The sequence below is a fragment of the Cypionkella sp. TWP1-2-1b2 genome (genome assembly GCF_049896245.1).
Taxonomy (GTDB): domain Bacteria; phylum Pseudomonadota; class Alphaproteobacteria; order Rhodobacterales; family Rhodobacteraceae; genus Cypionkella.
Genome location: NZ_JAFCTX010000004.1, coordinates 1 through 193,239, shown reverse-complemented (window position 1 = coordinate 193,239; position 193,239 = coordinate 1). Strand labels below are relative to the sequence as shown.

General features: G+C 60.3%; 190 protein-coding genes, 2 tRNA genes and 4 pseudogenes. 100 read left to right on the top strand and 96 right to left on the bottom strand.

Annotated elements, in window-relative coordinates:
- Positions 1–383: pseudogene (locus ACP7AP_RS04080) on the top strand (IS3 family transposase); the annotation flags it as partial.
- On the opposite strand, the gene ACP7AP_RS04075 reads toward ACP7AP_RS04080, so the two are convergent.
- Positions 314–865 carry a PIN domain-containing protein gene (locus tag ACP7AP_RS04075; RefSeq protein ID WP_426032486.1) on the bottom strand — a complete coding sequence of 184 codons (552 nt, stop codon included), beginning with the start codon at positions 863–865 and terminating at the stop codon, positions 314–316. The pseudogene ACP7AP_RS04080 and the gene ACP7AP_RS04075 sit on opposite strands and share 70 nt — an antisense overlap.
- A gap of 357 nt (positions 866–1,222) precedes the next feature.
- Between ACP7AP_RS04075 and ACP7AP_RS04070 the strand changes: the two are divergent.
- The 4 genes and pseudogenes from ACP7AP_RS04070 (at position 1,223) to ACP7AP_RS04055 (ending at position 5,772) form a co-directional block, all read left to right on the top strand.
- A pseudogene (locus ACP7AP_RS04070) lies at positions 1,223–2,383 on the top strand (IS30 family transposase).
- A gap of 113 nt (positions 2,384–2,496) precedes the next feature.
- Positions 2,497–3,939 carry a DHA2 family efflux MFS transporter permease subunit gene (locus ACP7AP_RS04065; RefSeq protein ID WP_426032484.1) on the top strand — a complete coding sequence of 481 codons (1,443 nt, stop codon included), beginning with the start codon at positions 2,497–2,499 and terminating at the stop codon, positions 3,937–3,939.
- Between the two features lie 47 nt (positions 3,940–3,986).
- A complete protein-coding gene (locus tag ACP7AP_RS04060) occupies positions 3,987–4,760 on the top strand; it encodes a hypothetical protein (RefSeq protein WP_426032482.1) in 774 nt (257 codons plus the stop codon).
- A 187-nt stretch (positions 4,761–4,947) separates the two neighbouring features.
- Positions 4,948–5,772, top strand: a complete 825-nt coding sequence (locus tag ACP7AP_RS04055; protein ID WP_426032480.1) for a TolB family protein — start codon at positions 4,948–4,950, stop codon at positions 5,770–5,772.
- Here the strand turns inward: ACP7AP_RS04055 and ACP7AP_RS04050 are convergent.
- Positions 5,760–6,176 carry a hypothetical protein gene (locus tag ACP7AP_RS04050; protein WP_426032478.1) on the bottom strand — a complete coding sequence of 139 codons (417 nt, stop codon included), beginning with the start codon at positions 6,174–6,176 and terminating at the stop codon, positions 5,760–5,762. The two genes, ACP7AP_RS04055 and ACP7AP_RS04050, sit on opposite strands and share 13 nt — an antisense overlap.
- Before the next feature lie 299 nt (positions 6,177–6,475).
- On the opposite strand from ACP7AP_RS04050, the gene clpB reads away from it, so the two are divergent.
- On the top strand, positions 6,476–9,088 hold the full coding sequence (gene clpB, locus ACP7AP_RS04045) for an ATP-dependent chaperone ClpB (protein WP_426032476.1): 2,613 nt from the start codon (positions 6,476–6,478) through the stop codon (positions 9,086–9,088).
- A 248-nt stretch (positions 9,089–9,336) separates the two neighbouring features.
- A complete protein-coding gene (locus tag ACP7AP_RS04040) occupies positions 9,337–10,587 on the top strand; it encodes a glycerate kinase type-2 family protein (protein WP_426032474.1) in 1,251 nt (416 codons plus the stop codon).
- Positions 10,588–10,900: 313 nt separating this feature from the next.
- Here the strand turns inward: ACP7AP_RS04040 and ACP7AP_RS04035 are convergent, their stop codons facing one another.
- On the bottom strand, positions 10,901–11,626 hold the full coding sequence (locus ACP7AP_RS04035; RefSeq protein WP_426032472.1) for a copper homeostasis protein CutC: 726 nt from the start codon (positions 11,624–11,626) through the stop codon (positions 10,901–10,903).
- Positions 11,619–12,476 (bottom strand): ROK family protein, encoded by an 858-nt coding sequence (locus ACP7AP_RS04030; protein ID WP_426032470.1) that lies wholly within the window; start codon positions 12,474–12,476, stop codon positions 11,619–11,621. The genes ACP7AP_RS04035 and ACP7AP_RS04030 overlap by 8 nt, the downstream gene beginning before the upstream one ends.
- 64 nt (positions 12,477–12,540) lie before the next feature.
- Between ACP7AP_RS04030 and pyrF the strand changes: the two genes are divergently transcribed.
- Positions 12,541–13,272, top strand: coding sequence for an orotidine-5'-phosphate decarboxylase (gene pyrF, locus ACP7AP_RS04025; RefSeq protein WP_426032468.1), 732 nt, complete (start codon positions 12,541–12,543; stop codon positions 13,270–13,272).
- A 114-nt stretch (positions 13,273–13,386) separates the two neighbouring features.
- On the opposite strand, the gene msrA is transcribed toward pyrF, so the two are convergent.
- Complete coding sequence (msrA, locus tag ACP7AP_RS04020; RefSeq protein WP_426032466.1) at positions 13,387–13,995, bottom strand: peptide-methionine (S)-S-oxide reductase MsrA; 609 nt, start codon at positions 13,993–13,995, stop codon at positions 13,387–13,389.
- A gap of 142 nt (positions 13,996–14,137) precedes the next feature.
- Here msrA and ACP7AP_RS04015 point away from each other — a divergent pair, with 142 nt between their 5' ends.
- The 3 genes from ACP7AP_RS04015 (at position 14,138) to ACP7AP_RS04005 (ending at position 15,987) form a co-directional block, all read left to right on the top strand.
- Positions 14,138–15,037, top strand: a complete 900-nt coding sequence (locus ACP7AP_RS04015; protein WP_426032464.1) for a D-amino acid aminotransferase — start codon at positions 14,138–14,140, stop codon at positions 15,035–15,037.
- Positions 15,038–15,060: 23 nt separating this feature from the next.
- Positions 15,061–15,765 carry an HAD family hydrolase gene (locus ACP7AP_RS04010; protein WP_426032502.1) on the top strand — a complete coding sequence of 235 codons (705 nt, stop codon included), beginning with the start codon at positions 15,061–15,063 and terminating at the stop codon, positions 15,763–15,765.
- Between the two features lie 120 nt (positions 15,766–15,885).
- Positions 15,886–15,987, top strand: a tRNA-Asn gene (locus ACP7AP_RS04005).
- Positions 15,988–16,164: 177 nt separating this feature from the next.
- Here the strand turns inward: ACP7AP_RS04005 and ACP7AP_RS04000 are convergent.
- On the bottom strand, positions 16,165–17,406 hold the full coding sequence (locus ACP7AP_RS04000; protein ID WP_426032462.1) for an argininosuccinate synthase: 1,242 nt from the start codon (positions 17,404–17,406) through the stop codon (positions 16,165–16,167).
- 125 nt (positions 17,407–17,531) lie between these two features.
- Between ACP7AP_RS04000 and ACP7AP_RS03995 the strand changes: the two genes are divergently transcribed.
- Both ACP7AP_RS03995 and ilvA read left to right on the top strand, forming a co-directional pair.
- Positions 17,532–18,281, top strand: coding sequence for a hypothetical protein (locus ACP7AP_RS03995; RefSeq protein WP_426032460.1), 750 nt, complete (start codon positions 17,532–17,534; stop codon positions 18,279–18,281).
- Between the two features lie 36 nt (positions 18,282–18,317).
- Positions 18,318–19,565, top strand: a complete 1,248-nt coding sequence (gene ilvA, locus ACP7AP_RS03990) for a threonine ammonia-lyase IlvA (protein ID WP_426032458.1) — start codon at positions 18,318–18,320, stop codon at positions 19,563–19,565.
- Here ilvA and ACP7AP_RS03985 read toward each other — a convergent pair.
- On the bottom strand, positions 19,562–19,870 hold the full coding sequence (locus tag ACP7AP_RS03985) for an Hpt domain-containing protein (protein WP_426032456.1): 309 nt from the start codon (positions 19,868–19,870) through the stop codon (positions 19,562–19,564). The two genes, ilvA and ACP7AP_RS03985, sit on opposite strands and share 4 nt — an antisense overlap.
- 195 nt (positions 19,871–20,065) lie before the next feature.
- Here ACP7AP_RS03985 and ACP7AP_RS03980 point away from each other — a divergent pair, with 195 nt between their 5' ends.
- Positions 20,066–21,331, top strand: a complete 1,266-nt coding sequence (locus ACP7AP_RS03980) for a PP2C family protein-serine/threonine phosphatase (RefSeq protein ID WP_426032500.1) — start codon at positions 20,066–20,068, stop codon at positions 21,329–21,331.
- On the opposite strand, the gene ACP7AP_RS03975 is transcribed toward ACP7AP_RS03980, so the two are convergent.
- Entirely contained in the window at positions 21,301–21,765 is a 465-nt protein-coding gene (locus ACP7AP_RS03975) for an NUDIX hydrolase (protein ID WP_426032454.1), read from the bottom strand. The two genes, ACP7AP_RS03980 and ACP7AP_RS03975, sit on opposite strands and share 31 nt — an antisense overlap.
- Positions 21,766–21,840: 75 nt before the next feature.
- Between ACP7AP_RS03975 and ACP7AP_RS03970 the strand changes: the two genes are divergently transcribed.
- The 7 genes from ACP7AP_RS03970 to ACP7AP_RS03940 all read left to right on the top strand — a co-directional run bounded on the left by ACP7AP_RS03970 (position 21,841) and on the right by ACP7AP_RS03940 (position 30,152).
- A complete protein-coding gene (locus ACP7AP_RS03970) occupies positions 21,841–22,842 on the top strand; it encodes an Hsp33 family molecular chaperone HslO (protein WP_426032452.1) in 1,002 nt (333 codons plus the stop codon).
- On the top strand, positions 22,832–23,422 hold the full coding sequence (locus tag ACP7AP_RS03965; protein ID WP_426032450.1) for a CoA pyrophosphatase: 591 nt from the start codon (positions 22,832–22,834) through the stop codon (positions 23,420–23,422). The genes ACP7AP_RS03970 and ACP7AP_RS03965 overlap by 11 nt, the downstream gene beginning before the upstream one ends.
- Positions 23,419–24,561, top strand: a complete 1,143-nt coding sequence (locus ACP7AP_RS03960) for a CCA tRNA nucleotidyltransferase (RefSeq protein WP_426032448.1) — start codon at positions 23,419–23,421, stop codon at positions 24,559–24,561. The genes ACP7AP_RS03965 and ACP7AP_RS03960 overlap by 4 nt, the downstream gene beginning before the upstream one ends.
- Before the next feature lie 55 nt (positions 24,562–24,616).
- Complete coding sequence (locus ACP7AP_RS03955; protein WP_426032446.1) at positions 24,617–26,458, top strand: ABC transporter ATP-binding protein; 1,842 nt, start codon at positions 24,617–24,619, stop codon at positions 26,456–26,458.
- Entirely contained in the window at positions 26,455–28,305 is a 1,851-nt protein-coding gene (locus tag ACP7AP_RS03950) for an ABC transporter ATP-binding protein (protein ID WP_426032444.1), read from the top strand. The genes ACP7AP_RS03955 and ACP7AP_RS03950 overlap by 4 nt, the downstream gene beginning before the upstream one ends.
- The gene (locus ACP7AP_RS03945; RefSeq protein ID WP_426032442.1) at positions 28,302–29,525 is read left to right on the top strand and encodes a class I SAM-dependent RNA methyltransferase; all 1,224 of its coding nucleotides are present in this window, start codon (positions 28,302–28,304) and stop codon (positions 29,523–29,525) included. The genes ACP7AP_RS03950 and ACP7AP_RS03945 overlap by 4 nt, the downstream gene beginning before the upstream one ends.
- A gap of 114 nt (positions 29,526–29,639) precedes the next feature.
- The gene (locus ACP7AP_RS03940) at positions 29,640–30,152 is read left to right on the top strand and encodes a L,D-transpeptidase family protein (RefSeq protein WP_426032440.1); all 513 of its coding nucleotides are present in this window, start codon (positions 29,640–29,642) and stop codon (positions 30,150–30,152) included.
- Positions 30,153–30,204: 52 nt separating this feature from the next.
- Here the strand turns inward: ACP7AP_RS03940 and ACP7AP_RS03935 are convergent, their stop codons facing one another.
- On the bottom strand, positions 30,205–30,720 hold the full coding sequence (locus tag ACP7AP_RS03935) for a CAP domain-containing protein (RefSeq protein ID WP_426032438.1): 516 nt from the start codon (positions 30,718–30,720) through the stop codon (positions 30,205–30,207).
- Between the two features lie 198 nt (positions 30,721–30,918).
- Between ACP7AP_RS03935 and ACP7AP_RS03930 the strand changes: the two genes are divergently transcribed.
- The 3 genes from ACP7AP_RS03930 to ACP7AP_RS03920 all read left to right on the top strand — a co-directional run bounded on the left by ACP7AP_RS03930 (position 30,919) and on the right by ACP7AP_RS03920 (position 32,563).
- On the top strand, positions 30,919–31,524 hold the full coding sequence (locus ACP7AP_RS03930; protein WP_054006794.1) for a L,D-transpeptidase: 606 nt from the start codon (positions 30,919–30,921) through the stop codon (positions 31,522–31,524).
- A 284-nt stretch (positions 31,525–31,808) separates the two neighbouring features.
- On the top strand, positions 31,809–31,991 hold the full coding sequence (locus ACP7AP_RS03925; protein WP_054006793.1) for a hypothetical protein: 183 nt from the start codon (positions 31,809–31,811) through the stop codon (positions 31,989–31,991).
- A 344-nt stretch (positions 31,992–32,335) separates the two neighbouring features.
- Positions 32,336–32,563, top strand: a complete 228-nt coding sequence (locus ACP7AP_RS03920) for a hypothetical protein (RefSeq protein ID WP_426032435.1) — start codon at positions 32,336–32,338, stop codon at positions 32,561–32,563.
- Between the two features lie 39 nt (positions 32,564–32,602).
- Here the strand turns inward: ACP7AP_RS03920 and hemH are convergent, their stop codons facing one another.
- Both hemH and ACP7AP_RS03910 read right to left on the bottom strand, forming a co-directional pair.
- Positions 32,603–33,661 (bottom strand): ferrochelatase, encoded by a 1,059-nt coding sequence (gene hemH, locus ACP7AP_RS03915; protein ID WP_426032433.1) that lies wholly within the window; start codon positions 33,659–33,661, stop codon positions 32,603–32,605.
- Between the two features lie 46 nt (positions 33,662–33,707).
- Positions 33,708–34,508: a methyltransferase domain-containing protein gene (locus ACP7AP_RS03910; protein WP_426032431.1), complete on the bottom strand. Its 801-nt coding sequence runs from the start codon at positions 34,506–34,508 to the stop codon at positions 33,708–33,710.
- Between the two features lie 24 nt (positions 34,509–34,532).
- Between ACP7AP_RS03910 and ACP7AP_RS03905 the strand changes: the two genes are divergently transcribed.
- Genes ACP7AP_RS03905 through ACP7AP_RS03885 form a run of 5 tightly spaced genes read left to right on the top strand, consistent with a single transcriptional unit; the run spans position 34,533 to position 37,658 of the window.
- Positions 34,533–35,255 (top strand): double zinc ribbon domain-containing protein, encoded by a 723-nt coding sequence (locus ACP7AP_RS03905; protein WP_426032429.1) that lies wholly within the window; start codon positions 34,533–34,535, stop codon positions 35,253–35,255.
- A 36-nt stretch (positions 35,256–35,291) separates the two neighbouring features.
- On the top strand, positions 35,292–35,543 hold the full coding sequence (gene grxC, locus ACP7AP_RS03900; RefSeq protein ID WP_426032427.1) for a glutaredoxin 3: 252 nt from the start codon (positions 35,292–35,294) through the stop codon (positions 35,541–35,543).
- Entirely contained in the window at positions 35,543–36,373 is an 831-nt protein-coding gene (locus ACP7AP_RS03895) for a carbon-nitrogen hydrolase family protein (protein ID WP_426032425.1), read from the top strand. The genes grxC and ACP7AP_RS03895 overlap by 1 nt, the downstream gene beginning before the upstream one ends.
- Positions 36,370–36,816: a MarR family winged helix-turn-helix transcriptional regulator gene (locus tag ACP7AP_RS03890; RefSeq protein ID WP_426032423.1), complete on the top strand. Its 447-nt coding sequence runs from the start codon at positions 36,370–36,372 to the stop codon at positions 36,814–36,816. Before ACP7AP_RS03895 ends, ACP7AP_RS03890 begins: the two co-directional genes overlap by 4 nt.
- Positions 36,816–37,658 carry a YihY/virulence factor BrkB family protein gene (locus ACP7AP_RS03885; protein ID WP_426032421.1) on the top strand — a complete coding sequence of 281 codons (843 nt, stop codon included), beginning with the start codon at positions 36,816–36,818 and terminating at the stop codon, positions 37,656–37,658. Before ACP7AP_RS03890 ends, ACP7AP_RS03885 begins: the two co-directional genes overlap by 1 nt.
- On the opposite strand, the gene ACP7AP_RS03880 is transcribed toward ACP7AP_RS03885, so the two are convergent.
- Both ACP7AP_RS03880 and ACP7AP_RS03875 read right to left on the bottom strand, forming a co-directional pair.
- Positions 37,652–41,176: a translocation/assembly module TamB domain-containing protein gene (locus tag ACP7AP_RS03880; protein ID WP_426032419.1), complete on the bottom strand. Its 3,525-nt coding sequence runs from the start codon at positions 41,174–41,176 to the stop codon at positions 37,652–37,654. The two genes, ACP7AP_RS03885 and ACP7AP_RS03880, sit on opposite strands and share 7 nt — an antisense overlap.
- Positions 41,176–43,002 (bottom strand): autotransporter assembly complex protein TamA, encoded by a 1,827-nt coding sequence (locus ACP7AP_RS03875; protein WP_426032417.1) that lies wholly within the window; start codon positions 43,000–43,002, stop codon positions 41,176–41,178. The genes ACP7AP_RS03880 and ACP7AP_RS03875 overlap by 1 nt, the downstream gene beginning before the upstream one ends.
- A gap of 158 nt (positions 43,003–43,160) precedes the next feature.
- Here ACP7AP_RS03875 and mgrA point away from each other — a divergent pair, with 158 nt between their 5' ends.
- Entirely contained in the window at positions 43,161–44,180 is a 1,020-nt protein-coding gene (mgrA, locus tag ACP7AP_RS03870; protein WP_426032415.1) for an L-glyceraldehyde 3-phosphate reductase, read from the top strand.
- Between the two features lie 155 nt (positions 44,181–44,335).
- Here mgrA and ACP7AP_RS03865 read toward each other — a convergent pair.
- The 4 genes from ACP7AP_RS03865 to ACP7AP_RS03850 all read right to left on the bottom strand — a co-directional run bounded on the left by ACP7AP_RS03865 (position 44,336) and on the right by ACP7AP_RS03850 (position 47,734).
- Positions 44,336–44,411, bottom strand: a tRNA-Thr gene (locus ACP7AP_RS03865).
- A 59-nt stretch (positions 44,412–44,470) separates the two neighbouring features.
- Positions 44,471–45,931, bottom strand: coding sequence for a heme biosynthesis protein HemY (locus tag ACP7AP_RS03860; protein WP_426032413.1), 1,461 nt, complete (start codon positions 45,929–45,931; stop codon positions 44,471–44,473).
- 9 nt (positions 45,932–45,940) lie between these two features.
- Positions 45,941–46,939, bottom strand: a complete 999-nt coding sequence (locus ACP7AP_RS03855; RefSeq protein ID WP_426032410.1) for a COG4223 family protein — start codon at positions 46,937–46,939, stop codon at positions 45,941–45,943.
- An 87-nt stretch (positions 46,940–47,026) separates the two neighbouring features.
- Complete coding sequence (locus ACP7AP_RS03850) at positions 47,027–47,734, bottom strand: uroporphyrinogen-III synthase (protein WP_426032408.1); 708 nt, start codon at positions 47,732–47,734, stop codon at positions 47,027–47,029.
- 45 nt (positions 47,735–47,779) lie between these two features.
- Here ACP7AP_RS03850 and tsaD point away from each other — a divergent pair, with 45 nt between their 5' ends.
- From tsaD to ACP7AP_RS03830, 4 genes are read left to right on the top strand one after another with little or no spacing between them, the layout of a single operon-like run.
- Entirely contained in the window at positions 47,780–48,877 is a 1,098-nt protein-coding gene (gene tsaD, locus ACP7AP_RS03845; protein ID WP_426032406.1) for a tRNA (adenosine(37)-N6)-threonylcarbamoyltransferase complex transferase subunit TsaD, read from the top strand.
- Positions 48,874–49,824, top strand: coding sequence for an NAD(P)H-dependent glycerol-3-phosphate dehydrogenase (locus tag ACP7AP_RS03840; RefSeq protein WP_426032404.1), 951 nt, complete (start codon positions 48,874–48,876; stop codon positions 49,822–49,824). The genes tsaD and ACP7AP_RS03840 overlap by 4 nt, the downstream gene beginning before the upstream one ends.
- Before the next feature lie 3 nt (positions 49,825–49,827).
- Complete coding sequence (locus ACP7AP_RS03835) at positions 49,828–50,097, top strand: YciI family protein (RefSeq protein WP_426032402.1); 270 nt, start codon at positions 49,828–49,830, stop codon at positions 50,095–50,097.
- A complete protein-coding gene (locus ACP7AP_RS03830; RefSeq protein WP_426032498.1) occupies positions 50,097–50,513 on the top strand; it encodes an EVE domain-containing protein in 417 nt (138 codons plus the stop codon). The genes ACP7AP_RS03835 and ACP7AP_RS03830 overlap by 1 nt, the downstream gene beginning before the upstream one ends.
- 11 nt (positions 50,514–50,524) lie before the next feature.
- On the opposite strand, the gene ACP7AP_RS03825 is transcribed toward ACP7AP_RS03830, so the two are convergent.
- The 4 genes from ACP7AP_RS03825 to ahcY all read right to left on the bottom strand — a co-directional run bounded on the left by ACP7AP_RS03825 (position 50,525) and on the right by ahcY (position 55,608).
- A complete protein-coding gene (locus ACP7AP_RS03825) occupies positions 50,525–51,997 on the bottom strand; it encodes a calcium-binding protein (protein ID WP_426032400.1) in 1,473 nt (490 codons plus the stop codon).
- A 272-nt stretch (positions 51,998–52,269) separates the two neighbouring features.
- Entirely contained in the window at positions 52,270–53,466 is a 1,197-nt protein-coding gene (locus ACP7AP_RS03820) for an MFS transporter (protein ID WP_426032398.1), read from the bottom strand.
- Positions 53,467–53,567: 101 nt separating this feature from the next.
- Entirely contained in the window at positions 53,568–53,912 is a 345-nt protein-coding gene (locus ACP7AP_RS03815) for a DUF2853 family protein (protein ID WP_426032396.1), read from the bottom strand.
- A gap of 307 nt (positions 53,913–54,219) precedes the next feature.
- The gene (ahcY, locus tag ACP7AP_RS03810) at positions 54,220–55,608 is read right to left on the bottom strand and encodes an adenosylhomocysteinase (protein WP_426032394.1); all 1,389 of its coding nucleotides are present in this window, start codon (positions 55,606–55,608) and stop codon (positions 54,220–54,222) included.
- 102 nt (positions 55,609–55,710) lie between these two features.
- Here ahcY and ACP7AP_RS03805 point away from each other — a divergent pair, with 102 nt between their 5' ends.
- Complete coding sequence (locus ACP7AP_RS03805) at positions 55,711–56,304, top strand: hypothetical protein (protein ID WP_426032392.1); 594 nt, start codon at positions 55,711–55,713, stop codon at positions 56,302–56,304.
- Here the strand turns inward: ACP7AP_RS03805 and ACP7AP_RS03800 are convergent.
- Complete coding sequence (locus ACP7AP_RS03800) at positions 56,301–56,429, bottom strand: hypothetical protein (RefSeq protein ID WP_426032390.1); 129 nt, start codon at positions 56,427–56,429, stop codon at positions 56,301–56,303. The two genes, ACP7AP_RS03805 and ACP7AP_RS03800, sit on opposite strands and share 4 nt — an antisense overlap.
- Before the next feature lie 97 nt (positions 56,430–56,526).
- On the opposite strand from ACP7AP_RS03800, the gene ACP7AP_RS03795 reads away from it, so the two are divergent.
- Positions 56,527–57,402 (top strand): LysR family transcriptional regulator, encoded by an 876-nt coding sequence (locus tag ACP7AP_RS03795; RefSeq protein WP_426032388.1) that lies wholly within the window; start codon positions 56,527–56,529, stop codon positions 57,400–57,402.
- A gap of 29 nt (positions 57,403–57,431) precedes the next feature.
- On the opposite strand, the gene ACP7AP_RS03790 is transcribed toward ACP7AP_RS03795, so the two are convergent.
- The 3 genes from ACP7AP_RS03790 to ACP7AP_RS03780 form a co-directional block, all read right to left on the bottom strand.
- Complete coding sequence (locus tag ACP7AP_RS03790; RefSeq protein ID WP_426032386.1) at positions 57,432–57,746, bottom strand: H-NS family nucleoid-associated regulatory protein; 315 nt, start codon at positions 57,744–57,746, stop codon at positions 57,432–57,434.
- Between the two features lie 67 nt (positions 57,747–57,813).
- Positions 57,814–58,368: an ActR/PrrA/RegA family redox response regulator transcription factor gene (locus ACP7AP_RS03785; RefSeq protein ID WP_426032384.1), complete on the bottom strand. Its 555-nt coding sequence runs from the start codon at positions 58,366–58,368 to the stop codon at positions 57,814–57,816.
- A gap of 61 nt (positions 58,369–58,429) precedes the next feature.
- Positions 58,430–59,050: an SCO family protein gene (locus ACP7AP_RS03780; protein WP_426032382.1), complete on the bottom strand. Its 621-nt coding sequence runs from the start codon at positions 59,048–59,050 to the stop codon at positions 58,430–58,432.
- A gap of 91 nt (positions 59,051–59,141) precedes the next feature.
- Here ACP7AP_RS03780 and regB point away from each other — a divergent pair, with 91 nt between their 5' ends.
- From regB to trxA, 8 genes are all read left to right on the top strand, one after another.
- A complete protein-coding gene (gene regB / locus ACP7AP_RS03775; RefSeq protein ID WP_426032380.1) occupies positions 59,142–60,530 on the top strand; it encodes a sensor histidine kinase RegB in 1,389 nt (462 codons plus the stop codon).
- Positions 60,531–60,633: 103 nt separating this feature from the next.
- Positions 60,634–62,202 carry a PAS-domain containing protein gene (locus ACP7AP_RS03770; protein WP_426032378.1) on the top strand — a complete coding sequence of 523 codons (1,569 nt, stop codon included), beginning with the start codon at positions 60,634–60,636 and terminating at the stop codon, positions 62,200–62,202.
- A gap of 44 nt (positions 62,203–62,246) precedes the next feature.
- Positions 62,247–62,720 carry a tRNA (adenosine(37)-N6)-threonylcarbamoyltransferase complex ATPase subunit type 1 TsaE gene (tsaE, locus tag ACP7AP_RS03765; RefSeq protein WP_426032376.1) on the top strand — a complete coding sequence of 158 codons (474 nt, stop codon included), beginning with the start codon at positions 62,247–62,249 and terminating at the stop codon, positions 62,718–62,720.
- Complete coding sequence (locus ACP7AP_RS03760; protein ID WP_426032374.1) at positions 62,717–63,727, top strand: aminoglycoside phosphotransferase family protein; 1,011 nt, start codon at positions 62,717–62,719, stop codon at positions 63,725–63,727. The genes tsaE and ACP7AP_RS03760 overlap by 4 nt, the downstream gene beginning before the upstream one ends.
- Positions 63,709–64,392, top strand: a complete 684-nt coding sequence (locus ACP7AP_RS03755) for a nucleotidyltransferase family protein (protein WP_426032372.1) — start codon at positions 63,709–63,711, stop codon at positions 64,390–64,392. The genes ACP7AP_RS03760 and ACP7AP_RS03755 overlap by 19 nt, the downstream gene beginning before the upstream one ends.
- Positions 64,385–67,345 carry a double-strand break repair protein AddB gene (addB, locus tag ACP7AP_RS03750; RefSeq protein ID WP_426032370.1) on the top strand — a complete coding sequence of 987 codons (2,961 nt, stop codon included), beginning with the start codon at positions 64,385–64,387 and terminating at the stop codon, positions 67,343–67,345. Before ACP7AP_RS03755 ends, addB begins: the two co-directional genes overlap by 8 nt.
- Positions 67,342–70,659 carry a double-strand break repair helicase AddA gene (addA, locus tag ACP7AP_RS03745; RefSeq protein WP_426032368.1) on the top strand — a complete coding sequence of 1,106 codons (3,318 nt, stop codon included), beginning with the start codon at positions 67,342–67,344 and terminating at the stop codon, positions 70,657–70,659. Before addB ends, addA begins: the two co-directional genes overlap by 4 nt.
- A 58-nt stretch (positions 70,660–70,717) precedes the next feature.
- The gene (gene trxA / locus ACP7AP_RS03740) at positions 70,718–71,044 is read left to right on the top strand and encodes a thioredoxin (RefSeq protein ID WP_299505459.1); all 327 of its coding nucleotides are present in this window, start codon (positions 70,718–70,720) and stop codon (positions 71,042–71,044) included.
- A 45-nt stretch (positions 71,045–71,089) separates the two neighbouring features.
- Here the strand turns inward: trxA and ACP7AP_RS03735 are convergent, their stop codons facing one another.
- Positions 71,090–71,938, bottom strand: a complete 849-nt coding sequence (locus tag ACP7AP_RS03735) for a hypothetical protein (RefSeq protein ID WP_426032366.1) — start codon at positions 71,936–71,938, stop codon at positions 71,090–71,092.
- Positions 71,939–72,044: 106 nt separating this feature from the next.
- Between ACP7AP_RS03735 and hslV the strand changes: the two genes are divergently transcribed.
- The 3 genes from hslV (at position 72,045) to ACP7AP_RS03720 (ending at position 75,272) form a co-directional block, all read left to right on the top strand.
- Positions 72,045–72,602 carry an ATP-dependent protease subunit HslV gene (hslV, locus tag ACP7AP_RS03730; RefSeq protein WP_426032364.1) on the top strand — a complete coding sequence of 186 codons (558 nt, stop codon included), beginning with the start codon at positions 72,045–72,047 and terminating at the stop codon, positions 72,600–72,602.
- Positions 72,599–73,894: an ATP-dependent protease ATPase subunit HslU gene (hslU, locus tag ACP7AP_RS03725; RefSeq protein WP_426032362.1), complete on the top strand. Its 1,296-nt coding sequence runs from the start codon at positions 72,599–72,601 to the stop codon at positions 73,892–73,894. Before hslV ends, hslU begins: the two co-directional genes overlap by 4 nt.
- 271 nt (positions 73,895–74,165) lie before the next feature.
- A complete protein-coding gene (locus ACP7AP_RS03720; RefSeq protein ID WP_426032360.1) occupies positions 74,166–75,272 on the top strand; it encodes an alpha/beta hydrolase in 1,107 nt (368 codons plus the stop codon).
- 80 nt (positions 75,273–75,352) lie between these two features.
- Here the strand turns inward: ACP7AP_RS03720 and ACP7AP_RS03715 are convergent, their stop codons facing one another.
- The 3 genes from ACP7AP_RS03715 to ACP7AP_RS03705 all read right to left on the bottom strand — a co-directional run bounded on the left by ACP7AP_RS03715 (position 75,353) and on the right by ACP7AP_RS03705 (position 77,743).
- Positions 75,353–75,940: a Smr/MutS family protein gene (locus ACP7AP_RS03715; RefSeq protein WP_426032358.1), complete on the bottom strand. Its 588-nt coding sequence runs from the start codon at positions 75,938–75,940 to the stop codon at positions 75,353–75,355.
- Positions 75,941–75,943: 3 nt separating this feature from the next.
- Positions 75,944–76,966 (bottom strand): murein transglycosylase A, encoded by a 1,023-nt coding sequence (mltA, locus tag ACP7AP_RS03710; RefSeq protein WP_426032356.1) that lies wholly within the window; start codon positions 76,964–76,966, stop codon positions 75,944–75,946.
- A 117-nt stretch (positions 76,967–77,083) separates the two neighbouring features.
- Positions 77,084–77,743, bottom strand: a complete 660-nt coding sequence (locus tag ACP7AP_RS03705; RefSeq protein ID WP_426032354.1) for a Tim44/TimA family putative adaptor protein — start codon at positions 77,741–77,743, stop codon at positions 77,084–77,086.
- Between the two features lie 114 nt (positions 77,744–77,857).
- Here ACP7AP_RS03705 and ACP7AP_RS03700 point away from each other — a divergent pair, with 114 nt between their 5' ends.
- Both ACP7AP_RS03700 and secB read left to right on the top strand, forming a co-directional pair.
- Positions 77,858–78,319: an FxsA family protein gene (locus ACP7AP_RS03700; protein WP_426032352.1), complete on the top strand. Its 462-nt coding sequence runs from the start codon at positions 77,858–77,860 to the stop codon at positions 78,317–78,319.
- A 54-nt stretch (positions 78,320–78,373) separates the two neighbouring features.
- Positions 78,374–78,850 carry a protein-export chaperone SecB gene (gene secB / locus ACP7AP_RS03695; RefSeq protein ID WP_426032350.1) on the top strand — a complete coding sequence of 159 codons (477 nt, stop codon included), beginning with the start codon at positions 78,374–78,376 and terminating at the stop codon, positions 78,848–78,850.
- A gap of 54 nt (positions 78,851–78,904) precedes the next feature.
- Here the strand turns inward: secB and ACP7AP_RS03690 are convergent, their stop codons facing one another.
- The 5 genes from ACP7AP_RS03690 to ACP7AP_RS03670 form a co-directional block, all read right to left on the bottom strand.
- Positions 78,905–79,918: an NAD-dependent epimerase/dehydratase family protein gene (locus ACP7AP_RS03690; protein WP_426032348.1), complete on the bottom strand. Its 1,014-nt coding sequence runs from the start codon at positions 79,916–79,918 to the stop codon at positions 78,905–78,907.
- A gap of 63 nt (positions 79,919–79,981) precedes the next feature.
- Entirely contained in the window at positions 79,982–80,677 is a 696-nt protein-coding gene (dnaQ, locus tag ACP7AP_RS03685) for a DNA polymerase III subunit epsilon (RefSeq protein ID WP_426032346.1), read from the bottom strand.
- The gene (coaE, locus tag ACP7AP_RS03680; protein WP_426032344.1) at positions 80,670–81,257 is read right to left on the bottom strand and encodes a dephospho-CoA kinase; all 588 of its coding nucleotides are present in this window, start codon (positions 81,255–81,257) and stop codon (positions 80,670–80,672) included. Before coaE ends, dnaQ begins: the two co-directional genes overlap by 8 nt.
- Positions 81,254–82,093, bottom strand: coding sequence for a shikimate dehydrogenase (locus tag ACP7AP_RS03675; RefSeq protein ID WP_426032342.1), 840 nt, complete (start codon positions 82,091–82,093; stop codon positions 81,254–81,256). The genes coaE and ACP7AP_RS03675 overlap by 4 nt, the downstream gene beginning before the upstream one ends.
- Positions 82,090–82,686 (bottom strand): Maf family protein, encoded by a 597-nt coding sequence (locus tag ACP7AP_RS03670; protein WP_426032340.1) that lies wholly within the window; start codon positions 82,684–82,686, stop codon positions 82,090–82,092. The genes ACP7AP_RS03675 and ACP7AP_RS03670 overlap by 4 nt, the downstream gene beginning before the upstream one ends.
- A gap of 401 nt (positions 82,687–83,087) precedes the next feature.
- Between ACP7AP_RS03670 and hemJ the strand changes: the two genes are divergently transcribed.
- The 7 genes from hemJ (at position 83,088) to ACP7AP_RS03635 (ending at position 90,496) form a co-directional block, all read left to right on the top strand.
- Positions 83,088–83,537 carry a protoporphyrinogen oxidase HemJ gene (gene hemJ, locus ACP7AP_RS03665; RefSeq protein WP_426032338.1) on the top strand — a complete coding sequence of 150 codons (450 nt, stop codon included), beginning with the start codon at positions 83,088–83,090 and terminating at the stop codon, positions 83,535–83,537.
- Between the two features lie 139 nt (positions 83,538–83,676).
- A complete protein-coding gene (gene rho / locus ACP7AP_RS03660) occupies positions 83,677–84,948 on the top strand; it encodes a transcription termination factor Rho (RefSeq protein WP_426032336.1) in 1,272 nt (423 codons plus the stop codon).
- A gap of 27 nt (positions 84,949–84,975) precedes the next feature.
- Positions 84,976–86,271 (top strand): tRNA uridine-5-carboxymethylaminomethyl(34) synthesis GTPase MnmE, encoded by a 1,296-nt coding sequence (gene mnmE, locus ACP7AP_RS03655; RefSeq protein ID WP_426032334.1) that lies wholly within the window; start codon positions 84,976–84,978, stop codon positions 86,269–86,271.
- Positions 86,272–86,282: 11 nt separating this feature from the next.
- Positions 86,283–88,148, top strand: coding sequence for a tRNA uridine-5-carboxymethylaminomethyl(34) synthesis enzyme MnmG (mnmG, locus tag ACP7AP_RS03650; RefSeq protein ID WP_426032496.1), 1,866 nt, complete (start codon positions 86,283–86,285; stop codon positions 88,146–88,148).
- Positions 88,145–88,771, top strand: a complete 627-nt coding sequence (gene rsmG / locus ACP7AP_RS03645; protein ID WP_426032332.1) for a 16S rRNA (guanine(527)-N(7))-methyltransferase RsmG — start codon at positions 88,145–88,147, stop codon at positions 88,769–88,771. Before mnmG ends, rsmG begins: the two co-directional genes overlap by 4 nt.
- Entirely contained in the window at positions 88,764–89,591 is an 828-nt protein-coding gene (locus tag ACP7AP_RS03640) for a ParA family protein (protein ID WP_426032330.1), read from the top strand. The genes rsmG and ACP7AP_RS03640 overlap by 8 nt, the downstream gene beginning before the upstream one ends.
- The gene (locus tag ACP7AP_RS03635) at positions 89,591–90,496 is read left to right on the top strand and encodes a ParB/RepB/Spo0J family partition protein (protein WP_426032328.1); all 906 of its coding nucleotides are present in this window, start codon (positions 89,591–89,593) and stop codon (positions 90,494–90,496) included. The genes ACP7AP_RS03640 and ACP7AP_RS03635 overlap by 1 nt, the downstream gene beginning before the upstream one ends.
- Positions 90,497–90,507: 11 nt before the next feature.
- On the opposite strand, the gene hemW is transcribed toward ACP7AP_RS03635, so the two are convergent.
- From hemW to rph, 4 genes are read right to left on the bottom strand one after another with little or no spacing between them, the layout of a single operon-like run.
- A complete protein-coding gene (gene hemW / locus ACP7AP_RS03630) occupies positions 90,508–91,665 on the bottom strand; it encodes a radical SAM family heme chaperone HemW (protein WP_426032326.1) in 1,158 nt (385 codons plus the stop codon).
- Between the two features lie 2 nt (positions 91,666–91,667).
- Complete coding sequence (locus ACP7AP_RS03625) at positions 91,668–92,042, bottom strand: RidA family protein (RefSeq protein WP_426032325.1); 375 nt, start codon at positions 92,040–92,042, stop codon at positions 91,668–91,670.
- The gene (gene rdgB / locus ACP7AP_RS03620; RefSeq protein ID WP_426032323.1) at positions 92,039–92,650 is read right to left on the bottom strand and encodes an RdgB/HAM1 family non-canonical purine NTP pyrophosphatase; all 612 of its coding nucleotides are present in this window, start codon (positions 92,648–92,650) and stop codon (positions 92,039–92,041) included. The genes ACP7AP_RS03625 and rdgB overlap by 4 nt, the downstream gene beginning before the upstream one ends.
- Positions 92,647–93,366 (bottom strand): ribonuclease PH, encoded by a 720-nt coding sequence (gene rph / locus ACP7AP_RS03615; protein ID WP_426032321.1) that lies wholly within the window; start codon positions 93,364–93,366, stop codon positions 92,647–92,649. The genes rdgB and rph overlap by 4 nt, the downstream gene beginning before the upstream one ends.
- A 143-nt stretch (positions 93,367–93,509) precedes the next feature.
- On the opposite strand from rph, the gene hrcA reads away from it, so the two are divergent.
- A complete protein-coding gene (gene hrcA / locus ACP7AP_RS03610) occupies positions 93,510–94,580 on the top strand; it encodes a heat-inducible transcriptional repressor HrcA (protein ID WP_426032319.1) in 1,071 nt (356 codons plus the stop codon).
- 39 nt (positions 94,581–94,619) lie between these two features.
- Positions 94,620–95,153, top strand: coding sequence for a nucleotide exchange factor GrpE (locus ACP7AP_RS03605; protein WP_304926397.1), 534 nt, complete (start codon positions 94,620–94,622; stop codon positions 95,151–95,153).
- Positions 95,154–95,231: 78 nt separating this feature from the next.
- Here the strand turns inward: ACP7AP_RS03605 and mutS are convergent, their stop codons facing one another.
- Complete coding sequence (gene mutS / locus ACP7AP_RS03600) at positions 95,232–97,877, bottom strand: DNA mismatch repair protein MutS (RefSeq protein ID WP_426032317.1); 2,646 nt, start codon at positions 97,875–97,877, stop codon at positions 95,232–95,234.
- Positions 97,878–98,011: 134 nt separating this feature from the next.
- On the opposite strand from mutS, the pseudogene ACP7AP_RS03595 reads away from it, so the two are divergent.
- Positions 98,012–98,879 (top strand): annotated as a pseudogene (locus ACP7AP_RS03595) (phosphate acyltransferase); the annotation flags it as partial.
- Here ACP7AP_RS03595 and ACP7AP_RS03590 read toward each other — a convergent pair.
- From ACP7AP_RS03590 to ACP7AP_RS03580, 3 genes are read right to left on the bottom strand one after another with little or no spacing between them, the layout of a single operon-like run.
- A complete protein-coding gene (locus tag ACP7AP_RS03590) occupies positions 98,876–99,286 on the bottom strand; it encodes an NUDIX hydrolase (protein WP_426032315.1) in 411 nt (136 codons plus the stop codon). The pseudogene ACP7AP_RS03595 and the gene ACP7AP_RS03590 sit on opposite strands and share 4 nt — an antisense overlap.
- A 9-nt stretch (positions 99,287–99,295) precedes the next feature.
- Entirely contained in the window at positions 99,296–99,562 is a 267-nt protein-coding gene (locus tag ACP7AP_RS03585) for an NfeD family protein (RefSeq protein WP_426032313.1), read from the bottom strand.
- The gene (locus ACP7AP_RS03580) at positions 99,563–100,444 is read right to left on the bottom strand and encodes an SPFH domain-containing protein (RefSeq protein WP_426032311.1); all 882 of its coding nucleotides are present in this window, start codon (positions 100,442–100,444) and stop codon (positions 99,563–99,565) included. It lies immediately after the preceding gene.
- Between the two features lie 182 nt (positions 100,445–100,626).
- Here ACP7AP_RS03580 and ACP7AP_RS03575 point away from each other — a divergent pair, with 182 nt between their 5' ends.
- Positions 100,627–101,520 carry an SMP-30/gluconolactonase/LRE family protein gene (locus tag ACP7AP_RS03575; RefSeq protein WP_426032309.1) on the top strand — a complete coding sequence of 298 codons (894 nt, stop codon included), beginning with the start codon at positions 100,627–100,629 and terminating at the stop codon, positions 101,518–101,520.
- Complete coding sequence (gene gndA / locus ACP7AP_RS03570) at positions 101,517–102,926, top strand: NADP-dependent phosphogluconate dehydrogenase (RefSeq protein WP_426032307.1); 1,410 nt, start codon at positions 101,517–101,519, stop codon at positions 102,924–102,926. The genes ACP7AP_RS03575 and gndA overlap by 4 nt, the downstream gene beginning before the upstream one ends.
- On the opposite strand, the gene ACP7AP_RS03565 is transcribed toward gndA, so the two are convergent.
- From ACP7AP_RS03565 to choX, 5 genes are all read right to left on the bottom strand, one after another.
- Positions 102,923–103,867, bottom strand: a complete 945-nt coding sequence (locus tag ACP7AP_RS03565) for a biotin-dependent carboxyltransferase family protein (protein WP_426032305.1) — start codon at positions 103,865–103,867, stop codon at positions 102,923–102,925. The two genes, gndA and ACP7AP_RS03565, sit on opposite strands and share 4 nt — an antisense overlap.
- Complete coding sequence (locus ACP7AP_RS03560; RefSeq protein ID WP_426032303.1) at positions 103,864–104,544, bottom strand: 5-oxoprolinase subunit B family protein; 681 nt, start codon at positions 104,542–104,544, stop codon at positions 103,864–103,866. The genes ACP7AP_RS03565 and ACP7AP_RS03560 overlap by 4 nt, the downstream gene beginning before the upstream one ends.
- A 3-nt stretch (positions 104,545–104,547) precedes the next feature.
- The gene (locus ACP7AP_RS03555) at positions 104,548–105,303 is read right to left on the bottom strand and encodes a LamB/YcsF family protein (RefSeq protein ID WP_426032301.1); all 756 of its coding nucleotides are present in this window, start codon (positions 105,301–105,303) and stop codon (positions 104,548–104,550) included.
- A 69-nt stretch (positions 105,304–105,372) separates the two neighbouring features.
- Positions 105,373–106,386, bottom strand: a complete 1,014-nt coding sequence (locus ACP7AP_RS03550) for an alcohol dehydrogenase catalytic domain-containing protein (RefSeq protein ID WP_426032299.1) — start codon at positions 106,384–106,386, stop codon at positions 105,373–105,375.
- A complete protein-coding gene (gene choX, locus ACP7AP_RS03545) occupies positions 106,387–107,316 on the bottom strand; it encodes a choline ABC transporter substrate-binding protein (RefSeq protein ID WP_426032297.1) in 930 nt (309 codons plus the stop codon).
- Between the two features lie 103 nt (positions 107,317–107,419).
- Here choX and betI point away from each other — a divergent pair, with 103 nt between their 5' ends.
- From betI to radC, 3 genes are all read left to right on the top strand, one after another.
- Entirely contained in the window at positions 107,420–108,031 is a 612-nt protein-coding gene (gene betI / locus ACP7AP_RS03540; RefSeq protein ID WP_426032295.1) for a transcriptional regulator BetI, read from the top strand.
- An 84-nt stretch (positions 108,032–108,115) separates the two neighbouring features.
- Positions 108,116–109,339: a lytic murein transglycosylase gene (locus ACP7AP_RS03535; RefSeq protein ID WP_426032293.1), complete on the top strand. Its 1,224-nt coding sequence runs from the start codon at positions 108,116–108,118 to the stop codon at positions 109,337–109,339.
- A 45-nt stretch (positions 109,340–109,384) separates the two neighbouring features.
- A complete protein-coding gene (gene radC, locus ACP7AP_RS03530) occupies positions 109,385–110,146 on the top strand; it encodes a RadC family protein (RefSeq protein ID WP_426032291.1) in 762 nt (253 codons plus the stop codon).
- On the opposite strand, the gene ACP7AP_RS03525 is transcribed toward radC, so the two are convergent.
- The 3 genes from ACP7AP_RS03525 to secA form a co-directional block, all read right to left on the bottom strand.
- The gene (locus tag ACP7AP_RS03525) at positions 110,118–111,650 is read right to left on the bottom strand and encodes a phosphate ABC transporter substrate-binding/OmpA family protein (protein ID WP_426032289.1); all 1,533 of its coding nucleotides are present in this window, start codon (positions 111,648–111,650) and stop codon (positions 110,118–110,120) included. The two genes, radC and ACP7AP_RS03525, sit on opposite strands and share 29 nt — an antisense overlap.
- Before the next feature lie 33 nt (positions 111,651–111,683).
- Positions 111,684–112,751, bottom strand: coding sequence for a hypothetical protein (locus ACP7AP_RS03520; protein ID WP_426032287.1), 1,068 nt, complete (start codon positions 112,749–112,751; stop codon positions 111,684–111,686).
- A 134-nt stretch (positions 112,752–112,885) separates the two neighbouring features.
- Positions 112,886–115,597, bottom strand: coding sequence for a preprotein translocase subunit SecA (gene secA / locus ACP7AP_RS03515; RefSeq protein ID WP_426032285.1), 2,712 nt, complete (start codon positions 115,595–115,597; stop codon positions 112,886–112,888).
- A gap of 195 nt (positions 115,598–115,792) precedes the next feature.
- On the opposite strand from secA, the gene ACP7AP_RS03510 reads away from it, so the two are divergent.
- From ACP7AP_RS03510 to ACP7AP_RS03495, 4 genes are all read left to right on the top strand, one after another.
- Positions 115,793–116,641, top strand: coding sequence for a peptidylprolyl isomerase (locus tag ACP7AP_RS03510; RefSeq protein ID WP_426032283.1), 849 nt, complete (start codon positions 115,793–115,795; stop codon positions 116,639–116,641).
- A 99-nt stretch (positions 116,642–116,740) separates the two neighbouring features.
- On the top strand, positions 116,741–118,063 hold the full coding sequence (gene argJ / locus ACP7AP_RS03505) for a bifunctional glutamate N-acetyltransferase/amino-acid acetyltransferase ArgJ (RefSeq protein ID WP_426032281.1): 1,323 nt from the start codon (positions 116,741–116,743) through the stop codon (positions 118,061–118,063).
- Between the two features lie 72 nt (positions 118,064–118,135).
- Positions 118,136–118,534, top strand: a complete 399-nt coding sequence (locus ACP7AP_RS03500) for a (deoxy)nucleoside triphosphate pyrophosphohydrolase (protein ID WP_426032279.1) — start codon at positions 118,136–118,138, stop codon at positions 118,532–118,534.
- 112 nt (positions 118,535–118,646) lie between these two features.
- Entirely contained in the window at positions 118,647–118,787 is a 141-nt protein-coding gene (locus ACP7AP_RS03495) for a hypothetical protein (RefSeq protein ID WP_426032277.1), read from the top strand.
- An 82-nt stretch (positions 118,788–118,869) separates the two neighbouring features.
- Here ACP7AP_RS03495 and infB read toward each other — a convergent pair whose 3' ends face one another.
- From infB to pip, 6 genes are all read right to left on the bottom strand, one after another.
- Entirely contained in the window at positions 118,870–121,482 is a 2,613-nt protein-coding gene (gene infB / locus ACP7AP_RS03490) for a translation initiation factor IF-2 (RefSeq protein WP_426032275.1), read from the bottom strand.
- Between the two features lie 5 nt (positions 121,483–121,487).
- Complete coding sequence (locus ACP7AP_RS03485; RefSeq protein WP_426032273.1) at positions 121,488–122,123, bottom strand: RNA-binding protein; 636 nt, start codon at positions 122,121–122,123, stop codon at positions 121,488–121,490.
- 21 nt (positions 122,124–122,144) lie between these two features.
- Complete coding sequence (gene nusA, locus ACP7AP_RS03480; protein ID WP_426032271.1) at positions 122,145–123,755, bottom strand: transcription termination factor NusA; 1,611 nt, start codon at positions 123,753–123,755, stop codon at positions 122,145–122,147.
- A gap of 14 nt (positions 123,756–123,769) precedes the next feature.
- Positions 123,770–124,375 carry a ribosome maturation factor RimP gene (rimP, locus tag ACP7AP_RS03475; protein ID WP_426032269.1) on the bottom strand — a complete coding sequence of 202 codons (606 nt, stop codon included), beginning with the start codon at positions 124,373–124,375 and terminating at the stop codon, positions 123,770–123,772.
- A gap of 136 nt (positions 124,376–124,511) precedes the next feature.
- A complete protein-coding gene (locus ACP7AP_RS03470; RefSeq protein ID WP_426032267.1) occupies positions 124,512–124,865 on the bottom strand; it encodes a cupin domain-containing protein in 354 nt (117 codons plus the stop codon).
- Between the two features lie 74 nt (positions 124,866–124,939).
- Positions 124,940–125,932 (bottom strand): prolyl aminopeptidase, encoded by a 993-nt coding sequence (gene pip, locus ACP7AP_RS03465; RefSeq protein ID WP_426032265.1) that lies wholly within the window; start codon positions 125,930–125,932, stop codon positions 124,940–124,942.
- A 60-nt stretch (positions 125,933–125,992) separates the two neighbouring features.
- On the opposite strand from pip, the gene ubiG reads away from it, so the two are divergent.
- Positions 125,993–126,736, top strand: a complete 744-nt coding sequence (gene ubiG / locus ACP7AP_RS03460; RefSeq protein WP_426032263.1) for a bifunctional 2-polyprenyl-6-hydroxyphenol methylase/3-demethylubiquinol 3-O-methyltransferase UbiG — start codon at positions 125,993–125,995, stop codon at positions 126,734–126,736.
- 143 nt (positions 126,737–126,879) lie between these two features.
- Here the strand turns inward: ubiG and ACP7AP_RS03455 are convergent, their stop codons facing one another.
- From ACP7AP_RS03455 to ACP7AP_RS03425, 7 genes are all read right to left on the bottom strand, one after another.
- Positions 126,880–127,479, bottom strand: coding sequence for a TetR/AcrR family transcriptional regulator (locus ACP7AP_RS03455; protein WP_426032261.1), 600 nt, complete (start codon positions 127,477–127,479; stop codon positions 126,880–126,882).
- A 69-nt stretch (positions 127,480–127,548) separates the two neighbouring features.
- Positions 127,549–129,102 (bottom strand): ABC transporter substrate-binding protein, encoded by a 1,554-nt coding sequence (locus tag ACP7AP_RS03450; RefSeq protein WP_426032259.1) that lies wholly within the window; start codon positions 129,100–129,102, stop codon positions 127,549–127,551.
- Positions 129,099–130,076 (bottom strand): ABC transporter ATP-binding protein, encoded by a 978-nt coding sequence (locus ACP7AP_RS03445; protein ID WP_426032257.1) that lies wholly within the window; start codon positions 130,074–130,076, stop codon positions 129,099–129,101. The genes ACP7AP_RS03450 and ACP7AP_RS03445 overlap by 4 nt, the downstream gene beginning before the upstream one ends.
- On the bottom strand, positions 130,073–131,044 hold the full coding sequence (locus ACP7AP_RS03440; RefSeq protein WP_426032255.1) for an ABC transporter ATP-binding protein: 972 nt from the start codon (positions 131,042–131,044) through the stop codon (positions 130,073–130,075). Before ACP7AP_RS03440 ends, ACP7AP_RS03445 begins: the two co-directional genes overlap by 4 nt.
- On the bottom strand, positions 131,041–131,898 hold the full coding sequence (locus ACP7AP_RS03435) for an ABC transporter permease (protein WP_426032253.1): 858 nt from the start codon (positions 131,896–131,898) through the stop codon (positions 131,041–131,043). Before ACP7AP_RS03435 ends, ACP7AP_RS03440 begins: the two co-directional genes overlap by 4 nt.
- Entirely contained in the window at positions 131,882–132,832 is a 951-nt protein-coding gene (locus ACP7AP_RS03430) for an ABC transporter permease (protein ID WP_426032251.1), read from the bottom strand. Before ACP7AP_RS03430 ends, ACP7AP_RS03435 begins: the two co-directional genes overlap by 17 nt.
- Positions 132,833–132,835: 3 nt before the next feature.
- A complete protein-coding gene (locus ACP7AP_RS03425; RefSeq protein WP_426032249.1) occupies positions 132,836–134,860 on the bottom strand; it encodes a CocE/NonD family hydrolase in 2,025 nt (674 codons plus the stop codon).
- A 120-nt stretch (positions 134,861–134,980) separates the two neighbouring features.
- On the opposite strand from ACP7AP_RS03425, the gene ACP7AP_RS03420 reads away from it, so the two are divergent.
- Together ACP7AP_RS03420 and ACP7AP_RS03415 are read left to right on the top strand one after the other, a co-directional pair.
- A complete protein-coding gene (locus tag ACP7AP_RS03420; protein WP_426032247.1) occupies positions 134,981–137,005 on the top strand; it encodes an FAD-dependent oxidoreductase in 2,025 nt (674 codons plus the stop codon).
- Positions 137,002–138,534 (top strand): trimethylamine methyltransferase family protein, encoded by a 1,533-nt coding sequence (locus ACP7AP_RS03415; RefSeq protein WP_426032245.1) that lies wholly within the window; start codon positions 137,002–137,004, stop codon positions 138,532–138,534. Before ACP7AP_RS03420 ends, ACP7AP_RS03415 begins: the two co-directional genes overlap by 4 nt.
- A gap of 24 nt (positions 138,535–138,558) precedes the next feature.
- Here the strand turns inward: ACP7AP_RS03415 and dnaJ are convergent, their stop codons facing one another.
- The 4 genes from dnaJ to ACP7AP_RS03395 form a co-directional block, all read right to left on the bottom strand.
- Positions 138,559–139,707, bottom strand: coding sequence for a molecular chaperone DnaJ (dnaJ, locus tag ACP7AP_RS03410; RefSeq protein ID WP_426032243.1), 1,149 nt, complete (start codon positions 139,705–139,707; stop codon positions 138,559–138,561).
- 70 nt (positions 139,708–139,777) lie between these two features.
- The gene (dnaK, locus tag ACP7AP_RS03405; RefSeq protein WP_426032241.1) at positions 139,778–141,685 is read right to left on the bottom strand and encodes a molecular chaperone DnaK; all 1,908 of its coding nucleotides are present in this window, start codon (positions 141,683–141,685) and stop codon (positions 139,778–139,780) included.
- 342 nt (positions 141,686–142,027) lie between these two features.
- On the bottom strand, positions 142,028–142,225 hold the full coding sequence (locus ACP7AP_RS03400; RefSeq protein ID WP_426032239.1) for a hypothetical protein: 198 nt from the start codon (positions 142,223–142,225) through the stop codon (positions 142,028–142,030).
- Positions 142,222–143,043, bottom strand: coding sequence for an ABC transporter permease (locus ACP7AP_RS03395; protein ID WP_426032237.1), 822 nt, complete (start codon positions 143,041–143,043; stop codon positions 142,222–142,224). The genes ACP7AP_RS03400 and ACP7AP_RS03395 overlap by 4 nt, the downstream gene beginning before the upstream one ends.
- Positions 143,044–143,179: 136 nt before the next feature.
- On the opposite strand from ACP7AP_RS03395, the gene cysQ reads away from it, so the two are divergent.
- From cysQ to ACP7AP_RS03355, 8 genes are all read left to right on the top strand, one after another.
- Positions 143,180–143,974, top strand: a complete 795-nt coding sequence (gene cysQ, locus ACP7AP_RS03390) for a 3'(2'),5'-bisphosphate nucleotidase CysQ (protein ID WP_426032235.1) — start codon at positions 143,180–143,182, stop codon at positions 143,972–143,974.
- Entirely contained in the window at positions 143,971–144,759 is a 789-nt protein-coding gene (locus ACP7AP_RS03385; protein WP_426032233.1) for a 3-deoxy-manno-octulosonate cytidylyltransferase, read from the top strand. Before cysQ ends, ACP7AP_RS03385 begins: the two co-directional genes overlap by 4 nt.
- Complete coding sequence (locus ACP7AP_RS03380; protein ID WP_426032231.1) at positions 144,756–145,973, top strand: glycosyltransferase family 2 protein; 1,218 nt, start codon at positions 144,756–144,758, stop codon at positions 145,971–145,973. The genes ACP7AP_RS03385 and ACP7AP_RS03380 overlap by 4 nt, the downstream gene beginning before the upstream one ends.
- 174 nt (positions 145,974–146,147) lie before the next feature.
- Entirely contained in the window at positions 146,148–147,041 is an 894-nt protein-coding gene (gene galU / locus ACP7AP_RS03375) for a UTP--glucose-1-phosphate uridylyltransferase GalU (protein WP_426032229.1), read from the top strand.
- A 39-nt stretch (positions 147,042–147,080) separates the two neighbouring features.
- Positions 147,081–148,211, top strand: coding sequence for a glycosyltransferase family 4 protein (locus ACP7AP_RS03370; protein WP_426032227.1), 1,131 nt, complete (start codon positions 147,081–147,083; stop codon positions 148,209–148,211).
- Between the two features lie 81 nt (positions 148,212–148,292).
- Positions 148,293–149,282: a glycosyltransferase family 2 protein gene (locus tag ACP7AP_RS03365; RefSeq protein WP_426032225.1), complete on the top strand. Its 990-nt coding sequence runs from the start codon at positions 148,293–148,295 to the stop codon at positions 149,280–149,282.
- Positions 149,279–150,976, top strand: a complete 1,698-nt coding sequence (locus ACP7AP_RS03360) for a beta-1,6-N-acetylglucosaminyltransferase (RefSeq protein WP_426032223.1) — start codon at positions 149,279–149,281, stop codon at positions 150,974–150,976. Before ACP7AP_RS03365 ends, ACP7AP_RS03360 begins: the two co-directional genes overlap by 4 nt.
- A 1-nt stretch (position 150,977) precedes the next feature.
- Positions 150,978–152,384, top strand: a complete 1,407-nt coding sequence (locus tag ACP7AP_RS03355; protein ID WP_426032221.1) for a nodulation protein NodH — start codon at positions 150,978–150,980, stop codon at positions 152,382–152,384.
- Here the strand turns inward: ACP7AP_RS03355 and ACP7AP_RS03350 are convergent.
- The 7 genes from ACP7AP_RS03350 to ACP7AP_RS03320 form a co-directional block, all read right to left on the bottom strand.
- Positions 152,381–152,848: a PTS sugar transporter subunit IIA gene (locus tag ACP7AP_RS03350; protein ID WP_426032219.1), complete on the bottom strand. Its 468-nt coding sequence runs from the start codon at positions 152,846–152,848 to the stop codon at positions 152,381–152,383. The genes ACP7AP_RS03355 and ACP7AP_RS03350 overlap by 4 nt on opposite strands.
- A 36-nt stretch (positions 152,849–152,884) precedes the next feature.
- Positions 152,885–153,460 (bottom strand): ribosome hibernation-promoting factor, HPF/YfiA family, encoded by a 576-nt coding sequence (gene hpf, locus ACP7AP_RS03345; protein WP_054006687.1) that lies wholly within the window; start codon positions 153,458–153,460, stop codon positions 152,885–152,887.
- 224 nt (positions 153,461–153,684) lie between these two features.
- Positions 153,685–154,467: an LPS export ABC transporter ATP-binding protein gene (gene lptB, locus ACP7AP_RS03340; RefSeq protein ID WP_426032217.1), complete on the bottom strand. Its 783-nt coding sequence runs from the start codon at positions 154,465–154,467 to the stop codon at positions 153,685–153,687.
- The gene (locus ACP7AP_RS03335) at positions 154,467–154,955 is read right to left on the bottom strand and encodes an LptA/OstA family protein (RefSeq protein ID WP_426032215.1); all 489 of its coding nucleotides are present in this window, start codon (positions 154,953–154,955) and stop codon (positions 154,467–154,469) included. The genes lptB and ACP7AP_RS03335 overlap by 1 nt, the downstream gene beginning before the upstream one ends.
- Positions 154,956–154,967: 12 nt before the next feature.
- A complete protein-coding gene (locus ACP7AP_RS03330) occupies positions 154,968–155,570 on the bottom strand; it encodes a hypothetical protein (protein ID WP_426032213.1) in 603 nt (200 codons plus the stop codon).
- Positions 155,570–156,544: a KpsF/GutQ family sugar-phosphate isomerase gene (locus tag ACP7AP_RS03325; protein WP_426032211.1), complete on the bottom strand. Its 975-nt coding sequence runs from the start codon at positions 156,542–156,544 to the stop codon at positions 155,570–155,572. Before ACP7AP_RS03325 ends, ACP7AP_RS03330 begins: the two co-directional genes overlap by 1 nt.
- The gene (locus ACP7AP_RS03320; protein WP_426032209.1) at positions 156,525–157,139 is read right to left on the bottom strand and encodes a ribonuclease D; all 615 of its coding nucleotides are present in this window, start codon (positions 157,137–157,139) and stop codon (positions 156,525–156,527) included. The genes ACP7AP_RS03325 and ACP7AP_RS03320 overlap by 20 nt, the downstream gene beginning before the upstream one ends.
- Positions 157,140–157,294: 155 nt before the next feature.
- On the opposite strand from ACP7AP_RS03320, the gene ACP7AP_RS03315 reads away from it, so the two are divergent.
- Positions 157,295–158,617: a calcium-binding protein gene (locus ACP7AP_RS03315; protein ID WP_426032207.1), complete on the top strand. Its 1,323-nt coding sequence runs from the start codon at positions 157,295–157,297 to the stop codon at positions 158,615–158,617.
- A 146-nt stretch (positions 158,618–158,763) separates the two neighbouring features.
- Here the strand turns inward: ACP7AP_RS03315 and ACP7AP_RS03310 are convergent, their stop codons facing one another.
- The 16 genes from ACP7AP_RS03310 to ACP7AP_RS03235 form a co-directional block, all read right to left on the bottom strand.
- Positions 158,764–159,738, bottom strand: a complete 975-nt coding sequence (locus ACP7AP_RS03310) for a hypothetical protein (RefSeq protein ID WP_426032205.1) — start codon at positions 159,736–159,738, stop codon at positions 158,764–158,766.
- 127 nt (positions 159,739–159,865) lie between these two features.
- Positions 159,866–161,470, bottom strand: a complete 1,605-nt coding sequence (locus ACP7AP_RS03305; protein WP_426032203.1) for an FGGY-family carbohydrate kinase — start codon at positions 161,468–161,470, stop codon at positions 159,866–159,868.
- A 3-nt stretch (positions 161,471–161,473) separates the two neighbouring features.
- Entirely contained in the window at positions 161,474–162,202 is a 729-nt protein-coding gene (locus ACP7AP_RS03300) for an SDR family oxidoreductase (RefSeq protein ID WP_426032201.1), read from the bottom strand.
- 14 nt (positions 162,203–162,216) lie between these two features.
- Entirely contained in the window at positions 162,217–163,461 is a 1,245-nt protein-coding gene (locus tag ACP7AP_RS03295) for a sugar ABC transporter permease (protein ID WP_426032199.1), read from the bottom strand.
- Positions 163,458–164,282, bottom strand: a complete 825-nt coding sequence (locus ACP7AP_RS03290; RefSeq protein ID WP_426032197.1) for an ATP-binding cassette domain-containing protein — start codon at positions 164,280–164,282, stop codon at positions 163,458–163,460. Before ACP7AP_RS03290 ends, ACP7AP_RS03295 begins: the two co-directional genes overlap by 4 nt.
- 68 nt (positions 164,283–164,350) lie before the next feature.
- Entirely contained in the window at positions 164,351–165,403 is a 1,053-nt protein-coding gene (locus tag ACP7AP_RS03285) for a sugar ABC transporter substrate-binding protein (RefSeq protein ID WP_426032195.1), read from the bottom strand.
- Positions 165,404–165,702: 299 nt separating this feature from the next.
- Positions 165,703–166,584 carry an AraC family transcriptional regulator gene (locus tag ACP7AP_RS03280; RefSeq protein ID WP_426032193.1) on the bottom strand — a complete coding sequence of 294 codons (882 nt, stop codon included), beginning with the start codon at positions 166,582–166,584 and terminating at the stop codon, positions 165,703–165,705.
- A 282-nt stretch (positions 166,585–166,866) separates the two neighbouring features.
- On the bottom strand, positions 166,867–167,226 hold the full coding sequence (locus ACP7AP_RS03275; protein ID WP_426032494.1) for a peroxidase-related enzyme: 360 nt from the start codon (positions 167,224–167,226) through the stop codon (positions 166,867–166,869).
- Between the two features lie 28 nt (positions 167,227–167,254).
- Positions 167,255–167,389, bottom strand: coding sequence for a hypothetical protein (locus ACP7AP_RS03270; RefSeq protein WP_426032191.1), 135 nt, complete (start codon positions 167,387–167,389; stop codon positions 167,255–167,257).
- Positions 167,390–167,476: 87 nt separating this feature from the next.
- Entirely contained in the window at positions 167,477–167,647 is a 171-nt protein-coding gene (locus tag ACP7AP_RS03265; RefSeq protein WP_426032189.1) for a hypothetical protein, read from the bottom strand.
- 21 nt (positions 167,648–167,668) lie between these two features.
- The gene (locus ACP7AP_RS03260) at positions 167,669–167,935 is read right to left on the bottom strand and encodes a hypothetical protein (protein WP_426032187.1); all 267 of its coding nucleotides are present in this window, start codon (positions 167,933–167,935) and stop codon (positions 167,669–167,671) included.
- Positions 167,936–167,954: 19 nt separating this feature from the next.
- On the bottom strand, positions 167,955–168,647 hold the full coding sequence (locus ACP7AP_RS03255) for an ATP-binding cassette domain-containing protein (RefSeq protein ID WP_426032185.1): 693 nt from the start codon (positions 168,645–168,647) through the stop codon (positions 167,955–167,957).
- Between the two features lie 238 nt (positions 168,648–168,885).
- Positions 168,886–169,371 carry an ABC transporter permease subunit gene (locus tag ACP7AP_RS03250; protein ID WP_426032183.1) on the bottom strand — a complete coding sequence of 162 codons (486 nt, stop codon included), beginning with the start codon at positions 169,369–169,371 and terminating at the stop codon, positions 168,886–168,888.
- Between the two features lie 48 nt (positions 169,372–169,419).
- Positions 169,420–169,659, bottom strand: a complete 240-nt coding sequence (locus tag ACP7AP_RS03245) for a hypothetical protein (RefSeq protein WP_426032181.1) — start codon at positions 169,657–169,659, stop codon at positions 169,420–169,422.
- The gene (locus ACP7AP_RS03240) at positions 169,619–170,320 is read right to left on the bottom strand and encodes an ABC transporter substrate-binding protein (protein WP_426032179.1); all 702 of its coding nucleotides are present in this window, start codon (positions 170,318–170,320) and stop codon (positions 169,619–169,621) included. The genes ACP7AP_RS03245 and ACP7AP_RS03240 overlap by 41 nt, the downstream gene beginning before the upstream one ends.
- 81 nt (positions 170,321–170,401) lie before the next feature.
- Complete coding sequence (locus tag ACP7AP_RS03235; protein WP_426032492.1) at positions 170,402–170,866, bottom strand: Lrp/AsnC family transcriptional regulator; 465 nt, start codon at positions 170,864–170,866, stop codon at positions 170,402–170,404.
- 132 nt (positions 170,867–170,998) lie between these two features.
- On the opposite strand from ACP7AP_RS03235, the gene ACP7AP_RS03230 reads away from it, so the two are divergent.
- Complete coding sequence (locus tag ACP7AP_RS03230) at positions 170,999–173,359, top strand: transketolase (RefSeq protein ID WP_426032177.1); 2,361 nt, start codon at positions 170,999–171,001, stop codon at positions 173,357–173,359.
- Here ACP7AP_RS03230 and ACP7AP_RS03225 read toward each other — a convergent pair.
- A complete protein-coding gene (locus ACP7AP_RS03225) occupies positions 173,356–173,805 on the bottom strand; it encodes an Lrp/AsnC family transcriptional regulator (RefSeq protein WP_426032175.1) in 450 nt (149 codons plus the stop codon). The genes ACP7AP_RS03230 and ACP7AP_RS03225 overlap by 4 nt on opposite strands.
- 130 nt (positions 173,806–173,935) lie before the next feature.
- On the opposite strand from ACP7AP_RS03225, the gene ACP7AP_RS03220 reads away from it, so the two are divergent.
- The 6 genes from ACP7AP_RS03220 (at position 173,936) to ACP7AP_RS03195 (ending at position 179,098) form a co-directional block, all read left to right on the top strand.
- Positions 173,936–175,144, top strand: a complete 1,209-nt coding sequence (locus tag ACP7AP_RS03220) for a PLP-dependent aminotransferase family protein (protein ID WP_426032173.1) — start codon at positions 173,936–173,938, stop codon at positions 175,142–175,144.
- 28 nt (positions 175,145–175,172) lie between these two features.
- Positions 175,173–176,105 (top strand): cyclase family protein, encoded by a 933-nt coding sequence (locus ACP7AP_RS03215; RefSeq protein ID WP_426032171.1) that lies wholly within the window; start codon positions 175,173–175,175, stop codon positions 176,103–176,105.
- Between the two features lie 55 nt (positions 176,106–176,160).
- On the top strand, positions 176,161–176,814 hold the full coding sequence (locus ACP7AP_RS03210; protein WP_426032169.1) for an RraA family protein: 654 nt from the start codon (positions 176,161–176,163) through the stop codon (positions 176,812–176,814).
- 154 nt (positions 176,815–176,968) lie between these two features.
- Positions 176,969–177,550 carry an RBBP9/YdeN family alpha/beta hydrolase gene (locus ACP7AP_RS03205; RefSeq protein WP_426032167.1) on the top strand — a complete coding sequence of 194 codons (582 nt, stop codon included), beginning with the start codon at positions 176,969–176,971 and terminating at the stop codon, positions 177,548–177,550.
- 10 nt (positions 177,551–177,560) lie between these two features.
- Positions 177,561–177,713, top strand: coding sequence for a hypothetical protein (locus tag ACP7AP_RS03200; protein WP_426032165.1), 153 nt, complete (start codon positions 177,561–177,563; stop codon positions 177,711–177,713).
- Positions 177,710–179,098 carry an FAD/NAD(P)-binding protein gene (locus ACP7AP_RS03195; RefSeq protein WP_426032163.1) on the top strand — a complete coding sequence of 463 codons (1,389 nt, stop codon included), beginning with the start codon at positions 177,710–177,712 and terminating at the stop codon, positions 179,096–179,098. The genes ACP7AP_RS03200 and ACP7AP_RS03195 overlap by 4 nt, the downstream gene beginning before the upstream one ends.
- A gap of 228 nt (positions 179,099–179,326) precedes the next feature.
- Here the strand turns inward: ACP7AP_RS03195 and ACP7AP_RS03190 are convergent, their stop codons facing one another.
- A complete protein-coding gene (locus ACP7AP_RS03190) occupies positions 179,327–180,310 on the bottom strand; it encodes a Gfo/Idh/MocA family protein (RefSeq protein ID WP_426032161.1) in 984 nt (327 codons plus the stop codon).
- A 374-nt stretch (positions 180,311–180,684) separates the two neighbouring features.
- Between ACP7AP_RS03190 and ACP7AP_RS03185 the strand changes: the two are divergent.
- The 5 genes and pseudogenes from ACP7AP_RS03185 to ACP7AP_RS03165 form a co-directional block, all read left to right on the top strand.
- Positions 180,685–180,987: pseudogene (locus tag ACP7AP_RS03185) on the top strand (IS66 family transposase); the annotation flags it as partial.
- A gap of 144 nt (positions 180,988–181,131) precedes the next feature.
- Positions 181,132–181,254 (top strand): transposase domain-containing protein, encoded by a 123-nt coding sequence (locus ACP7AP_RS03180; RefSeq protein ID WP_426032490.1) that lies wholly within the window; start codon positions 181,132–181,134, stop codon positions 181,252–181,254.
- On the top strand, positions 181,245–181,424 hold the full coding sequence (locus ACP7AP_RS03175) for a hypothetical protein (RefSeq protein WP_426032159.1): 180 nt from the start codon (positions 181,245–181,247) through the stop codon (positions 181,422–181,424). Before ACP7AP_RS03180 ends, ACP7AP_RS03175 begins: the two co-directional genes overlap by 10 nt.
- 546 nt (positions 181,425–181,970) lie before the next feature.
- Positions 181,971–183,119, top strand: a complete 1,149-nt coding sequence (gene nirK / locus ACP7AP_RS03170) for a copper-containing nitrite reductase (protein WP_426032157.1) — start codon at positions 181,971–181,973, stop codon at positions 183,117–183,119.
- Positions 183,120–183,187: 68 nt separating this feature from the next.
- Positions 183,188–184,015: an SUMF1/EgtB/PvdO family nonheme iron enzyme gene (locus ACP7AP_RS03165; RefSeq protein WP_426032155.1), complete on the top strand. Its 828-nt coding sequence runs from the start codon at positions 183,188–183,190 to the stop codon at positions 184,013–184,015.
- A 71-nt stretch (positions 184,016–184,086) separates the two neighbouring features.
- Here ACP7AP_RS03165 and ACP7AP_RS03160 read toward each other — a convergent pair whose 3' ends face one another.
- Positions 184,087–184,521, bottom strand: a complete 435-nt coding sequence (locus ACP7AP_RS03160) for a pseudoazurin (RefSeq protein ID WP_426032153.1) — start codon at positions 184,519–184,521, stop codon at positions 184,087–184,089.
- A 93-nt stretch (positions 184,522–184,614) separates the two neighbouring features.
- Between ACP7AP_RS03160 and ACP7AP_RS03155 the strand changes: the two genes are divergently transcribed.
- Positions 184,615–185,310: a Crp/Fnr family transcriptional regulator gene (locus tag ACP7AP_RS03155; protein WP_426032151.1), complete on the top strand. Its 696-nt coding sequence runs from the start codon at positions 184,615–184,617 to the stop codon at positions 185,308–185,310.
- A gap of 7 nt (positions 185,311–185,317) precedes the next feature.
- Here the strand turns inward: ACP7AP_RS03155 and ACP7AP_RS03150 are convergent, their stop codons facing one another.
- Both ACP7AP_RS03150 and ACP7AP_RS03145 read right to left on the bottom strand, forming a co-directional pair.
- A complete protein-coding gene (locus ACP7AP_RS03150) occupies positions 185,318–185,590 on the bottom strand; it encodes a DUF6522 family protein (protein WP_426032149.1) in 273 nt (90 codons plus the stop codon).
- Between the two features lies 1 nt (position 185,591).
- On the bottom strand, positions 185,592–186,779 hold the full coding sequence (locus ACP7AP_RS03145; protein WP_426032147.1) for an NnrS family protein: 1,188 nt from the start codon (positions 186,777–186,779) through the stop codon (positions 185,592–185,594).
- Positions 186,780–186,957: 178 nt separating this feature from the next.
- Between ACP7AP_RS03145 and ACP7AP_RS03140 the strand changes: the two genes are divergently transcribed.
- A complete protein-coding gene (locus ACP7AP_RS03140; protein WP_426032145.1) occupies positions 186,958–187,758 on the top strand; it encodes a Crp/Fnr family transcriptional regulator in 801 nt (266 codons plus the stop codon).
- Here the strand turns inward: ACP7AP_RS03140 and ACP7AP_RS03135 are convergent.
- On the bottom strand, positions 187,695–187,871 hold the full coding sequence (locus ACP7AP_RS03135; protein WP_426032488.1) for a DUF1858 domain-containing protein: 177 nt from the start codon (positions 187,869–187,871) through the stop codon (positions 187,695–187,697). The two genes, ACP7AP_RS03140 and ACP7AP_RS03135, sit on opposite strands and share 64 nt — an antisense overlap.
- A gap of 181 nt (positions 187,872–188,052) precedes the next feature.
- Between ACP7AP_RS03135 and ACP7AP_RS03130 the strand changes: the two genes are divergently transcribed.
- Genes ACP7AP_RS03130 through ACP7AP_RS03105 form a run of 6 tightly spaced genes read left to right on the top strand, consistent with a single transcriptional unit; the run spans position 188,053 to position 192,951 of the window.
- Positions 188,053–188,505 (top strand): c-type cytochrome, encoded by a 453-nt coding sequence (locus ACP7AP_RS03130; RefSeq protein WP_426032143.1) that lies wholly within the window; start codon positions 188,053–188,055, stop codon positions 188,503–188,505.
- 12 nt (positions 188,506–188,517) lie between these two features.
- Complete coding sequence (locus ACP7AP_RS03125; protein ID WP_426032141.1) at positions 188,518–189,870, top strand: cbb3-type cytochrome c oxidase subunit I; 1,353 nt, start codon at positions 188,518–188,520, stop codon at positions 189,868–189,870.
- A complete protein-coding gene (locus ACP7AP_RS03120) occupies positions 189,867–190,664 on the top strand; it encodes a CbbQ/NirQ/NorQ/GpvN family protein (protein ID WP_426032139.1) in 798 nt (265 codons plus the stop codon). Before ACP7AP_RS03125 ends, ACP7AP_RS03120 begins: the two co-directional genes overlap by 4 nt.
- 4 nt (positions 190,665–190,668) lie before the next feature.
- Positions 190,669–192,558, top strand: coding sequence for a nitric oxide reductase activation protein NorD (locus ACP7AP_RS03115; protein ID WP_426032137.1), 1,890 nt, complete (start codon positions 190,669–190,671; stop codon positions 192,556–192,558).
- Position 192,559: 1 nt separating this feature from the next.
- Positions 192,560–192,736 (top strand): hypothetical protein, encoded by a 177-nt coding sequence (locus ACP7AP_RS03110; protein ID WP_426032135.1) that lies wholly within the window; start codon positions 192,560–192,562, stop codon positions 192,734–192,736.
- A 20-nt stretch (positions 192,737–192,756) separates the two neighbouring features.
- A complete protein-coding gene (locus tag ACP7AP_RS03105; RefSeq protein ID WP_426032133.1) occupies positions 192,757–192,951 on the top strand; it encodes an NnrT protein in 195 nt (64 codons plus the stop codon).
- The last annotated feature ends 288 nt before the right edge of the window (positions 192,952–193,239 follow it).

Here is a 193,239-nt window from a genome sequence, read left to right as displayed (position 1 = left end):
TTGGCTGGGCCATCAGCAACCGGATTAAGCAGGATCTGGCACTGAGGGCGCTCAGCATGGCAATCGCACTGCGGAGGCCGCCACCGGGCTGCATTCACCACACGGACCGTGGCTCGCAATACTGCGCTCATGATTATCAAAAGCTTCTGCGCAACAAAGGGTTCAAGGCATCGATGAGCGGCAAGGGCAATTGCTACGACAACTCTGCTGTCGAAAGTTTCTTCAAATCGCTGAAGGCCGAACTGGTCTGGCGCCGGAACTGGCAAAGCCGCCGCAAGGTCGAAGTTGCCCTCTTCGAATACATAAACGGCTTCTATAATCCCCGACGCAGACACTCAGCAATTGGCTGGAAATCCCCCGTGGCTTTCGAACAGAAGGCCGCCCAACATGAGCACCTGACCGGAACGAAACCGGGACAGGTCCAGATCTGCCTATGGAACGGTGCAACTTTTGCAATGGCACGATCGGCAGCGCGGGCCTTTATGTTCTCGCTGGCTGGGATCGGCACGGTCATGGTAAACAGCTTCTCGATCAGGCTCACAGCTTCGCTCACCGCCTCACTACCAACCGCAATGCGGTGATCTATCTCGTTTAAGTGACGCAGAACCTTGTCTCGTCCTTCTTCGGGTCCGAACTGAACGATGGCATCCTTCACCCGCTTGAAGTGGCTCGATAGGCTGGCTCGGGTGGATGCGATCACTCGGTCGCGGTTTCGGGCAAACTCGTCCAAGATGATCTGCGGCAGGATCAATTCAACGGCATCGGCCTCTTTCATTGTAAGAAGTGCGTCGAGCAGTGGCAGGTGGCGAGAATCCTTCGTGATATCCAGCCATACAGATGTGTCGATCAACAGCCTGAGTTTCATCTTTGCCCCGCGTAAGGGTGAAAACATAGCCTAGCAGCGAGTTGGTCCGCAACGCTGACCTAAACGGGCAATGCTGGCAATGGTATTGCGGCGGCCGTGCCGCACCGTCGACGGGCCACTTACCTGTCGGTGCATAGATAGTGCGGAAGAGTTCGCGGCTCACAATGTAAATGCAGCAAATGCCGCTCTGTCCCGCATAACAGCCACACCACCGCCTTCCTTGACACGGGTCATTCCACTTACCTTTGCAAAGCAGCTTCGACGCTGACCCCCAACCCCACTTCCCAAAATGGTTAACGGTGGGTTCAACCGGTCAGCGCAACATCTTTGATTTGAGATGTTATGAAAGGACCCAAGATGGCACGAACCGGCCGCCCAGGCTAATCGCACGAGCAGAAGACCGAACTCTGGCGACGTTGGAAGGATGGGGAGACACTGAGTGAGATCGGGCGTGCATTGGGCAAGCACGCGGCATCGGTGTTTGGCGTTGTCGCAGCGAAGGGTGGTTTTGCGCCGATGCCCCGGTCGCGCAAATCCGGGTCTCTCAGCATGACGGAGCGGGAAGAGATATCGCGCGGCCTCGTTGAAGGGCGCTCTTTCAGGCAGCTTGGCCGACTTCTGGGGCGGGCTGGTTCCACAATCAGCCGTGAAGTTGCCTGTAATGGCGGCCGCCGGGCCTATCGAGCCATCCGCGCTGATGATCGGGCATTGGAATGCGCACGCCGCCCCAAGCCCTGCCTGTTGGCATTCAGCCCGGCCCTGTGCAAACTGGTCGCCGGAAAGCTGTCGGGGCAATGGTCGCCACAGCAGATCGCTGGGTGGCTGAGGTCCCAGTATCCCGGAGACGCTTCCATGAACGTATCGCACGAGACGATCTACAAAACCCTGTTCATTCAGGCACGTGGCGTGCTCAAGAAGGAGCTGCTGGCCCACCTGCGCAGCCGCAGGATCATGCGCAGGGGCCGAACCTCGACAACGGCGGGGCAGACGCGGGGGCAGATCATTGATGCCGTGTCGATCCGCGACAGACCAGCTGAGATCGAGGATCGAGCCATTCCCGGCCACTGGGAAGGCGATCTGCTGAGTGGTGCCAGAAACAGCCACATCGCCACGCTCGTCGAACGCAGCTCGCGCTTCGTGATGCTGGTCAAGGTCGCCGGCAAGGACAGCGACAGCGTAGTCAGCGCCTTGATTGCCTGGGTGCAACATCTGCCGCAGGGCGTGATGGCCTCGCTGACCTGGGATCGGGGAACGGAACTGGCTTATCATCGCAAGTTCACCGTCGCGACGGATGTCAGCGTCTACTTCTGTGATCCGAAAAGCCCCTGGCAGCGCGGCAGCAACGAAAACACAAATGGTTTGCTGCGCCAATACTTCCCGAACGGCACGGACCTATCCGTCTACACCCAAGGAGATCTCGACCAAGTTGCCCTGCGGCTGAACACGAGGCCATGAAAAACGCTTGGCTTTCACACGCCCGCTGATACCTTTGATCGAGCCGTTGCGCTGACCGGTTGAACCCACCAACCCTTCATTAAAAAATTCGTAACCCCCTGATCCAAAACAATAACCCCAAGGTCCCGACTCGGGACCACACCCAAAACACCCATATCCACCCCCTTCACAACCGCGTGCCACCCCTCCGAACCGCCCTTGCACCCGCCCGGACCTTGCCGCATCTTCTCGCCATGCCCTCCGCCCGCATCCTGCCCCTGATCGTCGCGACAGCCCTGTTGATGGAGAATATTGACAGCTCCGTCCTCGCCACCTCGCTGCCCCAGATCGCCCGCGATCTGAACTCTGATCCGATCCACCTCAAGCTGGTCCTCACCACCTACCTGCTCGCCCTTGCCGTCTTCATCCCCGCCTCAGGCTGGATGGCCGACCGCTTCGGGGCGCGCAAAATCTTCCGCGCGGCCATCGTGGTGTTTGCCCTCGGCTCCATCGCCTGCGCCCTCTCCACCAACCTGATCGAGCTCGTCGCCGCGCGCGCCCTGCAAGGTCTGGGCGGCTCAATGATGACCCCGGTGGGCCGCCTGATCGTGCTGCGCGGCACCCCCCGCGCTGGCCTCGTCGGCGCGCTGGCCTGGCTAACCGTACCAGCCCTTCTCGGCCCCGTTCTAGGCCCACCCTTGGGCGGCTACATCACCACCTATTGGGACTGGCGCTGGATCTTCTGGATCAACATCCCGATCGCGGTGCTCGGCGTGATCCTCGCAACCCTGTTCATCCCCGATCTGCGCGAGCCGGAACCCCGCCGCTTTGACACCGCAGGCTTCCTGCTGCTCGGCCCCGGCCTTGCGGGCTTTTTGACGGGCGCCACCCTGATGGGCCTGAACCTCGCCAGCCCGCTCGCCGTGATCACGCTGACCGCCGGGGGCGCGGCCCTGATCGCCCTCTACGTCCGCCACGCCCTGCGCACGCCCAACCCGATGGTGGACCTGCGCCTGCTCGCCCTGCCCACCTTCCGCATCTCTGTCACCGCAGGCACGCTGTTCCGCGTCGGTGTCGGCGCACTCCCCTTCCTGCTGCCCCTCATGCTGCAACTTGGCTTCGGGCTGAACCCGTTCCAATCCGGCATGATCACCTTCGCCTCGGGCATCGGCGCGCTGGTGTTGAAATTCGCCGCCCAACCGATCCTGCGCCGCTTTGGCTTCCGAAGGGTGCTGCTGGTCAACGCGCTGATTTCCTCGCTGTTCATCCTCGCCCCCGCAGGTTTCACCCCACAAACGCCGTGGCTTCTGATGCTGGGCGTGCTGTTCATCGGCGGCCTGTCGCGGTCACTACAATTCACATCCGTCAACGCCATCGCCTATGCCGAAGTGCCATCGGAACGGCTATCCTCAGCCACCTCATTCACCGCCGTTCTGCAACAACTGTCCGGTTCCATCGGCATCACCCTTGCCGCGATGACGCTGGAGGGTGCGGGCTATCTGCGCGGCACCTCGGCCACTGACTTGGGCAACTTCCCCATCGTGTTCATCGTGATCGCCTTGCTGTCGCTGTCGTCTGCGGTGATCTTCGCCAAGCTGTCGCCGCAGGCCGGCGCGCAACTGGTCCGCGCCGCAGATTGACAGCAGACGGCTTTCCGCCGAGTCTGGCGAAAACGAAAGGCCCGCGCATGGACATCAACCTGACCTTTGAGCGCCCCGAAGATGGCCCAAAATCTGGCCCGGTGACCATCGGCTGGTTTCTGACACAAGACAAAGGCGCGGTGCTCTATGATCCGCCCGAGCGGGTGCTGTTTCGCCAAACCAACAAGACCCATGCCAAATCGGCCAGCCGTTGCCCGGCGGTGATCCAGTTGGAAAGCCGCTATTTCATGATCAAATGCCCGTTTGACATGCACCTTGGCTTTGGCCGCGATGACAAAGGCAAGCCGCATCTGGTCAACCGGGCAGGGGCGGCCTCGACCATCCGCGCCAACAAACTGGGTGAGGTGATGACGTTGGTGTCAGAGGCCGAATGGCGCTACCCGGATCGCCCGACCGTGCAGATGTCGCTGCCCTACTGCTTTATCGCGGATGAGCTGGTCTATATCACCCAGCTTTCGGCCTTTGCACATTACCGCCGCGAACAACTGCCCGGCACGATTTTTGGCGGGCGCTTCCCGTTGAACATCTGGCCACGTCCGCTGATGTGGGCGTTTGAATGGCATGAGCCGGAGAAGGACATTATCCTGAAACGCGGCGAGCCTTTGTTCTACTGCCAGTTTGAGGCCGAAGGGCCAGATCGCCCAGTGCAGGTGATCGAGGCCGAGAAAACCCCGGAGTTGCAGAAATATCTGGAACAGATTGGCGGCGTGGTGAACTACGTCAACCAAACCTTCGGGCTGTTCAAAGCCGCCGAGGCGTTGCGGCCAAAGAAATTGCTGACGCCGAAGGAACGCGGGTAATCATGGGTAGGGGGGGGTTCACCCCGCCAATCCAGGCGGCGGGTGAACCCCGCCCTACATCTTATCTGATAGGGTTGCGGTGCGTAGCTTTCTGGAAATTTACGATCTCGCCAGTAGATGGAACGTGGGTAATCATGGGTAAGGGCGGGGTGAACCCCGCCCTACCCCTTAGTTTGATAGGCTTGTCATGCGCAGCTTTCTGGAAATCTATGATCTCGCCAGTGCCACCTCTCGGTTGCTGCTGGAGACTGAACGGCATATCGAAGCCCCGAATTGGGAGCCTTCCGGCAAGAGTTTGTTGATCAATGCCGAAGGGCGGCTGTTTCGGGTAAATCTTGCTGCGCCGTCGATGATACCTGTCGAAACGGGCGCGGCGGTAAAGCTGAACAACGACCACGGCATCAGCCCCGATGGCAGTCAGATCGTGATTTCTTCGCATCATGAGGGCCAAGGCTCGCAGATTTATCTGCTGCCTGCCACGGGGGGTGATCCAGTTAAGGTTTCCCCTGAAGCGCCGAGTTGGTGGCATGGCTGGTCGCCGGATGGCAAGATGCTCGCCTATGTTGCAGCACGGGGCGAAAAGACGGTGATCGACGTCTACACCCTGCCGCTGGGCGGCGTTGAATCGCGGTTGACCATGGGGGAAGGCCATTGTGACGGGCCAGACTTTTCCGCCGATGGTCGCCAGATTTACTACAACTGTGACCGCGACGGCCATGCCCAAATCTGGGTGATGGCGGCAGATGGCACGGATCAACACAAGCTGTTCGCGGATAAATACGTCAACTGGTTCCCGCATCCGTCACCGGATGGTCGGCACCTGCTGTATCTGGCTTACCCGCCCGGCACTTTGGGCCATCCGGCAAACCTGCCCGTGGCGCTCTGCCTTTGTGACCCAAATGGCCAAATCCGTCGCCGGATTTTGGAATTCACCGGCGGGCAAGGCACCATGAACGTGCCCAACTGGGCCTCCGATTCCCGCGCCTTTGCCTATGTGCGTTACGAGCCCTGAACCCGGCTCGCCGCAACCGGGCCTGCCTGAACCGGAGTGGGTGGCCGCACCCCCATCATGCGATGCGTGTTGCTCCAGACCGAGATATAGACCTCTGCAGCCCCGCTTGGGGAAAGATGCTCTGGCGTCAAACCGACGATTCGTACCCGCAAATGATCGCTGTGCCGCAAGGGTTCGGTCATAACGGTTGTGGCGGCAGGCCCCAAATATCCCAGATGCCGGAAGCTGCGGCGCGGCAAAATCCCCAGCAAAGGTCGTTTTGCTTGCGCAAAAATCCCAATCTTACCATCGGGTTGCAGGTGCAACTCTGCGGCATCCCCAATACACAGGCCACTTTTGCCGATATGCAGCAGCAGGCCTTGCACCGGAGCCTTGTGAATCAATACCTGCAAAATATCCTGCATCTGCCCCGCCTTTTTCTTGTTCTGATTTCCGATTGGGCTGCAAACACCTTGCGGGGCAAGACCGTTCAGCACACTTCTGGTTGTAAGAGCCAGAACTGGCGGCATCGCGCCGACCCCGTGTAGCATTATCGGCGGATTCGTGTGCACAACTGCTCAAACCCTGCATAAATTTGCCGGGCTGTCCTTGATCCACGGCATTGCAAAGCCAATCACAACTCCCCAAATATCGCCCAAGGCCACCGTCGATGGGCTGGAGATCCGGGCATCGCTGGGGCGCTTGAGCAAAAGGAGTGATACCGATGAATTTAGAGAAATTCACGGAGCGGTCGCGCGGTTTCATCCAAGCGGCGCAAACGATTGCCATGCGGGAAAGCCATCAGCGGCTGGCACCCGAACATCTGTTGAAAGCCATCATGGACGATGATCAGGGGCTGGCCAGCAACCTGATCCGCCGCGCCGGGGGTGAACCTTTGCGCGTGGTGGAATCTTTGGCCTTGGCGATGGGCAAACTGCCGAAAGTCTCCGGCGACGCGCAGCCCTTCATGGACCCGAACCTTGTTAAGGTGCTGGACGAGGCTGAAAAACTCGCCAAGAAATCGGGCGACTCGTTCGTTCCGGTGGAACGTCTTCTGATGGCGCTGGGCATGGTGAAATCCGCCGCCAAAGATGCCCTCGATGCAGGCGCTGTCAGCCCGCAAAAGCTGAACGCTGCGATCAACGACATCCGCAAGGGCCGCACTGCCGACTCAGCTTCGGCAGAAGAAACCTACGACGCGCTGAAGAAATACGCCCGCGATCTGACCGAGGCCGCCGAGCAGGGCAAAATCGACCCGATCATTGGCCGCGACGAAGAAATCCGCCGCGCCATGCAGGTGTTGTCGCGCCGCACCAAGAACAACCCGGTGCTAATCGGCGAACCCGGCGTCGGTAAAACCGCAATCGCCGAGGGCCTCGCCCTGCGCATCATCAATGGCGATGTGCCCGAATCCTTGCGCAACAAGAAACTGATGGCGCTGGACATGGGCGCTTTGATCGCAGGTGCGAAATATCGCGGTGAGTTTGAGGAACGTCTGAAAGGCGTTCTCAACGAAGTCACCGCCGCAAATGGCGATATCATCCTGTTCATCGACGAGATGCACACGCTGGTCGGCGCGGGCAAATCCGATGGCGCGATGGATGCCGCCAACCTGATCAAACCTGCCCTCGCGCGGGGTGAACTCCATTGCGTCGGGGCCACGACGCTGGATGAATACCGCAAATATGTCGAGAAAGACGCCGCTTTGGCCCGCCGCTTTCAGCCCGTGATGGTGTCAGAGCCGACGGTCGAAGACACCATTTCGATCCTGCGCGGCATCAAGGAGAAATACGAACTGCACCACGGCGTCCGTATCAGCGACTCGGCCCTCGTCGCAGCCGCCACCCTGTCGCACCGCTATATCACCGACCGCTTCCTGCCCGACAAAGCCATTGACCTGATGGATGAAGCCGCCTCCCGTCTGCGGATGGAGGTCGATAGCAAGCCCGAAGAACTCGACCAACTTGACCGCCAGATCCTGCAACTGCAAATCGAAGGCGAGGCGTTGAAGAAGGAAGATGATGCCGCCAGCAAAGATCGTCTGGAAAAGCTGGAAAAAGAACTGGCGAACCTGCTGGAGCAATCCGACGCCATGACGGCCAAATGGCAAGATGAGCGGGACAAGCTGGAAGTGGCCCGCGATCTGAAAGAGCAACTCGACCGCTTCCGCGCCGAGCTGGATCAGGTCAAACGCGACGGCAATCTGGGCCGTGCAGGCGAACTCAGCTACGGCATCATTCCGGGGCTGGAAAAGAAACTGTCCGAAGCCGAAGCACGCGAAGGTGATCTTCTGGTGTCCGAAGCCGTCCGCCCAGAACAAATTGCCGAAGTGGTCGAGCGTTGGACCGGGATCCCCGTCGCCAAAATGCTGGAAGGTGAACGTGAGAAGCTACTGAAGATGGAGGAAGAACTTGGCAAACGCGTGATCGGCCAGCAGGCCGCCGTCACCGCCGTTGCCAATGCTGTCCGCCGCGCCCGCGCTGGGCTGAACGACGAAGGCCGCCCCTTGGGCAGCTTCCTGTTCCTCGGGCCAACGGGTGTGGGCAAGACCGAACTGACCAAAGCCGTCGCCGAATATCTGTTCGACGACGACGCGGCGATGGTGCGGATTGATATGTCCGAATTCATGGAGAAACACTCGGTATCCCGCCTGATCGGCGCGCCTCCGGGCTATGTCGGTTATGATGAAGGCGGTGTTCTGACCGAAGCCGTCCGCCGCCGCCCCTATCAGGTGGTGTTGTTTGATGAGGTCGAAAAGGCCCACCCCGACGTGTTCAACGTGCTTCTGCAAGTGCTGGATGATGGCATGCTGACCGACGGTCAGGGCCGCACCGTCAGCTTCAAGCAAACGCTGATCATCCTGACCAGCAACTTGGGCGCGCGGGCGCTTTCGGAACTGCCCGAAGGTGCTGATCAGGCAGGCGCGCGGGCGCAGGTGATGGAAGCCGTGCGGCAGCACTTCCGCCCGGAATTCCTGAACCGTCTAGACGAGCAGATCATCTTTGATCGACTGAACCGCGCCGATATGGCCGGGATCGTGGAAATCCAGTTGCGCAAACTTGAGGCCCGTCTGGTGGGTCGCAAGATCACGCTGGATCTTGACCCGCAGGCGAAGGCTTGGCTGGCCGATGAAGGCTACGATCCGGTGTTCGGGGCGCGTCCGCTAAAACGGGTGATTCAGAACCACCTGCAAAACCCGCTGGCCGAGATGATCCTGTCGGGCGACGTGCTGGACGGTGCGACGATCAAGGTCAGCGCCGGGGCAGATGGTTTGATCATCGGCGACCGTGTGTCAGCCTCGCGGCGCGCGCGACCGTTGCAGGCCGTGGTGCATTAATCCTCTGTGACAGTGCCTGCCCCGGTGGTGCGGGGCGGGCGCTATTTTATGTTCAGTTGCTGTTTTGGCCGTCGCAAACTTGCTGATTTTCATTCAAAAGCCGCGTTTCGAAGTTACACATACTACATTTAGTATCTCGCTTTCCAACTTACACAAGTCATTCCCAGCGGGGAAAGCCAATCTTCAGCGCATATGGACTTGCCCTTGCTCCCACGCCAACATGGCGCGACTTGCAGCAAGGATGGCCGATGACCCCCGAAGACCGCCAGCTTCTGACCGCGCTTTTCGATGCTGCCGTGCAAGCGGCAGACCCGCATCAAGCCCTGCGCGCCCATTTGCCTGCCCGCCCGAAGGGTCGGCTGGTGGTGGTTGGTGCGGGCAAAGGCGCGGCGCAACTGGCGGCGGCGTTTGAAGATTTGTGGGACGGGGCGCTGCAGGGCGTGGTGGTGACGCGCTATGGGTATGGCTGTCCGACCCGGCAGATCAAGGTTTTGGAGGCGGCGCATCCGGTGCCGGACCACGCTGGGCTCGCGGCCTCGGCTGCGCTGTTTGACGCGGTGCGGGGGCTTTCGGCGGATGATCTGGTGGTGGCGTTGATCTGCGGGGGGGGGTCGGCTTTGCTGCCCTGCCCGCCGGGGGATTTGACGCTGGAGGATGAGGCGGGGTTGAACCGGGCCCTGCTGGCCAGTGGCGCGCCGATTTCGGTGATGAACGCGATCCGCAAGCAGGTGTCGGGCATCAAGGGCGGGCGGTTGGCAGCGGCGTGCTCTCCGGCGCAGGTGGTTTCCTTGGTGGTGTCGGACGTGCCGGGGGATGATCCGGCGCAGGTGGCGTCTGGCCCGACGGTGCCGGATCGGGTGACGCGGGAAGCCGCGCGGGAGATGGTGGCGGTTTGGCAGATTGAACTACCTGCGAAGGTGTTGGCTTGGCTGGCGGGGGAGGACGGGCGTGCCCCTGATCCTGATGATCCGGTGTTTGCCGGGCATGAGGTGCGGGTGATCGCCTCGGCCCGGATCAGTCTGGAGGCGGCGGCAGCGGCCTCGGCGGTGCCTGCGGTGATCTTGTCGGATGCGATTGAAGGTGAGGCGCGGGATGTCGGGCGGGTTCATGCCGCGGTTGCGCGGGAGGTGTTCAATCGGAACCGACCGTTTCAGCGGCCTGTGGTGATCTTGTCGGGCGGCGAGACCACGGTGACCTTGCGGGGCAAGGGGCGGGGCGGGCGCAACTCGGAGTTTTTGCTGGCGCTGGCTTTGGCGGCGGAGGGCGTCGATTTCGCGGCTTTGGCGGCGGATACGGATGGGATTGATGGCTCGGAAGATAATGCCGGGGCCTTCGCGGATGGGGCCTCGATGGCGTGGCTGCGGGATCTGGGGCTGGACCCTGCGGCGCTGCTTGCGGGCAATGATGCCTATTCGGCTTTTGAGGCCTTGGGGGATCTGTTCGCGCCGGGGCCGACCGGGACCAATGTGAATGATTTCCGGGCGATTTTGATCCGGTGAGGCGGTGGTCCCAACTCGGGGCCAATTTATCTGTTTTGATTAAATGGGGTGGGGCAGGGAGTTTGCGGATTTCAAATGGGCGGCCGGGGGACAGGTCATTTTCATTTCTACCTGAAGGATGAAACCCTCGAAGTCAAAGCTGCGTGTTGGGCAATGCATTTGGAAACCTAATCTTCGATTGCCCGCCCAAAATGGCGGCAAAGTCCGCATTGCCGCCACTGGCTTGAGTTGCGATCATGGCCCTGCAAGCGCGTTTCCTTTGCACCAATAGTGCATTTAAAGCGCCGCGGCAGCGGTTCCCAATCTGTCGAAGCTACCTCGCTAAATCCGCCAATGCCGTTTTCAGCGCTGCAACCTTCGCTCTGTCGGTGCGTTTTTCGCTGCCCGACTGGAAGCCGAAGGCGAGGGCTTCGCCGCCGCTGGGCAGCGGGCTGGCGCAGGAGGCGTGAATTTCGCGCAAGCCGAGGTGGGATAGTTTTGGCAGGGTTTCCAGCGAGATGCCCGAGCCGGGCATGATGATCAGGTCTTGGCCTGCGGTTTGCATCATGGCTTTGAGCGTTTCGATGCCATTGGCGGCGGTTAAGGCGCCACCAGAGGTCAGGATGCGGCGGAAGCCTAGGGCCTTGGCGAGAGTGACGGCTTCGGGCTTGTTCGGGGTCAGGTCGATGCAGCGGTGCAGCGTGGTGTCCAAGCCTGCGGCCTCGCTCAGCAAGACCCGCAGGACGGCTTCATTCAGGCGGCCATCACGGTGGCTTGCGCCAAGGACGACGCCTTTCAGGCCGGCCTGCCGGGCGGCGCGGATGTCGGCGCGCATCACCTCAACCTCTGCCACGGTGTAGGTGAAATCACCCGAGCGCGGGCGGATGATCGGGTAGCACAAAGCGCCGGATTGCGCGGCCATTTGCATCAGACCCAGCGTCGGGGTGAGGCCGCCGAGGCCAAGGGCGGCGCAAAGCTCGATGCGATCCGCGCCGCCTGCGATGGCTTCGGTGAGGCCAGCGGGATCATCGACGCAGACTTCGAGAAGGATTTTAGCCATATTTGGCCTCCCCTGCGGCGGCGGCTCCGGCGAGGCCCGCATCGGCGGAGACTGTGGCGGGGACGACCAGAGGCGCATCGGTTTGGCGCAGGATGCGGGCGCGGGTGGCGGTATCCAGTGCGGCGATCAGGGTGTGGTCGTTGCCCAGACCGCCGCCGACCGGGACGATGTCAGCGCCGATCAGGTTGACAACCATCGCCAGCTGCCCCGAAAGCAGATCGAGCCACCGGGTGACGGTTGGGCTGGGGGCGATTTTCCACGCGGCGAGGATGGCTTCGGCACTGGCGTCTTGCCCGGTGAGGTGTGTGTGCAGGCGTTCCAGACCGCGCGCGCCGCCGATGGTGTCGAGGCAGCCGATTTGGCCGCAGCCGCAGGGAAAGGCGGGGTCGTGGACGACGGGGCCGTGGCCCCATTCGCCCGCGTAGCCGCCCGGCCCTGTGACGATCTGGCCGTTCAGCACAAGGCCGCCGCCGACCCCGGTGCCAAGGATGATGCCGAAGACGTTGCGATGGCCTTTGCCCGCGCCAGAGGTGGCTTCGGCCATCGCAAAGCAATCGGCGTCGTTCAGGATCAGCACGGGTCGGTTGAGCGCGGCTTCCAGATCGGCTGCGACGTTGCGGCCGTCCAGACAGGGGATATTGGCGACTTTGATCCTGCCTGTGGTGGGATCGACGACCCCGGTGATCGAGATAGCTATGGCGGATTCGCTGGTGTGGAAGACGGCGAGAGCGGCGGTGAAGGTGGCAAAATCCTGCGTGGGGGTGGCGGTTTCGCCTAAGGGATGCAGGTGGCCGTTGCGCACGCGGGCCGCTTTGATGCGGGTGCCGCCGATATCGAAGGCTAGGATCATCTGGCGCACTCCTTGACAGGCCCCTCTGTTGGCCGCATGACGCCGGAAATTCAAGGAGATCGCAATGTCGGATGCCCATTTTCGTGATGATCGTTTGATCGTGGCGCTGGATGTGCCGAATATCGTGCAAGGGCTGGATTTGGCCGCGCGGCTGGGCGATGCGGTGTCGTTTTACAAGATCGGGCTGGGGATGCTGACCGGCGGTGGTTTTGCCTTGGCCAATGAGCTGAAGCAGGAACACGGCAAGCGGATTTTCCTGGATCTTAAGCTGTTTGATATTGGCGCGACGGTGGAAGCAGCCGTGCGCGGGATTGCACAGTATGAACTGGATTTTCTGACCGTGCATGGCGATCCGCAGGTGGTGCGGGCAGCGGCAGAGGGGCGGGCCGGGACCGGGTTGAAGATTTTGGCGGTGACGGTTTTGACTTCGCTGGACCGCGCCGATCTCGACGCGAATCTGATCCGGGCGGGGGATATTCGCGAGATAACGATTGAACGCGCGGCGCGGGCGTTGGAGGCGGGGGCGGATGGCGTGATCGCCTCGCCGCAGGAAGCCGCCGCGATCCGGGCTTTGCCGCAGGCTGTGGGCAAGCTGATCGTGACGCCGGGGGTGCGGCCTGCGGGGGCGGCTTTGGGCGATCAGAAGCGGGTAGCGACCCCGGCGCAGGCGATTGCGGATGGGGTGGATCATATTGTGGTCGGGCGTCCGGTCTGGCAAGCGGCGGACCCGGCAGCGGCGGCGCGGGCAATTGTGGCAGAGATGTTGTCGTCGCAGGCGCGGGCGCACAATCGTTAGTTTAGCCCGGTTAGAGCCTTTTTGCGCTACGATGCTTGATCTGGCGAGCGGGGTTTCACACCCCGCACCCCGTGGGATATTTAGGAACAGATGAAAGCAAATTTTAGATAAATTTTAGCGGGTGAATTCGGCAGCAGAGCCCCAGAGTTGTTCAAGGCGTTCGTCGCGGCCACAGCTGTCACGGTAGAATTTGTAAGCGTTGCGCTTTTCTTTCGGGCCGCGACGCGTCAGCACCAGATCGGTGCTTTTGTAATAGTCCTGATGATAAGCCTCGGCGGGCCAGAAGGTTTTGGCCGATAGCACTGGTGTGACGACATTCTGACCCAGCGCGGTTTGGGCTTTGGCGATTTCAGCCTTGGCGATCTGCTTTTCCGCGTTATCAGAGACGAAAATTGCCGAGCTATACGCCTTGCCACGATCGCAAAACTGACCGCCCGCATCGACCACATCGGTGGAGTGCAGGAATTTAGCGACGATTTCTGCGTAGCTGATTTTAGCGTCATCATAGGTGATCTTGACCGCCTCGTAATGGCCTTCGTGGTCGTCATAGGTCGGATTTTGCGAGTTTCCGCCGGTGTAGCCCGAGATCACATCCTTCACCCCCGGCACGCTTTCAAAGTTCGATTCGACGCACCAGAAGCAGCCCCCCGCAACGACAGCGGTTTGGGTTTTGGCTGATGCGGCGCTGGCGATCAGCATCAGGGCGAGGGTCAGACGGATCATTTTTGACTCCTGTTCTTTGCATCAACCTGCGGGCTGGCTGTGATCGCGGCAACTCACCCATCCGTGAGGTCACGCCATGGTGATGCGCCCCTTGGCCTTTCTTCTGCGGCGCAATAGCTTAGTGCTTAAACAGGAGATCGCCATGACCGACCACGTATCGACCCATCAGGCCGAGGAAGATGCCCGCAACGAGGGTATTCTGATTTATGTAAACGGTCGCATAGTGCCGAAAGCGCAGGCGATGGTGTCGGTTTACGATTCTGGTTTCATGCTGGGCGATGGTGTTTGGGAGGGCATACGGCTTTACAACGGGCGCTGGAGTTTTCTCGACGAACATATTGAGCGGTTGTTTGAGGCGGCGAAGACGATTGATCTTGAGATTGGTCTGACGCGGGAGCAGGTGATTTCGGCGGTGTTAGACACTCAAAAGGCCAATGGCATGATCGCAGATGCCCATGCCCGGCTGATGCTGACGCGGGGGGTCAAAACGCGGCCGTTTCAGCATCCCAAGTTGTCGCAGCAAGGCCCGACGATGGTGATCATCATGGAACATTCGCGGCAAAAGCTGCCGCGCCCGATCCGGCTGGCGACGGTGCCGCATATGCGGGGCTTGCCGATGACGCAGGACCCGAAGTTGAACTCGCATTCCAAGCTGAATTGCATTCTGGCCTGTATTGCGGCGGAAAAGGCCGGGGCGGACGAGGCGCTGATGCTGGATGTGCATGGCTTTGTGAACACCACCAACGCCTGCAACTTTTTCATCGTGCGCAAGGGGCAGGTTTGGACCTCGACCGGGGATTATTGCATGAACGGGATCACGCGGCAGAAGGTGATTGATCTGTGCCGCACCAATGATATCCCGGTGTTTGAACGCAATTTCAGCCTTGTAGAGACGTATTCGGCGGATGAAGCGTTCTTGACAGGCACATTTGGCGCGCAAACTCCGGTGGGTAATCTGGATGGCCGGGTGATTGGAACCGGGCAAATGGGGCCGATGACAGAGCGGATCAGGGGGCTGTATAAAGCGATGGTGGGGGCATGACGCAGGTAGCAAAACGCATTGCGATGTGGTCTGGCCCGCGCAATCTATCCACCGCGATGATGTACAGCTTTGCCGCACGCGGCGATTGCACGGTGTGGGATGAGCCGTTTTATGCGGGTTATCTGGAATATACTGGGATCAACCATCCGATGCGCGACGAGATCATCGCGGCGCATGAGCCTGACCCGGATGTGGTGGCCTCGATCTGCAAAGGGCCGGTGCCGGGTGGCAATGCGGTGTTTTATCAAAAGCAGATGACCCTGCACATGATCCCGCAGTTTGATCGGCGCTGGATGCGGTCTTGCAGCAATGTGTTCCTGATCAGGCATCCGGCGCGGGTGATTGCCAGCTACGCCAAAAAGCGCGCGGGCACGACGCAGGCCGATATTGGCTTTGTGCAGCAGGCGGAGTTGTTTGACGAGGTGGCGGGATGGTCTGGCAGCACTCCGGTGGTGATCGACTGCGACGATATTCGCGCTGACCCGGAGGCGATGCTGCGCAAATTATGCGCGGCGATTGACGTGCCATTTACCCGCAAGATGCTGCACTGGCCTGCCGGGGGGAATGAGGCCGACGGCGCTTGGGCGCCGCATTGGTATGCGGCGGTGCATCGCAGCACGGGGTTTGAGGGGGCCGAGGGGCCGCTGCCGAAATTGGGCGGGGTTTATGCCGATTTGGCGGCGGAAGCGCTGCCGTATTATCAGCGATTGGCGGCCTACAAATTGTAGCAAGCAACGGCCTTATCAGGCCAAGGCTATACCTCCAGTGCAGGTCAAGCACAAAATCTAGTGTATAAGTGTAAAAAAATCGTTGAACGTAATCAGGATTGTCTAAACAATCCTGATTACGGATGTGTGGCAGAGTGGTTTATTGCGCCGGACTGTTAATCCGGTCGGGGCAGAGCGTCCAAACTTGCGCCCCCGCGGGTTCGAACCCCGTCACATTTGCCATTGGTAGACCTCGCTGCAAAGCGGTGTCTCCTCACTTTAACAGACTGGATTCACTTCGAGAATCCCCTTTTTACGACGGTAACGATATTTTTCGCCGCAAAATAGAGAAATGAAAACAGTGCGCTAGAGATATATTGGTCGTCCGTACCCTTTCCGTTCCAAATCGTGCAAAACGAATCAGATCGGCTTTGCCACCCGTGCATTGCGCGAGGCTATCAGGCGCAGGCGGAGGGCGTTCAGGCGGATGAAGCCTTCAGCGTCTTTTTGATCGTAGGCACCGGCGTCTTCTTCAAAAGTCACATGCTTTTCGGAATACAGGCTGTAGTCGGACCAGCGCGCGACGGTGCGGGCGGAGCCTTTATACAGCTTCACGCGCACGGTGCCGGTGACGTATTCTTGGGTCTTGTCGATCAGCGCCTGCATGGCCTCGCGCTCGGGCGAGAACCAGAAGCCGTTGTAGATCAGCTCGGCATAGCGCGGCATGATGCTGTCTTTCAGATGACCCGCGCCAGAATCCAGCGTGATCTGCTCGATGCCACGGTGGGCTTCCAGCAGGATGGTGCCGCCGGGGGTCTCATAAAGGCCGCGCGATTTCATGCCGACGAAGCGGTTTTCCACCAGATCGAGCAGGCCGACGCCATGCTTGCCGCCGATGTCGTTCAGGCGGGCGAGGATGGTGGCGGGCGACAGGGTTTCGCCGTTGATCGAGACGGCATCGCCAGCTTCAAAGCCGATTTCGACATATTCCGGGGTGTCGGGGGCTTTCTCGACGGGGGTAACGCGCTGATAGACGAATTCGGGGGCTTCTTCGGCCGGATTTTCCAGCACTTTGCCTTCCGACGAGGTGTGCAGCAGGTTGGCATCGACCGAGAACGGCGCTTCGCCGCGCTTGTCTTTGGCGATCGGGATTTGGTTGGCCTCGGCGAATTCCAGCAGCTTGGTGCGGCTGGTCAGATCCCACAACCGCCACGGGGCGATGACTTTGATGGCGGGATCAAGCGCTGCGGCGGAAAGTTCAAACCGCACTTGGTCATTGCCTTTGCCAGTTGCGCCATGTGCCACCGCATCAGCCCCGGTTTCATGCGCGATGCGCACCAGATGCTGACTGATCAGCGGACGGGCGATGGAGGTGCCGAGCAGATAGAGGCCTTCGTAAAGCGCATTGGCGCGGAACATCGGGAACACGAAATCACGCACGAATTCTTCGCGGACATCGACAACATGGATATTTTCGGGCTTGATGCCCATCAGAATGGCCTTTTGCCGCGCTGGTTCCAGTTCTTCGCCCTGCCCAAGATCGGCGGTGAAGGTGATCACCTCGCAGCCATACTCGGTTTGCAGCCATTTCAGGATGATCGAGGTATCCAGACCGCCAGAATAGGCGAGGACGACTTTCTTCGGGGCGAGTTTGGCGGTCATAGGGAACTCCGATGCGGGTTTCGCCCGCGATTATCGGGAAATGGGCGCAAGGGCAAGGTAGGGCGGTTGACAGGGTGCGCTTGGGGTGAATCATGGCGGCATTGGTTTAATATATGGAGGTCACTATGAAAGGCGTGCAGATTTTCTCGCATTCGCTGCGGCAAGTGATGGATAACCTTGGCCCGGCGCTAAAGATTTCCGGGGTTTTGTATCTGGTGCAGGTGGGGATCACCATGGCGCTGGGTGCGGCTATGGCCTCGTCAGGCATGGGGATGATGGGCGGCGGCATGGGGCTGGGGGTGGTTTTGGTGCTGGTTGTCTCGCTGATCACCGGCATATGGCTTGCTGTGGCGTGGCATCGTTATGTGCTGCTGGGCGAGGTGCCTGCGGGATATGTGCCGCCGTTCATGGGCGAACGGATGGGGCAGTATTTCATTAAATCGCTGCTAATCGGGCTGGTTTTGGTGGTGCTCGGGATGATCCTGGGCATGGTTGTCGGCACGCTTTTCGGGCGCTTGATGATGGGCGGCATCTTTATGTCGATGCTTTTGATCGCAGTCATGGTGCAGGTGCCAATGATTTTCCTTGGCCTGCGGATGGCGGCTGCGCTGCCGGGAACCGCGTTGGGGGAAAACCCGGTCCTGATGGCGGGGTGGCAGGCGACGGCAGGGGAATGGCGGCCTTTGCTGCAACTGGCGGTGATCATGGCGCTGGCGCTTTGGGCGGTGAACCTGATCAGTTGGTTTGTGTTTGGCGGCGTGGGCCTGCTGGCGAACATCTGGCAGTTGATCGCGGGTTGGCCTGTCACAATGGTGGGGCTGTCGATTTTGACCACGCTTTATGGCCATTACATTCAAAAGCGCCCGCTGGTCTGACTTGCTTTTCGGGCGCAGGCGGGCGTAATCGGGGATATGAGCGATTTTTCCGATGCCGCCCGCCAATCCACCCGTGCCCTGCGCGAGATTTTTCCGCGCACGCCGTTGCAGCGCAACGACTATCTGTCGCGGCGCTACGGGTCCGAGATTTGGCTGAAGCGCGAGGATCTGTCGCCAGTGCGCAGCTATAAATTGCGCGGGGCGTTTACGGCGATGCGCAAGGTGCGGGCGCATCACCCAGAGCAGATGGCGTTTGTGTGCGCCAGCGCGGGCAATCACGCGCAGGGTGTCGCGTTTGCCTGCAAGCATTTCGGCGTGAAGGGCACGATTTTCATGCCGGTGACGACGCCGCAGCAAAAGATCGACAAGACTCGGGCGTTTGGTGGCGATGCGGTGCGGATCGTGCTGACCGGGGATTATTTCGATCAGACTTTAACGGCCAGCCAAAAGTTCTGCGCCGAACAGGGCGCACATTTTCTGTCGCCGTTTGATGATGAGGATGTGATTGAAGGCCAAGCCTCGGTCGCGGTGGAAATGCTGGAACAGTTGGGCCGTGCGCCCGATCTGGTGGTGTTGCCGGTGGGCGGTGGCGGTTTGGCCTCGGGCGTCACGCGGTTTTTGCGGGTGGAAGCGCCGGAGACGGCGTATCGCTTTGTCGAACCTGTCGGTGGGGCAAGTCTGACGGCAGCTTTGGCTGCGGCGGAGCCTGTGAAGCTGCGCACGATCAACAGCTTTGTCGATGGCGCGGCGGTGGCGCGGCTTGGCGACAAAACCTTTGCGGCGCTGTCTTGGGTAAAGCCTAGCGAAGTTCTGCTCGCCCCCGAAGACCGGATTTGCGTGACGATGCTGGAAATGCTGAACGTCGAGGGCATCGTGCTGGAGCCAGCGGGCGCGCTTTCGGTCGATGTATTGCAGGATTTGGCCGCAGAGATTGCCGGGAAAACTGTGGTTTGCGTGACTTCGGGCGGCAATTTTGATTTTGAGCGGCTGCCGGAAGTGAAAGAACGGGCGCAGCGTTATTCCGGCGTGAAGAAATACTTCATCCTGCGGATGCCGCAACGCCCCGGCGCGTTGAAAGAGTTCCTTGGGATGCTTGGCGCAGAGGATGACATCGCGCGGTTTGAATATCTGAAGAAATCGGCGCGCAATTTTGGTTCGGTTCTGATCGGTATTGAAACCAGCCAAGCTGCCAATTTCAAAAGCCTGTTCGATCAGCTTGATGCCGCCGCTTTCACCTACCGCGACATCACCAATGATGAGATTCTTGCCGAGTTTCTGATCTAAGCCGCGCTGGCCTTTTGCCCCGCCACCAAAGCTTTTTTGGACGCCTGATAGCTGCTGCACACCTGCGCCAGATCGACACCCGCATCGCCACCTGCCGCGCGGCGTTCGCCATCCTGGCAAAACGCGGCAAATTGCGCGAAGCCAAGGTTGAGTGCTGCCCCTTTCAGAAAATGCAGATCCGCCTCCAAATCCTTGGCACCAACAGTTTTGGAAATTCGCCCGATCACTTCATCGGCTTCTTCCAGAAACATCGCGACCACTTCGGCGAAATCGTCTTCGCCGATCTCTGACCGAAGCTCATTCACCCTATCCCATTCGATCACCGCACACCTGCCTTTCACCACCCCATGAAGCCAGATTGCGCGCCATCTCTTAACAATCGGTAACCGCTAACACCGCGGATAGGCACAGTTTTAAGTTTCACTTGCCGTTAAGAGCTTGGGTGCAGACAGGAAAAAACCAAAGGTGAGGCCCGTGTTGTGAAATCCGTTTTTCTTCCGCTGACAGAGGTTGCCCGCAGGCCCAGCGCCTTTGCGCAGCGCCCGGTTTTAGTGGTGGATGACAGCAAGGCGCAGCGCAAAATCCTGCAAATGCAGCTGACGCGCTGGGGCTATCAGGTGACCGAAGCGGCTTCGGGGGACGAAGCTTTGGCTTTGTGCAGGGCGCAGGATTTCGACATTGTGCTGTCAGATTGGATGATGCCGGGCATGACGGGGCTGGAGTTTTGCAAGGCTTTCCGGGCACTTCCGCGCGAGGGCTATGGCTATTTCATCCTGCTGACCTCAAAATCCGAAAAGACCGAAATCGCCGATGGGTTGGAGAATGGTGCCGATGATTTCCTGACCAAACCCGTCAGCGCCGATGAGTTGCGCGCCCGGTTGCGGGCCGGTGAGCGGATTTTGGGCATGCAGGATGAGTTGGTCGAAAAGAACCGGCTGATCGGCAGCACCTTGGCCGAATTGCAAAAGCTGTATGATTCGCTGGATCGTGATCTGATTGAGGCGCGCAAGCTGCAACAGACTTTGGTGCGCGACCGGTTGCGGGATTTTGGTGCGGGGAAAGCGGCGCTGATGTTGCGCCCCTCGGGTCATGTCGGCGGCGATCTGGTCGGCAGTTTCGTGGTCGATGCGGCGCGAATCGTGGTCTATTCGGTGGATGTCTCGGGGCATGGCGTCGCCTCGGCTATGATGACGGCGCGGCTGGCGGGGCTGCTATCAGGGGCGTCGCCGGATCAGAATATCGCGCTGCGCACGGGCCCAGATGGTGGGCGCGATGCCTGGCCGCCGGCGATTGTGGCGGCGCGGTTGAACCGGATGATGCTAGAGGAATTGCAGGTCGATCAGTATTTCACACTAGGCTATGCCGAGATCAATTTGCACTCCGGGCTGGCGACGCTGGTGCAGGCGGGCCATCCGCATCCCTTGTTGTTGCGCGCAAGTGGCGCGATAGAGCGGCTGGGCGATGGCGGCTTGCCGATTGGTTTGATTGAGGGCGCGGAATATCCGCAGACCAGCTTCGCCCTGGCGCCGGGGGATCGGTTGTTTTTGGTATCCGACGGCGTGACCGAATGTCCAAATCCGGAGGGCGAGGAGCTCGGCAGCGATGGCCTGATCAAAATGCTTCAATATAACAGTAGGTTGCGCAGCACTGATCTGCTGGAGGCCCTGCTGTGGGATTTGAACACCTATGCGGGGGGTGGGATTTTTCCAGACGATGTCTCGGGCCTGATCTTTGATTATCTTGGCCCCCAGCCCGATTCCAGCTGACGCAAAGCCCGCGCCAACATCGCACGGTCCCCCGGATTGCCCAGCAGCCGCAAACCCCCTTCCGGGTGCATCCAGATCGCTTGATGACCGGGTTCCGTCGGTGAGCCGATGCGCAACACCGGGCGGGCCAGATAGACGGTGCAAATCTTTTCCGCCCAGAGATCGTATTCCGGCATGAAGGTGAAGCGCCGAAACGCCCCCAGCCGCCGGATGCCCGCGATGTGATAGCCGGTTTCCTCCATCACCTCGCGGTGCAGCGCGGCAATCGGATGCTCGCCTTTGTCGATGCCACCGCCGGGCAGCTGATATTCCGGCTCTGGCTCGGCTTGAAACGTGGTGAGAATAGCACCCCGATCCCACAAAACCGCGTAAACTCCGGGCCTGCGGGTATAGCGGCGGCCGGGCTCCGGGCCGTTTCCATAGCGTTTGATCATGCTTGCCCCTTGGGTGTGCGGTTGCTCTGCCTATATAGGCGCGGTATGCCAACCTTGGCACGTTTAGGAAACCCCATGACCTCCTCTTTGCAAATCGCTTGGGACGATACCGTCCTGCCCTTTCAACTTGACCGCTCGGATATCCGTGGCCGCGTGGCGCGGCTGGACGGTGCGCTCGATAACGTGCTGAAGCAGCACAATTATCCCCCTGTGATTGAGGCGCTGGTCGCCGAAGCCGCCGTGCTGACCGCGCTGATCGGGCAATCGGTCAAGCTGCGCTGGAAACTGTCGTTGCAAATTCGCGGCAAAGGCCCGGCGCGGTTGATTGCAACCGATTATTACGGCCCAAGCGAGGAAGGTGAGCCTGCGCGCATCCGCGCCTATGCCAGCTATGATGCAGATCGGTTGGATCTGGACGCCGAACCGTTTAGCCAGATCGGCGAAGGTTACTTCGCGGTGATGATTGATCAGGGCCAAGATATGCAACCCTATCAAGGATTTACCCCGATTGCGGGCAAGTCTTTGTCGGATTGCGCGCAAACCTATTTCGCGCAATCGGAGCAAATCCCCACCCGATTCGCCCTGACGTTCGGCAAGACCCAAGTGCCCGGCGAGGCTTCGCGTTGGCGCGCAGGCGGCGTGATGTTGCAGCATATGCCGCCTGTGGGGGGGGCGGTTGCGGCGGAAGCGGGCACGGGTGAGGGCGGTTTGCTCAGCCATGTCGATATTCTGGCGGGCGATGAGGCCGAAAATTGGACGCGGGCCAATGCGTTGTTGGATACGGTCGAGGAAATCGAATTGATCGGGCCGAGTGTGGCGCCTACTGACCTTTTGGTGCGGCTGTTCCACGAAGAAGACCCACGGGTGTTTGACGCGCAAGTGGTGCATTTCGGCTGTTCCTGCGCGCCGGAAAAGGTGGTGCAGGCGATGTCGATTTACTCGGCGAAAGATATCAAGCACATGACCACACCGGAAGGCGTGGTGACGGCAGATTGCCAGTTCTGCGGCAAGCATTATGAGTTTGACCCGGCAACGCTGGGCTTTGACGCAGTGAAAGCGCCGGGTGATGCGGGATGAGATTGCCCGTCTGAAAGATGCGCTCGCCCGTCCTGCGGGCGAGTCGTCGGATTTTGACCTGAACCCGGTTTTGCTGCCCGATACGCGCGTGTTGCGCGCGGCGGCGGTGTTGATCGCGGTTTGGCTGCGGCCAGACGGCGCGCGGTTGATCCTGACCAAGCGATCTTCGCATCTGAAACACCATCGAGGGCAGATCGCATTTCCGGGTGGTAAGGTGGATGCTGGGGATAGCGGGCCCGAGGCTGCGGCGTTGCGAGAGGCTTGGGAGGAGATTGGGTTGCCGCCGCAGCGGGTCGAGGTTTTGGGTCGTCTGCCGAGCCATGAAACCGTGACGAATTACATGATCACACCGATTTTGGGCCTTGTGAGAGACGATTTTATCCCGGTGCCGGAAGTGGGAGAGGTGGATGAGGTGTTCAGCGTGCCGTTGGAGCATGTGCTGGACCGGGGGCAGTTTGTGATTGAGGGCCGGGTGTGGAAAGGTCAGCCGCGCCGCTATTTTGCGGTGCCTTATGGGCCGTATTATATCTGGGGGGCCACCGCACGAATTTTGCGCAATCTGGCAGAGATGGCGTCATGAAGATTTCCGGCGATTGGATCAATCATTCCGGCACACAGGCACTTTTTGCTGTCTTGGTGAAGGCCGGGTATCAAGCGCTATTTGTCGGCGGCTGTGTGCGCAATGCCCTGCTGGAGGTGGCGGTTGCGGATATTGATATTGCGACGGCTGCGCGGCCTGAAATCGTCTCTAACATTGCCGAAGCTGCCGGATTTCGGGTGATTCCGACTGGGATAGAGCACGGCACGGTAACTGTGATTGCACGTGGCGTGGCGCATGAAGTCACCACGTTTCGCCGTGATGTGGAAACCGATGGGCGGCGGGCGGTGGTCGCGTTCTCAACCGACGTGGCCGAGGATGCGGCGCGGCGCGATTTTACGATGAATGCGCTTTACGCGGGGGCGGATGGCTCGGTTTTGGACCCTTTGGGAGGCTTGCCTGATCTGACCGCACGGCGGGTGCGGTTTGTCGGTGAACCGCAAGCTCGGATTCGGGAAGATTATCTGCGCATCCTGCGGTTTTTTCGGTTTTACGCGGTTTATGCAGATCCCAATGGCGGCATTGATGCCGAGGGGTTGGCGGCTTGTGCGGCCAATGCGGAAGGGATCGAAGGGCTTTCGCGCGAACGCATCGGTGCCGAGATGCGCAAAATGCTCGGCGCGCGCGACCCTGCGCCTGCGGTGACGGCGATGGCGCAGTCCGGGATTTTGATGCGGATTTTGCCGGGATCGGACGCCAAAGCACTAGGCATTCTCGTGCATCTGGAGGGCGATCTGCCACCGCGTTGGCAGCGGCGATTGGCGGTTTTGGGTGGAGCTGATCCGGGGGAAGCTTTGCGGTTATCGCGGACGGAAATAGGCTCTAATACGATTGTTAGAGACGAAATCGGCTCAGCACTGACCTCTGCGGCTTTGGGGTGGAAACTCGGGACAGAGGCCGCCAGCGATGTGGTTTTGTGCCGTGCGGCTTTGTTTGAAACGGCTCCCCCAGAAAACTGGCAGGCCGAGATCGCGCGGGGGGTGGCAAGCAGCATCCCCGTGACTGCGGCTGATCTGATGCCCACGCTGCAAGGTACCGCGCTGGGCAAAAAACTGCACGAAATACAGGCGCGCTGGCTTGCCTCTGACCTCTATCTGCGCAAGTCTGACCTGCTGGCGTAAGGTTTCCTTCGCCCCCCTTCGGCGCTATATGCCAAGGCCAACCCGCGAGATCATCATGTTCAAGTTCTTTGAGGGTCTTGTTGACCCCTATGCTGCCTACACCCAAACCGACACGCCGCCGCGCAAGCTGTGGCCGTTTCTGCGCGACTATGTGCGGCCATTTAAGGGGGTTTTCGCAGTAACGGCGCTAGTGGCAACGGCCAATTCGGCGTTTGATGTCGGGCTGATCTGGTATGTCGGGCGGCTGGTCGATCTGTTGGCGAATGGCAACCCAGTGCAGGTCTGGGCGGATCATGGCCGCGAAATTATCCTTGTAGCGCTTGCGGTTCTGATTCTGCGACCGCTGATTGGCGGCACCGGCGTGGCCCTGCTGCACAACACGATTCTGCCGAATTTCGGCACCATGATGCGCTGGCGGGCGCATCGGCATGTGCTGCGCCAACCTGTTGGCTGGTTCGAGTCTGACTTCGCGGGCCGGATTGCCAATCGGATCATGCAGGCCCCCCCGGCGGCGGGGGAGGCGGTATTTCAGACCTTTGACGCGGTGGCTTTTGCCTCAACCACGCTGGTGGGTGCTGCGATCATGTTGGCAGGTGCGGATGTGCGGCTGTTGCTGCCGCTGGTGCTGTGGTTTATCGGCTATGTCGCGCTGATGCGCTGGACGATTGGGCGGGCGGGACCGGCCTCGACGGCCTCAAGCGAAGCACGTTCGGCGGTGACGGGGCGGGTGGTGGATGCCTATGCCAACATCCATTCGGTGAAGCTGTTTGCGCATCACGACCTTGAGGAAAACTATGGCCGCGAAGCGATTGAACGGGCGCGGCAGACGTTTTTCACCGAAATGCGCGTGGTTACAAAGATGGATATCATACTGACCACACTGAATGGCCTGCTGATCGTGGCGGTGACGGCTTGGGCGATGTGGCTTTGGTATCATAGCCTTGCGAGTGTTGGCACTGTCGCCGCTGCGGTAACGTTGGTGCTGCGGCTGAACAATATGACCTATTGGATCATGTGGGCGACGACCAATCTGGTGCAGAACCTTGGCACCGTGCAAGAGGGGATGCAGACGATCACCCAGCCGATTGCATTGGTCGACCAGCCGGGCGCTGCGGCGTTGGATTTCCGGCAGGGTCGTGTGCAGATTGAGGGGGTTTCGCACCATTACGGGCGCGGCTCGGGTGGGTTGCAGGCGATTTCGCTGGATGTGAAGCCGGGCGAGAAGATCGGGGTTGTTGGGCGATCTGGGGCGGGGAAATCGACGTTGGTGAAGCTGATGCTGCGGTTTTACGATGCTGAGGCCGGGCGGATTTTGATCGACGGGCAAGATATTGCGCTTGTGACGCAGGATTCGGTGCGCAAACGCATCGGCATGGTGGCGCAGGACAGCAGTTTGCTGCACCGATCTGTGCGCGAGAATATCCTGTATGGGCGGCCCGAGGCATCCGAGGCGCAGATGATTGCGGCGGCGAAACAAGCCGATGCACATGAGTTTATTCTGACATTGCAGGACCCTGAGGAGCGGATGGGCTATGATGCCCATGTCGGCGAACGTGGCGTCAAGCTGTCGGGCGGGCAACGGCAACGGGTGGCTTTGGCGCGGGTGATCCTGAAAGATGCGCCGATTTTGATTTTGGATGAGGCGACTTCGGCGCTGGATTCTGAGGCTGAGGCGGCGATTCAAGAGGCGCTGTTTGGCGTGATGCAGGGCAAAACCGTGATCGCGATTGCGCATAGGCTGTCGACGATTGCGGCGATGGACCGGATTGTGGTGCTGGAGGATGGCCGCGTCGCCGAACAGGGCAGCCATGCGGAACTGCTGCGTGCGAACGGACTTTACGCTCGGTTCTGGGCGCGTCAATCGGGCGGGTTCATTGGGTTGGAGACGGACGCATGAGATTTTTCCCCACAATCAGGCCGTTTAGACCCGCCTCAGCCAATCCTCCGACAACAACGTGGAAGTTCTTTCTATGGGCAGTGCAGGGGGCTTGGCCGGGAATTTTGTGGGCGACGTTCTGGTCTGCGGCCTCTGGTTCAATGGAAGCGATTTCGGCGACACTTTTGGGCGATGTGATTGATGTCGCCAACTCCGCCAATCCAGCAACGGTGTTCAGCGATCATATCTGGCTGTTCGTGGGATTTGTCGGGCTGTATCTGATCGCCCGCCCGCTGATTTTCGGCCTGACCACCCATGCGGCCTCGATCATTGTCGAACCTAACCTGTTTCCGCTGATCCTGTCGCGGATGCATCGCTGGACCTTGGGGCAAGCGGTGACGTTTTTCGACAATGATTTCGCCGGACGGATCGCGCAAAAGCAGATGCAGGTGGCGCGGGCGGCGACGGATGTTGTGTCGGGCAGTATTGAAACCATGGCGTTTTCGCTGGCTTCTGTGGTGGGCTCGGTGGCGCTGCTGAGCACGATCAACGGCTGGATTTCGCTGCTGCTGGTGGCTTGGATTGCGGCTTATATCCTGTTTATCAAAGGATTTCTGAAAAAGGTGCGCGGCGCTTCGGCCTCGCGGGCGGCAGCGCGGGCGATGGTGACGGGGCAGATTGTCGATACCGTCACCAATATGAAAACCGTCAAGCTGTTCGCCCATTCGCGACACGAGGATGGCGTGGCGCTGGAGGCGATGAACGCCTTCCGCGACAAGGCGATTGAATATGGGATTATTTCCAGCTGGTTCCGGCTTTCCCTTATGGCTTTGGCCGGGGTGCTGCCAGTGTTGCTGGTGGGGGCTACGGTTTATCTGTGGACTCTGGGCGGGGCAACATCGGGCGATATTGCGGCGGCGGGGGCGATTGCGTTCCGTCTGGCGCAGATGACCGGCTGGGTGTCGTTCAGTTTGATGTCCGTTTTTGGCAACTTGGGCGAGGTTGAGGATGGCGTGAAAACCCTGACGCCGCCCTATACGTTGAACGATGCTGTGGACGCAGTGGAGATGCCGCGCGTGCAAGGCGAAGTGCGGATGGAGCATGTGACGTTTGCCTATGGTCGCAAGACTGAAGATGGGCGAGGTGGTGTTGACGACCTTAATCTTAATATCAAGGCCGGGGAGAAGATCGGCATCGTTGGCGCTTCGGGCGCCGGGAAATCGACTCTCGTGGCGCTGCTTTTGCGGCTCTATGACGCCGAAAAGGGCCGCGTCTCGATTGATGGCATTGATGTGCGGGCGGTGACGCAGGAAAGCTTGCGCCGTCAAATCGGCATGGTCACGCAGGAAACCGCGATGTTCAACCGCACCGCGCGCGAGAATATCATGTATGGCAACCCGGAGGCGACGGAAGACATGATGATCGCGGCGGCCAAGCAAGCCGAGGCGCATGACTTTATCCTGAACCTGCGCGATTTTGCTGGGCGCAAGGGCTATGACGCTTATCTGGGTGAGCGCGGGGTGAAGCTGTCTGGCGGGCAGCGGCAGCGGATTGCTCTCGCCCGCGCCTTCCTGAAAGACGCGCCGATTTTGGTGCTGGATGAGGCGACCTCGGCGCTGGATTCGGAAGTTGAGGCCAGCATTCAGACCGCCTTGACCTCAGTGATGCAGGGCAAAACCGTGCTGGCGATTGCGCACCGCCTGTCGACGATTGCCGAGATGGACCGGATTGTGGTGCTTGACGCGGGCCGCGTTGTGGAACAGGGCAGCCATGCCGAGCTGCTGGCGCAGGCCGGACTATACGCGCGCTACTGGAATCGCCAATCAGGCGGCTTCATCGGCACCGAAGAAAAGGAAGCGGCAGAGTGAAAGTGACCATCGACCGGCTGGGCCACATTGGCGACGGGATCGCGCAGGGGCCGTTGGGGGCAATCTTTGTGCCCGGAATGTTGCCGGGCGAGGAAGTGGAAGGCGATCTTCAAGGCGATCAGCTGGCGGATTTCCGCATCGTGACACCCTCGGTCAACCGGGTGAAGCCGCCGTGCTCCCACGCCAAAACCTGCGGCGGCTGTATGATGCAGCACGCCTCGGACCGCTTTGTCGCTGATTGGAAGCTGGGCATTGTGAAGGGCGCTTTGGCTGGGCAGGGGTTGGAGGCTGAATTTCGCCCCATCATCACCTCACCCGCAAAATCGCGGCGCAGGGCGACGATTGCGGCGCGGAGGACCAAGACCGGCGCGCTGATGGGCTTTCATGCCCGCGCATCCGATATGGTGGTCGAGGTGCCGAACTGCCAGTTGCTGCATCCTGACCTGATCGCGACGTTTCCGGGGCTGCAAGCCTTGGTGAAGCTGGGCGGTTCTCGCACGGCAGAGGTCTCGCTGACGGTAACGCGCTCGTTGTCGGGGGCCGATGTGATGGTGGTGGGCGGCAAGCCTTTGGACGGCCAGTTGCAGCTGGAACTCGCCCGAGTGACGGAGACTTACGGCTTTGCGCGGCTGACGTGGAATGGCGATACCGTAGCTTTGCGCACCGCCCCGATGCAACGGTTTGGCCGCGCTTTGGTGTCACCGCCGCCCGGTGCGTTCTTGCAGGCAACGGTCGAGGGTGAGCAGGCTTTGCTGCGTACGGTGGCTTTGGCGATAGGTCCCGCGAAGAAGATCGTTGATCTGTTTGCGGGGGTTGGCACCTTTGCTTTGCCGCTGGCCGAACGCGCCGAGGTGCATGCGGTAGAAGGTGAGGCTGCGATGATGGCGGCGCTGGCAAAGGCGGCCAATAACACCGAGGGGCTGAAACGCGTCACGGTGGAAACCCGCGATCTGTTCCGTCGCCCGCTGGAAGATGATGAATTCAAGGGCGTCGAGGCCGTGGTGATCGACCCGCCGCGCGCCGGGGCCGAGGCGCAGATGGCGGTGCTGGCACGCAGCAAGGTGCCGGTGATTGCCTCTGTGTCCTGCAACCCAATCAGCTTTGCCCGCGACGCTAAGGTGTTGATTGCGGGTGGTTATCACTTGGATTGGGTGCAAGTGGTCGATCAATTCCGCTGGTCTGCACATGTGGAATTGGTGGCAAAGTTCAGCCGCACCTAAAGCCGCCCCCCATCCGTTGAAAAAACTGTGATCAGCTGTGCCGTTTCGCAGACTAGGCAACGCGCGGTTTTTTCGCTATTCCGCAGGGAAAATATAATAACGAGCGGGCAGTCGATGCGGGTTTTGCGGATTCTTCTGGTGGTTTTGGCTGGGCTGGCGTTGACCGCGTGCTCGTCAAAATTCAAGACATATAATGGGCCAGAGATCACCTCGGTGCAGGTGCAAAAGGCCAATCGCAAGATGTATTTGCTGCACAACAGTAAGGTCATCAAGGCCTATGAGATCGGTTTGGGTGGCGTTCCGACCGGTCCGAAGGAATATGAAGGCGATGGCAAGACGCCCGAGGGCATCTATTACATCACCCACCGCAACCCGGATTCGCGCTACCATCTGTCGCTGGGCATCAGTTATCCCAACAATGAAGACCGCGCACATGCCGCGTTGCTTGGCAAGCCTCCGGGTGGCGATATCATGATCCATGGTGGGCCGCCGCGCAAAGCCAATGGCAAGCCGCGCAAGGTGTCCAGCCCGGATTGGACGGCGGGCTGCATCGCGGTGACGGACGAGGAAATTGAGCGTATTTACGCGATGATCAATCCGGGCACGCCGATTGTGATCCTACCGTAAGATATAAAACGGCAGCCGCGCTTGCCGCCGTTTTCGTCTGATTTGGCGTGGATCAGCCGCCCAAAACCAGCGTCCACCAGATCTTGCCGGATTCCTCTTGGAACCAGGCAAAGCCGATTTCGCGCGCTTTGGGGTTCAGGATGACATCACGGGTATCGGCTTCACTCATCCAAGCGGACAGGGTTTCCAGCTCGGTCTGATAGGTCTCGGAAATCGTCTCGCCCAAGAACTGCCCGGTGTATCCAACCCGTTGCACCCGCAGCAGCGGCGACGAGCCGTCCGAGCCGAAATGCCACGGCCGGTTCTGCACCGACATATCGCGGGAATGGGTGAGGGCGGCGGCGTTCAGCGCGGCGTTATAGGAAAGCGATTGCACGCCTTTGGCGGTGCGCAAAGCGTTCACCGAATCAAGCAAACGGAAAGGGATCTTTTCGGCCTCGGCCGCCGTGATGCGGTACACCCGTGGCAAGGCGGCACCCGTGGCGTCCACCGGGGGGGCCGAACTCATGGCGCAGGAGGCGAGAAGTAAAGTTGCGCCGCCCGCGACAAGGGCTGTTCGTCTGTTCATCTGCTTACACCCTATTCGGACCGCCTGTGGCCCTTTGTTTGCCTGTGCTTAGCGAAGTCCGGCCCCGGTTTCAAATCCAACCCATAAAAATCGGGGCAAACTTGGCGTCAGATCGCCTACTAACGCGTGTTTGATTTGCGGCGGGACAGCCAAAGCGGTAAAAGCCGTCGCAGAGCAGATGAAAAATGGAGAAGCCGTATGGCCGCCGCACCCCGCAATACGCTGAACCGCCGCCTGTTTCTGGGCGGTGCAGCGACGGTTTTGACCGCCGCAGCCCTTCCAGCCGCAGCACAGCAAGCTGGCACCACCGAGATGGATAAGCCGCTGACGGGTCCGATCCGCAACAATATCTCGGGCTTTCGGATGCTGGACTGGCGCGATTACTTCGACAATACCCGCAACGGCGTTATCGTTGCCGATCTCGAATCGCGCGCGCTGCACTACTGGTCGGAAGATCAAGCGGTGTATCGGCTTTACCCCAGCTCGGTGCCATTGAACGAAGAACTGACACGGCGCGGCCATACCAGCGTGATTCAGAAGGTGGTCAATCCGACGTGGATTCCAACCGCAGGAGAGTTGGAGCGTAACCCGGATTGGCCGAAAGTCGTCCCCGGTGGCTCGCCCGAAAATCCGTTGGGGGTGCGCGCGCTGTACCTCGACTGGCCTGCCTACCGCATCCACGGCACGCATGACACCCGCAAGATCGGTCGTCGGTCGTCGAACGGCTGTGTTGGGCTGTATAACGAGCATATTCTGGAACTGTTTGCCTTGGCTAAGGTCGGCACTCAGGTGGTGTTCATCTAGCAATTCTGCGCTGGTTTGATGGCCGCAGAACCGCCGTGTCAGGCGGTTTTGTGGGCCTGCGTTGCCTTTGAAACCAAAGTGTTTTCGGTTCTGCCGCGCATCTCCGCAAACCTCTTTGCAAGGTGTTGCTAAATTGACGACAACCCGACGCGCTTTGGGTCTGATTTTGGTGCGGCGTTGCAATTTCGATGAGAGCCGGGTTAGAGAGCAGATACGAGGAATATTCTTGGGTGCGTGCCGTCGCCTCTGCGAATTTGGCGGTATGCAGAAAACTGGAGATAGACATGAAAAAAATCGCTCTCGCTGCCGCTTTGTCGGTTGCTGCTACCACCGCTTTCGCTGGCGGCGTTGTTGAACCTGTAATGGAACCGGAAGTTGTCAAAGCGGCAACCACGTCGTCCTCGGGCGGCATCCTGATCCCGCTGCTGCTGCTCGTTATTGTGGCTGCTGCAGTTTCGTCCAACTAATCCTTGGATCGAATTTGGAATGGGCGGCAGAGCAATCTGCCGTCCTTTTCTATTTTACAGGCTAAATCGAGCGGGACCTTTGGCAACGCCGCACGTTTTTTAGAATTTCAAACTAAGAATGCACATTCACTAAGAACTGATTGATTGCTGGGGCCTTCGTCGCTAAATTTTGCGCACGGACGCTCAGGTTTTAATCTGGCTACACCAATGCGCTGCGGTTTTGCAGCCAGGGTGCCGTTATCAGAGCCCGTGATACAGCCGTATGGTACATTTCGCAGGTGGTTTTTTTGAGGATGATCTGGTCGCGCAAACCCGCGCGGATTTGACGTTTATTGGAGATACCCATGAAGAAGATTGCTCTTGCTGCTGCTTTGTCGCTGGCCACAACCTCTGCTTTTGCGGGCGGGGTGGTCGAGCCGGTGATGGAGCCGGAGGTCGTTGCGGCGCAAACCGCGTCCTCGTCGGGCGGCGTCATTATCCCGCTGTTGCTGCTGGTGCTGGTCATCGCAGCCGTCGCTTCGAGCGGTGGCGGCGGTAGCGATCCGGTTGAAGTGGTTGCCACAGGCGGCTGATCTGGCCCAAAGCCCTGTCTGATAAGGCAGGGCAAAAAGCTAGATCCATCCGGCGAGGTTTTCCTCGATCACCTGCACCAGCGCGCTGATGTGGGCGCGTTCGTCGTTGAGGCAGGGAATATAGGTGAACACCTCACCGCCCGCGTGTTCGAAAGACTCGCGGATCTCGCCGTTGATTTCTTCCAGTGTCTCGATGCAATCGGCTGAAAATGCCGGAGCCATCACTGCGATGCGTTTTTTGCCCTGCTTGGCGAGCTCTGCGACATGCTTGACGGTGTAGGGTTTTAGCCATTCTTCGCGGCCAAACACCGATTGGAAGGTCACATCAATCGCGCCCTTTTCCCAGCCTAACCTTTCACGCAGCAGTCGTGTGGTTTTGGCGCATTGGCAGTGGTAGGGATCGCCCTCCATCAGATAGCGGATCGGCATGCCGTGGTAGCTGGTGACAAGCACATCCGGCTTGTGATCCAGGCCAGCATAGGCGCGCTCGACCGATTGCGCGAGGGCCTCGATATAAACGGGGCGGTCGAAGTATTCCGGCACGGTGCGGGCGGCGGGCTGGCGTTTCTCTTTCATCAAAGCTGAAAAGAAAGCATCATTGGCGGTGGCTGAGGTTGCGCCTGCGTAGTGCGGATAGAGCGGGAAGAACAAAATCTTCTCGCACCCTGCTGCCACCATCGCCTTGACCTTTGATTCGGTTGACGGATTGCCGTAACGCATTGCGAAATCCACCATGATACTGTCGCCATGCTTAGCCGCCACAGCCGCAGCAATCGCCGCCGTCTGCGCCTTTGTTATCGTCAGCAGCGGACTTTCGTTTTTCTCGTGATTCCAGATCAGCTTGTAATTCGCGCCTGATGTGAAAGGCCGCTTGGTCAAGATGATCAACTGCAACAGTGGTTGCCATTTCCAATCCGGGATATCGACGACGCGCTTATCCGACAGAAATTCCGACAAATAGCGCCGCATTGACCAGTAGTCATAGCCATCCGGCGTGCCGAGATTAGCCAGTAAAATGCCTATCTTGGCCTGTTTCACCGGGGGGTGATCGGCGGGGGCGTAGGCTAAGCGTCCGGTTCCGGGGGCGATGTCGGTCATGTTGGCTCCTAAAGCTGACCCCGAAATAACGCGGCTGCGGGCGGCGTCAACCGTTCTTGACCGCGGTCTTCAGAGCGTCTTCCAGCCGAGCCGTCGCCGAACCGGGTCGCAGCGGCTTTTGCTGGCCGTCATGCGGTGCCCATCCGGTCAGGCAGATTATCTCAAACGTCGCCGGAACCAGGCCTCCGGACGTGGCATAGGTTTGCATGTATATCTGCGCGGCACGGGTCAGAACCGCGCGGCGGGTGGGATGTTTCAGCCGTGCCACCAAGGCGTTGCCCTCACCCATTGCCCTTAGATCCCTCATCAGGTGAAAGGCGTCGCGGTAGAACACGGTCTTGGTGAAGCTGTCCGCCACCGGCAGCGCAAAGCCCGCGCGTTGCAGCAATCCGCCAAGATCGCGGATTTCGCCCATCGGCAGCACGCGGGGGGAAAGACCGCCCAGCACTTCCGATTCGGCCTGAGCAAGACTGGTGCGCAACTCATACAGGGTTTGGCCACCAAACAGCAGGCCAAGGAACAGACCATCCGGGCGCAGGGCGCGGCGGCACTGCACCAACTGCCCGACCGGGTCATTCGCCCAATGCAGAGTGAGGGCGTTGATCACCAGATCCTGCGCTTCGATTTGCAGATTTAGCGTCTCGTCATCGGCTATCGTCGGAAAATTCGGCCACAAATGCGGAAAAGCAGTCACCACAGTCGGATTTGTAAACGACCTGTTAACTTCGCTCAGGCGATCCTGCACCTCAAGCACCACTTCCTCTTGCAGGAAGAAGGCGGTCGCGCGGGCGCGGTGCAGGGCAAGGGCTTTGCGGTCTGTTAAAGGCATGGGCAGGGCGGGCGTCATGGGCAGGGAACATAGGGGGAAGGCATGGGATTGCAAGCCGCGCTGCATCTGATCTACCCGCCGCAGTGCCTGACCTGCGATGCGCGGGTGACGACCGATTTCGGCCTGTGCGGGGCCTGCTGGCGCGAGACGCCTTTTATCACCGGGCTGGTCTGCGATCACTGTGGCGTGCCTTTGCCGGGGGAGGATACCGGAAAACCCGAGCATTGCGATGATTGCCTGACCATCGCGCGGCCGTGGTCGCAAGGCCGCGCGGCGATGCTGTATAAAGACAACGCGCGGCGCATCGTGCTGGCGCTGAAGCATGGCGATCGACTTGATTTGGCGCGGCCTGCGTCAAACTGGCTGCACCGGGTGGCGGGGCCGATGTTAAAGCCGGGGATGATCGTGGCCCCGATCCCGCTGCATTGGCTGCGGCTGATCAAGCGGCGTTATAATCAGGCGGCGTTGCTGTCGGCCGCCGTGGCGAAGCTGGCCGAGTTGGATCATTGCCCCGATCTGCTGATTCGCCGCAGGCATACCGGCAGTCAGGAAGGCCGCAGCCGCGATGGACGTTTTGCCAATATGCAGGATGCTTTGGCCCTGCATCCAAGGCGGGCGAACCGGGTTGAAGGCCGCCATGTGCTGCTGATCGACGATGTTATGACCTCGGGTGCTACTTTTGCCGCTGCTGCCGAGGCGTGTATTGGAGGCGGTGCCGCAGGGATTTCTGTTCTGGCCCTAGCCCGCGTTGCGAAGGATGCCTAAATCCTTATAGTCACCGATGACTCTAAGGATAGCCGCATGAAAACCGTTGAGATTTACACCACCCAAACCTGCCCCTATTGCATTGCCGCCAAGGGTTTGCTGAAGAAAAAGGGTGTGACGTACAAGGAAATCGACGTGGGGGCTGACCCTTCCTTGCGCCAAAAGATGACCGAACGCGCAGGTCGCCGTTCCGTGCCGCAGATTTTCATTGGCGGCAGCCACGTTGGCGGCTGCGATGATCTGCACGCGCTGGATCATGCGGGCAAACTTGATCCGATGTTGGCCTGATGCGCGCGGGGTTGGTGCAACTGACGGTTGGCGATGATCCGGTTGCCAATTTGGCGGTAACGCAGGCGCGGATTGCCGAGTCGGTGGCAGGCGGTGCTGGCTTTGTGCTGACGCCGGAATGTACCAATCTTTTGTCCTCCAGCCGCACCCATCAGCGCGCCGTGATGCGGCATGAGGATCAGGATGAAACGCTTGCTGCCCTGCGCGATCAGGCCGCCAAGGCAGGCATTTGGCTGCTGATCGGATCGCTTGGCGTGCTGACCCACGACGCCGATGGTCGCTTTGCCAACCGGTCTTTTCTTATCACGCCAACAGGCGACATCGCGGCCCGCTATGACAAGATCCACATGTTTGACGTGAATGTATCGAAAACCGAGGTTTACCGCGAATCAGCCGGCTACCGCCCCGGCACCAAGGCGGTGCTGGCGGAAACACCCTTCGCCAAAATCGGCATGACGGTCTGCTATGACGTGCGCTTCCCGCATCTGTATCGCCGTCTGGCGCAAGCGGGCGCGCAGATCATCACGGTTCCCGCCGCGTTCAACCACTTCACCGGGGCTGCGCATTGGCACATTTTGCTGCGCGCCCGCGGCATTGAAACCGGGTGTTTCGTGCTGGCCCCGGCGCAGACTGGTTTCCATCCCGAGAGCCATGGCAAGGGCCGCAACACCTACGGCCATTCGTTGGCGATTGCGCCATGGGGGGAAATCCTCGCCGATGCGGGCACCCAACCCGGCGTCAGCTTTGTTGACCTCGATCTCGGCGCAGTAGGAAACGCCCGCGCCCGCGTCCCCTCGCTCAGCCATGACCGGGAGTTCACCGGGCCATGACCGACCCCCGCACCGACGAGATCGCCGTGGCGCTGTTTGGCGAGTTGTTCATGGCTGACCAACTTGCGCGCAACCGCATCTCGAAAGCGCTGCCGAAGGGGATGGAGCTGTCGCATTTCTCGGTGCTGAACCATCTGGCAAGGCTGAACGAAGAACGCACCCCAGCGCAACTGGCGCGCGCCTTTCACGTCACACGCGGCGCGATGACCAACACCCTCGCCAAGCTGGAATGGGCGGGCCATATCCACATCCGCCCGGATTGGGACGATGCACGACAGAAGTTTGTCGCCATCAGCCCGTCAGGCAGATCAGCCCGCGATGCTGCCGTAGCGTCAGTTTCGCCACTCATCGCAGAAGTTGTCACTGCATTGGGAGCCGATAAGGTCCGTGCGGTGTTACCCGTATTGCGCGAATTGCGTGTGCGACTGGAAGGCGAAGACTGATGCGATTGCGACTGCTGCCTCCCAATGTCAACGCAGCAATCCTGCGGTATTATCGCCGCACCGAACAGGCCGAGCTGGATCTGATCGCGGCGGGTGTGGCCTTCTACGCCTTTCTGGCGATCTTTCCGGCGGCCGCAGCGATCATCGCGATCTGGGGGTTTATTTCAAATCCTTCGGTGATCCGCGATGAAATCGAACTGCTGCGCGGCTTTCTGCCGAATGACGCCTATTCGCTGATCTTCGGTCAGGTTGAGGCGTTGCTTGCGGTGCCTGCAGGCAATCTGGGCCTGACCACACTTGTGTCCACAGCCCTAGCGCTGTGGTCCGCACGCGCCGGGGTGGCGGCGTTGATCCGGGGCCTGAACGCCATCCATCATCTGCCCAACCGTTCCGGCCATTGGCATCAGCTGCGTGCGATCGTGCTGACCTTTGTGCTGGTCGGCTTGGTGCTGTCCGCCTTGGTGATGGCGGTGATCCTGCCGGTGGTGCTGACCTATCTGCCCAGCGCTATTCCCAGTTCGATGCTGGCGGATTCGAACCTGCTGCTGGGGATTGTGGCTGCGGTTCTGGCGGTGGGTCTGGCCTACCGTTTGGGGCCAAACTACACCAGCACCAAGCCGCCGTTGTTGTCCTGGGGTCTGCTGGTGGCGGTGATCCTGTGGGTGATCGCGACGCGCGGCTTCACTTTGTATCTGGCGAATTTCGCGTCGTACAACCGGGTTTATGGCTCGATTGGCGCGGTGGTGGTGCTGCTGATGTGGCTTTATGTCAGCGCCTATGCGGTGCTGCTGGGCGCGGCTGTGGATGCCGAACGCAACCGCAACCGCAAGCCGTTTCAGTAGTCTTTCTCTAACACCACGCCCAAGCCGGTATCGCCATCCGACCCAGACTTTGCCCGCAAAGTGATGGATTTGCTGACATCCAGGTTCAGGTCAATCTCAGACTGGCCATTCTGATCCACTGTCACTTCGGAATAGATGTTCTTGGTCAGATACTTACCCGCCGTGACCGAAGCCCCGCCCGCCGCATCCGTCTTCACATCAAGATTGTCCAGCCCAAAGCCCTCGCGGAGTTTGGAGACAATACCCTGCCCGCCGCGCCCCGCCAACGTCGCCACCGCATTGGCCAGTTGCAGCGCCTGAAACGCCGAAAGGTTCTGCAAGCCCTGCCCGAACAGCAACTGCGCCAAGACTTCTTCCTGCGGCAGTTCGGGGGTCGAGGTGAAAGTGACAGTCGGATCGGTCGCGGGGCCATCAATCGTCACGCCGCTGGTGATGCCGTCGTTTTGCGTATTGGCGAGGATATGGATATAGGGCACCAGATCGCCCTGCATCTGCAACACCGCCTCGGACAGATCGAGACGCTTGCCCAAAAGCTCCAACCGGCCGCGAATCAGCTCGAACGCACCGGAGGGCACCACCGCATTGGTGTTGCCCAGCAGGCGCAATTCGCCGCCCATCTCAACATCCAGACCCCGCCCCCGGATGAACAGGCTGGGGGCGGACACGGTGATGTCCAGCCCATAGCCCGGCCCACTGCCGCCTGCGCCACCATCTTTGCCCGTAGCAATCAACCCCGCCCGCGCTCGGGTGGCGCGCACAGGTCTCGGCTCGTTCTTATGCTCCAGCCCCGGCAAACCACCCGCACCGCCGAAGCCTGTCGAGGGCACGCGCAATTCGGTTTCCGACAGCCCAATACGGCCCGCGATCATCGCACCGCCCATCAGCGGGCCTTTCAGCGTGACGCCGCCGTTCAGCGTGGTTTCATAAAGATCAGGGTCGCGCAATGTCACTTGCCGTAAATCCACTGCCAGATCGCCCGTATAGGGCGCGCTCAGGCCCGCAGTGCCGTTCACCGTCAAACTGCCACCAGACGAGACAGCCGTGGTCACATCAATCGCCGCCTGCCCCCGCGCCAGATTGGCCCGCGCCGTGATATCCTGCAACGCAAAGGCTAAACTCGGATCGGCCAAGCGCCCGCCCAACAGCGTCACCGGACCGGACAAAGACTGCAACCCCAGCGGCCCATTCAGCCGCAGATCAAACCCCATCTGCCCGGAAATCGCCCTTGGCTGGATGAACGCATTCGCCAAAGCTGCCTGCGCCGTGCCCTTGATCGCCAGATCACCTGCGCCAAACCCCCGCGCGATTTTACCCTTCACCGTCGCATCAATCTGCCCCGGCCCCTTGCCCGCCAGATCAAGCGTTACACCAGACGCATCCTGCACCGCCGTGCCCGTCACCGACAAAGCACCCGGAAACTCTGGCACGATCAGCGCCAAATTCTTCAACCGCGCCGTCAGATCGACCGTCTGCTTGTCACCCGTTGCGGTGCCCGAGGCTTGCGCCTCTAGCTGTGGGTTGGTCAGCTTGGCACTATCCACCTGCAGCACGCCGTCTTTCATCGACAGCACCAACCCAACCACAGAGTTCCCCGCGAGCAGCTTATCCACCTGCGGATTGCCAATCGCCAAGCCGCGGCCATTGGCATCAAACGTCAGCTTGCCCGCCTGTGGCGTCCCGGTCAGATGCGCCTCGCCGCCCAGCGCGCCGCGATACTGCCCACCCAAGCTGCCCAAATCGCGGAACAGCAGATTGGCGGTGATGTCGCTGCGCGTGCTCGCCAAGCTGCCCTTGGCTTTCATCTTCAACGACGATGCCTGCACCGTCAGATCGCGCAGCGTGGTGCCTTCCGTGCTGCGCAAAACCGATGCCGTCACTGTCGCCTGCCCACGCAGCAAATTGTCCAACTCGGCCACACCCGCCTGCATATCGGTCCCCGTGGCACTGCCAGTCAGATCGAACGCCCCCGTGATCGGGCTGCCGTTGCCGCTGACCGATACTTCTGCCGCGCCCGCCAGATTGCGCCCCGCCAGACCCGAAAGCCGTGAGAGGTCTTCCATCTTGGCGCTGGCTTTGCCGGTGATCGCAAAGGCATCGCTGAGGCTTTCGATCTTGCCGTTCAACAGCGCCAAATAATCCTCTCCGGTCAGGCTTAGCCGTTGCACGGTGACACTGCCATCGCCTTCGCGCCAATAGGCCGAGGCATCGCCCCAGACTACCGAACCCAGCGCGCGGCCAAGGTTCAGGTCGGTCGGCTGCAACCCTTCGGCGGTGTACTTGAAATTGCCGCCCACCTGCCGCGCACCCGCCAGCCTTGCGATACGGCCCGAGCCGGAAAGCGACAGGCTGCTGGCGCGAAAATCGGCTCTGTCAAAGCCCAGAATGACGATGTTGGCGTCCCAACCTTCGTCTTGCGTGGCGTCGTAGGCCACAGAGATATCGGCGGAAGTGACCTTGACCGGAAGATCAGTGGTCAGCGGCAACAGCACCGGGCTGCCATCGGGTGCCGCGATCTTCCCGGTCAGGTTGAACTTTTGCGGCAGGCCATCCGAGGCCAAAGACAAAGAGCCTTGCAGCGCCAGCGCTTTGGCTTTTACCATCAGGCTATCCAGCGCCAAACGACCATCCGGCCAGCGTTGGCCCGCCGTGGTCAGCCTGACCGCATTGCCAAAAAACTCGGCATAGGACGGCAGGAACAGCGGGGCCAGATCGCCCGCCAGATCGGTCGAAAACGCCGTCGCGCCATCTTTTTGACCCGTCAGGCTGATCTTACCCGCCAGCCGATCCACGCCATCAGTGGTCAGCGCCACATCGGCGGCGAAATCGGTAACAGGGCCCGCGCCCCTCACCTTCAGCGCCACCGAAGGCGCGCCGGGCAGACCCAGCTTGACCGAAGCAATGCCGCCCGCCGCTTCCTCTGCCGCCAGATCAATCGACACCTGCTGCGTCGCGTTGACGTAAGATGCGGTCAGTGAAACCTTACCCGCCGGCCCCGCATCGGTGCGTTCCAGCACCAGACTGCCCTTGCCCTCGCCGCCCGACAAAGACAGCGAGGCATCCAGCGTCGCCTCCAGCCCAGTGCCCAGCACGCTTGGACCCAGCACGATGCGCTTGGCGGAAATCTCGCCAATCTCAACCGAAACCGGAAGGTCGGGCAAAGCAAACGTCCCCGCTTCGGGCGATGGCGCACCAGACCCCGCGACAGGCAGACGGTCTAGAATGATCTCCCCTGCGGTCAATTCATTCACCACCACTTCGCCCGACAACAGCGCAGATCGGCTCCAGTCCAGCTTCACATCGCGCAGGGTCAACCAGACGCCGCTATCATCGGCGATGGTCAATTCGGTCAGGCTGGCCTGCGACGACAAAGCGCCCGCAAAGCCAGTCACCACCACCTTGCGGCCAGCGCCCGACAGGCTGTCTTCCAGAAACGCCGTCAGATAGTCGCGGTCATCGGTTTGCGCGTGCCCGCCCAGCGGCAGCAAAGCCAAACAACTGGCAAGGAATAATTTCCGCATCAGAATGCCTGCCCCAAACCAACGTAAATCTGCACCCCGTCGCCGGTTGATCCGCCGACAGGCCCGGCGATATCCAGCCGGATTGGCCCCACCGGAGTCGCATAGCGCACCCCGACGCCCGCGCCTGCGTGCCAATCCCCAGAATCACTGAAGAATTCGCTGGCGTCGATCCGGCCCATATCGACAAAACCCACCACGCCGATGGAGTCCGTCACCTTCATCCGCGCCTCAAATGAGCCGCCTATAAAGGTCTTGCCGCCAGTCTGGAACGTGCCGCCCATGCCGTCGCTTAACACATTGACGCCCAAGGATTGGTAGGGCTGCCCGCGCACCGTGCCACCGCCGCCCGAGTAGAACAGATAATCGCGCGGCGTGCCCGCAAGGCTTGCGCCAAACACCGCGCCCGCCTGCACCCGCCCGGCCAGAACCAACCGCTTCGCCTCACCCAAGGCCCGATAGCCACGCAGATCAAACGTCGCTCGCACGCCGCTGTCAGTATCGCCAAAGCCCAGGAATGGCTTCACCTCGCCCGTGACATAGAAGTTCCGCGTCGCATCGGTTTTGCTGTCGCGCCGATCCCAAATCACACTGATCGGCAGCGATAGGACGCGATAGGTGGAGTCGCCAATCGGATCGGTAATACGGGCGTAGTCATACGACAGCCCCGCTTTGCCCGACAGCTGTTCTGTCACCACTTGGCTGAGCGTCACGGTCGCGCTGAACAAATCGGCTTTGTAGTCGGCCTCGTTCATCCTGCCATAGCTAAAAGCAACACCCGCCGTGGTATCTGGGCTAAAGGTGGCCGGACGCTCCAACGAGATGCCAAGCATATAATCTGCCCCACCCACGGCCGAGCCAATATTGGTGACATCACCGCTGATCTTCAACCGCTCACCGCCGCCAAACAGGTTGCGATGCAGCCAAGCCGCGTTCAGCGTCGCGCCATCATTGCTGCTCAACTCGGCGCCGAACGTGTAGCGGCGCTTCTTGTCTTCGACCAAGGTTGCTGTGATGCCAAGCAGATCGGGCGCGGTGATCGCATCATCCTCCGTCAGCGTCACCGATTTGAACACCCCGGTGCGGCGCAGGCGCGAAGCAACACGCTCTAGTTCGGCAGGCGAGTAAGCACGGCCTTCCGGCAGACCCGCAATCGCGCGCACCCGCGCCAGCCGCATCCGGTCAGCACCTTTGATCGTCAGCCGCCCAAACCGCAGGGCAGGGCCGGGGTCAAGCACCACATCCGCCGCCAGCGTGGCCTTGGCATGATCCGCCGTCAGCTTTTGGCTGGCCACATCCGCCTTGGCATGCGCGCGATCGCGCCAGCCGTTCACCCCCGCAGTCACCGCCTCCAGGATCACACCACTTTCCGCGGTCTTGCCCACTGCAAACCCCTCGGGCAGTTCGGTACGCTTGGCCAAGGGTGCAATCCGCGCTTGACTGAAAGAAAATTCCGGCCCCGGTTCTACCACAACCTTGATCGCCGAGATCGACCCCGGCGCATCCAACGGTGCAATGCTGGCAGCCTCGACGCCATCGACATAAACGTGGATCACCGCCGAATAATAGCCGCGCGCATACAGTGCATTCAGCAGGCTGGCATACTCCGCCCGTGCATCGGTGAAAATATCCTGCACCTGAGTGTTGCCAGCTTTTTCGGACGCCAGCAAAATCGAGGCAGATCGCAGCTCTTTCTCTAATGCCTTCGGCGCACCCGGCACGCTAAACTCAAGCCGATCAAGCGCTTGGCCTGCCGAACCCGCCATCAGGCTCAGCATCAAAGCCCCCGCGACGATGCGCGACGTTTTCTTGAACTGAACACTATACATGGATACTCCAACCAGACGCATCCACACTATGCCGTGATCGGCGCGAAAGGGCAACGCTGCCCCCGATCACGTTTTCTACGCAAAACTGTCGCACCCCGCCCTTGACGCCAGAGCGGTTTCGCCCGAACTGTTAGCGCAAACCAAACAGAGGGCTCGCCATGTATACCGCCGCCGAAAACCGCTACGCGTCTATGCCTTACCGCCGCTGCGGCAACTCTGGCCTGAAGCTGCCCGCGATCTCGTTTGGGCTCTGGCACAACTTTGGCCATGACACGCCGCACGCCACCAAACGCGCGATGTGCCACACCGCGTTTGATCTGGGCATTACCCATTTCGATCTGGCCAACAACTACGGCCCGCCACCCGGTTCGGCCGAGGAAGCCTTCGGTGACATCCTGAAAACCGATTTCAAACCCTACCGCGATGAACTGATCATCTCGTCAAAGGCGGGCTATGAAATGTGGGGCGGCCCCTATGGCGAATGGGGTTCGCGTAAAAACCTGGTCGCTTCCTGCGACCAAAGCCTGAAGCGGATGGGGCTGGATTACGTCGATATCTTCTACTCGCACCGTTTTGACCCCGACACGCCACTGGAAGAAACCATGATGGCGTTGGATCATATCGTGCGGTCCGGTCGCGCGCTGTATGTTGGAATTTCCAGCTATAACACCCAGCGCACCCGCGAAGCCCACGCCATTCTGAAAGAATTGGGCACCCCCTGCCTGATCCATCAGCCGAGCTATAACATCCTCAACCGTTGGGTTGAAACCGATGGGCTGAAAGACGCGCTGAGCGAGCTTGGGATGGGCTCCATCGCCTTCGTGCCACTGGCACAGGGCTTGCTGACCAACAAATACCTCAACGGCATCCCAGAGGGCAGCCGGGCCGCGCAGGACAAGTCTTTGCACCCTTCGGTGGTGGAAAAGGCGGTTGAATCGGTGAAAAAGCTGAACGAGATGGCGCAGGCGCGCGGCCAAACCCTTGCCCAAATGGCGATTGCTTGGGTTCTGCGCGGCGGCGGCATCACCTCGGCTCTGATTGGCGCCTCGAAGCCCCCGCAAATCGTCGATTGCGTCGGGGCGATCCATAATCTGGAGTTCACCGCCGCCGAATTCGCCGCCATCGACACGATTTCGGAGGAGAAATCCATCAACCTCTGGGCAAAATCCTCTGAGTGATCTGAGGGTTTGAAAACATAAGCGGGCCGCAATCCAGCATTGCGGCCCCAAAAACCCGGACCCATACGCGCGCGCCACAACATGCTGAATTCAGGAAGACCCAGCACTGGGATCTTCCGTTCTGCAACCTAAAGCTATGCGGAGAATTCAGAAAGTGGTGCCGCTGAAGAGACTCGAACTCCCGACCCCATCATTACGAATGACGTGCTCTACCAGCTGAGCTACAGCGGCACTTTCTGGTGGCTTCTCCTAGGGCGCGGCCAAAACGAAGTCAACCCCCGCCGGGTTGTTCAATTTGCACTGCGCGCCACGGCGGCAAGGTCGATGATCTCGGGCTCTGCCACCACATCTGGCTTCGCAGCCACCACCACCACGGGTGCGCTGACCAGCAGCGGTAGCAGCTCCGCCCCGGTCACGCTGGGCCCGTTCACCTCGACAGGCTCGCGCCAGCTGAGCGTGTCAAAGCCGCCGCAATTCTCGCAGATCGGCTGCCACAGGCTGTGGATGGCTTGGCATTTGTCGCAGCACCATTGCGGCCCGCGTGGGGCGGTCAGCGCCTTCGACAACCAGCCGCGCACCACCGCGTCATCACTGCCTTCGCCACGTTCTATCGCCGCCATGATCGCCAAGGCGCGTTGTGTCGGATGCCGGGTGATCAGATCGCCCAGCGCACGGCGGGCTTCGGGAAACTCCTCGGCGGTGATGTTCAATTCGGCCAGCAGCAGCCGGGTTTCATCGCTTTCAGGGTGGATCGCTGTTAGCGCCCGGAAGCGTTTCAGGCGTTGTTGCGGCACTTCATCGGGTTCAATCTCGGCAAAGGCGGCGGCGATTTCGGGATGCGGCAGCATTTCCCACGCTTTTTTCAGCACACGAGTTGCGGATTTCTTGTCGCCCTTGTCGATCAACCCGCGCCCGGCCATCACCGCCGCCGGGATCAGATCGGGCGACTTGCGGTTGGCCTCGATCGCGGCTTCACGCGCCTCGACCGTCGCAGTTTGATCCATCACCCCGCGCGCCTCTTGCAGGGCCAGCACGGCATCGCGGCGGCGATAGACATTCTTCGGCAAGGCCCCGCCCTTCAGCTTGGCCCCCAATGTCACCCGCGCACCCTTCCAATCGGCTTTCTCGGATTGCAGTTTTAGCAGAATATCCTGCGTCTCGGCGTGTTTGGGTTTCAGCGCAAAGGCCTTCTCGGCCAAAGCCAAAGCGGTATCGGTGTCGCCTTCGGCCAGCTTTTGCTTCATCAGCCCGCGAATCCCAACAAAACGCGAGGAATCACTGGCCAGCAGCGTTTTATACGCCTCGGTCGCGCGTTTGGTATCGCCTGCAGCCTCTGCCGCCTGCGCCACCAGCAGCGTCGTCAACTCTGGCCTTTCCAGAAACTTCGCCGCCCTTTGCGCCCGCATCAAAGCCAAGCGCCCTTCACCTGCGGCCAAGGCCATCAGGCCATCGTTCAGAGCCTGATAGCCCTTGCGTTCGCGGTTGCGGTCGAAATAGCGCGAGATCGCGGTTTCATCGCCGTTCAGAAACCGCAGGGTGGCGACGATGAAGCCCACCAGCTTCATCAGCCCCCACAGGGCCACCACCAGCAACAGCAACAGGATCGCTGTTTGCAACGGGCCAAGGGTAAACTCCCAGCCGCCCATTGAAATCCGCACGCCTTCGTCGCTGTGCAGCAGCATATCCGCACCATAGGTCAGCCCGGCAATCGCGGCGATGAACAGCAGAACCTTGATCAGTGACCAAATCATCGCGCGCTCCTATTGCATCGCTGCGGCAAGGCCCGCAACTGCCGCGACCGCCGCTTGCCGCTTTTCAGCCATCGCCTGCCAATCGGTCAAAGCCGCCTGCGCTTCGGGGGGAAGCGCTGAGATTTCGGTTAGCGCGGCTGCGATATCACCCGCAGCCAGCGCGGCGTCGGCGCGCGACAAGATCGCATCGGGGTCATTGCCCTCATGCGGTGTCAAGGATCGCGCCCCGGTCTGGGTGCGCAGGAAATTCGCCACCCGGTCCGACCAGCTTTCGCCCATATTCGCCCGCAAGGCCGCCTCTAAAGCCGCGCGCGAGGCCGCAGGGAACCCATCTTGCAATGCCGCCAAGGTCGGCAGCCCTGTTTCGGCGTTTTCCACCAACACCGCAGGCACATCACCCAAGGCGGGCAGGGCCGAGGCATAGGCCGAGCCGCTGTCCAGCGCCGCCTGCACCCGACCCAAAGCCACGCGGGCCTCTGACGCTTTCGCCGTGGCCACCGCATCAGCTTTGATCTGAGCAGCGGTGTCTTCGGCCTGCTTCAACACCGCATCCGCCGCCGCTTTCTGGGCCGCAAGCGCTGTTGCCGAGGGTGCATTGCCGCTGATCGGCATGGCTTCAACGGCTGTCAACCGCTGTTCCAACGCCGCAATCTGCTGCTGTAGCGGTGCTATGTCAGGGGCAGCCTGATCGGCCAGCGCCGCCACTCGCGCCTCCAGATCATTGTCAGGTCCAGCGACGGGCCGCGCGGCAAGTTCGGCAACCTGCGCTTTCAAAGTCTCGGTTTCCGCCTGCTGCGCCGTCAAAGCCGCCTGTAGCGCCGAGATATCCTGCACCGGCCAGCCGCCCGGCACATATTGCGCAAGGCCAAACCCCGCGCCCGCCGCTATCACGCCACCCAGGATCGGGCCAAACCAGCCATGCCTGCGGGCGGGCGCAGGCATCGCCCGGATCGGCTCCGACGCCATCACCGGGGGGGCCTCAAGCTCACTCGTCTCTGTGTCAGTCATTGCAGACCTCGCTTTTGCGCTTTGGGCCATCGCATTGCGGCCACTGTTGCTGTGAAGTTAGGCCGAGGCCCGCAGGGGTTCAAGAAGTCATCCACGCCCGCGCAGCGCGTCAACCGCCGCCTGCACCGCCGCACTCTCCGGTCGGGTAGCGATTTCGGTAAACACAGTGGGGAAATCAAAGGCTTCCGCCACCGCAGCGCTCAGCGCCGCCAGCCAGATCGGTGCTATTGCCGCAACGCGCCGCAGTTCCACCGCCAGAAGTCGCGCAGAGCGCGGCGAGAAAATCGGCAGGATCACCGGGGAAGGACCTTGCAGCACGGCGATCGCCTTATCGGTCAAAATTTGAGCGATCTGGCGATAGATGATCTGCGAAACAGTCTCTAATCCTGCCGAAATCAGCCTCTGCTCCAGATCTCCCACGCTGTCCTGCCCCCGCAGCAACAGCAAGCGCCCGACCGGAGCGGCAGAGACAATATGCGCCAGCAGATCATCGGCAGCCCCCGCAGCCGAGCTTGCGACGAATCCCATCGCCCGCGCTGTCTCTGCGGTGCGATTGCCCACGCAGAACGCCTGCTTCGGCACGGATGCCCCACTGGCGGAAATCCGCCCGGCGGCCTCGGCTCCGGTCTCGGATGTCAGCACTACAGCGGCAAAATCGCCGGGTGGCAGTTCGGGCGACAAAAACTCTGGACGCATCAAAGGCGAAATCAGCGCACCGCCGATCTGGTCCGCAAACCGTTGGCTCTGCGCCAAAGGCCGCGTCAGCAGGATGGTGGGTTGGGATTGTCTGGCCATGGCCTTGGTGTTACCTGCGATAGGGCAGGCAATCAACGGCGGACCATGACGGCAACCCTTACCTTTCTGGGCATCGAATCCAGCTGCGACGACACCGCCGCCGCCGTGATCCGTCATGTGCCGGGGCAGCTGCCGCAGATTTTGTCCTCTGTGGTGGAAGGCCAGACCGCCCTGCACGCGGTTTTCGGCGGCGTTGTGCCCGAAATCGCCGCGCGCGCCCATGCCGAGCGGCTGGATCATTGCGTTGAACAGGCTTTGGCCGAAAGTGGCGTCGCTTTGGCTGGTTTGGATGGCATTGCGGTGACGGCGGGGCCGGGGTTGATTGGCGGCGTGTTGTCCGGGGTGATGCTGGCGAAGGCGCTTTCGCTGGCGACTGGGCTGCCGATGGTCGGAGTGAATCACCTCGCAGGCCATGCTTTGACTCCGCGCCTGACCGATCAACTGGCGTTTCCCTATCTGATGCTGCTGGTGTCGGGTGGGCATTGCCAGTTCCTGATTGTGCATTCTGCTGAACGCTTTCAACGGCTTGGTGGCACGATTGATGACGCGCCCGGCGAAGCCTTTGACAAAACTGCCAAGCTTTTGGCATTGCCGCAACCCGGCGGCCCCGCTGTGCAGAGCGAAGCGGCGCTGGGGGACCCGAAACGCTTCACCTTTCCGCGTCCGCTGCTGGACCGCCCCGGTTGCGATATGTCCTTCTCCGGCCTGAAAACCGCCCTTCTGCGCGCCCGCGATGCGGTGATTGCTGAAAAGGGCGGGCTGACTGTGCAAGACCGCCGCGATCTTTGCGCTGGGTTTCAGGTCGCCGTGGCCGAGGTTCTGGCCGAGAAAACCCGCCGCGCTTTGGCGATTTACGCCGAGCTTTCGCCTGCCGAGCCCGCCTTAGCGGTCGCGGGTGGCGTGGCCGCGAATATAGCCATTCGGGCCAGATTAGAGACTATTTGCGCGCAATCTGGCATCCGTTTCCTCGCCCCGCCCTTGCAGCTTTGCACCGACAATGCGGCGATGATTGCTTGGGCGGGGATCGAGCGGTTTCGTGCGGGAGCTATCGACGGCATGGATCTGGTCGCCCGCCCGCGCTGGCCGTTGGATGCTTCGGCGGCCCCAATGATCGGTTCCGGCAAAAAGGGGGCCAAGGCATGATCGGCATTGTGGGCGCGGGGGCGTTTGGCACCGCGTTGGCAGTGGCTTTAGGCCGCGAGGGCCGCGAGGTGCGGCTCTGGGCGCGCGACGCAAATCATATGGCCGAAATCGCCCGCTCTGGTGCCAATGAGGCACGGCTGCCGGGAGTCAAGCTGCCGAAAACAGTCTCTGTGACAGCGGAACTGGCGGATTTGACTGCGGCCGAGGTGCTGCTGCTCTCGCTGCCGATGCAAGCCCTGCGCGGCTTTCTTGTCGCCAATCCCCGTCTGAACGGCCTGCCCTTGGTGGCGTGTTGCAAGGGGATTGACCTGACCACCCTCAAAGGCCCCACCGCGCTGATCGAGGCCGCCTGCCCGGACTCGGTCTTCGCCATCCTCACCGGCCCCAGCTTTGCCGCCGATATCGCGCGGGGTCTGCCCACCGCTTTGACGCTGGCCTGTGTCGAAGGCGAGGCCTTGCAACATCTGTTGTCTACGCCCAGCTTGCGGCTTTACCGCACCACGGACGTAACCGGGGCCGAGTTAGGCGGTGCTTTGAAAAACGTCATCGCCATCGCGGCGGGCATCGTGATGGGTGCAGGCCTTGGCGATTCCGCCCGCGCGGCTTTGATGACGCGGGGGTATGCCGAGATGACCAGACTTGCGCTGGTTTTGGGCGGGCGCGCTGAAACACTTGCGGGACTGTCGGGCTTTGGCGACCTGGTGCTGACCTGCACCTCGGCGCAATCGCGGAATTTCCGCTTTGGTCAGGCGCTTGGCGCAGGTCAGGCCTTCGACCCCAATGTCACGGTAGAGGGGGCTGCGACGGCAAAAGCCGTGTCCAATATAGCCAAAACCATGCGCATTGATATGCCGATCACAACCATGATCGCCGCGCTGATCGACAAAGATATCACCTTGCCGCAGGCGATCTCTGCCCTGCTGTCCCGCCCTTTGAAACAGGAGTAACCCATGCGCGTCGCCCTTATCTGCAAAGACAAACCCGGCCAACTGCAAACCCGCGTTGATAATCGCTCCGCGCATCTGGCTTACGTCGAAGCCTCGGGCGTGGTCGAAATGGCGGGGCCATTTCTGAACGAAGGCGCTATGACGGGCAGTCTTGTGGTGTTGAATGTGGACACGTTGGACCAAGCGCAGGCTTGGGCTGCGGCGGACCCATATGCGATGGCTGGTCTGTTTGACAGCGTGATGATCAGCGAGTGGAAGAAGGTCATTGGCTGATGAACTACTGGCTGTTCAAATCTGAACCCGACACTTGGGGCTGGCCTGAGCAACGCGCGCGCGGTGCCGCAGGTGAGGAATGGCATGGCGTACGCAACTATCAGGCGCGCAACAACATGCGGGCGATGAAGATTGGGGATCGCGGTTTTTTCTACCATTCCAACATCGGCAAAGAAATTGTTGGCATTGTCGAGGTTTGCCGCGAATCGCAGCCCGATAGCACCACGGATGATCCGCGCTGGGATTGCGTGCATATCCGCGCCGTTCGCCCACTGCTGCGGACGGTGACGCTTGAGGATTGCAAACGGCATCCCAGTCTGGCGATGATGAAGCTTGTCACCACCGCTCGGCTATCAGTGCAGCCAGTGACGCCTGAGGAATGGCAGCTTGTTTGCGTTATGGGCGGGCTGGCTTAAAGCAGCCGACCTTAAAGAATAAAGTCAGCAGCCGTCATAATATGCTCGCCATCCAGCCGAATGATATCCAACCGGCCTGGGCTGTTGACGCTGACCGAAATATAGGTTGCGCCGCCCACAAACCGATAGCTGAGTTGGCCATAGTCGGTGATGGCCGCCGTGCCTATAAAGCTGAACGCCTGATCTCCGGCAGCCGTCAGGACAGCGTCCATCGTCGACAGATCAATCACATCGAGGCCGTTGACGAAATCCAGTATCCGGTCACGACCAGTGCCCGCGTTGGCAAATGTCTCCTCGATCTCATTGAAGTCGAAACGATCTGCGCCCGCACCGCCTGTCATCAGGTCAACATCATAGCTGCCGAACAACACATCGTTACCATCACCGCCGTACAGCCTATCCACACCCTCGCCGCCAAACAGCCGGTCGTTGCCTACACCGCCGATAATCGAATCATTGCCAGCACCACCGAATAAAACATCATTGCCGATGCCGCCATCCAGCGCGTCGTTCCCGGCCTGACCTTGCAGGCGATTGGCGAGGCTATCCCCGGTCAAACGATCGGCCAAGGTTCCGCCGATCACATCTTCGATGCCCGTCAGGCTGTCGATAGACCCGGCTGAGCGCGCGATCCCGGCGGCAAGGTTTACCGTGATCGCCCCCGACAACAAATGCCCATCGTAGGTGTCTACACCCGTTCCGCCGTCAATATCATCATCGCCATCGCTGTTGCCGGCGATAAAGCGATCACGACCTGCGCCGCCTGACAGGTCATCATTGCCGTCATCGCCTGAGACGATATCAACCCCGGCACCGCCCTGATAAGTATCGTCACCTTCGCCCATCGAAACGCTGCCGTCGATTCGCCCCGCGATGGTGTCGATCAGATCAACGCCGAGCCCCATGCTGACGCTGCCATAGATTCGGCCCGTATTGATCAGGCTGTCATCAAAACTGGATGCTTGAAATGCGATTGTTCCGGTGATGTTGCCGTGGTTGGCGACTGCGACGGCCCCATTGGCGAGCACGCCTATGGTGCCGACAATATCGCCATCGTTCACCAACCTGCCGCCCGCGTCCAAAGAAACCGCCGCGAACCCTCCCGAAATCAGCCCATGGTTGGTCACCCGTGCGTATTCGCTGGCATAGACCGCGTAGAGGCCCGAAACTGCGCCGTAATTGATAAGCTGGGCGTTGATGCCGCTGAAAAATGCACCAAAGTTGTCGCCTGATGCAGCGCCACCGTCGTAGATCGTGACGCGCGCGTTTGAGCCCGCCATTGCGATTGCTGTGTAGGCAAGGACAAAGCCCGCCACATCTACCACGGTTTCTGCCCGTGCGCTGTGTATGCCATCTACCGCAATAGTGCTGTTTGCGATCAGGCTGGCTCCGGCAGCCACATAGACCGAGTCAAAGTCTGCGGCGACAGTCACGCCGTTGCCATTTGGAACAGTTGTATTGGTAAGAATAAGGGAGCGGGTCATCGGGAAAGCCTTTTGGGAATGAGGGAGACGCTTTGAAAACGCTACCCTAACACGCCAAACATCTTCGCCGAAATGAAAAGACTAAGCCCCGTTTTGCAAACAAAATGGGGGGCCCATTACCCCTAAAGGACCCCCCATCCACCCCACGTGCTCCCTCAGCACCACACGTGTTCTGTAAAAGGTCCTAGGCTACTGCCTGTTCTTTCAAGCTACGCAAGGCTCCCGAGTCGCGCAAACAACAAGTGTCTGGGAATTGTATCAAATCGGAGCGATCAGGCTTTCGGCTCCGGCAAAAAGAACGCGGCCAGACCCAACAGCGGAAGGTATGCACAAATCTTGTAGACTGCCACGATGCCCCACGCGTCTGCCAACACGCCCAGCCCCGCCGCGCCGAAAGCCGCAATTCCGAAGGCTAGGCCAAACAGCAAACCCGCCACCATGCCGGTGCTGTGCGGCATCAGATCTTGCGCATAGACCACCATCGCCGGAAAGGCCGAAGCCAGCATCAGACCTGCCAGCGCCGCGACCAGCACCGTTGGCACCAAGGGCAGCCATGGCATCACCAAGGTCAGCGGCAGGATGCCAAGGATCGACCACAGGATCACCTTGCGCCGCCCAATCTTATCGCCGATGGGCCCGCCGATAATCGTGCCCGCCGCCACCGCCGCAAGGAAGATAAACAGGCAGATTTGGGATTGCCCGACTGTCAGGCCAAAACGCTCAATCAGATAGAAGGTGTAGTAGTTCGACAGCGACACCGAGTAGAGGAATTTCGAGGTCATCAGCACGATCAGAATGAACATCCCCAGCCGCACTGTGGCTTTCGGCACCGCCACCGCCGCCCGCGCCCGACTGCGCCGCGCCAGCGCACGCCCGGCACCAACGGCAGTATACCAGCGCCCAACCAGCCACAGCAGCACCATGCCCAGCATCGCCACCCCGGCGAACCATTCTATCGACACCTGACCACGCTGCATCACCACAAAGGCAGCCGCGAGCGGACCCAAAGCAGAGCCGGTATTACCGCCCACCTGAAACAAAGACTGCGCAAATCCGGGGCGCATCCCCGCCGCCAACCGGGCGATGCGTGATGCCTCGGGGTGGAAGATCGACGAGCCCAGACCAATCATCGCAACCGAGCCCAGTACCGCCGCGAACGTCTGCGCATTGGCAAGCAGCACCAGCCCGATCCCGGTTGAGGCCATCCCGGCCGCCAAAGCATAGGGCAAGGGGCGTTTGTCGGTATAAAGCCCGATCAGCGGTTGCAGGATCGAAGCAGTGCCCTGAAACACCAAGGTAATCAAGCCGACCTGCGCAAATGACAGCGCCAGATTCTCCTTCAGCAGCGGATAGGCGGCTGGAATCAAAGATTGCATCAGATCATTCAGCAAATGCCCCAAGCTGACGGCCAGAATGATCGGCAGCACCGTGGCATCGGCGGTTTGCGCGGTGTGGGGGGCGGAGGACATTGAAAACCTTTCACAGAAAGCCCCGCACAATCGCGCGGCTTTCTGGAAATGGCAATGTCTGACAAACCTATCGCGACCCGCAGATCATTGCGCCGCGTAGCTTATTTGGCGTAGACGGCTTCTTTGCCGAAATGCTTGGTCAGCATGTAATAGACCACGGCGCGATATTTGTTGCGCTCGGCGCGGCCATAGGTGTCGATCACCGCATTGATCGCTTCCATCAGCGCCGGGCTGTCTGCCAAGCCCAATTTTTTGACGAGGAAATTGTTTTTCACCGTCTCAAGCTCGGATTTGTCCGAACCAGCGACAGTCTCACTGTCGGCACTGTAGACCGCCGGACCGCAACCGATGGTCACTTTGGTCAGCAGATCCATATCCGGGTTAATCTTGCACTTGGTTTTCAGATCTTCGGCATATTTGGCGATCAGATCGTCACGCTTGCTCATTCTATTTTCCCTCGTTTGTCGGACCGATAAAGCTGCCGTTTGGGGCAGGGTGGGCGCACATTAGGCGATGGAGTAATTCACACAAAGGGAAATATCACGACAGGTTCCCCCCTGCGCAGAAGGCTTCCGATGCAACGTCACAACGCAAAAGGCCCGAGGTTTCCCCCGGACCTTGGTGATTGAACGCGGTTTAGGGTGGAGTGAAACCCGCCCAGTATGTCTCACAATTTCTTCCCAGCGGGGAGAGACTTGTGTTTTAGTCGCAATTTTCGCATATCAACCACAACATGTTGTGGTTGACTGCAAATCAGTAGCGGTAATGCTCGGCCTTGAAAGGGCCTTCGACCTTGACGCCAATGTAATCCGCCTGATCCTTGCGAAGTTCAGTCAGCTTCACACCGATTTTCTTCAGATGCAGGCGCGCGACTTTCTCATCCAATTCTTTCGGCAGAATATAGACGCCCGGCGCATAGTCAGCGCCCTTGGTCCACAGTTCAATCTGCGCCAGAACCTGATTGGTGAACGAGGCCGACATCACGAACGACGGATGGCCGGTGGCGTTGCCAAGGTTCAGCAAACGGCCTTCCGACAGCAGGATGATGCGACTGCCCGAGGGCATCTCGATCATATCGACCTGCTCTTTGATGTTGGTCCATTTGTGATTTTTCAGCGCCGCAACCTGAATTTCGTTGTCGAAATGGCCAATGTTGCCGACAATCGCCATATCCTTCATCTCGCGGATATGCTCGATGCGGATCACATCTTTGTTGCCGGTGGTGGTGATGAAGATATCCGCGTTGGCTACTTCGTCTTCCAGCAGCGTCACTTCGTAGCCGTCCATCGCGGCTTGCAGCGCGCAGATTGGGTCGACTTCGGTGACCTTCACACGGGCACCCGCGCCACGCAAGCTGGCCGCCGAGCCTTTGCCCACGTCGCCGTAACCGCAGACCACGGCGACCTTACCGGCCATCATGGTATCGGTGGCGCGACGGATGCCATCAACCAGCGATTCCTTGCAGCCGTATTTGTTGTCGAATTTCGACTTGGTGACGCTGTCATTGACGTTGATTGCAGGGAACGGCAGTTGGCCGTTTTTATGCAGATCATACAGACGGTGGACGCCCGTGGTGGTTTCTTCCGACACGCCTTTGATCGCGGCCTTGGTTTTGGTGAAGAAACCGGGGGTTTCCTTCATCCGCTTGGCGATCTGAAGTTTGATGACCTCCTCTTCCTCGGACTGCGGAACGGGGATGATTTCTTCTCCAGCCTCAGCGCGGGCACCGAGCAGAACATAAAGCGTCGCATCGCCGCCGTCGTCGAGGATCATGTTCGCGCCCTCGGGGAACATAAAGGAACGGTCGAGATAATCCCAATGCTCGGTCAGGGTCTGGCCCTTGATGGCGAAAACCGGGATGCCAGCCTCGGCAATAGCTGCTGCAGCGTGGTCTTGGGTCGAGAAGATGTTGCAGGACGCCCAGCGCACATCCGCGCCCAAAGCGGTCAGCGTTTCGATCAAGGCAGCGGTCTGGATCGTCATGTGCAACGATCCGACAATCCGCGCGCCTTTCAGCGGCTTGGTGGTGCCGAATTCCTCGCGGCAGGCCATCAGGCCCGGCATTTCGGTTTCGGCGATGACCAGTTCTTTGCGACCAAACGCGGCCAGCGCAATATCCTTAACGATGTAATCCTTCGCCATCTGGCGCACTCCTTGATCCTGTGGTTGCCGGGCAGATAGCATTTACAGGGCCTCTCGACAACTCGCGCCGTGAATGGCAGTAAAAAAGGCTGGGAGGGAGGCATGAAACAACCGCGCGCATGGCAACGGATGCTGTCGGGGCGCAGGCTTGACCTGTTGGACCCGACGCCGATGGATATCGAGATCGCCGATATCGCGCATGGTTTGGCGTTTGTGGCGCGCTGGAACGGGCAGACGCGGGGTGATTTTGCCTATTCGGTGGCAGAACATTCGCTGTTGGTGGAGCAGATTTATGCGCGGCAGAACCCAGCGAATGCGAAGTGGCAGTTGGCGGCTTTGCTGCATGACGCGCCGGAATATGTGATTGGCGATATGATCAGCCCGGTGAAATCTGCGGTCGGACCAAGCTATACCGAGTTGGATGTGCGGCTGACGGCGGCGGTGCATCTGCGGTTTGGTCTGCCAGCGGTGCTGCCTGTGGTGGTGAAAAGGGCGATCAAGGCGGCGGATAAAATCTCGGCCTGGCTGGAGGCGGTGCAGATCGCGGGGTTTTCGGAACCCGAGGCGGATAAGCTGTTCGGCAGGCCTGATACGGCTTTGTTGCGTGGGCTGGAGATCAAATTAAGACCGCCCGCACAGGTGCGGGCGGATTATGTCGCGCGGCATTTGGATTTGCTGGCGGCACTCAAGATCTAGAACCGATCGCTGTTTTGCTTGGTCCAACGGGTTTCCGTCGGGCGGCTGGGAAAGCGATCACGGGGTGTTGGGGCCGGGCTGGCGCGCAGGGCGATCAGCAGGGCATCTGCGAGAATGTTTAACATGACTTGCTCCTATTTGCTTGTCGTCATAGCGTATTTATAGCGCATTTCGGCCCAGACCCCGAGTCAGCGATTTTTCCAAACTGTTAGATTGGCTATCATGTCTGTTGACTGGAAAAACTTCCCCTCGCTGACCGCGTTGCGTGCGTTTGAGGCTGCGGCGCGGCTGCAAAACTTCTCGCGCGCCGCCCGCGATCTGAACGTCACCCACGCTGCCATCGCCCAGCAGGTGCGCAGCTTGGAGGCTGATCTGGGGCGCGAGCTGATCTATCGCCAAGGCAGAGGGCTTGCGCTGACCGCAGAGGGCGCAAAGCTGGCGCAGGCGCTGACAGATGGCTTCCACGGCATCGAGGTGGCGGTGAACGATCTGCGCGGCGCTGACCCGAATGCGCCGCTGCGGGTGACGCTGACCCCGGCTTTCGCCGCGCAATGGCTGATCCCGCGACTGGGGGCGTTCTGGAAGGCACATCCAGAGATCGGGTTATCGCTGCACCCCGAACATCGGGTGATGGATCTGCGACGCGACGGGCTTGATCTGGCGATCCGCTTTGGTGATGGCAAATGGCCGGGGGTGGAGGCAGAATTTCTGACCTCGGCGCATTATATCATCGTCGCAGCGCCGTCACTGTTGCAGGGGCGTGAAAAGCTGACCACGGCGGAAATGTCGGCGATGCCTTGGGTGATTGAACCCGATTGGCCCGAGGCTTTGATCTGGCTGCGCAGTTTCGGGCTGAAACCCGATGCTATGAACATCACCTATATTCCAACCGAAGAATTGGCGCTTTCGGCTGCACGGCAAGGTTTGGGCCTGCATGTTGAGGCGGCAGCGTTGATGGAGAAAGATCTGGCAAGTGGCGATCTGATCGCGGTGGGTGAGATAAAAGACGAAAGCCTGGCCTATTATCTGGTCACGAGGTCGGGGCCAAAACGGGCAGAATTGAGAATCTTCATGAAATGGTTGAAGGCCGCCATTTGAGACGACCTTCAGTTTCAACCTAAAGCAGATTAGATCGACATGTCGTCCGGCTGTTTGCCCGCAGCCAATGCCGCCGCGAACCAGCGCGGCTTGCGGCCACGGCCCGACCAAGTGTCAGATGAATCCGCCGGATTGGCGTATTTCGCGACAGCCGGAGAGCGTTTGCGCGCAACCGTCACCCCGGTCAGTTCGGCCAGAGAAAAGCCCTTCGCACGTGCGAATTCTTCAATCTCTGCAAGGGCCTCTTTCTTTTTGCGGTCTTCAAAGGACGCAATAGACTTTGCCACTTGCGATTGCAGATCTTTCAACTCTTTAAGAGACAGCCCGTTGATATCAATGGTCACGTAAGCATCCTTTCAGGATTATGGTGGAGCCATTTAGGCTGAAAGGATTTTTAATTCAAGCACCTGCTTATTTTGGGCTGCGTTTGGCCAAAATCCGCTGCAATGTCCGCCGATGCATCGAAAGTCGGCGCGCGGTTTCCGAGACATTGCGGTCGCACATCTCATACACCCGCTGAATATGCTCCCAGCGCACCCGGTCCGCCGACATTGGATTTTCCGGCGGTTCCGGCATTGCAGCGCCCTTGGCCAGCAGCGCCTGCATCACATCATTCGCGTCGGCTGGTTTCGAGAGATAATCCGTCGCGCCGATTTTAACGGCAGCCACTGCCGTGGCAATCGCGCCATATCCGGTCAGCACCACGATCCGGCAATCCGGCCGCCGCTCGCGCAGGGTTTCCACCACGTCGAGGCCATTGCCATCCTCCAGCCGCAGGTCAATCACCGCATAGGCCGGAGGACGCGCCAGGGCAATCGCCCGCCCTGCCGCCACGCTGCCTGCGGTTTCCGGCACAAATCCGCGCTTTTCCATCGCTTTGGCAAGACGCTTGACGAAAACCTCATCATCATCGACCAGCAGCAAGCTGCGATCCGGTCCCAGTTCTGCGCCAAGATCATCTGCCATGAAATCCCCCGTTCATTCCTTTGCTAACCTAGGCCGCTACAGGCTTAGCGTCAAACGCGGCCTAGCTTTTCTCAATAAAGCAAGCCGCGCGGGTGGCAATTTGTTCAGCGGTATCGTCACGGGTGAAGAAGTCGGCAAAGCCGCTGCCGGGCAGCATCAGATAAGTGAAGGTCGAATGATCCATCATGTAATACTGATCGCCGCTGTCCTGCTTTTTGAAATAAGTCTTATAGGCCCGCGACGCCACCTGCACTTGCTCAAGCGTGCCGGTGAGGCCGATCATGTCGGGATGCAGATTTGCGGTGAAATCCTTCAACACCGCAGGGGTGTCGCGTTCGGGGTCGATCGAGATAAAAACCGGGGTGACATCCAGCCCCTTGGCTTTCAGCAAATCCACCGCTTCGGCATTGCGCGCGCCATCCAGCGGGCAGACATCCGGGCAAAAGCTGTAGCCAAAGTAGACCAGCGCGGGTTTTGCCAGCACGTCTTTGTCAGTCACCGTCTTGCCGTCTTCATCGACCAAAGTGAACGGCCCGCCAATCGCACCACCGCCACCCGCCACGGTCGAGGCGCGACAATCGGCGAAAGGATCATTGGCGCGCTGCTGCCATGCCACAAAAGCCGTGCCGCCCAACAGCCCTCCTATCGCCACAACCGCCAATCCGGCATAGATCTTCAGCATCCCACTCTCCTCATTGCGCATTGATCCGCGCCGAACCAAGCCTTATCAATCGCAAAGCCGCCGTAAAGGCCAGCCCCCGCCAAGGCATCCCATGTCAAACCAGCGTGACATAACCGCCCAATCTGCGCAGTTCCGGCCCGAGCGTGCGGATTGGCTGCGGCTGCGCACTCTGATCTTCCAGCGCTGGATGGCAAGTTTTGGTCAGTTGGCGGCGCTTTTGGTGGCAACGCGCTATTATGGCATGCAACTGCCGCTGGGCTTGTGTTTTCTGGCGGTTGGGCTGGCGGTGATTGCCAATCTGATTGCGGTGTTCATCTTCCCGCAGAACAAGCGGCTGACCGAGCTTGAGGCGATGTTGACGCTGCTGTTCGACTTGGCTCAGCTGTGCTTTTTGCTGTTTCTGACGGGGGGGCTGACCAACCCCTTTGCGCTGCTGGTGCTGGCACCTGTGACGGTATCCGCCAGCGCGTTGGAGCTGCGCAGCACCTTGATTCTCGGCGTGCTCGCGGCGGCCTTTGTCAGCTTTATCGGCCTGATTAACATACCCTTGCGGCTGGCCGATGGCACGATATTCGCCATTCCCGGCCTGTTTACCTTCGGCTTCTGGCTGTCACTGCTGATCGGCATCGCCTTTCTCGGCTTGTACTCCCGCCGGGTCGCGACAGAGATGCACTCGATGTCTGACGCGCTTTTGGCGACGCAAATGGCCTTGGCGCGGGAACAAAAGCTGACCGACCTTGGCGGCGTGGTGGCGGCCGCCGCGCATGAATTGGGCACGCCATTGGCGACGATCAAGCTGATCAGCTCTGAGATGATGGATGAATTGGCGGATCAGCCCGATCTCGCCGAAGACGCGCGGCTGATCCGCGAGCAGGCCAACCGTTGCCGCGACATCCTGCGGTCGATGGGAAAGGCCGGGAAGGATGATCTGCTGCTGCGGCAGGCCCCGTTGGAAGCTGTCCTGCAAGAGGCCGCCGAGCCGCATATGGCGCGCGGCATTGAGGTGATTTTCACCATCGCAGGCACCGGCCCGTCGCCGGTGGTGCTGCGCCGCCCGGAACTGATCCACGGCTTGCGCAATCTGGTGCAGAATGCGGTGGATTTCGCCCGCAGTACGGTCTGGGTCGACGCGCAATATACCCCCGATCGCATCCTGCTGCGCATCATCGACGATGGCGACGGCTTTCCGGCGCAAGTGCTGGGTCGGATCGGCGACCCCTTCGTACGCGCGCGCCGCGATGCGCAAGATCTGGCGCGGCGCCCGGAATATGAGGGCATGGGGCTGGGCCTGTTCATTGCCAAAACCCTGCTGGAACGCACCGGGGCCGAATTGTCTTTCGCCAATGCTGCCGACCCGTTCCTGTCGCCAGAAGAACGCCCGGCGCGATCAGGGGCGATTGTGGAAGTGACTTGGAAGGCTGCAGACATTCTCGCGGAAGCTGCAGGGGCCTTGGGTGAAAACCTGCCCTTTGTCGGCTAGCACACAAAAGCCCGCCCCCCGCCACATCCTTAACCACCTGTTAACGATCTATTCCTTAGGTTGATTAAAACATGGGGCCCTCCCATTCAGATGAGGCATTCGGATGATTTTTCCGCTTATTCTCGCAGTGGTTGCAGCCTCGCTGACGGCGGCCTGTATTGGTATGCTGGCGCTGTGGCTGCTGCCCGCCCGCGAGTTTCCGGTACAAGCCAGCATCTTCGCCGATACCGGCAGTGAGACGCTGTTTCTGTTTGATGGCGAGATCATGGTCGACAGCACGGCCAATGCCCGCGCGCTTTTGGCAACAAGCCCGATGAAAGGGCCCGCTTGGGGCCGTTTGATGGCCTTCCTGACCGCGCGATTTGAAGATTTAGAGCCGCAGTTGCAGCGGCTGCAAAATGATGGCGCGATTGAATTGCCTTCGGTGGGAAGTGCCAAGCCTTTGATCTTAAGAGCAGAACATGCGGGCGGATTGACCAAGCTGACCCTGATTGATGCCAGCAAAGACGGTCATGTCACGGGCGGCGATGCGATTGCCCAGCGCGCGATGTTGGATGAACTGACGCTGCTGCGAGACACAGTTGCGACCGCCCCTATGCTGTTGTGGCGCGAAAATGTGGCGGGGGATGTGGTCTGGGCCAACGGCCCCTATCTGTTACAGGCCTGTGCGGTTTTGGATGATGGCAAAGAGTTGGGCTGGCCACTGCCACGGCTGTTCAACCGGGCGGCAGCGAAATCTGGCAAGGATCAGCGGCAAAGCCTGTTGGCTGTGGGCAAGCCCGCGCTGTGGTTCGATATCTCTAGCCGAGCGGAGGCTGACGGCGATCTGATGTTTGCTGTTCCCGCCGATGCGGCGGTGCAGGCAGAAACTGCGCTGCGCGATTTCATGCAAACCCTGACCAAGACCTTTGCGCAACTGCCGATCGGCCTTGCGATCTTTGACCGTCAGCGCAAATTGCAACTGTTCAAACCCGCCCTGATGGATCTGACCCAACTGCCCGCCGATTTCCTCTCACTGCGCCCCTCGCTGCTGGCGGTGCTAGACGCGATGCGGGATCGTAAGATGCTGCCCGAGCCGAAGGATTACCGCGATTGGCGGCGGCAGATTGTCGAGATTGAAAAGGCCGCCGCCACCGGGCTTTATGACGAAACTTGGAGTCTGCCGGATGGCCAAACCTACAGGGTGGTCGGGCGACCGCATCCGAATGGGGCTTTGGCGCTGTTGATCGAAGACATCTCGTCGGAAATGCTGCGCACCCGCCGCTATCGCGCCGATCTGGAGCTTGGCCAATCGGTGATTGACCATATGGATGAAGCGATTGCGGTGTTCTCGCAATCGGGGCAGTTGGTGATGTCAAACAACAGCTATGCGGCACTTTGGGCTCATGATCCGGCGGAAACTTTGGGGGATAATACCGTCCGCACCCTGTCGGCACATTGGCGCGTGCAATCTGCGCCCAGTGCCATCTGGGCCGAAGTCGAAGAATACGTGGCCACCGTTGGGGATCGTGACAGCTGGCGTGGCGAGGTGCGGCTGCTGGATGGCCGTCTGATCGGATGCAAATTCGCGCCTTTGGCGGGCGGCTCTACGCTGGCCACCTTCCGGTCCATGCCGCCCGCCGAATCAGGCCAGACGAGATTGGCCGAAGGTGCGGGCCTGCGGCGGGCCTGAACTTCGCGACTTGCAGCGGCGGGTGGGCAGGGTAGACTTGCGGCATGAAAAAGCCGCATGCCGTTACCGCCCTTCTGCCCTCCGAGGAAGACACCGCCGAGCTTGGGCGCTGGCTGGCTTCGCGGTTGGTTGCGGGGGATGCTGTGCTACTGGAAGGTCCGATTGGTGCCGGCAAAAGCCACCTCGCTCGCGCCTTGATCCGCGCCCGCTTGGGTCGGATGGAGGATGTGCCCTCGCCCACATTTACCCTTGTGCAGACCTACCTCGCCGATGTCGAGATCTGGCACGCTGATCTTTACCGCCTGTCGCATCCCGATGAGGTGGCTGAGCTGGGGCTGGAAGATGCGTTTTCGCAAGCGATTTGTCTGGTTGAATGGCCGGATCGCCTGGGGCATCTGACACCCGCCCATGCCGTTAGGATTGCGCTATCGACCAGCGGCGAGGGTCGCGCTGTGACGCTGACCGCGCCAAACCACCCTGATCTGCTGATGGAATTTTCCCAAAGTTGGCAGACATGAACGACCGTGCTGCTTTATCGCACGCCTTTCTTGCCAAAGCCGGCTGGGGCGATGCAGACCGTCAGTTTCTGGCCGGCGACGCTTCGGATCGCAGCTATGACCGGCTGAGTTGGGGCTCGAAAACCGCCGTGCTGATGGATGCACCACCGGGCAAGGGCGACGACACCGCGACATTTCTGGCGATTGCGCAACATCTATCAGCCATCGGCCTATCTGGCCCAAACTGTTACGCGCAGGATCTGGAAAATGGCTTTCTGCTGCTGGAGGATTTGGGTGATAATATCTATGCCACCCTTCTGAAATCCGCCCCGACCCTTGAAAACAGTCTCTATACGGTCGCAACACAGGTTCTTGCCCATCTTCAATGCCATCCACCCGCCGCCAATCTGGCCAATCTGGCCGCACAAGATTGGGCCGAGGCCGCCTGTTTTGCCCTCGATTGGTATCGCTTCGCAATCACCGGCGACCGCACCGACCCCACCGATTTCCGCAATGCCCTTATCGACGCTATATCCCGCCACGCCGACGGCCCGCGCGTGATGATTCTGCGCGATTTTCACGCCGAAAACCTGCTTTGGCTGCCAGATCGACCCGGCCTTGCCCGCGTCGGTTTGCTGGATTTCCAACTCGCACAACTTGGTCAGCCCGGCTACGATCTCGTCTCGCTGCTGCAAGACGCGCGCCGGGATGTTTCACGTGAAACGGAGGCCGCGATGATCGGCGTGTTCTGCAACCTGACCGGCACCGCCGCCGACAGTTTCCGCCCCGCCTATGCCACCCTTGGTGCCCAGCGCGCCCTGCGCATCCTCGGCATTTTCGCCCGCCTCTGCCTGCACAGCGACAAACCCAACTACATTCCGCTGATCCCCCGCGTCTGGCACCATCTGCAACGCAACCTCGCCGAGCCAGAACTTAGCCCCCTCGCCAGAATATGCGCCCGCCTGCTGCCCGAACCCACCCCCGAAGCCCTTGCCCGAATAGGTGCCCAATGCGGCCACTTCCGTTAATGCTGTTCGCCGCGGGCTTCGGTACCCGCATGGGCGCCTTGACCGCAAATCGACCAAAACCGCTGATCGGCGTCGCCGGAAAACCGCTGATCGACCACGCCTTAGCTGTTGCAGATACAGCGGGGATCACAAAAATCGTGATCAACTTGCACTACTTAGGCAGTCAGATCGCCGACCACCTGCAAAACCGCGATGTCCTGTTGTCATGGGAGCGCGACCTGATCCTCGAAACCGGCGGCGGTCTGAAGGCCGCCCTGCCGCTGCTTGGCGATGGCCCGGTGCTGACCCTGAACACCGATGCGGTGTGGAGCGGCCAAAACCCGCTCACCCAACTGTTGAACGCTTGGGACCCCGCCAAAATGGATGTGCTGCTGCTGCTGTTGCCTGCCGAAGCCGCCGTCGGCCACAGCGGCAATGGCGACTTCCAGCTTGATCTCCAGGGCCACATCTCCCGCGCAAACGGCGTCAGCGCCCCAATCTATCTCGGTGCGCAAATTCTGAAAACCCAAGCCCTTTCCGCCATATCAGAGCCTGTTTTCAGCCTGAATCGCCTGTGGGATATCGCCATCGCCAACAAACGCGCCTACGGGCTGATCCATCAGGGTGGCTGGTGCGACGTTGGCCGCCCCGAAGGTATCGCGCTGGCTGAGTCCTTGCATGTTTAACCCGGACACAACCCGCATTTTCGCCCTGCCGCCCGGCACCGATTTCCCCGCCGAACTGGTCGCGGGCCTGATCGAGCGCATGGCAGCCCAACCGCCGCAAGCCATGGCGCGCGTCACGATTTACCTCAACACCGCCCGCATGGCGCGCCGCGTTCGCGACCTGTTCGCGAGCCATGGCGCGCGCTTCTTGCCGCGCCTGCTGCTGCTCAGCGATCTCGCAAAAGACCCCAGCCTCAAGCTTGCCCCCACCATTCCGCCGCTGCGTCGCCGCCTGCAAATGGCCGAACTGATCGCCAAACTGCTCGACGCCCAGCCCGATCTCGCCCCGCGCGCGGCACTCTACGATCTTGCCGACAGCCTCGCCAATCTGATGGATGAGATGCAAGGCGAAGGTGTTTCTGCCGAAACCATCGCCGCCCTCGATGTCTCAACCCATTCCAAACACTGGGAAAGAACCCAAACTTTCCTGCGCATCGTGGCGCCCTTGTTCAGCGACGCCGCCGATGCGGAATCGCGCCAACGCCTCGCCGTGCAGCAACTCGCCCAGCGCTGGCAAAGCGCCCCGCCGCAAAACCCGGTGCTGATCGCGGGCTCCACCGGCTCTCGCGGCACCACCGCGCTGCTGATGCAAGCGGTCACGGCCCTGCCGCAAGGCGCGCTGATCCTGCCCGGCTTTGATTTTGACACGCCCCCCAGCGTCTGGCAGGCGATGGACGATGCTCTGACAGCCGAGGACCATCCGCAATACCGCTTCCGCCACTTGACAGACCTTTTGCACATCCTGCCCAGCAATATCAAACCATGGCGAGACACCGCCCCACCTGACCCCAACCGCAACCGTTTGATTTCTTTGTCGCTTCGCCCCGCCCCGGTCACCGATCAATGGCTGGTCGAGGGGCCAGCCCTGCCCGACCTCCCCCGCGCCACGGAAAACCTGACCCTGATCGAAGCCGCCTCGCCGCGCGTCGAGGCGCTTGCCATCGCGATGATCCTGCGCGAAGCCGCCGAAGCCGGCACCAAGGCCGCGCTGATCACGCCCGACCGCAACCTAAGCCGCCAAGTCACTGCCGCCCTCGACCGTTGGGCGATCCTGCCCGACGATTCCGCAGGTCGCCCCTTGGCGCTCTCCGCCCCCGGCCGCTTCCTACGCCATGCGGCCGCACTTCTCGGCCAAAGGCTGACCGCCGACAGCCTGCTCACAATCCTGAAACACCCGCTGACCGCCTCCGGCACTGCACGCGGCCCGCATCTGCTGCTGACCCGCTACCTCGAACTCAAGCTCCGTAAAACCGGCCCCGCCTTCCCCACCGGCTCCGATTTGTTGGAATGGGCAGCGGCGCGGACCGACAACGCCCTGCCATGGGCGCAATTTCTCGCCGACACGTTGCAAGACCTCGACCAAATTCCCCGCCGCACGCTCGTCGATCACGTCGCCCAACATCGCACCCTGTCCGAAGCCTTGGCGCGCGGCCTCGATCCTTCCGGCAGCGGCGATCTGTGGAACAAAGCCGCCGGGATTGAAGCCCTTGCGCTGATGGAAATCCTCGCCGCCGAAGCCCCCCACGGCGGCAGTTTCACCGCCACCGAATACCGCGATCTGTTCGAGGCCCTGATCAACAAAGGCGAGGTGCGCGAACCCGTGCAAGCCCATCCCAACATTATGATCTGGGGCACCTTAGAGGCCCGCGTCCAAGGCGCCGATCTGGTGATCTTGGGCGGTCTCAACGATGGCCTTTGGCCGAAACTTCCCGAACCCGACCCATGGCTTAACCGCGCGATGCGCAAAAAAGCGGCTCTATTACTGCCCGAACGCCAGATCGGCCTCTCCGCCCACGATTACCAACAAGCCATTGCCGCCCCCCGCGTGATCCTGTCGCGCGCTGTCCGCAATGCCGAGGCGGAAACCGTCCCCAGCCGCTGGCTGAACCGCCTGATGAACCTGATGGACGGCCTGCCGCAACGCCGGGGGCCAGAAGCGCTGCAGGCCATGAAGGCCCGCGGCACCCAATGGCTCAATCTAGCCCGCGCCCTAGAACAGCCCACCGCCGCGCAACACGCCGACCCCCGCCTGCGCCCCGCCAAACGCCCAGCCCCGCAGCCGCCCGTTGCCGCCCGACCGCCGAAACTGTCGCTGACCAATATCGAACGCCTGATCCGCGACCCCTACGCGATCTACGCCCGCTACATCCTGCGCTTGCACCCACTCGACCCCCTGCACCAAACCCCCGACGCCCGCGATCGCGGCATCATTGTGCATGAGGTGCTGGAGCGTTTCGTCAAAACCCGTCCCGAAGCTGAAACCCGCGCCGAGGCCCGCGCCCGCCTGCTGACCCTCGCCCGCGAAGTCCTGCTGCTAGAATCCCCCTTCCCCGCCGCCCGCGCCCTCTGGCTGGCCAAAATTGATCGCGCCGCTGACCATTTCCTGACCCAAGACGCCAAGCACAGTGGCACCCCGCTTGCACTTGAAACCAAAGGTGCCCTCAAACTCGACCCCCTCGATTTCACCCTGTTCGGCACCCCCGACCGTATTGACCGCCTCCCCGATGGCAGCCTGCATCTGATTGATTACAAAACCGGAGCCGCCCCCAAAGCCACCCAGCAAAAGCAATATGCCAAGCAACTGCTGCTCGCCGCCGTGATGGCCGACCGTGGCGGTTTCGCCGATCTTGGCCCCTCTGCTGTGGCGAAAATCAGCTACATCGGCCTTGGCACCAGCGAAGACGTGGTGGAAACCGACATCACCGAGGCCCTGCTCACCGAACATTGGGAAAAGCTGCTAAACCTGATCACCCGCTACCTGCGCCGCAGCACTGGCTACACCGCCCGCCGCGCCCTGTTCGAGACCCGCCATGCGGGCGACTACGACCACCTGTCGCGCTTTGGCGAATGGGAAATGTCCGACCGCGCCGTTCCTGAGCAGGTTGGCCCCGAACCGGTAGGAGAGCCAGAATGACCCGCAACGACGCCTCCGAACGTCAGGTTCAGGCCTCCAACCCCGCCGATACCGTCTGGCTTTCCGCCAACGCGGGTTCCGGCAAAACTCGCGTGTTGACAGATCGCGTGGCGCGCCTGCTGCTGCGCGGCGTAGAGCCCCAGCATATCCTGTGCCTCACCTACACCAAAGCCGCCGCGACAGAGATGCAGAACCGCCTGTTCCGCCGCTTGGGCGAATGGGCGATGAAGCCCGACGCCGACCTCCACCGCGCCCTCGCCGACTTAGGCGATGACACCCGCCACGCCCCCGTTGCCCTCTCCAAGGCCCGGCAACTCTTTGCCCGCGCCATTGAAACCCCCGGCGGCTTGCGCATCCAGACCATCCACAGCTTCTGCGCCACCCTGCTGCGCCGCTTCCCACTCGAAGCCGGAGTTTCCCCCCAATTCACCGAACTTGACGACCGCGCCGCCCGCCTGCTGCGCGAGAACATCATCGAGGAAATGGCCGAATTCCGCGCGCCTGAGATCATGGCCGAAGTCGCCCGCGCCTATACCGGCGAAGATTTCACCGCGCTGATGGAGCAAGTCTCGGCCAAACGCGCAGGCTTCACCAAACCGCTGACCGAGGCCCAATCCCGTGATTTGTTCAACGTTCCCAACGCGGAAACCACGCAAACCCTGCTGGCCGATGTCCTGTCTGGCATTGAATCCGCCCTGATCGCCAGTATCCTGCCCGCCCTGCAAAACGGCGGCCCCAGCGATAGCAAAACTGCCGCCAAACTCGCAGCACTTGATCTGGCCGCCCCCAGCCTCGCTACCCTCAGTGCGCTGGAAAATACCCTGCTCTACGGCGGCACCGCCAAAGTCCCTTACGGCGCGAAAATCGGCGCACTACCGACCAAACCGACGCAAAAGCTGATCGGCAACTACCTGCCCCACCTCGACGCCCTGATGCTGCGCACCGAGGCCGCCCGCCCCCGCCGTATCGCCCTGCAAGCCGCCCAAAAAACCGCCGTGCTGCACCGCTTTGCCGCCGTCTTCCTGCCGCTCTACGCCTCCGCCAAAGCTGCCCGAGGTTTCCTAGATTTCGACGATCTGATCACCCGCGCCAAGGCCCTGCTGACCGATCCTTCCGTCGCCGCGTGGGTGCTGTTCCGCCTCGATGGCGGTATCGACCATATCCTTGTCGATGAGGCGCAAGACACCAGCCCCGATCAGTGGCGCGTTATCGAACTGCTGTCCGCCGAGTTTACCGCAGGCCAAGGCACCCGCGATGAATCCCGCACCCTGTTCGTCGTCGGCGATAAAAAACAGTCGATCTATTCCTTCCAAGGCGCAGACGTTGCCGCTTTTGATGAAAAGCAAAACGACTTTCAGGCCAAATTCCGCGCCGCGCAAAAGAACTTCGTTCGCCTCGATCTGGAATATTCCTTCCGCTCCTCCACCGCGATCCTGCGCGTGGCCGATGATACTTTCGCCGACCGTTTCCCGAAAGCCATGGGCGCTTCTGTCCATCACCTCGCCTTCAAATCCGATCTACCGGGGCGCGTTGACCTTTGGCCGCTGTTGGAAAAAACCGAAGACCCCAAGGATGAAAACTGGGAAGACCCGATTGATCTGATCTCGGAAACCCACCACACCGCGCGCCTTGCTGAGAAAATTGCTCGCCACATCAAAGCTCTGATCGACGCAGGCACGCAGATCCCCACCGATGATGGCCCGCGCGCGTTGCACGCAGGCGACGTGCTGATCCTCGTGCAGCGCCGCTCGGCTTTGTTTTCAGAAATCATCCGCGCCTGCAAAAAAGCAAATCTCCCCATTGCAGGCGCAGACCGCCTGAAACTCGGCGCGGAACTTGCGGTGAAAGACCTCGCCGCACTGCTGTCTTTCCTCGCCACGCCCGAGGATGATCTGTCTCTTGCAGCCCTGCTGCGCTCACCGTTTTGTGGCTGGACCGAGGCCGAACTTTATGCTCTCGCCCAACCCCGCAAAGGCTTCCTGTGGGAAACCCTGCGTGACACCACCACCCACCCCGAAACCCTCGCCATGCTGCACGATCTGCGCAACAACGCAGACTTCCTGCGCCCCTATGATCTGATCGAGCGCGCCCTTACCCGCCACGATGGCCGCCGCCGTATGCTGACCCGGCTTGGCCCCGAGGCCGAGGATGGCATTGACGAATTCCTTTCCCAAGCCCTCGCGTTTGAGCGCAACGAAATCCCCAGCCTGACCGGTTTCCTGATCTGGCTGGAAACCGATGATATCGAGGTCAAACGCCAGATGGACAGCGAGGGCCACCGCATCCGCGTCATGACCGTCCACGGCGCGAAGGGGCTGGAAGCGCCCTTGGTGATCCTGCCCGACACCTGCGACCGCAACCCGCAAGACCGTGATGAGATTTACGCGCTGGAGAACGGTATTCCCGTCTGGAAAACCCCCTCCGATGAAAGCCCGCCCGCCATCGCCGCCGCCCGAACCCTGCGCAAAGACAAAGGCGAGGAAGAAGGCCTGCGCCTGCTCTACGTCGCCCTCACCCGCGGGCGCAGTTGGCTGATCGTCTGCGGCGCGGGCGAGGCGAAGAAAGACGGTGCGTGGTACAAGTTGGTTCAACAGGGGATGCAGGCCGCAGGATTTGAGGCCATCGCCGACGATGCCCTGCGCCACAGCTTCGGAAATTGGCCTGATCCGGTAGCAAAACAGTCTCTAACACAGCCAGAAATGCCAGTGCTTCCGCTGTGGGCCACCCAACCTGCCGCCGCGCCCGACCGCCCCGCGCAACTGCTTTCCCCCTCTGATCTCGGCGGCGCAAAGCTGCTTCCCGGCGAAACCGACGGTTCTGGCGAAGATGCCGCCAAAGACCGTGGCACCGCTTTACATCTGCTGCTCGAACACCTGCCCAACGCGCCCCGCGCCGACTGGCCCGCGCTCGCCACCGCCCTGATCCCCGACGCCACCCAACGGGCCGCGCTATTGCCCGAGGCCGAAGCCGTCCTCACAGCGCACCCCCACATCTTCGCCCCCGAAGCCCTCAGCGAAGTCACCTTCACCGCCAGCCTCAACGGCCAGCCCATGCTCGGCACCATCGACCGCTTGTTGATCGCAGCCGATCACATCCTCGCCGTCGATTTCAAATCCAACCACCGCACCCCGGCCACCCCAGCCGAAACCCCGGAAGGCATCCTGCGCCAAATGGCCGCCTATGCCAGCGCCTTAGGCCAAATCTACCCCAACCACCGCATCGATACCGCGATCCTGTGGACCCGCACCGCCAGCCTGATGCCGCTGCCCCCCGATATTGTGCGGGCAGCTATGCAACGCGCCACTATCCCTTGACGCAGCAGCCTGCCATGCCTAGGTTCAATGCCTAACATTTCCCCTAGGAGATCCCATCATGGGTGCCAATACCGTCGCCGTAACCGACGCCACTTTCGACGCCGAAGTCCGCAAATCGGACATCCCGGTTGTCGTGGATTTCTGGGCCGAATGGTGCGGCCCTTGCCGTCAAATCGGCCCAGCCTTGGAAGAACTCGCCGCTGAATACGCCGGCAAGGTCAAGATCGTGAAGATCAATGTCGATGAGAATCCCGACAGCCCCGCCGCCCTCGGTGTGCGCGGTATTCCGGCGCTGTTCCTGTTCAAAAATGGCGAAGTCGTCTCGAATAAAACGGGTGCGGCTCCGAAAGCTGCACTTGCCAACTGGATCGCAACTGCGCTCTGACACTTGCCAAAATCCGATCAAAGGCTCCCCTCGGGGAGCCTTTTTTCACAGCGGCCAGCCGTGCGTCCGCAAGCGATCCGCAATCTGTGCCTGATGCCCATCACCTGACGATGCCAGCGCCTGCCGCTTGAAAAACCAATGCAGATAGGACGCATAGGGCTGTGGCCGATGCACTGCCTCAAACGCTTCTGCCACCCCCAACTGCCCGACCGACGCCGCGATATGGTGAAAATCAATCCGCGCAAACAGCACCGCAGGTTTGTCAGCAAAAAACCCCGTCAGCGCCATTGAGGAATTCTGCGTCACCACATAATCACAGCCCGCAAGCACCGGCAGCGAACCCTTCACCAGTTCAAACCGCTCAATCCCGCGCAGCGCCTCCAGCTCGGCGTCAGAATAAATCTCACGCGGATGCAATGTCGCCACGATCCGCCGCGCAGGGTCCGCCGCCAAAGTCGCATGGATCATCTCTATCGGGGACGCGGTCTGAAAATGCCGCTGCTGCAACAATTTTCCCTGCAACGGCATGAAAATATAGCCGCCCTGCGCGATGGCCAGCCCGCCAAACAACCGCTCCCGCCAATAGCGTTGAAACCACGCCTGCCCCGGCGCAGCGAAAAATGGCAGCCCCGCCACCTCCCAATCCCAGCGATCATTCGTCGCTTCAATCCGAAAAAATTTATCCAGATAACAACGCCTTAGGCTGAAGCAAAACCGCCCATCCACCGCGCGATTGTAGACAAGGTGATAGCCCTCACCCGCCACCATATCCTGTTGCCCGCAGTAGCGCACAGCCCAACCCGCCGCACGCATCACGCCCACCACAGCGCCAAAAATCCCGAGCCCCGCCTCGGCGCGGGCGCGTTTGTCATCATCGAGATAAAAGTTCAACACGCGCTGCATCCCGCCAAGCTTAGGCGTTTTCCTCCGCACCTGCCAGCCAGCCGCTTGCACCCAACGCGATGCCCTTCCATACAATGATCAGCAAATGGAGACGCAGATGGCCGAAGACAAATTCCCCGGTTGGCATGGCACCACCATTCTCGCTGTGCGCCGCGGCGGTGAGGTTGTGGTGGCGGGCGATGGCCAGGTCTCGCTCGGCAATACCGTGATCAAAGGCACTGCCCGTAAGGTCCGCCGCCTGTCGCCGGGTGGTCATGATGTGGTCGCAGGCTTTGCCGGATCGACCGCCGACGCGTTCACCCTGCTGGAACGGCTGGAGAAAAAGCTGGAGGCCGCCCCCGGTCAACTCGCCCGCGCTTGCGTTGATCTGGCGAAAGATTGGCGCATGGACAAGTACCTGCGCAATTTGGAAGCCATGCTGATCGTCACCGATGGCCGCGATCTTTACGTGATCACGGGTGCCGGAGACGTACTGGAACCTGAACACGACATCGCCGCCATAGGTTCTGGCGGCAATTTCGCCCTCGCCGCCGCGCGCGGCCTGATGACCACCGATTTGCCCGCCGAAGACATCGCCCGCCGCGCCATGGCGATTGCAGCCGAGATTTGCGTGTTCACCAACGGCAATCTAACCGTGGAACGGATTTCCAAATGACCAACCTCACGCCCCGCGAGATCGTCTCGGAGCTCGACCGCCACATCATCGGCCAGCGCGACGCCAAACGCGCCGTCGCCGTGGCTTTGCGCAACCGCTGGCGTTGCCGCAATCTGCCGGATGACATTCGTGATGAGGTCTATCCAAAAAATATCCTGATGATCGGGCCGACCGGGGTGGGCAAAACCGAGATTGCACGACGGCTGGCAAAACTGGCGAAAGCGCCGTTTCTGAAGGTCGAGGCCACTAAATTCACCGAGGTTGGCTATGTCGGGCGCGATGTCGAAAGCATCATTCGCGATCTGGTGGACGCCGCGATGATCGACACCCGCGCCCGGATGCGCGAGGACGTCGCCGCGAAGGCCAAGCAGGCGGCAGAGGAGCGGGTTGTTGAGGCTTTGGCGGGCAAAGAGGCGCGTGAGCAGACCCGCGAGATTTTTCGCGGCAAGCTGCGGCGCGGCGAATTGGATGCGACGGTGATCGAATTGGAAATCGCCGATGCCGCCCCTGCGATGCCGATGATGGGCGGGCAGGGCATGGAAATGCAGATGCAGGGCTTGCAGGATTTGTTCAAGGCGTTCGGCACGCGGACCACGCGGAAGAAGGTTACGGTGGCCGAAAGCTATGATCTGCTGATCGGGCAAGAGGCCGATAAGCTGCTGGATGATGAGGCTGTGAAGGCGGCAGCGCTGGCGGCGGTGCAGGAAAACGGCATCGTGTTTCTGGATGAGATCGACAAAATCTGCGCGCGAGCGGATGCGCGGGGGGCGGATGTGTCGCGCGAAGGCGTGCAGCGGGATTTACTGCCGCTGATTGAAGGCACCACGGTTTCCACCAAATATGGCCCGGTGAAGACCGATCATATCCTGTTCATCGCATCTGGAGCGTTTCATGTCGCCAAGCCTTCGGATTTGCTGCCGGAACTTCAGGGGCGGTTGCCGATCCGGGTGGAACTGGCGCCGCTGACCGAAGATGATTTCGTGCGCATCCTGACCGAGACAGATAATGCGCTGACCCGGCAATATGCGGCGCTGATGGGGACGGAAGATGTCGCGGTTTCTTTCACCACCGATGGGATCGCGGCGCTGGCGCGAATTGCGGCAGAGGTCAACAAATCCATCGAAAACATCGGCGCGCGCAGGCTTTATACGGTGATGGAGCGGGTGTTTGAGGAGTTATCCTTCACCGCCCCGGATCGCGCGGGTGAGGAGGTCGTCGTGGACGCAGCTTTCGTCGAGAAAAATCTGGGCGCGCTGGCGCGGTCGGCGGATATCTCGCGCTATGTTTTGTAAGCGCCACGCGTGGACAGGCGCGCGGGTTATATGATTTCAAAGGGTTAGGGATATGTCCTTAAGACTTTTTTCATACTTGCCCCGGCTTCCTCTTGGCCTAAATACTCAAAAGCCGATCTGTTAATAAACCCTGAATGCAAAAGCCTAATCCATTGAAAAACATACGCTTTATGCCTGCGCTACGCGTGGACAGCGGCATTTGCGCAGCTGCAACATAACGTCACTTGACCCAGCCCCTGAAACTGCAGAGTTTGACGAAAAAAGGCCGCCCATGACCCGATTTCTGCTGATGCTTTCCCTGAGCTTGCTGCTGGCCTGCGCCCCACGCGGCCATGTCACGCTTGACCCGCAAGCGGCCTCAGTGGGGCAGGTCGAGAAAATCTTCATCGGCACCACCCGCAAACAGGATCAGGACGGCTCTTTCGGCACCTATCGCTCTGAACAGATCAACTTCGCCCGCTATGACGTTTCGGTGCCGCCAGATCGCAAGTTAGGCGAGATCAACTGGCCACCCCGGCATGGCAAAGCCAATCCTCTGAAGCATTTTCTGACCACCGATCAGATCGTTTATCCAAACGACCTGCCGTTCCGCAAAGACCTGAAAGCGCAGCTGGCGGCGAATGGCGGCGAGGCGGTGATTTTCGTGCATGGCTACAACAACAATTTCTCGGAAGGCGTTTATCGGGTGGCGCAGTTTGCGCATGATCTGAAGCTGCCGGGGGCCGTGGTGCATTATGCTTGGCCCTCGGCTGCAGAACCGCTCGGCTATGCCTATGACCGCGATTCGGCGCTGTTTGCGCGGGATGGGTTGGAAAGCCTGATTCATGAGGTGGCGGCGGCTGGGGCGAAGCGGATTTTGATCGTGGCGCATTCGATGGGGGCCGGGTTGACGATGGAGGCGCTGCGGCAGGCGGCAATCCGGGGGGATAAGAGGACGTTGGGGTTGATTGGCGGGGTGATCTTTATCTCGCCGGATATCGACGTGGACGTGTTCAAAAGAAGCGCACATTCGATGGGCGCGCTGCCGCAGCCGTTTGTGATCTTTGGCTCGGACCGCGATAAATATCTGCGTTTGTCGGCGCTGCTGACTGGGCAGGATGAGCGGTTGGGGTCGCTGACCGATGTATCGCGGGTGGCGGATTTGAAGGTGACGTTCATGGATGTGGGGGCGTTCTCGAAGGGGTCCGGGCATTTTGTGGTTGGGGATTCGTCGGCTTTGATTGCGCTGCTGGATCGGTTGGGTGATGTTTCCAACGCGTTTGAGGCGGACCGGAGGGCGCGGATTGGTTTGCTGCCGGGGGTGGTTTTGACGGTACAGAATGCGACCCAGATTGTGTTGCGGCCAGTGGCGACGGTGGCTTCGGATTTCACGCGATAAGGACGGTCCCGAGTTGGGACCTTATCCAAGATACGCAAAATCAAGGTGTTATGACCTCAATTTAAGGAAGTTTTAACCTATCAGCGTCTGCGCAGGTAAATGTAATATGCGCCAGAGCCGCCGTGTTTCAGGTGGGCTTCAGATATTTGCAGCACGGCAGGACCAAGCGGTGGCAGGCGCAGCCAGTGCGGAACTTGGTGGCGCAAAGCGCCGATGCGTTGCGGGATTGGGCCTATGTCATGGCCGCGCTTGCCTTTTCCGGTGATCACCAGAACCAGACGCATTCCAGCGCTTTGGGCGTTGAGGATGAAGCGGATCAGTTCGGGGTGCGCTTCGGACAGGGTTAGGCCGTGCAGGTCGATGCGGGCCTCGGGCGAGAGTTTGCCACGGGTCATTTTGCCGTGGGTTTTGGCATCCATTTGCAAAGGCGCAGCGGAGAGGGATTCCGACAGGATGGGCAGGATGTCGTGGCCGGGTTTGCTGCGGGATTTTTCGCCCAAGCGGAACAGCGGCAGGCGCGGCGTTGCCGGGGCTGCGGTTTGGGTCGGTAGTGGTTTCGGCTCGGCAGGTTTCAGAAAGACATGGCCCATCGGGTGCATCGGCTTGGCGGTGCGGGCGACGGCTTGCCAGATTTCTTGTTCGTCCGGGTGCAGGGTGCGGCGGCGCATCGGCTAGCCTTCCGGCAGCATGGCATAGGCACGGTCAATGGGCAGCAGCAGGATCATGCGGCCGCCGTCTTTGATTGTGCCAGCGGCATCGCCCGCGCTGTCGCCGGTGCCGAAGAAGATGTCGGCGCGTTGCGGGCCTTTGATCGCCCCCCCGGTGTCTTGGGCGACCATCAGGCTGTGGATCGGGTTGTCGCCGGATTTCTCAATCCAGACCGGGACGCCGAGCGGGGTGAAGGCGGGGTCGATGGCGACGGAGCGCATCGGGGTGATAGAGCGGCCCATGGCGCCGATCGGACCTTTGTCGGACGGCAGGTCGGCGATTTTGCGGAAGAAGATGTAGGAGGGGTTTACGCTGAGCAGGGCGTTGCCTGCGGTGGGGTTGGAGCGGACGTAGAGTTTGATGTCTTGAGCGGAGACTTGATCCGGGGTGCGCATGCCGCGCGCGATCATTTCCTTGCCGACCGAGCGGTAGGCATGGCCGTTGCGGCCTGCATAGCCGACGCGGATGACGTGGCCGTTGGTCATTTTAATCCGACCAGAGCCTTGGATTTGCAGGAAAAAAACCTCTACCGGATCTTCGAGCCATGCGATCTCTAACCCTCGGCCCCGGAGTGCTCCGCCTTCGATGGTGGCGCGGTCGTAGTAGACCTGGCCGTCTTGGAGTTCTGGCGGGCGGGCATAGATCGGGTAGGCGAAACGCGGGGTGCGGCTGTAGGAGCCGTTGAGTTCGGGCTCGTAATAGCCGGTGAACAGGGCGGGGGGATTGCCGATCAGCACGGGCTTGAACAGGAGTTCAAAGAAGGCTTTGGCGGCGGCGTCAGAAGTATCGGCATCGGCGGCAAGGTCGCAGATTGACTGCCAGTCGGGTGCGTCGAGTTTATCGCAAGTCTCTTGGAAAGCAGTAAGGGCGGCCAGGTGATTGTCTTCGCTCCAGCCCTCCAGCGCCTCGAAATCCAGCATTTGCGCCGAGGCGGGCGTGACTGTCATCGTGAGGGCCAGAAGGCAGGAGGCGAAAACAGCATGCATCCGCCAAGAGCGCGTTGCGTCAATTTGACCTTGCTTGCGCAGCCGAACGCGTTTGCAGAGCAATCGCTGCCTTGGCCGCGCAGGCAAGGGTTTGATGGAAAGGGGACGCAACGCGCTTCAATCGCTGGTGCCGACGAGTTGCCAGTTTGGATCTTGCACGCCCATGCGGCGGGCGAAGGTCCAGCCGTCGCGTTGGCGTTTGACCTCGGTGGCGGAGCCTTCGATGATTTCGCCGGCTTTATTGCGCACCAGTGAGGTCAATTCGCCAGTGTAGCGCAGGGTGATTTCGGCGGTGCGCGTGGTGGGATCGTATTCGGCATCCGAAAGCGTCATTTCGCGCAGGCCGAGGAAGTTGGCCTCAACCGTCTGGCCGTCGCGTTCGCGGGCATTGATGGCTTGGGTGAAGGACGCTTCAACTTCGTCGGCAAGGAAAGGGCGGATTGGGTCGATATCGCCGCGTTCAAACGCCATCAGGATCATCTCATAAGCGCCGCGCGCGCCGTGCAGGAATTCACCGACGGAAAAGCCGGGTTCCGCCACTTTCATCGCGCTTAGGGCAAGTGCTGCGGGACTGCCTGCGGGAGCGTGATCGGTGATGTCGAGATCGGTGCCATCATCGGAGACGGGCTGCACCAGTTTGGGCTGCGGGCGCGCTGTGTCAGCGGGCAGCGCAGGCTTTTCAAAGCCTTCGCGCGAACCGAGCACGGAACGCAGTTTCAGGATCAGGAACACGGCGATTCCGGCCAGAACGAGCAGTTGAATCAAGGAGGAATTCATAAGCGCCTCAAAACGGGCCCGGGGGGTTGGTGATCCGGGCGTTGAACCCTTATGTAGGGTCTGGGGGCGGCCAAGTCTATGGTTTGGCCGCCAGATTGCACGGAGGGTGCTGAGATGTGGGTTTTTGCGCTGATTTTGGCATGGCCAATGCTGGAAATCGGGCTGTTTGTGGTTGTTGGCGGCTGGTTGGGGCTGTGGGCAACGCTGGCTTGGGTGGTTTTGAGCGGGATGTTGGGGGTCGGGTTGATCCGCTGGCAGGGTATGGGGGCGTTGCGCGAGGTGCGCGGCGGCGGCGGTATCGCTGCGTTGCAGCCGATGGCGCATAGCGCGTTGATCATGCTGAGCGGGATTTTGCTGATCCTGCCGGGATTTTTCACCGATTTTATCGGATTGGTGTTGTTGCTGCCGTTTGTGCGGACGGGGTTGATTGCCATGCTGGCGTCGCGTGTGCAGGCGCATGGCTTTGCGCGGCGACGCGGCGAGGCCGACTGGGTGGATGCGGAATATGAGGAAGTGGTGCCCGCGCGTGACAAGATTGGTGGGGTGACGCGGCCTTCGAAGTGGCGAGAGGATTGAGGCCTTTGAGATGACCTGCTAGGGGTATGCAGGAATTTTCAGGGAGTGGGGCTTATGGCCGAGGAAAATAGCGGCGCGCCGCAGATCAAAATGTCAGTTCTGGCGCAATTTGTGCGGGACATGTCGTTTGAAAACATGGTGGCGCAGAAGGGCCTGACGGCTTCGGAAGTGCAGCCTGACATTCAGGTGCAGGTGAGTTTGGACGCGCGCAAGCGGTCGCAGGACCATCAGTTTGATATCGTGACGAAGTTCAAGGTGACCTCGAAGAACAAGGTGAACGGCGATACGTTGTTCTTGCTGGAGGTCGATTACGGCGGGATTTTCCATGTGGAAGGCGTGCCGGAGGAGCAGTTGCATCCGTTTTTGATGATCGAGTGTCCACGGCTGCTGTTCCCGTTCGTGCGGCGGATTATCTCGGATGTGACGCGTGATGGCGGCTTCCCGCCGCTGAACATTGATACGGTGGATTTTCTGGCTTTGTATCGGCAGGAAATTGCGCGGCGGGCGCAGCCTGCTCCGGTGGCGAACTGAGTTTAGCGCTGTTGAATTTGAAGGGCCGACCTTGCGGGGTCGGCCTTTCGCATTTCAAATCTGGTAATAGTCGCGATACCAACGCACGAAATTTGCCATGCCGTCACGGACATTTGTTTGCGGTTGGTAGTTGGTGAGGGTTTTCAACAGGTTGGCGTCGGCCCAAGTGGCTGTGACATCGCCGGTTTGCATCGGCAGGTAGTTGCGGATTGCTTTGCAGCCGGTGGCGTCTTCGATGGCTTTGATGAAATCCAACAGTTTGACTTTGTCGGAATTGCCGATGTTGACGACACGGTAGGGGGCGACGGGAGAGAGGCTGTCGCCTGCAGGAATGTCTTCAGGGGTGGCGGGGCGTTGTGGGATGGCGTCGATCAGCAGGCGGATGCCGCGCACAAGATCGTCGACATAGGTGAAGTCGCGCCACATCTCGCCATTGTTGTAGATCTCGATCGGGGTGCCTTCCAGGATGCCTTTGGTGAATTTATAGGGTGCCATGTCGGGGCGGCCCCAAGGGCCATAGACGGTGAAGAAGCGGAACATGGTGACGGGCAGGCCGTAGATATGGGCGTAGGAATGTGCCATCGCCTCATTCGCCTTTTTAGTGGCGGCGTAGAAGGTGAGTTGGGTTTCGGTTTTGTGGGTTTCAAGGAAGGGCATTTCGGTGTTGGCACCATAGACCGAGGAGGTGGAGGCCATCAGCAGGTGATCCACCTTGAGTTCGCGGGCGAGGTCGAGCACGTTGAAGCCGCCAACGAGGTTGGCGTTGAGATAAGCGCGTGGGTTTTCAAGGCTGTAGCGGACGCCTGCTTGGGCTGCGAGATGGATGATGACCTGCGGACCCGCAGCGCGCAGCGCGGATTCGAGGGCAGTTTGGTCTTCGAGCAGGGCTTCGGTGTTGGTGAAGTTGGGGTTTTGCAGCAGCATGGCGAGGCGGCGCTGTTTCAGCGTCACATCGTAGTAATCTGTCATGCCATCGTAGCCTGCGACGCGAAAGCCCTCGGCCAAGAGGAGTTTGCAAAGATGATAGCCGATGAAGCCTGCGGAGCCAGTGACGAAGATGGTTTTCATGGGGGCCTTTTTGAGATTGGGTGGTGTCAGTTCGATTGCGCTAATTTGGGGTTTTAAGCGATGTTAGAGCCGCTTTTTCCAGATGGCCACCGCGCCCATCTTCTCGACGAAGGCGGTATGCGCGGCAGATTCTGACTCGGTCAGTCGCGGCGGTAGCGGGTTTGGGCGCGGGCGCGGACGCCAATCCGAGAGGGTTTTCGCAGGGCCAGTGGCGGTTTGCGCCACAGGATTGAGCCCGAAATCCGGTTGCCTGCCACCGACAAGTTCGAGATAGACCTCGGCCAGGATTTCGGAATCGAGCAGAGCGCCGTGCTTTTCGCGGGCGGAATTGTCGACGCCAAAGCGGCGGCACAGAGCATCAAGGGTGGCGGGAGAGCCGGGAAATTTGCGACGGGCCATCATAAGGGTGTCGGTGGCACGGGTCATCGGCAGGATCGGCAGTTTGACGGCTGTTAATTCGGCGTTGAGGAATTTCATATCAAAACTGGCGTTGTGGATGATCAGTTGAGCGTCGCCGATGAAATCGAGAAAGGCTTGCGCGATGATTTTGAACACGGGTTTATTGCGCAAAAAGTCGTCGCCGAGGCCGTGGACGTCGAAGGCGGCTTTCGGCATCAGGCGTTCGGGGTTGATATATTGGTGGTAGGTTTTGCCGGTGGGCAGGTGGTTGAACAGCTCTACCGCACCGATTTCGACGATTCTGTCGCCTTCGGAGGGTTCAAAGCCGGTGGTTTCGGTGTCGAGGACGATCTCACGCATGGCGGGCTCGGATATGGGCAATCAGGGATTTGACATAGGCTTCGGTGGCGGAAAGGTCCAGTGTTTCAACGATATGGGTGGCTAAGCTGCGTTTTTGAGCGTCGGGCATTTGGCGGCTGAGCAGGGTTTGGAAGTGCTGCTCGGTCATGCCGGGGCGTTGCAAAACGCGTTGGCGTTGCAGATCAGGCGGAGCGGTGACGAGGAGGGTGGCGTGGAATTCGTGTTGGCTGGATGTCTCGAACAGCAGCGGGATGTCGAGGACGGCAATGTCGGCGGTGGTTTGGGCGAGGAAGCCGGCGCGGTCGGCGGCGACGAGCGGGTGGGTGATGGCTTCGAGTTTGGCCAACAGGCTGGGATCGGCTACAATCGCGCGTTTTAATGTTTCACGTGAAACATTCCCGCTCTTCGCAGCCTCGGGGCAGATCTCGCCGATTAGGCTGACGGCTGAGCCGCCGTGTTGGTAGAGGCGGTGGACCGCAATGTCGGCGTCCCAGACCGGCAGACCCGCAGCGGCGAACATCGCGGCGGTGGTGGATTTTCCCATCCCGATGGAACCGGTGAGGCCGAGGCGGAAGGTCATGCCGAGAGCACGGCTTGGCGGGTGGCTTCGTCTACATCTGGCCGTTGGTCGAACCAGCGTTCAAAGCCGGGGGCGGCCTGGTGAAGCAACATGCCGAGGCCGTCGACGACGGTGCAGCCCTTGGCTTGTGCCTCAAGAAGAAAGCTTGTTTTCAACGGGTTGTAGACAAGATCGGTGACAAGTGCGTCCCGTTCAAGTCCATCCAGCGGCACCCGGAAATCGGACTTACCCGACATGCCGAGCGAGGTCGTATTGATGACGGTTGCGGCACCCTCCAGCATATTTGGCGCCTGCACCCAATCGTAGATCTGCAGCTTTGCGCCAAAATCCCCCCGCAAAGCTTGGGCCCGAGGCTGGGTGCGGTTGGCAATGCGAATCTCTGGCACCCCGACCTCGATCAAGGCAGCGACTACAGCACGGGCAGCACCACCGGCGCCAAACACGGCGGCGGGGCCAGCGGTGGGATTCCAGTGTGGCGCGTTTTGCCGCAGGTTAGCGATGAAGCCCGCGCCGTCGGTGTTGTCGGCATGGATATGGCCATCTTTGCGGAAAATCAACGTGTTGGCGGCACCGATCAGCGCGGCGCGATCGGTGACAACATCGGCAATTTTCAGAATCTCTTCCTTGTGGGGGATGGTCACATTGAGGCCGACAAAGCCAAGTTTCGGTAGGATTTCAAGTATTTGCCGCAGATCCTGTGGTGCCACATCCATCGGGATATAATGGCCTTTGATGCCATAACGCTTTAGCCAGAAGCCGTGCAGCGCCGGCGAGCGGCTGTGCGCAATCGGGTGGCCGATGACGCCGGCAAGTGGGATGCGGGGTGGGTCGGTCATGTTGGGATGAAGCCTCTGGTGCCTAAATAGCCGATTAAGGGAAGGAGCGGCAGGCCGAGAATGCTGAAGTAATCACCCTCGACGGTGGAGAACAGCCGGATGCCTTCTTCTTCGAGTTTGTAGCCACCGACGGATTCGCGCAAGGAGTGCCAGTTGCGGGTGAGGTAATCGTCAAGATAGCTGTCCGAAAGCGGACGCATCGTCAGTTTCGCCTCAGACATATGCCGCCAAATCGGCTTGCCACCGTCATAAAGCACCAAAGCCGAGATCAGTTGGTGGGTTTGGCCGCGAAATTCGCTCAGTTGAGCACGGGCCTCGTCAGGGGTTTCGGGCTTGCCAAAAACCCGCCCCTTGAAGGCGAGGATCTGATCGCAGCCCAGCACAAGCGCGTCGGTGTTTTTCTCGGCCAGTTTGCGGGCTTTCATTTCGGCAAGCGCATCGGCAATCTCGCGGGGCGGGGCGGCATCGGCTTGAAGCGCTTGGCGGATGGCGTCTTCGTCGATGCGGGCAGGCTGCGCTCTGACCTCAAACCCCGCGTTGCGCAAAAGCTGCAAGCGGATTGGCGATGCAGAGGCTAAAAGCAGCGGGCGCATGATGGGGGCGGCCTTGTGGATAAGCTGGGTTTGTTCCGGCAAGTGGATTTGGGGGTAAGCCCGATTTAGCGCCGAAAAGGCGGGATGGGCAGGGTTTTGTCAAGCACAGAGGCGAGGCTCGGCGGGTTTTCCCACATGGGGACGGAGGAAACGCCAGGCTGTGTGCGCGTGATATATCCAGAGGCTGTGGAGCAACCGCTATCGCACGATTTTCGTGTACAATATTGATTTGAAACCTATAACTGTGAAGCGCGAAAATCGTTCTAAAGTTACGCACAGCCCGGACCCTGGGGATATAAGGCGGGAGAACCCGAGAAATTCTGTTATCCACGGCCCCTACAACATCATCTTTCTTTCTAGAATCTATTCTTTAAGAAGAAGCTAAGAGGTGAGGTGAACCTGTGAGCGACTTTCTGGCGACGTATTATCCTTGGATCAAGGCATTGCATGTGATCTCTGTCATCGCTTGGATGGCGGGGCTGTTCTACCTGCCGAGGTTGTTTGTATATCATGTCGAGCAGGTAGAACCCGGCACGGCTACCGATGTGATGTTTCAGGTGATGGAGCGACGGTTGTTGAAGGCGATCATCAATCCGGCTTCTGTGGCGACATGGCTGTTTGGTCTGGCGCTGGTCTTTACACCGGGGATCGTGGATTGGACGGAGGTTTGGCCGTGGACCAAGGCATTTTGCGTGATTGCTATGACGCTGTTTCATCACTGGCTGGGGCGGCGGAGGAAGGAATTTGTCGCTGGCAGCAACAGCGTCACCGGTCGACGGTACAGAATGATGAACGAAGTGCCGACGTTGCTAATGATGATTATCGTGATCTCGGTGATTGTGAAGTTCTGAAATCCCAATCTGAAATCCTTGACTTGGGCGCAGGCTGGTCTTAGATGATGCCCAGCGCAGCCATTCGGCTATTCCGCTTTCCATTGACATTGCTGCTGCTGGCCCAAATTTGGGGCCGCGCGCCTAGGGTGAATTCCACATGACCGTTGAGCATTTGAATCTTGCTGATCTGAAAGCCAAGACCCCGGCTGAGCTGCTGGCGATGGCAGAAGAATGGGAGATTGAGAACGCTCCAAGCATGCGCAAGGGCGAGATGATGTTCTCGATCCTGAAAGAACATGCCGAAGAAGGTTGGGAAATCGGCGGTGATGGTGTGCTGGAAGTGTTGCAGGATGGCTTTGGCTTCTTGCGCTCGCCTTCTGCAAATTATCTGCCCGGCCCGGATGATATCTATGTCTCGCCCGATATTCTGCGGCAGTTCAGCCTGCGGACGGGCGATACGATTGAAGGCACCATGGCGGCGCCGAAAGAAAACGAGAAATATTTTTGTCTGACCAAAGTCACCCGGATCAACTTTGACGATCCGGAAAAGGCGCGTCACAAGGTTCACTTCGACAACCTGACGCCGCTTTACCCGGATGAGCGGTTGAAGATGGAAGTTGAAGATCCGACGATCAAAGACCGCTCGGCGCGGATTATTGATCTGGTCTGCCCGATCGGTAAAGGCCAGCGTGCGTTGATCGTGGCGCCACCGCGGACGGGTAAGACGGTGTTGTTGCAGAATATTGCCCATTCGATCGCCACCAATCATCCGGAATGTTATCTGATCGTGTTGCTGATTGATGAGCGGCCAGAGGAAGTCACCGATATGCAACGTTCGGTGAAGGGCGAGGTGGTATCCTCGACCTTCGACGAGCCAGCGACGCGGCATGTCGCGGTGGCGGAGATGGTGATCGAGAAGGCCAAGCGGCTGGTTGAGCATAAGCGCGATGTGGTGATTTTGCTTGATTCGATTACCCGTCTGGGTCGGGCGTTCAACACCGTGGTGCCGTCCTCGGGTAAGGTTTTGACTGGCGGTGTGGATGCCAATGCGCTGCAGCGGCCAAAGCGATTCTTTGGTGCGGCGAGGAATATTGAAGAAGGCGGCTCGCTGACGATCATTGCGACCGCTTTGATTGATACCGGCAGCCGGATGGACGAGGTGATCTTTGAAGAATTCAAGGGCACCGGCAACAGCGAGATCGTGTTGGACCGCAAGGTTGCCGACAAGCGAGTGTTCCCGGCGATTGATATTCTGAAATCCGGTACGCGGAAGGAAGATCTGCTGGTCGAGAAGATCGATTTGCAGAAAACCTATGTGCTGCGGCGGATTCTGAACCCAATGGGCACGACGGATGCCATCGAATTCTTGATCTCGAAGCTGAAACAAACCAAGAGCAACGGTGAGTTTTTCGAGTCGATGAACGCATAACTTGCTCTTATAATCAAAGGCTTGGTTATGGACACGATTTTCGCCCTCGCCTCGGCGCGAGGCAAAGCGGGCGTTGCTGTCATCCGGATTTCCGGGCCCTTGGCTCATTATTCGGTGGCCGAGTTGTGTGCGTTGCCGCCGCTCCGTCAAGCCGGATTGCGGCGTCTGGTCTGGCAGGGTGAGGTGTTGGATGAGGCCTTGGTGCTGCTGTTTGCGGCGGGGGCGAGTTTTACCGGTGAAGCCAGCGCCGAGTTGCAGCTGCATGGCAGCACCGCTGTGGTGGCGCGGGTGTTGCAGGCACTGGCGGCGACAGACGGGCTGCGGATGGCCGAGGCAGGGGAGTTTACCCGGCGGGCACTGGAGAATGGGCGGCTTGATCTGACGCAGGTGGAAGGGCTTGCCGATTTGATCGATGCCGAGACCGAAGCGCAGCGCAAGCAGGCCTTGCGGGTGTTGTCGGGGGCTTTGGGGCGACGGGCGGAGGCTTGGCGGCTGGATCTGGTCCGGGCGGCGGCTTTGATCGAGGCGACGATTGATTTTGCCGACGAAGATCTGCCGCTGGATGTGAGCCCTGAGGTTCGGGCATTGATTGCTGGTCTGTTGGTCCAGTTGCGCGGTGAGTTGGATGGCGCGCGGGCTGCGGAGCGGATCAGGGACGGTTTTGAGGTGGCGATTGTTGGCGCGCCCAATGCCGGTAAGTCGACGTTGCTCAATGCGTTGGCGGGGCGGGAGGCGGCAATTACCTCGGAAGTTGCTGGCACGACGCGGGATGTGATTGAGGTTCGGATGGATATTGCGGGGCTGTCGGTGACATTGCTGGATACTGCTGGCCTGCGTGATTCGGTGGATGTGGTCGAGCGGATTGGCGTAGAGCGGGCGTTGGAGCGCGCACGTCAGGCTGATTTGCGGATTTTTCTGCAAGCCGATCCTGATGAGGTGCTGATGTTGTTGCCCGAGGTCGATGATCTTGTGGTGTTGGGCAAGGCGGATATTCGCGATGGCGCGGCGTTGCTGGTTTCAGCGACGGTTTCAGGCAAGACGGGAGCCGGGATTGATTGGCTTATAGCTGAGATTGCGACGCGGTTGTCAGGGCGAGTGGCATCAGCGGGGTTGCTGATCCGCGAGCGGCAGCGTATCGCGATGCAGGTTGCGGTGTCTGGGCTGGAATCGGCGCGGGACCGAATGGGGCGGGCGCAGAGCTTGCCGGAATTGGTGGCGGCGGATTTACGCGCGTCGATGCGGGCTTTGGAAGTCATGGTGGGAAGAATTGATGTTGAGAATCTGCTCGATGAGATATTCTCCAGCTTCTGCATCGGGAAATGAGGTTGTTTCACGTGAAACATTTTGAGGTGATTGTCATTGGCGGTGGCCATGCTGGTACGGAAGCTGCGGCTGCCTCGGCGCGGATGGGCTCACGGACGGCGTTGATATCTCTGCGCCGGGATGGCATTGGGGTGATGTCGTGCAATCCGGCCATCGGGGGCTTGGGCAAGGGCCATCTGGTGCGTGAGATCGACGCGATGGATGGTATTATGGCTGTGGCGGCAGATCGTGCGGCGATTCAGTATCGATTGCTGAACCGTCGAAAAGGTCCAGCGGTGCAGGGTCCGCGGGCGCAGGCAGATAGAAAGCTGTATCGGGCAGCAGTTCTGGATCTGCTGAGTGCTGAAGAAAATCTGACGATCCTGGAAGCTGAAGTCATTGCGCTGAAACAGCAAAATGGCAGGGTGACTGGAGTTACCTTGGCGGATTTGGTTGATTTATCGGCTGATGCGGTTGTTTTGACAGCCGGCACATTTTTGAATGGGGTGATTCATGTCGGCGATCAACGGCGGCCTGGTGGCCGGGTCGGCGATAATCCCTCTGTGTTGTTGGCCGAACAACTCGCAGGGTTGGGGCTGGCGCGCGGGCGCTTGAAAACAGGCACACCGCCGCGTCTGGATGGCAGCACGATCAACTGGGATGTGTTGGAAACCCAGCCCGGCGACGAAAACCCGGTGGTGTTTTCCTTCCTGAACAAGCTGCCGCAGGTGCGGCAGATTGCCTGTGGCATCACCCATACCAATGAGAAAACCCATGCGATTGTGCGTCAGAATCTCAGTCGTTCTGCAATGTATGGCGGCCATATCGAAGGGATCGGACCCCGCTATTGTCCCTCCATTGAGGATAAGATCGTTCGATTCGCCGACAAAACCTCACATCAGGTGTTTTTGGAACCTGAGGGGCTTGGCGATAGCACGGTCTATCCGAACGGAATTTCGACCTCTTTGCCACAAGAGGTGCAAGAGGCCTATGTTCACTCTATCCTTGGACTTGAGAATGTGCGGATCACCCAGCCGGGCTATGCCATTGAATATGATTACTTTGATCCCCGCGGGCTTGACTTGTCCCTGCAACTGAAGGCACTGCGGGGGTTGTTTCTGGCGGGTCAAATCAATGGGACGACTGGATATGAGGAGGCGGCGGCACAGGGCCTGTTGGCCGGCTTGAACGCAGCGGCTTTGGCTCAAGCAAAAGATCCGGTGCATTTCGGCCGAGCTGAAAGCTATATCGGGGTTATGGTTGATGATTTGACCATGCGGGGCGTGACGGAGCCTTACCGTATGTTTACCTCGCGGGCAGAGTATCGTTTGACGTTGCGGGCGGATAATGCAGACCAGCGGCTGACACCGATAGGTCTTGCTTTAGACTGTGTTCGGGATGATCGCAAAGCAGTATTTTTACGGAAGCGTGACAGTCTCGCGGCGGCGGCGGAAGTGTTGCAACAACGATCATTCTCACCGACCGAAGTGAACCGAGTCGGCATTTCGCTTAGTCAGGACGGCACGCGTCGTACGGCGCATGCGTTGATGGCAATGCCAGATGTGACGGCTGAGCAGATTGCCATATTGGTACCCGAGTTTGCCGAGTTTGCCCCGGAGATTCAGCAACAGACGGCGACGGATGCGCTCTATGCGCAGTATGTTGAGCGGCAAAAGTATGAGATTGCGGCTTTGAAGCGCGAAGAATCCGCAGAAATTCCAAACGGATTTTTGTTTTCAGGGTTGCCGGGACTCTCAACAGAGTTGGTCGCAAAGCTGTCGCATGTACGACCGGCCAATTTGGCGCAAGCGGCGCGGATTGAGGGAATGACCCCGGCAGCGCTGACACTTATCTTGGCGCACATCCGCAAGGCCCGTCGAGGGGTTGCCTCGCAATGAACCGTGACGAGGCTGAGGTTCCCGCCTGGCTGAATGTTTCACGTGAAACATTGGAGCGGCTTTTTGCCTATTGCGCGTTGGTCGAAAAGTGGAATCCAGCCATAAATCTGATTTCCAAATCAGGAATTTCGCAGATTTGGGACAGGCATGTCATTGATTCGGCGCAACTTATTCGACAAATACCCGCTGAAGGTGGCCTCTGGTGCGATTTGGGCAGCGGCGGCGGGTTTCCGGGCATCGTGCTGGCCATTCTTGCGAAGGAATTGCAGCCAGAGACTCGGATGATTCTGGTGGAAGCAGATCGTCGGAAATCGGTGTTTCTGTCAGAAGCTGCACGTCTCTTGGATATCGCTGTCAGCGTTAAAACCCAGCGTATTGAAGATCTTGAGCCAGAAAATGTTGATGTCCTTACAGCGCGAGCATTGGCGCCATTGTCTATTCTGTGCGGCTACGGATACAGGCATTTGAAGCCGCAAGGCGTGGCAATTTTTCCCAAGGGTGCAGCTGCGACGCGCGAAATTGAGGATGCGCAGAAGATGTGGCGGTTTGAGTGTGATGCGATGCAAAGCCATACCGACCCAGAAGCACTTGTTCTTGCAGTAAGGGGCATTCATCTTGCATGACCTTATCGGCGCGGAAGGACCACGCATCCTTTCCATCGCCAACCAAAAAGGTGGGGTCGGCAAGACAACCACCGCGATCAACCTTGCGGCTGCTTTGGTCGAGCGGGGCGCGCGCGTACTGTTGGTAGATCTGGATCCGCAGGGCAATGCCTCGACCGGCCTTGGCTTCGCGCCGACAGACCGCAAAAAGACCACCTATGATTTGCTGTTGGAGGAGACCCCGCTGGTTGAGACTGTGGTTGGCACCGACTTCGCGGGCTTGTTGCTCTGCCCCTCCAGCGCCGATCTGTCTTCCGCCGATATTCAACTGGTCTCAAATGAAAAGCGCAGCTTTTTGCTGCATGATTCATTGCGCGAACCACGGGTTGAAACGCTGGATCTTGACTTCATCCTGATTGATTGCCCGCCCTCGCTGAGCCTGCTGACCATCAATGCGATGGTGGCAAGTCATGCTGTGCTGGTGCCGCTACAGGCCGAGTTTTTCGCGCTGGAGGGCCTGTCGCAACTGATGCTGACCATTCGCGAAGTGCGACGCAGCGCCAATCCGGGGCTTCGCATTGAAGGCGTGGTGCTGACGATGGTAGATAGCCGCAATCGACTTTCGCAGCAGGTTGAACAGGATGCGCGCTCGACCTTGGGGGATTTGGTGTTCAAAACCATGATTCCACGCAATGTGCGGCTCAGCGAAGCGCCATCTTATGCGCAACCCGTTTTGAGTTATGACAGCGCGTCGAAAGGCTCTGAGGCCTATCGCGCCCTTGCAACCGAGATTTTGCTGCGGCATCCGGTTCGGAATCGTTTCAAAGGGGAGACCGTCTGATGGAAAAGAAGTTTGATCGGCGCGGCCTGGGCCGTGGACTTTCGGCGCTGATGGCGGATGTGAACCTTGATGCGCCCTCTGCTGCATCAGAAACTCGGCGCTCCGAATTGATGCTGCCTGTCGAAAAGATTGTACCGAACCCCGATCAGCCGCGCAGCGATTTCCAGCCGGAAGCTCTGAAGGATCTCGCGGATTCGCTGCGTCAGAAGGGCGTCATTCAGCCGCTTATTGTGCGTAAGAAGCTTGATCAGGATCTCTACGAAATCGTAGCGGGCGAACGGCGTTGGCGTGCGGCGCAGATCGCGCAGTTGCATGAACTGCCCGTAATCGTGCGCGAGTTCAGTGATTCAGAAGTACTTGAGATCGCGATTATTGAGAACATCCAGCGCGCCGAGTTGAATTCGATCGAAGAAGCGCTGGCCTATCGCCAGTTGATGGACAGATTTGGCCATACCCAGGAAAAGATTGCCGAAGCTTTGTCGCGCAGCCGCAGCCATATTGCCAATTTGCTGCGCTTGCTCGCACTGCCAGAAGACGTGCAGCAGATGGTTAAGTCCGGCACTTTGTCCGCTGGGCACGCGCGCGCGCTGATCACCACTGGCAATGCAACCGAGCTGGCGCTGCAGGTGGTTGGACGCGGTCTTTCGGTACGCGAAACCGAGGAGCTGGTGCGGAAGTCAGCAATCGACCCGGCCAAACGTCGCGCTCTGCGACAGCGCAGTGAGAAGGATGCGGATACCCGTGCACTGGAATCCGATCTTTCGGCAAATCTGCATATGTCGGTGCAAATCGACCATCTTCCGGGCGGCGAGGGCGGCAAGCTGACGATCAGCTACCGCTCGCTTGATCAGCTTGATTTGCTGTGCCGGGTGCTGTCGGTGATCCCGCGCGATGCGGAGTTTTAGGCCTCTCTCACTTAGGCAGTTGCCAGATCGCGCAGCACGGCGTTCAATACCATGCGACCATTTGGGGTTGTGCGCAGTCGGTCGCCCGTGATTTCAACCATCCCAATCTCGGACAATTCGTGAATTTTCTGAGCGCTCAGCGCTGCGCCAGAAATATTCTGGTAGCGTGCCATATCCAACCCCTCGCTCAGGCGCAACGACATCAGCAGATATTCCAAGCTGTGCTCTTCTGCGGTCAGGGCGCTGCGCGGCAGTTCGGGAAGTTGACCTGCCTGAACCATGCCCAACCAAAGTGCCGGAGATTTCGGTGCCTCGGTTGCCCATCTTGTGCCCTGCAGCGTCACGCGGCCATGCGCGCCGGGGCCAATGCCAATATAATCACCACCACGCCAATAAATCAGATTGTGCCGCGACTCACTTCCGCTTTTGGCGTGGTTTGACACTTCATAACCGGGCAACCCGGCTTTGTCGCAAAGCTCTTGCGTCAGCTCGAACATCTCAGCGGACAGGTCTTCGCTTGGCAAGCCGCGCAGGCCGCCCTTGACAAAGCGATCTGCAAAGGCGGTTCCATCTTCAATGGTCAGCTGATACAGCGACAGGTGATCAATCGCCAGCTCCAGCGCCTTGCCCAACTCATCGCGCCAAGCCGCAAGGCTTTGGTCCTGCCGGGCATAGATCAGATCGAAGCTGACCCGATCAAAGCAATTTCGCGCAATTTCAAAGGCTTTACGTGCTTCCTCGGCGCTGTGCTTGCGACCGAGACGACGCAAATCCTCATCGTTCATTGCCTGCATCCCCATCGAAACCCGCGTCACCCCGGCTTGCTGAAAGCCGCGAAAACGTCCGGCCTCGACAGAACCGGGATTGGCTTCCAGAGTGATTTCGGGATCGTTCGACATTGGCCAGGTTGCCCGGATGTGCTCAATGATCGCCGCAACCAGTTCTGGCTCCATCAAAGACGGAGTGCCGCCGCCGAAGAACACCGAATTCAGAATCCGGCCGTGGGTTTCTTGCCCCAGCCGATCAATCTCTGACAGATAAGCATGCTGCCACTGCTTCTGATCAATTTGGCTGGCGACATGGCTATTGAAATCGCAATAGGGACATTTTGACTCGCAATACGGCCAATGCAGGTACAGACCAAAGCCGCCATGCTGCCAGTCTTCCATCGTTAGCCCCTAAATGCCGTGACTTCGATTTCAACCTTCATCTCTGGGCGGATCAGACCGGCGATCACCATCGTCGCGGCGGGCCGAATCTGTCCCAAGGTCGCGCCCAGCACCGGCACCAAGGCCTCCACCAGTTCAGGTGCAACCACGGTATATTGCACCCGCACGATATCAGCCATCTCGAAGCCCGCCTCGTCCAGAACGACTGCGATGGTGGCAAAACAATTCTGCGCCTGATCGGCGATCTCCTCCGGCATCTGCATCGTCGCATAATCATAGCCCGTGACGCCCGACACAAAACACCAGCCGCCTTTGACGATGGCGCGGCTGTAGCCCATCGTTGCTTCAAACGGCGATCCGGTCGAGATTTGTTTCACGTGAAACATCCGTCTACAAGTTTGCGAAACGCGTCAGCGCGATGACTGATCTGGTTCTTCTGCCAGCGATCCATCTCACCAAAGGTTAAATCACTGCCCAAAGGTTGGAAGATCGGATCATAGCCATGGCCCTGATCTCCGCGCATCGGCCAAACAATCTGCCCTGCCATCGCCCCTTCAAACACCTCATCGTGGCCATCCGGCCAAGCCAACACCAAAGTGCAGAGAAACTGCGCCAGCCGAGGCTCTGGCGCCGCAATCGCCTCCAACTTGTCCCAAGTCTTCGTCATCGCCATGACAAAATCCCGCCCGGTCGAAGTCTCTGCCCAATCCGCCGTATAGACGCCCGGAGCCCCGCCCAAAGCCTCAATCGTGATGCCAGAATCATCGGAAAGCGCGGGCAATCCGGTGGCCTGCGCCGCCGCATGCGCCTTGATCCGGGCATTGCCAACAAAGCTATCCTCGGTCTCAACCGGCTCCGGCAGACCCAGATCACCGGCCGAGACTACAGAAATCTCAAACTTTTCCAAAAGCTTAGCAATTTCCTCCAGCTTGCCGCGATTGTGCGTCGCAACCAGCAGACGATTGCCCGAGAACTTCCGCATCATGCGATCCCCAAAGCCGCCCTCTGTGCCGCAACCAGTCCGGCAACGCCAGCCTCAGCCAGATCCAGTAATTCGCCCATCTCATCGCGCGAGAACGTCGCGCCCTCCGCCGACATCTGTACCTCAATCATCCGGCCGCGCCCGGTCAGGATGAAATTGCCATCCGTCCCCGCCGCAGAATCCTCAGGATAATCCAGATCCAGCACCGGCTGCCCGGCATAAATCCCGCAAGACACCGCCGCAACATGGTCGATCATCGGATCGCTGACGATCATCCCGGTCTTCAGCAGCTTATTCATCGCCAACCGCAATGCCACCCAACCACCGGTAATTGAGGCACATCGCGTGCCGCCATCGGCTTGAATGACATCGCAATCAATCACGATCTGCCGCTCACCCAAAGCCGAGCGATCCACCCCAGCCCGCAAAGCCCGCCCGATAAGTCGTTGAATTTCTTGCGTTCTGCCGGATTGCTTGCCCGTAGCAGCTTCCCGCCGCATCCGCGAATTGGTCGCCCGCGGCAACATGCCATATTCCGCCGTCACCCAGCCCAAGCCGGTGTTTTTCAGAAACGGCGGCGCTTTATCTTCGATGGTGGCCGAGCACAAAACATGCGTCTCGCCCATCTTGATCAGGCAGGAGCCTTCCGCATGTTTCATCACACCGATTTCCATCGAAACCGGGCGCATTTCGTTCAATTTCCGACCAGAGGGGCGCATTGCATCATCCTTTTCCGCTTTGCTCCAGATAGTCCCGCACCCCTCACCGATGCAACCCTCATTGACGTTCGCGCCAGAGCCTCCTTAATGGACGGGCCTCCCTATTGGACGTGCCGCCGTGATGGCCCACAGAGAACCACAACATGACCGACGGCAGCAAGATCCTCACCGAGATGAACGAGCGCTCGCGCGAGGTGTTCCGCCGCGTCGTCGAAGGCTACCTTGCCTCCGGCGATCCGGTCGGCTCGCGCACCCTGACCCGTAGCATGACCGAGCGGCTGTCAGCAGCCACCATTCGCAACGTCATGCAGGATCTCGAATTTCTCGGCCTGCTCGACAGCCCGCATATTTCGGCAGGCCGCATCCCCACACAGCTGGGCCTGCGCTTGTTCGTCGATGGCCTCCTGGAAGTCGGCACCGTCGCCGCAGAAGACCGCCAGCTGATCGACACCGCCTCTGCCAGCAACGAGCCCGACATCACCAGCCTGCTCGACCACATCGGTGGCACGCTGTCGGGTATCACCAAGGGCGCCTCTGTGGTGCTTGCCCCCAAAGCCGAAGCGCCAATCCGCCACATCGAATTCGTCAGCCTTGCCGCCGAACGCGCCTTGGTGGTGCTGGTTTTCGCCAACGGCCATGTCGAAAACCGCGTCTTCACCCCTCCGCCCGGTCAAACCCCGTCCTCCATGCGTGAGGCCGCGAATTTCCTGAACGCCCTCGCCGAAGGCAAAACCCTCTCCGAACTCCGCCGCAGCATCGGTCAAGATATCGCCAACCGCCGTCAGGAAATTGATTCGCTTGCCCGCGCCCTTGTGGAAAGTGGCATCGCCCTTTGGGACAATTCCGATGAATATGCCGAGCGTCTGATCGTCCGTGGCCGATCAAACCTGATCGAAAACTCCGCCGAATCTCAAGACATCGACCGCATCCGCATCCTGTTCGATGACTTGGAACGCAAGCGAGACATCGCCGATTTCCTCGAATTGGCCGAAACTGGTGAAGGTGTGCGCATTTTTATTGGCTCCGAGAACAAACTCTTTTCACTTTCGGGTTCCTCTCTGGTGGTCTCTCCCTATATGAACGCTGATCGCAAGATCATTGGCGCGGTGGGCGTGATTGGACCGACCCGGCTAAATTATGGCCGGATTGTTCCCATCGTCGATTACACCGCACAACTGGTCGGCAGGCTTTTGTCCGAACGCGGTTCGGGCTAGGGCGTGCTCAAAGACGGAACGCATGTAAGGAAGACGATGATGGCGCAGGAAAACACCGCACCAGAGACTGGCGATCTTGAAGGGCTCGAAGATTTCGTCGCAGCCGAAGAACTCGATGCCCTGCGCGCCGAGCGTGACGACATGCGCGACCGCTTCATGCGCGCGCTGGCCGATGCTGAAAACGCCCGTAAACGTGGCGAGCGGGACCGGCGTGAGGCCGAGCAATACGGCGGCTCGAAACTCGCCCGCGACATGCTGCCGGTATATGACAACCTCAAGCGTGCTCTTGATGCGGCATCCGAGGAAACCCGCACCCAGGCCCCCGCCCTGATCGAAGGGCTAGAACTGACCATGCGCGAGTTGACCAATGTGCTGAAAAAGCACGGCGTCGACGAGATCAATCCAGAGATTGGCGCAGTTTTCGACCCCCAACAGCACCAAGCGATGTTCGAGGCGCCACTGCCCGGCACCAAAGCCGGCCAGATCATTCAGGTTCTCGGCGTCGGTTTCATGCTGCATGACCGTCTGCTGCGCCCGGCGCAGGTCGGCGTGTCCTCAAATACCCAAGGCTGATTGCTTGGCCTATCCCGGAGGGTTCCACACCCTCCGGCCCTCCCACCGGGGATTTATACAAAAGCAATCAAACTTGACCTAAGCTTTCAGCATTTCTTTCAATTCATAGACCAGCCGCAACGCCTGTATTGGCGTCAACTCATCCGGCAGCACGTCTTTCAGCGCAGTTTCTACCTTTGAAGCCTTCGCAACTGCTTTCGGCGCAGGTGCGGGCATAGCGCGGAACAGCGGCAGATCATCAATCAGCGCCTTTTGCCGCGAACCACCTTCGCGCTCGCCCGACTCCAGCGCCTCCAGCACCACCTTTGCGCGTTCGATCACCGTGGCAGGCAGGCCAGCCAAGCGGGCAACCTGCACACCGTAAGAGCGATCTGCCGCACCTTTCTTGACCTCGTGCAGAAAAATTACCTCGCCGTCCCATTCCTTGACGGTGACAGTGGCATTCTCGACGCCCGCCAGTTTACCCGAAAGTGCCGTCATTTCATGGTAATGGGTGGCGAACAGCGCCCGGCAGCGGTTGGTTTCGTGCAGGTGCTCCATCGTCGCCCAAGCGATCGACAGCCCGTCATAAGTCGCCGTGCCGCGGCCAATCTCATCCAGAATAACCAAAGCCCGATCATCGGCCTGGTTCAAAATTGCCGCGGTTTCGACCATCTCGACCATGAACGTCGAGCGCCCGCGCGCCAGATCGTCGGACGCCCCAACCCGGCTGAACAACTGGCTGACCAACCCGATATGCGCCGAAGCCGCTGGCACAAAGCTGCCCGCCTGCGCCAGCAGCGCAATCAGCGCGTTCTGTCGCAGGAACGTCGATTTGCCCGCCATGTTCGGCCCGGTCAAAAGCCAGATCGCTGGCGTTGCGGCTTCCGTCAAGGCACAGTCATTAGCGACAAACGCAGCCCCGCTTTGTCTGCGCAGCGCGCGCTCCACCACCGGATGCCGCCCGCCTGTCACGATGAAAGCATGGCTGTCATCAACGCGCGGCTCCGCCCAGTTTTCCGCTGCCGCCAAATCAGCAAACGCACCGCCAAGATCAATCTCGGCTAACCCGCGCGCGGCGGCTCCAATCGGGCCGGACTGATCTAAAATAGCGGCTCTAAGCGCCTCGTAGTGCCGCTTTTCGATCTCCATCGCGCGATTGCCAGCGTTGAGGATCTTCGTCTCAATTTCATTCAATGGCAGGGTGGTGAAGCGCACCTGATTGGCGGTGGTCTGACGGTGGATGAAGGTTTCCGACAGCGGAGCCGCATGCATTTTTTCCGCATGCAGGGCGGTGGTTTCAATAAAATACCCCAGCACATTATTGTGCTTGATCTTCAGGCTTTGCACGCCGGACAGCGCTATATACTCGGCTTGCATCTGCGCAATCACACCGCGCCCTTCGTCGCGCAGACGGCGTGTCTCATCCAGATCGGGGTCGAAACCAGCCGCAATATAGCCGCCATCACGCGCCATCAATGGCGGCTCGGCGATCAGGGCTTCACCCAGCAGGTCGATCAGCGCACCATGGCCGACCAGTGCTTTCGCGGCCTCGGCCATCAACAGCGGCACCTCAACCATCTGGGCCGCGATGTTTTCCGCTTGCGTCAATCCAGCGCGGATCGCGGCCAAATCCCGAGGCCCGCCGCGCTCTAATACCAGCCGTGACAGCGCGCGGTCGATATCTGGCACCCGGCGCAGATCGGCGCGCAGGTCTTCGCGCAAACGGCTCTGTTCCAGCAGAAATCGCACCGATTCCAGCCGCAGGTGAATCACCCCCAAGTCGCGCGAGGGGCTGGAAATCCGGCGCTCCAACAGCCGCGCGCCCGCTGCGGTGGCGGTTCGATCCACAGCGGCAAGCAGTGACCCTTCGCGTCCACCCGGCAAGGCTTGGGTGAGTTCCAGATTGCGCCGGGTCGAGGCATCAATCTGCATCGCGCCGTTTGCATTTTCGCGCACAGGCGGGCGCAGCAGGGGCAGTTTGCCGCGTTGGGTCAGGTCGAGGTAGTCAACCAGCGCGCCCATCGCGGCGATTTCCGCTCGTCCGAAGGCCCCGAAGGCGTCCAGAGAGCCGACATTCCACAGCTTGCACAGGCGTTGTTCGGAACTGGTGGAATCGAAACTGCCACGCGACAAAGCGGTCACGGCTGCGCCAGATTCAGTCACGATCAAAGCCAAATCACGCTCGCGCACCTCTGACACCAGCACCTCGCGCGGGGCCAGCCGCGCAAGTTCCGGCCCCAACCGCACTTCCGGGCAGGGCATCACCCGCAGCTCGCCTGTGGAGATATCGACCCAAGCCAGCGCGGACTCGTCACGCACCTCGGCAAAGGCCACCAGATAATTGTGCCGCCGCGCTTCCAGCAGCGAATCCTCTGTCAGCGTGCCCGGTGTCACCAGCCGCACCACATCGCGCTTCACCACCGATTTCGCGCCGCGTTTTTTCGCCTCGGCAGGGTCTTCCATCTGCTCGGCAATCGCCACGCGAAAGCCCTTGCGAATCAGCGTCAGCAGATATCCCTCGGCGGCATGATAGGGCACGCCGCACAAAGCAATCGGTTTGCCGTTGTGAAAGCCGCGCTGGGTCAGAGTGATGTCCAACGCCTCGGCAGCGGCGACGGCATCCTCGAAAAACATCTCGTAAAAATCGCCCAGACGGTAGAACAGCAACGCGCCGGGGTTCTGCGCTTTGATTTCCAGATATTGCGCCATCATCGGCGTTACGGTGTCGTCGGCCACATTCATCCCCCTGATCGCCCGTCACCCTACAAAACCGGGGAGGCGACGGAAAGGCTCTATGCTGCAGGCTGCGCATCGCGATCACCGTCAGAATGGATATCCCGGTGTTTCATGACGATCAGCACGGCACGGCGGTGATCTCCCATGCGGTGCGGGCGGATGCCATCGTGGCGACCGGGCGCTCGGATTATGCCAATCAGGTCAATACGCGCCGGGTTTGCCCTATCTGTTTCGCGGGGCTTTAGACACCCACGCCCGCGCGATCAATGATGAGATGAAGATCGCCTGCGCCCGCGCTTTGGCCGCCTTGGCGCGCGAAGATGTGCTGGATGAGGTGGCGATGGCCTACGGCCGCAAGCTGTCGTTTGGTCGCGATTCCATCATCCAGACGCCATTTGATCCGCGGCTGATCTATGTGATCCTGCCTGCGGTGGCGCAGGCCGGAATTGATACCGGCGCGGCGCGTCGCCCGATCATCAACATGAAAGCTTACGCGCATAGCCATAAGGCGCGGATGATCTTTACCAAGGGCGATGACTCTCGTGTGTTGCGCGCCGCCGTCGCCTATCAGCGGGCCGGTTTGGGCAAGGCCTTGGCGATGCGGTGCGCGATTTGGGGCTTAAGCCTCGGGCCGCGTTCGTCAGGTTTCCGACCTTCGGCTATCCGGTGTCGGAACGTGCCACCAAGATGCACATAGCCCCCAAAGTGCTGGATAAACTGGGCGTGGATTTTGAGTATGAGGGCGAGATGACGGTGGATGTCGCGCTGAACGCCTAAGGGATGGCGCAATGTCCATTCTGTCGCTGGCCGGGCCCCGCGAATATTCTAGTGGTTCTGGCGCGGCTTTCGGCCTCGATTTCGGTCAAGCTGATTTAAAAAATGGCCGGGGCGACAGTGATCGGGCCGATCCTGACCGGGGTGAAGAAGCCTATTCAGATCTGTTCGACCAATTCGACGGTGAATGATATTCTGAACATGGCGGTGATGGCGACTTTTAAGGTTGGTTAAAGCTGCTGCAGCGCCACGGTGACGCGGCGCTGCAATTCCGGGATGGCTTGCGGATGGTTCAGGTAGTCGGCCACCGGCATCATCTGCCAATACTGGCCTTCGTCGCCAAAGCGGATAGCGGCGATTTCGGTCGCGCTGATCCGGCCTGCGAAGAACACCGAAGCCCGGCTGGCATCCATCATACTGGGCCAAACCTTGCGCCAGATCAGCCGTTCGGGCGGCAGCATAAGCCCAAACTCCTCATGCAATTCGCGCAGCAGACAGGCCTCAGCCGTCTCATTGCCCTCGCGTCCACCACCGGGCAAATCCCAGGTTGCAGGCCATGGCAGGCCGGGCTTGTCGTCGCGCATATAGGTCAGCAAGGCATCGCCACACAGCAGCGCCACCTTGCAGCCGACAAAATCCATCAGCGCAGCTTAGTTGTCATTGATGTCTTTGTCCCACAGCTTGACCTGCCCGGTTTTTACCCCAAGCGTGGCGCGCAGGGCGATCCATGACGCCAGCGAGAGCAGGGCGAAGATCAAGAGCGTCAGCGGCAGGCTGACCGACAGACCGACGCCCAACAGCACCCCGGTCAGCACCGCGCCTGCGGCAAAGCCAAGGAAGATAAAGCCGGGCAGCAGCACCTCGGCCACGCCCAAGGCAAAGCCGCCAGCGATCCAAACCCACCAGATTGACCACATTTAGATACGCCCTTTCAACATCTTAAAGGCATCGCCGAAGGCATCCAAAGCCTGCGCTGGCACGATGATCATCTGCTTGCCCGCGCCTTGGCCCACTGTTGTCAGCGCCTCAACCTGCTTCAACGCCACCTGATATTGTGCGGCCTCGATGCCGTTTTCCTTGATCGCGCCTGCGATCACTTCGGTTGCATAGGCTTCGGCATCGGCCAAAACGCGGCGGGCCTTTGCGCCCTGCTCGGCTGCGTAAAGTTCTGCATCGGCGTTCAGCTCCACCGCGCGCTTTTTGCCCTCAGCCTCGGTCACTTGCGCCCGACGTGCGCGCTCGGCGTTCAGCTGCTGCATCATGGCGTGGCGGGTGGCTTCATCCAGCGACACATCCAGAATCTCGGCGCGGGTCACTTCGATGCCCCAATCTTCCACCATCGCGCGGACATGTTCGCGGATGTTCGCGGTCAGCTCGTTGCGGTTAGATTGCACCTGATCCAGCTCCATCTTGCCGATTTCCGAGCGCACAATCCCGGCCACGGTGGTGGCAATCGCTGAATCCACATCCTTGATGCGGTAGACGGTTTTTTCTGGCGAGATCACCCGGTAGAACACCGAGGTTTCCACCTTGACCAGCACGTTATCGGTGGTGATGGCATCCTGATGCGCGGTAGGCAACTGACGTTCCAAGATCGACACCTTATGCGCGACGCGGTCGAGAAACGGCACGGTAAAATTGATGCCTGGCCCCAGAACCGAGCGCAGGCGGCCCAGGCGTTCGACCACATACTTATCGCTTTGCGGCACGATCCGTACGGCTTTGAGCAAAGCGACGATGATGAAAATGGCAATAGCGGCAAACACAGCGCCGCTGCCGATGAATTGGTTCGGGTCCATGAAAAGCTCCTATATTAAATCAAATGGGGGCCGACGTGCCTGTTACAAGCCGGGCCTGTTACAGGGTGCCCCTTTTCACAGCTATTCGCAACGGGCGCCTGTTTGGGCCGTATGCTACGGGATGCCTTTCGGTTTGACCTTGTCCTATGTTATCGCTCACATTGCGCGGGGGAGTCAGCACCATGTCATGTTTTGAAGCCTACGACCCAGCGTTTGGCCGCTTTGTGATGGGCAACGCGCCCTTGAAACAGCTGGCGACGGGGTTTGATTGGGTCGAAGGCCCGGTTTGGTTTGGTGATGCGGGATGTCTGCTGTTTTCCGACATCCCGGACAATAAGATTTTGCGCTATACGCCGGGTGTCGGGGTTTCGACTTTCCGCGCGCCGTCGCATTATGCCAACGGCCATAGCCGCGATCGTCAGGGGCGGCTGGTGTCTTGCGAACATGGCCTGCGCCGGGTGACGCGGACCGAGCTGGATGGCCGCATCACCGTGATTGCCGACAGCTATCAGGGCAAGCCTCTGAATTCGCCGAATGACGTGGTGGTGAAATCCGATGGCTCGATCTGGTTCACCGATCCGCACTACGGGATCATGTCAAATTATGAGGGCTTTGCCGCCAAGCAAGAACTGCCCTGCAACGTCTACCGCGTAGACCTTGATGGCAGCATTGAAGCGGTATTGACCGATTTCAACTGCCCCAACGGTCTGGCCTTTAGCCCGGATGAGGCGACGCTTTATGTCGCGGACACCAGGCGCATGTTTCACTCCGACCCGCAACATATCCGCAGTTTTTCCATGGCCTCGGGGCGGCCAAAGGGCGGTGCGGTATTTCACACCATCACCCCCGGTTGTTCCGATGGCATCCGCTGCGACACGGATGGCAATCTGTGGTCCTCGGCTGGCGATGGCGTGCATTGCATCGCGGCTGATGGCCATTTGATGGGAAAGATCCTTGTTCCCGAGACCGTCTCAAACCTCTGCTTTGGGGGGCGGGCCAAGCATCAGCTTTTCATCACCGCCACCACAAGCCTATACGCTATCACCTTGAACCGCGTCGGAGCACAGACACCATGACCCAATCCCAAATCGGCCTGATTGGCCTTGGCACAATGGGGGCAATGCTGGCCCTAAACATCGCTGAAAAGGGCTTTCCCATTGCCGTGTGGAACCGCACCACGTCGGTGACGCATGGCTTTAAGGCCGAGGCTGGTACTTTGGCCGATAAGATCACTCCGACAGATACCTTGGCCGATCTGGTTGCGGCGATTGCCAAGCCACGCGCCATTATCCTGATGGTACCTGCGGGCGACCCGGTGGATGAAATGATCGCCGATCTGACACCGCTTCTAGACCGCGATGATCTGATCATCGACGCAGGCAACGCTTTGTTCCACGACACTGATCGGCGCTCTGCCGCGGCTGCAAAAAGCGGCCCGCATTTCCTTGGCATTGGCGTGTCAGGCGGGGCAGAAGGCGCGCGGCACGGTCCTGCGATCATGGGCGGCGGGTTGCGCAGCGATTGGGATCGGGTTGCGCCGATTCTGAACGCGATTGCTGCGAAGTATAAGGGCGAACCCTGCGCCGATTACATGGGGCCAGCCGGGGCAGGCCATTTCGTCAAAGCGGTGCACAACGGCATCGAATACGCCGACATGCAGATGATCGCCGAAGTTTACGGTGTGATGCGCGACGGCTTGGGCATGGACGCCGCCGCGATTTCCAAGACGTTCAAGACCTGGAATGAAGGCCCGCTGCAATCCTATCTGATTGAGATTTCAGGCGAAGTCGCCGCCGCCACCGATACTCATTCCGGCAAGCCGATGCTGGATATGATCCTGGACCGCGCTGGCCAAAAAGGCACCGGACGCTGGACGGTGATCGAGGCGCAGCACCTCGCCGCCACCATTCCCGCGATTGAGGCGGCGGTGATGGCGCGCAATCTGTCGTCGCGGTTGGAGGAACGTCTGGCGGGCGAAGCCGTATTCGGGGCTGCCCCGCAAGCGGGCGCGGGCGTGACACTGGCGCAGCTGGAACAGGCGATGATCGCGGGTAAAATCCTGTGCTACGCCCAAGGTTTTGCTTTGATCTCGGCGGCGTCCAAGGCGTTTGATTGGCCGATGCCGTTGCCGGAAATCGCGCGGGTGTGGCGTGAGGGCTGTATCATCCGATCTTCCATGCTGAACGATATGGCGACGGCGTTGACCGAGGATGCAGGGCGCAACCTGATGCTGGCACCGTTCTTTGCCGACCATTTGAAGGCAACGCACAGCGCTCTTCGCCAGGTGATTGCGGCGGGCGCGCTGAGCGGTCTGCCGCTGCCCGCTTTGGCCTCGGGCCTTGCGTGGTTTGACATGATGCGCACCGGGCGTTCCACCGCCAACATGATCCAGGCCCAGCGCGATTTCTTTGGCGCGCACGGGTTTGAGCGGGTCGATGGCATCGCCGACAAGCATGGACCCTGGAGCGGTCACGGCATTTAAACGCCGCGCAGCCGATCTTGAAACCCGGCAAAGCGGAGCGCGTTTTGCCGCGTGATCGCGATGGCTTCGGCAGGCGTGATGGCTTGAAACATCACCGCGTCGCGCGGACGACATTGCACGAAGCTGTCCAGATCATCCGCCAGAACCGTGGCGATCTTCGGATAGCCGCCTGTGGTCTGGTGATCCGACAGCAGCACGGTGGCCGTGCCATCGCCCGAAACCTGCACCGAGCCGCGTAGGATCGGCTCGGACGGGATCGACAACGCTTTTTTGGGGGCGACGGAAGGACCGCGCAGGCGCAGGCCCATCCGATCAAAAGCGTCGGTCATCTCGAACCGCGCTGTGGTGAAGGTGGCCAGCGTTTCGCCGCTGAAGAACCGATCCTGCGGGCCTAGCGTGCAGCGCAGGAGATGGCGCGGGCGGGCCCAGATCGGGCATGGGATTGGGCCTTCAAGATCAGGGCGCGTTTGCGCATCCTGGATCGTCAGCACGTGCCCGGGTGTCAGTTTGCCACCGCCGAAGCCGGAAGATCCATGTGTGGCGCGGCTGCCGAGCCAGCTTTCGGCTTGCAGTGCGCCTGCTATGGCAAGGTAGGTCCAACTCCCCCAGGGACCGGGGCGGATGATGAGGGTTTCGTCAGCTTGCAGCGTGAAGATATTCCACGCACCCAGCTTGCGTCCCGCAGTTTCAGCAATGAAACCACCGCCTGCGAGGGCGAAGGTGACGGTTCCACTTTCGCAGTGCAGGGATAGTCCGCCGAGCGATATTTCAATGCCCGGATGACCCACAGGATTGCCGAGCGCGGCGTTGGCGATGGCGAAGCTTCGGCGGTCCATCGGGCCGGAAGCCGGGACGCCGTAGCGCATCAGTCCGCGGCGGCCTTGATCTTGGATGCTGACATGCGGGCCTGCAAAGGTGACGCTTAGGCTGGCTTCGGTCATTGTGCCGCCTCGTATTCCGCCCGGCTGATGCGGTGGAAGCGCACTTTGTCGTCGACATCGAACAGGAAGGGGCGGGCGGGGTCATGGGTCAGGATCGGGGTGGGCGATCTGCCAATGATCCACCATCCGGTCGGCATCAGCAGCGTGGTGATCAGGCATTGCGCGCCCGCGATGATCACCGATCCCGCCGGGATATCGCGCACCGGGGCGGGTTTGCGGTCCAGCCGGATCGCTTCTGGTACGCCACCAAGATAGGCATAGCCGGGCGCAAAGCCATACATGAACACAGCGTAATCGCCGGAGAGATGGGCGTTGATCACCGCCTCTGGCGTAAGGCCGGTTTGCGCGGCGACGGCGTTAAGGTCAGGCGAGTCTTCGTAGCAGACCAGCACCTCGCGTTGGGTAGGCCGCGCGCGGGCTGTGGTTTCGGCGTTAAGCAGGCTGCGCAGATGGGCCGTGACAGCGGGGTGATCGGTGGTCGCAGGGTCAAACTCGACCAGAAGATTTACGAAGGCGGGGATCGCTTCGCGGAAGCCTATGAAAGGCTGCGCGGCCAGCGCCTGATCCAGCCGCAAAACGGCCTCATGGGCGGCGTGGTCCAGCGCCATACCAAACTCCACCAGCACCGCGCGTTCTGCAATGGGGCGGAAGATCGGGGCGCTTGGGGCCGGCGTCATGGCTTACAGGAAAGCGGCAATGGTGACGCCCGAAGCACCCAGACGGCTGCGGATCTGGCGGGCCATCTCAACCGCGCCGGGGCTGTCGCCATGCACACAGATCGACTGTGCGGCGAGCGGGATCGGATCGCCGTCGACCACGGGCATCAGGCCGGACTCAAGAAACGAGCGCAGGCGGGCGACCGCAGCTTCCGGGTTATGGATCATCGCACCGGGTTGACCGCGCGGCACAAGGCGACCGTTCGGCAGATAGCCACGGTCGGCGAAAATCTCGGAAAACACCGGGATGCCTGCGGCGCGGGCGGCATGTTCCAACTCGGTGCCCGAAATCGCCAGCAGCGCGAGATCGGGCGAAATCGCCCTTACCGCCGATGCAATCGCATCTGACACCGCGCGATCATCCGCGGCGAGATTGGCTAGCGCGCCATGCGGTTTCACATAACGCACCGAAGTTCCTGCCAGCGCCGCCACCCCTTGCAAGCTGCCGATCTGCGCCGCCACCATCCGCCCCACCTCTGCCGGAGCCATTGGGATAATCCGTCGGCCGAAGCCGAGCGGGTCATTATAGCCCGGATGCGCCCCGACGATCACCCCATTCTGTGCCGCCAGGCGCAAAGTCTGATACATCGTCTCGGGATCACTCGCATGGCCACCGCAGGCGATATTGGCGCTGCTCACCAGCCCCAGCATCGCGGCATCGTCGCCCATCGCCCAAGGGCCATAGCCCTCACCAAGATCAGAGTTCAGGTCGATGCGCATGCTCTTGCTTTCATGTGTGCCGTTGCGGGACAGCATAGCCGCGAAACGCGACGCCTTCCAAGGGTTAGCCTAAAAGGCGATGCTATACCGCATCTTGGCGAGGCCTTCATCCAGCGCCCGCAGCGCCTCCGAGGCATCTTGCAGTCGGATCACTTCAACCGGGCTTTCCAGCGGGCTGGCCTCATGCAGCCGCATCAGCGCCGCCATCTGCTTGCGGGTGCCAACGCTGGTGCCGGTCAGGGTGATGCCAGTCCATGTCAGCCATTCCTGGCTCAGCGGCACGGGCTCGGCCACCATGGCGGCGGCAATGATCCGCCCCAACGGCCGGGTGGCGGCTTGCATCGCAGGCCAAGTGCGGGTTGTGGGGGCGAAGTTGATCGTGGCATGGGCGCGCAGGGCGCGCGGCCAAGTCTCGGGCAGGGTGGCGGTGGCAAGTTCCGTGGCATGTGCCCCCAAACGCCGCGCCATCTCCAGCTTGGCGGGGTCGGTATCAACGGCCACCACCGTCGCGCCCTGCCGTGCCGCCAGTTGCACCGCGAACAGCCCCAGACCGCCGCAGCCGAAGATCGCGCAAGTCTCGCCATGCGCCAGCTTTGCCCGCTCAATCGCGCCGTAAGCCGTCAAGCCTGCGCACATCAGCGGCGCTAAAGCAAACCCATCCCCCGCCGGAACCTTCACCGCAAAAGCCGCTTTCGCCACGACATATTCGGCAAACGTTCCCGGCACGTTGAAGCCATGCGCGCGCTGGGCGGCGCAGAAGCTTTCCTCACCCGCCAAGCACAGATCGCAGACGCCACAGGTGTCATGCAGCCAAGCCGCCCCGGCACGTTCGCCCAAAGCCCAGCCCTCAATCCCCGCGCCGATGGCTGCGACCTCGCCGACGCCCTCATGGCCCAAGATAAACGTATCGGGGGCTGTGGCTGGTTGAGTGTCGCCCTTCCAGATATGCACATCGGAATGGCAAACCCCGCTCGCCTCCAGCCTGATCAGGATCTCCCCCGGTCCGGGCACGGGCACCGGCACCTCGACCAGCCGCAAGGTCTGACCAAAGCCGTTCATCACCGCCGCACGCATCAGCGCCATTTACAGACCCAAAGCGGCCTTCACCGCAGGCAAAGCGGGCTGGCCGTCAAAGGTGGTCACGTCCTTCAACCAAGCCTCCAGCATCGCGGGGTTTTTCGCCATCATAGCGGTTGCTGCAGCCGGAAATTCCATGCCTTCGCCCATCACCATCTGCATCCCGGCGTTTTCGTAGTCGATGTTAAACGCAAGCTGGCTGAAGAACTTGGTCACATTCGGGCAGGTGGCTGCATAGCCCTTGCGCGCGATGGTATAGACCGAAGCGCCGCCAAAATTCGGGCCAAATTCCGCATCGCCATCCGCCAGATAATCAATCTGATAGACCACATTCATTGGATGCGGTTGCCATCCCAAGAACACGATCCAATCCTTGCGCGCGACCGAGCGTTCAACCTCTGCCAGCATCCCGGCTTCCGAACTTTCCACAATCGTCCAATCGCCCAACCCATGCGCATTGGCGGCCACCATATCCAGCAGCGGTTGGTTCGAGCCGGGTTCAATCGCGAAAATCTTATTCTCGAACTGATCGCCATGCGCCGCCAGATCGTCAAAGCTATGCACCCCCGCATCGGCGACATATTTCGGCACCGCCAAAGTATACTTGGCACCCTCAAGGTTCATCCCCAAGCGTTCGACCGAGCCATCGTCGAAGAACTGCGCGTATTGCACGTCTTGGAAGGGCCGCCAGTTGCCCTGAAACACATCAATATCGCCGCGCTGCATCGACACGAAGGTCACATCCAAGCTTAGCAGGGTTTGCGTCGCCTGATAACCCAGCGCGTTCAGCACGGTTTCGGCGGTGGCATTGGTCAGGCCGATATCTGTCCAACCCAGATCCGACATCCGCACTGCTTTACACGCCTCGGGCTCTGCCGCCTGCGCGGCCCCCGTGGCCATCACTGTCATCACCAATCCTGCCAGAACCTTGCGCATGGTTATCTCCCCGATTGCTGTTCCAAACCTGCGCAGGAGAAATTTATACGTCAATATAAATTTTTGTATGTGCGTTCAGTTTTTTGATCTGCTACAAAAACCCATGACTAAAATCGCCTTCCGCACCCGTATCGAAGACCTCCGCCGCCGCGAATTGATCGAGGCCGCGCATCGCGTGTTCATGCAGCATGGCTTGGGCGGCATGACCACCAAGCGGATTTGCGAGGAAGCCGGGATGTCTGCGGGCATCCTGTCTTATTACTTCAAGGGCAAAGAAGACGTGCTGTTCGCGATGGTGCGGCTGAACAATCGCCTGCTGATGGAGGCGGTGGCAACCGGGCTGGCGCAAGCCACAACCCGGTGGGGCAGGCTAGAGGCGATCATTGCAGGCAACTTTCCCGAAGGCCTGTTCGAGCCGAACATCGCCAACGCTTGGCTGTCAGTCTGCGCCGCCTCCGCCACCAACCAACGCTACGCTCGCCTGCAATGCATCTTCTACGCCCGCCTGCAATCGAATCTCGCCTCGGTGTTCCGCGATGTGCTACCAGACGCCCGCTTCAAGCAAATCGCCCTCGCGCTGGGCACGATGATCGACGGGCTCTGGTTGCGCCGTGCCACGGGTGAGGCGCTGTCACCGCAAGACTCCACCGCTCTGGTGCTGGGCGTGGCAACCGCCTTGCTGACCACAGAGGAACGGGCGCAGTTGCGGGCTTAGGGCTTCGGCGGAAATCCCTGCATCGGTTTGCCCTTTGCCGCAAATCCTTTAAGCTTGGCCAAAAGCAGGTTGGTGGAGGTTTACATGCAGGTCACGCGGCGCAATTTCTCATTCGGTATCGCCGCGCTTGGGCTGTCTGGCTGCGTCGGTGGCGGCAGTTCGGTCCGCCCCTCTGCGCCAAGCGTCATGCCGATGGTGCCTGACGCGGGCTTTGACGCTTGGGTGCAGGCGTTCCGGCCAAGGGCATTGTCGAAAGGCATCTCGGACGCCACCTTCAGCACCGCCTTCCGCGCCTCTGGCTTCATCCCCGGCGTGATCGAAAAAGACCGCAACCAGACGGAATTCACCCGCACCACCGAAGATTACCTCGCCATCGCCGCCAGCGACGAACGCCTGACCATGGGTCGCCAAATGCTCGCCCAGCAAATGTCTACCCTGCGCGCGATTGAGGCGCGTTATGGGGTAGAGCCGCATGTCGTCGCCGCTTTCTGGGGTCTGGAAAGCTTCTTCGGCACAAGGCGCGGCAATGTTCCGGTGATTTCGGCCTTGGCAACCCTGGCCTATGAGGGCCGTCGCGCGGCGTTCTTTGAACAGCAGTTGGTGGCAGCGCTGAAGATCCTGCAAAACGGCGATACCAATGTGCAGAACATGACCGGCAGTTGGGCCGGGGCGATGGGTCACACCCAGTTCATCCCGACCAGCTACCAAGCCTTCGCGGTCGATTTCAACGGCGATGGTCGCCGCGATATCTGGAGCGACGATCCCACCGATGCTCTGGCCTCAACCGCCGCGTATCTGTCCAAAAATGGCTGGACCCATGGCCAGCTTTGGGGGCAGGAAGTCACGCTGCCTTCGGATTTCAACACCGGGCTGGCGGGTCGGGGCAAAGGCCGTTCCGATTGGGCTGATCTGGGCGTGCGCGGGGTGAACGGGTCTTTGGGCGGCAATGGCGCGGGGTCTTTGCTGCTGCCCGGCGGCACCAGCGGCCCGGCCTTCCTGCTGTATCACAACTTCAACGTCATCCTGCGCTACAACAATGCCGAGAATTACGCGCTGGGCATCGGCTATCTGTCAGACCGTCTGAACGGCGCAGGGCCATTGCTTGCGGTCTTTGGCCCCGATGCACAGGGCATGACATTGCAAGATCGGCAGGCATTGCAGCGCAAACTGACAGCGGCGGGGTTTGATACCCAAGGCTCGGATGGCGTGATCGGCACGAAAACCATCGCCGCGATCAGCGATTTCCAACGCGCGCGCGGCTTGCCAGTGACCGGTCAGCCCAGCATTGAACTTTTGCGGATGCTCTAGGGGCGTTAACGATTCCTTCACCACTGTCATGGCAGCCTAGCCGCCATGAGCAAACCCCAAGCCCTTCACGAAGCCCCGCTGCCGCTGTTCGCCGCAGAGGATGAAGCCGTGGGCGATGCCCTGCCCGGTAAGCTGCCGTCCTACATCGCCGACCACCGCAAACGCCTGCGCACCCGGTTCATGGAGGGCGGTGCTACGGCGATCCCCGACTATGAACTGCTGGAACTGCTACTGTTCCGCGCCATTCCCCGGCAGGATGTGAAACCGCTCGCCCGCGCCCTGCTGGATGAATTCGGCGATTTTAATCGCGTCGTCACCGCTGTGCCTGCCCGTCTGATGACGGTAAAAGGCGTTGGGGATTCTGTGGTGCAGGAACTCAAGATCGTTGAGGCCGCCGCGCAGCGGATGATGCGCGCCCGCGTGATGAACCGCCCCCTACTGTCGTCTTGGGATGCGCTGCTGGATTATTGCCACACCGCGATGGCCCACCGCGAAACCGAACAATTCCGCATCCTGTTTCTGGACCGCAAAAACGTGCTGATTGCCGATGAAGAACAGGCGAAAGGCACCGTTGACCATGTCCCGGTCTATCCGCGAGAGGTGGTGAAGCGCGGGCTGGAACTGAACGCCTCGGCGCTGATTCTGGTGCATAACCACCCCTCAGGTGATCCGACCCCCTCACAGGCCGACATCACCATGACCTTGCAAGTGCAAGAGGCCGCGCAGGTGTTGGGCATCACCCTGCACGACCATCTGATCATCGGCAAAAGCCGTGAGCTTAGTTTTCGGGCGGCGGGGTATCTGTAGCCTCGGGCGTGAACGACGGCTTCAACCAAACTTCAACCCGCCTGTTCAACCGGCGTCCGGCGGCGGTTTCATCGCAAGCCATCGGTAGGGCTTCTCCAAAGGCCACGACCTTTGGCAAAGCGGCCTCGGGCACAGCAGCGGCCTGTTGCAGCGCCGCCAGAATACCATCTGCACGATCTTGCGACAGCTCAAGATTGGCCTTCGCCGCCCCTGATCCATCCGAGAATCCGGCCAAAATCAGCGCCTTATCGCGAAACACCCCGGCCTCGATCAGCCGTGCAAGGTCGGCCAGATTGTCTTGGCTGGCGGCATCCAGTGCCGAGGTGCCGTCCTGAAACCGGAAGGTCAGCGACAAACGGTCCGCGCCATCCATCAGATCCACCAGCCGCTTCAGATCGGCCAAAGTCGTCTCCGCGCCCGCGCCCTGAATGGCGTTGATCAGCCGCAATCCATCCGCCGTCATCGGCTGGCTTTCCGGGCCACGATCAATGTAACCACCGCTGGCAATCGCGGCTTGGGCTGTGGGCAACGCCAGAAAATCCAGAAATTCTCGCGCCATCAGCGGCAGCCGGCGGCGCGGCGTCAGCAAAAACACCGGCAGCGTCAGCGGATAATCCCCGGCCTTCACCGCCAAAGCGCTGGGCAACAAGGGAAAGCCGCAACTGTCCGACAAAGGCAGCGCCCGCGCCGCACCGACCGAGGCCCGCCCGGTCAACGCAATCGCCCAAGGGTCCTTCGCAACCGCATCGGCCAGCATGTGCAGATTGGCATGGGTCACACTCGCCGCCGGATCGCGGCCCAACCGCGCCGACAACGCCCGTTGCAAATCGCTGTCCGGGGCCAGACCATGCAGCACCAGCGGCATATCCGGGCCGCCCACCTCGGCCCAATTCTTCACCTCTCCGGCCAAAACCTTGGCCAGATCAATTGTCGAAATCCCCGGCAAAGGGTTATCCGGGGCGACAATCGGCACCAAAGCATCCAAAGCCATGGCTTTACTGCCAAAATCAGGCTCCACCGCCGAGGCCACCATCAGCTCGGCGCGCCCGGCTTTCAATTCAGCGCGGGCTTGGTCGGGCGGCAAGGGGCGGAAGGAAATCTCGGCCAGAACCTTATCCGTCGCGGGGTCGGTCAACACCGTTGCCGCGCCCGACGAAATGGGGGCGGTATACACCAGCCCCCGCGATTGCGCGAAAGCCGCGATCAGCGGCGGCAACAGCGCCTGCCCCGCATCCGCCTCACCCACCAGCCGGATCACAGCCTTGGGGGCGGTCAAATCGGGACAAGCCGGGCCATCGCAGATTACGCCAGAGGCGTCGAGGGTCAGCGGGCCATAGGCGCTTTCAATCCGAAAAAACTCACCGTCATAGCCTTGCAGCGTTCCGGCAATGCTCAACGCACCATCGCGAGAGGTCAGCGTGACATCCTGCGCCGCTGCCGCTGTGGGCAACACCCAACACGGCAAAAGCGCGGCGATGATCGCCGCGCGCCAGTAACCCGTCATAAATCGCCCTGCCTGACCCTGAGTCTGTGACCCTTAGTTTGAGGAGGCGATAGTCATGTCTGGCACAATATTTTTCAACACCAGATAATCACCCACCGCATCACAATCGGGCATCGCAAGCGACATATCACTCACCTTGACCGTGCCAGCGGCGGTTTGCAACGTCTGGCCCAGCAGTTCGCGGCCACAGGTGGTTGCGGTGACGGCGGCTTCCACCACGATCTCGGGCTTGATCTGGCTGTCCTTGGGATAGGTATAGACCTGCGCCAGCATCGGCAGATCGGTACTGGCATCGCCCAACAGGGTCAGGAACCCCCCCTTGGCGGGCGCGCCCGCGATCGGTTGATGCGGCGTGGTTGCCGAGACATCACCCGGTCCGCCGAAATCAGAGCCACCCTCGAAACCGTGCAGTTGGAAGGCATCATCTTGCTGCCATTGCACCGCAAAACGCCGCAGCGCGGCCAGTTCCGGCACGCTAACCGAAGCCGTGACCGAGCTATTATCCTTGAACATCACCTCAACCTCTGCCGCTTGCATCAGCGCGGGCAGATCAGTGAACAAAGCCCCGGTCAGCGTGGTTTTCGCGGTGACCGTCAGGCCCGCATGTTTCAGCACCACCCGCTCATCGGCGTGACAGGGAGCTACCAGTGTCACCGCGATCAGCGCGTTGTCAGCGTTGGAAAGCTCCAGCGAGACCGGGCAGGCATCGGCCAGTGCGGGTTGGGTGGTGATTTCAGCCATCGGCGTGGGTGCAGCCGGAGCGGTTTCAGCCATGGCGGCGGGTGTTGGCTTTAGCGCGGGCGTTTCTGCCACAGGTGCTGTCACGCTGGCTATTACCGGAGCCGCCGCTTTGGACAGCGCAGGTTTCGCCATTGCCGGGGCTTCCAGCGCGACCATCGGTGCAGGCTTTTCGCCAACGTCGGTCGCGGCGACTCGCTCGATAGCTTTGGGGGATTTGGCGAGGTGGTTCTCAGCCGCATGCTGCGGCGGAGCCTTGCCCGACATGCCTTGCACCAACTGCCCGGCCCCAAGCGCAATCGCAATCACGGCGATACCACGGGCCAGTCTGCGCTTCATATCCACCACCATCGGTTCCTCCATCGAATCCGTTTGGGGGTTTTTGCGCGTCAAACGCGGCGGGGATGCGGCGTAATCAAGGAATGTTTCCGAAAACGCGGGCAATAAATCGGCAGGGGCGGCCAAAGCCACCCCTGCGCCAACAATCCGAAATCAGATTATACCAGCTTGCCGTGGCACGTCTTGAAACGTTGGCCCGAGCCACAGGGGCAGGGATCATTCCGCCCCGGATCGCCCCAAGTTGTAGGATCGGTTTCAACAAAGCCCGCCAGCGCCGCCATAACCGTGGCCGGAGCCGCCACTTCGGCCGGAGCCGCCGCGCGGTCAGCGGCCTGCGCGGCCTGCTGTTGCGCGATGAACTGCGCCATCATGGCTTCTTGCTCGGCTTGGCTAATCGGTCGAATTTGCGCCAGCTTCTGCGTCACATCTTGGCGCAAAGAGTTCAGCATCGATTCGAACAGCGTGAAGCTTTCGGTCTTATATTCGTTCAGCGGGTCGCGCTGGGCATAGCCACGGAATCCCACGACCGAGCGCAAATGTTCAAGCCGCAGCAAATGGTCACGCCATTTGGCGTCAATGCTCTGCAACAAAAGCTGTTTTTCGATGTTGCGCATAGAGTCCGGCCCGAAAGCCTCCAACTTTTCAGCCATCATCGAGTCAGAGGCCGCAATGATGCGGTCGCGGATGGCTTCCTGATCGGTGCCTTCTTCGGCGGCCCAAGCGGTGACGGGCAAATCGAGGCCCATGCGCTCGGCCAAAGCCTCATGCAGCGCAGTCACATCCCAACGGTCGGCGTAGGTTTTCGGCGGCATGTAGTGATCGACCAGATCCTCGGCGACCTGATGGCGCATATCCATCACGATCTCGCCCAGATCCTCGGCCTGCATCACTTCCATGCGCTGACCGAAAATCGCCTTGCGCTGGTCGTTCATCACATCGTCGAACTTCAGCAACTGCTTGCGAATGTCAAAGTTGCGGCCCTCGACCTTGGCCTGCGCGCGTTCCAGCGATTTGTTGACCCACGGGTGAACAATCGCCTCGCCTTCCTTCATGCCAAGCTTGGACAACACGGCGTCCAGACGTTCGCTGCCGAAAATCCGCATCAGATCGTCTTCCAACGACAGGAAGAACGAAGACCGCCCCGGATCGCCCTGACGCCCCGAGCGCCCCCGCAACTGGTTATCAATACGGCGTGACTCGTGGCGTTCCGTCGCCAGAACGAACAGCCCGCCCGCTTTCTTCACCGCTTCTTCTTCATCGGCATGCTCGGCTTCAATGCGCGCACGCACTTCATCGGGATGCACAGACGGATCAGAGGCAATCGCTTCCATCACCTTAAACTCGACGTTGCCGCCAAGCTTGATGTCGGTGCCTCGCCCCGCCATGTTTGTGGCAATCGTCACCGCGTTCAGCTTGCCCGCATCGGCAACGATCTGCGCCTCTTGTTCATGCTGACGCGCGTTCAGCACGTTATGCGGGATACCCGCCGCCTTCAACATTTCCGAAAGCGCCTCGGATTTATCAATCGAGGTGGTGCCGACCAAGATCGGCTGGCCGGTCGCATGGGCTTCCTGAATGGTCTTCACCACGCCTTCAAACTTTTCCCGCGCGGTGCGGTACACCGCATCATGCTCGTCTTTGCGCATCACTTCGCGGTTGGTCGGCACTTCGACCACGCCCAGCTTGTAAATCTCCATGAATTCATCAGCCTCAGTCGAGGCCGTCCCGGTCATCCCCGCCAGCTTGTCATAGAGCCGGAAGTAATTCTGGAAAGTCACGGAAGCCAAAGTGACGTTTTCCGGCTGAATAGCCACGCCCTCTTTCGCCTCAATCGCCTGATGCAAGCCATCCGACAAGCGGCGGCCTTTCATCATCCGGCCGGTAAACTCGTCAATCAGCATCACCTCGCCATCGCGCACGATATACTGCTGATCACGGGTGAACAGCTTGTGCGCCCTCAAAGCCTGCGTGACGTGGTGAACGATGGTGGTGCTTTCCGGCTCATACAGGCTTTGCTCGGCGGGCAGAATCCCAGCCTCATGCAGAGCGTTCTCGATAAACTCGTTGCCGTCCTCCGAATAGGTGACGTTGCGGGTTTTCTCGTCCAGCTTGAAATGCGTCTCATTCAGCGTCGGGATCAACAAGTCTACCTGCTGATAGAGATCACTGCGGTCCTGCGACGGCCCCGAGATGATCAGCGGAGTCCGCGCCTCATCGACCAGAATCGAATCCACCTCATCGACAATCGCAAAGTTATGGCCGCGCTGGTTCATCTCCTCCAGCGAGGCTTTCATATTGTCGCGCAGATAGTCAAAACCCAACTCGTTGTTGGTCGCATAGGTGATGTCGGCGCGATACGCCTCGCGCTTTTCAACTTCGCCTTGATACGGATAAACCACACCGGTGGTCAGCCCCAACGCGCCGTAAACCTTGCTCATCCATTCCGCATCGCGCTTGGCAAGGTAATCGTTCACCGTCACCACATGCACGCCCTTGCCCGAAAGCGCGTTCAAGTAAGCCGGGAAGGTCGCCACCAGCGTCTTGCCCTCCCCCGTGCGCATCTCGGCGATATTGCCCTGATGCAGGAAAATCCCGCCCATCAGCTGCACATCAAACGCCCGCAGGCCCAAGGCCCGCTTGGCAGCCTCGCGGCAATTCGCGAAGGCTTCCGGCAGTAGCGCGTCAAGGCTTTCGCCCGCCGCAATCCGCCGCTGAAACTCGGCGGTTTTCGCTATGATCTGATCGTCGCTCAACGCCGCGAATTCCGGCTCAAGCGCGCTGATCTTCGCCACCAAGGGCCGCACCGATTTGACCATCCGGTCATTCGGCGTTCCAAACATCTTCCGCGACAGCGTTCCAAGACCCAGCATGTGTTCTCCGCCCGGCCGATTGATCACCGGTATTGACAATATCGTGTGAGGCTCTGGCTTGCCCGACCGCTGCTGCTTCCTTAGAAGGGCGTCAAAGCTGGCAAACCCGCATCACACGCGACCCGTGCGATGTAAGGGCAAGGCCCAGCATAGTCAACGCCGCGCAAGGTAGCGGACCGATCAGGAGAGTGTGAGATGGCAAAAGCGATGCGGTTTATGGCAGGGATGGCGCTGTCTCTCGTCCTTGCAGCCCCGGCTTTGGCGCAAGACCCGACCGCCGATACGGTGATCGCCAGCGTCAACGGCACAAATATCACCTTGGGCAATATGATCGTGGCGCGCGAAAGCCTGCCGGATCAGTATAAATCCCTGCCGCCGGATGTGTTGTTCAAAGGCATCCTTGATCAACTGGTACAGCAAACCGTGCTGGAGCAGTCGATGGCCGACAAGCTGACCAAAAAAGACACGCTGCAACTGGAAAATGACCGTCGCAGCTATCTGTCGAACGCCGCGTTGAAGCCGATTGTGACCGCTGCGGTCAGCGATGCAGCGCTGCAAAAGGCCTATGACGACAAGTTCAAAGACTCCAAGCCCGCCACCGAATACCACGCGGCGCATATCCTCGTGGATTCTGAGGAAAAGGCGAATGAGCTGAAAGCCGAATTGGCAAAGGGCGGGGTTTTCGCCGATCTCGCCAAGGCCAATTCGACCGATACTGGGTCAGGCGCGCAGGGCGGCGATCTGGGCTGGTTCGGTCTGGGCGCGATGGTCAAGCCGTTTGAAGATGCCGTCGTCGCGGCCAAGGTTGGCGAAGTCACTGGCCCGATCAAATCCGATTTCGGCTGGCATCTGATTCTGGTCAGCGAAACCCGTGTGGCTGCCAAACCGACGCTGGATGAGATGCGCGATGAATTGGCCCAAGGTATTGAGCAAAAGGTGGTCGAGGATCACATCAAGGCGCTGACCGAAGCCGCGAAAATCGAAAAGCCCGGTGAAGCTGTCGACCCGAAATTCCTCGGCGACGCAACGCTGCTTGATAAATAACGGTTACGCAGCCGCACTAAAGCGCTAATGATCGGCGTGCAGACCTTTGCGGTTTGCGCGCCGATTTCAGATAGACACCACAGTTAAACGGGGACCAGCATGGCGAAGAAAGAGTTGAAGGCGAAGGTCAAGTCGTTGAAGGCCAAGCTGAAAGCCGCAACGCCCGGCGTCGAGGCAAAGGTCAAAAAAGCCAAATCTGTTTCGCCCCTCGCCCCCGCTGCCTTCCCTGACCTTCCCCTGATCGCGGGCGTCGAGTTTGCCGCCGTTGAGGCTGGTATCAAATACCAGAACCGCAAAGACGTGATGCTGGTCCGCCTCGCCCCCGGCACCGCGATGGCCGGGGTGTTTACCCGCTCCACCACCCGCTCGGCCTGCGTGCGCGATTGCCAAGCGAAGCTGGCGCTGAAAGTCCCCGCAGATAGCGGTGCGGCGATCGTGGTGAACTCCGGCAACTCCAACGCCTTTACGGGTCGCGTCGGCGATGAAGCCGTTGCCGCCGTGACTATAGCCGTCGCCGACGCTTTGGGCATCCCCGCCGCCCGCGTGTTCTCGTCCTCAACAGGCGTGATTGGCGAGCCGCTGCCCTACGCCAAAATCACCGACAAAATCGCCGAACTCGCAGCCTCCTTACGCGAGGATGCCATAGAAATGGCCGCCCACGCGATGATGACCACCGACACCTTCCCGAAAGGCGCTGCCGCCACGGTGCAGGGTGACGGCGGGCTTATCCAGATTGCAGGCATCGCCAAAGGCTCCGGCATGATCGCGCCGGATATGGCGACGATGCTGGTCTATATCTTCACCGATGCGAAAATTAGCCAGACCAACCTGCAAAAACTGCTGTCGCGCAACACCGATGACACCTTCAACGCCATCACAGTCGATAGCGACACCTCCACCTCTGACACCCTGCTGCTCGCCGCCACCGGAAAATCCGAAGCCGCCGAGCTGAAAGGCTTGCATCTGAAAGCCTTCGAAACCGCCCTGCGCGGCGTGATGATGGACCTCGCGCATCAGGTGATCCGCGACGGCGAAGGTGCCACCAAATTCGTCGAAGTCCGCATCACGGGTGCCGCCTCTAACGCCGACGCCCATAAACTCGCCATGGCCATTGCCAACTCGCCCTTGGTGAAAACCGCCATCGCGGGCCAAGACCCGAACTGGGGCCGCATCGTCGCCGCCATCGGTAAAGCGGACGCTGAGGCGGATCGCGATAAGCTGAGCATCCGCTTCGGCGATATTCTCGTCGCCGAAAACGGCTGGCGCAATCCTGACTACCGCGAGGAAGACGGTGCCGCCTATATGCTGCAGTCCGATCTGGTAATCGCCGTCGACATGGGGCTTGGCAAATCAAAACGCTCGGTCTGGACCTGCGATCTGACCAACCGCTACATCGAAATCAACGCGGACTACCGCTCCTGATTTCATCTGTTCCTAAATATCCCGGGGGTCTGGGGGCTGGCCCCCGGTTCCTCCATTTCAGCGGAGCGACCCATGAAAACCCTCCTCGTCTCCGCCGTCGCCCTGATCGACCCCGAAGGCCGCGTCCTCTTGGCGCAACGCCCCGAAGGCAAATCCCTCGCGGGGCTGTGGGAATTCCCCGGTGGCAAGGTCGAACCCGGTGAAACCCCCGAACTCGCCCTGATCCGCGAGCTTAAAGAAGAACTCGGCATCGACACCTGGAAAAGCTGCCTCGCGCCGCTGACCTTCGCCAGCCACAGCTACGACGATTTCCACCTGCTGATGCCGCTGTTTGCCTGCCGCCGTTGGGAGGGCATCCCCGCCCCGCAAGAAGGCCAAAATCTGGCTTGGGTGCGCCCGCAAAACCTGCGCGACTACCCGATGCCCGCCGCCGATCTGCCGCTGATCCCGATTCTGCGCGACTGGCTTTAGAAACCGCCCTAAATTTCCACAACTTTTCCGCAAATGTGGCGAAATTGTAGTGGGAATCTTAACGAATCATCCCTAGTCTTAAGCAAATAACCGCTGATTGGGGGATTGGCACATGCTGCGAACGATTTCTGTTGGAAGTTGCGTTTCTATTCAAGGCTTGCTGGTGGGCCAGATGGCCGATGGTAAAATTATGGTGAAAGTCGATGAAAAGACTTTCGTGGGCTACCCGGTCGCCCGCGCCAAAGCATCTTGAATCCAGCATCAGTTTAAAGAAAAAGGCCGGGTTTCCCCGGCCTTTTCTATTTGAAGCTGCCCCGTTGCCGGGGAGCCTCAATTCAAGCCAAAGTGCGCTGAATTTCTTCACGCTCAAAGATCTCGATGACATCGCCTGCGCGCACATCGTCATAGCGCTCAAACGCCATGCCACATTCCTGACCCGAGATGACTTCCTTCACCTCGTCCTTGAAGCGTTTCAGCGTCTTCAGCGTGCCTTCATGGATCACCACGTTATCGCGCAGCAAGCGCACGCCCGCCGAACGACGTGCAACGCCTTCGGTAACCAAGCAACCCGCCACCTGACCAATGCCGGTGACCTTGAACACTTCCTTGATCGTCGCGTAACCGATAAACGTCTCGCGAATCTCTGCCTTCAACAAGCCCGAAGCCGCCGCCTTGATGTCATCCACCAGATCATAAATGATCGAGTAATAGCGGATTTCCACGCCCTTCTGATGCGCCGAGTTCCGCGCCGAGGCATTGGCCCTAACGTTAAACCCGATGATTGGGCATTTCGAAGCTTCCGCCAACATCACGTCGGTATCGGTGATAGCCCCCACGCCATAAGACAGCACGCGGACACGCACCTCGTCGTTGCCAACCTTTTCAAGCGCTTGCACAATGGCTTCGGCAGAACCCTGCACGTCAGCCTTCACCAGCACCGGCAGTTCAGCCACCGATTGATCCGCCTTGGCCTTCGCCATCAGCTGTTCCAGCGTCGTCGCTGCCCCAGCCGCAGCGCGTTTGTCTTTCGCGGTTTTCAAACGGTAATCCGCGATTTCCCGCGCCTGCGCTTCGGTTTCCACCACGTTCAGCGTATCACCCGCCGAAGGCGTCCCCGACAGGCCCAGCACTTCAACCGGAACCGAGGGACCAGCTTCGTCAATCCGCTCGCCTTTGTCGTTGATCAAGGCGCGCACTTTGCCCCACTGCTCGCCGACGACAAAGATGTCGCCTTTGCGCAGGGTGCCGTTCTGCACCAGAACCGTCGCAATCGGGCCACGGCCAACGTCAAGTTTCGCTTCAATCACAGCACCCGCAGCAGCCCGGTTCGGGTTGGCGCGCAGTTCCAGAATTTCGGCTTGCAAAGCAATGGCTTCCAGCAGTTCTTCGATGCCTTGGCCTGTCTTGGCCGAAACTTCAACGTCCTGCACGTCGCCTGACATCTGCTCGACCACAATTTCGTGTTGCAGCAGATCGGTACGCACCTTGGTCGGGTCCGCGCCGTATTTATCGACCTTGTTGATCGCCACGATCATCGGCACTTTCGCCGCTTTCGCATGGGCAATCGCCTCAATCGTTTGCGGCATCACGGCGTCATCCGCCGCCACGACCAGCACAACGATATCCGTCACCTGAGCCCCGCGCGAGCGCATCGAGGTAAAGGCCGCGTGACCCGGCGTGTCGAGGAAGGTCAGAACCTGACCCTTTTCGGTCGTCACCTGATAGGCGCCGATATGCTGAGTGATGCCACCGGCTTCGCCAGACACCACATTCGCTTTACGAATCGCATCCAGAAGGCTGGTTTTGCCGTGGTCAACATGGCCCATAATGGTCACAATCGGCGGCCGGGTGATCCGGGTGCCTTCGGCATCCGCCACTAGCTCAATCGCTTGTTCGACGTCAGCATCCGACACGCGCACCGCTTTGTGGCCGAATTCTTCGATCACAAGTTCAGCGGTATCAGCGTCGATGGCTTGGTTCATCGTCACCATCATGCCCATTTTCATCAGGCTTTTGACAACATCGGCAGCGCGTTCGGTCATCCGGTTCGCCAGTTCAGCAACCGTGATGGTTTCCGGCAGTTGCACGTCGCGGAATTGCTTCTCGGGCTTGCCGATTCCCAATGCCTTCTGACGCGCCTTTTCCTGCTTGCGCTTCATCGCGGCCATCGAGCGGGTACGACCACCCTCGCCGGCCAGCGCATCATTCAGCGTCAACTTACCAGTGCGGCGACCGTCATCGGTCTTGGCCTTGGCGTTACGCTCACGTTCTTCGCGATCACGGTCCACTTTGCGAACCGCCAATGCGGGCTTGGCCCCCATAGGCGCACGCGCAGCAGTTTCGGCAGCGGTCGGCTGTGCTGCGGGCGCATTGCGGTCAGCGCGTTCGCCGCGTGCTGTCGGTGCAGCAGCCTCGGCGGGCTTTTCAGGTGCCGCCGGTTGACGACGCGAGGTGCCAAGCACATCGGCTTTGCGGGCCGCAGCTTTCGATACAGCCTCGGCAGCCGCTTCAACGCGCACGCGTTCTTCTTCATCTGCCTTGGCTTTCGCCGCAGCCAGACGTTCGCGCTCTTCACGCTCTTTGGTCTCGGTTTCTTCGCGCTTGCGGGCGCGTTCTTCGTCACGCGCCTTGTCGTCTTCGGCCCGGCGCGCGTTGTCTTCGGCTTCGCGGGCTTTCGCCACGCGCAAGGCCGCCAGACGGCGTTCCATTTCGGCATCGGAAATGCCAGCCGGGCGTTTTGACGGATCGCCCAGATGTGATGCAGACCCCGGCGCAGCCGCGGCTCCGGGCGTGCCCGGTTTGGCCGCAGCCACTGGCACGACCACGCGCTTGCGCTTTGTCTCGACCACAACGCTTTTCGTGCGGCCATGGGAGAAGCTTTGCTTCACCTGACCGGAACGAGGTGCGCCACCCAGGCCGAGGGGTTTTTTGCCGTCTGTATCGCTCATGCGTCCTACGTATCCTTCAAGGCGATCTCGTCGCCATCCTGCTGAACGGTTTGCCCACGCAACCCAGCCAGCCTTGCCGCTTCCTCTACAACACGCGTCGTGAGTCCACCAGCGCCAAGCGCGGCGTGTATCGCACGTTCGCGCCCGAAAGCCAAACCCAATTCCTCCGCCGACAAAAAGCCGATATACGACCCCTCGCCATCCGGCGCGCGCAGCTTCGTCTTACCGCGTTCAGACCCGTCGGCGGCTTGCAACAGCACCCGCACCTTGTCCTTTTGCAGCCATTCCTTGACCTTCTCATAGCCCATCACGGCCCCGCTGGCCTTGCGGGCCAAACTGATCAGATCAACCACCCGCCTGAGCAGCAGCGTTTCCACCAAATCAGCCAGATCATCCGGCAGCTTGACCGGTTGGCGCGCGGCGCGAGAGAACAAACCCTTCTTCGCCGCCTTCTCAATCGCCGCCCGATCAGCCGAGACATAGAATCCCCGGCCCGGCAACCGTGCCAGAATATCCGGCACGATCAGATCTTCCGGCCCCAGACAAAAGCGAATCAACCCCGCTTTTGGCTGAACTTCCCCGGTCACAATGCACTTGCGTTCCGGGTCGTCTTGCAGATTTTCCCGGCCACCGCGTGTCACGGTAATACCCCGAGGCCTAAATCAGGCCTCGGCCTCCTCGTCTTCGTCGACTTCTTCCGTGGCCTGCGCCAGTTCAGTCGGGTCAACCCAGCCCAGCATCACGCGGGCGGTCATCACCAAAGTTTGCGCCTCTTCCAGCGAAACGTCAAACTTCTCCAGAACGCCCTCATCCTTCTTCCGCTGACCTTTTTCCGTGGTCCAGCCACCCGCCAATTCCCAATCGGCACAGGTCGCAAAATCCTCCAGCGTCTTGATACCGTCAAGCGCCAGCGCTTCCAGCATTTGCGGGGTAAGCCCCTCAAATTCAACCAGACTATCTTCAACGCCCAGCGCCCGCGCGGCGTCCATCGCCTTGGTATTGACCGCTTCCAGATATTCGCGCGCGCGGGTTTGCAATTCGCCCGCCGTGCCTTCATCGAAGCCGTCAATCGACAGCAACTCGTCTGCCTCAACGTAAGCCACTTCTTCGAGGTTCGCGAAGCCTTCCGATACCAGCAGTTGCGCCATCATCTCGTCGATATCCAACGATTCCATGAACAGCTTGGTGCGCTCGGCAAATTCAGCCTGACGACGTGCCGATTCGTCAGATTCCGTCACGATATCAATATCAAGACCAGTCAGCTGGCTGGCCAGACGCACGTTCTGACCCCGGCGACCAATCGCCAAAGACAGTTGCTCATCCGGCACCACGACTTCGATCTTGCCCGCGTCATCGTCGATCACAACTTTCGACACTTCCGCTGGCTGCAAGGCGTTCACCAGGAACGTCGCCTGATCGGCATTCCACGGAATGATGTCGATCTTCTCGCCCTGCAATTCGTTCACAACCGCCTGAACCCGGCTGCCGCGCATACCAACGCAAGCCCCAACCGGATCAATCGAGTTGTCATAGCTGATCACCGCAATCTTCGCCCGCGACCCAGGATCCCGCGCCACAGCCTTGATCTCGATGATGCCATCGTAAATCTCCGGCACTTCCATCTTGAACAATTCCGCCATGAACTGCGGGTCGGTCCGGCTGAGGAACACCTGCGGACCGCGGGCTTCACGGCGCACATCCTTGATGTAGCAGCGAATCCGGTCATTCGGGCGGTACGACTCACGCCCGATTTTCTCGTTGCGGCGCAAGATAGCTTCGCCCCGGCCAATATCGACGATGATATTGCCGTATTCCTCGCGCTTGACCTGACCGTTAATGATCGTGCCCTTGCGGTCTTTGAATTCTTCAAACTGACGGTCGCGCTCGGCCTCACGGACCTTCTGCAAGATCACCTGCTTGGCCGATTGCGCCGCGATCCGGCCCAAATCAACGGGGGGCACTTCGTCGATGATCTCGTCACCCACAACCGGGTCTTTCAGGTGATCTTTCGCCTGCTTCACCGTCAGTTGCGCATGGTGATTCTCGACGCCATCATCCTCAACCACCGTCCGAATGCGCGCAAACGTCGCGCGCCCGGTCTTGCGGTCGATCTTCACCCGGATGTCCATATCCGCGCCGTAGCGCGACTTTGCGGCCCGCGCGAGGCTGTCTTCCATCGCCTGAATGACCAGCTCGGGCTCGATCATCTTTTCGCGCGCCACCGCTTCGGCGGTTTGCAAAAGCTCAAGCTGGTTGGCAGAGGTAATCGCCATCGGAATTCTCCCGCTTAGTGTTTGGTGGGTTCTGGAGCGTCTTCTTCGTCGCCCTCAGATGTTTCAATTTCGTCAAACGCTGATTCGTCGATCACGCCGCTGGCCTTCTTCTGCCGCAGCATTTCGGTGATCAGTTCGTCGGTCAGGATCAGCTTGGCATCGGCCAGCCATTCAAACTGCAAACCGATGGTGACAGTGCCGGTCGGTTCTTCGATCTCGATCAGCACTTCCTCGCCCTCAACCCCGGCCAAAGTGCCCTTGAAGCGGCGGCGGCCGTCGATCAATTCGGTGGTCTCGACGCGGGTTTCCCAACCCTTCCACATCTCAAAATCCTTGAGACGGGTCAGCGGGCGGTCGATGCCGGGCGAGGACACTTCCAACACGAAGTTCTCCTCAATCGGGTCTTCCACGTCCAGCACCGCCGAAACCGCAGTGGAAATTTCACCGCAATCATCCACCTCAATCCCGCCGTCGGGACGGTCGGCCATGATTTGCAAGGTGCGGGTCGCTCCACCCATCAGACGAATCCGCACCAGTTCAAAGCCCAGCCCTTCGATCACCGGAGTGACGATATCGGCCAAGCGGCGATCCATAGCGGTTTTGGCAATCAGATCAGACATGATGTTCCAAAAACAAAAAACGGGCCAACAGGCCCGCGTGTGACGATCGGTAGCTTCAGGTTTGGACTCTGAAGCAGCTGTTACAAGCGCTATAGGCCGATCCCCTGCGGTTTGCAAGCTGCATCTCAGACGGCAATCATCCCTGCATGATCACATACAGTTTCCGCACCTGCTCAATCACCCGCCATTCGCCTTTCCAGCCCAACGGCAATGCAATCGCATCGCCTGCGCCAAGCTGGACTTTGCTGCCATCGGCATGGGTCATCTCAACCTTGCCGCTGATGAAATGGCAGAATTCGGACGCAGCACTGCGGTCGGCGGTGAAGCGCCCCGGAGTGCATTCCCAGACGCCGATTTCAACCCGACCATCGGCGGAAGTGAACAGCGCGATTGAGGCTTCCTGCTGATCGCCCTCAAAGCTGGTGGGTTTGGGTGTGAAGGCTTCCAGCGGGGTATTGGCAAGGGCAAGGAAAGCAGAAAAGTCGATCATAGCGGCCTCATCGGGGGGGAAATGTTGAAAGGATCTTAGCGCAGCAAGGGCAACGTGTTTATTTTGCAAAGGTTCTATTTGGTTCCGAGTTGGGACCGGTCCCGCAAAGCATCCATCGCGGCCACCAAAGCCTCTGATATTCCCGGCTCTGACAGCGCATGACCCGCCATCGGCACCACCTTTAACCGGGCCTTATCCCAACCATCCGCCAGCTTAGAGGCAGAGACCGGCGGGCAGATCATATCAAACCGCCCCTGCACAATATCCGCGCCGATATGGGCGATCTTGTGCTTCTCACGCAGAATCCAACCGTCCGATTCCAGAAACGCCGCGTTGACGAAATAATGGTTCTCCAGCCGCGCGAAAGCCCGTGCATAATCTGCCGGGCCGTCGCCCGCCATGAACCCCTCGGATGATACGGAAGCCAGCGCGTTCTCCCACCCTGCCCAGATCCGCGCGGCTTGGGTTTCCTGACCCAAATCGCCGCCAAACAGCCGCCGATGATAGGCCGCGATAAGATCATCCCGCTCGGCAGGCGGAATCAATCCGACAAACCGCGCCCACAGGTCGGGGTAAAACGCGCCAGCCCCGCCGCCATAGAACCAATTCAACTCGGCCCGCGTCGCCAGAAAAACCCCGCGCAGCACGAGGTGGCGCACATGATCTGGATGCGAGATCGCGTAGATCAGGGCTAGTGTCGCGCCCCAACTGCCGCCGAACAGGATGAACTGCTGGATGCCCAGCGTCTTGCGGATCACCTCGATATCGCGGACCAGATGCCAGGTGGTGTTATCCTCGACCGAGGCATGCGGGCGTGATCGCCCGCATCCCCGCTGATCGAACAGGATCACCCGATAAACTGAAGGATCAAAATAGCGCCGCATTGCAGGGCTACAGCCACCCCCCGGCCCGCCGTGGAGCACCAGAACGGGCACGCCATCCGGGCGGCCGCATTGCTCGACGTAAATCCGGTGGCCATCGCCCATATCCAGCATCTGCTGATCGAATGGCTCGACCGGCGGGTAAAGATATTCCGATGCGCGCTTTTGCCCTGATCTGTGATCCATATTCGTCCTATATAGTCGGGTCAGAGTGCGCCACCACCGCCCGGCGCGCAAGGAGTTCCGATGAGCCAGACCAACACGATTGACCCCGCCGAAGTCGCAAAGTTTGAGGCGATGGCCGCAGAATGGTGGGATACCGAGGGCAAGTTCAAGCCGTTGCATCTGATGAACCCGTGCCGGCTGGATTATATTACGTCGCAAATCGCGGCGGAGTTTGATCGGGATTTGACGCAAGCCCTGCCGTTCAAGGGACTGCGGATTCTGGATATTGGTTGCGGCGGCGGGTTGCTGTCGGAGCCTATGGCGCGGTTGGGGGCGGATGTGGTGGGGGCGGATGCGGCGCCGCGCAACATTCCGGTGGCGCAGGTTCATGCGGCGCAATCGGGGTTGGTGATTGATTACCGCCATACCACGGCGGAAGATTTGGCGGCGAGTGGTGAGCAGTTTGACGTGGTGCTTAACATGGAAGTGGTCGAGCATGTCGCGGGTCCGCAGGGCTATCTGACAGCGTGCCAGCAGTTGCTGAAACCGGGCGGTTTGATGATTTGTTCAACCCTGAACCGCAACGCGAAAAGCTTTGTGATGGCGATCATCGGCGCGGAATGGGTGATGCGCTGGCTGCCGAAAGGCACGCATGACTGGGCGAAGTTCATCAAGCCGGACGAGCTTTACGATCTGATCCGCAAGGCCGGACTTGATCCTGTGGACCGCAAGGGGATGGTGTTCAACCCGATTAGTTGGAAATGGTCTACCTCGGCGCGGGATTTGTCTTGCAACTATGTGACGGCCAGCGTGAAGCGCGGGTGAGACTGCCCAAAGGATGTGGCTGCGCTGATGGCCGGGTCTGAAAAGTCTTCCCCGCTGGGAATGACTTGTGTGTTTGGGTTGTTCCGCCACTATATGTAGATGAAACGCTGCAAAACTGGCGATATTGGCCGCAAATTCCGTGCCTAAAGCGGCCCCAAAGCCAGTTCCAGCGTTGAGATGCAGATTTGCTTGGCGGCTTTGGGCGACAGCAGTTTTGGCTCGATGCAGCGCTCCAGCCCCAAGCCATCCACCAAGGCGATCAGCATTTGAGCGAGGGATTTCACGTCAACCGTCAGGCCGCGCGCGGTGGCAACCTCGGCCAGCGCAGTTTCCAGATCGCGGCGGTAGCGGGTGTATTGGCGGCGGTGTTCGCGTTTCAGCGCGGGGTTGTTGACGATTTCGGACCACAGGGCGAGCCAGATGTTCAACTCCTCACGGCTGAAAAACTCGGGTGCGAACATGGCGTCAAGGATCGCCAGCAGGCGGGATTTTTTCGGATTTGGCGCCTCTAGCCCGCTGTGCAGGCGTTCATACATCGTGCGGTAAACCGCGACCAACAGGCCATCTTTCGATTTGAAATGATGGGTGATCAGGCCGCGCGACACGCCTGCTTCATTGCAGATATTGTCGATGGTAAATTCCAGAATCCCGCCGCGGGCGAGGCAGGCCAGACCCGCCTGCACCAGACTGACCGAGCGCTGCTCGGATGTCATGCGGCTGTATTTCGGGGCGGTGCTGGTCATCATTTGCCTTGGATGTGTGCCGGGCTGTATCGCCCAGCCCGGTTGATGTCGCCTATTGCGCGGCGGCGTTCAAGCCTTGGTAAACATCACCGGGTCAGGATGGCCGTCTGCCATGATCACCGGTTTGATATTGCTGTTGTGGATGGCGATGTAGGGCTCGAAGCAGATGAAGATGAAATCGCCGGAGGCTTCCATGAGGTCTTCCATCTTGTTGAAGATCGCCTTGCGCTTGGCCTCGTCCTGTTCGGTCAGGCCTTGCTGGTAGAGGGCTTCAAACTCGGCGCTGTCGAAGAGGGCCCAGTTGTAGATGCCAATCTGATCGGGACGGAACCAGACAAGGTTTTCGGTCGGATCAATGCCACCCGCGAAGTTCATCAGCGCCAGTTCCAAGGATTTATAGCCATCGCCTGCGGTCTTGTCGCCTGCGGACCAATAGGCGGCGTCCTCAGTCGGCTGGATTTCGACGGTGATGCCTGCCTCGGCCATATTGGCCTGAAAGATTTGCGCGATGGCTTGGGTGGTGCTGTCGGTCAGCGCCACGAGGGTGAGGGTCAGGTCGGACACGCCAGCCTCGGCCAGCAGCGCCTTGGCTTTTTCAACATCGCGGGTGGGGATCAGGTTGGCGGCGCGGGCGAAGGGGCCCGTGGGCGGGACGACTCCGGTCGATCTGGTGGCAAGACCGTCGTAAGCGCCCAGCAGCACGGCGTCGCTGTCGTAGGCGTATTGGATGGCTTGGCGGACGCGGATATCCTTCAGCGGCTCGGCATTCTGGTTGATCACCAGCCATGAATAGCGGGTGGATTGCGCCTCGATCAAAGTGGAGTTCGCGGGCATTGCCGCTTTGATGTGGGCGGTGGCGTTGACGGCGAGTTTGGTGAAATCGAAGGCGTCAGCCTCGAATGCCAGTTGGGCGGCCTGATCATCGCTGACGATGTAGATTTCCACGGTTGCGAAGGCGGGTTTTGGGCCTGTCCAATCGGGGTTGGCGGTGAGGGTGATTTTCTGATTCTGCTCCCACGCGGCAAAACGGTAGGGGCCACACTCGGCGGGGGCTTCGGTGGTGTAGCTGCCGCCGACTTTCTCGGTGGCGGCTTTGCAGATGATATTGCCGCCGTAATAGGGCAGCGCGATCACCATGAAGGGGGCGAAGGCCTCTTTCAGATGGATGATGCCGGAACGCGCGTCGATAACTTCGACATGGTCGAGTTTTTCGAATTGGTAGGCCCAGGCGGAATCGCTGCCTGCGATACGCTCGAACGAGAATTTCACATCCTCGGGGGTGACGGGGCCGAAGCCGTTCGACCATTGCAGGCCTTCGCGCAGGGTGAAGCCGATCTTGGTGGGGTCGATCCAGTCGATTTTCTCGGCACCCCAAGGCTGCCATTTGTTGCCATCGCGCATGTCGCCAAGCCGGACGAGGGCGACTTGGGTGCAGCGGGGGATGATCTCATCCAGCTCGCCGATCATGTTTTTCGGGTCGAGACATTGGAAATCGGCGGTTGCGCGGATGCGCAGGGTGTCGCCTTCGGCCGCCCAAGCGAATTTGGCGGGCAGGGTCAGGGCGGCAAGGGCTGCGCCTGCGGTTTGCAGAAAGCCGCGACGGTCGGTGCGCCATTGGGTCATGATAGGGCTCCTGTGGGTGTGGCGAAGTGGCAGCGCACGAAGCGGGCGGGGCTGATTTCGCGCAAGGTGGGGGGATCGGTGCGGCAGATCGGTTGAACGAGGGGGCAGCGGCTTTGGAAGACGCAGGCCTTGGGGCGGTTGAGCAGGCTGGGGATTTCACCTTTGATCGCAAGGTCTTGGCGGCGCTTGCGTGGGTCTGGTAGCGGCTCGGATGCGATCAGGCTTTGGGAATAGGGGTGCAGGGGCTGGGCGAAGGTCTGCCTCGTGGGGCCGATCTCGACCAATCGGCCCAGATACATCACCGCGATGCGGTCCGAGACGTGGCGGACCATCGCTAGGTTGTGGCTGATGATCAGGTAGCTGAGGTTCAGGCGGGTCTTGAGGTCGGTCATCAGGTTAAGGATTTCGCCTTGGACCGAGACATCAAGGCCAGCCGTGGGCTCATCGGCGATCACCAGTTTGGGGTTCAGCACCAGCGCGCGGGCGACGCCGACACGGCGGGCTTGGCCACCGGAAAGTTCGTGGGGGTAGCGGGTGGCGAAATCGGGGGGGAGGCCGACTAGGGCCAGCATCTCGGCGATTTTGGCTTTGGGGGCGGGTTGGCCGTGGATGGTGAGGGGTTCTGCCAGCAGCGCGCCGATGGTCATGCGGGGGGAGAGCGAGGCGATGGCGTCCTGGAACATCATCGCGGTGTTCGCGCGCATGGCGGTGAAATCTTTGGGGGTGCGGCGCTGGGTTTGGTCGAAGTGGATGGTGCCGTTTGTAGTGGGGGTCAGGCCCAGCAGGGCGCGGGCGAGGGTGGTTTTGCCAGAGCCAGATTCGCCGACTAGGCCAAGGGTTTCACCGGGGTTCAGGGTGAAGGATACGTCGGCGAAGATTTGTAATGTGCGGCGGGATTTGGGGTTCAGGGCGGAGAGGAGGCCGCCCGAGAGGGGGAGGTCGAGGGCGAGGTTTTGGACGGAGAGCAGGGTCATGGCTGCGCCTCGGCCTTGTGGCACAGCGCGGATTGGGTGGGCGAGATTTGGATGCGGGGCGGTGGGGTGGCGCAGATTTCGCTGGCGAGGGGGCAGCGGGGTGCGAAGCCGCATCCGATGGGCGGGGTGCGCAGATCGGGGAGACGACCGGGGATGGTGGGCAGGATCGGGGTGGCTTGGTCGAAATGGCCGGGATCGCAGGCGATCAGGGCGCTGGTGTAGGGGTGGCGGGGGGCGTGGAACAGGTCGTCGACAAGGGCTTCCTCGACCACCTCGCCAGCATACATGACGTAGACGCGGTCGCAGAGCTCGGCGACGACGCCGAGATGGTGCGTTATTACCAGAATTGCGCCTTGATAGTCGCGGCGCAGATCGCGCAGCAGGTGGATGATTTGCGCCTCCATCGTCACGTCCAGCGCGGTGGTGGGTTCATCGGCGACAAGAATGGTGGGGTTCATCAACAAGGCGGCGGCGATGGCGACGCGTTGACGCATCCCGCCCGACAGTTGATGCGGGTAGCGGCGCAGGGTGAGGTCGGGGTCGGGCATCCCCACACGGGCCAGCAGGGCGCGGGCGCGGTTTAGTTTTTCAGCGCGGGGGATTTGCGCGGCATGCTGGAAATCGACCAGTTGCGCGCCCATGGTCAGCACCGGGTTAAAAGCGGTCACCGGGTCTTGGAAGATCATCGCAATGTCTTGGCCACGCAGGGCACGCTGGGCCTCAGGCGGCAGGCGCAGGATGTCTTGGCCCTTGTAACGGACGGCTCCGCTAGTGACTTCGGCGGCTTGTGGCAGCAGATTGATCACACTCGCCGCAAGGGTGGATTTGCCGCAGCCGCTTTCACCGACGATGCCAATGACTTCGCCTGCGCGGGCGATCAGGCTGGCCCCGCGCAGGGCGGAAAGTTTGCCGTGGTCGCTGTGATAGGCGATGCTGAGGGCGTCGATTTCTAGCAGGGGCTGCGTCATCGCGGCCTCGCGGTGGCAAAGCGCGGGTCGAGGGCGTCGCGCAGGCCTTCGCCGAGGAAGGTGAAGCCGAGGGTGGCGAGGACGAGGGGGGCACCGGCGGCGATGACGAGGGTGCTGGAGGTGCGGATGGCGGTGTAGCCGTCGTAGAGGATGTTGCCCCATGACGGCGTCGGGGGTTTGACGCCGAGGTTGAGGTAGCTGAGGCCAGCTTCCAGCATGATCACCACGGGGATATCCATCGACAGCACGATACAGAGCGGGCCGAACACGTTGGGCAGCAGGTGCAGCAGCAGGATGCGGGGGGTGCCCGCACCGATGGCTTGCTCGGCCACGATGAAATCGGCGCTGCGTAAGCTCAGGGTTTGGGCGCGGATCAGGCGGGCATAGCCGGGAATTGAGACGAGGACGACAACAAGGATCAGCGTGCCTGTGCCGGGGCCAAGCACGGTGATGATGGCGAGGGCGAACATCATCATTGGCAGGGAGTTCAGGGCGTCGAAAATGAGGACGAGCGCGGCGTCGAGCCAGCGCGGGCCGTAACCTGCGATCAGACCCAAGACAATGCCGATGCTGCCAGCAAGGCCGATGGCGGTGAGGGCGATGGTCAGGGCGGTGCGTGCGCCGTAGATGATGCGGGATAAGGTATCGCGGCCCAGCTGATCGGTGCCAAGCCAATGCGCAAGGCTGGGGGCTTGCAGTTTGGCGCGCACGTCAAGGGCGAGGGGATCGTAGGGGGCGAGGATCGGGGCGGCCACGGCCATCAGGATGAACAGAGTGACAAGGATCAGGCCCATCAGCCCCATCGGATCGCGGATCAGCGCCCGCAGCGCGCGCAGGTTAGCGGGCCAGCGCATCGCGCACCCTCGGGTCTAGCTTGGCGATCAGCAGGTCGGCGCAGGTGATCACCAGCAGGTAGAAGGCGGTTGTCACCAGCACGGTGCCCATCACAACGGGGTAATTGCGCTTGAACACGGCCCCGGTGATCAGCGTTCCGATGCCGGGGCGCGAGAACACGGTTTCGACGAAGACCGCGCTGGACAGGATGCTGCCGAGGCCAACGGCGATCACCGAAATGGTGGGCACGATGGCAAGGCGCAGGGCGTAGCGGGTGACGACTTTGCGTTCGGGCAGGCCAAAGGCGCGGGCGGTGCGGATGTGGTTGGCGGCCATAATCTCTAGCATTGAGGCGCGGACCATGCGGGCGAGGTAGCCGACCCAGCCGATGCCAACGGCGATGGCGGGCAGGATTAACGCCTTGATTTGCGAGGGGATGTCTCCGGCTTTGCCCGCGCCGATGGCAGGCAGCCATTGCAGCCAGACCGCGAAGATCAAGAGCAGGTAGATCGCGACAACAAAGGACGGCACCGAGATGAAGCTGACCGAGACGAGGCCGAGGGCGCGGTCGATCATCGTGCCGCGATAGACGACGGCGAGGACTCCGAGCGTGATGCCGAGGGTCAGCGCCCAGCTTAGGGCGACGGTGCCGAGCAGCAAGGTTTGCGGGAAGGCCTCAAAAATTTGATCCAGCACCGGGCGTTTGGACCAGACGTCTATGCCAAGATCGCCCTGCGCGGCATTGGCAAAGAAGCGCCAGATTTGCACGGCGACGGGTTGGTCTAGGCCCATCCTTTCAGACAGCATGGCTTTCAGCGCCGGGGTGGCGCGGGGGCCGAGGGCGACGCTGGCGGGATCGCCGGGCACCAGAAACACCATGCCATACATCGCCAGCATGACCACAAACAGGATCAGCACCGCGAGGGCGATGCGTTTGATCGCATAGGTCAGCATTGGTCAGACCATATCACGCGCGATCTCCTCATCCCATTGGCGCTCAAATATCAGGGTGTCGGCTTCGTGGATTTTCAGGCTTTGTTGGACGCGAAAATGGGTGGCTGTGCAGGACATTTTTCCGGTGGAGTGGTGGTGAATGGTGTGGTCGGGGAACTGCATGGTCGCTTTGTAGTGGGTGAGGGTGACGGCAGAGAGTGGGTCGCCGTCGACGATTTCGTGGCTGATGATGCCAGTGGCGGTTTGGGTTTGGCCAATGTCGGGCATGGTTTTGCTGTAGGTCCAGCGCGGGAAATCGACGGTCATTTTGCCGGAGAGCAGATCACGGGTGACGCGGCGCTTGGGCGGGTTTTCAACCGGGTGGTAGGTGTGCGGGGTTTGCGGGGCGCGGATGGGCTGGCCGAAGGTGGGCAGGGTGGCGTCTTTGGGGTTTGGGGGCCGGATGGGGAGGGTGAGGTGGCTTTCGCTAAGATGGATGGTGAGGGTAGCCAGTTCGGGCGAGGGCCAGGCGATCGGGTAATAGGTGGTTGAGATTGAGACCGCGATGCGGTGGCCGGATGGGAAGGCGTGGGCGATATCGTCTAGGTCAACGGTGGCGGTGTAGGTTTCGTGCGGCGTAAGGGGAGTGGCGTGTTCGTGGCTGTCGCGGTGGGTCAGGTTCAAGAGGCCGACCGCGACGCGGGTAGAGCGGCCGTCGGGGGCAACATCATTCAGGCGGACGGCGACGAGGGCCTGAGGTTTGTCGCTGGAGAAGGTGAGGTGTAGTTGCGGCGCGCCGAGGATTTCTTTCTGTTCCGTCAGGGCGGCGGATAGGAATACCAGCGAGCCGCCATCATCCTCGCGCTGGTCTGTCGCCCAGTCGGCATCATTGCCGTAGCGACCCACTTCTCCGGCAGTCAGGCCGACCCAAAGCGGGGAGCAGATTTGCTGGGTGCCGTTGCCTGTGCCGCCGAGGACGCCGTGACTGCCTAGGGCCATGTGTTCAGGATGGATGCGTGGCGAGGGCCATGAGTCCTCGGCAACCCAACGACCGGGGCGGGCGTGGTAGCAGGTGTGCGGTGGCACATAATCTTGCATCCAGACCCGATACATCTGCTGATCCATCATGCCAGTGTCGATGGCCTTGGTCCAATGATCCAGCCAGCGCACCAGTTCTTGCAGCCAGCCGATGGCGGGCTCGACCATGACTTCGTGGGGATAGGAGTGCGCCCAAGGGCCGATCAGGCCAAGGCGGGGGCCTTGCAGATTGGCTAGTAGGCGCGGGACGGCTTCGGAGTAATTGTCGGCCCAGCCGCTGATTGCATAGACCGGGATTTTGATCGCCGAAAAATCCTCGCAGATCGAGCCTTGCCGCCAGTAATCATCGCGGCGCTGATGGTGCAGCCATTCGATGATCCACGGTTGGTTGGCTTGGATACGATCCATCCACATCGCGCGCCACGCCTCACCCACCACTTGCGGATCAGGCGGCAGGTCGTTGCCGGAGAACATCGTGGCGGACCAGTCAAAGTTATCCTTCGACAGACAGCCGCCGATCCAATGGATATCGGTGGCGTAGCGGTCATCGGTGGAGCCCACGGTGATGATGGATTTCAGCGCCGCAGGCTGGCGCGCGGCGATTTGCAACCCGTTGAAGCCGCCCCATGAAATGCCGATCATCGAGACTTGGCCATCGCACCACGGTTGCTGCGCCAGCCAGTCTATCGCGGCGACGCCGTCAAGCTGCTCTTGTTCGGTATATTCGCCCGTGATCACGCCTTCAGAGTCGCCAGTGCCGCGAATGTCCAGCCGGATGCAGGCATAGCCGTGACCCGCGACATACATATGCAGGCCCTGATCGCGGGTGCGGGTGCCGTCGCGCAAGCGGTAGGGCAGGTATTCCAGCAAGACCGGAACCGGGGCAGCCCCGGTCAGCGCAGTATCGGGCAACCACAGCTTTGCCGCCAGCCGCGTGCCATCGGGCAGCGGCACCCAGAGGGTTTCGATGGTCTGCACCTGATGTGGGAACGCGGTTTGAATGTGCGGCATGTTATCCTCTTGTTGAACGATCATGTAACAAGCATAGGTCACTTGGCAACATAAATTTAAGGCCATTGACGCACCAAAGTATCCGAACATACTATACGATCATTCAACAATGAGGCGATGATGGACCCCACCCACGCGATCCTGTTTGAGCCTGTGCGGATCGGGCCTGTCACGGCGCCGAACCGATTCTATCAGACTCCGCATGCCACAGGCTTGGGCTGGCAGCGCCCGCAAGCAGGCGCAGCTTTGCGCGGCATGAAGGCGGAAGGCGGCTGGGGCGTGGTCTGCACCGAGTATTGTTCGATCCATCCAAGTTCGGACGACAGCCCGCACGGCTTTCTGACCCTGTGGGATGACAGCGATATTCCGGCGCTGGCGCTGACGGCGGATGCGATCCACGCGCATGGCAGCTTGGCGGGGATTGAGCTGTGGCATGGCGGCGCACATGCGTCGAACCGTATGACGCGGCTGCCGGGGATTGCGCCGGATGTGCAGCCCGCGATGTTCCATCTGCCGACCACAGCGCGGGCGATGGATGCCAGCGATATCAAGGCGTTTCGCGGCTGGCAGCGCGATGCGGCCTTGCGCGCCAAGCGGGCCGGGTTTGATATTGTTTATGTCTATGCGGGACATGATTACCTGCCGTTTCAGTTCCTGTCAGGCCGCAGCAATACGCGCGGCGATGCCTATGGCGGGTCGTTGGAAAACCGGGTGCGGCTGCTGCGCGAGATGATTGAGGATACCAAGGAAGCGGTCGGCGACACCTGCGCCGTGGCGGTGCGGCTGGCGGTCGATGAACTGCATGGCCCGCGCGGTATCACCAGTGCGGGCGAGGGGCGCGAGGTGATTGAGATGCTGGCCGAGTTGCCCGATCTATGGGACGTGAATATCGCGGGCGCGCTGGGCAATGACAGCAAATCGGCGCGGTTCAGCGGCGAGGGGTTTCAGGACCCCTATGTGGCATTTGTGAAAAGCCTGACGACGAAGCCAGTGGTATCGGTGGGGCGGTTTACCTCGCCCGAGACGATGGTGGCGCAGATCAAGCGTGGTGTGCAGGATTTCATCGGCGCGGCGCGGCCATCAATCGCCGATCCGTTCCTGCCGTTGAAAATCCGCGAGGGTCGCGCGGACGAAATCCGTGAGTGCATCGGCTGCAACATCTGCCGCGCCGCCAACAATGAGGCGGTGCATCTGCGCTGCACGCAAAACCCAACGATGGCCGAGGAGTGGCGGCAGGGCTGGCATCCCGAGCGGATTGCTGTGCTGCCGAAGCGGCAGAAGGTGTTGGTGGTCGGCGCTGGGCCAGCGGGGTTGGAAGCGGCGTTGAGTTTGGGGCGGCGGGGTGCTGACGTGTCGCTGGCCGAGGCGGGCAATGCTTTGGGCGGGCGGATTTTACGCGAATCGACGCTGCCCGGTTTGGCAACGTGGATCAGGGTGCGCGATTGGCGGGCGCATATGATCGGCAAGCTGGACAATGTGCAGGTCTATCCCGGCAGTCAGATGACGGCGGGTGACATTGCGGATTTTGGTGCCGATCATGTGGTGCTGGCCACGGGGTCGCACTGGCGTCGCGACGGAGTTGGGGTGGCGGGGATGCAGCCGCTCGATCTGCCCAAGGCGCTGACTCCTGACGATATTTTTGCCGGGGCCGCTGTGGACGGCCCGGTGGTGATCTATGATGACGAGCATTATTTTATGGGCGGCGCTTTGGCGCAACGGTTGCGGGCGCTGGGCCGTGCGGTGATCTATGTGACCCCTCATGCGGTGGCGTCAAGTTGGACGGTGCTGACCGATGAGCAGGGCTTTGTGCAGACGCGGTTGCTGCAGGCGGGGGTGGAAATTGTCGCCTCGCATCTGCTGTTGGGGCAAAGCGACGACGCGGTGCGGCTGGCCTGCGCCTATACTGGGCGCGAGATTGGGCGGGCTTGCGGCACGCTGATTGTGGTGACGGGCCGGGTCCCCGTGGATGATCTTTACGCGCCCTTGCTGGCCGCTGGCGTTGCGGTTTCGCGCGTGGGCGATTGCTTGCAACCGTCGTCCATCGCCGATGCGGTCTATTCGGCGCATCGCTTCGCACGCGGATTTGGTGGGCTTGTCGAGCCCGTTTTGCGGCGTGAAAAACCACCGCTGAAAGGATTGCTATGACCGATCCCACTCCACGCAAACGTAGCGCGACCCGTGGCCCGCGCACGATGGGCGCGCTGCATCAGTCGCCGTTCGGCCAAGTGCCGCGGCCTTATCCGCCGACCGAAGTGCTGTCGGCGGATCATGTGATGGCGATCCACACCTCGGCTTTGCGGGTGCTGGCCGAGATTGGCATGGCGGTTTTGGAACCACGAGCGCGGGCGTTGTTTGCACAGGCGGGGGCAGAGGTTTCGGGCGATACGGTGCGGCTGGATGCGGATTTGGTCGGCAGTTTGCTTGCTACTGTGCCGCGCACTTTCGGGCTAGAGGCGCGCAATCCGGCGCGGAGTTTGCGGTTTGGCCGCGCTGATTGCGTGTTCGCGTCAGTCGGTGGGCCGGCTTATGTGATGGACAATGACGGTGGGCGCCGGACAGGCAGTTTTGCCGAAATGCAGGATTATCTGAAGCTGATCCAAAGCCTGAACGTGATCCACCAAAGCGGCGGCAATCCGTTCGAGCCGATGGATTTGCCCGCCGACACCCGCTATCTCGACTGCTTTCATGCGCAAATCCGGCTGTTGGATAAGAACTGGCAGACCGAAACCTTGGGGCAAGCGCGCACGTTGGACGGCATCGAGATGGCGGCGATTTCTTTGGGCACCACGCCGGAGGGGTTGCGCGACAGGCCCTGTCTGCTGGGCATCATCAACACCAACTCACCGTTGCAACTGGATATCCCGATGGCTGAGGGGCTGATGACCATGGCGGAGTTCGGTCAGGTGGTGGTGATCACGCCGTTCACTTTGGCGGGCGCGATGAGCCCGGTGACGCTGGCGGGGGCACTGGTGATGCAGCACGCCGAGGCGATGGTGGGGATTGCTTTGACCCAGATCGTGCGAAAGGGCGTGCCGGTGATGTATGGCGGCTTTACTTCGAATGTCGATATGCGCTCCGGCGCGCCCGCGTTTGGCACGCCGGAATATACCAAGGCGGCGCAGGCTTCGGGGCAACTTGCGCGGCTGATCGGGGTGCCGTTTCGGTCGTCAAATGTGAATGCGGCCAATGAGGTCGACGCACAGGCGGCCTACGAGTCGCAGATGTCGCTGTGGGGCGCGATGATGGGCGGCGCGCATCTGATCGAACACGCGGCGGGCTGGCTGCATGGCGGGCTGACGGCGAGTTTTGAGAAGCTGATCGTAGATGCCGAGATGCTGCAAATGATGCAGGAATATTTCAAGCCGCTGGTGGTCGATGAGGCGACTTTGGCGTTTGACGCGATCCGCGAAGTGGGGTCGGGCGGGCATTTCTTTGGCTCGGATCACACGATGAGCCGCTATGAGCAGGCGTTTTACACGCCGCTTTTGTCGAATTGGGACAACCATACGACGTGGCTTGGTAAGGGTGGCATCAAAACGCGCGAGCGGGCGAATCTGGTCTGGAAGCAACTGCTGACGGAGTATGAACAACCGCCGCTGGACCCTGCGATTGATGAGGCATTAGGGGCGTTTGTGTCAAAGCGGAAAGAGGAAGGCGGCGCGCCGATGAATTAGGCGGGCATCGCTGCCCGCCTGATTTTAGCTTTTCATCCCGTCCCAAAAGCCTTTGACCTTTGAGAAGAATGAAGTGCCTTCCGGGTTGTTATCGGTCGCCAGCGTGTCGAATTCCCGCAGGATTTCCTTCTGCCGCGCGGTCAGGTTGACCGGAGTTTCCACCGCCAACTCAATCACCATATCGCCAGACCCACCACCGCGCAGCGCGGGCATGCCCTTGGCGCGCAGGCGCATCTGCTTGCCGGTTTGCGCGCCCGCAGGCACTTTGACGCGCGATTTACCGCCGTCTATGGTGGGTACTTCGATCTCACCACCCAGCGCCGCCGAGGCCAGCGTGATCGGCACGCGACAGAACAGATGCACGCCGTCGCGTTGGAAAATCGCGTGCTCTTTCATCTCGATAAAGATGTAAAGATCACCCGATGGCCCGCCGCGCATTCCGGCTTCGCCCTCGCCCGCAAGACGGATACGGGTGCCGGTTTCCACCCCAGCCGGGATGTTGACCGACAGGGAGCGATCCTTCTCAACCCGGCCATGCCCTGCGCAGTTTTTGCAGGGGTTTTTCACCATCTGGCCGGCACCGTTACAGGTGGGACAGGTGCGTTCGACAGTGAAGAAACCCTGCTGCGCGCGGACCTTGCCCATGCCGGAACAGGTCGGGCAAGTCACAGGTTCAGCGCCGCCTTCGGCCCCGGTGCCGTGGCAGATGTCACAGGTCACCGAAGTCGGCACGTTGATGGTTTTCTGAACGCCTGCAAAGGCTTCTTCCATACTGACGCGCAGGTTATAGCGCAGGTCAGACCCGCGCTGGGCGCGCGAACGCCCGCCGCCACCCCGGCCGCCGGTGAAGTTGCCGAACAGGTCTTCGAACACATCCGAGAAGGCCGATGCGAAATCGCCGTTGCCGCCGGCATAACCGCCGCGTTGACCGCCGCCGCCCATGCCACCTTCAAAGGCCGCATGACCATAACGGTCGTAGGCCGCCTTCTTGTCGGCGTCTTTCATCACCTCGTAGGCTTCGTTCAACTCTTTGAACTGGGCTTCGGCGTTGGGATTGTCGGAATTGCGGTCGGGGTGAAGCTCTTTCGCTTTCACCCGGTAAGCCTTCTTCAAATCCTCTGCGGAAGCGCCCTTGGAGGCACCGAGAATGTCGTAATAATCGCGCTTTGCCATGCAAAACCCCTTCACGGGAACGCGGCAGGGCGGCCCTTAGCTGGGCCGCCCTGTTTTGGTTCCTGGCGGCTTACTTCCGCTTGTTGTTCCCGAGATCCTCGAAGTCAGCGTCGATGATATCTTCATCCACGCCGCGCTGCTCATCCTCATCCTTACCGTCGGCCTGGTCTGCCGAGGCTTTGTAGATCGCCTCGCCCAGCTTCATCGCCGCTTCGGTCAGGTTCTGGATGCCGCCTTTGATCTTGCCAGCGTTTTCCGTCGCCAACGCATCTTCCAGCGCCGACATTGCCAGTTCGATCACTTCGACGGTCGAAGGATCAACCTTGTCAGAGTGTTCTGCCAACGAACGTTTGGTCGAGTGCATCAGGCTTTCGGCCTGATTCTTCGATTCCACAAGCTCTTTACGCTCTTTATCGGCTTCGGCATTGGCCTCAGCGTCTTTCACCATTTTCTCAATATCCTCGTCGGACAGACCGCCCGAGGCTTGAATGGTGATCGCTTGCTCTTTGTTGGTGCCTTTGTCTTTGGCCTTCACCGACACGATGCCGTTGGCGTCGATGTCAAATGTCACCTCGATCTGCGGCAGACCACGCGGGGCTGGGGGAATCGATTCCAGATTGAACTGGCCCAGCATCTTGTTGTCGGCAGCCATTTCGCGTTCGCCTTGGAAGACGCGGATGGTCACGGCGTTCTGGTTGTCTTCCGCCGTGCTGAACACCTGAGACTTCTTGGTCGGGATCGTGGTGTTGCGGTCGATCAGGCGGGTGAACACGCCGCCGAGGGTCTCAATCCCCAAGGACAACGGAGTCACGTCCAGCAGAACCACGTCTTTGACGTCGCCTTGCAGCACGCCCGCCTGAATGGCGGCACCAGCGGCCACGACTTCATCGGGATTCACGCCCTTGTGCGGCTCTTTACCGAAGAATTTGGTGACTTCTTCCAGAACGCGCGGCATCCGGGTCATACCGCCGACCAGAACAACCTCGTCAATGTCGCCGATCGAGATGCCAGCGTCTTTCAACGCGGCAGCGCAGGGCTTCATCGACTTTTTGACCAGATCATCGACCAGAGATTCCAGCTTGGCGCGGGTCAGTTTGACCACCAAGTGCAACGGCTGGCCGGAGTTCTTGTCCATCGAGATGAAAGGCTGGTTAATCTCGGTCTGCTGGCTGGACGAAAGCTCGATCTTCGCTTTTTCAGCCGCTTCTTTCAGGCGTTGCAGCGCCATCTTGTCCAAGGACAGATCAACGCCATGCTCTTTCTTGAACTCATCCGCCAGGTAATTGACGATGCGCATGTCGAAGTCTTCACCACCAAGGAAGGTGTCGCCGTTGGTGGATTTCACCTCGAACAAGCCGTCGTCGATTTCCAGAATGGTGATATCGAACGTGCCGCCGCCAAGGTCATAAACCGCGATGGTGCGTGCTTCTTTTTTGTCCAGACCGTAGGCCAGTGCGGCTGCGGTCGGCTCGTTGATGATACGCAAAACTTCCAGACCAGCAATGCGGCCCGCGTCTTTGGTGGCTTGGCGTTGCGCGTCGTTGAAATAGGCCGGAACCGTGATCACGGCTTGGGTGACGGTTTCGCCCAAGTAGCTTTCAGCGGTTTCTTTCATCTTTTGCAGGATGACAGCCGAAACCTGCGCCGGAGAATACTTCTCCCCGCGCACTTCGACCCAAGCATCGCCATTGCCACCGTTGACGATCTTGTACGGCATGTTCTTCTGATCTTTGACGATCACCGGATCGTCATGACGACGCCCGATCAACCGCTTGACCGCGAAGATGGTGTTGCTGGCGTTGGTGACAGCCTGCCGCTTGGCAGCCTGACCGACCAGACGCTCGGTTTCCGTATAGGCGACGATAGACGGCGTGGTGCGCGCGCCTTCCGAGTTTTCGATGATCCGGGGCTGCGAGCCGTCCATGATGGCAACGCAAGAGTTGGTCGTCCCGAGGTCAATACCGATGACTTTGGCCATGAGTGGTCCCTTTCCGTAGGCGATGTTGTGGTGCGGAACCCAAGCAGGCATTCCGTCCCGATCCCATGAGACCCGGAAGGGCTACTGCCCGTTTCCGGCTTCTGGGCGTATATAGGCAGGCTGATTTGACCCTGCAAGCGCTGCGTGGGGGGTAAAACCTAATCAATGATCGGAAAAATTGCCGGGTTTGGATTGTGGGCGGGGATTCAGACTGCCAAAGGTGCCAAATGGCAGCACCCATGCAGGGTTTTTGCGGATTGGTTCGGGCTTGCCGCCTGAAACAGATCAAGGCGGATACCAAGGCTTTGTCAGACATCCCGTCCGAACAGGTCTGCCAGCGCTTTACAGCGATACCACAACGTCAACCGCTTTGGCATTGGGCGGCAAGCAGCCCCTAGCGGCGCTATCGGCATCTGGGCCGACCCGAACATTCAGCATATCATCCCCTGTGACCCCGGCCACATCATACAGCGCGGTCAACACCTGCGCGTCCGCCAAGCCCGGCCACAGCAGGCCAAGGCACAGCAAAAGCCGCTTCATCGCCCGGCACCCCAACTGGCAGAAACATGCCTGCGGGTGAAATTCTCACCCATCAGGCCGATCACGATCAGCACGAAGGTCACCCAGATGGTGTAGTCGATCGAGCTGTTATGCGGATGATAGTTCTGAAACATGTAGCCGCGGGTTTGGTCAATCGAATGGAACAGCGGGTTCCATGTGTAATAGTGCAGACGGCTGGAGGGCATGGCGTTGGCCAAGAACATCTTGCCGGAAAAGATCATATTGGCACGGGCGTAGATCGAGGTCGCGATGCTGAAAAACTCGGGCTGCCAAGGGGTTGCGGCCTTGAAGATCATCCCCACGCCAATGCCCGAGGCCCAGGACAGCATGTAAATGCCAATCACTGGCACGGGATCGTAAATGGTGATCGGCGTCCACAGCGTGTGGTAAAAGAACAGGATCACCATCGCCGACAGGGTCTGCAGATAAAGCGCCCCGAGTGCCGCCGAGGAAATCGACACGATGGTGTTCATCGGCGAGTGTTTCATCATCGCCGAGGTTGGCCCATCGGATTTCGACACCGCACTTAACGTCTTGGCATGGGTGGCAAAATTGAACACCCCGGACATGATATACAGCACGAAATCACCGCGCAGTGCCGAGCCGCGCATCTGCAACAGGTCGAACATGAACACCATGATCACCACCATCAGCACCGACTGCGTGATGCTCATCAGCAACCCGATCACCGCATTGCCATGCTGCTTGCGCACGTTGCGCACGGCAGCGTGAAAAATCAGCTCCAGCATGGCAAAACCGCTGGTCACCTTGGTGCGTTTGACTTCCGGGCGAAACATTACCGCAACCTCATGTTTGGGCGTGGCCCATTATAGCGCAGGAAATCTTGCTGTTCCCTCTGCAACCGATGATAAAGGCGATGTCTGAATTAATCAACAACACGGCAATGCGATGACGCGCTTGTCAGGAGAGCCTATGAACTTTGACCATCTGATCCCCGTCATTCGCCGTCTGGCATTGGAAGCGGGCGACCGCATCATGCAGGTCTACAATGGCCCGGATTTCGCGGTGCGGTCGAAATCCGATGCCAGCCCAGTGACAGAAGCCGACGAGGCTGCCGATGCGATCATCTCGGCAGGCTTGCGTGCAGCTTTCCCGGATGTGGTGCTGATCACCGAGGAACAGGCGGACAGCCATGCTTTGACCGCCTCAACCTTTCTGATTGTCGATCCGCTGGATGGCACGAAAGAGTTTGTGCAGCGGCGTGGCGATTTTACCGTGAATATCGCTTATGTCGAGAATGGCGTGCCGTTGCGCGGCGTGGTCTATGCCCCGGCGCAGGGGCGGCTGTTTTACACGCAGGCGGATGGGGCGACGGTTGAGGAAACCGGTGATTTTACCAAGGATGCGGCGGGGCCGGTGACGCGGCTTTCCGTCTCCAAGCCTGACAACACTGCGCTGATGGTGGTGGCCTCAAAATCGCACCGTGATGCGGCGACAGATGAGTACATCGCCAAATACGCGTTTAAGGATATGAAATCGGCGGGTTCCAGCCTGAAATTCTGTCTGCTGGCGACTGGAGAGGCCGATCTTTATCCCCGGCTTGGCCGCACGATGGAATGGGACACTGCCGCAGGCGATGCCGTTTTGCGCGGCGCGGGCGGTCATGTGGTGCGCTTTGATGATCACAGGCCTTTGGCCTATGGCAAGCAAGGCTGGGACAATCCGTTTTTCATCGCCTACGCCCCCGGCGTGATCTTGCAAAAATGAGCGTGCTTCTCGTCATCCCGGCCCGCTATGCCAGCGCGCGTTATCCCGGCAAGCCCTTGGTTTCGCTGAAAGGCCCGGATGGCGAGAAGACCCTGATCAGGCGCAGTTGGGAGGCTGCCATGGCTGTGCGCGGGGTCAGTCGCGTGGTGGTCGCGACCGACGATACCCGCATCCGCGACCATGCGGCGGATTTTGGGGCCGAGGTGATCATGACCTCGTCCACCGCGCAAAACGGCACCGAACGCTGTGCCGAGGTTGCCGCCTTGTTGCCGGGGTATGACATTGTGGTGAACCTGCAAGGCGACGCGCCGCTGACACCTGCGTGGTTTGTCGAAGACCTGATCGCTGGTCTGCGCGCGGCACCCGAGGCGGACATTGCCACCCCGGTGTTGCGCTGCGATGGTCGCGCGTTGAACGGCTTTCTGGCGGACAGGCGGGCAGGTCGGGTTGGTGGCACAACGGCGGTTTTTGGCGCGGGGATGCGCGGGCTGTATTTCTCGAAAGAGGTGATCCCCTTCACTGGTCGCCTCTACGCGGATGATGAAAACACCCCGGTGTTCCACCATGTCGGCGTCTACGCCTATCGTCCCGCCGCTTTGGCCGCTTATCCAAGCTGGCCTATCGGCCCGTTAGAGACGCTTGAAGGTCTGGAACAACTCCGCTTCCTCGAAAACGGGCGGCAAGTGCTGTGCGTGCAGGTCGATGGCAAAGGCCTGACGTTTTGGGAGCTAAACAACCCCTCCGACGTGTCGGTGATCGAGGCCGCATTGGCCGCGCTTGCATGACCATGGCCCCCGTCAGCGTGATCGTCGTCAGCCGCCACCGCGCGGCGGCGCTGATGCGCTGCATTGTGGCTCTAACCCAGCAGGATCACCCGAATTTTGAGCTGATCGTGGTGGCCGACCCCGAGGCGATCCGGCAGGCGGAGAACCTGCCGCTGCCGCTGAAATGCGTGACATTTGACGAAGCCAACATCAGCGCCGCCCGCAATGCCGGGCTGGCCATGGCCTCTGGCCCCGTCGTGGCCTTCATCGACGATGATGCGGTGGCCGAGCCGACATGGCTGTCGCGCCTGACCGCGCCCTTTGCCAACGCGCAAGTCACCGCCAGCACGGGCTTTATCCGGGGCCGCAACGGGATTTCCTACCAGTGGCAGGCGTGCGAGGTTGATCAATTCGACCAAGATCACCCGCTGACCATCACCGAGCCGGTCCTGCGCGCCAACACGCCACAGCGGGCGGTGAAAACCCAAGGCACCAACTGCGCCTTCCGTCGCGATGCGCTGCTTGCGATCGGCGGCTTTGATCCGGCTTACCGATTTTACCTCGACGAAGCTGATGTGAACCTGCGCTTGTCGGGGCAAAACTTATCGGGCCTCACCGCGATCATCCCCGATGCGCAGGTGCATCACGGCTATCTCGCCAGCGCACGCCGCACCGCGAATCGGGTGCCGCTGAGCCTGCATGACATTGCCGCCAGCACCGCGATTTTCCTGCGCCGCCACGCGCCAGAAGCTGATTTTTCAGCCGCGTTAAAGGCTCTATCCTTGCGGGAATCTACCCGTATAGCCGAACATCGCCGCGCTGGTCGTATCGACGTGCAGGCCGAACTGGGCCTGCTGACCAGCCTCACCCAAGGCTGGGCTGAGGGGCTTGCCCATATACTTGCCGCGCTGTCACCCCTCCCAGAAACCAGTGCCGCGCTGCAACCGCTAAAGACCGGCCCGCGCCCCGGTAAAATCCTCGCCGGGCGGTTCTGGCAAAAGCGCCGCCTGCTGGCCGAGGCGGCCGCCAGTACAGCGCATATCACCACGGTTTTCCTGTTCACCCCCACAGCCCGCCCGCATAAAATCAGCTTCCAGCCACAAGGATACTGGCTGCAAACCGGCGGCATTTTCGGCCAATCGACCCGCCATGGTCCGCGTTTTCGGCTGATATCCTTGCGAAAACGCGTCGCAGAAGAAGCCGCGCGCCTGTCTGCCTACCGCCCCATCGGCTGAGCGCCGCCAATGCCGCGGCGTTACAGCGAATTTTCCCCGGAACTGTGACTGCGGAACTGCGTTATAAGGGGTAACAGAAATGCCATCCCCAAAGCGAACCGATTGTTCTGTTAAGCTTTGTGGGTTAGGGTATAATTTGTCCGAAAATGCCGGGCAGTGCGAAAGAATGGGCCGATGAAGATTAAAAAAGTCACGAAAGCAGTCTTTCCTGTTGCCGGAATGGGCACGCGGTTTCTGCCAGCCACCAAATCCATCCCGAAAGAGATCATGACGCTGGTGGACCGGCCGCTGATTCAATACGCGATTGATGAGGCGCGTGCTGCGGGCATCAAGGAATTTATCTTCGTCACCTCGCGCGGCAAATCCGCGCTTGAGGATTACTTCGACCACTCACCCGAGCTGGAAAACACCCTGCGCAAAGCCGGGAAAGATGATCTGTTGGAGATCCTGAAGGAAACCAACATGGATTCCGGCGCGATTGCTTATCTGCGTCAAACCCGCCCCTTGGGCCTTGGTCATGCCGTCTGGTGCGCCCGCCGTCTGATCGGCGATGAACCCTTTGCCGTGCTGCTGCCCGATGACGTGATCGCCGCTGAAAAGCCGTGCTTGCAGCAGATGATGGAGGCTTACGAGCAAACTGGCGGCAACATGGTCGCCGCGATGGAAGTGCCGCCGCATAAGGCCTCGTCCTACGGCGTGTTGGATATTGCCGAGGATATGGGCGCGATTGTGCTGGCCAAGGGCATGGTTGAAAAACCGAAAGCCGAGGATGCGCCGTCTAACCTCGCGGTGATCGGGCGCTATATCCTGACGCCTAAGGTGTTGAGCAATCTGAACAAAATGAAGCAAGGCGCGGGTGGTGAGATTCAGTTGACCGACGCCATCGCCGAGGAAACCAAGGCGGGCAAGGTCTATGGCTATCGCTTCCGCGGGCAGCGCTATGACTGCGGATCAAAGGCGGGTTTCCTACAGGCGACGGTGGCTTTCGGACTTGCGCGACCGGACCTGCGCGAGGAATTCGGTGCCTATCTGAACGACATGATCGCGTTGCAAAAAGCGGCGCAGTAAGCGGTGGTCCCGGCGCGGCTGCTTGACCTGACGCGGCTGATGTCGCGCCTGAGCAAGGGGCCAATGACCGGGGTGGACCGGGTTGAGTTCGCCTATCTAGAGCAGTTTTTGCGGCTGGATACGCTGTGTTTGGGCCTGGTGCGGACAGCGCCGGGCTTTTTGCTGCTGGACCGTCCTGCGATGATCGCGCTGCGTGACGGCACGTTGGACTTGACCCGCAATGACCTGATTGGCCGCATCGCATGGCGGCGTGATCCTGCGCGCGGTCGGGCCGAGGCCGCGCTGCGCCGTCTTGCCATCGCCCGCTGCACCAAGCGCCGTCTGGCGCGTCTGCTCAAGCGCCATCTGCCCCCCGGCTCCAGCTATTTCAACACCGGCCACGCCAATCTGGACGACCGCAGCTTGGCGCAAATCCACGCCGCTGGTCTGAAAATCGCCGTGTTGGTGCATGACACCATCCCGCTCGATCACCCTGAATTCGCCCGTCCCGATACGGTAGAGCCCTTCCGTCGCAAGATGCAGGTGGTCGCCAGCCATGCCGATCTGGTGATCCACACCACTCAAGCCACCCGGGCGGAGACCGAGGCGCAACTGGCCCGTCTGGGCCGCGTGCCGGAAGGTATCACCGCCAATCTGGGCGTGCATGTCGCGCACCCCATCGCCACGGACACCCCCACGCAGCCCTATTTCGTCACCCTCGGCACCATCGAGCCGCGCAAGAATCACGTCCTTCTGCTGAACCTTTGGGCGCAAATGCCCAATCCCCCCGGCCTGCTGATCCTTGGTGGGCGCGGCTGGTCGAACCATGAGGTCTTCGCCCGGCTGAATACCCTGCCAGATGATTCCCCGATTCAGGAGCGCGCCGGCCTAACCGATGGCCAGATCGCCTTCCTGTTGCAAGGCGCACAGGGATTACTCTTTCCCAGCTTCGCCGAGGGCTTCGGCATCCCCGCGCTGGAGGCTGCCAGCTTGGGCACCCCGGTTGTCGTCTCTGATCTGGCAGTATTTCAAGAGCTTCTGGGGGAGTTCGCGGTTTACCTTGAGCTAGCGGACAGTTATTCTTGGATGGAAACAATCAGCCGGTTGGCCACGGTTGGGATAACGAAAAGGGCGACAAAGACGCCACCAAACTGGGCGGAACATTTCAAGCTTGTGTTAAGCAGGATGTGATATTTCGTTAGCGATGGCGATGGCGATGGCGATGGCGATGGGGCAAGTGGAAGTGTAAGGGTGGGTGTATTCTCAAGATATATGCTGCGGCTGGCGCGCAAGCGCTGGCGCATCCGTGCTTTTCGCAAGCGGCGAGAGTTGCGCGGCGTTGTCGATCGCACCAATCTGATCAAGCCCGACCATATCTTGCTGTTCTCAACCCTGCGCAATGAACGGATCAGGCTGCCATATTTCCTGCGCTACTACCGCAACCTTGGCGTCAATCATTTCATTATCGTGGACAATGACAGCGATGATGGCAGCCGCGAATATCTGCAAGCGCAGCCCGATGTCTCGCTGTGGACCACTCAGCACAGCTATAAACGGTCGCGCTTCGGGGTCGATTGGCTGAACTATCTGCAAAACAAATATGCGCATGGCCATTGGGCGCTGATCGTCGATCCGGACGAATTCTTCGTCTATCCGTTCTGCGACACCCGGCCTTTGCGGGCGCTGACCGATTGGCTGGATGCGTCTTCGATCAAATCCTTCTCGGCGATGCTGCTGGATATGTACCCCAAAGGCCCGTTCGACGCCGCCCCCTATGCCGAAGGCCAAGACCCGTTTGAGGTCGCACCCTATTTCGACTCTGGTAACTACGTCATTCATCGCAATAAGAAATTCGGCAATCTGTGGATTCAAGGTGGCCCGCGCCTGCGGATGTTCTTCCAGGATCTGCCCGAGCGTGCCCCCGCGCTGAACAAAATCCCGCTGGTGAAATGGGATCGCGATTATGCCTATGTGTCCTCGACCCACATGCTGCTGCCGCGCGGGCTTAACCAAGTTTACGATGAATGGGGCGGCGAAAAGGCCTCGGGTTGCCTGCTGCATGCCAAATTTCTCGATACCTTCGCCCATAAGGCCGAGGAAGAGATGGAGCGCCGCCAGCATTACGCCAACAGCCACGAATACCGCGCCTATCGCGCTGGCATCAGCACCCAGCCTGACCTCTGGTGCAAGTGGAGCGAGAAATACATCAACTGGCGACAGTTGGAGATTTTGGGCCTGATGTCTAAGGGCAACTGGGCATGAGTGTCGGCATCGTCATGCTGTGCCACACCGCGTTTGACCGGGCAGCACAAGTGGCGCGGCACTGGGCGGTGCGCGGCTGCCCGGTGGTGATTCACGTTGATCGCAGGGTGAAGCGCAAGGCCTATGACGGCTTGGTCAAAGCCTTGATTGATCTTGATAATATCCGGTTCTCGGGCCGTCATGCCTGCGAATGGGGCACTTGGGGCATTGTCGCCGCCACGCAAGAAGCCAGCACCATCATGCTGCGCGATTTCCCGCAGGTGCGGCATGTCTATCTGGCGTCGGGATCGTGCCTACCGCTGCGCCCGGTTGAGGAAATGGTGGCCTATCTGACAGATCGTCCGCGCACCGATTTCATCGAATCCGTCACCACCGAAGATGTCGGCTGGACCATTGGCGGCCTGGATGTCGAACGTTTCACCCTGCGTTTCCCATTCAGTTGGCGCAAGAAACGCCGGCTGTTTGACGGTTATGTCCGCCTGCAACGCCGCTTTGGCTTTCGCCGTCGCATCCCGGCGGGCATTGTGCCGCATTTGGGCAGTCAGTGGTGGTGCCTGACCCGGCAAACCCTGTCGGCCATTCTGGAAAACCCGGAACGCGACGAGATTGACCGCTATTTCCGCCGGGTCTGGATTCCCGATGAAAGCTATTTTCAAACCTTGGTGCGGCAGGTGTCGGCCAATGTTGAAAGCCGTTCGCTGACATTGTCGAAATTCGATTTTCAGGGCAAACCGCACATCTTCTACGATGACCATCTGCAACTGTTGCGCCGCTCAGATTGCTTTGTCGCGCGCAAAATCTGGCCCCATGCCGGGCGGTTGTATAAAACCTTCCTGTCCGACGATCCCGGTGGCCAAGCCGCCGCTGAACCCAACCCCGGCAAGATTGATCGCCTGTTTGCCAAAGCCGTGGAGCGTCGCACCAAGGGTCGCCCCGGCCTGTACATGCAATCACGCCATCCGAATGAAAACTGGGAAAACGGCCGTACCGCAGCACCCTATTCGGTGTTTGAGGGTTTTGCCGATCTGTTCGACAACTTTGAAATCTGGCTCGGCAAAGCCACCGGAACCCGTGTGCATGGCCATCTGTTCGCCGCTGATCGCATCGAATTTGCCGGGGGTGAAAAGATCTACAACGGCGCGGTCTGCGATTCCGCCGCCATCCGCGACTATAACCCGACCTCATTTCTGACCAACCTGATCTGGAACACCCGCGGCGAGCGGCAATGCTTTCAGTTCGGCCCGGATGACAGCCAAGTGCTGACCAACTTCATCGCAGGTGATCCCAACGCGCAAATCTCGGTGATTTCAGGGGCTTGGGCGATTCCTTTGTTCCACTCCAACAGTAATTTCGGCGAGATTCGCAAAGAAGCCGCCCGCTTGCAAAAGATTGAGGCCGAGTTTCTCAATGAACTCCGCAAGCCTTGGGTGAAAGCCCGTGTGCGCACTTGGTCCTTGGCGGAATTTGTCGAAAATCCGATGGAACCTCTGCAAACCATTGTCGATGAAATCAGCCCGCGTGCGATGCGCCGCCTGACCGAAGCACCGCGTCTGGCCGATCTGACCGGCTTCGGCCAATTTCTGCAAAACCTGCGCAATCAGGGCATGCAGCCGGTGCTGATGGGCGATTTTCCGACCGGCGATGATCCGCGCCCCTCGACCTCGCGGCGTGGCCGCCCCTATTTGGTGAAGTGATTTGTCCGACCTAAATACCGCGTTTACCTCTTTCGTGATCTTTGCCGAAATGCGCACCGGATCGAATTTTCTTGAAGCCAATCTGAACACCATCGACGGCGTCACCTGCCATGGTGAGGCGTTTAACCCCTTCTTCATCGGCGGCGAAAGCAAGCAAGAGATGTTCGGCATCGACATCGCCGGGCGCAGCGCCGACCCGGCTGGATTTCTGCGCGCGATGCGGGCGCAGACCAAGGGGCTTGCGGGGTTTCGCTATTTCTCGGATCACGATCCACGGGTGTTTGATCTGGTGATCGCCGACCGTGCTTGCGCCAAGATCATCCTGACCCGCAATCAGCTGGAAAGTTTTATCAGCTGGAAGATCGCCAAGGAAAGCGATCAGTGGTGGATGGCGAACACCAAACATCTGAAAACCGTGCGCCCGCGTTTTGATTTGGAGGAGTTCACCACCCGGATCGGCCAGTTGCAACAGTTCCAAGGCAAGCTGGTGCATGCGCTGCAAACCACGGGGCAGACCGCCTATTACATTGATTATGAAGACATTCGTGAGTTGGACGTGCTGAACGGCCTTGCCAGTTTCCTCGGCATCCCTGCCCGGATCGAAGCGCTGGATTTCCGTTTCAAAAAGCAAAATCCCGAAGCGATTTCGGCCAAAGTTTCCAACCCGCTGGAAATGCAGCAGGGCTTGGCAACCGTGGATTGGTCCAACCAAAGCCATGTGCCGAATTTTGAACCGCGCCGGCTGGCCGCTGTCGCGCAATATATCGCCTCAGAACACGCCGATCTGTTGTTCATGCCGATCAAATGCGGGCCGGACGCGCAGCTGAAAAAATGGCTGCAAAGCTACGGGCCGCTGCTGCCCGGCTTTGATCGCCAGTCTTTGCGCAAATGGAAAGCGGCACATCCCGGTCAGCGCAGTTTCACCGTGCTGCGGCATCCGCTTGCCCGCGCCTATACCGCGTGGTGTGATTTTACCGCCAAAGAATGGATGCCCGAACTGCGGCCATATCTGAAGCGCGTGCATAAATTTCAACTGCCGCCCAAGGGAAAACCCTTTGAGAACGCTGAAGATTTTCGTGCCGGATTTCTGGTATTTCTGGAGTTGATCAAGCACGTTCTGGCAGGCCGCACCGAATTGCGGGTGATGCCGCAATTCGCCTCGCAAGGTGCTTTGATTCAAGGTTTCGCGCAGGTTCAAAGCCCCGACCTGCTGATCCGCGAAGACAGGCTGAGCGAAGGTCTGGCCTATCTCTGCGCTGATCTGGGTCTGGGTGCCAAACCGCTGCCCAGCGTGGCCGACAAATACCCCTACCCGCTGGCCGAGATGTACGGCCCCGATATCGAAGCCGCCGCGCGCGAAGCCTATTGGCGGGACTATGAAGGCTTCGGCTTTAGAAACTGGACCTAGGCCGCGACCTGCGGCGTCCGGGCCTCGGTCAAGATCGCATACAGCTTGTCGGGGTCGGTGTTCGCCCGCAATTTCGCACAAATCCCCGGATCGCGCATCGTGCGCGACACTTGTGCCAGCGCTTTCAGATGCTCGACCCCGGAATCCTTCGGCGCGAACAGCCCAAACACCAGATCCACCGGCTGCCGGTCCACGCTTTCGTAATCCAGCGGTTTTTCCAGACGGATGAAAACGCCGAAAATCTTCTCGATTTCCTCAAGTCGCGCATGGGGCAGGGCGATACCATTGCCCACCCCGGTTGGCCCAAGGCTTTCGCGTTCTTGGAGACCATCGACCACAATGGCCGAAGACAGCCCATAGGCCTGAAAAGTCACCTCTCCCAACTCTTGCAAGAGGCGTTTTTTACTGGTCAGTTGGCCAAGCACCCGGACGGCCCCCGGTATCAGCAGTTTAGAAAGATCCATCCGGCGTCTCGTCCTTCCGCAGCCAACAGGCTTACGTTATCTGGTGTTGCGCGGGTCAATCCAGCCGATATTTCCATCATCGCGACGGTATACGACGTTCACGCCCGCATGTCCTTCATTGCGAAACACCAGAAACTTCTGACTGGTCAGTTCCAGCTGCATCACGGCCTCACCCACGGTGATCGACGGAATCTTGGCTTCCATCTCGGCAATGATAATTGGCTGGGCGACCGCGTTGTCATCGTCTTCCGGTTCTTCGGTTGGAGCGAGGATATAGGACGAGCCTTCGCCGAATTCAACTGGCACCGGACGGCTGTGATGATGGTTGCGAATCCGCCGCTTGTAGCGCCGCAACTGCTTGTCCATTTTCTCGCGGCAGGATTCAAACGCCGCGTAAATCTCGGTCGCATGGCCCTTGGCCTGGGCGTTCAGCCCGGTCGACAAATGGATCACCGATTCGCAGACAAACTCATGCGCGGACTTGGAAAAAACGATGACGGCCTCGGTCGGGCGCTGAGCATATTTCTCAACAACCTCACCCAGTTCGGACTTTACATGGGTCTGTAAAGCCTCGCCGATGTCGATTTGTTTTCCACTGATCTGGTAGCGCATAATGCCTCCTTTAACGCATAGGGTCATAGACTTCCGCAAGACACGGAAGGGTTGACACTCTTTGATTTACAGTAAGTTAACGAGGCCAATCGCCACAAGTCGCGGGGCCTTTTGGGGGCCGCTTCCGTCTGATTGGGCAAGGCGCAATGGGCTCGCATCCTTATCATTTGGGGATGCGATAGGGCACTTGTCAACAGGGCTGTCACGCCATTGTCAAACTTGCGCTAGATGATGCGGAAATTCTCGCCCAGATAGACCCGGCGCACCATTTCATCCTGAACGATTTCCTCGGTGGTACCGGTTTTCAGCACCACGCCATCGTGCAGGATATAGGCGCGGTCGACAATTTCCAGGGTTTCGCGCACGTTATGGTCGGTGATCAGCACGCCGATGCCGCGCGATTTCAGATCATGCACCAGATGGCGGATTTCGCCGACCGCAATCGGGTCAACCCCGGCGAAGGGTTCATCCAGCAGCAGATATTTCGGATCGGCGGCCAGACAGCGGGCGATTTCGACTCGCCGCCGCTCGCCCCCCGACAAGGCCAGCGCGGGGGCGCGGCGCACGTGGGTGATCGAAAATTCGGACAGCAGTTCTTCCAGCCGCTCGCGGCGCTTGTGGTGATCCTTCTCACGGATTTCCAGCACGGCGAGGATATTGTCTTCCACCGACAGCCCGCGAAAGATCGAGACTTCTTGCGGCAGATAACCAATCCCCAGCTGCGCGCGGCGATACATTGGCAGGCTGGTCACATCGCGCCCGTCGATCATCACCTGCCCGCTTTCCGGCGTCACCAATCCGGCGATGGTGTAAAACATCGTGGTCTTGCCGCAGCCATTCGGCCCAAGCAGCGCGACCACTTCACCGCGGTTCAGATGCAAAGACACATCGCGGATCACCGGGCGGCGTTTGTAGCTTTTGCGGATATGCCGGATCGACAGGCCAAGTTCAGTCTGGCCCGCACCGCCATCGGTGACGGACGGAACAGGTTCGAGCGTATCCGGCATCATTTCTTCCCCGGCACGAAGGTGGTTTTCACCCGGCCTTCCATCCGCCCCAAGCCGGTTTTCAGATCAATCACCAGCTTGCCCGCCGACATCGCCGCTTGGCCTTGGGTCAGCAGCACATTGCCCGTCATCACCACTTCGCCGCTTGCGATGGTATAGACCGCATTGTCCGCCTGCGCCGCATCGCTGGCATTGACCAGCAGCACCTTGCCCGTCGCATACAAAGTCTCAATGCTGGTCTTGTCCGCGCCGTAGGCCACGCGCACCTCATTGGCCGACAGCTTCATTGCGCCCTGGCTGACCACGACATTGCCGGAAAACACCGCTGTGCCATCGGCTTGGTTCACCGTCAGCGTGTCGGCGTTCATCTCGACCTGTGCGGTGGGATCGCCTTTCAGCCCACCAAAAGCCACCTGTGCCCCCTCGGCCAAAGCAGACTGCGCAAGGCTTAAAACCAGCGCGGCGGCACAAGCGATATTACGAAGCATTGCAAAATCCTGTCATCTCTTGGGCTGGTATAGCAGCCGCACCTTGCCGTTGAAAACCAGAAGATACGGCCCTGCCGCAGCCTGCTGGGAAAGCACCATATGATCTGCCGTCAACTGCCCGCCGGGACCAATCGCGCTGATAGGGCCACGGCTTTCGACGCGGGTGTCGGCGGTCGAAACCCCAAAACCCTGCGCCTGCACCACATAGCCATTCGAGGCGTGCAATTCAGCCCCATCGGTCAACTCGATCATCTTCTGCGCAGAATCGAGCGCCACGGCAGCCGAGGCGAGTTCGGTTTTCGCGCCGTCAGGCGTTTGCAGCAGCCCCTGCACCAGCTTCAATGCGCCCCCCTCTGCCGTCGGCTTGGCCTCGTCTGCGGCAATCGTCAAAGATGATCCGTCCGAGGTCATCCCCGCAAACCCCGCATCCGTCATCTTCGGATCACGCAGGCGGTTCTCTGCATTGACTGAGGCATAGGGGATTGCATCTTCAGGGTTGATCTTGCGCGAGAACAAAAACAGCGTCGACAGCAGCACCAGCGCAATCAGCGGCAGCAGCACTTTCAGCACCGACACCAGCCGGGAATGCCACATATCCCGGCGCGGAACAGCCATCAGATCAACCCCGCGCGCAGGCAATCGTGGATATGCACGATGCCAAGAGCCTGACCGGGCACGGCAGGATCGACCGCGAACAGGCAGGTGATCTTGCGCTCGTTCATCACATTGACCGCCGCTTCGGCCAAGGCATCGGGGGCCACAGTGGCCGGGCCACGGGTCATCACTGCGCCCGCCGTCAGGCTGAGAAGCCGATCCATGTGACGGCGCAAATCGCCATCCGTGATGATGCCAACCAAAGCGCCCGCTTCCGTCACCCCCACAACGCCAAAACCCTTTTGGCTGATCACCAGCAGCGCCTCGGTCATCGGGCTATCGGCCTCGATCAGCGGCAAATCAACATGCATCAGATCGCGGATCTTCAGCAGCTTTGCCCCCAGCTTGCCACCGGGATGAAACAGGCGGAAATGTTCAGGCGTAAAGGCGCGATGCTCCATCAAGGCAATCGCCAAAGCATCGCCCAAGGCCAGCATCATCGTGGTCGAGGTGGTCGGAACGATGCCTGTCTCACAGGCTTCCGGCGCATCGGGCAATAAAATCGCCACATCCGATTGCCGCACCAAAGTGCTGTTCGCCCGCGACGCCACCGCAATCAACGGAATCCCGAACCGCCGGGTATGGGCGATGATATCCGCCAATTCCACCGTCTCACCTGAATTGGAAAGCACCAGCGCCACATCGCCCTTGGTCAGCATCCCCAGATCGCCGTGGCTGGCCTCGCCCGGATGCACGAAATGTGCGGGCGTGCCTGTGCTGGCCAAAGTTGCCGCGATCTTGCGCGCGACATGGCCGGATTTTCCCATCCCCGAGACGATCACCCGCCCGGTCGCCGCCATGATCACTTCCGCCGCCTGCGCGAAACTTGGCCCCAGATGATCGGCCAGGATCACCAATGCCTCGGCCTCGCGCCGGATCACCCGCTGCCCGGTGGCCAGAAAGTCAGTGCCCAGATCAGTGGTGGAACAGGTCATTCGGCTCGTCCCATCCCAAAAGATCCAACTCGGCGCGGGTGGGCAGGAAGTCAAAGCAGCGCTGCGCCAGATCAAGCCGATCTTCGCGGATCAGAATGGCCTCCAGCGCGGCCTTCAGTTTGTGCAGATAGAGCACATCTGACGCTGCATATTCCTTCTGCGCTTCTGACAGCGTGACCGATCCCCAATCCGAGGTCTGCTGCTGCTTGGACACATCGACGCCCACCAACTCGTTCAGCAGGTATTTCAGCCCATGCCGATCGGTAAAGGTGCGGATCAGTTTGGCGGCAATCTTGGTGCACCAGACAGGCGCCGCGGTCACACCAAACGCCTGTTTCATCGCGGCCACGTCAAAGCGGCCAAAGTGGAACAGCTTGATCACGTCGGGGTCGGTCAACAATGCCTCAAGGTTCGGCGCCGATTTCTGCCCCTTGGCAATCTGCACCAGATGCGCATTGCCATCGCCCGACGACAGCTGCACCAGACACAGCCGATCCCGCATCGGGTTCAACCCCATGGTTTCGGTGTCGATGGCCACAACGGGCCCCAGTTTCAGCCCAGCGGGCAGGTCGTTTTGGTAAAGATGAATGGCCAAGGGTGCCGCCTTTTTGCAATGTCTTTGGTTGCCACGGTGATAGGCGCAAAGCCCCGCAAACTCAACCAGCCCTGAACCGATTGACAGAACTGCGGCGAGGGGCGCAGTATCCGCGCATTAAACGGTTCACAGAACCCCTTTTATCGGAGCGATAAATGCCAGTTATTTCAACGAGTGTGTCGGGGACAGCCACAGCTTTACAAATCACCACGTCGGGGACTTACTTCGTCACTGCCCCCACTTATCTGGAAACCACCCTGGCCAATGTCGTTGGTATCTCATCTGGTGCGGGGCAAGTCGGCCTTACACTTGCGGGAGCGCTGATTTCGGGCAACAGTTTTTATACCATCTTCGACAGCGGAATCAGCAACACGCTTGCGCTGAACGTGCTTGCCTCTGGCTATATAACCGGTGGTGGCATCCTGAATACGGGCAGGCTGCTGCAGCTGAGCAATGCCGGAACGCTGTTTGGATTTGATATTGGTATCACAGCGGGCAATTTCGCTGATCAGATCGTGAATACGGGCGTCATCAACGCCGGGACGGCATATGCTCTGATTTTAAACGGCGGTGATGACCTTGTCACCAACACGGGTCAGATCATCGGCAACATTGATCTTGGGTCCGGCAATGATAGCCTTTACGGCGGCGATGGCTCGATCATCGGCTCCATCTTCCTTGGTGACGGCGATGATCTGATTGACCTGCGCCATGCCAACCTGTCGGGGGATGTCACTGGCAGTGGCGGCAACGATGTTTACATCGTTGATGACGGCGCGTTCAATCTGTTTGAGGCTGCATCACAGGGCACCGATCTGGTGAAATCCACCGTCAGTTATGAGCTGGCCCTGAACTTTGAAAACCTGCAACTTCTGGGCGCGGGCGATATCAACGGCACCGGAAATACCTTGGCCAATACCCTGACCGGCAATGCGGGTGACAACCGCCTGCATGGCTTTTCCGGCGGCGACAGGTTGTTTGGTGGAGCAGGGGATGATCGGTTGTATGGCGACACCGGCAATGACACGCTGTCGGGGGGTATCGGCGACGATACACTTTTTGGCGGTGCGAACAATGATAGTGTGGTCGGCGATTCCGGAGCAGACCGCCTGATCGGTGGCGCAGGTCAGGATGTGATGACGGGCGATGTCGGTGTTGCGGGCGGTTATGATGATGTGTTCATCTTCCAAAAGATCACCGACAGCACCTACAACTCCCTGTCCGACCGGATCACTGATTTTCATGTCGGCGAGGATACGATCGACCTTTCCGCCATCGACGCCAGATCTGCGACGGCAATCAATGATGCGTTCAGCTTCATCACCACAGCATTTACCAGCGTCGCAGGGCAGGTGCGCTTGCAAGCGAATGGCGCAGACACCTATATCCTCGGCGATGTAAACGGCGACGGCGTTGCCGATTTCCGTATCTTTCTGACCGGAAATCTGGCGCTGACGGCCGCAGATTTTATTCTGTAGAATCGGGGGCACGGTCCATAAGCATGGGCCGTGCCAAAACCCGCGCAGGGCATCCGACCGCGCCAAGTGTTAACAAACCCTTAAGTTGGCCACCCTAACACATTGATACATATAATTAAAATTTGGTCCCGAGTTGGGACCACCCCCTATAACAACCCCTTGATCATCATCCGCGTCGCCTTGATCTTCTGGATCGTCCCCGCTTTAGTACCCAGCATGGTAAACTTGCGTTTTTCCGAACTTTGCTCGCCCAACGTGAAGCTTTCATTCGGATCGGCGCTTTGCCAGCTGACCTCAACCCCGAACATGCCCTTCAGATGGAAATTCCCCACCAACGGGCTGCCCGCCGGAGGCGCGCTCAGCGATGCGGGCTGTATCGTCGTGCACAGCACTTTGCCATTCGAGCCGAAGTAATAGTACCAGGTGTCGTAAGGCTCCTCGAACACCTCCCACCAGCCACCCAGCCAATAGGGCAACGCCGCCCCCGCCGTTAGCAGCGCCTTCATATTCACCCAGCCTTGTAACGACGCAGGTTTCCAACTGCGTTTTTTCCGCTCAATCGCGTCATAGCCCTTGCTCGGCCCGCCCTGCCCGGATTCCGCCGTGTACCAATCCTCGCCACTTAGCACCAAAGACACCCCCATATGGTTCAGGTTGGTGCCATTGTGATCCGCCGTCTGCGCAAATAGCCGGAACACATCGCCATATTCCGGGGCCGAGCCACTGTCGGCGGGCACCCAGCAATGCCCCCGACCATAGCGTGTCAGATAGTCGGCAATATCAAACCGCCCCACGCCATCATTCTTGCCGCCGGTCTTGCTGGCCTTATAGCCCATCGCCACCCCACAGCGCCCGCAAAACTCGTTACAGGTGGTGGTGCGGTCGGTCAGCCATTTCTTCAACAGCCCCGGCTGATCATAACCCGTATAGCGCGTGAACGCCGCGTTGGATCGCACCCCCTGCAAGGCGCTTAACTGCGCCTGCGTGAACGGGGATTGCAACGTGGCCGAGCCTTCCGCCGTTGAGGTCAGTTGTTGCCCCATCGCGGGCAGATCGACCAGAAACGCTTTCAACGCCGCCTGATGCGGCTGCATCTCTTTAGGTTCGGCAAATTCGCCCATCACATGCTCCAAAATAGAATGTCAGGAATAGACCCACACGCGCTTAGCCAGAATAACACGAGCTTGCCGTAAAGCCTGACGCCGATCAATCGGGTTCGGGTGCCAAATTGTGGCCCTGACTGCCGTTTCAGGCGGTGTTGCGCAGCAGACGCGCCGCAGTTTGCAGCGCCTTGAACGCTTCATACCGACCGTCATGCACGGCAATATGTCGCCCCGCGCTGGGCGGAAAGCTTTGCTTTGGCCTCGACATCGCCGCCATTGCTTGCGGGATTGAGGCGTGCAGCCCCCCAGCCACCGCTGCCAGCATCGCTGAACCCAGCAACACAGGTTCCTCTGCCTCGGTCGCCACCACCGTCACCCCGGTGCTGTCGGCCAACACTTGCCGCACCAGATCATGCTGCCCCGCGCCGCCACTGATCATCACCCGCTTAATCGGCGCACCATGCGCGGTCTGCGTGTCGATGATCTGCCGCAGGCCATAGCCGATGCCGCAAAGGCCCGCGACATACAGCTGTACGAGGCTTGCGAGATCCTCCTCCATCCCCAAACCCGCAATCAGCGCGCGGGCGTGCGGATCAGCAAACGGCGCGCGGTTGCCCAAGAATTCCGGCACTACATGGACGCCTCCAGCCAGATCAACCGCATCCGACGGCGTGGCCGAGGCTTCTGTCGCCTGATTGGCCAACCAGACCGCCAACGGCAGCCCCGCAGCTTTGGCCGCAGTTTTAGCCTGCGGCTGGGCGGGATGCAGTTTCAGCAGATGATCAATCGCGGCTCCGGCTGCCGACTGGCCACCCTCGTTCAGCCACATGTTCGGCAGCATGGCAGAGTAATACGGCCCCCAAACGCCGGGCACGAATTGCGGCTCTGCCGTGGTGGTCATGGTGCAGGACGAGGTGCCGAAGACATAGGCCATATTCTCGGTCGCATCCGCGCCCGTAGCGCCAACGGTGCCGACACCGCCCGCGTGGGCATCAATCAGGCCAGCAGCGACTGGGGTGCCGGGGCGCAGGCCAAGATCATTGGCCGCTTCCACGGTTAGCCCTTGCGCCAGCGCTGTTCCGGGTTCGACCATTTCGGTGCCAATGCGGGCAAAGCCTTCATCGGCCAGCACGCCCAGCCCGATCTGCTGAAAGTAACTCGCATCCCAGCGTTTTTCATGCGCGAGGTAAGTCCATTTGCAGGTGACGGTGCAGGTCGAGCGCGCGCGGCTGCCAGAGGCTTTCCATGTCAGGAAATCCGCGAGGTCAAAGAAATCATGCGCCGCATCGAAGGTATCGGGGCGGTTTTCGCGCAGCCAAAGCAGCTTTGGCGTCTCCATTTCCGGCGAAATCACGCCGCCTACGTATTTCAGCACATCATGCCCTGCGGCATTGATCCGCTCGGCCTGTGGCACAGCCCGATGGTCCATCCAGACGATGATGTTGCGGGCTGGGTCTTCAGATGGGCCGACTGCCAACGGCGCACCATTTTCGCCCAAAACCACCAGCGAACAGGTCGCATCAAAGCCAATCCCGCTGACCTGTGCCGGATCAATCCCCGCAGCCGTAACAGCACCCCGTACTGATTGGCAGACGGCATCCCAGATCTGATCTGACGATTGCTCGACAATCGAGCCTGCCTCACGCCACATCGTCACATCGGCTTTGGCCGAGGCCAGCATCGCGCCTTGCGCGTCGAATACGCCTGCGCGCGCGCTGCCGGTGCCTACGTCAATGCCGATCAGATACATGGCTTACAAATCCACCGAGTTGGGCAGGATCACCAGATCCCGGATCGTCACATTGCGCGGACGCGTCAGCATGAACAAGACCGCATCTGCGACTTCCTTCGGCATCATCAGGCTGCCATTTGCCAAAGCCTCATCCATCTTCGCCTTCGGCCAATCGTCCAGCAAAGCGGTGACAACCGGGCCGGGGCAAACCGCGCCAACGCGGATGCCATGTTTCGCCACTTGGCGGCGCACCGTATGCACAAACGCCTGTACCGCGAATTTCGACGCGGTGTAGATCGGCTCCCACACCACTGGCACGATGCCCGCGATGGAACTGGTCATGATAATATCCCCCGTCTGGCGTTCCACCATATGCGGCAACACGGCTTGCACGGCGCGGAACGAGGCGTTGATGTTCAGGTTCAACATCCGGTCCCACACATCAGGATCGCCTGTCACCACATCGCCACCCACGTAGGCCCCGGCATTGGCGTGGAAGATATCAAGGCTGCCCGCCTGCGCCAAAATCTGCGGCATCATCGAGGCCACACTCGCCGGGGTGGCGAGGTCAATCACCAAGGGGATGGCGTTGGGGCCAAGCTCGGCACACAGCGCCGCCAGCTTGTCTTCGGCGCGGTCGATCAGCACCACACGCGCCCCGGCCTTTAGCATCACCTTGGCACATTCCAGCCCGATCCCCGAGGCCGCCCCGGTGACGGCGGCGACTTTTCCATTCAATTCATCCGACATGATAGCTTCCTAAATTAAGCCCGGCCATGCGAGGCGCGGCTTTGGCGGGCAAGGCTGTCAACGATCACGGCGATGGCAAGAACCGCCCCGGTGATCATGTAGCGCAAGCTAGAGTTCAGGTTCAAAAGCGTGAGGCCATTGGCAATCGACTGGATCACGATGATCCCGAGCAGCGCCGAAAATGCGGTGCCACGGCCACCAAACAGGCTGGTGCCGCCGATCACCGCCGCCGCGATGGCGTTCAGGTTCACATCGCCCGTTCCGGCCTGCTGGCTGGACGAGGCAAGACGCGCCGCAGACAGAACACCGCCCAGCGCGGCCAGCGCCGAACACAGCATAAACGCGCTGATATAGATGCCGCGCACATTGATGCCCGCCCGCCGTGCCGCTTCGGCATTACCGCCCACGGCTTTCATCGAGCGTCCCCATTGTGTGCGGGTCAGTGCGTAATTCATCGCCAGCACCAGTGCCACGAACAGCGCGAACATCCACGGCACACCTCGGCCCAAGCTGAGGTAGAACACGATGGCTAGCAAAGCGATGGTGGTCAGCACGGCTTTGATGACAAGCCCCGAAGGCGACCCCGCCGACAGATTCGCAGCCCTGCGCCGCGCGTTGGTGGAACGCCCCACCACCAGCATCACAATCCCCGGTATCAGCGCCAGAGTATAGGACAGCCACGACGGCAGGATCAAAAGCTGCCCGAACTCGACCATTTTCGAGCCATACGGCAGGTTGATCGACCCGGTCGCGCCCAGCATATAAAGCTGCAAACCGAGTAGCGCCAAAAGCCCCGACAGGGTGGAGACGAAACTCGGCATCCCCAGCTGATTGCGCAGGGTGGCATAAACCGCGCCGATCAAAGCGCCCAAGGCCACAGCGGTGCCGATGGCGACGGGCAAAGGCACGCCCTGATTGACCCAAAGCACCCCGATCAGGGCAGAGCCAACCCCGCTCATCGAGCCCACCGACAGATCAATCTCGCCCAGCATCAGCACGCAGACGATGCCTAGGGCGATGACTCCGGTGGTGGAGCAATCAAACAGCAGGTTCACAAGGTTGTTCGGTGACAGAAAAATCGGGTTTAATGCGGTGAACACCGTCCAGATGATCGCCAAGCCCACCACCACTGGCAAAGACCCCAGATCACCTGATTTCACCCGATCCATGAAGGCTTTCACGCTGCCGGAAAGCCCGGCAGCGTGGGTTACGCGCGCGTCGGCGCGGTCTAATTGCGGGCTCCCAAGTTTCTGATTCATAGCGGCTCTCCTGCGGCTTCGCGCAAACGGTCAGCCCGGCGCGAGACGGCGTTATCGGTGGCCCCGGTGATGGCCCCCACAAGGTCTTGATTGCTGGCATCCGGCGTGAACACGCCATTGTTGCGGCCCAAGCGCAGCACCACGATGCGGTCGGCGACAGCGCGCACATCTTCCATGTTATGGCTGATCATGATGACGCCAAGGCCCTTGTCGCGGACACGTTCGACAAGGTTCAACACCTCGGCGGTCTGTGCGACACCCAAGGCGGCGGTGGGTTCATCCAGCATGATGATCTTCGGGTTCAGCAGCAAAGATCGCGCAATCGCCACGGTCTGCCGCTGCCCGCCCGAAAGCGATGCAATCGGTTCACGCACCGAAGGGATGCGGGCGGCGAGTTCATTCAGTAGGGTCCAGGCGCGGACTTCCATCGCGACCTCGTCCAGCCGCAGTGGGTTCAATTCCTGCCCCAGAAAGATATTCGCCACCACATCGAGATTCTCGCACAGGGCCAAATCCTGAAACACCGTGGCGATGCCCAAGTGCAAAGCCGCTGCGGGGCTGGCCATCGTCACGGGCTTGCCCTGAAATTCGATGCTGCCGGATGAGGCCTGATGCACCCCGGCCAGCACCTTCACCAAAGTTGACTTGCCTGCGCCATTGTCGCCGACCAAGGCCACAACCTCGCCTGCGTGAATATCAAGATCAATATCCGTCAGCGCCGAAACCGCGCCGAAATTCTTGGAAATGCCGCGCAGGGAAAGCAGCAACTCGCCCGATTGTTTGCGAGTCTCGGCTTTGCGGGTCTGGGATCGGTCCGACATGGCGGCTCCTTTCAGATCAAAAGAAGCCATCCGGGCCGGGGAGGGCGGCCCAGACGGCAGGGTTGCGGTTACTTGATGCCAAGCTCCGCACAGCCAGCGGCATAGCGATCGACACACAGCTCGGCTGCAGTGTTGATGCCCTTGTCGATGATCTCGGCTTTCAGGTTTTCGCGCGTCACCACAGCCGGAACAAACAGCTGCGACGGGGTGTCATAGAGGCTCATCTCGGCTTTCGGCGTTTCGCCATTCAGGAACTGCACGGCGATTTGCGCCGCCGCCGCCGCCACGATTTCCGAAGGTTTGGAGATGGTGTTATATTGATCGCCCGCAATGATCAGCTGAAGCGCCGCGATGGTTGCATCGTTGCCGGTGACTGGCGGCACCGGATCAACGCCCGCCGCCTTGAATGCAGCAACCGCCCCACCGCCCGTGCCATCATTCGCCGCCACCACGCCGATGATATCCGCGCCAAACCGGGTGACTTGCCCAGCGGCCCATTCCTGCGCTTTCGGCGGCGCCCATTCCGGGGTGTCAAACTCGGCCAAAGTCTTATAGCCGCTGGCGGCGATGCCTTCGTGGATGCCGTCCTTGATCAGCCCGGCCGCCGCATCGGTGGGCGAGCCGTTGATCTGCAACACGCCGCCCTTGTCGGTGGGCAGGCCCAGATCCTTCAGATGCGCCATCAAAGATTCCGCAATCGCCTTGCCGATGCCCTTGTTATCAAAGGAGACATAGTAATCGGCAGGCTTGTCCGGGATCGGGCGGTCATAGGCGATCACCTTGACACCTTGGCTTTGCGCAAGGCTGACCATTGCGGCGGCAGCGCTGCTGTCCACCGGGTCCAGCACGATCACCTTAGCGCCTTGGGTGATCACCGAGTTGAACTGCTGCTGTTGCAGCGCCGCGTCCGCCGTGGCGTTCTGGTAGATCACCGTGCAATCTGCGCAGAGTTTTTTCATCTCGGCCTGAAAGCCGGGGAAATCGTGCTGCTCGTAGCGGGTCGAGGCTTGGTCGGGCATCAGAAATGCCACGGTGCCAGCGGTTTGCGCGAAAGCCGCGCCCGAAATCAGAGCAGTTGACAGCGCCAAGGCCCCCGTCAGATGCGATGCGATAAGTTTCATTGGTCGTCCTCCATGTTGACCGTTTTGATGGAACCTCGGCGGCGCGGGTCAGCACCGCCGAGGCTTATCGGCTTGTCATCGGGCAAAGCACGACCCTGCGGCGGCAGTAGGGTTCTGCCACCGGGCCATTGCCGTCTGTAAAGCCGGATCTTCGCCAAAAGTTGCGCCTGCGGATTTCCTCCTGTCCGCAGGTTTGGCCTCTGGCCGAATGGGTTCAGGCCGCAAGGGCCGTTTTAGGTTTGCTCAGGCCGCAAGGGCCGTTTAGGTTTGCTCAGGCCGCGAGGGCCGTTTAGGTTTGCTTAGGCCGCAAGGGCCGGGTGTTGGTTCTGGGCCAGCAAGTCCCGAAACCGCGAGGGCGTCATGCCCTTTTGTGCCTGAAACTGCCGGTTAAAGTTGGATATGTTGTTGAAACCAGACGAAAAACACACATCAGTGATCTTCATCTCATCCTTGCCCATCAGCAACTGACAGGCCAGATTGATCCGCAGGCGGTTGACGTATTTCACCAGTGCCTGTCCGGTGTGACGGCGAAAGCTGCGCGAAAACGCCGAAGGTGACAGCCCCGCAATCGCGGCCAGATCGCCCTCAGTAAACGGCTCGGTCAGGTTGGCGTTGATGTACGCGAGGGCCTCATTGATGCCCGTAGACATAAAGCCGGAAGGGTCGGGCAGATAGTTGGTCGAGGTCAACGTGGTCACTTCGGCCCGCTGCAACAGACCCAACAGGCCGATGAACACCTCTATCCGCCGAATACCCTGCGCGCTGACAAGTTCCGCCAGCATCGGCGCTGCGGCTTCGGCGGTGGCTGGGCTGAACAGCGCGCCCCGACGGCTGGTTTGCAGCAGTGCTTCACAGGCGGCCAGTTCCGGCAGCAGTGCCATCGCATCGCCGATAAAATCTTCGGTAAACTGCAACACCCGGCCCCGCAGCGGCACGCTTTCGCCCGTCGCCAGATGGCTGACCCAATTGTGCGGCAGATTAGGCCCGGTCAGCACCAGATTGCCCGGCTCAAAATTGCCAATGAAATCGCCGACAAAATAGTGGCCCTGCGTCGCCACCACATGATGAATTTCGTATTCCGGGTGAAAATGCCAGCGCACCGTGTGATACGGATAGCCATGCGCCCAAGCCTTGAAAGATTCCGACCGCCCGATTTGGACGACCTCTAGATCCGGTTTCATCCGCGTCTCCTCCCTACGCAAATCCAGACTCTGGGCCCGGTGATTGCGTCGCCTTGCCCGGTTGGTTTCTCCGTGGCGTCTGACAAAGCTAGCAGGGCTGATCAGGGCAGACTACTACGGCAGCACGCTTCGGCTGATACTTTTTTGCCGATTTGACTGCAAATTTCGCCGCGATGCGGCAAGGTCTAACCGTAGGGCTGCGGATGGCTTGGGAAATTTTCGGAAAGAATCAGCTTTTGCACAGCACAATCGGCGGGCATGACCCGGCCAATTGCGTGCAAATCAAGCTTGGCCAGCCGCAGGCGTCGGCTCGCCAATCGCCAGCGTCAGGCGGTTGGCCCAGTTGAAGAACGCGACCGACACCACCAGATCGAGCGGCTCTTGCAGATCAAATCCGATGTCCAACAGGCTCGTCGCCTTGGCGGCACTAAAGCCGGGCGGCGTCTGCGACAGCGCTGCTGCCGCCGCGACCACCGCGCCATTGCGTCCGCACAGCGGCGAGAAGCGACCCTCCTCCAGCAACACAGTCACCTCATCGGCGCGTTTCAGATGGTGAATCGCAAAGCGCGCATGAACCGAGGCGCAAAAGATGCAGCCATTCAGCCGCGACACCGCCGCCAACTTGCGTTTTGCCCGAGGCAGCCCGCCCTTGGTGTTGAAGAGAATATCCTTATCTGTGCGGGTGCGCGCCCAACATTTCAGGGCGATGCGCCAGCAGCATGAAATACTCGGATTTCGCGCGGAATTTATCGACCAGCCCGGCCCAATGCTGCTGGGTCAGATCGGCCTCGGCCAACGGCTGCAACCACGGCAGCCAGCCCAGTTCATCGGCGCTAAAGTGACGGGTTCAAGATTGTCGTGCTGGGTGATCACAGCATCGGTCATGGTAGCCTCAGACGACAAAGGCCGCGACGGCATGGCGTTCCAACAGCGAAACCGCCCCCGCATCAACCGGATGCAGCAGCAGTTGATGGCTAAGGTCCGCCTGCATGCGCGCAGCAAAGCTGATGCCCATCGGCGATCCGGGGTCCATGCCGACAAAGCGATCAATCAAGGCGGTCATGGGGTTTCCTTCCTTCAAACCCTAAACAGCATCCCGCAGCCGCACCGGATAGGGCGGGTCGATCCAGCCCAAAGTCGGTGCGACCTGGGTGGCAAACAGTTCAATCAAGCGCAGGATAAAGTCATGCGGCGGATCGACCGAATGGACCTGAACGGCGATCTCGGTGGCATGGTCCAGCACCCGGTTGGCGGCCAAAGAATCTGCCACCTCGTCAGGCGTGCCGACATGGCAGTCCATCGCCAAGATCAGATTGTCCGTCGTATCGCCGGGCAAGATGTGGCCAACCAATTGGAAATGCTGGCTAACCTTACGCAAACCGATCCCGGCCAAAGCCCGCGCTTCGGCCCGGCTGTCGGGCACGAACACCGAGCGTGTGGCCAGAATACGCGGTGAAACGTCCGAGGACATTGCCACCCAGTGGCACAGGCATCATCCGCGCGGTCGCAAACGCGGGCGCATCGGCCAGCAACTGCCGCGCATAGGCGCTTGTCGGAGCGTTCAACACTACGCCAACCGCGCCCTGTTCCTGCGCCCTCCCCAATTTCAGCACCGCAATCCGGTTCGCCCGATCCGCCGCCACCGCCAGATCATGCGTGACCAACAGCACCGCCGTCGCCGTGTTACGCCGCAAATCGTCGATCGAATCAAGGATGCGCCGCTGCACCGTCATGTCCAGCGCACGGGCCGGCTCATCCGCGATGATCGGCGCAGGTTCCAAGGCGATGGCAATCGCGATCAGTACGCGCTGCTTCATGCCGCCCGAGAGTTCGTGTGTGTACTGATTAAACCGCCGCTCCGGTTCACTCAACCTGACGCGGTTCAGCAAATCTATCACCCGATCCCGCCGCAGAATACGCGGGACGCCATGCGCCGCCAGCATCTCTGCCACCTGCCCGCCGATCATGTGGACAGGGCTCAATGAGGCACCGGGATCTTGCGGGTTTGGGCTGGCCATGCGACCGCGGATGCCGTTCAGCGTCGCATCGCGAAGGGTCGTCAACCAATGCGCAGCCCCCCGGTGCTTGCAGATTGTCGGCGGGCAGACCGGAAACCGGATTGAAGTTGGTGAATGCGCCGGGCAGCAAAGCCCACAGCGTCACCAGTGCCAGTACCAGCAAGGCCAAGGCCAATCCGGGGCGGATCGGCAGGTTCAATCGCGGCAGGCTGCGGGGGGCTCGGGGCAAAACCGTATCCTGAAGGGTCATGCTGCAAGGCTTCGTAGGCTGCGCAGGCGAGGGTCAATCGGCCCATGACACAAGATCGACAATGACCGAGATCGCAACGAAACCTGTGGCCGAAATCAGCACAATCGCCTGCAACACCGCGATATCGCGCGTGCGCACAGACCTCTGCGCCAACCGCCCAAAGCCATTCAGGCCGAACACGGTTTGCGTCACTGCCGCCCCTGCAATCAACTCACCCAGCAGCACGCCCGCAATCGCCAGCGTCGGCAAAGCCGCGTTGCGCAGCATATGGCACCATAGCACGGCCCCACGCGACAGCCCCTTAGCGCGGCCTGCGGGGACAAAAGCGCGCGTCGATACATCCTCGATAGTGCGGATCAGAATTTGCGCGATCGCGGCGGCAATCGGCAGCGCCAGCGTCGGCACCGGCAGCACCAGCTTTTCCCACCGACCGGGGGCGATCACCGAAACCCAACCCAGCTTGAACGACACCCGTTGAATAAGCGTGATCCCCACCCAGAACACCGGAACCGACACCATCAGCGCCTGCGCTGATCCGATCCAGTGCCGCTGCGCAGGCCACGGCCGCTAAACCGCACCCCAAGCCAGCAGAAATGCCAGCGCCAGCGCGGTCAGAAGGCCCAAACGCGCCAGCACCAAAGTCGGCGGCAGGTTGGTGGCAATCTCTTGCGCCACAGGCACGCCCGACTGCACCGAATAGCCGAAATCGCCCGAAAGCACCGCCAGCAGTGACTGAAAATGCTGCACAAGGATCGGAGTATCCGAGCTATAGAATACCTGGATTCGCGCAATGTCTTCCGGCGTCATGCCCATTTCCGGGTTGAGAAACCGGATCAACACGAGATGTGCCTTGCAAGAACCGCGGTGACGGCTTCTTGACGGTGAATTTCACGGTCAGCGGGTCGATCACTTCCGACTTTGCGTAATTGTTCAGCACCTCCGAGGGCCGGAAATTCTGCTCCGGTTTCCCCACACCATAGCTGTCAAAATTCGCAGCCACCGCCGCCGCATCCAAAGGCGTGCCGTCGGAGAAGGTCAGACCGGGGCGCAGCTTGAATGTGAATTCAGTGAAATCGGCGTTGATCTGCGACGACTCGGCGACCCACGGCTCAATCTCCAAAGTCGCCGGATTTTGCCACGTCAGCTTGTCGGTGATCTGGTTCATCACCCCGCCGTTGGGATAAAACCCGCCCGCTGGTGGATAGAGCGCGGTACGGGCCTTTTGATCCAGATAAATCAACGTGCCGCCCTGTACAGGCACGCTGTCAGCCTGCGCCGTCAGTGGCAGCACAAGCGCGTTAATCGCAGACAGCAGCGCGTCGAGGCAATATGAAAGCAGTAATCGACATGATCCGGTCCTTGTGAGGGCGACGCGCCCAGTCAGCCGCCGATGCCCAAGGCCAGACCCTTCAAGGATAAAACATGATGAATAAGTCGTGCTATTTTTCAGCCCCGACAGCAACGCCATGCTGCCCAACCACGCCTTGCCGAAAGTTTTGTCGTTCAGCGCGGTCGCCGCCCAGAGGGCCCCGAGTCGCCTGAGCTCCGCCTAAGGCACCCGCGCCAACCCCGCCTTCACCCGCCGCAGCGGAATCGACGACTCAATCGACGCCACTCCCCGCACCTTGGTCATCCGCCCCACCAGAAACCGCTCAAACTCCGGCAGACCCGTGGTCGCCACCCGCAACAGATAGTCGCGATTGCCAGTCATCAGCCAGCAATCCACCACCTCGGGAAAGCCCGCAACCGCCGCTTCAAACGTCGCCAATGCCTCATCAACCTGCTTGTCCAACTGCACCGAGACAAACACCGAAACGCCATAGCCCAGCGCCGCCTCGTCGATCAGCGCCGCATAGCCGGTGATGATACCCGCCTGCTCCAACAACCGCAAACGCCGGGCGACGGGCGAGGGGCTCAGCCCGATTTCCGCGCTAAGATCATGGATCGTCAGGCGGCCTTGCTTCTGCAACAGCCGCAGAATTTCAGTGTCAAAGCGATCCAGAGTGGGGGACATCATCACATCTTCCAAATTATGCGCAGCTTTCCACCAATTATCAGGCCAAGTCTGCCTGATAAAGCCGAGATTCACCTGCTGATTGGCGATATACCACAGCCAACATCACAGCCACCGCAGGAAATCGCCGCAATGCCCCATCTGAAGATCATCGAGCAGCGCCTGTTATGGCTGTCGCATTGGATGATCCACCACGCCAATCACATCCGCCCAAAGCTGGATGCGATCAAAATCGGTGGCCATCAAGCCTCAAGCGCCTCGATGGTGTCGATCATGACCGCGCTGTATTTCTCGGCTTTGCGGCCTGAAGATCGGGTGGCGGTCAAACCCCACGCCTCGCCGATCTTTCACGCCATGCACTATCTGATGGGCAATCTTTTGGTTGAGAAGATGCAGAACTTTCGCGGCTTCCACGGCGTGCAAAGCTATCCCAGCCGCACCAAGGACGGCGATGATGTGGATTTTTCCACGGGTTCGGTGGGCTTGGGCGTGGCCATCACCTCATTTGCCTCCATCGTTCAAGACTACATCGCGGCGAAGACTTGGGGGCAAGGCCTGCCCTTGGGCCGCATGGTAGCGCTGGTCGGCGATGCTGAACTGGACGAGGGCAACATCTACGAGTGTCTGCAAGAAGGCTGGAAACACGAACTGCGCAACACTTGGTGGATCATCGACTATAATCGTCAGTCGCTGGATGGCATCGTCCGCGAAGGGTTGTTCCAACGCGTTGAGTCGGTGTTCCAAGCCTTCGGTTGGGAAGTGGTCCGCATCAAATACGGTGCCCCGCAACGCGCGGCCTTCTCCGAGCCGGGTGGCGAAGCGCTACGCGACTGGATCGACGCCTGCCCGAATCAGCTTTATGCCGCCCTCACCTATCAGGGCGGTGCCATCTGGCGGCAGCATCTGCTCGACGACCTTGGCGATCAGGGCGAGGTCAGCGCCCTGATCGCCCGCCGCAGCGATGCCGAACTTGCCGAATTGATGGAAAACCTCGGCGGCAACTGCGTGCAAACCATGGCCGAAACCTTCGCCGCGACAGATCACGACCGCCCGACCTGCTTTCTGGCCTATACGATCAAAGGCTGGGGCACCCCGATTGCCGGCCATAAAGACAACCACGGCGGCCTGATGACCAAAGCGCAGATGGCCGAATGGCAGACGCATATGGCCGTGCCAGCGGGGCAGGAATGGGAGCCCCTCGCCACCGTCACCGACCCCAAAGCGCTGCAAGACTTTCTGTCAAACGTCCCGTTCTTCGCCAAAGGCCCGCGCCAATTCACCGACGCCATCCTGCCCGTGCCGCACATCACCGCCGGATCAGATCGCGATATCTCGACCCAGATGGGCTTCGGCAAAATACTCGACGATCTGGCGAAGGGCGACTCCGATCTCGCCGCCCGCATCGTCACCACCTCGCCCGATGTGACCGGCACCACCAACCTTGGCCCATGGGTCAACCGCCGCAAGCTGTTCGCCCGCACCGCACAGGCCGACACCTTTCAGGATCAGAAAATCCCCTCCACCGCGAAATGGGAGTTCACCCCCGGAGGCCAGCATATTGAGTTGGGCATTGCCGAGATGAACCTGTTTCTGCTGCTGGGTGCCGCGGGCCTGTCACACGCTTTGTTCGGCAAACGCCTGATCCCCATCGGCACCGTCTATGATCCCTTCATCGCGCGCGGCCTCGATGCGCTGAACTATGCCTGCTACCAAGACGCCCGCTTTATCATTGTCGGCACCCCCTCCGGCGTGACGCTGGCCCCCGAAGGCGGCGCGCATCAATCCATCGCCGCCCCGCTGATCGGCATGGCGCAAGACGGCCTCGCCGCCTTCGAGCCCGCCTTCGTCGATGAACTGGCCGTCATCATGGCTTGGGCCTTCGACTACCTGCAACGCGATGGCGCGGGCGATCCCGATGAGCGCACATGGCTGCGCGATGAAACCGGCGGTGCGGTCTATCTGCGGCTGTCCACCAACCCCATCGAGCAACCCGGCCAACGCGCCGACCAGTCTTTCCGCCAAGGTGCCATCGACGGCGGCTACTGGCTGCGCCCGCCGGGGCCAAACTGCGACGTGGTGATCGCGTATCAAGGCGTCATCGCCCCCGAAGCGATCAAAGCCGCTGGCCTGATCGCCGAAACCCGCCGCGATATCGGTGTGCTGGCGGTCACCTCTGCAGATCGTCTCAACGCAGGCTGGACTGCCGCCCAACGCGCCCGCGCCCGTGGCAATCCTGCCGCGATTTCCCACATCGAACAGCTGCTCGGCACGGTGCCCGCGCATTGCACCTTGCTGACGGTGATCGACGGCCACCCGGCCACACTCGCATGGCTCGGCGGTGTGCGTGGCCATCGCACCATCCCGCTGGGGGTCGAGCATTTCGGCCAGACCGGCACGATTGGCGATCTTTACCGTCATTTCGGCATCGACGCCGCCAGCATGGTTGAACGCATCGCAGGGCTGACGCCGGGCGCGCGCCCCGCTGGCCACTAACCCGCAGCGCCGTCCTGCTTCAAAATAACCATCGTCGTGGTTTCCGCCACGGCGGGGATGGATTGCAGCACATCGCGGATGAAAATCCCCAAAGCCTCAATATCGCGCACCCAAATCCGCAGCATGTAATCCAGATTGCCCGTCACCAGCAGACATTCGGTGATCTCGGGGTGCTTTGCCACCGCCGACAGAAATTCCCGTGTCCCCTCCGGCCCGTGCCGCGACAACCGTACCGACACCAACACGCACACATGCTGCCCCAAAGCCCGACGGTCGATCTGCGCGGCATAGCCGGTGATCACCCCGGCCTCCTCCATTCGCTTCACCCGCCGCGCGCAGGGTGTCGGCGACAACCCCACCCGATCCGCCAGATCCAGCATCGAAATCCGGCCATCCCGCCGCAGCACATCCAAATTCCGGTGATCCATCGAGTCGAGATCAAGCATAGCGATAGTCTCTCACGGATAGCCACTCTGTAGAGAATAACTTCAACAAATCTGCTAATAACGCAAGTCTTTGCAGAGTTTCACCGCAAATCTTGCCCTAATCTTTCCGCCAAACAACGAGTTCCGCACCATGTCCCAGCCCATCCCCACACGCCCCGCCTTCGCCAGATGGCTGAGCGACACCAATGATGTGACGCAAATCTTCCTTTCCGCAGGCCAAATCCCCGGCCTGATCAATATGGCGGGCGGCCTGCCCGATCCGTCCACTTGGCCGATCACCGCCCTGTCCGACCTCGCCGCAAAGGCCATCACCGACCACCCCACCGACGCGCTCGCCTATGCCCCGATCGAGGGCCTGCCCGCCCTGCGCGACCTGATCGCTGCCCGCTTCAACGCCCCCGGCCTGCATCTATCCCGGCAAAACGTGCTGATCACCTCGGGTGGGATGCAGGGGCTTGATCTGATCGGCAAGGTGCTGCTGGAGGAAGGCAGCCTGATCGCCGCCCAAACCCCGGCCTATCTGGGCGCGCTCGATGCATGGCGCCCCCGCCGCCCCAGCTATCGCCCGATGCAGATGGAATCGAACGATTTCACCCCCGCCATCGCGCTGCAAGGCGCACAATTCGCCTATACCGTACCGAATTTCTCCAACCCCACCGGGCGCTTGGTGCCGCTGGACGACCGCCGCGCCCTCGTCGCCGCCGCGCAATCCACCGGCACTTGGCTGGTCGAGGATGACCCCTACGGCACGCTCTATTACGACAGCCCGCCGCTTCCGCGTATGCTGAGTCTCGCCGCCACGGGCATACCCTACAACGGCCCCGTCATATACCTCGGCACCCTGTCGAAAGAACTGGCCCCCGGCCTGCGCGTCGGTTGGGTGATCGCCGCACCTGAGATGATCCAAGCCCTCGTAATGGCCAAACAAGGCTCGGATATGTCCACCTCGGGCCTTGGCCAGCGCATCACGCTCGACGCCTTCGACACGGGCCTGACCGACAGCATCCTGCCCAACATCCTGAGCCTTTACCGCGACCGCCGCGATGCGCTTTGCGCCGCAATGCACTCCGATCTGAAAGGCCTGTTCGATTGGCAAACCCCCTCTGGCGGCATGTTCGTCTGGGCCACCGCCCGCAATCCCGCCCTGAACACCGACCACCTTCTCCGCGCGGCCCTGGCCCACGGCGTCTGCATCACCCCCTCCAGCGTGTTCGACCCCACGGGCGAAAACCATTGCGCCATCCGCATCAATTTCACCTTCAACGACCCACAGAAACTAACCGAAGGCATCCGCAGATTGGCCGCCGCCACCCGCGCCTGCCTTGCCCAAGCCGCCTGACCAAACCTGAAACAAGAAAGGCACTGCCATGCACCTGAAGACGTTTCTCCCCCTCGCCCCGTTTTTGGCGCTAGCACTTTCCACCCCCGCCCAAGCCGAAGACCCCGGCCTGTGGAAAGTCTACAACGACACTTTCAAAGCAGCGAAATACGTCGATCTGACCCACACGATCACCCCGGATATTCCGGTCTGGATCGGCTTTGGCAATTCCACTTTCTCGCCCGCCAAAGCCGGGGCCGATATCGAGGGCTATGCCAAAAAGGGCGATGTGTTCACCTATGCAACCCATGGCTTTGAGGCGACAAACTACGTCCTGCAAACCGACCAACTCGGCACCCAGCTTGATCCGCCCGCGCATTGGGCCCCGGAATATCCCGCGATTGACGAATTGCCCGCCACCTACACCATCCGCCCACTGGTGGTGATCAACATCGAACCTCAGGTGCAGAAAGACTACGGCTATGCGCTGCAAGTCTCGGACATCACTGCGTTTGAGGCCGAATATGGCCAAATCCCCGAAGGCTCGGTGGTCTTTGTCCGTTCCGGCTGGTCAAAAGACTGGCCGAACCCTGACCTTGCCAAGCGCACGCCGTTCCCCGGTGTCAGCCTTGATGCGCTGAAATTCCTGCATCTGGAACGCCACATCCTATTTCACGGCCACGAACCGCTCGACACCGATTCCACCCCGACGCTGGAAGGTGAATACTGGCTGATGCACAACGGCTTCGCGCAGGCCGAGGGCGTGGCGAACCTTGATAAAGTCCCGCCCGTCGGCGCGCTGGTTGCCATCGGTTTCCCGAAATTCGGCGGCGGTCTGGGCGGCTATGCCCGCTTTATCGCGATCTGCCCACCGGATTGGCAATATGGCGTCTCGGTCGGCGAGGTGGCCGAAGCCCCGCTGCCGAAATCCGACAAGCCTTTGGCTTTTGACGAAAAGCTGGGCATGCGCGTGCGGAAGTAACTCCTCTGGCCAGCCGTCCCTTGGGCGGCTGGCCCCCTTCGACAAAGGACTCCCCATGACCGTCACACAAGCCTCCCCAATGCTCGCCCCCGTGCCCGCCGAGCTGCTGGCCCGCTGGCAACGCATCCCCGTCGCCGTCGCGGTTGATCTGGCCCCCGCGCAGCAAATCAGCCCAGCCATTCGCCCCCTCCGCCCCGCTGGCCAACAGCCCCACCTCTGCGCGCGCGCCGTCACCGTCCACTGCATCGCCCCGGATTTCGGCGCGGTGCTGCACGCCATCGGCCAGACCGGCCCCGGTCAGGTCTTGGTGATTGCCGCTGCTGGCCATGCCGCCAACGCGATGATCGGCGACGTTCTGGGCGGCCAACTCCACGCCCAAGGTGCCGCTGGCATTATCTGCGATGGGGCGATCCGCGACACCGCCAGCCTCGCCAGCTTTGATAACTTCTCTGTCTACTCCCGCCACATCACCCCACGCGGCCCGACCTCAGCCGCCCATGGTGCGGTCAATGTCGCCGTCAGCTTTGGCGGTTGCGTGGTGCAGCCCGGCGATCTGATCCTTGGCGACGATGATGGCCTTGTGACGCTTCCAATCAACCGCCTCGCCGAACTGATCGACGCCGCTGAGGACAAACTGCGGCTGGAAGCCGACTGGAGCCGCCGCCTTGCTGCCGGGGATCCGGTCAGCAGCATCTTTGGTCTCGACTGACAATTAACCCGCAATCCATAGAATCACCCCAAACGCAGCCCTGCCGCGACCGCCCTTCTGCGCAGAAGAAATTTTCCCCCACCGCCGCGAACTTTGGAAGAATAAATCACGATTAATTTGATAGAGTAATCAGAAGCAATAAGGCGAGGCTGCTATGGTCAAAACGCTTCTGGTTCCCGGTCTGGATGGTTCCGCAGCACCACATTGGCAACACTGGTGGGCTGCAACCGACAGCCATGCGCTGATGGTAGAGCTGTCAGACCCCGCCCGCCCCGATCCGACACGGTGGGAAGCTGAACTGGCAGGCACCATCCTGCGCCACCCCGGCGCGGTGCTGGTTGGTCACAGCTTGGGCGCTGTGCTGATCACCCGCGTGCTCACCGCTTGGCCGCAACTGAACGTCCGCGCGGCTTTGATGGTCGCCCCTGCTGAAGCCCAAGGCCAGCCGCGCATCCAAAGCTTTGCGCCCCTGCATGAAGCCCCCCTGTACATCCCCACCGCCGTCGTTGCCAGCCGCAATGACCCATGGATGCCCATCCAACGCGCCCGCCAGCTTGCCAAAGCATGGCGTGCAGATCTCATCGACCTCGGCTTTGCGGGCCATATCAACGTCGCCTCGGGCTTCGGCCCATGGCCCGCAGGCAAGCAACTGCGCGACGATCTGTTGCTGCAATCCAGCCCTCTGCCGCACCTGCCCGCCCACCACGTCGCCCGCGCCCCTTCCCCCCAACGATAGGAGACATCCGATGTTCTATTACGGTTATGATCCCGGTCTTGAGGCTTACCTTGCCAGCCAAGGCATCGACGCACCCACAGCACCCGCGCCCAGCCATCTCTGGGCCGCCTCCGTTTTGCTGATGATCACCATCCTCAGCCTGATCACCATAGGCCTGCTATGAACGATCTGTTCATCCCCCCGACACCAGCCGCCCGCGCTCCAGCGAACCTCTCCTCCGGCCCGCCGAAAGGCGCGCAGGTCGCTGTTATCGGCGGCGGTGCCAGTGGCGTGCTGATGGCGGTGCATCTGCTGCGCCAAGCAAATACCGCCCATGTCACGCTGATCGAACGCTCGGGTGCGATGGGTGCCGGCGTCGCCTACAGCACCATCGACCCCGAGCATCTGCTGAACACTCGCGTCCATAACATGAGCGGCTTCCCAGAAGATCCACAGCATTTCCACGCATGGCTGCAACGCCACCAAGACACCACGGTGAATGATCAGGGTTTCGTCAGCCGCGCCACCTATGGCCGCTATCTCGGCGCACTTCTGGCCGAATGGGACGCCGACCCCCGCCTGACCCGAATCTATCAAGACGTGACCGACCTGACCGAAACCGACTCTGGCGTCACCCTGCACCTTGCCGATGGCAAAACCCTGCAAGCCGACCGCGCCGTGTTGGCAACCGGTCATGTCATCCCCGACCAAGCCCGCGAATGGCCGCTGACCGACGCATGGGCGCCACAAGAACCGCCGCCGCCGCAATCGCGCATCATCATCATCGGCTCTGGCCTGTCGATGGTGGATCAGGTGCTGACCATCCTGCGCTCGGGCCACACCGGGCCGATCCTGTCACTGTCGCGCCGGGGCCTGTTGCCGCGCGATCACACCGCCACCAAGCCGATGCAGCTAGATGGCAAACACCTGCCGCGCGGGGCCACGGCCTCTACCCTGCTGGCATGGGCGCGTGGTCTGGCCCGCGCCGCTGTGGCGCAGGGCGGCACATGGCGCGATGCCGTCGATGGCATCCGCCCGCATGTCACAACCCTGTGGCGCGGCTTGCCGGTGCCCGAGCGCGCCCGCTTTCTGCGCCATGCCGCGACATGGTGGGATGTCCACCGCCACCGCATCCCGCCGCAGTCACAGGCCGCCTTGCATCAGGCGATACTGGATGGCCAACTCACCATCCGCAAAGCCGCCTTCCAAGACGCCGTGGTCCGCCCCGAAGGCGGATTCTTCGCCTATATCCGGCCCTATGGCAGCAAGCACAGCGATGCGATCACCGCGTCCCGCATCATTGATTGCCGGGGCATCCGCCGCGATCCCGAACTGAACGCAACGCCTTTGGTGGCCAGCCTGCTGGCGCAAAAAGCCGCCCGCATCGACCCGTTGCGGATCGGGCTAGAGGTGGACGCGCACTGCCGCCTGATAGCGCACGACGGCGGGGTCAGCGCGCGCATCCATGTCATTGGCCCCGCCTCGCGCGCGGCATTCTGGGAGATCACCGCCATCCCCGACATCCGCGAACAGGTGGCCCGCTTGGCGGTTGAAATCGCGGTGGTATAACGAAATTGGGTTTGATCAGGCGCAATGCAATCAGAAGCCGCACCAGTGATCGTCTCAATCGTTAACGCTTTTTCAACCTACAGCGCGAAACAAAACCACAAGATGTTGTAAGAAAGCAGCGCAAAACGAAGGTAAACCACAAGCGTTTCCCCGCTGGGAAGGTTTATTCGGCGATCAAAGACCCCTGCATCAAATCAAACGCAACCGGTTGTAAAGCTTTGTCCCCACCTAGACCAAACAATCCGCCTCCCAAGCGGTCAGCATCGCCATGACCTCCAGCGAATCCGAAAGCTGTGGGGCAGGGCGGCTTGCCTGCTTCAACCCCAGCCGCTGCGCGTTCTCGACACAAGCCACCTGATGCTGAAACGCGTCCAGCCCAGTGCTGACCACAATCTCCTCAGCAGCACCCTCATGCGGCTGCACCAACAGGATATTCTCTCCCACCCCCGGCAACCAAGGATTGGTCTTACAGCGCAAAACCGCCTTCTCGCCACTGACCGCAAATTCAAACGCCATGCCATAGCTGTCACTGGCCTGCATTGACGCCAGCACCCCATTGTCAAACCGTACCGCCATCGCCGCATCGCAGATCATGCCATCCGCGCCGATATTGCCAAAACCACTGGTCTGACGCTGCCCAAACGCCTTAGCCCCATAAGCCACCTGCATCACATACTGCAACAAACTCACCGGATAGCAGCCCAGATTATAAATCGTGCCGCGCCCCTTCGGGTTCACCACCCGCCAAATATCCGCCGCATAACTCCCGCGCACCGAGCGTATAGCCCCAAGCCGACCGCAAGCGATCACCTCCGCCATCGCCGCAATCAGCGGATGCTGCAGATACATCAGCCCTTCGACGAAAAACACATCCCACCCCCGCACCGCCTCTGCCAAAGCTGCCGCCTCGGCCATCGTCGTCGTCAAAGGCTTCTCCGACACGATCATCTTGCCCTGCGCCGCCGCGGCACTCACCGCCTGACCGTGCAAATGGCTGGGCAACCCAATGTAAACGGCATCCACGCCAGGATCACGCAGCATAGCCTCATAACTTTGATACCGCCCCGCAATCCCAAACCGATCCGCAAACCCGGTCAGCCGTCCCGCATCCTGCCCGCTCACGGCAACCATCTGCGACCCTGCACTGCTGGCAATCGCCCGCGCCATCGTGTCCGAAATAAACCCGGTCCCGGCAATTCCCCAACGCAGCATGTCCACCTCCACAAATCCGCAAATCCCACCCACACCAAAGCCGAAAAACAAGAAACCCCGCAACCAATTAAGGCGCGGGGTTTTCTGCAAGACTTTGGTGCGCAAGACAGGCCTTAAAGTATGCCATATCCGGGGGTATGGTGCCAAGGTCAAGCAGCACGGCTTTTCACAGAAAAGTCCCGTCCTTGCCTGCCATTGCTTGCAGATGAACTGTGCTGGCGTGAGGGTCTTGAGTCGCCGGGCGTGGTTGTAGGTATCTATAACAAATCAAGGTGTCGGCGCAGCTGATCGTGGTCGTCATAATGGTATGGCAAACTCTACGCGCCTGAACCTGATGGCACAGCGCGTTTGGCGAAGCCGCATGTTGGGCCCCCTTGCGCCGTGACTTCCATGACTTCTGGACCCCGACCAAATCCGAGATCGCCCGCAAGGCACTCGACCGGATTGGCAAGTTCTATGATATCGCGCGCGACATCAACGCCAGCCCGCTGATGTCCGCCATGCGGTACGTCAAAAGCTCAGCCTACCCAATGTGACAGCCTGCCCAATGTGACAGCCTGCCCTATGTGACGGCGTTCTTTGTCTGGTCCGAACAGCGGTTGTTGCGCATTCCGCGCAAAAGCGATCTGGCCAAAGCTTTCCGCCATGGCCTCGCTCGGCAGCAAGCCTTCAGCCTGTTGCTGGCCGACGGGCGTGTGGCCATCGACAACAATCCCGCCGAACGCGCCCTGCGGCTGGGTTGGAATTGCAAGAAAAAATTGGCGCTTTGCCGGGGCCGATACTGGCGCGGAGACTCTGGCACGGAAACTCTGGCACGGGCGATGGTGGTGATTGAAACGGCAAAGCTGAACGGCCTCAATCCACTGGCCTATCGCGCTGACGTCCTCGACCGCATCCACGACCACAAGATCAACAGGCTGGATGAATTACTGCCGTGGAATTGAGCGCTGCTGGCATCCGAAATGGACAGTCAAGCCGCGTAAGCTGCGGTATCAATGGGGCGGTTACGATCATTGCGATCCTGCGGCAGGCCGAAGGCGGTGTGACGGTGGCTCAGCTGCGCCGCGAGCATGGCATGATGCCATTGCCGGGCAATGGGGCATCGGCGGAATGACACCTGCCCAGAAACTGAAATGGCTGCGTAAGTTCTATGAAGGCACCCCGTTGAAAATGGGGGGATTACCATGCTGCGCCACGGCGCTTGACGATGAGACGACGGTTGCAAAGGGGGCCAGGCACAATGACGCTGTAGCATGCGCAAAGAGCGGGAAGCTGTCATTTGCCTGCTCGGCCCGGCGACCGCGCATTTCGAAAGAAGCGATCAGTCAGGCGTCTTGATCCACGGAATTGCACCTTGCATTGCGCTACACGCAATGGGCACGTGCTCGTACGTCGCGCCAAACAGCACATGCTGGCGATCTTAGTTTTAAGATAGACACGTTCTACGGGTCATAAATTTTCATTATTTACATCAACCGTGTCGAAGGCCGCAGAATCCGGTAACTTGTGGCGATTTGGATGGCGGCGGGCAGACTGGAAACGCGTGGCTGCTCCGCATGACTTAGCTTTGTTTCCCCATGGTTATTGTGCGGGAACAACCAACTTGTCCGGGCCGAGGTTCATTACTTGGGAAATCGCAGGTTCGAACAAGGAGAGAATGATGTTTACCAGACGCGCAGCCCTGATGGGGGCCGCATTCGTTGCCGCAGCCCCTCTCGTGATCAAAGCGGCCAGTGCGCAAGAGGTTGCGGCAAATGGTGGCGCCGCACCAGTGGATCTGTCCACGCTGACCCGGCGCAAGGTCAAACTGGTAGCACCGCCGTTTGTCCATGCGCATGAGCAAGTCGCGACGAGCGAGCCACAGATCGTTGAGTTCGAGATGAAGATCATCGAGAAAGAGGTGCAGATTGATGAAGATGCGTGGCTGCAGGCCTTTACCTACAACGGATCAACGCCCGGTCCAATGATGGTGGTGCATGAGGGGGATTATGTTGAACTGACGCTGTTCAACCCGCCTGAAAACATGCTGCAACACAATATCGACTTTCACGCCGCCACAGGCGCGCTGGGCGGCGGCGCGTTGACACTGGTGAACCCCGGCGAAAAAACCGTGCTGCGGTTCAAGGCGACACGACCGGGGGTATTTGTTTATCACTGTGCGCCCGGTGGCCCGATGATCCCTTGGCATGTGGTGTCTGGCATGTCGGGCTGCATCATGGTGCTGCCACGGGACGGTCTGAAAGATCATCTTGGCCATCCCGTCAGCTATGATCGCATGTATTACATCGGTGAGAACGACTTCTATATCCCGCGGGACGCGAATGGCGCCTATAAACGTTATACCGATGCGGGCGAAAGCTATGCTGACACGCTGGCAGTGATGAACGGTTTGATTCCGACGCATGTGGTGTTCAATGGCAAGGTTGGCGCGCTGACGGGCGACACCGCCTTGACCGCCGACCAGGGCGAGACAGTGCTGTTCGTTCACAGCCAAGCCAATCGTGACAGCCGCCCGCATTTGATCGGCGGGCATGGCGATCTGGTCTGGGACACCGGCAAGTTCAACAACCCGCCCGAGCGTGATCTGGAGACCTGGTTCATCCGAGGCGGCTCGGCTGGGGCTGCGCTGTACAAATTCTTACAGCCCGGCGTTTACGCCTATGTCAACCATAACCTGATCGAGGCGGTCAACCTTGGTGCCACGGCGCATGTGGTGGTCGGCGGCGACTGGAACAATGATCTGATGCAGCAAGTTGTGGCGCCGGTGGAATATGACGTGGCGCACGATGGCCGCACGGCCTTGCCATAATGCAAACGGCCAACCACAGAACGGCAGCCCTTGTGTGGGGCTGCCGTTGTCATGAATGGGGGGCGGAAATGGCACAACGTGCGGGCTACATCACATGCGGAACTGCAGCGGCCATTTTAATCGCGGGGCTCGTCGGTGCTGCGGGGCTGTTCTGGCCACAGCAAGCGGATGTACTGGCTTTGCCTGCGACCGTGCGGTTGCAGGCTGGACGCCAAAAATATCGCCCTGCTGGCGAGTTCCGGCAAGGCACGCGGGTTGTTGATGCTCCGCTTCAAACCCTCGACGCTGCGGCTATTGAAGTGATGAAATACCATGTGAGCGAAGCCGAGTACGCGCTTTGCGTCGCGGCCAACGCCTGTCGGGTTGCACCTGATGGCAACCGTCAGAACATGCCGCAGACAAACGTCAATTATGGTGATGCCACGGCCTATGCGCGGTGGTTCTCGGCCCTTACGGGGCAAGAGTGGCGGCTGCCGACCGATGCAGAATGGCTGCGGCTGGCGGGCGACAGGGCGTTCGATGACGGCTTTTCCGCCGAAGCAAACGGAGCGGACCCGTCGCGGCGCTGGATCGCGTCTTATCGGCGTGAGGTTGAACGGCGTGGCGAGGCCGATCTGGAGCTGCATCCGCTTGGTTACTTCGGGGTGAACGACGCGGGTGTGGCCGATATTGCGGGCAATGTCTGGGAATGGACCAACAGCTGTTTTCAGAACGGAAAGGTCACTGCCGATGGAGCCGTGATCGAAAGTCGGACCGATTATTGCGGTGTGCGCGCCGTGCAAGGCAAGCATCGTGGCTTTGTCATCGACTTTGTCCGTGACGCGCGTTCAGGCGGGTGTGCGGTCGGTGTTCCGCCGGATTATCTGGGGTTCCGACTGGTGCGCACTGTTTTCTGATTGTTCCACTGCCAGCGGAAAGGGGCGGCTAGATGATCTAGCCGCCCCTTTCCGTATTGCTTCGCCGCTTACTACTTCACGACTTGTGCGAACAGCGGTTCAAACCGTGACTTCGCCTTGCCCTTCTGGACCACCGCCGCCGCTGCATCGAGATTGACGGGCGCACCGACTTGGATCAACCCGACCATGCCCATGGCATAGTGCGGCGTGCATTTGACGCCATATAGTCCTTCGGCGGATAGGGTCAGCGTGAAGTCTTCGCTCATCTTGCTTTTGAACGGCTCAACCCCATCGGGCAACATGCCTTCAATCGACTCGACATTGTGGCCTTTGTCGGGTGAGATAAAATTGATGGTGTCGCCAACGGCGGCTTTGACGAAGGCAGGTTCGAACACCATCGCGCCATCGGCACCTTTGTTCAGCATCTTGACCTCGAACGTTTCAGCAAAGGCAGAGGTCGCCAGCAGCAGCGCTGCAGCAGTGGCGATGGTCAGTTTCGAAAACATGCGGTATCCTTTCGGGATTTATTGGGCCTGACCGTGTTATAGGCCGTTGATCCATGCGGCTCTTTGCGCTGCCACAACATCAAAGGCTGCGACGTGAAAAAACTGGATGAAAGTCTGCTGACCAATCTGCCGCCGTTCCGCAGCCTGACGCGGCCTCAAATCCGCGAGATTTTGGACGCCGCACAGACCGCTCGGGTAGAAGCAGGCGAAGCGATCTTTTCCGAAGGTACGCCGGTGGATCGGTTTTTTCTGCTGCTGGATGGCCATATCCGCGTGCAACGCACCACGCCTCAGGGCGATCTGATTATTCTGTTGCACATAGCCCCCGGACAGTTGTTTGGCATCGGGGCGGCTTTGGGCCACAAGTCCTATCCCGCCACCGCAATGGCGGCGGGGGAATGTGTCGTGTTGGCGTGGCCCAACCGGCTTTGGCCCGAGTTCATCGCAAACTATCAGGGATTTGCCACCGAAACCTATGCAGTCGTGGGCGAGCGTATGGCCGATATGCACAGCGTCATCGTCGAGATGGCGACCAAACAGGTCGAACAGCGCATCGCAGCGGCGTTGCTCCGGCTGATCACCCAAATGGGGCGCAAGGTCGAAGCTGGTATAGAGATCGACTTTCCGATCACCCGCCAGAACATCTCGGATATGACAGGATCGACGCTGCACACGGTAAGCCGCCTGCTAAGCGCCTGGGAAAAAGACGGCATTGTCGCCAGCAAACGCAAGAAGATCACTGTCACCGCGCCGCATCAACTGGTGTTGCTGAGCGGGGTTACAAGCTGACATCCGGTCAGGATGCAGGGCGCGGTTTTCGACTGTAATCTGCGGAAGACGTTTGCAAGATGATGCCCTCAGAGTTGAACAAAAGCCGCAAACGGCGGTTCGGCGCATAGAACGTCACGCGGAAACGCCCCGCATCGTCAGCTTCGCCTTTCTCCACGGTGCGGGTGACATGGCCTTCCCGCATCGCCTGACGTAAGGCGTCCGGGTGCATACCCAGACCCTTGGCGATAAGCGTCGCATCAATCTCGATCATCTGGTCGCTGAAGCTGATCTGGCTCAACTCAATGCTCCTTCAAATTGGGGAGTTTGCGCCCGGCGTTGGCGCTTGCCAGGATTGGAGCATAACGCGCCAGAAACCCGGAAAATCCAGCCACCCAAAGTGCCGCCGCCAGCCAAAGCCCGGTCTCATCGGTGGCTAAAACACGCACCAAAGCCGCCAGCGCAACGCAGCCAAAGGCCGCTGCCAGCATCGGGCCAACCTCAAGCGCGCGTCCAGTGTGGCCCAACGACGCCCGCATCATCACCGCAAGTGTCATACCGCCGATTCCACCAATGCCCAACAGATGCAGACCCACAACGGCGGGAACCATGCCAAACCCAGCCAAGCCAAGGGTGAAAAGCCCACAGGGCAGAAAAGCAAATGCCAGATGCAGCATCAGCAGCAGCGGCGATGCCACGGTGCGCCATCCCAGCCACCGGCCAAGCCGGATCAGTTGCACCAACCCGGCCAGCATCAAGCCGATTGCCGAAAGCTTGGCATCGGACAGCGCGACCCACAGCAACAGTGCCAGCAGTGTGAAACCAAGACTTGCCGCGTCGAAGCGCCCGAACGGCGCAGGCAGTGGTCCCGGTCCACGCTTGACCAACCAGTTGCGGGTGAAACTGGGGATGATCCGCCCGCCGATCAGCAAGATCAGCATGACCACCATGGCAAATCCAAGTCGCCGCCCGATGGCAGCCTGACCTTGCGCCATGACTTCAAGATGGAAGGTCACATTGGCCGCCAGATAGAACACGACAGGTGCCACCACTTTCAGATTGCTCCAGTTGCGCCCTGCCACGATCTCGACCACCACCATCGCACCGATCAGCGCCATAAAGGCGCAATCCAGTATCATCACCTGAACAGGACCCAGCCCCATGCCTCCGGCAACCGCAATGCGCCCCAAGGTCCATAAGGCCGCAAGCACCATCAGCGGCCAGCCGCGCGTCGGCAAACGGCCCGTCCAGTTCGGAATTGCGGTGAACAAGAAGCCCGCCATGACAGCAGAAGTATAGCCGAACAGCATCTCGTGAATATGCCAATCCACCGGGGAAAACGGGCCGCTCAAAGCGACATAGCCCGACCAGACCGCCATCCACAGCGGCACGACCAGCACGGCAAACAGCCCAGCCATCAGAAAGAATGGCCGGAACCCATAGCTGAACAACGCAGGGCCGGAATAGGGCGGGCGTTTGGTATTTTCCATGATGTTGTTTTTGTTCCTTGATTTATAGATTTCCTTGCGCCACCCCGGCGAGCGGCGAAAGATACTTGGCAAAGACATAATAAGTGCCAGTCCTTGATCTGGATCATCCGGCTGTCGATGATTGTGCCCTACAGTGGGCGGAGGCGTCTTTGCGCTGGCTCAACCTTTGGACGGTCCAATGAATTTGCTAGACGCAGCGCAGTTCTCGCAGGCCCCGCCGTTTTGTCGCCTTGACGTCGACCAACTGCACCCTGCTCTTGGTCTTGCTCATACCAAAAGCGTGGTAGCTGGGGTGGTTATATTTGATGAAGGCCAACCCGCACGCAGTTTTCATATGATCCTTTCAGGCCATATTCGAATGGCAAGGATCACCGAAGCTGGCGATACGACGATTGTGTTGCATATCCCGGCAGGTCAGGTGTTTGGATTTGAAACCAACGGGCGCAAGGCCACGTATCAAGCGTCTGCGATCGCCGCGAACGCCTGTCGCGCGTTGTCGTGGTCAAATGATCTTTGGCCGATGTTCACCACCGAATATCAGGGATTTGCGGCCGAGATGTTTCGTTGCCTGAGTGCGCGTGCCGATGAGATGAGCAACCGGATCGTCGAAATGCAGACAATGACGGCAGAACAACGAATCGCTTGTGCAATTCTGCGGATGATTGGGCAAACCGGTCGCAAAGTTACATCTGGGGTGGAGATCGACTTTCCCATTTCGCGGCAAAACATTGCGGATATGACAGGCACAACCTTGCACACGGTCAGCCGATTGTTGAGTGCTTGGGAAAAACAGGGGCTTATCGAAAGCACACGTTGCCACATCGTGGTTAAAAATCCGCATCGGATGGTTATGATCGCGGCCGCCGCGCGGCTCCCTGCGCTGGCGCTCCAGCGTCCTGCCGACCTGCAAACCACCTATACAAACTTTGCCGATACTGCGGCCAGTAACTCGGCGCGAAAGCTGTCTTCATTTAACTGATACTCGACACAAGCATCAATAATGGTGTGAAACGGTGCGATTGGGCACCCAAAACACAGCATCCCATGGCTTAGAAAAACCCTTGCTGTTGCGGGCCACCTGTCGAACAGCATCTGCAGCGGCAGGTCCGGGTTGCTGATGTCTGGAACGGTCATGCGACCTCCTGCAGGGGTAGCGGCGTGGGTCTGCCAAAGATGGCGGCCACGTTGCGCGGCGTCGTTGTGCCAGAACAACGTCAGGCGCGGCAAAGGCAGCTAGGAAAGGAAAACCCATATCCACCCCGCAGGAGGCCGCATGTCAGAAATTCTTACAAAATCCAGGGCGAGAAACATCTTTTACGGCGGATCACTGTTCTTTGTCGTGGTGTTCATCGGCCTGGTCATCAACTCGCATCGTTACGTCGTCAACGTCTCGACCGCAGGCATGCCGCTGACCCCGGCGGTCGTGCTGGGCAAACAGGTTTGGGAGCGTAACAGCTGCATCAACTGCCACACCTTGCACGGCGAAGGTGCCTATTTCGCGCCCGAGCTTGGCAACGTGATGACGCGCTGGGGTGTATTGGAAGATCCACAGACCGCGTATGAAGTGCTGGATGGCTGGATGGCCGCCCAGCCAAGTGGCATCGAGGGGCGCCGTCAGATGCCCCATTTCACCATCACCGAAGAAGAAATGCGCGGGCTGGCCGAATTCCTGCGCTGGGCAGATCACACCAACACGCAAGGCTGGCCGCCAACGGATGCGGGTTAAGGAGGAATAACGATGAAGTATCAATCGCAAAAGGTGGCTTTGGCCTATTTTCTGGTGGCAATGGGGCTGTTTGGCATTCAGGTGTTGGGCGGCCTTCTGGCCGGCTGGATCTATGTCTCACCCAACACCCTGTCTACGGTGCTGCCGTTCAACATCATCCGGATGATCCACACCAACGCGCTGATCGTCTGGCTGCTGCTGGGGTTCTTTGGGGCCGCCTACTATCTCGTTCCTGAAGAATCCGAGCGGGAAATCTGGTCGGTCAAACTGGCCTATCTGCAACTGGCGATTCTGGTGATCGGCACGCTTGGCGCGGTGGGCAGCTATCTGGTGGGCATCCACGGCGGGCGCGAGTTTCTGGAACAGCCGTTATGGGTCAAGTTTGGCATCCTTGTCGCGGCGGTGATCTTCCTTGTGAACATCTCGCTGACAGTGCTGGCCGGGCGCAAGACCGCCATCACCAACGTGCTGCTGACCGGGCTGTGGCTGCTGTCTCTGCTGTGGATATTCTCGTTCATCAACCCCGACAACCTTAGCCTCGACAAGATGTATTGGTGGTTCATCGTGCATCTGTGGGTCGAAGGCACATGGGAGCTGGTGATGGCGGCTATCCTCGCCTTCCTCATGCTGAAGCTGACCGGGGTGGACCGCGAGGTGATCGAAAAATGGCTGTATGTCATCGTTGCCACCGCAATGTTTTCCGGCATCCTTGGCACTGGCCACCATTTCTACTGGATTGGCTTGCCGTCTTACTGGCAGTGGACGGGCTCAATTTTTTCGGCCTTCGAGGTGGTGCCGTTCTTTGGGATGATGTCATTTGCCTTCATCATGGTCTGGAAAGGTCGCCGCAATCACCCCAACAAGGCAGCCCTGCTGTGGGCGTTGGGATCGGCGACGGTTGCTTTCTTCGGCGGGGGGGTATGGGGCTTTCTGCACACCTTCCATGGCGTGAACTTTTACACCCACGGCACGCAAATCACCGCAGCGCATGGCCATCTGTCCTTCTACGGTGCTTATGTGGCGATGAACCTTGCGATCATCACTTACGCCATGCCGCAGCTGCGCCAGCGAGCCCCCTATAATCAGGTGCTCAACATGATCTCGTTCTGGCTGATGACCGGGGGAATGGCCTTCATGACCTTTGTGCTGACCTTTGCTGGCACGATCCAGACCCACATGCAGCGCGTGGTGGGCGAGGCTTACATGGATGTGCAGGATCAGTTGGGCCTGTTCTATCTGATGCGGTTTGGTGCCGGCATTGCGGTTGTTCTGGGTGCGTTGTTGTTCATCTACAGCCAGCTCGTGGTACGGCGGGAACTGATAGCGCCCGCAAGCGACGCCATGTTGGCCGAGGATGCGGTATGAATGCCCTCGCGCCGGAACGCACGGCTCCGTTCTACCGCCCCGTCGGGCAGGAATGTGCGCTGTTCGAGGCGGCGCATGCGCGCGGTCTGCCGTTGCTGCTGAAGGGGCCGACGGGCTGCGGAAAAACCCGGTTTGTGGAACATATGGCGGCCCGGTTGGGCCGCCCGCTCTACACCGTTGCCTGCCATGATGATCTGTCCGCCGCCGATCTGATCGGACGGTATCTGCTGCGCGGCGGGGCGACGGAATGGGTCGATGGCCCGCTGACCCGTGCTGTGCGTGAGGGGGCGATCTGCTATCTGGATGAGGTAATCGAGGCGCGCAAAGATGTGACAGTGGTCCTGCACCCGCTGACCGACAACCGCCGCACCCTGATGATTGACCGCACTGGCGAGGAATTGGCAGCACCTGCGGGCTTCATGCTGGTGGCCAGCTATAACCCCGGCTATCAGAACATCCTGAAACGGCTGAAACCTTCGACCCGGCAGCGGTTTCTCTCAATCAGCTTCGGCTTTCCCGATCCCGTCACCGAAACCGCCGTCGTGGCGCGCGAAAGCGGATTGGACGCCATCCGAGTCACCCCGTTGGTGCGGCTGGCAGGCCATATCCGCGCCTTGTCGGGCATGGATCTGGAAGAGGGCGTCTCCACCCGTCTGTTGATCTATGCGGCCAGCCTTATGGCAGACGGGATGCCGCTGGAACGTGCTTTGCAGGCGGCAGTGATCGAACCTTTGACGGATGAGCCCGAAGTTATTCAGGCCCTGCGCGACCTGATCAGCAGCGTTTACGGCTGAGGGCATGGCTTTGCACCCGCTGGATTTGATCGAGCCCGAGGAAACCGTGGGCAATCTGTGGCACGGGCTGGCCCAACGGTTAACGCCGGTGGTCGGCCATGGTGCCGCCGCCGTCGCACTGGAAGCGCTGCGCCCCAGCATTGCCGTGATGTTCCGCGCCCTTGGCGGTGCGGCTGGCGTCGAAATCGCTGCCAGCCCAGCTACAGCGTCGCGGCATCGCCGCAGCATAGGCGCGCAACTCGGCGATGCTCGCGTGCTGGAGCATATCGCGCATTTCGATGGCACCACCCTGCGTCTGCCGCCGGTGATGGCAGCGTTTCCGTCGGTGGATCTGAACCGTGCGGCTTATCTTTGGCTGGCGGCGCTTGCGGCTTGCGCGCAACCCATGCACGTGTCGGATGATCCGGTTGCCGCCGATCTGGCTTGGCTTTTGGCGATGAAGCAGGCGACGATGCGGGCGCTTGCGTTCTGTCCCGGCTTGCGCGCAGCTTATGCGGCCCTGTGCGCGCATCTGCTGTCGCAAATGCCCTCGGCAATGTTTGCTATGCCATCGCCCGCAGAGCGCGCTATGGCTGAGGCTGTGCGCAGCGTGCTGACTGGCACAGCGCTTGCGCTAACCGCGCCAGTCACACCGCGCGGCTATTGCCCGCTCGCCCCGCTGCCGATCTGGCTACGTTTGGACACTGCCACCAACGGCACCGCCGCCGCGCCGGATCAGGATGCGATCAGCGCCCCACCCGGTATGGCCAATCCGACCCGTAAGAAGGCCAACCGGCAAGACAATGAGGCCGCCAACCGCAGCGACAGCTTTATCTTCCACCGCTTTGAGTCGATCTTGTCTTGGGTCGAAAGCATGATGCTGAACCGCGCAACCGATGACGATGATCCCGAAGGCGCGCGCAAAGCGGCCGAGGATCATGACCACATCACGCTATCGCCGCATCACAAACGCGCCGCCACCCGCCTGCGCCTGCACCTTGACCTTGCCCCGCAGGATGCCGACCACGAACGCCTGTCGTCCCGTTTCACCTACCCCGAATGGAACCACCGCGCCGCCAGCTATATGCCCGACCATTGTGTTGTGCTTGAGGCAGAGGCCCCCATCTCTGACACGCCCTTTACGCCTGACCGTCTTCTGATGGCCCGCGTGCGCCGCCAGTTCGAGGCGCTGCATCCGCGCCGTATCCTGCGCCCGCGCCAAATTGAAGGCCCCGAGCTTGATTTGGATGCGCTGATAGAGGCGCAGGTTGCAATCCGGGCGACCGGGCAGGGCAGCGATCGCATCTTCCGCAGCCTGCGCAGTGTCGAACGTGATTTGGCGGTGGCAATCCTGATGGATTGTTCGCGCTCGACCGAATCTGTGGTGGGCAATCGCAGCATCATCGACACCATGCGCGAGGCGCTTGCAGCGCTTGCGGGCGGCATTGACGCGGCGGGTGACCGGATGGCGATCTGGGGGTTTTCGTCGCTGCGGCGAGATCGGGTGTTTCTGTCGCGTTGCAAAGGCTTCAACACTGCGATGACGCCCGCTGTCACCGCCCGCATAGGGGGGTTGCGCCCCGGTCACTATACCCGCCTTGGCGCGGCAGTCCGCCATGTCTCGACCCAGTTGGCCGAAGCACCTGCCGCGCGCAAACTGCTTTTGGTGCTGACCGATGGCAAACCCAATGATCTGGATCATTACGAAGGTATCCACGGCATCGAAGACACTCACATGGCTGTGCGTGAGGCGCGTCGCACCGGACAGACCGTGCACGGCGTCATTGTCGATGCCGATGGTCAAGACTGGTTTGCCCGCATCTTCGGGCGCGCAGGTTTTACCTTGCTGCCTGATCCCGCCCGCCTCGGCCGTGCCCTTCCCGACATCTACCGCGCCCTGATACAGGAGACCTGATATGCGCCTCTCGCTTTTCCTCACCGCACTGACTGTGCCAAGTGCCGCATTGGCCGAAACCTTCCAGCGCCCGATCCCTCAGCCCCAGACAGCAGAAGCGGAACTGTCTTATCTTGTTGCAGCCGTGTTGTTGCTGGTCGCATTGATCTGCGTGCAGTGGCTGGTTCGTCGCAGATGAGCCGGCCAAGGCTGACGTTGATGCTCTATCCGTTTGGTCTGGGGGCAATGGCGGTAAATCTGTTCTTTGCTGCGCTGATCGGTTCCTGGCTTGGCTTGCCCGTCCTGACACCAGTGCAATCTGTGCTGGGCGGAGCACTGCTTGGTGTGCCGGCGAGCTGGCTGTTTGCGAGCTATATCATGCGATTGATGGCGAAGGACGATCATCAGGATTGACCGCCGCTGTCGTGGCATCATTCATGGTTTTGCAACCGGAACACGTCAAACAGATAGAGGCGGCAACAATGTCGCGGCGATCATCTTCGATTGGGTCATAGCCCCGAACGCCCGCCACCAGCTTCTCAGCGCGATAGAGTGCAAGGGACCACATTTCGCGGGGACATAGCTTAGAGCAAGTCGCCGTTCATATGATTCAGGCTTCCCATCTTGGACGGTTTCTGATTCCCTGATCTTTCCAGATATAGGGGATCGAGATGGGCAAATCACATCCTATGGAGCTTCGCA

What these genes read in the sequence shown, in the direction of transcription:
- ACP7AP_RS04075 (WP_426032486.1), bottom strand. Translation starts at nt 865, where the DNA reads ATGAAACTCAGGCTGTTGATCGACACATCTGTATGGCTGGATATCACG.
- ACP7AP_RS04060 (WP_426032482.1), top strand. Translation starts at nt 3,987, where the DNA reads ATGGACATCAACCTGACCTTTGAGCGCCCCGAAGATGGCCCAAAATCT.
- ACP7AP_RS04055 (WP_426032480.1), top strand. Translation starts at nt 4,948, where the DNA reads ATGCGCAGCTTTCTGGAAATCTATGATCTCGCCAGTGCCACCTCTCGG.
- ACP7AP_RS04050 (WP_426032478.1), bottom strand. Translation starts at nt 6,176, where the DNA reads ATGCAGGATATTTTGCAGGTATTGATTCACAAGGCTCCGGTGCAAGGC.
- clpB (WP_426032476.1), top strand. Translation starts at nt 6,476, where the DNA reads ATGAATTTAGAGAAATTCACGGAGCGGTCGCGCGGTTTCATCCAAGCG.
- ACP7AP_RS04040 (WP_426032474.1), top strand. Translation starts at nt 9,337, where the DNA reads ATGACCCCCGAAGACCGCCAGCTTCTGACCGCGCTTTTCGATGCTGCC.
- ACP7AP_RS04035 (WP_426032472.1), bottom strand. Translation starts at nt 11,626, where the DNA reads ATGGCTAAAATCCTTCTCGAAGTCTGCGTCGATGATCCCGCTGGCCTC.
- ACP7AP_RS04030 (WP_426032470.1), bottom strand. Translation starts at nt 12,476, where the DNA reads ATGATCCTAGCCTTCGATATCGGCGGCACCCGCATCAAAGCGGCCCGC.
- pyrF (WP_426032468.1), top strand. Translation starts at nt 12,541, where the DNA reads ATGTCGGATGCCCATTTTCGTGATGATCGTTTGATCGTGGCGCTGGAT.
- msrA (WP_426032466.1), bottom strand. Translation starts at nt 13,995, where the DNA reads ATGATCCGTCTGACCCTCGCCCTGATGCTGATCGCCAGCGCCGCATCA.
- ACP7AP_RS04015 (WP_426032464.1), top strand. Translation starts at nt 14,138, where the DNA reads ATGACCGACCACGTATCGACCCATCAGGCCGAGGAAGATGCCCGCAAC.
- ACP7AP_RS04010 (WP_426032502.1), top strand. Translation starts at nt 15,061, where the DNA reads ATGTGGTCTGGCCCGCGCAATCTATCCACCGCGATGATGTACAGCTTT.
- ACP7AP_RS04000 (WP_426032462.1), bottom strand. Translation starts at nt 17,406, where the DNA reads ATGACCGCCAAACTCGCCCCGAAGAAAGTCGTCCTCGCCTATTCTGGC.
- ACP7AP_RS03995 (WP_426032460.1), top strand. Translation starts at nt 17,532, where the DNA reads ATGAAAGGCGTGCAGATTTTCTCGCATTCGCTGCGGCAAGTGATGGAT.
- ilvA (WP_426032458.1), top strand. Translation starts at nt 18,318, where the DNA reads ATGAGCGATTTTTCCGATGCCGCCCGCCAATCCACCCGTGCCCTGCGC.
- ACP7AP_RS03975 (WP_426032454.1), bottom strand. Translation starts at nt 21,765, where the DNA reads ATGATCAAACGCTATGGAAACGGCCCGGAGCCCGGCCGCCGCTATACC.
- ACP7AP_RS03970 (WP_426032452.1), top strand. Translation starts at nt 21,841, where the DNA reads ATGACCTCCTCTTTGCAAATCGCTTGGGACGATACCGTCCTGCCCTTT.
- ACP7AP_RS03965 (WP_426032450.1), top strand. Translation starts at nt 22,832, where the DNA reads ATGCGGGATGAGATTGCCCGTCTGAAAGATGCGCTCGCCCGTCCTGCG.
- ACP7AP_RS03960 (WP_426032448.1), top strand. Translation starts at nt 23,419, where the DNA reads ATGAAGATTTCCGGCGATTGGATCAATCATTCCGGCACACAGGCACTT.
- ACP7AP_RS03955 (WP_426032446.1), top strand. Translation starts at nt 24,617, where the DNA reads ATGTTCAAGTTCTTTGAGGGTCTTGTTGACCCCTATGCTGCCTACACC.
- ACP7AP_RS03950 (WP_426032444.1), top strand. Translation starts at nt 26,455, where the DNA reads ATGAGATTTTTCCCCACAATCAGGCCGTTTAGACCCGCCTCAGCCAAT.
- ACP7AP_RS03940 (WP_426032440.1), top strand. Translation starts at nt 29,640, where the DNA reads ATGCGGGTTTTGCGGATTCTTCTGGTGGTTTTGGCTGGGCTGGCGTTG.
- ACP7AP_RS03935 (WP_426032438.1), bottom strand. Translation starts at nt 30,720, where the DNA reads ATGAACAGACGAACAGCCCTTGTCGCGGGCGGCGCAACTTTACTTCTC.
- ACP7AP_RS03930 (WP_054006794.1), top strand. Translation starts at nt 30,919, where the DNA reads ATGGCCGCCGCACCCCGCAATACGCTGAACCGCCGCCTGTTTCTGGGC.
- ACP7AP_RS03925 (WP_054006793.1), top strand. Translation starts at nt 31,809, where the DNA reads ATGAAAAAAATCGCTCTCGCTGCCGCTTTGTCGGTTGCTGCTACCACC.
- ACP7AP_RS03920 (WP_426032435.1), top strand. Translation starts at nt 32,336, where the DNA reads ATGAAGAAGATTGCTCTTGCTGCTGCTTTGTCGCTGGCCACAACCTCT.
- hemH (WP_426032433.1), bottom strand. Translation starts at nt 33,661, where the DNA reads ATGACCGACATCGCCCCCGGAACCGGACGCTTAGCCTACGCCCCCGCC.
- ACP7AP_RS03910 (WP_426032431.1), bottom strand. Translation starts at nt 34,508, where the DNA reads ATGACGCCCGCCCTGCCCATGCCTTTAACAGACCGCAAAGCCCTTGCC.
- ACP7AP_RS03905 (WP_426032429.1), top strand. Translation starts at nt 34,533, where the DNA reads ATGGGATTGCAAGCCGCGCTGCATCTGATCTACCCGCCGCAGTGCCTG.
- grxC (WP_426032427.1), top strand. Translation starts at nt 35,292, where the DNA reads ATGAAAACCGTTGAGATTTACACCACCCAAACCTGCCCCTATTGCATT.
- ACP7AP_RS03895 (WP_426032425.1), top strand. Translation starts at nt 35,543, where the DNA reads ATGCGCGCGGGGTTGGTGCAACTGACGGTTGGCGATGATCCGGTTGCC.
- ACP7AP_RS03890 (WP_426032423.1), top strand. Translation starts at nt 36,370, where the DNA reads ATGACCGACCCCCGCACCGACGAGATCGCCGTGGCGCTGTTTGGCGAG.
- ACP7AP_RS03885 (WP_426032421.1), top strand. Translation starts at nt 36,816, where the DNA reads ATGCGATTGCGACTGCTGCCTCCCAATGTCAACGCAGCAATCCTGCGG.
- ACP7AP_RS03880 (WP_426032419.1), bottom strand. Translation starts at nt 41,176, where the DNA reads ATGCGGAAATTATTCCTTGCCAGTTGTTTGGCTTTGCTGCCGCTGGGC.
- ACP7AP_RS03875 (WP_426032417.1), bottom strand. Translation starts at nt 43,002, where the DNA reads ATGTATAGTGTTCAGTTCAAGAAAACGTCGCGCATCGTCGCGGGGGCT.
- mgrA (WP_426032415.1), top strand. Translation starts at nt 43,161, where the DNA reads ATGTATACCGCCGCCGAAAACCGCTACGCGTCTATGCCTTACCGCCGC.
- ACP7AP_RS03860 (WP_426032413.1), bottom strand. Translation starts at nt 45,931, where the DNA reads ATGATTTGGTCACTGATCAAGGTTCTGCTGTTCATCGCCGCGATTGCC.
- ACP7AP_RS03855 (WP_426032410.1), bottom strand. Translation starts at nt 46,939, where the DNA reads ATGACTGACACAGAGACGAGTGAGCTTGAGGCCCCCCCGGTGATGGCG.
- ACP7AP_RS03850 (WP_426032408.1), bottom strand. Translation starts at nt 47,734, where the DNA reads ATGGCCAGACAATCCCAACCCACCATCCTGCTGACGCGGCCTTTGGCG.
- tsaD (WP_426032406.1), top strand. Translation starts at nt 47,780, where the DNA reads ATGACGGCAACCCTTACCTTTCTGGGCATCGAATCCAGCTGCGACGAC.
- ACP7AP_RS03840 (WP_426032404.1), top strand. Translation starts at nt 48,874, where the DNA reads ATGATCGGCATTGTGGGCGCGGGGGCGTTTGGCACCGCGTTGGCAGTG.
- ACP7AP_RS03835 (WP_426032402.1), top strand. Translation starts at nt 49,828, where the DNA reads ATGCGCGTCGCCCTTATCTGCAAAGACAAACCCGGCCAACTGCAAACC.
- ACP7AP_RS03830 (WP_426032498.1), top strand. Translation starts at nt 50,097, where the DNA reads ATGAACTACTGGCTGTTCAAATCTGAACCCGACACTTGGGGCTGGCCT.
- ACP7AP_RS03825 (WP_426032400.1), bottom strand. Translation starts at nt 51,997, where the DNA reads ATGACCCGCTCCCTTATTCTTACCAATACAACTGTTCCAAATGGCAAC.
- ACP7AP_RS03820 (WP_426032398.1), bottom strand. Translation starts at nt 53,466, where the DNA reads ATGTCCTCCGCCCCCCACACCGCGCAAACCGCCGATGCCACGGTGCTG.
- ACP7AP_RS03815 (WP_426032396.1), bottom strand. Translation starts at nt 53,912, where the DNA reads ATGAGCAAGCGTGACGATCTGATCGCCAAATATGCCGAAGATCTGAAA.
- ahcY (WP_426032394.1), bottom strand. Translation starts at nt 55,608, where the DNA reads ATGGCGAAGGATTACATCGTTAAGGATATTGCGCTGGCCGCGTTTGGT.
- ACP7AP_RS03805 (WP_426032392.1), top strand. Translation starts at nt 55,711, where the DNA reads ATGAAACAACCGCGCGCATGGCAACGGATGCTGTCGGGGCGCAGGCTT.
- ACP7AP_RS03800 (WP_426032390.1), bottom strand. Translation starts at nt 56,429, where the DNA reads ATGTTAAACATTCTCGCAGATGCCCTGCTGATCGCCCTGCGCGCCAGC.
- ACP7AP_RS03795 (WP_426032388.1), top strand. Translation starts at nt 56,527, where the DNA reads ATGTCTGTTGACTGGAAAAACTTCCCCTCGCTGACCGCGTTGCGTGCG.
- ACP7AP_RS03785 (WP_426032384.1), bottom strand. Translation starts at nt 58,368, where the DNA reads ATGGCAGATGATCTTGGCGCAGAACTGGGACCGGATCGCAGCTTGCTG.
- ACP7AP_RS03780 (WP_426032382.1), bottom strand. Translation starts at nt 59,050, where the DNA reads ATGCTGAAGATCTATGCCGGATTGGCGGTTGTGGCGATAGGAGGGCTG.
- regB (WP_426032380.1), top strand. Translation starts at nt 59,142, where the DNA reads ATGTCAAACCAGCGTGACATAACCGCCCAATCTGCGCAGTTCCGGCCC.
- ACP7AP_RS03770 (WP_426032378.1), top strand. Translation starts at nt 60,634, where the DNA reads ATGATTTTTCCGCTTATTCTCGCAGTGGTTGCAGCCTCGCTGACGGCG.
- tsaE (WP_426032376.1), top strand. Translation starts at nt 62,247, where the DNA reads ATGAAAAAGCCGCATGCCGTTACCGCCCTTCTGCCCTCCGAGGAAGAC.
- ACP7AP_RS03760 (WP_426032374.1), top strand. Translation starts at nt 62,717, where the DNA reads ATGAACGACCGTGCTGCTTTATCGCACGCCTTTCTTGCCAAAGCCGGC.
- ACP7AP_RS03755 (WP_426032372.1), top strand. Translation starts at nt 63,709, where the DNA reads ATGCGGCCACTTCCGTTAATGCTGTTCGCCGCGGGCTTCGGTACCCGC.
- addB (WP_426032370.1), top strand. Translation starts at nt 64,385, where the DNA reads ATGTTTAACCCGGACACAACCCGCATTTTCGCCCTGCCGCCCGGCACC.
- addA (WP_426032368.1), top strand. Translation starts at nt 67,342, where the DNA reads ATGACCCGCAACGACGCCTCCGAACGTCAGGTTCAGGCCTCCAACCCC.
- trxA (WP_299505459.1), top strand. Translation starts at nt 70,718, where the DNA reads ATGGGTGCCAATACCGTCGCCGTAACCGACGCCACTTTCGACGCCGAA.
- hslV (WP_426032364.1), top strand. Translation starts at nt 72,045, where the DNA reads ATGGCCGAAGACAAATTCCCCGGTTGGCATGGCACCACCATTCTCGCT.
- hslU (WP_426032362.1), top strand. Translation starts at nt 72,599, where the DNA reads ATGACCAACCTCACGCCCCGCGAGATCGTCTCGGAGCTCGACCGCCAC.
- ACP7AP_RS03720 (WP_426032360.1), top strand. Translation starts at nt 74,166, where the DNA reads ATGACCCGATTTCTGCTGATGCTTTCCCTGAGCTTGCTGCTGGCCTGC.
- ACP7AP_RS03715 (WP_426032358.1), bottom strand. Translation starts at nt 75,940, where the DNA reads ATGCGCCGCCGCACCCTGCACCCGGACGAACAAGAAATCTGGCAAGCC.
- mltA (WP_426032356.1), bottom strand. Translation starts at nt 76,966, where the DNA reads ATGCATGCTGTTTTCGCCTCCTGCCTTCTGGCCCTCACGATGACAGTC.
- ACP7AP_RS03705 (WP_426032354.1), bottom strand. Translation starts at nt 77,743, where the DNA reads ATGAATTCCTCCTTGATTCAACTGCTCGTTCTGGCCGGAATCGCCGTG.
- ACP7AP_RS03700 (WP_426032352.1), top strand. Translation starts at nt 77,858, where the DNA reads ATGTGGGTTTTTGCGCTGATTTTGGCATGGCCAATGCTGGAAATCGGG.
- secB (WP_426032350.1), top strand. Translation starts at nt 78,374, where the DNA reads ATGGCCGAGGAAAATAGCGGCGCGCCGCAGATCAAAATGTCAGTTCTG.
- ACP7AP_RS03690 (WP_426032348.1), bottom strand. Translation starts at nt 79,918, where the DNA reads ATGAAAACCATCTTCGTCACTGGCTCCGCAGGCTTCATCGGCTATCAT.
- dnaQ (WP_426032346.1), bottom strand. Translation starts at nt 80,677, where the DNA reads ATGCGTGAGATCGTCCTCGACACCGAAACCACCGGCTTTGAACCCTCC.
- coaE (WP_426032344.1), bottom strand. Translation starts at nt 81,257, where the DNA reads ATGACCTTCCGCCTCGGCCTCACCGGTTCCATCGGGATGGGAAAATCC.
- ACP7AP_RS03675 (WP_426032342.1), bottom strand. Translation starts at nt 82,093, where the DNA reads ATGACCGACCCACCCCGCATCCCACTTGCCGGCGTCATCGGCCACCCG.
- ACP7AP_RS03670 (WP_426032340.1), bottom strand. Translation starts at nt 82,686, where the DNA reads ATGCGCCCGCTGCTTTTAGCCTCTGCATCGCCAATCCGCTTGCAGCTT.
- rho (WP_426032336.1), top strand. Translation starts at nt 83,677, where the DNA reads ATGACCGTTGAGCATTTGAATCTTGCTGATCTGAAAGCCAAGACCCCG.
- mnmE (WP_426032334.1), top strand. Translation starts at nt 84,976, where the DNA reads ATGGACACGATTTTCGCCCTCGCCTCGGCGCGAGGCAAAGCGGGCGTT.
- rsmG (WP_426032332.1), top strand. Translation starts at nt 88,145, where the DNA reads ATGAACCGTGACGAGGCTGAGGTTCCCGCCTGGCTGAATGTTTCACGT.
- ACP7AP_RS03635 (WP_426032328.1), top strand. Translation starts at nt 89,591, where the DNA reads ATGGAAAAGAAGTTTGATCGGCGCGGCCTGGGCCGTGGACTTTCGGCG.
- hemW (WP_426032326.1), bottom strand. Translation starts at nt 91,665, where the DNA reads ATGGAAGACTGGCAGCATGGCGGCTTTGGTCTGTACCTGCATTGGCCG.
- rdgB (WP_426032323.1), bottom strand. Translation starts at nt 92,650, where the DNA reads ATGATGCGGAAGTTCTCGGGCAATCGTCTGCTGGTTGCGACGCACAAT.
- rph (WP_426032321.1), bottom strand. Translation starts at nt 93,366, where the DNA reads ATGCGCCCCTCTGGTCGGAAATTGAACGAAATGCGCCCGGTTTCGATG.
- hrcA (WP_426032319.1), top strand. Translation starts at nt 93,510, where the DNA reads ATGACCGACGGCAGCAAGATCCTCACCGAGATGAACGAGCGCTCGCGC.
- ACP7AP_RS03605 (WP_304926397.1), top strand. Translation starts at nt 94,620, where the DNA reads ATGGCGCAGGAAAACACCGCACCAGAGACTGGCGATCTTGAAGGGCTC.
- mutS (WP_426032317.1), bottom strand. Translation starts at nt 97,877, where the DNA reads ATGAATGTGGCCGACGACACCGTAACGCCGATGATGGCGCAATATCTG.
- ACP7AP_RS03590 (WP_426032315.1), bottom strand. Translation starts at nt 99,286, where the DNA reads ATGGATTTTGTCGGCTGCAAGGTGGCGCTGCTGTGTGGCGATGCCTTG.
- ACP7AP_RS03585 (WP_426032313.1), bottom strand. Translation starts at nt 99,562, where the DNA reads ATGTGGTCAATCTGGTGGGTTTGGATCGCTGGCGGCTTTGCCTTGGGC.
- ACP7AP_RS03580 (WP_426032311.1), bottom strand. Translation starts at nt 100,444, where the DNA reads ATGGACCCGAACCAATTCATCGGCAGCGGCGCTGTGTTTGCCGCTATT.
- ACP7AP_RS03575 (WP_426032309.1), top strand. Translation starts at nt 100,627, where the DNA reads ATGTCATGTTTTGAAGCCTACGACCCAGCGTTTGGCCGCTTTGTGATG.
- gndA (WP_426032307.1), top strand. Translation starts at nt 101,517, where the DNA reads ATGACCCAATCCCAAATCGGCCTGATTGGCCTTGGCACAATGGGGGCA.
- ACP7AP_RS03565 (WP_426032305.1), bottom strand. Translation starts at nt 103,867, where the DNA reads ATGACCGAAGCCAGCCTAAGCGTCACCTTTGCAGGCCCGCATGTCAGC.
- ACP7AP_RS03560 (WP_426032303.1), bottom strand. Translation starts at nt 104,544, where the DNA reads ATGACGCCGGCCCCAAGCGCCCCGATCTTCCGCCCCATTGCAGAACGC.
- ACP7AP_RS03555 (WP_426032301.1), bottom strand. Translation starts at nt 105,303, where the DNA reads ATGCGCATCGACCTGAACTCTGATCTTGGTGAGGGCTATGGCCCTTGG.
- ACP7AP_RS03550 (WP_426032299.1), bottom strand. Translation starts at nt 106,386, where the DNA reads ATGGCGCTGATGCGTGCGGCGGTGATGAACGGCTTTGGTCAGACCTTG.
- choX (WP_426032297.1), bottom strand. Translation starts at nt 107,316, where the DNA reads ATGCGCAAGGTTCTGGCAGGATTGGTGATGACAGTGATGGCCACGGGG.
- betI (WP_426032295.1), top strand. Translation starts at nt 107,420, where the DNA reads ATGACTAAAATCGCCTTCCGCACCCGTATCGAAGACCTCCGCCGCCGC.
- ACP7AP_RS03535 (WP_426032293.1), top strand. Translation starts at nt 108,116, where the DNA reads ATGCAGGTCACGCGGCGCAATTTCTCATTCGGTATCGCCGCGCTTGGG.
- radC (WP_426032291.1), top strand. Translation starts at nt 109,385, where the DNA reads ATGAGCAAACCCCAAGCCCTTCACGAAGCCCCGCTGCCGCTGTTCGCC.
- ACP7AP_RS03525 (WP_426032289.1), bottom strand. Translation starts at nt 111,650, where the DNA reads ATGACGGGTTACTGGCGCGCGGCGATCATCGCCGCGCTTTTGCCGTGT.
- ACP7AP_RS03520 (WP_426032287.1), bottom strand. Translation starts at nt 112,751, where the DNA reads ATGGAGGAACCGATGGTGGTGGATATGAAGCGCAGACTGGCCCGTGGT.
- secA (WP_426032285.1), bottom strand. Translation starts at nt 115,597, where the DNA reads ATGCTGGGTCTTGGAACGCTGTCGCGGAAGATGTTTGGAACGCCGAAT.
- ACP7AP_RS03510 (WP_426032283.1), top strand. Translation starts at nt 115,793, where the DNA reads ATGGCAAAAGCGATGCGGTTTATGGCAGGGATGGCGCTGTCTCTCGTC.
- argJ (WP_426032281.1), top strand. Translation starts at nt 116,741, where the DNA reads ATGGCGAAGAAAGAGTTGAAGGCGAAGGTCAAGTCGTTGAAGGCCAAG.
- ACP7AP_RS03500 (WP_426032279.1), top strand. Translation starts at nt 118,136, where the DNA reads ATGAAAACCCTCCTCGTCTCCGCCGTCGCCCTGATCGACCCCGAAGGC.
- ACP7AP_RS03495 (WP_426032277.1), top strand. Translation starts at nt 118,647, where the DNA reads ATGCTGCGAACGATTTCTGTTGGAAGTTGCGTTTCTATTCAAGGCTTG.
- infB (WP_426032275.1), bottom strand. Translation starts at nt 121,482, where the DNA reads ATGAGCGATACAGACGGCAAAAAACCCCTCGGCCTGGGTGGCGCACCT.
- nusA (WP_426032271.1), bottom strand. Translation starts at nt 123,755, where the DNA reads ATGGCGATTACCTCTGCCAACCAGCTTGAGCTTTTGCAAACCGCCGAA.
- rimP (WP_426032269.1), bottom strand. Translation starts at nt 124,375, where the DNA reads ATGTCTGATCTGATTGCCAAAACCGCTATGGATCGCCGCTTGGCCGAT.
- ACP7AP_RS03470 (WP_426032267.1), bottom strand. Translation starts at nt 124,865, where the DNA reads ATGATCGACTTTTCTGCTTTCCTTGCCCTTGCCAATACCCCGCTGGAA.
- pip (WP_426032265.1), bottom strand. Translation starts at nt 125,932, where the DNA reads ATGGATCACAGATCAGGGCAAAAGCGCGCATCGGAATATCTTTACCCG.
- ubiG (WP_426032263.1), top strand. Translation starts at nt 125,993, where the DNA reads ATGAGCCAGACCAACACGATTGACCCCGCCGAAGTCGCAAAGTTTGAG.
- ACP7AP_RS03455 (WP_426032261.1), bottom strand. Translation starts at nt 127,479, where the DNA reads ATGACCAGCACCGCCCCGAAATACAGCCGCATGACATCCGAGCAGCGC.
- ACP7AP_RS03450 (WP_426032259.1), bottom strand. Translation starts at nt 129,102, where the DNA reads ATGACCCAATGGCGCACCGACCGTCGCGGCTTTCTGCAAACCGCAGGC.
- ACP7AP_RS03445 (WP_426032257.1), bottom strand. Translation starts at nt 130,076, where the DNA reads ATGACCCTGCTCTCCGTCCAAAACCTCGCCCTCGACCTCCCCCTCTCG.
- ACP7AP_RS03440 (WP_426032255.1), bottom strand. Translation starts at nt 131,044, where the DNA reads ATGACGCAGCCCCTGCTAGAAATCGACGCCCTCAGCATCGCCTATCAC.
- ACP7AP_RS03435 (WP_426032253.1), bottom strand. Translation starts at nt 131,898, where the DNA reads ATGCGCTGGCCCGCTAACCTGCGCGCGCTGCGGGCGCTGATCCGCGAT.
- ACP7AP_RS03430 (WP_426032251.1), bottom strand. Translation starts at nt 132,832, where the DNA reads ATGCTGACCTATGCGATCAAACGCATCGCCCTCGCGGTGCTGATCCTG.
- ACP7AP_RS03425 (WP_426032249.1), bottom strand. Translation starts at nt 134,860, where the DNA reads ATGCCGCACATTCAAACCGCGTTCCCACATCAGGTGCAGACCATCGAA.
- ACP7AP_RS03420 (WP_426032247.1), top strand. Translation starts at nt 134,981, where the DNA reads ATGGACCCCACCCACGCGATCCTGTTTGAGCCTGTGCGGATCGGGCCT.
- ACP7AP_RS03415 (WP_426032245.1), top strand. Translation starts at nt 137,002, where the DNA reads ATGACCGATCCCACTCCACGCAAACGTAGCGCGACCCGTGGCCCGCGC.
- dnaJ (WP_426032243.1), bottom strand. Translation starts at nt 139,707, where the DNA reads ATGGCAAAGCGCGATTATTACGACATTCTCGGTGCCTCCAAGGGCGCT.
- dnaK (WP_426032241.1), bottom strand. Translation starts at nt 141,685, where the DNA reads ATGGCCAAAGTCATCGGTATTGACCTCGGGACGACCAACTCTTGCGTT.
- ACP7AP_RS03400 (WP_426032239.1), bottom strand. Translation starts at nt 142,225, where the DNA reads ATGAAGCGGCTTTTGCTGTGCCTTGGCCTGCTGTGGCCGGGCTTGGCG.
- ACP7AP_RS03395 (WP_426032237.1), bottom strand. Translation starts at nt 143,043, where the DNA reads ATGTTTCGCCCGGAAGTCAAACGCACCAAGGTGACCAGCGGTTTTGCC.
- cysQ (WP_426032235.1), top strand. Translation starts at nt 143,180, where the DNA reads ATGAACTTTGACCATCTGATCCCCGTCATTCGCCGTCTGGCATTGGAA.
- ACP7AP_RS03385 (WP_426032233.1), top strand. Translation starts at nt 143,971, where the DNA reads ATGAGCGTGCTTCTCGTCATCCCGGCCCGCTATGCCAGCGCGCGTTAT.
- ACP7AP_RS03380 (WP_426032231.1), top strand. Translation starts at nt 144,756, where the DNA reads ATGACCATGGCCCCCGTCAGCGTGATCGTCGTCAGCCGCCACCGCGCG.
- galU (WP_426032229.1), top strand. Translation starts at nt 146,148, where the DNA reads ATGAAGATTAAAAAAGTCACGAAAGCAGTCTTTCCTGTTGCCGGAATG.
- ACP7AP_RS03370 (WP_426032227.1), top strand. Translation starts at nt 147,081, where the DNA reads ATGTCGCGCCTGAGCAAGGGGCCAATGACCGGGGTGGACCGGGTTGAG.
- ACP7AP_RS03365 (WP_426032225.1), top strand. Translation starts at nt 148,293, where the DNA reads ATGCTGCGGCTGGCGCGCAAGCGCTGGCGCATCCGTGCTTTTCGCAAG.
- ACP7AP_RS03360 (WP_426032223.1), top strand. Translation starts at nt 149,279, where the DNA reads ATGAGTGTCGGCATCGTCATGCTGTGCCACACCGCGTTTGACCGGGCA.
- ACP7AP_RS03350 (WP_426032219.1), bottom strand. Translation starts at nt 152,848, where the DNA reads ATGGATCTTTCTAAACTGCTGATACCGGGGGCCGTCCGGGTGCTTGGC.
- hpf (WP_054006687.1), bottom strand. Translation starts at nt 153,460, where the DNA reads ATGCGCTACCAGATCAGTGGAAAACAAATCGACATCGGCGAGGCTTTA.
- lptB (WP_426032217.1), bottom strand. Translation starts at nt 154,467, where the DNA reads ATGCCGGATACGCTCGAACCTGTTCCGTCCGTCACCGATGGCGGTGCG.
- ACP7AP_RS03335 (WP_426032215.1), bottom strand. Translation starts at nt 154,955, where the DNA reads ATGCTTCGTAATATCGCTTGTGCCGCCGCGCTGGTTTTAAGCCTTGCG.
- ACP7AP_RS03330 (WP_426032213.1), bottom strand. Translation starts at nt 155,570, where the DNA reads ATGGCTGTTCCGCGCCGGGATATGTGGCATTCCCGGCTGGTGTCGGTG.
- ACP7AP_RS03325 (WP_426032211.1), bottom strand. Translation starts at nt 156,544, where the DNA reads ATGACCTGTTCCACCACTGATCTGGGCACTGACTTTCTGGCCACCGGG.
- ACP7AP_RS03315 (WP_426032207.1), top strand. Translation starts at nt 157,295, where the DNA reads ATGCCAGTTATTTCAACGAGTGTGTCGGGGACAGCCACAGCTTTACAA.
- ACP7AP_RS03310 (WP_426032205.1), bottom strand. Translation starts at nt 159,738, where the DNA reads ATGGGCGAATTTGCCGAACCTAAAGAGATGCAGCCGCATCAGGCGGCG.
- ACP7AP_RS03305 (WP_426032203.1), bottom strand. Translation starts at nt 161,470, where the DNA reads ATGTATCTGATCGGCATTGACGTAGGCACCGGCAGCGCGCGCGCAGGC.
- ACP7AP_RS03300 (WP_426032201.1), bottom strand. Translation starts at nt 162,202, where the DNA reads ATGTCGGATGAATTGAATGGAAAAGTCGCCGCCGTCACCGGGGCGGCC.
- ACP7AP_RS03295 (WP_426032199.1), bottom strand. Translation starts at nt 163,461, where the DNA reads ATGAATCAGAAACTTGGGAGCCCGCAATTAGACCGCGCCGACGCGCGC.
- ACP7AP_RS03290 (WP_426032197.1), bottom strand. Translation starts at nt 164,282, where the DNA reads ATGTCGGACCGATCCCAGACCCGCAAAGCCGAGACTCGCAAACAATCG.
- ACP7AP_RS03285 (WP_426032195.1), bottom strand. Translation starts at nt 165,403, where the DNA reads ATGAAACTTATCGCATCGCATCTGACGGGGGCCTTGGCGCTGTCAACT.
- ACP7AP_RS03280 (WP_426032193.1), bottom strand. Translation starts at nt 166,584, where the DNA reads ATGAAACCGGATCTAGAGGTCGTCCAAATCGGGCGGTCGGAATCTTTC.
- ACP7AP_RS03265 (WP_426032189.1), bottom strand. Translation starts at nt 167,647, where the DNA reads ATGACCGCCTTGATTGATCGCTTTGTCGGCATGGACCCCGGATCGCCG.
- ACP7AP_RS03250 (WP_426032183.1), bottom strand. Translation starts at nt 169,371, where the DNA reads ATGGTGTCGGTTCCGGTGTTCTGGGTGGGGATCACGCTTATTCAACGG.
- ACP7AP_RS03245 (WP_426032181.1), bottom strand. Translation starts at nt 169,659, where the DNA reads ATGACGCCGGAAGACATTGCGCGAATCCAGGTATTCTATAGCTCGGAT.
- ACP7AP_RS03240 (WP_426032179.1), bottom strand. Translation starts at nt 170,320, where the DNA reads ATGGCGTTGCTGTCGGGGCTGAAAAATAGCACGACTTATTCATCATGT.
- ACP7AP_RS03235 (WP_426032492.1), bottom strand. Translation starts at nt 170,866, where the DNA reads ATGTCCCCCACTCTGGATCGCTTTGACACTGAAATTCTGCGGCTGTTG.
- ACP7AP_RS03230 (WP_426032177.1), top strand. Translation starts at nt 170,999, where the DNA reads ATGCCCCATCTGAAGATCATCGAGCAGCGCCTGTTATGGCTGTCGCAT.
- ACP7AP_RS03225 (WP_426032175.1), bottom strand. Translation starts at nt 173,805, where the DNA reads ATGCTTGATCTCGACTCGATGGATCACCGGAATTTGGATGTGCTGCGG.
- ACP7AP_RS03220 (WP_426032173.1), top strand. Translation starts at nt 173,936, where the DNA reads ATGTCCCAGCCCATCCCCACACGCCCCGCCTTCGCCAGATGGCTGAGC.
- ACP7AP_RS03215 (WP_426032171.1), top strand. Translation starts at nt 175,173, where the DNA reads ATGCACCTGAAGACGTTTCTCCCCCTCGCCCCGTTTTTGGCGCTAGCA.
- ACP7AP_RS03210 (WP_426032169.1), top strand. Translation starts at nt 176,161, where the DNA reads ATGACCGTCACACAAGCCTCCCCAATGCTCGCCCCCGTGCCCGCCGAG.
- ACP7AP_RS03205 (WP_426032167.1), top strand. Translation starts at nt 176,969, where the DNA reads ATGGTCAAAACGCTTCTGGTTCCCGGTCTGGATGGTTCCGCAGCACCA.
- ACP7AP_RS03200 (WP_426032165.1), top strand. Translation starts at nt 177,561, where the DNA reads ATGTTCTATTACGGTTATGATCCCGGTCTTGAGGCTTACCTTGCCAGC.
- ACP7AP_RS03195 (WP_426032163.1), top strand. Translation starts at nt 177,710, where the DNA reads ATGAACGATCTGTTCATCCCCCCGACACCAGCCGCCCGCGCTCCAGCG.
- ACP7AP_RS03190 (WP_426032161.1), bottom strand. Translation starts at nt 180,310, where the DNA reads ATGCTGCGTTGGGGAATTGCCGGGACCGGGTTTATTTCGGACACGATG.
- ACP7AP_RS03180 (WP_426032490.1), top strand. Translation starts at nt 181,132, where the DNA reads ATGGTGGTGATTGAAACGGCAAAGCTGAACGGCCTCAATCCACTGGCC.
- nirK (WP_426032157.1), top strand. Translation starts at nt 181,971, where the DNA reads ATGTTTACCAGACGCGCAGCCCTGATGGGGGCCGCATTCGTTGCCGCA.
- ACP7AP_RS03165 (WP_426032155.1), top strand. Translation starts at nt 183,188, where the DNA reads ATGGCACAACGTGCGGGCTACATCACATGCGGAACTGCAGCGGCCATT.
- ACP7AP_RS03160 (WP_426032153.1), bottom strand. Translation starts at nt 184,521, where the DNA reads ATGTTTTCGAAACTGACCATCGCCACTGCTGCAGCGCTGCTGCTGGCG.
- ACP7AP_RS03145 (WP_426032147.1), bottom strand. Translation starts at nt 186,779, where the DNA reads ATGGAAAATACCAAACGCCCGCCCTATTCCGGCCCTGCGTTGTTCAGC.
- ACP7AP_RS03140 (WP_426032145.1), top strand. Translation starts at nt 186,958, where the DNA reads ATGAATTTGCTAGACGCAGCGCAGTTCTCGCAGGCCCCGCCGTTTTGT.
- ACP7AP_RS03135 (WP_426032488.1), bottom strand. Translation starts at nt 187,871, where the DNA reads ATGCTGTTCGACAGGTGGCCCGCAACAGCAAGGGTTTTTCTAAGCCAT.
- ACP7AP_RS03130 (WP_426032143.1), top strand. Translation starts at nt 188,053, where the DNA reads ATGTCAGAAATTCTTACAAAATCCAGGGCGAGAAACATCTTTTACGGC.
- ACP7AP_RS03125 (WP_426032141.1), top strand. Translation starts at nt 188,518, where the DNA reads ATGAAGTATCAATCGCAAAAGGTGGCTTTGGCCTATTTTCTGGTGGCA.
- ACP7AP_RS03120 (WP_426032139.1), top strand. Translation starts at nt 189,867, where the DNA reads ATGAATGCCCTCGCGCCGGAACGCACGGCTCCGTTCTACCGCCCCGTC.
- ACP7AP_RS03115 (WP_426032137.1), top strand. Translation starts at nt 190,669, where the DNA reads ATGGCTTTGCACCCGCTGGATTTGATCGAGCCCGAGGAAACCGTGGGC.
- ACP7AP_RS03110 (WP_426032135.1), top strand. Translation starts at nt 192,560, where the DNA reads ATGCGCCTCTCGCTTTTCCTCACCGCACTGACTGTGCCAAGTGCCGCA.
- ACP7AP_RS03105 (WP_426032133.1), top strand. Translation starts at nt 192,757, where the DNA reads ATGCTCTATCCGTTTGGTCTGGGGGCAATGGCGGTAAATCTGTTCTTT.